We start from the raw sequence: 173,685 nt of genomic DNA, 5'->3' as shown, positions 1-173,685 counted from the left end.
CGCAAGCCCGAGTGGATCAAGGCCAAGGTCCAGATGGGGCCGGAGTTCGTCGGTTTGAAGAACCTGGTCAAAAAAGAAGGCCTGCACACCGTGTGCGAGGAAGCCGGCTGCCCGAACATCTTCGAGTGCTGGGAAGACAAGGAAGCGACCTTCCTGATCGGCGGCTCCGAATGCACCCGCCGCTGCGACTTCTGCCAGATCGACACCGGCAAACCCTCACCCCTGGACCGCTTCGAACCCACCAAGGTGGCCCGCTCGGTCCAGTCCATGAACCTGCGCTACGCCACCGTCACCGGCGTGGCCCGCGACGACCTCGAGGACGAAGGCGTCTGGCTCTACGCCGAGACCGTGCGCAAGATCCACGAACTGAACCCCAACACCGGCGTGGAGCTCCTCATCCCGGACTTCTCCGGCAAACCCGAGCACATCAAGGCGATCTGCGACTCACAGCCGGAGGTGTTCGCGCACAACGTCGAAACCGTGCCGAGGATCTTCAAGCGCATCCGCCCCGCCTTCCGTTACGAACGCTCCCTGGACGTCATCACCCAGGGCCGGAACCACGGCATGGTCACCAAGTCCAACCTGATCCTGGGCATGGGCGAAACCCGCCAGGAAATCAGCGAGGCCCTCAAAGACCTGCACGAGGCCGGCTGCGACCTGATCACCATCACCCAGTACCTGCGCCCCTCCGAGCGGCACCTGCCCGTGGACCGCTGGGTCAAGCCCCAGGAATTCGTCGAACTCGGCGAAGAAGCCGAAGCCTTGGGCTTCCTCGGCGTCATGTCCGGGCCCCTGGTCCGCTCCTCCTACCGCGCCGGACGGCTCTGGGCCACCGCGATGCGCAAGAAGGGCCGCGACATCCCCGCGCACTTGGAGCATATTGCCCACATCGCCGACGGCATCCAGGACTCCGGCACCACCCGCCAGGAAGCCAAAACCCTCCTCGGCCACCCCTAAATCCCCAGCGGCGCCAGGCGGCGGACCAGTTCGTTGAGTTCGCTCCGGTCTGATGCGCCGGTTTTCCGCAGCGCGTTGGCGATGTGGTTCTCCACCGTGCGCGGGCTCAGCCGGAGCCGTTCGGCGATGTCCGGGTTGCTCAGGCTGCCGGCCAGAAGGGAAATCTCCACTTCGCGCGGAGTGAGGGACGGCACGGGGTTGCTGACGGGAAGCAGGCGGGCCACACCGCTTCCCCCGCCCACCAGGCCGGCGGCCAGTTCCCCGAGTTCCCGGCTGAGCTCCGGATCGCCGTCCCGCAGGGCTGCCCGCGACTTCGCCGCGACCAGTGCGGCAAGCAGCGCCGCGTCCTGGCCGGTTCCCCGGTGTTCCAGCCAGATGCGGATCTCCGACGGCGTGCTGTTCCAGAGCCTCCCGGCCAGCCCGATGGCGGTGTTGAAGGCCGGGATGTCCATCCCCTCGGCCGCCCTGCCGAGTTCCTCCGCGGCGAGCGGCCCGGCCGAAAGGCTCAGCATCACCAGGCCGGTGTGCACCGCGGTCAGCGTGTAGCCTTTGCGGCGACGGGCCCGCAGCGAGCGCGCGATCGCGGCGTCCAGCGCCGCGGGGTCGTCGTGATGCTTGCTGAGCGCGGCCAGGATGTCTGTTCCCGAGCCCAGGAAAGGCCCTGGTTCGGCGGCGAGCTGGCCGGATTCGAGCAGCAGGCTGTCCCGGATGGACAGGCGTGCGTGGTAGTGCGCGGAGATCGCCACGTGGTTGAGTGCCGCGCCGTACAACGGGGCGAGCAGGGGCCGTGGACGCCCGACGGCGAGGGCTTCTTCGAGCATCTGCCGCCGGCTGGGGCTGTTGTCCAGGTAGTGGAAAATGACCGCGGCGATGAAGGACAGGACGAAGAAGGTATCGCCGTCGTAGCGTTCGAGCGCCGCTTCGCGTGCTTCCCGGCAGGCGTCCAGGGCGGCAGTGGCGTCGCCGTCGAAAAAGAGCAGCAGGGGCTCCAGGGCCGCGGCCAGCAGGAACGCGCTCTCGCCGCGGTACCGGCCGGAATTGGCCATGAACTCCCGCGCCGGTCCAAGTTCGCCGCGCAGCAGGCTGAGCACCACATGGAGCAGGCCTGCCAGTTCGGAGGACGCCGGATCGGCGTCGACCGGCACGGACCCGTTGATACCGTCCCCGCCGAGCACCGCCATGAACGCACCGGCAGCGGCGATCGACGCGGCGCGGTGCGGTGCCTTCCCGGCGAAGCGGCGCAGCAGTTCCTCCGCCGCGCCGGCGTCGTGCTTCACGTATCGCAACCACTGCGCGTGCCGCACGGTGAATTCGAAGCCCTCCGGTGAATCCGCCTCACCGGACTGCGGAGTGCCGAACACTTCCTGCACCCGGGCCGCCTCGGAGGGTTCCCCGATGGCTCCCTTCAGGTAGCGGCAGGCATTCTGCAGCGTTTTCTCCCGCTGCCACGCGGCGAAGGCTGCCTCCGCAGCCCGGCGCCGGTGCTCCATGAACTGCTGGGCCATGACCTTTGCGTCGCGCTTCCGGAAAGCGCTGAAGGCGCCGGCCCGCGCCGGAGTCCCGGAGGCGATCCTGCGGGCGGCCTCGGCCACAGTCAGCTGGTCCCGGGCGATCCGCTTGACCAGCAGCGGCGGGCGCAACTGTAGTTCGTAGCGTCCGCCCAGTTCGCTCAGGGACACAATCCCGGCCTGCCGGGCACGCTCCCACACACCTTCAGGAAAATGCTCCAGGGCTTCGGCCAGGGAGCATCCGCCGGGCCGGGCCAGGAAATCGACGGCGGCCCGGACCTCCCCGTCGAGGCCCGCAAGGTATCCGTCCACCACCGAGACCAAGTCGCTGTGCCACAGGGTGGGCCCCACCATGCGCCAAGCACCGTCCTGCAGGGTCAGCCGGCCATGCTCCCGCGCGCTCTGCGCGATGGCCAGCAGGAAGCGCGCGATCCCACCGGATTCGCTGAGGATCCGGACCACGACGGCGGGATCCACCGGGCCGCCGAGGCTTTCGGACACCAGCCTGGTGGCCTGGCCGACGCCGAGCGGCGGCACATCGAGCAAGGCCTCGGGCCAACGCGGCGGCAGTTCCTCGTCGCGGTGCCGGCCCATGAGTTCCGTGCACAACAGGGTGGCTCCTGCGCCCGCTGATGCGCCCAAGGCCGTGCCCAGCGCACGGAGGGACAGGGCATCCGCGTGGTGCATGTCGTCCAAGGCGAGGATCTTCCCACGGAGGGCGGCAGCAACGGCGTCGACCCTTTCCTGCAGGGTGCCGCGCCCCGGCGCGAGTCCCAGCTCAAGCTGCAGCTGGGAAAGGACATAACCCGGCTGTTCGACGGCGACCGGCGGCACGCGCACCACCACCGCCTCGTTCCCCAGCTGTTCCAGGCCGGAGACGACGGCATCCAGGATGCTGCTCCGCCCGGATCCGCCGGGGCCGACGACGCGGACGTCCTTGCCGGTCAGGAGGCACCGCACCGCCTCCACCACCGTCTCCTGGTAGACGAACATCGTTTCTCCATCCCGCGGACAGTGCCGCCTGCGCCGCCGCGTCCGGGTACTCAAATCGTCCCGGCGGGCACCTGGTTCACCCTGACCGGCCACTCAGCCCGGCTTTCCCGCTCCTAGCTTTGATCCATGTTTCCAGCTGTTATCCCTGTGCGCTCCCGCGCTTTCGGGACCGCAGAGGAGGTGCGGTGGTTCAGGCTACCGCACCGCAGTGAAGCGCCTACAGCAATCGATAGGGGGAATTGTGGGAACCACCAGCACCCGGCCGTTCTTTGCCGGACCATGGAGCACTGCCCGGAAGCTGTGCCTGGCCGGTGCGGCGGCGGGCCTGATCGCGCTCCTGGCAGGGACCGGCGTCACCGCCGCGGCCTTCCAGGACCAGAGCCATGCCGCGGCCGAACTGGCCACCGAACCATCCCTGCGCAGCCTGCCCGTGGCGAACGACCAGTCCGCCGGCTCGGCATTGTTCGTGACCCGCTTCGGCGAGCTGTTCGTCTCGGGGCTGCGGAACAGCGGTGACGGCGCCGGCCGCGGCAACACCCCGGCCACCGCGCCGCCGAACAAGGTGGAGTTCCCGGACGGCGTACGGATCGTGAAAGCTGCCGGCAGTTCGAACGACTTCAGTTACCTGTCGAGCACCTCCTATGCGGCACTCGACGACGACGGAACCGTCTGGACGTGGGGCAGTAGCTATGGGTCAAACAACCGCCTGTTGGGCCGGGGCCCGCTGTCGGCGAACCAGACGTACACCCCGGGCCCGGTCCGGCGCACCATGGACGGCACCCCGATGCCGCGGATCGTGAACCTGGAACGTTCGGAAAACCAGTTCTACGCCTTGGACGCCGACGGCCGGATGTGGGTGTGGGGCTATGGCGGCGAGAACCTTCCCGTCTCCGGGTACACCGCCGCGCAGGCAACGTTCCCGGTGCAGGCGAACCGCATCGCCGCCACCTTGTCCGCCGGCGACTGCGTTTCCGGGACTAACGCCGGCGGCGAGGTCCGGTGGCACTCGATCTGGGGCGGAAACAACTCCTCCGGTGCGGTGTCCACCTCGGGTCTGGTCTACACCTGGGGCTTCGACCACTCCGACGGCCTGGGCACGGCGCAGAACACCCAGCGCTGCCCCTACCTGAACCAGGGCGCCAACCAGGCCCTGTTCGCCGCGTACCCGGAGCTCTACAAGGACGCCCAGGGCCGGTCCTTCGTGGAATCCGAGCTGATCGGCGCGACGCCGGCCGCCACCGCGGCCCTGCGCTCGGCACGGATGCGGGACATCGCAAGCCATATGTCGGCATCCGTGCTGCCAGCCTGCGCCGGGACGGCGGCCCACGCGGTGGTGGACGACGGCGACTGCCCGGTCCGCCAGCTGGGCTTCAGTTCCCGTGCCCCGCGGATGCTGCTGCAGAACGGTGACCTCTACACCTGGCAGACCTCCACGGACAGCTACGGCACGGGATTCCTGGGCCGGGCCAACAGCACGGATCCGAACGCCAAGGACTCCCGCTACCGCCCCGTGGTGGCACTGCGGAACGTGGACCGGGTCTCCCCCGGCATCAGTTCCGTTCAGGCGCTGGTAGCCGGTACGGGTTCCGGGGGCGGCACGGTGTACGGCTGGGGCTCGAACAACTACTGCCAAGCCATCGGCGTCCACCGGAACGCCGGGATTCCGTGCTCGTCCGAGGCCGCCGGCGAGGTGGTCGCACTGCCGCAAAAAGTGGCTGGCCTCCCGGCCGACGTCACCGCGGTGTCCTCCACCCAGTGCGCCAGCTGGGCCGCCACAGCGGACGGCGCCATGTACGCGTGGGGCGCCGGAACCGTCGTCGGGCTCAACTACAACCGCTGCGTCCAGGCCCCCGCGGCCTACAGCGGATACCGGATCCACGACCTCACCCAAGCCACCTCGGCGGTCCCGTTCGGCCAGCCGGTACGGTCCCGCGCCACCGGCACCCTCAAGGTCCTCGACGGCGACAACTGAGCGCCGCCGAACACCCTGTGCCCGCACGCCGGGAGCAGGAGCAACCCAAGAAATGAGTGAAAGAAGAGTAATGAACACCATCGATAACGCAGCAGCCGGCACCAGCGATCGCAGGAGCGGCCGCAAACGGGCCGTCGTTGCCGCCGGAGCCCTGCTGGGCGTCGCGGCGCTGGCCACGGGCGCAGCCTTCACTGACTTCGGCCTGCTGAACATCAACGGCGGCGGCCCGGACGGCGGGTTGGGCGGAGCGGACAACCGCTACAACATCCAGGTTTCCGCGGGCCAGGAGAACACCGTCGACTCGGTGGCCACGTGGATCGAGGCCAACCCGGATGCCGCGGACGTGGCACCGGTGGCGGGCGCGGACTCGCTGGTTCCCGGCGGCGCCCCCATCTACGTCAAGCTTCCGGTCCGCAACGATTCGCCCACGTTCTCCTCCAAGCTCTCGCTCGCCTTCGAGAATGTCACCGGCGCCGCAGCCACCCCGGAGCAGGAAGCCCGCAACAAGGCCTACGCCGGGCTGCTGCGGGTGGACATCGCCGAGGTGGACGACGCCTCCGCCGAGCCGGCCGCCTGGACCGCCAGCAAGCTCGACATCAAGGACGGCCACACCGCCGCGGCGGACCTCCACCAGCTCGATCCGAAGGCCGGCAAGGTGGTGGTCGCCAAGGTCTACCTGCTGGACGGCGCCGACCAGGCAGCCACCAACGCGGCCAACGGCGGCACGGTCAAGTTGCAGGCCCGCTTCGACGGCAGCTCCGTCAACTAGTCCCGGAGAGCAGGGTGGCGGCCGGCTTCCGGCCGCCACCCTGGCAATTAATGCAGCAGAGGCAATTAATGCAGCAGAACAGGACACCACATCACATGAAAGCCCGCCTTTCCATGAGGCCCAGGTTTGCTTTGAGGGACCGGCCGCTTCCCAGCCGCCGCCTGCTGGTCGCCGCGGGCGCGCTCCTCGGCGCCGGGCTTGCCTTCACCGACGCCCAGTACGCCGAGGCGCTCCGCGGTCACACCAGCTTCGTCCCGGATCCCGGACGGAACGGCTTCAACATCATGGTCACCGGCGCCGAAGGAGACCGGCTCCCCGCCGGCACCGCCTGGGCCGAGGGCAACCCGCAGGCCTTCGAAATCGGCAGCAGCAGCGGCTTCGGCCCCGGCACCAGCAAGACCTTCACCCTCGGCGTGCGCAACGCCAGCCCGGAACTCGCCTCGGACGTGCAGCTCAGCCTCTTCGACGCCGCTCCATCCTCTGCCGCCGGCACCGGTCTTTTCGACATCCTGCGCTTCACCGTGACCCAAGGTGACGGGCCCGACGGCGGCCGGCAGCTCGCCGTCGACGTCCCCGGTAGCGCCCGGGAACTGCTCGCCGGACTGCGGCTGGAAGAACTCGCCCCCGGAGGGATCACCACGGTCCGGCTCACGGTGGCGTTTCCCGGGTGGGCGGACAACTCCTGGCAGGGAAAGGGCGCACAGCTCGCGGCCCGCGTTGACGGGAGCAGCAAGTGATCCGTCGCTACCCGATGGCGGCCGCCGCGCTCCTGGGCACCGGGTTGGCTGGGCTGCTTGCCCTGGGCGGAACCACGGACGCCGCGTTCAGCCAGGACGCCAGCGGCAGCGCCGCCTTGTCCGGCCGGCTGGCCATCGCCCAGGGACCCAAGGAATCAGACCGCCACAACACCCCGGACAACCCGAAGATCGTGGCCTCCGCAAGCGACCCCGGCGGCGCCTTGGTCAGCACGCTCTCCCGCGAACCCACGGGCGATCCCGCCAAGCCGACCGCCGCCTACACCGTCCGGGTGCAGACCCTTCCGGGGACCGCAGAAGCCCGGCTGTCGCTCGAGATCACCAACCGCGGGACGCCCCGCGAAGTGTTCGAGTCGCTGCTGTTCGGCGTGTACGACGACGCCGGCAAGCCCCTGCTTCCCGGTGGCATCCCCTTGGGCGCCGCAGCCGTGAACGCCCTCGCCGACGGCACCGGCCCCGCTGTTCCCGGACTCGCGGCCGACGGCAGGAGAACCGCGCTCACGGTCAAGGTCTGGCTACGCCCCACGGCCCCGGCCGCCGCCTACAACGCGAAGCTCCAGCTTGGAACCGTCATCCATGCCCGGACCGTTCCGGGCCGCCACTACATCGTCGAGGCCACTCCCACGAAATGACACCCACCATCATGAATTCCCTTCCCGCCGCCCTGCTCGCGGCAGGCCTGGCCGCCGGAGCGGCCCTTGCTTCGGCCGGACCCGCCCAGGCCGCCCCGGTCTCCGGGCAGGTGCTGGAGCTGGACAACGCAAGCTTCACCGTCACCATGCCCGCTCCCGGCCATTCGAACAGCTGGCACAGCACGGTCCGCAACATCAGCGGAAAGGCCGCGGCGCTCTACGTCACCCTGGATTCCGTTCGCGGCAGCGGCTTCGAAGGCAAGCATCCTGCCACCCTCGCCCTCCGCGAAGGCAGCACCGTCATCGTTCCCGCGACGGTCCCGGCTACCCGGCCTGCGGTCCGCCGCACGGCCATCAGCCTGGGCGTGATCGGGCCGGGCCAGGTACGCACCTTCACGGCCGACGTCGCGCTTCCGGCCGCCGCCGGCAACGAATACCGCGACGCCGCCGGGCAGATCAGCTGGCGGTTTTCCGCCACTCCCGACGCCGGAAGCCAGGACGGCGCGGACCGTACCGACAGTGCGGGGACCCCCGGCAGCGGCTGGCTCCCGCACACCGGCGCCGGGGTGATCGCCGGGATCCTGGGCGGCGCGGCCGCGCTCACGGCCGGACTCCTGCTGCTCTGGCTGGGGCGGCGCAAGCGGGGCACGGCGTGAAGGCGGCGTCCACCCTGGTGGGAGCGGCCGCCGTCGTGATCCTGGCCAGCGGTGTGTTCACCGCCGCCGCCACGCAGGCCGCCTACGACGACCATGCCCGGCTGAGCACCACCGCGACCGGCAGCTTCGAACTCGGGCTCCTGGATTCCGAAGGCCGCACTGTCCTGCCCGGAAAAGACCAGCTCCGATTCACGTTCCCGGACACCACCGGGTTTGTCCCGGGCAGCACGGCCGAACTGGGCGTGAACCTGTTCAACAACAGCCGGGCCTCGGGGGCGCTCCTGGGCGCGAAGGTCGAAACCGATGCGGCCGGCGCCGGAAAGAACGGCGCCGGAAAGGACCCTGCACAGCTGCGGTTCTCCGCGGCCGCGATCAGCGGCGGGCAGAAGACCACGCTGTTCGGCGACCCGGCGCACCCCGAATCCGGGGTTCCCGGCGCGGCCATCCCGGAATCCACGGTCCGGCTCGCAGCGCGGCAGGCCGATCCGCTGCCGGACGGGCAGCCATGGGCCGGCCCAGACGCCTCGCGCACCCGGCTGGTCCTCTACGTCCATTTCCCGGACACTCCTGGCAAGGGAAAGCAGGACTCCGCAGCCAGCCGTCTCACCCTGAGTCTCCATGGCCAATCACTCTCCCCGCAATCCCAAGGAAAACCATGACCGCCACTACCGCAGCCCCTACCGGCACCCGCCGCGTCCTCGCCGCCGTCCGTTCCGTTATCCTGTGGCTGGCCGCGGCTGTAGGTGCGGCGTGCATCACGCTCACTGTCCTGGCCCTGGCCTTCGGTGTGCGGTCCCAGATCGTGGTGTCCGGCTCGATGGAGCCATTCATGCCCACAGGCTCGCTCATCCTGGTCAAGGACACCCCGGCCACGGAACTTGAGGTGGGCGATGTGGTCACGGTTCCGCGGCCCAACGGCGAAGGGCTGGTGACGCACCGGATCATCGCCACGGAGGCTCCCGGGAGCGGACCTGCCGCCGCCCGCGCCCTCACCCTGCAGGGCGATGCGAACCAGTCCCCGGACCCGCGGCCCTACACCGTGGCCAGCGCCGGCAAGGTGCTCTTCGTGATCCCGCAGGCCGGAACACTCTTCGGGCAGCTCCGGACGCCGATGGGCATCGGCGGGATCGTGGTGGTAGCCGTCGCGGTGCTCGCCTGCTACGGCCTGGCGCCACGCCCGGGGAAGGAATGAGTCAATGCCGTCACGGCACCGACACCGCCGCCACCGTCTTCTTCGCCCCGTCCCGCAGCTCCACGCCGGAGATCCCGGCGAGCTGGACCGGCGTCGCGCCCGTCACCTTGACCCGTCCGCTGGGCGTCGCGGTCCAGCCGCAGGCGAGTTCCTCGCCGCCGTCGCGGTCCTTGACCCACAGGTAAAGGGTGCCCTCGAGCGGCATGCTGCGGCCTTCGAGTTCCAGCTGCGTACCCCACGTCTTCTTCACCAGGCCGACCGTCAGCTGCATTCCGTTGCCGGCCTGCAGCGAATAGCTGGCGTCAGGCTTGGGCGGGGGGTTGAGCAGGCCGCCCACCGCCGGTCCGGCCAGCAGGCCGCCGGCCAGGCAGGCTGCCGCGACTCCCGCCATCAGTGCGGCGCGCCACCGCCGGGAGGTACGACGTCGGGCGGCAAGTTCGGCGAGTGCAGGAGCCGCTGCGCCGGACGCGGGAGCCCGGCGGCCGCCGTCGTCGTCTTCCGGCCGCGGCTTGCCGGCAGCGGCGAGCGCCACGGCGGCGGAGACGGGAACGGCGTCGAGCAGGGCCGGCAGGCTCTCCAGCTCCGCGAGCTCGCGGCGGCAGGCCGCACAAACAGCCAGGTGGTCTTCGAAGGCGCGGGCCTCGGCCGCTTCCAGCCCGCCCAGCAGGTAGGCGCCCAGGAGCTTGTGCTCGTTCATCGTTGCACCCCCATTTCGTCAAGGATGGTGCGCAGGGCACGCACGGCGTAGAAGGCCCGGGATTTCACGGTGCCACTGGGGATGTTCAGCCGGAGGGCGGCCTCGTTGACCGTGAAACCCTGGTAATGCAGGGCCACCAGGACTTCCCGGTGCTCCTGGCTGAGCCTGAGCAGGGCTTCCTCCATGAGGACCCGGTTGAGGAGCTCGTCCACCCGCTCGCTGCTTTCGGCCAGCTCCACCGTATCCGTGTTGCCTTCCTCAGGGCGGCGGCGTGACCTGCGGTAGTTGTCGATGATGACGTTCCGGGCGGTGCGGAACAGGTAGCTGCGCAGGCTTCCCCTGACGTTCGGGGCATGCTGCCAGACCCGCAGCACCGTTTCCTGCACGACGTCGTCCGCCAGGTTTTCGTCCCGGGTGCAGCCGAGCACGAAGCGGCGCAGCGCGGGGCCGTGGTCGCGGTAGATCGCGGCCACCACCTCCTCGTCGCTGAGGTTGCCATCCAGCGGCATCGTTGCCTCCTGCGCTTCCCGGTTCCTGTTGTGCCTTCGCTGAGCGTTGTGCCTTCGCTGAGAAGGACGCCGGCGGGCCCGGAAAAGTTCATCTGAACCATTCTTCACCCGACGGCGTCGTATGGGCACGAGCGTCCGGCCGATTCCGGCCGGCCCGGCGAAGGAGCGGATCATGAAGAAGCACATCCTCAGCGGACTCGGCGCCCTGGCACTCGCGGCGGCACTGGCTGCCTGTGGCGGCAGTCCGGGGACATCCCCCACCAGCGCGCCGCCGTCGTCGAGCGCTGCGGCATCCGACGCCCCGGCGGCGGCGGAACTGAAGACGGCCAACACCACCGCCGGCGACGTCGTGGTGGCAGCCAACGGGATGAGCGTCTACTACTTCACCAAAGACGTGAAGGACTCCGGCAAGAGCGCCTGCGAAGGGCAGTGCCTGGCGGCCTGGCCGCCGGTGACCACGGAGTCGGATGCACCCGCCGTGGACGGCGTCACCGGAACCATCGGCACCATCCCCACCGCGGACGGCAAGAAGCAGATCACGGTGAACGGCATGCCGGTGTACTACTTCGCCAAGGACACCGCCCCGGGCGACGTGAAAGGCCAGGGCGTCAACGGCGTCTGGTACCTGGTGAGCCCGTCCGGCGAGATGATCAAGTAAAGCCCGGGTGCCGGCGCTACGATCAGGGCATGGCCCCAACACCTGAACTGAAGAACGCCGGCACCTGGCAGTCCATGGTGGACAACAACCAGGCGCTGCTGCTGCGCAAGTCCGGGCACGATGTCCACTGGTGGGCTGCCCGCGGCCGGGAAGCCGGCCTGAAGAACGATGCCGAGCTCCGCGACTGGATGCGCGATGAGCACGGGATCACCGGCTACGCGCAGTACGCAGTGTCCTGGGAGATGTTCGGCTACCCGGAATTCATGTTGCGGGACGCCGACGAGCTGCTCGACGGCCAGTACACGGACCACCCGGAGCAGCGGTCCATCGCTGACGCGCTGCTCGCCTGGGCCGCAGCCACCGACGGCGCCGCGATCCAGATGCGCAAGGGTTACGTCTCGCTGCACAGCCCCAAGCGGAAGTTCGCCCAGGTGACGCGGGCGAACAACACGAGCGTAGACGTGTTGCTGCGCCTGGCGGTGGAGCCGGGTGGCCGTGTAGAGGCGGTGAAGGTCCGCGCGGGCGACTTCTTCGACCGCAAGGTCCGCCTCAAGTCCGTGGATGAGGTGGACGAGGAGCTGCTCGGCCTGCTGGAGCGGGCGCTGGCGGAGAATTCCTAGCCTCCTGCCACAACGCCTCCCCGCTGCAACGCGGGGTCAGTTACGGCCCATGTTGAGCGCCAACATGGGCCGTAAGTGACCCCGCGTTGCGGGAAGGAAAGCGGAAGGACGCCCTAAACGTCCGCGCCCTCCAGCTCGTCTTCCTCTTCGAACTCGACGGCGGCGATGATTTCCTTGGTCTCCGGGTGGAGCATGAAGGCTTCGTCGTCCTCTTCGACCATGATGTAGTCGCCGTGGTCGGTGGAGAAGTGCCAGGCGAGGGTCTTTTCGCCGTCGTGGATGTAGTTCGGATCGCCCATGGTGATCTTCTCCAGTTGGTAGCCGGCAACGTCGCACAGTTCGCGGATGATGAGCTCGAACTCCGGGGCATCGAGGAGTTCGGCTTCGGCGGCCTCGGCCTGGCGCTCTTCGAGGTCCGGGATGAGGGCCACGCGGGAGGCGATGTGGGCTTCGAGCTGCTCCTCGTCCAGGTAGAGCACACCGTCCTGCGCGCGCAGCCAGGCGGCGTTGAGCTCGATGATGTCCTCGGTTTCCAGCAGGGCCTCGAACTCGCCGTCGAGTTCCTCCAGCGCGGTGACGGCCTCGGACGGAGCTTCGGACTCGTCCAGTTCGCCGTCCATGTACTCCTCGGCCTCTTCTTCGGAAAGGGCGTCGAAGGCGGCGGCCGTGCGGTTGAAGAGGTCCAGGTGGGCCGTGGCGCCCATGCCTTCGAGGCCTTCGCGCACCAGGACATCGACGTCCTCGCGCTCCGGGGACGTGAACACGTACTGGGCGAAGCCGCCGGACAGCGCCTGGGTGAGGTAGTAGTCCACGTAGTAGCTGCGCAGCGCGTTGGGCGCGATTTCGTCGTGGTTGAGCAGTGCCTCGTACATCTCGTTGACCACGGTGACGTTTGCTTCCACAACATCCGCGGCGGTCGCGTCGATGCTGTCCTTCGTCAAAACAACAGGAAATTCATTGCCGGTCATGGGATTCCTCACTGCTTGAAGCGGATGAACGCTTTCACGCTACGCGCGGGCCGCCCCGCACAAGCCGAGGACAAGGTGAACGTCCGGCGAAGATTGAGTGCCTGTCAGTGGGCCCCAGTAGGATTCATAGACAGCCCCGATCCGAAAGTAGCCTCCACGAATGCCTTCCCACTCAGACGATTCCTGGGATCTGGCGATTCAAACACCCGCCATCAATGACCGCTCCCTGGCGGCCGGGCTGGCGTACGCAATGGGCAGCCGCGTCAGCAACATCACCTTCGACGCCGGCACCGGGCTGATGCTCGGAAAGGTCCGGGGCAGCGGGGCCGCGCCCTATTCGACGTCTGCCAAGCTGGTCCGCAAGCCCAGCGGCTGGAGTTGCACCGTGGGCGTGTGCAGCTGCCCGGTCCGCAAGGACTGCAAGCATGTGGCGGCGCTGCTGTTCGCGGCCGAGGACCACCCCACCGTCCGGGCCCAGCTGTTGAGCATGCCCGCGCCCGGCCAGACCTCCCGCAGCACCGTGCCCTTGCAGCGCCCGGAGTGGGAACGTGCCCTGGACCGGCTGATCTCCGGCGGCGGCCCCGTGCAGAACAGCGGCCGCGGCCTGCCCCTCGCGCTGCAGTTCGAAGTGGAAGAGCCGGCCCCGCATTTCGCCTACACCGGCCGCCGCGATCCACACCGCAGCATCCGCCAGCTCAAGGCCCGTCCCGTGATGATGGGCGCCAAGGGCAAGTGGATCAAGGGCGACGCCTCCTGGAGCAACCTCAACTACCTGGGCTTCAAGCGCGAATTCAACGAGGAACACCTCGAGCTCCTGCGCGAACTCCTGGCCGGCCATTCCAGCAGCGAGCACCGCAACTTCGGCTCCAACATGTGGCTGCTGCTCAACGACTATTCCGGCAAGAAGCTGTGGGACCTCCTGGCTGAGGCGGAGAACATCGGCCTCCAGCTCATCCACTCCGGCGGCAGCGAGCCGGTCCGCATCGCCGCGGAGCCCGCCGTCGTCGGGCTGGACCTCAGCCGCCCCAACGGAACTGATAAGAACGACGACGGCGGCCTGGAGCTCGCGGCGTCCGTCACCGTAGGCGGAGACGCCGTTGATCCGGCGGCCCTGGGGCTGATCGGGCGCCCGGCGCACGGCCTGTTCTTCACAGGCGCGGGAGGCGAAGAGCTGCCCGGCGTGCCCTCGCCGCAGCACATCATCACGCTGGCACCGCTGGCCGGCGGCGAATCGCAGGAGCTGCTGGACTTCGTCTCCGAGGCAACAAAGCTGCAAATCCCGGCGCAGGACGAGGACCGCTTCCTCACCGCGTTCTACCCCAAGCTGCGGCAGAGCGCCCGGCTCACGTCGAAGGAAGTGGAGCTGCCGGTCCTCGCGGTGCCCACGCTGTCCCTGCTGGCCAACTACGGCACGGACCACCGGGTGCGGCTGCACTGGGAGTGGCATTACACGGCCGGCTCGATCGTCACGGCCCAGCCGCTGTGGCGCCACCCGGACGACCACGGCTACCGGGACGACGCCGCCGAAGCCCGCATCCTGGAGAGCCTCGGCCGGCCGTGGGACGTGGTGCCCGTGCTCGGCGAATCCTCCAGTGGCGGATGGGGCGCCCCGCGCCTGGCCGCGGCGGTGGAACTGAACGGCCTGGATACCCTGGCGTTCACCGAAGAGGTGCTGCCCCGGCTGCGGGAACTGCCCGACGTCGTAGTGGACACCAGCGGCGAGATCGCGGACTACCGCGAGGCCTCCGAAGCCCCCGTCGTCTCCATTTCCACCAAGGCCACGGACAACCGCGACTGGTTCGACCTCGGCATCGTGATCACGCTCGAAGGCGAGCCGGTGTCCTTCGCCGCGGTGTTCTCCGCCCTGGCCGCCGGGCAGACCCGCATGCTTCTGCCCAGCGGCGCCTACTTCTCCCTGGACCTGCCCGAACTGCACCAGCTGCGCGCCCTGATCGACGAAGCCCGCGCCCTGCAGGAGCACCCGCACAAGGACGGCACCCTGCAGATCAGCCGCTTCCAGGCCGGACTGTGGGACGAGTTCGCGCAGCTGGGGATCGTGGACCAGCAGGCGGCGGCGTGGCGTGAGTCGGTGGGCGGACTGCTCGACCACGACGTGACCGGGCTGCCGCTGCCCGCTTCCCTTAACGCCGAGCTGCGTCCGTACCAGTTGGAAGGCTTCAACTGGCTCAGCTTCCTGTACAAGCACAGCCTGGGCGGCGTGCTGGCCGACGACATGGGCCTCGGCAAAACCGTGCAGGCCATCGCATTGATGTGCGCGGCGAAGGAAGCGGCGGTCTCGACAAGCTCGACCACCGCGACAAGCTCGACCACCGGAACAAGCTCGACCACCGGCGCCGCCCCGTTCCTCGTCGTCGCGCCCACCTCCGTGGTGGGCAACTGGGCCGCGGAGGCACAGCGCTTCGCCCCCGGGCTGAGCGTGCGGACCATTACGGAAACCTTCGCGAAAAGCGGAGTGTCGCCGTCGGACGCGATGGCGGAGGCCGACGTCGTCATCACCTCCTACGCGCTGTTCCGGATCGACCAGGAGGCGTATGCCTCCCGCGAATGGGCCGGGCTCATGCTGGACGAGGCGCAGTTCGTGAAGAACCACCAGTCCAAGGCGTACCAGTGCGCGCGGAAGCTGCCGGCGGCGTTCAAGCTGGCCATCACGGGCACGCCGCTGGAGAACAACCTCATGGAGTTCTGGGCGCTGACCTCGATCGTGGCGCCGGGCCTGTTCTCCAGCCCTTCGCGCTTCGCCGAGAACTACCAGAAGCCCGTGGAGAAGAACGGCGATTCCGCGCAGCTGGACAAGCTCCGCCGCCGCGTCCGCCCGCTCATGATGCGCCGCACCAAGGAACAGGTCATCCAGGACCTGCCGCCCAAGCAGGAACAGGTACTGGAGGTGGTGCTGAACCCGCGGCACCAGAAGGTGTACCAGACCCACCTGCAGCGGGAGCGGCAGAAGATCCTGGGCCTGATCGACGACGTCAACAAGAACCGCTTCACCATCTTCCAGTCGCTCACCCTGCTGCGCCAGCTGAGCCTGGACGTGTCCCTCGTGGATGAGTCGTTGTCCGCGGTGCGCTCCTCGAAGCTGGACGTGCTGTTCGAGCAGCTTGAGGACATCATCGCCGAAGGGCACCGCACGCTGATCTTCAGCCAGTTCACGGGCTTCCTCGGCAAGGTGCGCGAGCGGCTGGACGCCGAGGGCGTGGAGTACTGCTACCTGGACGGCAGCACCCGCAACCGGGCCGACGTCGTGAACGAGTTCAAGAACGGCGCCGCACCGGTGTTCCTGATTTCGCTCAAGGCGGGCGGCTTCGGCCTGAACCTCACCGAGGCGGACTACGTGTTCCTGCTGGACCCGTGGTGGAACCCGGCGTCAGAAGCGCAGGCCGTCGACCGCACGCACCGGATCGGCCAGAAGCGCAACGTGATGGTGTACCGGCTGGTGGCCAAGGACACCATCGAAGAAAAGGTCATGGCGCTCAAGGCGAAGAAGTCACAGCTGTTCGCCGATGTCATGGAGGGCGACGCCCTGGCCGGCGGCTCGCTGTCCGCGGAGGACCTGGCCGGGCTGTTCACGGAGTAGGCGCGTCCGGGGTGCTCCCGGGGCGCTCCCCCGCCGGAAATCCCCGTTAAACGGAAAATTCCCCGCCGTGTTTGGCAGGGAATTTTCCGTTTGCCGGGGATTTCCGGCTCTTCAAGAACGTAAGGGCGTTACGCGCCCGAGCAGACCTGGCTGAACTTGGCGCCGGCCTTCTGGTATTCCTCGGTGAGGCCCTGGAGCTTGCCCTCGTCCGGGTGCTCCTTGGCGGATTCGTCAGCGAACGCGAGGAGCGCTTCAAGCGACGGCTGCAGTTCATCCGAGGACACGGCCTCGAGGGGGCGAAGGGCGTTGGCGATGCGGTTCATGGACTGCTTGCCGGAACCGGTTTGGCCGGACACAACAAGGTTGAGGCGCTCGCAGGTTTCCTGCGTGGACAGCTTCGGCGCGGTGCATGCGGAGGCCGAGGCAAGGAGCCCGGCGGCGAGCAGAACAGTGGTGAGTTTTTTCATGGTCCCTCAGTTGTCGGTTTGAGTCGATTGTACGCAGACCACCTGAAAGGAACCGAAGCGAAGGCCGCACGGCCCCTCAGTCGCGAGGCCTCCACACCACCACGGCCTGGGACCGCGGGCGGGGGCGCTGCCCGCGGGCCAGGCTCACGACGTCGCCCGCCGCACCCGCGGCGAAGATCCGAGCGTCCAAGGGATCCCGGCGTCGGGCAAGCTCCTCGGTCAGCTCCGCCACGCGGTGCTGCAACGCAGCCACCTGGTTCTCAAGCTGCATGATGCGCTTGATGCCTTCCAGCGAGACACCCTCCTGGGAGAGCCGCTGCACCTCGCGCAGGCGGTCGACGTCGCGCTGCGAATAACGGCGCGACTTTCCGGGCGCGCGGCTGGGCGAGACGATGCCCAGGCGGTCGTACTGGCGCAGCGTCTGCGGGTGCATGTCAGCCAGCTCCGCCGCCACGGAAATGACGAAGATCGGCTGGTTGACGTCGATACCCATGGCTGGCTCCTACAGCCTGGCCTTGGCGGCCAGGTCCTGGCGCGGATTGGCGTCCGCCGTCGCCTCTGCGAAAGCCTTGACGGCCTCCTCCGCGTCCTTCGGCAGGTTCTGGGGAACGACGACGTCGACCGTCACCAAGAGGTCGCCCGTCGCCTTGGCGGTGTGGACGCCGCGGCCCTTGACCCGCAGGGTGCGGCCCGAGTTGGTGCCGGCCGGGACACGGAGCTTGACGTGGCCGCCGTCGAGCGTGGGGACCTCGATCTCGCCGCCCAGCGCGGCCTCCGGGAAGGTGACCGGGACGTGGACGCGGATGTTGTCGCCGTCGCGGGTGAAGAAATCGTGGGGCTTGACGTTGACCGTGATGATGAGGTCGCCGTTGCCCGCGGGGCCGGGGTTGCCCTTGCCGCGCTGCCGGACTTTCTGGCCGTCCTTGATGCCGGCGGGGATCTTGACGTCGATCACGTTGCCGTTGGCTTCGCGCAGGCTCACCGTGGTGCCCTGGATGGAGCCCTTGAAGGAAATGCTGGTGGTGGCGGTGCGGTCCGAGCCCTTCTGCGGGGCGCGCTGGAAGCCGGCCGGGCCGCCGAAGCCGCCACCGAACAGGTCCGCGAACTCGGGCGGGATGCCACCGGCGCCCGCGGGCTGCCGGCCGCCGCCGAACAGGCCGCCGAAAAGGTCCTCGAAGCCGCCGTTGCCGGCACCGCCGTGGCCGCCGGGCGCGAAGCGTGCGCCGCCGCCCATGGCACGGATGGCGTCGTACTGCTGGCGCTCCTCGGGAACGGACAGCACCGAGTACGCCTCGGAGATGTCCTTGAACTTCTTCTCCGCGGCAGCATCACCGGCATTGGTATCCGGGTGGTACTGGCGCGCCAGCTTGCGGTACGCCTTCTTGATATCAGCGTCGGACGCGTCCTTGGCGACACCAAGGATCGCGTAAAAATCCTTCTCAACCCAGTCCTGGCTGGCCAAGTGTGTGTCCTTTCTGTTGCTGCTTACTGTTGCGCTACGCAGAGCATAGGCCCCCGCCCCTTCGCGTGGGCGGCTCGGTCCTTACGGACCTGAGCCGCCCACGCTTCGGAAGGCCCGATGCCACTCCCGGGGCCTATGCTCTGCTCCGCGCTTCGCGGTCGGCTCACCTTGGGCGAGCCCCCGGCTGAGCGCGGAGCCGGATATAGGGCGGCGGTGTGGAGGGCACCGCGAAGCGGGCACCGCCCTATATCCGGCGAAGCGCCTGGTGAGACGACGCTAAGCCGGCACCGACACGATGACCTGTGCCGCACGCAGGACGCGCTCCTTGGAGCGGTATCCCGAGCGCAGGACCTGGCTGACGGTGTCCACCTCGATGTCCTGGCCCGCCTGCTGGATGAGGGCCTCGTGGATGGTGGGGTCGAACTCCACGCCGGTGGCGTCGATCCGTTCCAGCCCGTAGGTCTTCAGCGCGTTCTCCAGCTTGGCGGCGATGGCGGCAAAGGGGCCGTCTTCGAGGTCGCCGTGCTGGCGGGCGGCGTCGATGTCGTCCAGCACCGGTAGCAGGGAGTTCAGGACGCCGATGACGGCCATTTCCCCTGCGACGGCGCGGTCGCGCTCAACGCGCTTGCGGTAGTTGACGTACTCGGCCTGCAAGCGGAGGAGGTCGTTGCGCAGTTCCGCGGCTTCGGCCTGGGCCGAGGCGCCGGTGGCCACGGACTCTTCAGCCGGAACCTCGACGCCGTTGAGGATCTCCTCGGCCTGGGACAGCGCATCGCCTTCGGTCTCGACAGGCTCGACCACCGGAGAGGCAGGCTGACCGGTCTCGACAGGCTCGACCACCGGGGAGTCCTGCTGCGGGTGCCGGGCGGCACCGGTCTCCGGGTCAACCTTGCGGTTGTCCCGGATGACCGGCTTGCCCTGCTCCGAACCCGAGTGCTCTGATTCGTTGCCGTGGTGGGGCATGGTTACTTCTTCTCGTCTTCGTCGATGATCTCGGCGTCGACGATGTCCTCGTCGTCAGCCTTCTTGTCACCGGCCGGAGCTGCACCTTCGGCGCCTTCGGCACCGGCGGCCGCGGCCTGCGAGTAGATGGCTTCGCCGAGCTTGGTCTGCGACTGCTGCAGCTTCTCGAACGCCGTCTTGACGGCGGCGTCGTCGGTGCCTTCCAGTGCGGACTTGAGGGCGTCGACGTCGGCCTTGACCTCGGTCTTGACCTCTTCCGGCAGCTTGTCGTCGTTTTCGGACAGCAGCTTCTCGATCGAGTAGGCGAGCTGCTCGGCGGAGTTGCGGGTGTCCGTGGCTTCGCGGCGGGCCTTGTCCTCGGCAGCGTGTGCCTCGGCGTCGGCGACCATGCGCTCGATGTCTTCCTTGGACAGTGCGGTGCCACCGGTAATGGTCATGGACTGTTCCTTGCCGGTGCCCTTGTCCTTGGCGGAGACGTGCACGATGCCGTTGGCGTCGATGTCGAAGGTGACCTCGATCTGCGGGACGCCACGCGGAGCCGGGGCGATGCCGGTCAGTTCGAAGGTGCCCAGCGGCTTGTTGTCGCGGGTGAATTCACGCTCGCCCTGGAAGACCTGGATGGCCACGGACGGCTGGTTGTCGTCAGCGGTGGTGAAGGTTTCCGAACGCTTGGTGGGGATGGCCGTGTTGCGCTCGATCAGGTGCGTCATGACGCCGCCCTTGGTTTCGATGCCGAGGGAAAGCGGGGTGACGTCGATCAGCAGCACGTCCTTGCGCTCGCCCTTCAGGACACCTGCCTGCAGGGCTGCGCCGACGGCAACAACTTCATCCGGGTTGACGCCCTTGTTGGGCTCCTTGCCGCCGGCCAGTTCCTTGACGAGCTCGGAGACGGCGGGCATGCGGGTGGAACCACCGACGAGCACGATGTGGTCGATGTCCGAAACCTTGATGCCGGCTTCGGCGATGACGTCGTGGAACGGCTTCTTGGTGCGGTCCAGCAGGTCCTTGGTGAGGTCCTGGAACTTGGCACGGGTGAGCTGTTCGTCCAGGTGGACCGGGCCGTCCGGGGTGACGGAGAGGTACTGGAGCGAGATGTTGGTGCTGCTGGAGGAGGAGAGTTCCTTCTTGGCCTGCTCAGCGGCTTCGCGGAGGCGCTGGAGGGCGATCTTGTCCTTGGAGAGGTCGATGCCCTTGACCTTCAGCTGGCCAAGCAGCCACTCGACAACGCGGTTGTCCCAGTCGTCGCCGCCGAGGCGGTTGTCACCGGCGGTGGCGCGGACCTGGATGGTGGAGAAGCCGTCTTCGTCCTTGCCGACTTCCAGCAGGGAGACGTCGAAGGTGCCGCCGCCGAGGTCGAAGACGAGGATGAGTTCGTCTTCCTTGCCCTTGTCCAGGCCGTAGGCGAGGGCGGCCGCGGTGGGCTCGTTGACGATGCGCAGCACGTTCAGGCCGGCGATCTCGCCGGCTTCCTTGGTGGACTGGCGCTCGGCGTCGTTGAAGTAGGCCGGAACGGTGATCACGGCGTCGGTGACCTTTTCGCCGAGGTAGCTTTCGGCGTCGTTCTTCAGCTTCATGAGGATACGCGCGGAGATTTCCTGCGCGGTGTACTTCTTGTCATCGACGCTGATGGTCCAGTCGGTGCCCATGTGGCGCTTGACCGAAGCGATGGTGCGGTCGATGTTGTTGACGGCCTGGCGCTTGGCGATTTCGCCGACCAGGACTTCGCCGGACTTGGAGAAGGCAACGACGGACGGCGTAGTGCGGCCGCCTTCGGCGTTGGCGATAACGGTGGGCTCGCCACCTTCGAGAACAGAGACAACGGAGTTGGTGGTTCCGAGGTCGATACCTACTGCACGCGACATGTACTGCTTCCTTTCACTGCTTTCGAGGACTTCCGCTGACCGCGATCCGGATTGGAACCGGCTAGTTGAGCGTTCTGCACTCAACTGTACTCTTGAGCGAAGTTAAGTCAATCCAAAGTTGAGTCTAGTTCGCTCAACTTTGGGTTTTGGAGTCCCGGAAGCGCGGAATGACGCGGGTTCCGGGGGCGTTTCGCCTTGGGAGAACGGGCCCGACGGCGGCAGTCGGCCGGGGTGCCGCGCGGCGGGTTCGCAGGCGCCGCCGTCGCAGGGCTATCCAAATCGATGATTCGCTTCGGAAACGTTGTTACCCATCATCGTTGGTGAAGGGAACCATCGAAATGGGCACGGACCCGCGGCGAAGCCGGACCCAGCACGCTTCAGTCGGAGCGCTTCGCCTTCGCGGGCAGCCGGGCCCCGGTCAAACCTTCCTCCGGCGGCAGCGGCTTGTACACCCAGGCCACCAGCACCACGGAAATGATCATCAGCAGGAACCAGGACAGCAGCTTGTCCAGCGACACCAGGTGCCAACCGTTCAGTTGGCTCGGGTAGAGCCAGGCGTGGGACCAGGTGGCGATGTTCTCGGCGATCCAGATAAACAGCGCCACCAACAGGAACGCCGCCAGCAGCGGCATCCGGAAGCTGCGCCGGAACACCCGGAAGTGCATCACGCAGCGCCCGAACACCAGGATCACGGCAGCGAGCAGCACCCAGCGGAAATCGAAGATGTAGTGGTGCGAGAAGAAGTTCACGTAGATGCCCAGCGCCACAAGCGCCGTGATCCAGCGCCGCGGATACCGGGCGAAGCGGAGATCGAACAGCCGGTAGACCCGCACCATATAGGACCCCACGGCGGCGTACATGAACCCGCTGAACAGCGGCACGGCACCCACCCGCAGCACGCCGTCGGCTTCGTAGCTCCAGGACCCCACGTCCGTCTTGAACAGCTCCATCACCGTTCCCACCAGGTGGAACAGCACGATCACCCGGAGCTCGCGGAGGGTCTCCAACCGGGTGGCCACCATGACTACCTGGATCACGACGGCGGCAAGCGTCAGGAAGTCATTCCGGGCCAGCGCCGCGCCGTCCGGATACCACAGCCGGGCCCCGAAAATCACGGCCAGCAGCAAGGCACCGAAGATACACGCCCACGCCTGCTTCAGCCCGAAAACCAGGAACTCCGCCAGCTTCCAGCGCAGCCCCCCGGCCGGCGCCCGTTCCAGGAAGCGGTGCGCCCGCTCATCAAGGAACTGCTCGACGGCGGTCAGGCTACGCATGGATCCGGGCAGCATGGATCGGGGCAGCATCGATCCGGGCAAGGTAGTACTCCTTGGGCCAGTGCCGGACGCGGCGCGGCAGCCTCGGATACACGGCAGCCGTCACGCGGAAAGCACGCTCGAAGCGCCGCCGTCGCCGGGCACTCCACGGCAGCCCGTACGCTTCCCGAAGGGTTTCAGGAAGCAGGCCGGCGGTCAGGAGCCGGGCCAGCGGCATGACCGCGCGCAGCCACAGCGGCCCGGCAGATGGATGCAGCAGCTCGTGCGCCACACGCAAGGCATGCGGCTCAGGCGCCAGCGCCGCCAGGCGCCCGTCCCAATACTCCGCGAACGCCTCGCGGTCCGCCGGCCAGAGTTCCTCCGGAAGCTGCAGGGCGGTGCCGATCCGCGCGTACTCGCGGTACACGCGGTCTGCCGCGCCGCCGTCGAGCGTTCCATAAATCCGCTCGTAGACGGACACGGCGGTCTCGTAGAGGGTGGCAGCGACCCAGAGCTGGGCGTCGGGATCGAAGGCGTTGTAGCCGGGCGATGCGGCGTCCGGTCCGCGGCGGACCGGCGCGTGGGCGCGGTTCACGGCGCGGCGGACGGCGGCCAGCTGCTCGTCGGTGCCATAGATGACGGCGTACACATAGCCCATGGTGGCGGCGAGGCGGTCCAGCGGGCGCTCGGCGAAGTTGCTGTGTTCGGCGACGCCGCGGCCCACGGCGGGATCGGCGATCTGCAGCAGGATGGCGCGCCCGGCTCCGGCGAGCAGCACGGCTTCCGCCCCGATGTCTGCCAGCCCGCGAACCATGCAGCCACCCTACCGGCTCAGGCCAGGCCGACGGTCCCGGCCAGCACCCCCAGCTGGTGCGCAAACAGCTCCTCGCGGGCTTCGAAAGTATCCGCGCCGTACTGCCCGAACACCTCGAAACTGACCGCCCCGAACAGGGACGTCCACACGAGCACTCCGCGCGCCACCAGCTCGTCCGGCACCTCCAGCCCGAGTTCCGAGCGGATCGCGGCAAGGTCCGCGGCCAGTGCCGGAGGAACGACGACGGCGGGTCCCGGCGGGGCGGCCAGCGCACCGGCGCGGTGTGCGGCGTCGAAGTTGCGGACCAGGCGGAGCACCACCCGAGTGCCGGGCACGGTGGTCCGTTCGCCCGGCGCCTGGTACCCGGGCACGGGGCTGCCGAAGAGCAGTGCGTAGCAGGCGGGTTCGCGCAGCGCCCAGGCCCGGACGGCACGGCCCAGGGCGTGGAAGCGGCCGGCGAAATCGTCCTCGGGCAGGGCGTCGACGGCGGCGTCCACGGCGTCGCCGAGCTCGTTGTAGGCGTCAATCAGGAGAAGGGTGAGGAGTTCGTCGCGGCTCTGCACATAGCGGTAAACAGCGGAAGACACGACACCGAGGTCCCGCGCCACCGCACGCAGGGAGAGGGCCGCTGCACCGTGGAGGGCGAGGTGTTCGCGGCCCAGGCGGACGATGTCAGCGATGGTTTGGGCGCGGGCGCGCTCGCGCGGCGTGGGAGCTTTGGCGGTTGCTTGCTTGGCGGCGGGCATTCCCCCAGCATGCCACATCTGAGAGCAGCGTCAACAAAAGAGAGCACTGCTCTTGACTTTACTCCGGAAGGCGGTCATTCTGATTTCAGAGAGCACTGCTCTCATAATTCTCCAGCAAATCCAAGGAGCCTTTGCCATGACCACCACGTTCGCAGTCACCGGAGCCGGACCCGTCGGTTCCACTGTCGCCCTCCAGCTCGCCGGACAGGGCCACCGGGTCCGCCTGCTCACCCGCTCGGGCTCCGGCCCGGAACATCCGCTGATCGAACGCCGGACGGCGGACGCCTCCGATCCCGCGCAGCTGGCCGAAGCCTTCGACGGGGTTGCGGCAGTCTTCCACTGCATCCACGGCTCGGCCTACGCGGTGAAGGCCTGGGAGGCCGAACTCCCCCGCGCCGAGCGCACTGTACTGGACGCCGCCGCGGAGGCGGGCGCCGTCGTCGTCTTCCCCGAAAGCCTCTACTCGTACAGCGAGCCCGGCAGCGTGATGCGGGAAGACAGCCCGCGCGCGGCGGTGGGCGGCAAGCGGGGCGTGCGCACGGCGCTGCTCGCGGCGCGGAAGGCGCACCGGGCGGACACCGTGAGCGTGGTGGCGGGTGATTTCTTCGGCCCGCGGGTCCGCACCTCGCACGCCGGTGAGCGTATGGTGCCGGTGCTGCTGAAGGGGAAATCAATGCAGGTGATCGGGCGGGCCGACCAGCCGCATTCCTTCACCTACGTGCCGGACCTCGCCGCCGCGATGATCCGCGCCGCACAGCGCCCGGAGCTGTGGAATTCGGTGCTGCACGCCCCCACCGGCCCGGCGCTCAGCCAGCAGGAGCTCGCGACGGCGTTCACCACCGCCGCGGGGCTGCCCGCCGTGAAGCTCGGCGCGGTTCCAGGATGGCTGGTCAAGGCGATCGGTGTGGTGTCCACGGACATGCGGGAGCTCGCCGAGATGCTCTACCAGTTCGAGCGGCCGTTCGTCATGGAGTCATCGGCGAGCCAGGCGAAGCTGGGGCTCGAGCCCACACCGCTGGCCGCGGCCGCCGCCGAAACCGTTGCGTGGTGGCGGACGGAGGCGGATGCCCGCAGCTAAACTCGGGCGCATGACGCTCCCCGGCCGGCAGGCCCAGCCCGATCCACAGGCCCGGACCGGCCGGCAGGCCCGCAAGGCCCTCGCCAGGAAACACCTCGACCGGAAGATCCGCATCCGGCTGCGGCTCTACGCCTTGCTCTTCATGGTGCTGCTGGGGGTTGTCGCGGTGGAGCTGGTGGTGGTGGGCGCGTGGGCCATCCTGCCCGTGCTGGCGTGCCTGGCCGGCGGAATCGTTGCGGGGCGGATCGCCAGCCGGATGTTCCGGCTCGAATGGGATTCCGCGGCCAGGAACGTGGTGGGCAAGGTGGACGTCATAGGCGGCGTGATCCTGCTGGCGTACATTGCGTTCACGGTCTTCCGGGGCAGGATCGTGGGCATGTGGGTTCCGGCCAGCATCGCCGGGATGTGCAGCCTGGCCGTCCTTGCTGGCGCGATGTTCGGCCAGGTGCTCGGCACCGTGGGCGGCATCAAGGACCTGGTGGAACGGCTGCGCTCCCCCAAATGATCCTCAAACGAATGGATATACCCGCAAAACCCAGTGACTGACGGCCGGTCCCGGGAGTACCCTTGTGCACATCCGCTGTACTGGACCACCTTGTGGACTGGGGTGTCACCGTGGGTGTTGTGCAAGCTTCGCTGACCGGGCTGCTCGGGATACTGTCGGACGCCGTCTCGCCTGCGCGGGTTCATTTGGAGGACGACGGCGAACCCTCCCCTGGCGGCGCGCCCCCGGACGCTGCGGTCACTGTCCGTTCGGTCGCACTGAACCGTGTGGGGCGCTCCCGGCGGAACGGCCCCTTGTTGGACCTTGAACTCAAAGTAGCTGTCGAAACCCGCGGCCGGGACTGCCTGGCCCTCATGGAACAAATGCTGCTGGCCGTGGAACGCCACAGCCAGTACTCGATCGTCTCCACCGGTGAGTTCGAACCCGGCGAATACACCGCAAGCATCCGCGACGGCCTGGGCTTCCTGGTCCGTGTTCCGGTGTCCCTGGCCTTCGAAGAACCATCGGGCCCGCCCGTCCTGGAACCGCTCATCGCCGAAACCATGGTGGCGCGCAGGATCCACGGCCGGCTGGTGGACATTCACAACAAAGGCATCCCCAACGCCTACATCCGCGCGCATTCGTCCGTCACCGCCGTCGTCAGCGACGCCACCGGCCACTTCGAGGTCCTGGCCTCCGCGGACGAACTCCAGCACTTTGCCGTGGCGGTCCGCGGCAAGGAACGTGAAATGTCAGCAAGCACAAGCAGCCTGCCGGTCACCATCCGGTGGGAGTAAAGGGAGCGCACCATGGCGAACTACCTGGCGCCTGGAGTGTATGTGCAGGAAGTGCCCAGCGGTGCCCGCTCCATCGGGCGGACCAACACCAGCATCGCCGGGTTCGTGGGCGTGGCCCCGGATCCCTTGGCGCACCTGGATGAGGCACGCGTCCTGGACAACTGGACCCAGTTCGTGGACCAGTACGTAGGCAACGCCACGCAGGGAACGCCGCTGTCCAACGCCGTCTTCGGTTTCTTCGCCAACGGCGGCGGCCGCTGCTACGTGGTGAACATCGGCACGGGCGGCAGCCTCACCGGCACCGCCCGCAAACCCACGGGCCTGGCCCTCTTCGAAGCGATCGACGACATCTCCATGGTGGCCGCCCCCGGCTACGCCGACGCCGATTCCTACGCCGCCCTGCAGGCCCACGTTGAGCACCCGCTGCGGCAGGACCGCATGGCGATCCTGGATACCGTGGAGAAAGTGGACGACGTCGGAGCGCTCACCCGGGCGGCGACGTCCGGTGTGCCGGACGAACCGGAGCCGGAGGAAGCTGAGGGGGAGGGCGGCTCTGAGGCGCCCGGCGATTCAGGTGACGCGCCCGACGGCGGCCCGCACCCGGCGTCGCCGGCACCGGCTGCTAGCCGCGCCACCGGCGAGGACGCCCTCGGCGCCCCGCAGTCGCCCGGCGGGTACACGGCCTTGTACTTCCCGTGGATCGTGATGACGGACCCGGTGTCCGGCAAGAAGGTGACCCAGCCGCCGTCGGGCCATATGGCAGGGGTGTGGGCGCGCGTGGACGGCAGCCGCGGCGTGCACAAGGCGCCGGCCAACGAACCCATCCAGGGCGCCTTGGACCTGGTGCGGCGCGTGAGCCGCGGCGAACAGGAGGTCCTCAACCCGGCCGGCGTGAACTGCATCCGGTACTTCCCAGGCGAAGGGATCCGGGTGTGGGGCGCGCGGACCAAGGCGCCCGAAGCCAGCGAGTACCGCTATATCAACGTGCGCCGGTTGACCAACATGATCAAGGAATCCGTGGCGGACGGCACCCGCTGGGTGGTGTTCGAACCCAACGACCACACGCTGTGGAAGTCGATCCGGCGCGACATCGGCGCGTTCCTGAGCAATGTGTGGCGGGACGGCGCTCTGCTGGGCACTACCCCGCAACAGGCCTTCTTCGTGAAGTGCGACGAGGAAACCAACCCGCCGGAGGTCCGCGACGCCGGCCAGGTGGTCACGCTGATCGGGATCGCGCCCGTGAAGCCGGCCGAGTTCGTGATCTTCAAGCTCATGCAGTCGGCCGACGCCACCGAGACAGAAACCGCAGGAGCCTGAGATGAGCATGCAGCCAAGCACCCCCGCCCCGGCCGCGCAGCCCGGCAACGTGGTGGACCCCTACCGCGCCTACAACTTCAAGCTGGTCATCCAGGGCGTGGTGCAGGGGCACTTCACCAAGGTGGAAGGCCTGGGCATGAAGATCGACCGCATCCTCTACCGCTCGGGCGGCGAAAACAGCACGGTGCGCGTCATCCCCGGTCAGGTCGAATACACGCCCGTCACCCTCAAATACGGGCTGACGGATTCCACCGAAATGCTCCAATGGCTCTTCAAGGCGGCCAACGGGCAGGTGGAGCGGCGCAATGTGTCCATCGCCATGCTCAACGACGCCGGTTCCGTGGAAGTCCGCCGCTGGAACCTGCTGGGCGCCTGGCTGTGCGAGTGGTTCGGCGCGCCCCTCGACGCTCTCGGCAAGGACCTGGCCATCGAATCCGTGACCATCGCCTACGACCGCCTGGAACTCGACGATGCCCGCGCGCCCGTGGCCTGACGGTTCCCGGTGGCCTGAGGGTTCCCGGCGTTCCGGCGGTTTGCGGCGGAGCCTGGCCGGGCGGCTTCGGGCGCTTGCCGGACGGATCGACCCTTCCGAGCCGGGCTCCGCTCCTGGCCAATCAGCGGGCGGCTCTCCTTCGAGGACGGTTTCTTCTGGAACAGAAGGCCCGACGCCGGTCCGCACCTTCGACCTCGACGGCGCACCCGAGCACTGGGTGCGCTTGTTGCGCGACGCCGGGCTGGTCGCGGAAGAGCGCGATGCGCCTGATGCGCCAACCGTCGAAGTGTCCGCCGTCAGGGGGCGCTTTGGACTTCCCAGGCTGCGAAAGGCCGCCCTGTGGCCCGCTATCCCACGGGATCGGGCCCCGTCAGCACAGGCAAAGAGCCCTACGACGGCAGCCCTCTTCGCCGTGCAAGCCGACACCGCGCAAGCCGACACTGCGCGACCTACCCTCATGCAAGCCACCCATGAGACCAGCAGCACTCCGGCGCCCCCAACTGCGGGGCCCGCCCTCCGTCCAATGACGCCATCATTCGACGCAGGGCGGGCCCCGCAACCCCAGGTCCAGCAGGAGCAAGCCACGCCGGCCGAGCCACGCCCGGCGTTGCACCTGCACCCACGTCACCGCCGAACTCCCCCGGCTGACGCTGTCCCTCCCGCTGTTCCTGGCCAGGTCACTGTTCCCACCCCGGCCTCTGCCTCCACACGGGTCCCTGCCGGCAACGGGACCACCCCACGAAACGAAGCCACCCCCGTTGCGGGGCCTGCTCTGCGTTCTTCGGAAGGTCCAATGAACGCAGGGCAGGCCTCACAACGCAGCGCCGGGGAGGTGCCCGCGCTTCGGCTTCGCATACCGCGCCAAGGAACCACGTCCCAAGCTGCGCCAGGCGAAGGCCCCAACCCACGCCACGCACCCGAAACCATTCCCGTTGCGGGGCCTGCTCTGCGTCCTTTGGCCGCACCACAGCACGTAGAGCAGGCCCCACAACGCAGGGACGCAGAGGAATCCCAGCCCCACCCCCAAGGCCACCCCAGCAACACCGACACCACAACACACCCCGCCCCGAAGCCCGCCCTCAGCGGCCAATGGCCCGAGCTGGCCCCACGCCCGCATAGGGAACCCCGGCCGAACAACCTCGAACACGCCATGGCCCGGTCCGCTCGGCTGATCCTGGAACAGCAGGCGGTGTGACATGGAGCGGGTGGCGTTCCTGATCGAGGACACCGGAGAGCACCTGGGCTGCCTGCTCAACCCGGAGACGGTGGTGATGCAGCGCAACGCGGGGGTGGAGCCGCGGCGGAGCGCGGGCGGCAAACTTACCGGGAGCGGCCTCGCGGACGATCCCCTGCTCTTCACCGGCGGCGGCCACACCGAGCTGCGCCTGGACCTGCTGTTCGACGTCGACCTCGCGCCGGCGTCGCTCAATGTCCGGGACGTGCGGCAGATGACCCGGCCCATCTGGGCGCTCGCGGAAAATTCGGCGGAGGTGGAGCGGCAGCGCCGGCCGCCGTCGGTCCGCTTCGTCTGGGGCAGGGCGTGGAACGTGCCGGGGATCGTCACTGAGGTAGCGGAACGCTTCGACCGTTTCGCCCCGGACGGCTCGCCGCTGCGTTCCTGGATGCGGCTGGTGTTCGTGCGGGTGGGCCAGGCCGCGGATGAGGAAGGCGGCGAGAACTACGAGCTCGCCCGCCGCCTGCCGCCGGTGGACCTGACGGCCCCGCCCGTGGACACCCTTCCGGTGACCGGCGACGGCGGCACGGACCGGGACGCGTTGGCCCCCGACGGCGGTGAGCCGCTTCCGGAAGTCCCGCCGGGCGAGTTGGGGCGCCTCAGCCTGCAGGCCTTCGGCACGCCGCTGCTGTGGAAGCTGCTGCTGGAGTACAACAACATCGACGACCCCGCGCATTTCGCCGGCCCCTTGGCCGTACCGCCGATGGGTGAAACGCCATGAGGCAGCTGCAGGGGCTTCCCGAATTGATCGTCACCCTCGGGCGGCGGCGCTTGTCCGCGGCAGACACCGCTGCGATCGTCTCAGTCCAGATGCTCAGCACCTTGGCCCGCCCTGCCCAGTGCCTCATCAACTGGCGGCCCGGGCCCAACAGCAGGAGCATCGACCCCGCACCCGGAGACGCCCTCCGCGTGGAGCTGGGTGGCCGCCGCACTCCCCTCTTCACCGGCGAGGTCACTGTGGTGGAACGCAGCTACGGCGCCGACCTGTCCCAGGAAATCCGGGTCCGCGCCTACGACGCCCTGCACCGGCTCCGGAAACGCCAGTCCACCCGGCTCCACGAAGACGTTGAGCTCGCCGGCCTGGCCCGGACGCTCTGCGAAGGAACCGGCCTGCAGGTGAGCGGGGGTTCGGCCAAGCTGGGGCAGGTGTACCAATGTGCGCGCTCCGACCTGTCCTTGCTGGTGGAGCAGTGCGCACGCGTGGGCGTGTACCCGGTGGTGGACGGCGATACCCTGCGCCTCACCACCTTGGCCGGCGAGGGCGAGCCCGTGGAGCTGGACCTCGGCAGCAGCCTGCATTCGGCGGAGATCGAGCTCAGCCAGGAGCCCGCCTACCTGGGCGCCCACACCGCCGGGTGGCACGCGGGCGACGCGGAAGCGGTAGAGGGTTCGGCGTCGGGCAGTGACGCGAAAGCCGGGGTATCCGCGGACCCGGCCCTGGCGAGCGTGGGAGCGGGCGGGGACCTGCTGCGCGGCAATGAAGCCTTCGCCTCCGGCGACGTGGCGGATGGACTGGCGCAGGCGGAGCTGGATGTGCGCGTGGCCGGGCAGGTCAGCGCGGTGTTCGTGGCCGACGGCGATCCGCGCCTGCGTGCCGGCGGCCGGGTCAGGGTGCGGGGCGTGGCGCCGTCGCTGGAAGGAACGTACACGGTGGCCTCGGCCACGCACCGCCTGGACAGCAGTGGCTACGAAACCACCATCACCACCCGGCCGCCCGAAACCCCGCCGCCGCGGCAGCCGGATGTGTTCACCCTGGGGGTGGTGGCCGACGTCGACGATCCCGAAGAGCGCGGCCGCGTCCGTGTGCGCTTGCCCGCCTACCCGCCGCTGGAAAGCGGCTGGGCTCCGGTGCTGGGCGGCGCCGCCGGCCCGGGAAAGGGCCTGGTGCTGCCGCCGGCCCCGGAGGACACCGTGCTGGTCCTGCTGCCGGCCACGGACCCGGTGCAGGCGATCGTGCTGGGCGGCCTCTACGGCCGGGAGCGCACTCCGGACGCCGGGGTGAACACCGCGCGGGAGAGCCGCTACACCTTCCGTTCCGCGGACGGCCAGCAGATAGTGCTCGACGGCGGAGCCCGCACCGTCAGCTTCACGGACGGCCACGGCTCCACGGTGGAGCTGGGGCCGGAGAAACTGCGGATCACCGCGGCCGCGGACCTGGTGCTCGAAGCGCCGGGCAAGGCCATGAAGATCCGTGCCAAGACCGTCGATTTCGAGGAGGCCTGATGTGGGGGTGCCGGCGGTGAAAGTCTTGGACGATGAAAATTCTGACTAAGGAAGCCATCCTGCGCTGCGGGCACGACGGCAAGGTACAGAACGTCCCCTCGCAGGAGTGGGTGCGGGTGGCGGGCTCGCCCGTGCTGGTGGAAGCCGATCCCGTGGGCCGGGACATCTCCATGTGCCCCAATGTGTCGTTGAACTACAAGCCCTGCCAGAAGACGCTCCCGGTGCTGAAGGGGTATTCGACGTTCATTCGGATCGGCGGCAAACGGATGTGCCTGGACACCGTGGAAGGGTTCACGGACGGCACCCCGCCCGGCGCCGTGAAGTACACCGTCCGCCGGCCGGGCCAGGAATTCGTGGAGGCGGGATCATGAGCGCCCCCAGGTACAAATCGGTGGCCTTCGTGCATCCGGACTTCGACGCCGCCGTCGGGCTTTCCGGCCTTAATCTCACCCCGGACGGCAGGCTCGCCACGGTCACGGACGCCGCCTCCGTGCGGCAGGCCCTGCTGCTGCTCCTGAGCACCCGGCCCGGCGAGCGCATCAACCGGCCCACGTACGGCTGCCACCTGTTCAGGCTGGCGTTCGCGCCCGCGGACGACACCACCGCCGGCCTGGCCATCCACTACGTGGCGCGGGCCGTGGAACAGTGGGAGCCGCGGATCACGGTGCTATCCCTGGATGCCTCGCGCTCGCCGTCGAGCCCGGAGCTGCTGGAGGTCCGGCTGCGGTACCGGGTGCGGTCCACCCAGCAGGAGGACGAGCTGGCCATCACCTTGCCGGTTGAATCCGCCGGATCAGGAGGCACAGCATGAGCATTCCCGTGCCGAACCTGGATGACCGCAGCTTCGCGGAGCTGGTGGCCGGCGCCCGCGAGCGCATCCGGCAGATCGCCCCGGACTGGACAGACCTGTCCGTGCACGATCCCGGCATCACCATCCTGGAAGCCTTCGCCTACCTCACGGACACCCTGATGTACCGGCTCAACCGGGTGCCGGAGAAGCTGTACGCCGTGTACCTGAACCTGCTCGGCACCAGCCTCTACCCGCCTGCCAGCGCCGAAACCATGCTGGAATTCACGCGCCTCGCCAGTTCGGGTGCAGCAAGCGGCGGCGCCGCCCCGGAGATCCGGATTCCGCGCGGCACCCAGGTCAGCTGTCCGCCCGGCGTGCCCGGGACTCCGCAGCCGGTATTCACGACGACGACGGCCGCGGTGCTGCCTGCCGGCCAAGCCAGTGTGCTGGTTCCGGCCGCCGATGTCACCTTGTACGACGCCGTTCCGATCGGCACGGGGACGGGCCGTCCGGGGCAGAGCTTCGTGGTGCCGAATGCGCCAATTGTGTCCGGGGCTGGTTTGTCGGTGGCGATCGAAGTGCCGGCTGGAACCCGGCTCAGCAGCGGCGAGGCCGTGCTGGTGGACGGCAAGCCGTTCCGGTACTGCCGCGAGGTGGAGGCCTTCGCGGACGCACGCCCCGGGGAGGTGCCGGTGCGGATCGACCGGAGCGCCGGCGTCGTGATGTTCGCGTGGTGGGATGAGGGCGCGAGTTCGCCAGAACATCCTGTTGTTCCCGGTCCCGGCGCCGAAGTGCGGGCCTGGTACCGCGGCGGCGGCGGGCTGCGCGGAAACGTGGGCGCCGGGCAGTTGACCGTGCTGCGGACCCCACTGCCCGGGGTCCGGGTCAGCAACCCGGAGCCGGCCACGGGCGGGCGCGACGGCGAGGCCCTGGAGAACGCGCTCCGCCGGGCACCCCAGGATTTCCAGGCCCGGGACCGCGCCGTCACGGTGCGGGACTACGAGGTGCTGGCCATGCGGCACGGCGGGGTGGCCCGGGCCCGGGCCTTCACCCGGAAGGAACTGTGGGCCTTCGCGAAACCGGGCGAGGTGGAGGTGGTGCTGGTGCCGTTCGTGCCGGGCGCCGGCGGCGCACAAGGAACGCCCGTTACCGCCGCCGAGCTCGCGGCGCACGCCCGCGGCGAGGTGCGGGACGACGTCGAACGCTACCTGCGCCGCCGCTCCACCGTGGGCGCCGAACCCGTGGTCCGCTGGGGCCTGTACAAGCAGGTGCTGGTGGATGCGCGGATCGTGGTGCGCCCGGACGAGGACGCCGACGCCGTCAAAGCCCGTATCACCGCGCGGCTGGCCGAGGGGATCAGCCCGTTCGGGCCGGAACCCGGAGGAGCGGGCAGCTACGGCTCCGGTTTCGGCAAGCCGCTGCGGGTCTCCAACCTGTACCGGGCAATGGAGGAGGCCGAGCCCGGCGTGCAATACGTGGACCGGGTGCGGCTCGAAGTGGACAAGGTCCCGGACAGCGATGCCATGGGGCTGGTGCAGGCCGAGGGGCAGGACAACACCTGGTTCGTAGCCCAGGACGGGCTGCTGTTCCGCACTACCAATGCCGGGGACGGCTGGGAGGCGTGCGCCGAATTCCACACGGACACCTCCGCGGAAACGGTGCGGGCCATCGCGCCGTTCCGCTCCCCCGCACCGGGACGGTCCGCCGTCGGGCAGCATCCGGGAATGGTGGCTGTCAGTACGGTGACGGGCACGTCGTCGCGGATCTACATCAGCGAGGACCTAGGCGAGTCCTGGCGGCGGGCCGCGGAACTGGGATTCGTCGTCGCGGACCTGTGCTGGGTGGACCGGCAGGGTGCGCCGGTGCTGCTGCTGGCCGGCGAGCGCGGGCTCTACGAACTTCCACTGGGCGAAGGCGCCATCCCGGTGCAGAACGTGGTGGACGCCGCGCAGCCGGACCGCGGCTTCTACGCGGTGGACGCGCTGGTGGACGTGCGCGGCCGCACGGGCGTGGCGGTGGCGGCCGAGGCCTCCGCCGGAGTGTGGCTCTCGCCGGACGCCGGGGCGGCGGGCAGCTTCACGCAGGTCAAGGCCGCCGGGGAGGACATCCGCTGCATGACCGTGCAGTACGACGGCGGCGCGAGCTACCTCTGGCTGGGCCGTTCCGTTCCGGAAGGCAGCGGCACCGGCTGTGTGCGGCTGAAGATCGACGAACTGGCCCGCACCGACCTGGACACCCTGAAATCGGCGTGGGAGCAGTTCGGCGCGGGCTGGTCCGGCGGCAGCTGCTGGGGCGTGCACGTGATGGGCAACGCCGCCTACGCCGCCACGCAGAGCGGCGGCGTGCTGCGCCTGCAACTGGGCCAGGCGTCGCCGCAATGGAGCACCCCGGACGTGAACTGCGGGCTGCCCCTGCGGGACCGCACCCGCTTCGAGCCGGTCCGCGCGGTCTCCGGGGCCGTGCGCGACGACGGCACGCAACTCCTGCTGGCGGCCGGGCCCAAAGGGATCTACCGCAGCACGGACAACACCGCGTCCTGGGCGAGCTGCACGCGGCGGCTGGTGGACGATGTGGTGACCCTGCCGGACACCTGGCTGTTCTGCTCCGGCGCGCACCGGATCGAGGTGGTGCACGGCCATGGCTGAGTTTGATTTGGGCGAATCCCGCCTCCTGCGCGTACTGCCCGAGGTGTACCAGGTGGCGGCCGAAAGCAGCCGGCCCCTGCAGGCCCTGCTCGCCGTGGCCGAGGACCTGCACCGCCCCGTCCGCGAGGTCCTGGACCGCCTCCCTGCCGTGCCCGATCCGGGGCGCTCGCCGTCGTCGCTCATTCCGTTCCTGTCCCGCTGGGTGGACCTGGACTGGCTCACCCTGCCCGGGCCGGAAGCCAGCGGAAGCGCCTCCGCGGGGATCCCGGTGGCGCGGCAGCGGGACCTGATCGCCAGTGCCGCGGGCCTGTCCGCGCGGCGCGGTACCGCGGACGGCCTCACCCGCTTCCTGCACCTGGCCACGGGCGTGCCCGGTTTCGAGGTGGTGTCCGAGCCCGGGGCCTTCCACATCACGGTACGCGTCCCGGCCGCGGCTGCGGGACAGCTGGAGCTGGTGCGGCGGATCGTCAAAGGCATCAAGCCGGCCCACGTCACGGACGCGATCGAGGTGATGGCAGGTGAATAGCGGGAACCGCACGCCGATCATCGTGGTGATCGCCTGTGCCGTCGTGGCGGGCCTGGTGCTGTTCCTCGGAATCGGTTTCGGGGGCGGCAACGACGACGCCGCGGCCGACTGGCAGTCCGGCTTTTCCGGGATTGCGGCGGGCGGCGCACTCACGACGGCGGACCTCGCCGCCGCGGGCGGCTCCTGTTCGGCGTCGGGTTCCCAGTTGACGGTCGCCGGAAGCTGCACCTTCACCGTCCGCGAATTCGGCGGACTCTTCGGACCGCCCACCAAGCGGGCGCGGCTGCTGCCGCAACACGCCGTCGTCGTGGTCCTCGAGGTGGAAGGCACGCGGAGCGAGCGAACTGCCGGGGCCGGGGACACCGTGAACCTGACCTTCGGCACCGGCGGCGGGACCTTGGGGGTCCGCTGCGGAGCTCTTGGAACCTGTCTTTTGAACCTGGCGGAGGCGGACTGACATGGCCGGCATCACCCTTACCCTCAGCTCCCCCACCGTGGAGCTCAAGGACGGCAAAGGCTCCCTGACGGCGTCGGTGACCAACAGTTCCGTGGAGCCGGAGCGGGTGGTGCTCGGGGCTTTCCCCGCACAGGCCGGCGCTCCTTCCTACACGGTTGTGGACGAGCCGCTGCGGACCCTCGGCCCGGGGGCCACCGAGCAATATCTGGTGTCCTTTGACACCACGGGCGCGGCCCCCGGCAGCTATCTCGTGAAGCTGATCGCGTACTCCGCGGACGACGCCCCGGAGGACTACGCGGACCAGGCGCACGTGGTCACGCTGACGGTTCCTGCGGCCGCCCCGCCCCCGCCGCAGCGCGGCTTCCCGTGGCTTTGGGTGATCATCGGCGGCGTGGTGCTGCTCCTGGCGATGGGCGGCGTGGTGTGGTTCCTGCTGCAGGGCAGCGGCGGCAACGTGCCGGATGTGCGGGGCAAGCAGCAGGCGGAGGCCGCACGGATCCTCATCGACGCCGGGTTCTCGATGGGCTCCACCGAGGTGGTCAGCAACGAGGCTCCCGGCACGGTGGTCAGCCAGAATCCCGAGGCCGGTGGCACCGCGGCGAAGGGAAGCACGGTGAGCGTGGAAATCGCGCGCGCGGCGGACATTCCCGTGCCCAATGTGATCGGCCAGCGCCGCGAAGACGCCGAACAGGCCTTGTTGGAGGCCGGTTTCAGGGTGGCCGTGCAGGAGGTGCCCGGCGGCGCGGACTTCGGCATGGTGAAAGGCGTCCTGCCGGAGGTGGGGACTCCGCTTCCGCGCGGATCACAGGTGACGCTGCAGGTGGCCACCCTGCCGATCATCGGGCTCGGACTCCTCCCGGGCACAACAGGAGGTCTCTGATGGGCACCATCACCATGACCCTGAGCTCACCCACGGTGACGCTGAAGGACGGCAAGGGCTCGTTGACCGCGTCCGTCACCAACGGCACCGGGGCCTCCGCCCGGGTGGTGCTCGGCGCGTTCCCCGGTGGCTCCGCTGCCGAAACCTACACGGACATCCCGGACCCGCTGCGGACCCTTGCGGCCGGCGCCACCGAGCAATACCTCGTCACTTTCGACACCACCAAGGCGGCGCCCGGGAGCTACCCCGTGAAGCTGATCGCCTATTCGGCCGACGACGCACCGGAAAACTATGCGGACCAGTCCCGCGTGGTGACGCTCGAGGTGCCGCCCCCCGCGACGCCGGCCCCGACTCCCGGGTTCCCCTGGCTCTGGGTGATCATCGGGGGCGTGGTGCTGCTCGCCGTCGTCGGCGGAGTGCTCTGGTTCATGTTCAAGGACGCGAGCGTCCCGCCTGTGGTGGGCAAACCGCAGGCCGAGGCGGTGCAGATCCTCAAGGACGCGGGCTTCGGGACGGCGGTCACCGAGAAGGAAAGCGCGGAGGCCGCCGGCACCGTTCTTGCACAGGAGCCCGACGGCGGCCGGACCGTGGGGCGCGGATCCACCGTGACGTTGGAGGTGGCGGTGCCCGTGAAGAGCACTGTGCCGGTCCTGGTGGGGACGACGATCGAAACGGCGAAGTCCCGGGCGGCCTCCGCAAAGATCCAACTGGACGTGAGCCAGGGTTCCGGGTGCACCTCCTCGCAGGGCCTCCTCAGCAGGTGCGTGGTGCTCGGCGCCACCCGCGACGCGGGCGAGAAGGTGCCGCCCAACACCTTGGTGCTGGTCAAGACGGAGCTGCGGGATATCAGCTCGCCGGTCGATCCGAAGGTGAACGTCTGCAAGATCCAGCCCCAGCTCTGCGAATTCAAGCTGAACCAGTAGGGCGTGCGTAATTCTCGGCAGAGCGGGCGGCGCCATGAAAAGATCAACCATGCGTCCGATGCAGCACTCCAGCAAACTCCAGAACGTCCGCTATGAACTCCGTGGCCCGCTCCTCCAGGCGGCCAAGGCCATGGAAGCGGAAGGGCACCGGATCCTCAAGATGAACCTCGGGGACACGGCGCCGTTCGGGCTGGAAGCGCCGGAGTCCGTGGTGGTGGACATGATCCACCACCTGCGCGGTGCCCAGGGCTACAGCGATTCGAAGGGCATTTTCTCGGCCCGGACCGCCATTTCGCAGTACTACCAGACACAGAACCTGATGACGATCGGCGTCGAGGACATCTTCATCGGCAACGGCGTCAGCGAACTCATCTCCATGACCCTGCAGGCCTTCATGGAGAACGGGGACGAGGTCCTGGTGCCCGCGCCGGACTACCCGCTGTGGACCGCCGCCGTCACGCTGACCGGCGGAACACCCGTGCACTACCTCTGCGATGAGGAGCAGAACTGGTGGCCGGACATGGCGGACGTCGAAGCGAAGATCACCTCCCGCACCCGGGCCATCGTGATCATCAACCCGAACAACCCCACCGGCGCCGTCTACCCGCGGCACATCCTGGAGCAGTTCGCGGACCTGGCCCGCAAGCATGACCTCGTGCTGTTCTCGGACGAGATCTACGAGAAGATCCGCTACGAGAAGGCCAAGCACATCCATACCGCGGCCGTGGCGGAGGACGTCTGCGTGCTCACCTTCAGCGGCTTGTCCAAGGCGTACCGCATGCCCGGGTACCGTGCCGGCTGGGTGGCGATCACCGGGCCGCACGCCGCCACCGCCGAATACCGCGAAGCCCTGGAACTGCTGGCGTCGCTGCGTTTGTGCGCCAACGTTCCCGCGCAGCACGCCATCCAGACCTGCCTGGGCGGGTATCAGAGCATCGAGGAGCTCATCAAGCCCGGCGGCCGGCTGCGCGAACAGCGCGACCTCGCCTACAAGCTGCTGACCGCGATCCCCGGCGTCTCGTGTGTTCCAGCAGCCGGCGCCATGTACCTGTTCCCGCGCCTGGACCCCGAGATCTACCCGATCGAGAACGACGAGAAGTTCGTCCTGGACCTCCTGCAGGACCAGAAGATCCTGGTCTCGCACGGCACCGCGTTCAACTGGCCGACGCCGGACCACTTCCGTTTCGTGATCCTGCCGGCGGAGCGGGACATCGAGGAAGCCGTGCGCCGGATTTCGACGTTCCTGGCGGCGTACCGGGCGCGGGTTTAGGGGTCAGCTTCCGCCTCAGTCCCCCGCCGCGCCGCTGACCCGCAGGGCATTGATGATCGCCGGGATCGAAACGATCAGCATCACCAACGCCCAGACCAGGGCCACGATCACGGTGATGAGGGCCCAGAACTGGTCGCCGATCGATACCAGCGGTCCCGGCAGGAAGCCGTGGATCACGCCGAGCACGATCTGCATCACTACGGACGCCACCAGGAGGACCACAAGGCCGGTGACCTTGAGGAACTTGGGTTGGCTCAGGATCAGCAGGACCGCGAAGACGGCTTTCAGCAGGAGGAGCAGACCGAGGATCGCGGCGGCCTGTCGGGTGGGGAAGCTACCCCACAGCGCCAGGTAGGCCAAGGTCCCGAAGGGCGTGGCCACGAACAACCCGAACATCAGGAACAGCTTGGCCATCGCCAGCATGGCCGCGAAGAACGCGCCCACCACCCACAGGAAGGTGACGATCAAGGTGACGATCCCCTGGATCCTGCCGTAGACCCGCAGCTCCATCATCAGGCTGAGGCCGAGCATCACCACAGTGAACAGCAGCAAACCGTCCAGGAACGCAAGGAACGCGATGCCCGTTCCGGGCGGATCGGCGTCGGCTTTCTGGGTCTTGAGGAAGACGTCGAGCGGGACGCCCAGTTTGGCTGCTTCGCCAGGCTGGACGGGTTCGACGGCGGTCCCGCCGAGCAGGAGCGACATGCCGATTTCCGCCAGGACCGCGAGGGCAAACACCACGACGGCGGCGATGAAGAAGGGTTTGCGGAGAGCCTCTGGCGAGGGGCCGTCACGCAGCGCGCCGGTACCAGTGATACCCGGCAGAAAGCCCGGACCCCGCCTCCCTGCGGCCATGGATCAATTGTGGCCAGAGGCAGGGTTTTTTGGAACTGGTTCCGGGAAGGTCTTGCGTGGCGATGCGGTTGGTCCAGCAGGATGTGCGGGCTACTGTTCCTTGGACTCTTCGGTACGGAGCCAGGCACGGCCGTGGCGGTAACGGACAGCGGTTCCCGTCAGGCCAACGGGTGCAAGGTCGATGGTGTCGAGGATGCCTTGTTCGGAAGGTGGGATGGAGTCCGGGTCTGTCCAGCCTTGCATTTCACCCTCATCGGGCTTGCGATGTTCGGCAGCCCTTTCCTTCGGGCTGACAGCATCCATTTTCGAGCCGTCCCGGAATACCTGGATACCGCCGAAGACGTGACCCGCAAATCCGAGCAGACCCCCTGAGTCTTCGTAGGGCAACGCCGGATCGTCGGGCAGCTCCGAGTTGTTGTCCCACGGCCATTCAGATCGCGCCAGCCTCCGGAACTCGTCATGGCTCAGTCTGTTCAAGGCATCGATTCCATGGACAGGACAGTAATCGTTGGCCGGTAATGCGTCTCCGTCCCAGCCGTCATCATCCGGCTCCCGCCGGGCGGCCTCTTCACGACAGGTGCACTCGGGTTCTTGGCTGTCCAACTTTTTCAGACGGCCCCCAAAGGACGATTCGGACGGGAAGGCCCAGACCGGTCCGATCCCGTCCGGGACCAGCCACACAAAGGCGCACGCCTGCTGCCAAACCCGCCGATGCCACAGGGTGCGAACGGCAAACAAAAGTGCCAGCAGGGTTGCAAGCAATCCGAATACAGGTGGAACGGAAGCATAGACACTGCCCTCGGAAGGCCGATCGATCGCCCGCGCCGCTGTCCACTCAACAGCGAACCAGACCCAGAACACGACTGACAGTGCAACCAGCCCAAGAACTGACCAGCGTTCCAAGCTGAAAGCCCGGCGTTCAGAAGCCAGTGCATTGTCACCGAGCTGGATCCGGGTTCCGTCACTCAAGCGAAGGGCCAGTCTTCGGATCTCCTCCAATTGAGCAAACCCCTGGCGAAGTTGCAACACAGCCAACGCACACGCCAGCCCTAGGCCGATCACCCAGACAAAGGCAGATGGCGCAGCACCTCCCACGGCCAAAACAGAGCAGGGAAGCAGTATGACGGGGAGAAAGTAGACAGCATTCCGGCCCAGGCTCCAGCCTCCAACAGCGAACATCGACGCAACAACCAGAGTCGTTGTCACTAGAACTGACATTGGGTGAAGCGACTCTTCCCATGACGGGGCCGCGTCGTCCCATCCCGTATCGGCCACGAACGCCCCGCCCACGGTCAGCAATCCCAGCAGCCACGCCATCAGCGTCGGGCGCACACCGGACCGGCGCCGGGGCAGGGAGGCCCACTCTTCCTTGCTCGGCCGGATCAGCTCGCGAACGTTTTGCATTGGACAATCCTGCTGGACGCCAGCCGTTGCGCGTAATCAAAGCCGTAATCGGCCACCCTTAAACAAGAGTGCCCCGCCCGGCATGACACCGTGCGGGGCACTCGACATCAAGGACACTCGACAGCGACTAGCCGAACGTCAGCTTCGGCGGGGCTTGGCGGAAGCCCTTGGTTCGGATGGCCAGGAACACGATGCCGGCGGCCATCCAGCACAGGCCCACGAGGAAGGAGCCCGGGGCCAAAGAGGTCCACAGCCAGATGGTCAGGGCGAAGCCCACCAGCGGCACCATCAGGTACTTGGCCAGGTCTGCGCCGGTCCGCCGCTTCTGGTCCACCACGAAGTGCTTGATTACTGACAGGTTCACCATGGAGAAGGCGAAGAGGGCGCCGAAGCTGATCATGGTGGCGGCCATTTCCAGGCTGAGCACCAGGGCCAACAGGGACACGGCGGACACGGTGACGGCGGCCAGGACCGGGGTGCCGCGGCGCGGGTGGAGTTTGCCGAAGGCGCGGGGCAGGAGACCGTCGCGGCCCATGGCGTAGATGATACGGCTGACGCTGACCTGGCTGGTCATGGCGGAGCCGATGCAGCCTGCCACGAACATCGCGATGAAAAAGGCGCTCAGCACAGGACCGCCTACCTTCTCCACGAGCTCGATACCGGCCGTATCCAGCGCGGTGAATTCGTGCCAGTCCGGGATGATGAGGCCGCCCACCCAGGCAACCACGATGAAGATGAGGCCGCCAAGCAGCGTGGTGATGACGATGGCACGGGGAATGTCGCGCTCGGCGTTCCGGGCGTCCTCGGACAACGTGGACACGGCGTCGAAGCCCAGGAAGGACAGTGCCAGCACGGCGGCACCGGCGAAGATCGGGCCGGCTCCCCCGGAGCCCGTCTCGAACGGAGCCGTGACGGACGGCGCCGGATTGCCGGACAGGTAGGAGATGGACAGGGCCACGAACACGATGATGATGACCACGGACACCGCCACGATCACGCCGCTGGACTTGCCCACGAATTTCACTCCGCCGGCGATGAAGGCCAGTACCAGCAGGATGCTTGCCAGCGCGAAGACCCAGCCCGGAATGGCCGGGAAGGCGGCGTTCATGTAGAGGCCGATCAGCAGGAAGTTGATCATCGGCAGGAACAGGTAGTCCAGCATGAGCGTCCAGCCGGTCACGAAACCGAGATGGCCGCCGAATGTCTGTTGGGTGTAGGAGTAGGCGCTGCCGGCGGCGGGGATGGCGCGGGAGAGCTTGGCGTAGCTGAAGGCCGTGAAGAGCATGGTGGCCAGGGCCACCACATACGCGGCAGCCAGGTGCCCGTCCGTGATCTGGGTGACCGTGCCGAAGGTGGTGAACACCGTGGGCGGGGCCATGTAGCTCAGGCCGAACATCACCAGGGCGGCCAGGCCCAGGACGCGGCGCAGGTGGGGCGGTCTTGCAGCGGAAGCGGCACCGGTCGCGGCGGCGAGCGGCGAAGCGTGGCTTTCAGTGTTCACGGACATCGTTGTCTTTCGGGTGGAGGGCTTTCGCCCGGTTGGGGAGGAGGAATGGGCGTGCGCCCAATGGGAGGAGGGAAGGATCGCGGCTTAATGCACGGTTTCGTGCTGGAAGGTGGGGCGCCCGGCCAGCCAAGTTCCGAGAACTTCGACGCCGGCAATCCGCTCAGCGGGAATTTCCGCCGGGTCTTCGGCGAGCAGCACCATGTCCGCACTCATGCCGGGCAGCAGGCGTCCCCAGCTCTTTTCGGCGAAGGCCTGGTGGGCCACGCCGGCGGTGTACGCCGTCAGGGCGGTCTCGACGTCGACCCTTTCGTTGGGCAGCCAGCCGCCCTCGGGGAGGTGGTCGGGGGTCTGGCGGGTGACCGCCGTCGCGAGTCCCGGTACGGGGTGGTGTCCGGTGACGGGCCAGTCGCTGCCGAAGGAGATGGTGACGCCGGCGGCGGCGAGGGTGGCGATGGGGTACTGCAGCTCGGCGCGGGGTGAGCCGAGCCGGGGGATGGTGAGTAGCTGCATGATGTCGTCCGAGCAGGCCCACAGGGGTTCGAAGTTCGCCACCACGCCGAGTTCCGCGAAGCGAGGGATGTCCGCAGGGTCGATCACCTGCAGGTGCGCGATCACGGGGCGGCGGTCCCGGGCTCCGTTGCGGCGGCGGACTTCCTCGAGCCCGTCCAGGGCCATGCGCACGGCGCCGTCGCCGATCGCGTGCAGGTGCAGCTGGAAGCCGAGGGCGTCGAAGGCGGCCAGGGCGTTGTGCAGGTCTTCACGTTCCCAGTTGGGCAGGCCGCTCTCCCCCGGCGCGTCGGCGTAGGGCGCCAGCATGCAGGCCGTATGGCTTTCGATGATGCCGTCGATGAAGAACTTGACGGTGTTCGCGGTGAGCAGGGGGCTGTCCAGCACACGGACGCGGCCACGTGCGGCGTCGAACGCTTCGGGCTGGTGCTGCCAGCCTGCCGGGTCCGCCCGGAAGGCGAGGTTGAGGCGCGCGGCGAGGCGTCCCCCCGCGGCGGCGGCTTCGTAGGCCGGCAGGTCATCGAGCTCCACCCAGGCGTCCTGCACCCAGGTGACGCCGGCAGCGGCATACCGTTCCGTGGCTGCGGCCAGCGCGTCCACGTGCTGCTGCAGGGTGAATCCGGGAGCCACCTTCGCCACGAGGTCGATCGCCCCGGGTTCCAGGAGCGTGCCGAGCGGGCTGCCGTCCGGGCGCCGGACGATCCGGCCGAGCGCCGGTTCAGGCGTGTCGCGGTCGATCCCGGCGGCCTTCAGGGCCGCCGTATTGACCCACACCGTGTGGTAGTCCCAGGCGCGCAGCATCACGGGGCGGTCCGCGACGGCGGCATCCAGCCATTCGGCGTCGAACATCCCGCCGGGCGCGATCGTAGCGTCATAGCTCGCCCCTATGATCCAGTCAGCATCCGGATGGGCGTCCGCCCATTCCCGCACCGAGGCGGCGATCTCCTCCACGGAGCGGCAGCTGCGGATCTGTGGGCCGAGGTCTTCCAGCCCGCCGTAGAGCGGATGTGCGTGACCGTCAGCGAACGACGGCGAGAGGTAGCCGCCTGCCAGGTCTACCGTTTCGTCGGCCTCGCCGAGCAGCGCCAGGGCGTCTTCGCCCACGGCGGTGATGACGCCGTTGCGGACGGCGAGCGCCGTGGCGCGGGCGTTCCCCTTTCCGGGAGGGGCCGCGACGGTTCCGCCGTGGAAGATGGTCAAGCTCATGCCGGCTCCAAATAAATTTAACGGGATTAAATTTCTTGGATCAAGGCTAGAGTGTGATTGAGGCAACAAGCAAGGGGCGAAGGGAAAAATGTCGGAAACCGCGGAACGCAGGGCAGGCCGTCCGGCCAAGAACGTGCTGGACCGGGAGCTCATCCTGTCCACGGCCATTACGGTCCTCAACCGGACCGGACCGGTGGATTTCACCATGTCCGCCCTGGCCGCCGAACTCGGCGTCAAGGCCCCGGCCCTCTACCACCACGTAGGCGGCAAGAACGACATCCTGGCGGGCATGCGCCAGTTCGTCACCGCAGGGATCGACTACGGCGTCTTCAAGACCCTGCCCTGGGATGAGGCCACCGTCATCTGGGCACGGTCCTACCGCGCCGCCTTCGCCGCGCACCCCTACGCCATCTCCCTGCTGGCCACGGTTCCGGTGACCGGAGCCCACCCCACGCTCGATATGTACGAGGAGGTATCCAAGGGCTTCCTGGCCGCTGGCTGGCCGGAAGAAAAGGTGGTCAGCGCCATGGTGGCCCTCGAAAACTTCATCCTCGGTTCGGCACTGGATGCCGTGGCCCCGGCGGACATGATGGAACCCGGAGACTACACCGGCAACGTTCCCACCTACACGGAGGCGCTGCGCGCCGGGGAACGTTCCACAAAGGCGCTCTCCCGCGCGGACCAGGCGTTCGAGCTCGGCCTCGCGGCCCTGGTGGCAGGGCTCGCGGCGCTCAAGTCCGGAACGCACGAAACGGCCTGATTCAGCGTGTCCCGGCGCCCCTCGGGAGTAGCGTTTCCCTATGAGTGAGCAGAAGCCGGACGACGTCTACACCCACGGCCACCACGAGTCCGTTGTACGGGCCCATGCGTCCCGCACGGCGGAGAATTCCGCGGCTTTCGTGATCCCGCATCTCAGCGCGGGAGTGTCCGTGCTCGACGTCGGCTGCGGACCGGGCAGCATCACCTGCGATTTCGCGGAGCTGGTGGCACCGGCGCAGGTCATCGGCCTGGACCGCTCCGCCGATGTGGTGGCCCATGCGGCCTCCCTCGCGGCAGAGCGAGGGGTGGAGAACGTCGAGTTCCGCACCGGCAACATCTATGACCTGGAGTTCGACGACGAAACGTTCGATTTCGTGCATGCGCACCAGGTGCTGCAGCACCTGACCGATCCGGTCGCCGCCCTGCGCGAGATGCGGCGGGTGGCCAAGCCGGGTGCGATCGTGGCCGTGCGCGACGCCGATTTCCACGGCATGAGCTGGTACCCCGAGGTCCCCGAACTGGACGACTGGATGGAGTTGTACCAGAAGATCGCCCGCCGCAACGGAGCAGAGCCCGACGCCGGCCGTCGCCTGGTCTCATGGGCCCAGCAGGCGGGATTCACCGAAGTCGCGCCCAGCAGCAGCAACTGGCTGTACGCCACGGCGCAGCAGCGCCGCTGGCAGGCGCGGGTGTGGAGCGAGCGGGTGCTGCATTCGGCCTTCGCCGAGCAGGCGCTCGAGTACGGCTTCGCGCAGGAAGCCGAGCTGGCCAGGATCGCCGCGGGCTGGCACCGCTGGGGTTCCACGGACGATGGCTGGTTCCTCATCCCGAACGGCGAGGTCATCGCCCGGGCGTAGCTTTTTCCACATAGCGGCATTGCCCGGTTCCGCCCTCGGAACGGCCTGAATAGCCTCGCCTCATGAGCTATTACTACGGCGATGAGCCGCCACCGTACTACGCGGCGGAGCCTTACTCCGCCGAGCTTGACCAACTAGACTTGGTCAACATGGGACAGTACAACGTCCAGGACGCCAAGACGCGTTTCTCCGAGCTTCTGAACCTCGTGGAACGCGGTGAGGATGTCGTCATCGCCAAAGCAGGCAAGCCTGTTGCCCGCTTGGTGAAGGTCGTACCGCCGTCCAAGCGGCGCCTGGGGTTCGTCAAGGGGCACCTGCCGGAAGACTTCTTCGAGCCGATGGGTGAGGAGGAACTGGAACAGTGGGAAGCGCCAATTATCTCCTCGACACCCATGCACTGATCTGGGCCCTGACGGAACCCCGGAAGCTCTCGGCCAAGGCACGGCGCACCATCCAGTCACTCGACCACCATCTGGCAGCCTCCGCGGCCACGGCCTACGAACTGGCCTACAAGCACAGGCTCGGACGGCTGCCCGGCCTCGACGGCCTGTTGCTCGGTTATCCCCGGCACATCGCAGAGCTGTGCGACGAGGAACTGCCCATCCGCAGCAACCACGCCTTCGCAGCGGGGCAGCTCGACTGGGACCACCGGGACCCCTTCGACCGGCTGATCGCGGCCCAAGCAATCGTCGAATCAATGGTGATCATCACGGCGGACCAGGAATTCCACGACTTCGGGCTCGTGGAAACCCTCTGGTAGCAGCAGGCCTAAGATTGATCAGTGCAGTTCTCCCTTTGGCTGGCCCTCGTCGGCGCCGGCACCCTGATCAGTTTCACCCCGGGCGCGGGCGCCATTTCCACCATGAGCAACTCGCTCAATTCGGGCTTCCGCCGTTCCATCTGGGGCATCCTCGGCCAGCAGCTGGCGCTCGTCATCCACATCGTGATCGTGGCGCTTGGCGTGGGCGTGCTCGTGTCCAGCTCGCCGGTGATCTTCAACGTCATCCGCTACGCAGGCGCGGCCTACCTCGTGTATCTGGGCATCCGGCAGTTCATGCACAAGCCGGACCTGGACAAGGAGAAGGTCGAATCCCGGCGGAACGAGCCGGCCCTGTCCATGTTCCAGCGCGGGGTCTGGGTGAACCTGCTCAATCCCAAGGCCATCGTGTTCTTCCTGGCCTTCATGCCGCAGTTCATCCGCCCGGACCAGCCGCTCCTCCAGCAGTACCTGGTCCTCGCGGTCACCGTGGTGGTCATCGACATCCTGGTCATGTGGTTCTTCTTCGCCCTGGCCGCCAGGTCGTTCCAGCGTTTCACCCACAATGAGCACGGCCAGAAGATCCTCAACCGCTCCTTCGGTTGCCTCTTCGTCCTGGTCGGCATCCTTCTCGCCGTCATCCACTAGCCAGCCGCCCGAGGCACCTGCCCCGAACGGAGCGGCCGGAAGAACAGGAAGCCATGCACACAGCAACGCACCCCAAGGCGCCGCTGTACGCCGCGGGCTTCGTCACCGCCTTCGGTGCCCACAGCATCGCCGCCGGCATGGGCGCCCAGAGCGACAACATCGGGCTCACCCTGCTGGGACTGGGCGTGCTGCTCGCGGCCTACGACGTCGCAGAGGTTTTCCTGAAGCCCGTCTTCGGCGCCTTGAGCGACAGGATCGGCAGCAAGCCGGTGATCGTCGGCGGCCTGCTGGCCTTTGCGGTCCTGTCCCTTCCGGGCCTCTGGGGCAGCGATCCGCTGATGCTCGGCATCGCCCGCCTTGGCCAAGGCGCGGCGGCGTCGGCCTTCTCCCCGGCGGCATCGGCGATGGTGGCCCGGCTCGCCGCAGGCAAGAACGCCGGAAGCTACTTCGGAAAATACGGCTCGTGGAAGAGCCTGGGCTACGTGATCGGTCCGCTGATCGGCGCGGGACTGATCTTCGCGGGCGGCTTCGCCCTCCTGTTCGCCGTGCTTTCGGCCTTGGCCGTGGCCGCTGCCCTCTGGGTCCTGTTCCGGGTCCCGCACCTGCCGCCGCTGCCCCGCCAGCGCTACACCGTCGTCGACCTCTTCCGCCAGGTGAGCGAACGCCGCTTCCTGGTTCCCACCACGGTGCTCGCAGCCTCGATGGCCGCCATGGGCGCGGCCATCGGTTTCCTTCCTGCCCTGGCCACCCGGCACGGGCTCGGCCCCGTGGCCGGCACCGCCACCGTCAGTGTCCTGGCCATCGCGTCCCTGCTCACCCAGCCGAGGGTCGGGCGGATGCGGGACGAAGGACGCATCAAGGACAACCGCGGCATGGTCACCGGCCTGCTCATCACAGCAGCCGGCGTCGCACTGGTCGCAACCATCCCACACCCGGCCACCCTCTTCATCGCGGCGGCGGCCATTGGCACCGGCGTCGGCATTGCCACTCCCCTCGGCTTTGCCCACCTGGCGGACACCACGCCGCCCGAACGCATGGGCCGCACCATGGGATCCGCCGAGCTCGGCAGGGAACTCGGCGACGCCGGTGGCCCGCTCCTCGTGGGAGGCATCGCCACCGCCACAGCCCTGCCGTTCGGGCTCGGCGCCCTGGCCCTGCTGGTCGCCGCCGCCGCGCTGCCACGCCTGCCGCAACCCCGTCTGGAGGCACCGGAGCCGCCACCGCAGAACACCATTCCAGCGGAGCCCGGCCCGGAGTAGTCTCGGTCCATGGCTGCTGTGATCAGCATCGCGGGCCTGGAAAAATGCTTCGGGCGGTCCGTGGCCCTGGACGGCCTGGACCTGGAGGTCAGCGAGGGCGAAGTCCACGGATTCCTCGGCCCCAACGGCGCGGGCAAATCCACCACGCTGCGGATCCTTCTCGGGCTGCTGCGGGCGGACGCCGGAACCGTGCGCGTGCTTGACGGCGACCCCTGGCGCGACGTCGTCACCCTCCACCGGCGCATCGCCTACGTTCCCGGCGACGTAAACCTCTGGCCCGGGCTGAGCGGCGGCGAAGCGATCGACCTGCTTGGCAGGCTGCGCGGCGGGCTGGACGAACAGCGCCGCGCAGAGCTCCTGGGCATCTTCGAACTGGACCCCACCATCCGCGGCCACGCCTACTCGAAGGGCAACCGGCAGAAGGTGGCGATCGTGGCCGCCCTGTCCTCCAACGCCGAAGTGCTCATCCTCGACGAGCCCACCTCCGGATTGGATCCCCTCATGGAGGCCACGTTCCGCCGGGAAATCCGCCGCGAAAAGGCCCGTGGCCGCAGCGTGCTCCTGTCCAGCCACATCCTGGCCGAAGTGGAGTCGCTGGCGGACCGGATCAGCATCATCCGCAAGGGCAAGGTGGTGGAAACCGGAAGCCTCGAACAGATGCGCAGCCACGCCCGCACCAATGTGGCCGCAACCCTCGACGGCGGCGCGGCCCGCACCACCGCGGCGCCCGCCCTTACGGCACTGCCCGGAGTCCGGGACCTGCTGCTCGAGGGCAGCCGGGTCCATTTCAGCGTCGACGACGGCGGCCTGGCGGCGGCGATGAACACGCTGGCCGCGTTCGGCGTGAGCGCGCTGACGGTCACCCCGCCGAGCCTGGAAGACCTGTTCCTGCAGCACTACGGCGAGCGCGGCAGCCAGGCATGAGCCGCGGCAGCCAGCCATGAGCCCCGGCAGCCATGAGCACAGGCCGGCCATGAGCGGTACTCCGTTCACCGGGACCACGGCCCTATTGCGGCACGCGCTGCGGCTGGACCGCTGGAAGCTGCTGCCGTGGCTGCTGGTGTTCGGGGCCTTCCCCATGATGAGTTACGCGGCCTATGCCTCCGTGTTTTCCACGCCGCTTGAAGCGAGGGCGCTGCAGCTCAGCCTGGGCTCCAACCCGGCGTTTTCCTTGTTGTTCGGCCAGCCCGGGGACCTTGGCACGGCGGCGGGATTCACCACGTGGCGCGTGCAGATGTTCGGCATGTTCTTCGCGGCCCTGATGGCTGTCTTCGCCGTCACCCGGCACACCCGCGCGGCGGAGGAATCCGGACGTGCGGAACTGCTGGATTCGGGCGTGGTGGGCCGGCATGCCCGGCTGGCGTCCGCCGTCGTGCTGGCCTGGCTGGCGTCCGCGGCAGTGACGGCACTGGTGGAGCTCGCGCTGATGGCTGCGGGTTCGCCGACGGGGCCGGCATTTGCCTTGGGGAGCGCCTTCGGCGGGATGGGCCTGGCATTTGCCGGGGTTGCCGCGGTGACGGCGCAGCTTGGCTCCAGCGGCCGCACCGCAAACACCCTCGCCGCAACCGTGCTGGGGACCAGTTACCTGCTGCGTGGCCTGGGCGACACCCTCGACAACGCGGAGTGGCTGCTGTGGACCAACCCGATGGGCTGGGCGGAGCAGATCCGGCCGGCCTCGGAGAACGACTTCCGCCCGTTGCTGCTCCTGCTGGCGGTCGCCTTGGCGCTGACGGCCCTGGCCGCTTGGCTGGAGTCGCGCCGGGATTTCGGAATGGGCATGATCGCGCCGCGCGGCGGCCCGGCCCGGGGGCGGCTTGGAACGTGGGGCCTGACGGTGCGGCTGAACGGCGGCGCGTTCTGGACGTGGGGCATCGTGTTCATCGCGCTGGGTTCGGTCTACGGGCTGGTGGCCACCACCATGTCCACGGTGTTCCGGGACAATCCCTTCGTGCGACAGATGATCACGTTCCGGCTGGCCACCGAGGAGCAGTTGCTGTTCGCCTTCGTGGAAGTGCTGCTGCTGGTGCTGGCGTTCATCGGCGGCGTTTTCGGCATCCAGGTGGTCCTGCGTTTCCACGCCGAGGAGGACGAGGGCCGGGCCGAATGGCTTCTCTCCGCGCCGCTGTCCCGGCTGGCCTACGCCGCGCCCACCGTGGTGCTGGCCGCCGTCGGGCCCGCGCTCGGAATGGCGGCCGGCGCCGCGGCACTGGCTACGTCCGCCCGGATGGCCGGCTCGGAACTGGACACCGCACAGGTGGTGGCCCAGGGCCTGGCGGAGGTCCCGGCACTGTGGCTCGCGGCCGCCGTCGCGCTTTTCCTGGTGGGCCTGGCGCCGCGGGCTCGGGCGGTGGCCTGGCTCCTGCTGGTGTACTGGCTGCTGCTGACCATGTTCGGGCCGGTGCTGGAAGCGCCGGAGTGGCTGATGGGCACCAGCCCCTTCCATGTGGTCCCGAATGTCACCGATTCCGCTCCGGACTGGACGCCTGTGCTGTGGACCCTGGCGATCGCCACCGGGCTGGTGGTTGCCGGGCTCGCCGGGTACCGCCGTCGGGACCTGTCCGGACGGTGAGGCAGCGCGAGCGGCTGCGGCAGAGCGAAAATGACGGCCGCAGGACACCTCAACTAGCCAACAGGCGGCGGCACCGGCAATGCTTGCAGCATGTATTCCGCGTCCCGCCCCTACCGCATCATCACCGTCTGCACCGGCAATATCTGCCGCTCCCCCATGGCGGAACTGATGCTGAAGGAAACGTTCGACGCCGAGGGGCTGGCCGGCGTCGTCAGCGTGGACTCCGCCGGGACCACCTCCTATGAGGTGGGGCGGCCGATCGATCCGCGCGCCGCGCGCAAGCTGGCAGCGCACCACATTGTGTCCGCTTCCCATGTGGCGCGGGCGTGGCAGCCGGAGTGGTTCCGGGAGCGGGACCTCATCCTTGCGCTGGACGTGGACCACTTCGGCTGGCTGCAGGACGCCGCACTCCAGCAGGGAACCCAGGAAGACCTGGCGAAGATCAGGATGTTGCGCAGCTTCGATCCCGCGGTGGCCGGCAGCAACACCCTGGACCTCGGCATCGATGACCCGTGGTACGGCGGGCACCGCGACTTCGACACCACCTGGGACCTCATCCACGCCGCCGTCCCGGGAATCGTGGAGTTCACCCGCGCCGCCCTCGCCGGAAAACACGGCGACCCCCAGCAGGTAACCTCTATTCCATGACTCCAGCACCCGTGATCATCGCCGTCGATGGCCGCTCCGGAGCAGGAAAGACCACCCTCGCCGTCGAACTGGCGGCACGGCTGCGCGAGCATCACAAGGTATCGCTCTTCCACCTCGAGGACATCTATCCCGGCTGGAACGGCCTCAGCGCGGGCATCGAACGGTATGTCACCACGGTCCTGGCTCCGCTGCGCCGGGGCGTGGCCGCCGAATGGGTCAGCTGGGACTGGGAAAAGCACTACGACGGCGCCGCACACACCACGCTGCCGGCCGAAATCGTCGTGGTCGAGGGCGTGGGCGCGGCCGCCGAAGCCGCAAGGCCCCTGCTGGACGCCGTGATCTGGGTGGAAGCTCCCGTGGAGGACCGACGCCGGCGCGCAATCGAACGGGACGGCAGTGGCTACGAACCGTTCTGGGACACCTGGGCAGCCCAGGAACAGGAATGGCTCGAATCGGACGACGTCCCGGCCCACGCGGACATCCACGTCCTGAACAAGGCCAACGGCGACGCCCCGGATGACGTCATGCAGGCCTTGAACTACCTCCCGGGCCTCGCCTCCGTCCTGGCCCCCGAGCTGTCCGCCCGCCGCGGGCTGAAGCTGCTGTCCGAACGGATCGACGCAGTCCCGGGAACCGAGGCGCTCTTCCAGGCCCTCCACGGTTCCTCTGACACCGCGGTCTGGCTGGACTCCTCCAACGCGGAAACCGCCCGCACGGATGCGTCTCCTGAGGCCGCCGCCCGCAGCCGCTTCAGCATCATGGCCGACGACGGCGGCAGCTTCGGCCAGTCCGTGCTGCACCGCTCCGGCACCACCCTGGTGAGCGCCGGATGCGCCACCGCCACCGTCTCCGGCCCGTTCTTCCGCTGGCTGGACACCGTCTGGGGCCGGCGGGCCCTGCGCGCCCCGGAAGGCTACGAGTGCGAGTTCACGCTCGGCTGGCTCGGCTACCTGGGCTACGAGCTCAAGCGCGAAAGCGGCGGCAACGACATCCCCGCGGACACCCCGGACGCCGCCCTGTTGTTCGCAGGCCGCGCCGTGGTGGTGGACCACCGCGAAAGCGCGGTCTGGCTGCTCGCCCTGGACGCTCCCGACGCCGGAACCTGGCTGGAGCGCGCCCGCGCGGCGGTGCGGGACTCAGCGGTGCGGGACTCAGCTGTGCGGGACTCAGCGGTGCTGGACGCGGCGGACGCCGGACACCGGAACGCCCCCGCCGCCGTCGAGCCCTCCCCGCAGACGCTCCCCGTTCCCCTCCCGCCGCGGTTCACCGCACGCGACACCCGCTCCGATTACCTGCGCAAGATCAAGGAATCCCAGCACGAAATCGCCGAGGGCAACAGCTACGAAATCTGCCTGACCACCACCGTCAGCGCCCCGGACCCGGGACTGGATCCGTGGCAGAGCTACCTGGCGCTGCGCCGCCGCAACCCGGCCCCGTTCGCGAGCTACCTCCGCTTCGGCCCCCTGACCGTCGCCAGCACCTCCCCCGAACGTTTCCTGCGCATCGCCTCCGACGGCGCCATGCGGGCCGAGCCCATCAAGGGCACCCGGGCCCGCGCCAACGACCCCGTGATCGACGGGCACCTCCGCAAGGACCTGGAGACCTCGCTCAAGGACCGGGCCGAGAACATCATGATCGTGGACCTGCTCCGCAACGACCTCAGCCACTTCGCCGTCCCCGGATCGGTAACCGTCAGCCGGCTGTGCGCAATCGAAAGCTACGCCACGGTGCACCAGATGGTCAGCACCATCGACGCACAGCTGCGGCCGGGCGCCCCCCGCGCCGAAGCCGTGGCGGCCGCGTTCCCGGCGGGCTCCATGACCGGCGCCCCGAAGATCAGCACCATGGACATCCTGGACCGGCTGGAGGACGGCCCGCGCGGCGTGTATTCCGGGGCCATCGGCTACTTTTCGCTCAACGCGGCGAGCGATCTCGCCGTCGTGATCCGGACCCTCGTGATGAACCGCGACGGCGACGGCGGACGCACGCTTTCGCTCGGCGTCGGCGGTGCCATCACCGCTGATTCGGAGCCTTCGGACGAGTACGAGGAGATCCGGACGAAAGCCTTCGGCGTGCTGTCCACGCTCGGCGCGGAGTTCCCGGAGGACTGATTTCCGGCCCGCCCCGCGGGAAGCGGAGGGGAGAACTCCCCATTCCCATTCCATGCGGTGCCCCGCCGATCCACGTAGGGTTGGGGAGCATGAAGAAACTTCTCGCAACGATCGCCCTGGCCGGCGCCGCGTGCCTGACCGCGTGTTCGCCCGGCGGCGGCACCCCCGCACCCAGCACTGAAGCGCCCAGCACTCCGGCAGAGACGCCGTCCTCAAGCCCGGCAGAGTCGCCGTCCGCGGCCGCCGGCGGAGTGAAGGAATCCTGCGAACTCTTCAACTCCCTGTACGCCGAATACGCGGCCACGGGCAATGACGACGCCGATGCTTTCGACGACATCTACCTGCGCGCCGATGAGGCAAAGGCCACGGCCCCGGAGGAAGTCTCCGGCCTGTTCTCGGCCCTGAGCCTGCTGGCCCTGGACCGTTCCCTCGGCGAGGCACCGTCCCAGGAATCCAAGGACGCCATCCAGGACGCGTTCCTGTCCAGCTCCGCAGCGTGCAGCGCCGAGGGCGTCACGCTCAAGCTCTAAGCCTTCCTTACAACAGCAAAGCACCGGGCCCCTTCGCGGGACCCGGTGCTTTGCTGTTTGTCGGGAGGAATCAGCCGAGGCTGATGGCGCCGACGATCTCCTTCAGGCGCTCGGCCTGCGGTTCCTTCGCGGCGTCGGTGACCGGCCAGACCACCAGGACGCCGATAAAGCGTCCATTCTCAAGAACGCCGACGGCGGAGGCCACCTTCGCGGTGCCGTCCGGGTCCTGGAAGCCGACCATGACGGCGTACGCGTCCTTGCCTTCCAGGTCCAGGGCGCCTTCGGCGAGCTGGGTGCCGCCGCGCTCGTCCAGGTAGTAGGCGGACATGAGGTGGGCCCAGCCGGTGGCCTGCGGGGCATCAGAGACGGCGTTGTCGTCCTTGATGACGGTCACCAGGACGTTGCCGAGGAGGCCGTACTGCTCGGTGTTGGGGCCTGCGGTGGATTCAGGCAGGGCCTGGGTGAATTCGGGGAAGTCGGCGGTAAAGCCCAGCGGGGATTCAATGTGCACAGTCATGGGGTTGCTCCTAGAGTCGCTCGAGCTTCGTATCGTTCGCAACCTTGTGGAACGTGGTCACGTTGGTGGTCACCTGGCTCTCGGTGGAGACCTTGACCTCACCGGCCTTGAGGTCGATGCCGGCCTCGTTGGACGCGGTCACCACGCTGTTCACCTGGACGGTGGCGGAACCGGCGTCGTACAGCTTTGCGGCGTCCTGCCCGGCGGCAACGGTGTTGCCAAGGGCGACATTCCGGATGTAGCTGTCGATGATCTCCTTGTTCTCCGGAGTGTAGTCAATATCAATCTTGACCGTACCCTGTGCCCCGGAGGTGACGCTTGACTCGTAACCGGTCTGGCCTGCGCCCTTCGCTTCCACGCCGTCAACCGCGCCGGTTGCGACGGTGCCTTCCATGGACAAGGAGATGGAGTCGATGTTGTTGTCCTTGCTCATGTTAACCTCCAGGCCGCCCTTGCCGGAGGCCTCGAAGCGCTGGCCGTCCAAGTCCAGGTTGCCGGACGCCGAGACTTCGCCGCTGGCCTTGGATGTTCCGTCGCTCAGGTTCTTCTCGTAGGAGAGGGCCAGCTGGGCGTCGAAGGAAGCGTCGCCCGTTTCCCCATTTGCCTCCAGGGAGAAGGTGCCCTTGGCTTTGTCCACGTGGCCGTCTGCTCCGTGGTCCTCAGCGGCGTCATTGATCCGGTCCAGCACATAGCCCGGCGGGTTGGACGCCACGTCCTTGACGTCGCCCAGGCTGTCCGGCGGGAGCTCCCTGAACATCTGTGCCTGGGCGGCCTTGGCTTCTTCGATGCTGTCGAACTTGTATTCGCGGGAAACCTCGCCGCTGAGCGTTGCGCCGACTGATCCGGAGGGATCGTTGACGCCCAGGCCCAGGTTGCCGTGGACCTTCATGGTGGCCGTGCCGTCGGCGTTCTCCACGATTTCGGTGCCGACTTCGGCGCCGCCGTGCACCCAGGCCACCCGGGCCTCGATGCCGGCCTTGGAGGATTCCTTGTAGACCGGAATGTCGCCTTTGGCCTGTTCGTGCAGGAACTTGCGGGCTTCAGCCTGCGCGGAGTCCGGCACGCCGCCGTCCATCTGCATGATCTGCTTGGCGGTCTCTTCATTGCTGAGCAGGTACTTCTTGTCCTCTTCGGACAGGCTCTTCCACCACTCCGCCTGCTCTTCCGGGCTGGCCTTGAGCATCTTCTCGGCGCCCTCGGTGAGCTCCTTGCGGTGCTCCTGGAGCTCCGCCGCTTCCTTGGCGCGCTGCGCCAGCCAGTCACGGACGGCGTCGATCTTCTCCTGCATCTTCTCCAGGAAGGTCATGCTGGTACTGCCGGTGCTACGGTTTGAAGCCTGTTCCTGCTCGTCGGCATGCTTCATGAGCGTCTTGGAGTTCTGCCGCAGGCTCTCCACCACCTTGTTCAGGCTGGGGCGGTGGCTGCCGGTCCAGTCCTGCTTGAAGCGTTCGGCGTCCTGGCCTTTCCACGGGGCCGCCATGATCTGCCCCTGCAGGGACGCTGCCTTGGTGCTCAGCAAGGTGGCCGCTTTGTCGGCTGCCTTGGCCAAGGCGCGAAGCTGGTCAACATCTGCGCCGTAGAAAGTCATGTTTCCCCCCGGGGAAGAGTGCGGTTGGTAGTGGAGCTTGTCCAAATCCTTGCACGGACCCCACCATGCCGCCATGGGCAACACTCCCCATCACCGCAGGTGGGAGGGCCTATTGCAGGGTTGCGGTGAGCCTGGCCACGTTGTCCACGTACTTGGCGAGCATGGGCCGGTGCAGCCAGTCAGCGAGTGTCAGCTCGAAGCTTTCCTCCCGGTAGGCCACCTCCACGGAGCGCATCAGGTCCACGGTTTCAGCACCCAGGAGCATCACGGAAACCTCCATGTTGAGCGAGAAGGAACGCATGTCCATGTTGCTCGAACCCAGCACCGCCACCTCGTCGTCAATGGTGAAGTGCTTGGCGTGCAGCACGTACGGCGCCCGGTACAGGTAGATCCGCACCCCGGCTTCCAGGAGCGCTTCGTAGTAGGAGCGCTGGGCATGGTGGACCAGGAACTGGTCACCCTTTTCGGAAACGAACAGTTCCACGTCCACCCCGCGCTGGGCCGCGGTGGTGATGGCGTACAGCAAGGAGTCATCCGGCACGAAGTACGGGCTGCAGATCGAAATCCGGTGCTGGGCCGAGTAGATCAGGGTGTTGAAGAGCCGCAGGTTGTTCTCGGTGACGAACCCCGGCCCGCTGGGCACCACCTGGGCCGTGACGCGGCCGCGGCGGGGGTCCTCCGGCAGTTGCAGCTGGGCTTCAAGGGACTCGTCCGTTTCGCTGAGCCAGTCGGTGGCGAACACGACGTTCAAAGTCGCCACGATCGGCCCTTCCAGCCGGGCCATGAGCTCCACCCATTTGCGGCCCGCCCGGCGGTGGCGCGGGTTGTTGTAGGAAGGCTCGATCAGGTTCTGGGACCCAGTGAAGGCGATGTCGCCGTCGATCACCAGGATCTTGCGGTGGTTCCGCAGGTCCGGGCGGCGCCACTGGCCGTGGATGGGCAACAGCGGCAGCATGCGCTTCCATTGGATCTTGCTGGCCTTGAGCCGGCGGAGCAGGCGCCGGTATCCGGGCACGCGCAGCGAGCCGATGTGGTCGAACAGGAGCCGGACGGCGACTCCCCGTTCCGCCGCCTTCTCAAGTTCCGTGAGCAGCGGGTCAGTGACGGCGTCGCTGCTCATGATGTAGAACTCGGCGTTGACGTACGTCCTCGCCCCGCGGATGGCTTCCGTCATGGCGTCGATGGATTCCTGGTAGCCCGGGATCAGCTGCACCGAGTTGCCGTCCACCATGGGCAGCGAGCCGAGCCGGCGGTTCAGCTCCGCCGCGGAGCTCACCCATTCGGGCCCGGAGTATTTGCTCACGACGTCGGCCATCGCCGAGACGCCGGAACGCACCCTTTCGTTGACTTCCGCCTGCTGCTCGCGGCGGCGCCGGGACAGGCGGAAGTTGCCGAACAGCAGGAAGAGCACGAAGCCGATGGAGGGAACCAGGAAGACGGCCAGCAGCCAGGCCATGGCGGTGGTGGGGCGGCGGTTTCCGGGGATGATGCCCAGCATGACGATGCGCAGGATGATTTCGGCGAGCGCCCACAAGGCCAAGGGCCAGGTCCAATCGGTCCCCACCTCGAAAGGAAATAGCACTCAACAACCCCCACGTTCCCATTGCTGTTTGGGTCCAGCGTAACCGGCGCCCCGCACTAAGCTGGTGGCATGACGCTTCCCGCTCCCACGGTTCTCGTGTTCCTTGATCCTGCCTTCGAGAACGGCCGCGTTGCCGACGCCACGCAGCCCCAGCTGATGGCGACTGACCTGGGTGCCACGCGCGGTGACGGCGTCTTCGAGTCCATGCTCGCCGTCGGCGGCCATGCACGGAAGGTACAGGCTCACTTGAACCGCCTGGAGGCCTCGGCCCGGGCGCTGGACCTGGCCATCCCGGAGCAGGACGCCTGGCGCCGCGCCATCGACACCGCCATCACCGAATACCGGGAACAATTCCCGGCTCCGGAGCCGGAGTCGGACGAGGTGGTGGTGAAGCTGCTGGTGACCCGAGGGGTCGAAGGCGCAGCCGCTCCCACCTGCTGGATCCAGGCTTCGCCGTCCCCCGCGGGCGGCCGCCGGCAGCGCGAGACGGGAATCGACGTCGTGCTGCTGGACCGCGGCTTCGACGCCGAAGCGGGCGAGCGCGCTCCCTGGCTGCTGCTCGGGGCCAAGACGCTGTCCTATGCGGTGAACATGGCGGCGCTGCGCTACGCGCACAAGCAGGGCGCCGATGACGCGATCTTCATCTCCAGCGACGGCCGCGTGCTGGAGGGCCCGACGTCGACGGTGCTGCTGGCGCATGTGGAAACGGTCGACGACGGCAGCGGCTCCCAGCGCACGGTCAAACGGCTGATCACTCCGCAGCTGGACAGCGGCATCCTGCCCGGAACCTCGCAGGGGGCGCTGTTCGCGAAGGCGAAGGCTGCCGGGTGGGAGCTCGGTTACGGTCCGCTGGTCACCCAGGACCTGTACGACGCCGACGCCGTGTGGCTGATTTCCAGCATCCGGCTGATCGCGCCGGTGAACCACATCGACGGCCGGGAAATCGGCTCCCCCGCCGTGCGCAAACAGCTTACGGATGAGCTGAACGAGCTGTTCGCGGGCATCGAGTAGCCCGAAAAACTTCGCCGCACCCTCTTGTCATCCACGTCACTCCTGAAATAGTTTATGTTCACTATTAATCATTAGTCCGGCGGCAGCGATGGCGCGTGCCCCGGCCCGGCCTCCCGGAGTGACATCGATGTCCATCGGAAACCACAATGTCCTGGCCCCGCGCTTTGGCGGAAAACGGCCCACCACCGCCTGCGGCGAAAAGCCCACCGAACCCAAAGGCCCGCTGTTCATCGCGGCTCTCGCCTTCGCCCAGTTCTCCCTGTTCGTCGCGCTGCTTGGCCCTGTCATGGTGTCCATGGCGCTCAAGGCAGGCACCCTGAGCTCCAGCCCCACGGAACTGACCAGCATTGTCGGGAACGTGCTGGGCGCCGGCGCCCTCGCCGCGGTGATCGGCAACGCCCTGTTCGGCCGCCTCTCGGACCGCACCCGCTCACGCTTCGGCCGCCGTCGGCCCTGGATCATCGGCGGCGTACTGGTCATGGCCGCCTCCCTCTGGGTCATCAGCGCCGCGCCCAACGCCGGCGTCATGACGGCGGGCTGGTTCGTGGCGCAGCTCGGCGCCAACGCAGCTTTCAGCCCCTTCATCGCCACCCTCGCAGACCAGCTGCCGGAGAAGCAGTACGCCCGGGTCTCGGCCATGGTGGGCATCATGCAGAACGTGGGCATCCTGGGCGCCACCTGGTTCGCCTCGCTGCTGTCCTCCAACATGCTGGCGCTGTTCATGGTCCCGGCGCTCATCGGCGTGGTGGGCATGGTGGCCTATGCGCTGATCCTGCCCGATCCCGTCCTCACCACCGCCCCGCCGCGCTTCAACCTGGCCGAACTGCTCAAGACGTTCTGGGTGAACCCGCTCCGCCAGCCGGACTTCGCCTTGGCCTGGTGGTCCCGCTTCCTCATCATCCTGGCTTCCTTCATGTTCACCTCCTTCCGCCTGCCGTTCATCACGGACCGCCTGGGCATCGACGCGAAGGAGGGCGCCGGCACCGTGTTCACCGGCGTGCTCATCTACACGATCGCCCTGGTGGGTGCGGGCTACGCGGCAGGCTGGATTTCGGACCGCACGGGCCGGCGCAAACTGCCCGTGGTTGTGGCCACCGCGTTGTTCGCGGTAGGCACCTACCTGCTGATGCACGTGGGCACGGTGGGCCAGTTCTACGCCGTGGAAGCCGTGCTGGGCGTGGCGTTCGGCATCTACATGAGCGTGGACATGGCCCTGGTGCTGCAGGTCCTTCCCAATCCGCAGGACACCGGGAAGGATCTTGGCGTCTTCAACATGGCCAACGCCCTGCCGCAGTCCCTGGCTCCGTTCCTTGGCGCAGCCCTGCTCGCCGCCACCACCCCCGGCGCCCAGCCCAACTACGGGCTCCTGCTCGGCGCCGCGGCTGCGCTCTGCCTCGTCGGCGCGTTCGTGGTGCTGCCCATCAAGAAGGTGAAATGACATGACCCTCACTCAAAACACCCAGCCGGACACGCTCGCCGCACTCGCCCCGGTGGTCGCGCAGCTCTCCCTGGAGGAAAAGGTGGAGCTGCTCACCGGCGAAACCGCCTTCACCCTGCCTGGCAACGAGGGGATCGGGCTCGCCCCGCTGGCGTTCTCCGACGGCCCCACCGGCGTCCGCGGGCTGAAGTTCTACGGAGGTGACGCCGTCGCGCTTTTCCCCAACGCCACCCTGATCTCCGGCTCCTGGGACGACGCGATCGCCGAAGAGGTCGGCGGAATGCTCGCCGAGGAGGCGCACCGCCAATCCATCCACGTGGTCCTCGGCCCCACCATCAACCTGCACCGCTCCGCCCTGGGCGGCCGCCTGTTCGAAGGCTATTCGGAAGACCCGTACCTCACGGGCCGCACCGCTTCCGCGTACGTGCGCGGGCTGCAGGCGCGCGGCACCGCCGCCTGCCTGAAACACCTCGTGGCCAACGAATCCGAAACCCTGCGCAACTTCATGGATTCCCGCGTCTCGGACACCGCGCTGCACGAGGTGTACCTGCTGCCCTTCGAAATGGCCGTGGAGGACGCAGGCGCCTGGTCAATGATGGCCGCCTACAACGACATCAACGGCGTTCCCGCCACCGAGCACGGACACATCCAGAACAGCATCGTGAAGGACGGCTGGGGCTGGGACGGGCTCATCATGAGCGACTGGTACGCCACCAAGCGCACAGTCGAATCCGCCAACGGCGGCATGGACCTGGTGATGCCCGGGCCGGACGGGCCGTGGGGTGAGCGGCTCGTAGCCGGCGTCCGCCGCGGCGACGTTTCCGAGGAAACCGTGAACGACCATGTGGCCCGGCTGCTGCTGCTGGCCCAACGCACCGGCGCCCTGGGGAACTCCACGCCTTTCCAGTCCGGCATGCCCGCCCCGGACGCCCCCTCGCGCCGGGAACAGCTGCGCCGGATCGCGGCCCGCGGCATGGTGCTGTTGAAGAACGACGGCGGCGTGTTGCCGCTGGCTGATGATCCCACCGCCGGCGACCCCGCCGGCCGGATCGCCCTGATCGGGCGCGCCGCGCTCGACACCGTCTGCATGGGCGGCGGATCGGCCCAGGTCACCCCGCCCTACCAGGTGTCCATCGCCGAAGGATTCGCCGCCGCGATGGGCGGCCGGGTGGACGTGGTGGACGGCGTGGACGTGCGCCGCCGTCCCAAGCCGGCGTCGCCGTCGTTCATCACGGACCCGCTCAGCGGCAGGCGCGGCCTGCGCGTGGCCTACCTCGACGCCAACGGCGAAGTGATCAAGGAGGAGTACCAGGAGGGCAGCACCGTCAGCGTCGGTTTCGATGACGCCCGCGAGGTGCCGCCCGCCGCGGTCCGCTTCACCACGGTCCTGGCCAACGACGCCGGCCGGGTGCGCCTGGGCGGTTCGGGCGCCGGACGCTGGACCATCGAGGCCGCCGGACAGGCCTTCACCGCCGAGGTCCGGCACAGCGGCTTCGACCCCGGCGAAGCCGTGCTGCGGCCGCCGATGGTTTCCGAGGTGCTTGAGCTGCCGGCCGGCGCCAAGGTCACAGCGACGGTGGAACTCGCGCAGGTGGACTGGGCCGCCGAACTCGCAGCCCGCCCCGAAATCCGCCTCGCAGAGGAAAGCCACATGCTCCACACCGGCTCGTTCACCGCCGTCGCCTTCGTGGCGGAGGCCGCAGGCCCCGGCGACGATCTGCGGCTGGCCGCCGCGGAGGAGGCCGCCCGCGCGGCCGGGACCGCCGTCGTCGTGGTTGGCCTCACGGAAGAAGACGAAACGGAAGCGGCGGACAAGGCCACGCTCGCGCTGCCGGGCCGGCAGGACGAAATGGTACGCCGGGTCGCCGCGGCGGCGGAGCGCACGGTGGTGGTCGTCAACGCCGCGACGCCCGTGCTGATGCCGTGGCTGGGTGACGTGGACGCCGTGCTGGTTGCCGGGCTGCCCGGACAGGAAGGCGGGCACGCCGTCGCGGACGTCCTCAGCGGCGCTGCCGAACCCGCCGGACGCCTGGTCACCAGCTACCCGGCGGCAGACGGCGCCGCCCCGGCCTGGAACGTCACGCCCGAAGCGGACCTTGGCCTGGACTACACGGACGGAACCGCCATCGGATACCGCGGCTGGTACGCCGGCAACGCCGCCGCGCCGCTGTTCTGGTTCGGCCACGGCCTGGGCTACGGCTCGTGGGAATACGGCGAGGCGCGCCTGCTGGAATCCTCCGGCGCACCGGCCGTGGAAGTCACGGTCCGCAACACCTCAGCCCGCGCGTCCCGCGAAACCGTGCAGCTCTACTTCGCCCCTGCGGAGCCGGGCCAGCCCGTGCGCCTGGCGGGCTACGCGGGAGTCGAGGTGGAGGCGGGTGCGACGGCGGCCGTCACCGTTGCGTGCGATCCGCGGCTCTTCCGGCGCTGGGACGAGGAAGCGGGAGGCTGGCAGCCGCTGACGGCGGGCGAACTGCTCGTGGCGCGCGGCCTCGGCGACATCCGGGCCCGGGTATCGTTGCAGTGACCCACGCCCGGGAGGCGGCCGCCGCCTCCCGGGCGTCAATCCGAGCCAGGAGTTTTTCGTGAGCGCACCGTCCGCACCGGAGTCCCAGCCGGCACAGGATCCGCAGCCCGCACAGGACCCCCAGCCCGCACGACGCCGTGGCAGCGGCCGGCCGAAGGGCGCGGACAGTGCCGCCCGCAGGGAGGAAATCCTCGCCACGGCCGCGCAGGTGTTCTCCGAAGACGGGTTCCGGGCCACCTCGATGAGCACCATTGCGCGGGCCTGCGGGCTCAGCCAGACCGGCCTCATCCATTACTTCCCCACCAAGGACGTGCTGCTGGACGCCGTGATGGCGCGGCGGGACCAGATCGACCAGGCCGTGGCCCTCGCCCCCGCGGACCGGGAACTCCGTGGCTGGGACCGCCTGGCAGCGAACGCAGCCTTGGTGCGACACAACCAGGGGCAGCCGGGGATCGTGCGGCTCTTCACCACCATGGCCGGCGAGGCCGTGGACCGCACGCACCCGGCGAATTCGTGGCTGGTGGCCCACCACCGGGATGCCGCCGCCAAGTTCCGTGAAGCTTTCGCGGAAGCGGACGACGACGGCCACCTCGCCCCGGACGCCCCGGTGGAGGCCATGACGCGGCTGCTGATCGCCGCGATGGACGGACTTCAGCTCCAGTGGCTCAGCGACCCCGAGTACGGGGAAATGGCTCCGGACTATGAAGTGCTGCTGCAGACCTTCCGGGAGCGTTGGGGACGCTAGGGCTTACTCCAGGCTGGGCGGACGGATTAGGACGCAGGCGCCTTAGGAGACGAGCGCCGTCATGGTGTTCCACCCGCCGCCAACACGCACCCGCGGCAACCAGCCACCAAAACCATTCCCCGGGTACAACCACAACGAACCCGAGGAATCACGCGCCAACAAATCAACCCGGCCATCACTGTTGAAATCACCCGGCCCCACCAAAGCCGTCATCACATTCCAACCACCACCAACACGCACCCGCGGCAACCAGCCACCAAAACCATTCCCCGGGTACAACCACAACGAACCCGACGAATCACGCGCCAACAAATCAACCCGGCCATCACTGTTGAAATCACCCGGCCCCACCAAAGCCGTCATCACATTCCACCCGCCGCCAASACGCACCCGCGGCAACCAGCCACCAAAACCATTCCCCGGGTACAACCACAACGAACCCGAGGAATCACGCGCCAGCAGGTCAACCCGGCCATCACTGTTGAAATCACCCGGCCCCACCAAAGCCGTCATCACATTCCAACCGCCACCAACACGCACCCGCGGCAACCAGCCACCAAAACCATTCCCCGGGTACAACCACAACGAACCCGAGGAATCACGCGCCAGCAGGTCAACCCGGCCATCACTGTTGAAATCACCCGGCCCCACCAAAGCCGTCATCACATTCCAACCACCACCAACACGCACCCGCGGCAACCAGCCACCAAAACCATTCCCCGGGTACAACCACAACGAACCCGACGAATCACGCGCCAACAAATCAACCCGGCCGTCGCTGTTGTAGTCCTTCCCCTGGGACTCCTCGATGACCGTGACGGTGTTGCTTCCGGAGTCGGCCACGAACACGGCGTGCGTGCCGGGATCAACTGCAATCCCTGAAGGGTAGGCGCCCACCGGCACGGTTCCGATCCGGCTTGTTCCCTTGAGGATGGAGACCATGAACTCCTCAGGGTGGGTCACATAGATTGCGTGGGTCTCCGGATTAATGGCCAGGGCATACGGGGCGCTGGTACCAAAGGGGTTGGCGTTGGTGACCTGAGTACCGTTGACCACGTGCAATTTCGGCGTCTTGAAGTTGACGGCGTAGACCACGTGCGTGCCAGGATCCACGGCCACACCAAGCACCCCGGCTTCGAGGGGCACCGTACGGGTGACCGACTCCCCGTCGATGACAGACAGGGAGCCGCCGAGGAAGTTGCTGACGTACGTGGTGTGCGTCCCCGGATCCACGGCAACGCCTGCTGGCCCATCGCCTACTGGAATGGTGCTGGTTACCGCTCCCCCATTGATCACGGAGACAGAGTCGGCATCGTGATTGCTCACGTAAACGGCGTGGGTCGCCGGATCCACGTCCACCCATACCGGGCCGGCACCCACCGGAATGGTCTTCGTGACGGCGTTGTTTTGGATCACGGACACGGAATTGTCTGCGTAATTGGCGACGTAGACCGTTTGGGTACCCGGGTCTACAGCCACTCCCAGAGGCGTAGTTCCCACGGGGACTGTGGCCCTCGACCCTGTCCGGCCGATGACCGACACCGTGTTGTCACCGGAGTTGGTCACGTACAGCGTGTCCGTGGAAGGATCCACGGCAACGAACTCCGGTGTCATCCCAACGGGGATGATTCCGCTTACGGCTTCCACGGCGTGCGCGCCGGTGGTGCTCGGCGGAGCGGCCACGAGCGTTACCGAAAGAGCAATGGTCCCAAGAAGACCCAGAAAAGACACACGAGGCACTGACTGCTTCCCTTCAAATCACGGTTGAAGGGCAGTGTTTATGCGGATTCTTCAGCAACAAGCCCCCTTGGAAGGGAACCGTATTACGGGTGAACGGAGTTGGCAACAATTTGCAAGTCACACTGCCGGAACTCCCGTCACGGCCTCTGCCCGGGCCAATCCAGCCGGACCTTCCAGCCGGACCTACGCCGTGTGCACCCGAACCAGGGACGTGCGCTGCTGGACGCTGTTGTCCACCGTGAAGTTGGTCAGTTCGGGCAAGTAGCGGTCATCCGAGTATTCGAGCTTCCGGCCATCCATGGACAAGGACACGCGCCGTTCGCGCAGCAACGGAATGCCGGGCTCCCGCTCCAGGAGTTCGGCATCCTGCGCGTCAGCGGCCACGGCGTCGATGGTGTGCCGGGCCCGGCTCAGGTCCACACCGTGGCCCTTCAGGTAGGCGAAGATCGAGCCCTCGTCCGGGTCGAAATCGAACAGCAGGCGCCCCACCTCCAGGATGAAGGACGTCCGTTCGATCATGGCCGGCACCCCGTCCAGCGTCCGCAGCCGCAAGACCTCGACGACGGCGTCCCCCGCGTCCAGCTCCAGCTGCCGTGCCGCTTCGGCCCCGGCTGTCCGGCGCGCGACTTCCAGCGTCCGCTGGCCCGGCACCTTACCGATGGCGTGGGCCCATTCGGTGAAGGACATGAAGGTGGAAAAAGACTGGGAATGCACCTCGCCACGGACCATCGGCGGTTTGCCGCGGCCACCCGTCACAGCTCCTTCGGCCCGCAGCGCGGCCAAGGCCTGGCGCACCGGACCGCGGGACGTGCCGAATTCGCGGCAGAGTTCTGCTTCGCTGGGCAGTTGCGAACCCGCCGCCCATACCCCGCTGCGGATCCTCCCACGGAACTCCTCGCTGAGGCGTTGGTGCAGGGGAAGATTCGCATTGGTGTCCACGCCGCTGATGATACAAGTCCGAATTGTCGCGATGGCCGGAATTCCGGCCCACCAGATGAATTCGAAGTGAACTGAGTCCCTGAGTGGGACCCGACAGGCGCAACTTGTATGCCTAACACGAAAGCAAGGGTTGCCGGGAAGTAGTGGCCGGATGTCCCCGCTGTTACGTATCCGGAACTGCATGGTTGTGGCGCTCCATCCCAGTTGCAATCCGATTCCGGGCCCGGCCGCGTCCGACTTCCGCGACTTTCCGGGGACCCGCTTCACTTAGCTCGGAGCAAGCGGGAAGGAAGGTCGGCCCTGTGGCTCCGGAATCGCCGGACAGGAGCAACGACACCGCCGCCGTACCGCCAACCCCGCCGGACATGTCCAGCCCTGGGTTCGGACAATGAACATAGGGGTCTTATGTCCTTTCCTCGTGGTCGGGAGTGGACATGTCCGGCGCGCTCCCGAGGACATGTCCGGCCGGCCCAGCGGGAAACGAACATGTCCATTCCCCGGTTACGGAACATGACGGCAAGCGAACTGCGGGCTGTCGGCGGCGGATGTTATTTTCTTAGGGAGTAATGAGCACCAGCGCGAAGCCCTGACTTGCTGGTCGGCAACCCTCTCTCCCGGCGGGGTGCCTCAGGTGACTACTCGGCGTATCGACACATTCGAACTGCAAGCGTGACTGAGGAGCACCAATGCCTGAACCAAGCGAAGAAAAACTCTCCTACCGGCTGATCACGGGCCCTGACACCCGCGAGTTCTGCGAGCGGATTTCCGCCGCCCTCGCCGACGGCTACGTGCTGCACGGCAGCCCGGCAGCAACCTTCAACGGCACCAGCGTGATCGTGGCACAGGCAGTCATCCTGCCCGCCGCCGTCGCGAGTGCTGACGCCGCGGTGGCCACCGCCGTCGACGAACTCGAAGGCTATGACGAGGAAGCATACGAGGGGCACGCATGAGCTACGCCGGAGACCTGACCCCGCAGGACGCCTGGGCCAAACTCGAACAAGGCGCCATCCTGGTGGACGTGCGCACCGAAGCCGAGTGGGCGCACATCGGCATCCCGGACACGAAGGCCACGGACAACGATCCTCTGTTCATCCAGTGGAACTTCGCCGGCGGCATTCCCAACCCGGATTTCGTCGAGGAACTCAGGCAGCAGGCGCCGGAGGACACCTCGGTGGAGCTGATCTTCCTCTGCCGTTCCGGCCAGCGCTCCATCTCCGCCGCCATTGCCGCCACCCAGGCCGGGTACACCGCGTACAACGTGCTGGAAGGCTTCGAAGGGGAGCCGGACCGCTACGGCGAACGCACCGTGAACGGCTGGAAGAACCGCGGACTGCCTACGAACCTGGGGACCATCTAAGTGACATTCAATCCCGACGCCGCCACCTGGAGCCCCGACACCCAGGCCGTGCGCGGCGGCCTTGACCGTACCAACTTCCAGGAGACGTCCGAGGCCGTTTTCCTGAACTCCGGCTTCGTTTACGAGTCCGCGGCCGCCGCGGAACGCGCCTTCACCGGCGAGGACGAACGCTTCGTCTACTCCCGCTACGGCAACCCGTCCGTGGCCACCTTCCAGGAACGCCTCCGCCTGCTCGAAGGCACCGAAGCGTGCTTCGCGACGGCGTCCGGCATGTCTGCAGTGTTCACCGCCCTGGGTGCGCTGCTGGCCGCCGGCGACCGCGTGGTTGCCGCCCGCTCGCTGTTCGGCTCCTGCTTCGTGATCCTCAACGAGATCCTGCCGCGCTGGGGCGTGGAGACAGTTTTCGTGGATGGACCGGACCTGGAGCAGTGGCGCGAGGCCCTGTCCGAGCCCACCACCGCCGTCTTCTTCGAATCGCCCTCCAACCCGATGCAGGAGATCGTGGACATCGCCGCAGTCAGCGAGCTGGCCCACGCAGCCGGCGCTACCGTCGTCGTCGACAATGTCTTCGCCACTCCCCTGCTCCAGCGCTGCGGTGAGCTCGGCGCGGACGTGATTGTCTACTCCGGCACCAAGCACATCGACGGCCAGGGCCGGGTGCTGGGCGGCGCCATCCTGGGCACCAAGGAATTCATCGACGGTCCGGTCAAGCAGCTCATGCGCCACACCGGCCCCTCGCTCTCCGCGTTCAACGCCTGGGTGCTGACCAAGGGCCTGGAAACCATCGGGCTGCGCGTCAACCACTCCTCGGCGTCCGCGCTGAAGATCGCCGAATGGCTTGAGCAGCAGCCGGCCATCAGCTGGGTCAAGTACCCGCTGTTGAAGTCGCACCCGCAGTACGAGCTCGCAGCCAAGCAGATGAAGGCCGGCGGCACCGTGCTGACCTTCGAGCTGAACCCCACGGGCGGCCGCTCGGCGAAGGACGCCGCGTTCGCGCTGCTGGACGGCCTGTCCGTCATCGACATCTCGAACAACCTGGGCGATTCCAAGTCCCTCATCACCCACCCGGCCACCACCACGCACCGCGCCATGGGTCCGGAAGGCCGCGCGGCAATCGGCCTCAGCGACGGCGTGGTGCGCCTGTCCGTGGGCCTGGAGGATGTGGACGACCTCATCCGTGACCTCGAGAAGGCCCTCAAGCAGGTCTAGCTAAATCCCCTCGCCGTAGCCTCCCGCCCCGCGCCAGTCCTGCCTCACCCAGGTGAGGACCGGCAGGGAGGTGGTGTCGGATTCCGGTGCGGTTTCCGGCATCGTCTCCCGGACGGCGTGGCGTACGACGGCGGCCAGCGCGGCAGCGTCCGGCCGGTCGCCGTCGTGCCCGTTATGGACGCCGGCGATCCGGCGCTGCTCCATGGCACCGTTCCCGCGCTGCAGGATCGCGCCGATGCCCGCTTGCGCGAGGTCCAGCTCGCCCTGTTCGGCGAGCACCGGTTCCAGGTATTCGACAAGGGACCAGACGACGTCGGCGGCCGGGGCCGGGCGGAACGTCCCGAAATCCAAGAGCTCGTTGCGCAGGCCGAAGTTGCTGGCCTGCCAGGACGCCATGCGCAACAGGGTGCTGGGGACGGACGACGGTTCGATTCCGGACTCCGCTTCCCGGACGGCTGTTTCCACCAGAGCCCGGACCAGCACCGCGATCAGTGCGGCATCCTCCGAGCGCAGGCACACATCCGCCACCCGGACCTCCACGGTGGGGTTGTTGCGGGAGAGCCGCGCATCGAAGTAGACCATGCCTTCATCCAGCAGTACTCCGGTATCGATCAGCCGGCTCACCAGGCGGCGGTAGCTGGCCAGCGACCCGAACACCGCGGTGGGGCCGGAGGACGGCCAGCGGTTCCAGGCCTGGGTGCGGTAGCTCTCGAAGCCCGTGACCAGGCCCCGCCAGTACGGCGAGTTGGCGCTGATCGCGGTGAGCACAGCCAGTTTGTCCCGGATCCGGTCCAGGACCACCACACCTTCCTCGGGCGATTCGATGGAGGTGTGCACATGGAAGCCGCAGGTCAACTGCTCATGGGCGGTGATCCCGAAGCGCTCCAGCATCATGGCGTAGCGCGGGTCCGGGGTGGTGTGCGTAGCCGAATCCACGGGCGAGGTAGCCAGGGCGGCGATCCGTGCACCGTGCTTGCGGGCGGCGTCGCTTGCCATGGTGCGGCCGCGGCGGATCTGGCGCAGGAGCCCGGAATAGCTGTGGCACGGACGGGTTTGGGTTTCGATCTGTTCCAGCTTGAGCTCGTGGCTCAGGCCGGTGCGGGTCTTGGGGTGGCCTTCCGGCGTTTCGCTGTCCGCATCATCCGACTCCTCCGGGGACCCGCCGTCGCTGTTCGCTGAACCGGCCAGGAGCGCATCGGCCAAGGCTAATGGCTCGCCGCTCGCGGGATCGACGATCAACAGTTCCTCTTCCACACCGAAAGTGCGCACAAAACCATTGTGCGCCACGGCGCTGGGGGCGGAACAGGGTCAGCGGTACGTGAGCAGTGCCTTCGGTTCCAGGGTGGCGAGCGCAATGGCCGAACCGTTGCCGGCTGTCTGGCTCACCGCGAGGCCGTCCGGACCCCAGGTACCGCTGAGCCCGCACGAGCTTCCGATGCCCGTTTCGCCACCCAGGTTCGCGAGGATACCGAACATGCGGTGGTCCATGGCCCGCGAGCCCAGGTGAAGGCCGAGCCGGTGCTCTTCGCCCTCAACATAGACAGCCGAAACCGCATAAATATCCGCCCCGGCGTCGGCCGCTGCCTGGGCATGCGCGGGAACTGCGGCGTCAAAGCAGATGGCAAGCGCGATCTTCCAGCCATCAAGTTCGAGAAGGGCCGGTCCGTCTCCGGGTTCGAACAGTTCCCGTTCGGCTCCATGAAGGTACGTCTTGAACACAGGCTGTTCTTCCCCGTCGGGCCCAATGACGACGGACGCCAACCTGGGTGTCCCGTCGTTGTCACGCAGCGCAGCTCCGACCACCGCGGTAGTCCCCGTCTGTGAGCATGCCTCGCGAAGTGGTGCGAGCCGCTCGTCGCCCGGAACAAGCCAGGCCCCGTCACCCCCGTCGGCGGCCAACAGCTCCAGCTCGTAGCCGGTGAGGGACAGTTCAGGGAACAGGACCAGGCGGGCACCCATGGAATGCGCGTCCACAAGGTGGCGGACATGTCCGGGAACGTTGGCGGAAATCCCGCCGTCCAGGGGCTCGTACTGAACAGCGGCAACAGTCAGGGCAGCGGTCACCACGCCATCGTATGGAGATCCTCCCGCACATGGGAAATACCGGCGGCGTCCCTGGGCGTTCCTGCCCAGGGACGCCGGCCGGGCGCCGGCCTAGTCCTGGAAGTACTCGATCTTGGCGCCGATGGTGTTGAGCCGCTCGGCCAGGTCCTCGTAGCCGCGCTCGATCACGTAGATGTTGCGCAGCTCGGAGGTGCCGCGGGCCGCGAGCATGGCCAGCAGCAGGCAGGCTGCGGGACGGAGGGCCGGCGGGCAACCGATCTCGGCGGCGCGCCACTTGGTGGGGCCGTTGACGTAGATGCGGTGCGGGTCCAGCAGCTGCACCTGGGCGCCCAGGCGGTTGAGCTCGGTCAAGTAGATGGCGCGGTTTTCGTAGACCCAGTCGTGGATCATCGTCTGGCCCTGTGCGTTGCCCGCGATCACCGCGAAGAACGGCAGGTTGTCGATGTTCAGGCCCGGGAACGGCATGGGGTGGATCTTGTCTTCGGGCGCACGCAGCGTGGACGGCTTGGTGGTGACGTCCACCAGGCGGGTGCGGCCGTTGCGCGCGAAGTATTCGCCGGACACGTCCAGTTCCTGGCCCATCTGTTCCAGCGTGGCGAGTTCGATTTCCATGAACTCGATCGGCACCCGGCGGATGGTCACCTCGGAGTTGGTCACGATGCCTGCGGTGATGAGGCTCATCGCTTCGATCGGGTCCTCGGACGGGTAGTACTCGATGTCCACGTCGATCGCCGGGCGGCCGGTGATCCGCAGCGTGGTGGTCCCGACGCCGTCGATCACCACGCCCAGCCCCTGCAGGTAGAAGCAGAGGTCCTGGACCATGTAGTTGGGGCTGGCGTTGCGGATCACGGTGGTGCCGCGGCGGTGGGCGGCGGCCATGATGGCGTTTTCGGTGACGGTGTCGCCGCGTTCGGTGAGGACGAAGGAACGGTCGTGGTCGTCGGCGGGCGGCGCCTGGACCACGTAGAAGCCTGAGGTCGCCTCCACGGAGAGACCGAACTGGCGCAGCGCCTGCATGTGCGGTTCCACGGTACGGGTGCCAAGGTCGCAGCCGCCGGCGTAGGGCAGCTTGTATTCGGAGGCCTCATCCAGCAGCGGGCCGAGCAGCATGATGACGCTGCGGGTGCGGCGGGCGGCGTCCACGTCCATGGACGCGAGGTCCAGGGTTTCGGGGCGGCGGATGCGAAGATCGTTGCCGTTGAGCCAGGTGCATTCGACGCCGATCGACGTCAGGACCTCGACGATCCGGTTAACCTCCTCGATCCGCGCCAGGCGGCGCAGCGTGGTGGTGCCGCGGTTGATCAGGCTGGCACAGAGGAGGGCGACGCCGGCGTTCTTGCTGCTGTTGACCTCGACGGCGCCGGAAAGGGTGCGGCCGCCTTCCACCCGCAGGTGGGTCATCTGGGGCTTGCCGACCTTGACGATGCTGCGGCCGAAAATCGACTCGAGCCGTTCGATCATTTTCAGGCTGAGGTTCTGTTTTCCCTGCTCCATGCGGGCAATGGCGCTCTGGCTGGTGCCAAGCTCGGATGCGAGCTGGCCCTGGGTCCATCCCTTCTCACCGCGGGCGTCGCGGAGGAGGAGACCAACATGTTCGGCGGTCGGCTGAGTCATATCCAGAAAATATCACAGATGATCTACTCGACCGCAGGTTTTGGTCATACTGGCGGGTATGGCGTGTCGATAGTCACGTCGTGCGATATACGACGGCGGCCGTCAGTCGGGCGCGAAAGTTCCGCATGGTGCGGGAACTTCTCCCCATTGCCCGCTTCCGCTGTTCCTCCAAGGATTGGAACAACGGACACGCGGAGGAACACCATGGCCTTCTACGGCGCAGACATCGAACAGCTCAAGAAGCTTTCCACATCCCTTGCCAGCGGCGCCGAAAGGATTTCCGGCAAGGCACGGGAGCTCGACGCACTCATCAACAAGGGATCCTTCTGGCACGGACAGGATGCCAAGCAATTCTCGGCGGATTGGCACGGCCGTTTCCGCCCTCTCCTCGAGAAGGCTTCACAGGGCCTTGCGGACGCGTCGAAGGCGGCACTGAAGAACGCCGACGAGCAGGAGAAAAGCTCCGGGGCTTCCAGCGGCAGTATCCAGTCGGCCATGGGACCGGGTACGGCCCGGCCCGCGCCGTACGATCCTGGCCGCCCTACTCCCGAAGAAATCCTGGAAAAGTACCAGGTCAGCGACGCCGAAACGACGGAGTGGCCAGGCGACTGGGATCCGCTCCGCTTCGTGACAGATCAGCGGACGGTCACCGAGAAGGAGGCGGAGCTGCTCAACGGCCTGGGCCCGTTTGAGCTGAATGACTTCAAGAACATCCATGACGACGCTTTCACCGTGGCGGATGAACGTTTCCCCAGCTCTGACAGGAACGATGACCACAACGATGCCTTCCGGCACGCCTACTGGAATGCCCTCATGACCCGGGAGTTCGGCGTCGACTGGGCCGAAGACTACGCCACGGCGCATGAACAGCTCCCCGGCAACCCCGGCCCCCGCGAGGCCATGGACCTCTACAACAACGAAGTAGGTCGCAACATCGCCGTCGCCAACCCGGACGCCAGTCCGGAGGAACTCGCTGACCTTGTGGAGGAAGCGGTGAGGAATGGCGATACCGTGGTGGTGGGTGAGGACCTTCTGCCCCATCCCTCCAATGAGGTGGAGCCGGGTCAAACCGGCGACGCCGGCCAGGCCCCTCCGGTTGACGGCCACGATCCGAAGTTCAACGACGAGTCGAGGACCACGTCATGACCCTCCCGAACACTGTCCGGCCGATGACCCGCCGAACCGCCGCCCTGCTGTTCGGAACCACTTTGATCTGCGCCTTGGGCGCTTGTTCTCCAGGAGGAACCATGCCCGAATCCAACGAGAAACTGGACAGCAGTGTCCTGGAAGCCGCCCGGAACGGTACCGAGCTGCGCCTGGCCGACGCCACGGACTTTGACTGGGACCAGGCGGGCTTCGTAACCGAGGGAACGCCCGCCGCGGAAATCGAATCCGCTTTCGGAGAGGCCCTCACCAAGGAGAAGCGGTACACCGCGTCGCCGGCGCTCTTCGTCTTCCTGAAGGACGGCAAAGTAACCAAGGCCGTGCGGATCACCGCAGACGCGTTCTCCGCGAGGGAGTCGAAGACCAAGTACGGCCACGACGTCTCCCTGGTGCCGGTGGAGGGGCGCAGCGGATACCTGAACTGGCGGGAATAGCACCTGCCGGTTGAGCCGACGACGGCGCCAGGGCCCCGGACGCGTAGTGCGTCCGGGGCCCTGTTCGTGTTGGCTCAGTTGTGGTCGGCTAGGGTGCCGAGTCCACCACGGAGGTCTTGATGGCGGTCCACGACTGGACGGTCCCCGCCGGGGCGCCCGGATAATCCTTCAGCAGGATGTCCCGTTCGCCGATCACCAACCCGGTCGAAGGGTCGATAATGATGTCGTCCCGTGAGCCTCCGCCGGGAAGGGGCATGCCAATGGCTATCCCCTTCCTGCCGTCAACAGTCGCCTGCTTATCGGCCATGACCACGCCCGGAATCAATGCCGCAGCTTTGTACATTGCCGCCCGCAGGTCGGCAGGGACCGCCCCCATGCGAAGCCCGTCGGAGATCGTCACAAAGGCCTCAAGCTCCGGAGTCTTGCCTGCTCCCTTGGTCCGCTCGTAGATGAGATCCAGGAGCTTCTGTGGATCCCTGGGGAGGCTGGCGGCATCCTTGAGGGAAGTGCCGATCAGAACCTGCGGTTCATGCCCTAAGAACGCTCCTCCTTTCGCACGCAGCACCCCGCCGGCTTGTGGATTGAACTCACCGTTCGGAGTTCGTTCCGCCTTCTGCTGCGCGTACATGGCCAGAATGTCAGCTTTCGATTCTTCGTCCTGGAATTCCACGGGGTTCCGTTCTTCGCGGTTCCACACCCATTCGGCGGACAGATCTGCCGGTATATAAAGCTGGCCGTTCTGGGTTGACTTCCAGAAAATCTGTTTACCGCTCGAGTTGACCAGACTGCCCCCGTAAACCGCCTTCGTATCAACCTTCAGATACTGTCCCGGCTTCACCACCGGGTCCGACGTCTTGATGGTGGCGGCCGCCGCTTTGTTCAGCACCTCCGCGGCTTCCGCGCTTGCACCACCCTTGGAGGCGGGAATCAGAACATCGGCCGCCACAGTCCCGCCAACCAACACAAGCGCGGCCGCAGCGGCAAGCGTAAACCGTCGCGTCACAACACGCCGCCGGCGCGATCCGTCGTCGGGCATTGCACCGGAGCCCGGGTCAATCTTCCGTAGAAGGGCATTCCGTCCACGCGCCAGGGTTGCCGGCGGCGGGGTTCCAACGTCGCTACGCATTTCGCGGAGCAGCTGCAAGTCGTCCATGATCATTGTCCGTTTCTTCAAGTTCGTCAGAGGTCGCCGGCGCCAGGCCGGTGCGGAGGATGCGCCGGGCGCGGCTCAGGCGGGAACGCACGGTCCCGACGGGGACGCCCATGGCGTCGGCGATGCCTTCGTAGCTGAGGTCGGCCCAGGCGTAGAGGAGGAGGGTGTCTCGGTCGATCGCCGGCATGGCCTTCAAGCGCTTGGCCAGCTTGGCCGTGGCCGCCGCGGCATCCACCTGCGCAGCGACGCCCTCCGTGCTGTCCGCTCCGGCCTCGCGTGGTGCGGACCGGGCCATGGCTTTCAGCAATCGGGCTTCGGCCCGGTGGTGCCGGCGCAGCAGGTTCGTGGCGATCCCGAACAGCCACGGCCGCGCGTCCTCTCGGGCCTCGTCGAAAGAATCCAGGCACTCGAAGGCCACCAGGAAAGTCTCGGAGGTGACGTCGTCGGCCACGAAATCACCGGCGCGGCGGGCCGCATAGCGGTAGATCACCGAGGCATGCCGGTCGTAGAGCGCGGCGAACTCGGCGGGGCTGTCCCGCGAGCGCCTGATGATGTCTCTGTCTGTGTTCACACCTTGTATTGCCCGATCCCGGAGAAAAGGTTCACGGAAATTTCAGTCTCCCCCACAAACGTCACGGAACCCGGCCGGTTTGGCATACGCGCGCGCCGCCGCTTACGCTCAGATTAGGTAAGCCTAAGCTAAGAAATCGAGTGTCATGTCCTCCACACGTCCCGCCGACGGGCCCGCGGTCTTCCGCGATTCCTGGGGCATCCCCCACCTGTGGGCCGAAACCGCCGGCGAACTCGCCTTCCTTCAGGGCCGCAACGCCGCGGCAGACCGCTCCTGGCAGATCGAGCTGGAACGCCGCCGCTCCGAAGGCCGCACCGCAGAAGTCCTGGGCGCCGATGCCCTCCTTTGGGACCGCTTCGCGCGGCAGGCCCGCCTGGATGACACCGCCCGGCGCTGCTTCGACGCGCTCGACGCCGGCACCCGGCTTTGGCTCGAGGCGTACGTTGACGGGATCAACAGCGCGCTAAACGACGGACTGCGCGGCGGCCCGGAGTTCGACGCAGCGGGCACAGCGCCTGAACCGTGGAATCCGTGGACCCCGATGGGCGTCTTCCTGGTCCAGCACATCCTCTTCTCCACGTTCCCGAACAAGCTGTTCCGCGCCCACGTGGCCGCCACCCTCGGCCCGGACGCCGTGAAGCTCTTCAGCATCGAAGCCCCGGTATGGTCCGGCAGCAACGCCTGGGCCGTGCACGGATCGCGGACGACTACAGGGTCGCCGCTGATCGCCGGCGATCCGCACCGGCTCCTCGAACTTCCCGGCGTCTACCAGCAGGTGCGGCTGGCGTGCCCGGAGTTCGACGTGGTCGGCTTCGCGTTCCCGGGCGTCCCCGGCCTGCCGCACTTCGGCCACACCGGCAAGGCTGCCTGGGCCATCACCAATGCGATGGCGGATTACCAGGACCTGTACGTCGAGGAACTGCGGCGCTCCGGCAACACGGTGGAAGCCCGCGGCCAGCTCGGCTGGGAGCCGGTCGCCGTGCACCGGGAGACCATCGCAGTACGGGGCGGCGCCACCGAGGAGATCGAGGTCCTCGAAACGGCCCGCGGCCCCGTGATCGCGGCGGTACCGGGCACCACCGAAAACAACACAGAGCGCCTCCTCAGCCTGCGCATCCCGGCCCGCGCCGAGTCCCGGCTGGGTTTCGAATCCCTCCTGCCCTTGCTCCGCAGCAGCACCGTGGACGACGTCGAATCCGCCCTCGCCGACTGGGTGGAGCCAGTGAACAGCGTGGTCGCCGCAGACACGGCGGGCCGCGTGCGGCACTTCCTGGCCGGCGTCGTGCCCCGACGGAACCCGGAGAACCGCAAGCTGCCGGTACCCGCATGGTCGGCCGAAAACCAATGGGACGGGCAGGTGGAACTGCCGCGCCGCGACGTCTCCGATGTGGCCGTCAGCGCCAACGACCGCACGGCCGCAGGATGCAGCACCGGCGCCGGAAACCACATCGGCATGGAGTTCGCCCCGGCCCACCGCGCCCGCCGGATCACCGAGCTGCTGGACACAGAGCAGCCCCTCAGCGCGGACCACATGCAGGCCGTCCATTCGGACACCCTGCTCGGTTCGCTGCCGCCGTTCCGTGCGCTGCTGGAGTCCCTTGAGCCCGGAACGCACGACGCCGGCGGGCCGGGTTCCGCGATCCTGTCGCCGGACGCGGCGGTACTGCGGGAGCGGATCCTGGCGTGGGACGGCCGCATGGACGCCGGCAGTGCCGGGGCAGGAGCCTTTGCTGCGTGGCGCTCAGCCTTGGTCCGGCGACTGGCAGCGCACCCTGCGTTGGCTCCGCTCGCCTCCCCTCACGGCTACTCACCGTTGTTCGGGCCGTGGCTGTCCGTCGTCTCCCGGGTGGGCTTCGCCGTCGAGACCCTGCTGGCGCGCGGCACCGAACTGGGCATCGACGTCGCTGGCGAAGCGGCCGGTGCGCTGGAAGGAGCGGTGCGTGGCGCCGTCGGGAGCTGGGGCTCCATACACACGCTGCTGCCCGTCCACGAACTTCCCGGCGGGCTGCCCGCGGGCCTGAACGACACAGAGCTTTCCGGCGACACCAACTGCGTCCTGTCCATGGAAAGCCTGCCCGGCGTGGAGGACCGGAGCTTCCGCGGCTCCGTGGCGCGCTACGTGTGGGACCTGGCGGACCGCCGGAACAGCCGGTGGATCGTGCCCTTCGGCGCCTCCGGCGTCCCCGGCGATCAACATTTTGCGGACCAGCTTCCGCTGTGGGCCGCGGGCGGACTCGCCCCGATCGACACCGACTGGGACAAGCTCGTCCCCGAAACCACCGCCGTCTTGGAAAGGACCCCATGAGCACCGTCGCAAGCACAGACTTCAGCCTCCGCGACGCCGTCCACAGCGAAGAGCACCCTTGGGGTTCCGTACGGATCGTTCCGCTGCGGCCCGAGGAGGACATCGAGCTGATCTACGGCTGGGTCAAGGAAGAACGCGCCCGGTTCTGGGGCATGCTGGAGCACAGCCGCGAAACCGTCCTGGAGATCTACCAGTTCCTCGACTCACTGGAGACGCACCACGCGTTCCTGGCGCTCCTGGACGGCAAGCCCGTGGCCCTCTTCCAAACGTATGAGCCGCTGCACGACCCCGTCAGCGAGGCCTACCCTGCCCGCGCCGAGGACTTCGGGATGCACCTGCTCCTGGCCCCGGCTCAGCAGCCGGTGCCAAAGTTCACCCCGAGGCTGGTCAGCGTGCTGCTGCGCTACATGTTCGCCGATCCGGCGATCGACCGCGTGGTGGTGGAGCCCGACGCCCGCAACGAGAAGGCCATCCGCCGGCTCAGGACCACTTGCTTCGAGCTCGGTCCCACGATCCAGCTGGCCGAAAAGGAAGCCCAACTGGCCTTCCTGACGCGGGAGCGCTTCGAGAACGCGCCGGCGGTTTAGGGACTGCCGCGGAGGCCCTGAAACTAGAACACGAAGTTCCAGGCCCCGCCCGCGACGGCGGTCAGCACGGCCGCGGCGGCAATCACCACGCCGCCCAGGAGCACCCACACATCAAGCAGCGAGTACGTCGATTCACGGGCCCATGTGCGGGAGGCACCGCCGAAGCCGCGTGCTTCCATGGTCACCGCGAGCCTCGAGGCCCGGCGCACGGCCTGCACCAGCAATCCGAAACTCTGGCCGAGCGTGGCCCGCAGGCGCTGCAGGGGGCTGCCGTGCGAACCCACGCCGCGGGCACGCCGGGCCATGCCGATGGTCTGCCACTCCTCGGCCAGGAGGCCCACCAGTCGCATCGCGGCCAAGGTGCCGAGCACAAAGCGGTGCGGCAGCTTCGCCTTCTGCGCCAGGGCGTCGGCCAGGTCGGTGGGATCGGTGCAGCTCATCAGCAGGATGGCCGGCAGGGCGATCGCCAGGCCCCGCAGCATGAACCCGAGCCCGAGCTCCAGCGAGCCTTCGCTGATGGACCAGATGCCGGCGTCGAGCAGTATCTTTCCGCTGTCCGCCGAAAGGATCGCGGTGCTCCAACCGCCCAGCGCCGCCGCGAGGATGAGCGGCCAGCCGCGCTGCCAGAGCAGCCGCAGCGTGAGCCCGGCCAGCGGGAACAGCGCGAACTCGGCGATCAGGGCCGTGGACGCGGACACCCAGTCGATGGACAGCGCCAGCACCATGGTGATCAGGAAAACCGCCACGAACTTCGCCAGCGGGTTGGCACGGGTGAGCAGGGCCTGGTTGCCGTGCACGCTCAGCACGTCCCTCATGCCGCACCCGCTTCCTGCCGGACACCGCGCCCGGCCCGCGCATCCAGGCGCATCTCGGTGCCGCCCAGCACGGCGGTGAATTCTTCGTCATGGGTCACGGAGACCACGGCGGTTCCGGCGTCGAGCAGCTCGGACAGGAAGGACGCCAGCTCGGCCCAGGTGTTGGCGTCCTGGCCAAAGGTCGGCTCGTCCAGCACCAGCACCTTGGGGTGCGCGGCCAGCACGGTGGCCACGGAGAGCCGGCGCTTCTCGCCACCGGAAAGCGTGTACGGGTTGGCGTCCACCAGGTGCGTGAGGCGCAGGCGTTCCAGCAGTTCATCCACGCGTTCCTGCCCGTGGCCCAAATGTTTCGGCCCGAACATGAGCTCATCCAGCACCCGGCCCGTGACGAACTGGTGCTCGGGTTCCTGGAAGACGGTCCCGATCCGGGAAATCAGCTGCTGCGCCTTCCAGCCATACGGGTTGCTTCCGGCGCCTGCCGCGAGGCCGACGCCGGCACTCACCGTTCCGGAGACCGGAGCCAGCAGCCCGGCGAGGGTCAGCGCGAAGGTGGACTTGCCAGCCCCGTTGGGGCCGGTGATGGTCAGCGCCTGGCCGGCGAGGACCTGGGCGTTGAGGCCGTCCTGGACCGGAACGGGCGGAATGGTCTTGAAGCCGCGGCGGCGCGGGCGTTCCCGGGATACGGCGACATCCTGCGCTTCCAGGAGCAGTTCACTTCCCCCGGCGGACATCCGCCCGCGGGTAGCCGGAACATACCCCGGCACCCACACGCCGGCGGCGGCCAGCATGTCCCGGGCCTGCTCCAGCACGGTGTCCGGCGGGCCGTCCAGCAGCACCGCGGGCTCGGACGAGCTCCCGGGCTGCAGCACCACGATCCGGTCCACCAGGTCCTTCCAGACGGACACCCGGTGCTCCACCACCACCAGCGTGGCGCCGGTCTTGTCCAGACAGCGTTCGACGGCGTCCCGCACCTCCAGCACGCCGGCCGGGTCCAGGTTGGCGGTCGGTTCGTCCAGCAGGATCAGGCCGGGACGCATCGCCAGGATGCCGGCGAGCGCGAGGCGCTGCTTCTGGCCTCCGGAGAGCGCCGACGTCGGGTGGTCGAGCGGGAAAGCAGCCAGTCCGACGTCGTCGATCGCCTCATGCACGCGGGCCCAGATCTCCTCGCGCGGCACGGCCAGGTTCTCGGCGCCGAAGGCGACGTCGTCGCCCAGGCGCGAAAGCACCACCTGCGTCTCGGGGTCCTGCTGCATCAGCCCGGCCCGGCCACGGCTCTCCCTGCCCCTAAAGTCGCGCGGCACGGCACCGTCGATCAGCAGCGAACCGGTCTCGTCGGCGTCGTCGTCCTCATCACCGAGCACCCCCGCGAGGGCGTGCAGCAGGGTCGACTTGCCCGCGCCGGAGGGACCCAGCAGCAGCACGCGTTCGCCCGGCTGGATCTCGAGGTCCAGGCCGTGCACGGCCGGGGTGCTGCGGCCCGCATGCCGCCAGCCCCAGCCGCGCGCGGACACGGCGGCGGGACGGACGGCTCCGCTGGAAGGGACGGGCATCAGGAGAAGGCGGGCTCGTCGCCGGCCTTGCGGGAGGCGAAGGAGCTCAGCACGCCGGTCTTGGCAAGGCCGCGGGTGGCCACCCAGGACAGGGCGCCGGCGATGATGGCACCGGAGATGGCGCAGAAGATGATGTAGGCGAGCTTGTCACCGGCACCGTACGCGATATTCCAGCCCCACGGCGCGAAGGAGTCGTTCAGGCCGCAGAACAGGCCCGCCGCGGCACCGGCCAGCAGCGAGACCGGCAGGTTGAACTTCTTGTAGGCGAAGGCCGCGAACACGATCTCGGCGCCCAGGCCCTGGACGATGCCGGAGATCAGCACGGTGGTACCGTACTGGGAGCCCATGATGAGTTCGCCGGTGGCGGCCACGGCTTCGCAGAACAGCGCCGCGCCGGGCTTGCGGATGACGAGCATGCCGAGCACGGCCGGGATCATCCAGCCGCCGGCGTAGAGGCCGGACAGGGGCGGGTACACCGCGGTGGCCGGGGTGATCAGGCTGGCGCCCTGGGACCAGGCCCAGAAGATCACGCCGCCGGCGATGGCGATCAGCGCCGCCACCACGATGTCCACCACGCGCCAGCTGTAGCCGGTCTTCTTCACACTTGCTGTAGTCATTGTGTCCTCCTGAGGAAACAGGAGGGGAAAGTGTTGCCCGGGTGGACTGCCGTGGCGGCCCGTTCTCCGGTCACTCTGAGAACTCGACTCCCTTGCGCCGGTACTAACCGGATCAGGTTCGAGGGTCTGCGGTGTTCCGCACTCTCAGCGCCCTTCCTTCGTTCTGCTCCTGCAGCCCGACGGCGGCGCTCCCCTGTCGTTATCAATTGCCCTTTTGGGCGTGCTCCAGTTTACACCCCGCTTCCGCGGCGGGCCCCTTCCGTTGCGGGGCGGGCGGTCATATTGCTCTGGTCCGGGGCGCTTCCTTTGGTGGGCCGGCACATTCTGCTGGATCACCTCCGGTCTTGGCGTCGCCCGGCCCGGAGTGGCGCGGGTACGGTGGAGTGACTGCGGGTGTGATCCAGCAGAATCGTCACAGCGGGTACGGCAAAGGAGCGTTCATGGCGGACAACGGCGGGCCCATCAGCGTCCCGGGCAGCGGTGCGGCGCCTATGGAGGCGCCGTCAGAGGCGCCGGAAGCCCGCCTGGCTGCCAGCGTCATCCTGCTCCGCGACGGCTCCGACGGCCCGGAAGTCTTCGTCCAGCACCGGGTCTCCACCATGGACTTCGCCGCCGGGATGGTGGTGTTCCCCGGCGGGCGAGTGGACGCCGTCGACGGTTCCGGCTGGAACTTTCCCGACGACGTCGCCCGCCGGCACGCACAGGCATGGCGCCGTTGCAGCATCGCGGCGGAGTCCGCTGCCGCATCTCTGCACAACGCGGGCCGCGTCCTTGCTGCGGCACTCCGCGAGGTGCAGGAGGAAGCGGGCCTGGAACTCGACGCCGGCTCGCTGCGTCCGTGGGCCAACTGGGTCACGCCGGAGGACCAGCCGAAGCGGTTCGATACATACTTCTACTTGGCTGTGCCCGCGCCGGAGGCAGAGGCCAGCCACCAGACCACGGAGGCCTGGCAGTCATTGTGGATGCCGGTGCGCGGCATCCTGGAAGCCGAGGCCGCCGGAGCCCTGAAGCTCATGCCGCCCACGCTGGTCCTGCTGGAAGAGCTGCTGCGGCTCGGCAGCACCGGGGTGGCGCTGGAGACGGAGCGGGACATCGTTCCCGTCCGCCCGGAACCGGGAGCGCTCAAGGCCTTCTTCGAGCGCCGCCGCCAATCGCCGGCCCCCGAATAGGGTTAGGCTGGGGACGGTCCTGTTTCCTCCCGCAAGGAGCTCCGGCATGAACTTCCTTTTCAAACTGCTCGGCACCGGCATCAGCATCGGCGCAGGATTCGCGGGCACCAAGCTCGTCAACGGCATCTGGGAAAAGACCACCGGCAACAAGCCGCCCAAGGGCAATGACGACATGGAAACCAGCCTGCGCTCAGCCCTTACCTTCGCGCTGATCTCCGCGTCCGTCAGCGCCGTCATCCAGGTCCTGACCAGCCGCGGCACCCAGCGCGCCATCGCCCGCTTCGCCAAGACCCAGGACATCGTCTAGTTCTTCCAGGGACATGTCCACTGCACGTGGCCAAGGATGGACATAATGCGAATATGTCCATCCTTGCCGTCTGGCGACGGACATGTGCACCAAGGGTTAGTGGACATGTCCACCGCCCGCTGCCAGTGAGGGACATGTCCGCTGGCAGGAGCGACGCCTAGCGGTCCTTCGGGGCGCCTGCTTCCGTTTGTTCTTCCTGCTCGCTGGCCGCCCGCCGCACCACGGCTTCGAGTTCGTCCACGCTGAGCAGTTCCGGGTGCAGGTGTTTGGTCCGGTAACCGGCGCGGCCCACCATATGCGCGGAGACCGGCACGGTGAGCAGCTGGAAGATCCAGGCCACGGCGAGCACGGGCCACACCCACCACTGCCGCATCTGCAGGCCGATTCCGGCGAGCAGCAGGAACAAGCCCAGTACCTGCGGCTTGGTGGCGGCGTGCATGCGGCTCATCAGGTCCGGGAAACGCAGCAGGCCGATCGTGGCGGTCAGCGACATCAACGCGCCCAGCACCAGGAACACGGCGGTCACGGCATCGATCACGGCATCCACGCCGGTGGCATCAGGAGTCATTGGCCTGGCCCCTCCGGTCCGAGACGAAGCGGGCAACGGTCACCGATCCGATGAAGCCGATCAGCGTCAGCGCCACCAGGAGCACCAGGTTGTTCAGGTGCCGGTTGACGGCCATGTCGATCGCCAGCGCGGCGCCCACGATGCCCAGCAGCACGTCGGACGCCAGCACCCGGTCAAGCAGGGACGGCCCGACGGCGATCCGCACGATTGCCCCGGCAGCGGCCAAGGTGAGGATCACCGCCGTCGCGATCAAGACGATGTCCTTCACGGCGTCTCTCCTTTCGTATGGGCGGGCGGGGCGGGCGGGGCGGTTTCGGCCTCCAGCGCAGCAAGCTCCGCCTTGCTGCCCATGATCCTGATCAGCCCTGCCTCGGTGTCCTGGACTTCCTTGCAGAGCTTGGCGGCGTCGGCCTCGTCCCGGATGTCCAGGCCGTGGATGTACAGCGTGGACGTGGATCGGTCCACCTCCACCACCAGCGAGCCCGGGATCAGCGAGATGACGTGGCCGGTGGCGGTCACCATCAGGTCCGAATGGCTCCGGAGCGGAACTTCGACGACGGCGTTCACCACCTTGGGCCCTTTGGCCACCGCCAGGTAGATGACCTGGCAGCTCGCTGCCACCACTTTGGCGAGGAACACCAGTGCGAACGGGATGGCGCGGAGGACGTTGAATCGGCCGCTCAGTTCCACCGGCGGCAGGTAGAAGATCCTGGCCACCACCACGGCGATCAACGCCCCGAAGAGCAGGTTGCCCGGGCTGAAGTCGCGCCACAGGGCACCCCAGACGATGACGAGCCAGATCAGCAGGGGCAGCTCGGTGCGGAGGGAGATCGGCTTGCGGCTCATTTCGCGCCTCCCTGGATTGAAGGCCCGGAACTGCCCGGCGCCGCGATCCCCGGCACCGTCACCTCAGGGCCCAGCACCGATTGGATGTACGCCGTGCGGTCCAGCATCTGCTCCGCGGAATTGCCGGCCAGCTGGAAAAGCGGCCCGGCAAACACGGTGAGGGCAACCCCGAAAACCACCAGTGCCGCCGTCGGGCCCACCATGGTCCGCGGAAGAAGGCCGACTGCGGCGGTGTCTTTCAGGATGGGGTCCGGGTATTCGGCGTCCTCGGGCTTGCGCCAGAAGGCGCGGTTCCACACGCGGGCGATCGCCAGGAGGGTGAGCAGGCTGGTGAGCACACCGCCCGCCACCAGGGTGATGGCCAGCGGGGTGCCCAGTTCCATGCCGGCCTGCAGGAGGCCGAGCTTGCCCAGGAAGCCGGAGAACGGCGGGATGCCGGCCAGGTTCATCGCGGGCACGAAGAAGAGCAGGGCCAGCAGCGGGGAGAGCTTGGCCAGCCCGCCCAGCCGGTCCATGGAGGAGCTGCCGCCGCGGCGTTCGATCAGGCCCGTCACCAAGAAGAGGCTGGTCTGCACGGTGATGTGGTGCGCCACGTAGAACACGGCGGCGGCGAGCCCGGTGACCGAGGACATGGCCAGGCCGAACACCATGTAGCCGATATGGCTGACCAAGGTGAAGGAAAGCAGACGTTTGATGTCGCTCTGCGCGAGGGCACCCAGGATGCCCACCACCATCGTTAGGAGGGCCACCACCATGAGCGGAGTATTGAGGGTGTCTCCCGGGAAGAGGAGGGTTTCGGTGCGGACCATGGCGTAGACGCCCACCTTGGTGAGCAGGCCGGCGAACACGGCCGTGACCGGCGCGGGCGCGGTGGGGTACGAGTCCGGCAGCCAGAAGGACAGCGGGAACACGGCGGCCTTGATGCCGAAGGCCACCAACAGCATGACGTGCAGGAGGTTCCGGGTGACGGGGTCCAGTTCGGCGAGCTTCACGGCGAGGTCGGCCATGGTGATGGTTCCCGTGGCGCCGTAGATCATGGCGATTGCGATCAGGAACAGCACCGAGGACACCACAGACACCACCACATAGGTGACGCCGGCCCGGATACGCGGCCCGGTGCCGCCCAGGGTCATGAGCACGTAGCTTGCCGTCAGCAGGATCTCGAAGCCCACATAGAGGTTGAAGAGATCGCCGGTGAGGAAGGCGTTGGACACCCCGGCCACCAGGATCAGGTAGGTGGGGTGGAAGATCGAGACCGGCGCTTCCTGGTCGCCGTCGGCCATGCCCTGCCCGGTGGCGTAGACGAGCACGGCCAGGCTGATTACGGAGGACACCACCAGCATCAGCGAGGAGAACTGGTCCACCACCATCACCACGCCGAACGGCGGCAGCCAACCGCCCAGGGTCACGGACGCGGTTCCCGTAGTCCAGACGGCGGCCAGGAGCCAGCATTCAAGCAGCAGGGTCGCGGCCAGCAGGCCGATGCTTACGGTCCGCTGTGCCACCGGATTCCGGTTGAGCGCGAAGGTGAGGGCGGCACCCAGGATCGGAAGGACGACGGCGAGCGGCGCCAGGCTTGCTGCGTTCATCGCGGTCCCCCTCCTTCGTCGTCGTTCAGTGGCGCTTCTCCGCCGGGTTCCGGGTCCTCCGGGGTATGCCCGGCGGCGACCGCAGCGAGCGGGAACTCCGAGGTTTCCTGCGGGACCTCGGCGTCGTCCTCGGCGTCGTAGCTGGGGGTCTGGGCCACGCGGCGGTCTTCGACGTCGTCCTGGATGTCGTCCTGCCGGGCGAGGGCCCAGGTGCGGTAGATGATGCCGAGCATGAACGCGGTCACCGCGAAGGAGATCACGATCGAGGTCAGGATCAGGGCTTGCGGCAGCGGATCGTTGTAGTCGCGGGGGTCGGTGCCCTTGGAGAACAACGGCGCCAGGCCCGCGTACCCGCCGGTGGCCAGGATCAGCAGGTTGGTGGCGTTGGCCAGCAGCACCAGCCCCAGCAGCACCCGGGTGAGGCTGCGTTCCAGGATCAGGTAGATCCCGCAGGCGTACAGCACGCCCATCACCAGCAAAAGGGTCAGATTGACGCTCATGCGTTGTCCCTTTCGCTTCCGGTGGCCAGTGCCGTCTCGCCGTTTTCAGGAGTGTCTGTTTCGCTGCTTTCCGCGGGCATCTCCACGGGGCCGTCCGCCGGTCCGGCGAGCCCTGCGGAATCTCCCGCCGCGGTTTCTTCGAAGTGTTCATCGATTTCGGCGCCGAGGCTGCGCAGGACATCGAGCGCCAGGCCGACCACCACCAGGTACACGCCGATATCGAACAGAGTGGAGGTGACGAACTTGATGTCCCCGAACACCGGCAGCCAGAACTGGATGATGGCGCTCTGGAACACCTGGCCGCCAAGGAACAGCGGAACCAACCCGGTCAACGCCGCCAGTGCCAGGCCCGTGCCGAGCAGCATGCCGGCGCTGATGGGAGCGGCCTCCCGCAGCTCGAAGCGGCCGCCGGCGAGGTAACGCACCGTGAGCGCGAGCCCGGCCAGGAGTCCGCCCGCGAAACCGCCGCCCGGCAGGTTGTGCCCGGCCAGCAGCAGGTACACGGAGAAGATGATCATCGAGTGGAAAATCAGCCGCGTGACCACTTCGAAGATGATGGAGCGCCGCTCGGGGGCGAGCGTGCGGCCGGCCACCAGCCAGGGGTCCCCGGCCTTGCCGGCGAACCTGCGCGCCACATGCAGCGAGGCGTGTTCCTTCGAATCGTTCCCGACGGCGGAACGGCGCCCCACGGTGCCGTCCGGCATGGCGGCGGCCCGGGTGATCCGCTCGCCGCGGCTGCGGATGAAGATCAGGCTCGCGACGCCCGTGGCGGCGACGGCGAGCACGGAGATCTCGCCGAAGGTGTCCCAGGCCCGGATGTCCACGAGCGTCACGTTGACCACGTTCAGGCCACCGCCGCCTTCATAGGCCAGCTGCGGGAAGGCCAGGGAGACAGGATCGGCAACGCGCGCACCCATGGCGTAGATGGCCACGAAGATCATGGTGATGCCGAACGCGGCGCCGATGATGATGCGCACCACCCGGTACTTGCCGCCGGTGCGGTCCCGTAGTTCGGCGGGCAGGCTGCGCATGGCCAGGACGAAGGCCACCAGGATGATCGTTTCCACCAGCATCTGGGTCAGGGCGAGGTCCGGGGCGCCCTGCAGCGCGAACATCAGGGCAATTCCGTAGCCGGTCACCGAGACCATGAGCACCGCGAGGAAGCGCTTGTTGGCGCGCACCGCTGCCAGGGCGCCGGCGATGATCCCCGCGGCGGCCACGAGTTGCAGGGGCGAGTTCGGATCCACCAGGTAGAGGCCGCCGGGAAGGGGCTTGTTGGACACGATCAGCACGCTCAGCGGCACCACGAAAGCCACGCTCAGGATCACGGCCAGGTAGAAGTACAGCGAACCGCGCTGGGTGCGGCCCGTGACCCAGACGGCGACGTCGTCCAGCGCACCGATCGTGTTCTGGTAGGCGCGGTCGCCGTCCACCCAGTCAGGCACGCGCTCCTGCGCCCGCGAGACCGCGTTGCGCCAGTAGAACATGGCGAGGCCGGCGGCGAAGGTGACCGCGGTCAGCCCCAGGGCGGGCGTCAGTCCGTGCCACAGCGCAAGGTGCCCTGCTTCAGGAACGGAAGTTCCGGCGTCGTGCGCTGGGATGAAAAGCGCCGCGTACGGCTGGATCCAGGCGTCCACCGGAACCGGCCACAGGCCGTATGCCAGGCTCACCAGGCTCAGGATGGCGGGGGCGGCGAGGAAGGACAGCCGGATGGGCTTGAAAGGGGTACGCTCCACGCCGGGCTTGGTGGCGAAGGCACCCCACATGAAGCGGGCGGTGTAGGCGAAGGTGAGCACGGAGCCCAGCACTAGACCCCCCAGCAGCACCGCGCCCCACACGCCGGAGAGGGGATCGGCGCTGTAATGAACGAACGCTTCGAACACCGATTCCTTCGCCACGAATCCGGCCAGCGGCGGCACGCCCGCCATGGAGGCAGCGGCGAGCGCGGCGGTGATGGCGAGCGCGCGGGAAGACTTGTAGACGCCGGAGAGCTTGCGGATGTCGCGGGTTCCGGACTGGTGGTCGATGATGCCCACCACCAGGAACAGCGCCGCCTTGAACAGGCCGTGGGCAAGCAGCAGCGCGAGGCCGGCAAGCGCGGCGTCGGGGCGTCCCAGGCCAAGCACCATGGTGAGGAAGCCGAGCTGGCTGACGGTGCCGTAGGCCAGGATGAGTTTGATGTCGGTCTGCCGCAGCGCCCGGTAGCCGCCCAGCAGCATGGTGCCCAGGCCGAGGCCCAGCACGAGGGGCAGCCACAGCGGGCTTTCGCTGAAGCCCGGCGCCAGGCGGGCCACGATGTAGATGCCCGCCTTCACCATCGCGGCGGCGTGCAGGTAGGCGCTCACGGGCGTGGGCGCAGCCATGGCCCCGGGGAGCCAGAAGTGGAAGGGCAGCAGCGCGGACTTCGTCACCGCGCCGGCCAGGATGAGCACGACGGCGGCGCTCACCGCGCCCTGGGCGGGCCCGGCGAAGAGCTCGCCGGTTCGCGCGAGGATCTCCGAGATCCGGTAGCTGCCCGCGGACTGGCCGAGGATGATGAGCCCGATGAGCATCGCGAGTCCGCCGGCCGTGGTGACGATGAGGGCCTGCAATGCCGAGCGGCGGGCGGACAGGCGGGTGCGGGCGTAGCCGATGAGCAGGTAGGACAGCACCGTGGTGAGTTCCCAGAAGATGAACATCATCAGGAGGTCGTCCGCGGTGACCAGGCCGAACATGGCGCCGGCGAAGGCCAGCAGCTGCGCGCCGAAACCGCCGAGGTAGCTGTCCTTGTCCTTGAAATAGCGGGCGCAATAGACCAGCACCAAGGTGCCGACGCCGAGGACCAGCAGGGACATCACCCAGGACAGGACGTCCATGCGGAAGGCGAATTCAAGCTTGAGTTCGGGAATCCATGGTGCGTGCTCTTCGATGAAGCCGCCGGTCTTTCCGCCGCTGTACACCCGGCCGTATTGGGCAATCAGCCAGGCGAGTGATGCCGCGGGAACGGCCGCCAGGACGTAGAACGCGCTCCGCCCGATTTTCCGGAAGATCCAGGGCGCCACAGCAGCCGCTGCAAAGGTCACGGCAAGGACTGTGATCACTGTTATCTCCGCAAATCAGGATGAAAGTTGTCAAAGAGTTGGAGCCGGCGGTTCTACGTTGGGTTCAGTCCGAACAGTTTATCAATCGGCTGTGACAATCAGATTTCGTCACCCCGGGCCGATAGCATTCACACCATGGACACCGCAGCGGTTCCCGACGCATCCAAGCCGGCCTCGGAGCTGGCCTCCGGCAGCACTTCCTCCACCAAGGGACGCATCCTGGCCTGGGCCTCCTGGGACTGGGGATCGGCGGCCTTCAACGCCGTCATGACCACCTTCGTCTTCACGGTGTACCTCACCTCCAACGCCTTCGGCGGGGAGGACGCCGCGTCCGCCGCATTGGGCGGCGCCCTCGCCATCGCGGGTGCCGCCATCGCGCTGCTCGCTCCGATCACCGGGCAGCGCTCCGACGCCGGCGGGCGGCGCAAGCTGTGGCTCGGCGTGAATACGGCACTTGTGGCAGTGCTGACCGCGCTGTGCTTCTTCGTGTTTCCGCGCCCGGAGTTCCTGCTGCTGGGCGTCTCCCTGATCGCGCTGGGCAATGTGTTCTTCGAGTTCGCCGGGGTCAACTACAACGCGATGCTCGCGCAGATCTCGACGCCGGCCAACATCGGCAAGGTGAGCGGCTTCGGCTGGGGCATGGGCTACCTGGGCGGGATCGTGGCGCTGCTGGCCGTGCTGCAGCTGTTCGTCCAGCCCTCCTTCGAGTGGTTCGGGGCGGAGACCGCGGATGGCTTGAACATCCGGCTGGTGGCCGTGTTCTCGGCTTTGTGGTTCTTCATCTTTGCGCTGCCGGTGATGTTCGCAGTCCCGGAGCTTCCCGCCCGGCCCGCCCGGGAACGGCTGGGTTTCCTGGCCTCCTACCGGCTGTTGTTCCGCAGGATTGCCGCCATCTACAAGACCAGCCCTCACACCATCTTCTTCCTGCTGGCCAGCGCCGTCTTCCGCGACGGCCTGGCCGCGGTCTTCACCTTCGGCGGCGTGATCGCGGCCGGCACCTTCGGTTTCGAGCTCAAGGAAGTCATCTTCTTCGCGATCTTCGGCAACGTGGTGGCCGCGGTGGGCGCCATCATCGGCGGCCTGCTGGATGACCGGATCGGGCCGAAGGCCGTGATCATCATTTCCCTGCTGGGCCTGCTGGTGGCCGGGACCGCCATCCTGGTCCTCGGCAACGGGGACTACTCCCTGTTCGGCTCGGCCTGGAGCGGCAGCACCACGTTCTGGGTGTTTGGCCTGCTGCTGTGCCTGTTCGTGGGCCCGGCCCAGGCCTCGTCCCGCGCCTACCTGGCCCGCCTGGCGCCCGAGGGCGAATCCGGGGAACTCTTCGGCCTGTACGCCACCACGGGCCGGGCCGTCAGTTTCCTGGCGCCCACCCTGTTCACGCTGTGCATCGCCATCGCCACTCCCCTGGTGGCCGCCGGCGAGGCGCAGCGGTGGGGAATCCTCGGCATCATGGTGGTGCTGCTCGCTGGACTGTTGGTCCTCCTGCCGGTGAAGGCGCCCGCAGAGGCCGCGATCGCCGTCGTACCTCAACCCCGGTGATCGAGCCTGTCGAGATCCGGGTTTCGGTTTCGACAAGCTCAACCCCGGTGATCGAGCCTGTCGAGATCCGGGTTTCGGTTTCGACAAGCTCAACCCCGGTGATCGAGCCTGTCGAGATCCGGGTTTCGGGTTTCGACAAGCTCAACCACCAGGGTTTCGCCCTTGGAGCGGGCGCCTCGGAACCCCTTGACCTTTGATTGTTAGTAGAGTTTACTAACTCCTATGCCAAGCGTACGAGACCGGGGTCACAGCAAGCGGGCCGGCGCCGCCACCCTCCCGTCGGACGGCCGCGCCAACAACCTCTCCCTGGTCCGTCGCACGCTCCATGCCGCCGGCGCCATGAGCCGCGCAGACCTCTCCCGCACCCTCGGCCTCACCCGCGTCACCGTTTCGGACCTTGTCTCGGACCTCATGGAACGCGGGCACGTGGTGGAACTTGGCCAGTCCGGCCAGGTCCGCCCGGGCAAGCCCGCCATCCTCGTGGACATCAACCGCCAGGGCCTGCAGGTCATCGGCGTGGACCTCTCCAGCGAATCCGATCTCCGTGCCGCGGTCCTGGACCTGGACGGCAACATCCTGGCGAGCCTGGAACGGCCGCTCGGCGCAGGCACCGGGAAAGCCGCAACCGGACAGGCCGTCGTCGAACAGCTCCTGGACCTCGTCGCGGACACCGCGGCCAAGGCCACCGCGCCGCTGCTGGGCATCGGCGTCGGGAGCCCCGGCATCGTCAGCGCGGACGGCGTGGTCCTCACCGCACCCAACCTGGGCTGGAGCAACGTGCCGCTGCGCGAACTGCTGGAGCAGCACACCGGCCTGCCCACCCTCGTCTCCAACGACGCCGACGCCGCCGTCCACGCGGACCACACCTTCGGCGGCGGCTGCGATGACGAAATCCTCGTCAAGATCGGCCGCGGCGTCGGTTCCGGCGTGATCGTTGGCGGCCGGCGTGCCCGCGGCGCCCACTCGGCTGCCGGTGAAATCGGCCATGTCACGGTGGGCACGGACCCCGGCACACTCTGCGTGTGCGGCCGCACCGGCTGCCTGGAAACCTGGATGTCGGCACCCAGCCTGGAGCGCGCCCTGGCCGACGCCGCGGCGGGCGAAGACCCGGAAGCTGCCACCGCCGTCGTCTACAAAGAAGCGGGCGAACGCCTCGCCATCGCCCTCGCCCCCGTGGTGGGCGTCCTCGACCTGGCGGAAGTGGTCCTCGCAGGCCCCCGCCACCTGCTGGGAGGTCCGCTGCTCGACGCCGTGCAGCAGACTCTGCTTGCCCGGCTGCTGCACCAGGACCCGCAACCGCTCGCTGTCCGGCTAGCCGAAGATCCGCAGGACATTGTCCTGCGCGGCGCCGCGGTGATGGTCCTGTGGAACCAACTGGGAGTGGCGTGAACCGCGCCCCCTCTCCGAGGGACTCCAAGCCGGAGCCCCGCCTTACCGCCCCGCACAATGTCGTCCGAAAGAGCCAAGCCATGGGCACCTTGAATTCCGCCACCCTCCCTGCAACGGAACAGCGCACCGAAGAGATCCGCCGCCTCGCGGCCGGCACCTTGATGCCCGGATTCTCCGGGATCGCCGTGCCCGTCTGGATCCTTGACGCGTACGACGCCGGCCTGGCCGCCGTCTGCCTCTACGGCACCAATGTGGCGTCCCCGGTGCAGTTGCGCGACCTGTGCGCAGGTCTGCGGGCGCACTCCCCCAACACGCTGATCGCCGTCGACGAAGAAGGCGGGGACGTCACCCGGCTCCACTACCTCACCGGTTCGCCGCAGCCGGGCAACGCCGTGCTGGGCCGCCTGGACGATGTCACGCTGACTGCCACAAGCGCCGCGACCATCGGCCAGGAACTCGCCAGCCTGGGCATCAACCTCAACCTTGCCCCTGACGCCGACGTGAACTCCGAGGCCGACAACCCCGTGATCGGCGTCCGCAGCTTCGGCGCCGAGCCGGACCTGGTGGCACGGCACACGGCGGCCTGGATCCGCGGCCTGGAGGACTCCGGCGTGGCGTCGTGCGCCAAGCACTTCCCCGGCCACGGCAGCACGGTCAGCGATTCGCACCTTGAGCTCCCCCGGGTCACGGCCTCCGCCGAGGTCCTCGAAGCGCGTGAGCTGGTGCCGTTCCGGGCACTCGTGGAGGCCAAGGGCGCCACGGTGATGACCAGCCACATCCTGGTGGAGGCCCTGGACCCGGAGAACCCGGCCACCTTCTCCTCCCGGATCCTGCAGGGCCTGCTGCGCGAGGAGCTCGGATTCGACGGCGTCATCCTCACCGACGCCCTGGACATGGCCGGGGCGTCCGCGGAGACCGGCGTCCCGGAAGCCGCCGTGCGTGCGCTGCTGGCCGGCTCGGACCTGCTGGTCCTCGGCTCGGACACCAGCCCGGAACTCTACGAACAGACGCTCACCGCGATCACTGCAGCAGTTGCCGAAGGACGCGTGAGCTTCGAACGGCTGGCGGACGCCGCCGCGCGCGTCGCCGGACTCGCCAAGCGCTTCCCCGCTGCCGGCCCGGCCGAAATCCACCAGGCCACCCCGCGCGGCATTTCCAGCAAGCCGGGCCAACCGGCCTTGGACACCGCAGAAACAGCCGCGGTCCTCGACGCCGGCCGCATCCGGGACGCCTTCGAAGTCTCCGCCGCCGCGGAAAAGTGGCTCGCCCGCGAAGAACCCGTGGCGATCGTGCAGGTGGACACCGGCGCGAACTTCGCCGTCGGGCAGGTGCCGTGGGGACCCGCCGCGGCGACGGACGCCGTCGTCGGTGAAGGTGAGGTTCCGGCCGGCGCGAAGGTGGCCGTCGTCGGACGCGGGCTCGACGGCGACCATCCGCTCTGGACGGTTTTCTCCCGGCTGCGCGCGGAAGGGCACGCCGTGATCGCCGTCGAGTGCGGCTGGCCGCGCGGCGGCGCAGACATTGTCACCTACGGCGCCTCGCTCGGAGTGTCCCAGGCGCTCTGCGGCCTGCTGCTCGGCGAACAGACCAACTGACCCAACCAAGCCAAGGAACTTCATGGAAATCATCGTCGCCCCCAACCCGGAGGCCGCTGCCTCCGTCGCCGCCCAGGCCGTCCTTGCCGGGCTTCCCGCCGGCAAGGCGCCCGTCCTCGGCCTCGCCACGGGCTCCTCGCCGCTCGGCCTCTACGCCGAGCTCGCCGCCGCGGTCTCGGACGGCCGCGCCGACTTCTCCGCCGCCAAGGGCTTCGCGCTGGACGAATACGTTGGCCTGCCCGCCACGCACCCCGAGTCCTACCGCCAGGTCCTCATCCGCGAGGTCTGCGAAGTGATCGGCCTGCCGTTGGAGGGGCTGAACGTCCCGGACGGCACCGGCGCCACCCTTGAAGAACTCGAAGCAGGAGCGGCCGCCTACGACGCCGCGATCGCCGCCGCCGGGGGCGTTGACGTGCAGATCCTGGGCATCGGCGCCAACGGCCATGTGGGCTTCAACGAGCCGGCGTCCTCCTTGTCCTCCCGCACCCGCGTCAAGCGCCTGGCCGCCCGCACCCGCCGGGACAACGCCCGCTTCTTCGCCTCCGAAGCCGAGGTTCCCACGCACTGCATCACCCAGGGCCTGGGCACCGTCATGGACGCCCGCCGCCTGGTGCTCATCGCCACCGGTTCGGCAAAGGCCGATGCCGTGGCGGCCGCCGTCGAGGGTCCGCTCTCCGCGTCCTGCCCGGCGTCGATCCTGCAGTGGCACCCCAACGCGATCGTGGTGCTGGACGAGGCGGCCGCCGCGTCCCTGAAGAACCGTGAATACTACGACGACGCCGCGCGCGGACTGCCGCTCGAGGTGTGATTCCGCCGCCTCGCCAAGAGGACTAGGGTGGTTCCATGAACGTGGATGAGACCGAACTTCCCGGCTTGGGTGTCCGCAAGGACTTCATCACCGCGTCCGGACGCCGGATCGGCGTCGTGGAACTGCGGGAGGGCGAAACGGAGCTGTTTGTTTCGACCTGGGACGACCCCGATACCTGCCAGGCATCCATCCCGTTGACTGCTGACGAAGCCGCCGCCCTGGGAAACCTCCTGGGCGGCCAGCACATCGCCATGCGCCTTGCCGAGGCCCACAAGGAAATTCCCGGCATCGTGACGCGCCAGTTCTCCATCACGGCCGACTCCCCCTTCCAGAACCAGCCCATGGGCAAGGCACAGATCCGCACCCGCAGTGGCGTGTCGATCGTGGCGATCATGCGCGAAGGCGAGGTTGTCCCCTCGCCCGCGCCCGACGTCGTGCTCCATGTGGGTGATCTGCTGGTTGCTGTCGGCACGCAGGAAGGCCTGGACTCCGCGGCTGCCATCCTCCGCAACGGCTGACCGCCATGGACCCTTTGGCCCTGGCGCTGATCGAACTTGGGGCCGTGGTATTCGGCCTTGGCCTGTTGGCACGCCTCGCCGGAAAAATCGGCATGTCCCCCATCCCGCTGTACCTGCTGGGCGGCCTGGCTTTCGGGGCGGGTGGCCTGGTCAAGCTGGACGGCATGCACGAGTTCGCGCACCTGTCCGGCGAGATCGGCGTCATCCTGCTGCTGTTGATGCTCGGCCTGGAATATACGGCGTCCGAACTGGTGACCGGCCTGCGGCGTTCCTGGCAGGCCGGCGTCATGGACCTCGTGCTCAATTTCGCGCCCGGCGCCGGGGTTGCCCTGCTCCTGGGGTGGGGCGTGGTGGGCGCCATCGTCATGGGCGGCGTCACCTATATTTCCTCGTCGGGAATCGCGGCCAAGGTCATCACGGACCTCGGCCGCATTGGTAACCGCGAAACTCCTGTTGTCCTGGCCATCCTGGTGTTCGAAGACCTCACGATGGCCATCTACCTGCCGATCCTCACCGCGATCCTGGCCGGCGTCGGCTTCCTGGGCGGGCTGCAGACCGTGGGCATCGCCTTGGCCGTCATCACGCTGGTCCTGGTAGTGGCGCTCAAGCACGGGCACCGGGTGTCCCAGGCCGTGCACAGCGAAAATTCCGAGGTCTTCCTGCTCAACGTCCTGGGCCTGGCCCTGCTGGTGGCAGGCATCGCCTCGGCCCTGCAGGTCTCCGCCGCCGTGGGCGCGTTCATGCTGGGCATCGCGATTTCCGGCGCCACGGCCCACAACGCCACCCGGATCCTGGAGCCCTTGCGGGACCTGTTCGCCGCGATCTTCTTCGTGGCTTTCGGACTCAACACGGACCCGTCCACCATCCCGCCGGTGTTGCTCTTCGCCCTGCTGCTGGCCGTTGTCACCGCGGCCACCAAAATGCTCACGGGCATCTGGGCGGCAAAACAGGCGGGCATCGCCATGCCCGGCCGCTTCCGTGCCGGGGCCGCACTGATTGCCCGCGGTGAGTTCTCGATCGTCATCGCCGGCCTGGCCGTGACCTCGGGGGCGGTGCCGCGGGAGCTGGCGGCGCTGGCCACGGCCTATGTGCTGCTGATGGCCGTCATCGGTCCGCTCGCGGCGCGCTTCGTGGAACCGGTGGTGAAGGCGGTCCGCAAACCGAAGCCGGCGCTGGCGGGGCGGTAAGGGGTTCAGCACCCCGGCCCGGCGCCGAAATCGCCGGAATGCTGCCAGCTCGCCGGAACCATCCGGCGACCCCGCAGCGTTCCCGCGAGCTCGGCATAGCTAGGGCAGCCTGACAACCCTACCCAGACTCTCCCACTCCTCGGTGACGTTGTTCAGGACGAGCGTCCCGTCTCCGGATCCCTTGACTTCCCTGAGCCCGAACTGGAGCCCGGTGATGACGTATTCCCGGTGCGTGCCGTCCTTGGACGACTGTGGCTGAAGGAAAACGAGGTACTCCTTGCCCGCTTCAATGTCGATGTCGTCCATGAATTTCTCCTGGACATACTTGCTGTGAGCCGGCATCTTCCCGCCGTTCATATGGAGCATCTTGTCCTGCTGCTGCGGGTTCAAGCTTTTCCAGTACTCATCGAAAGCCACGATTCCCCCGAGCCGTGAATAGTTCGCCTGCGTGCCCGGCCTGAGACCGCCTTTGTAGGCCTCAAGGACGGTCATCTTCCCTACCGTCTCAGGGAAGACGTACTGCCCGGAGATCGGGCTGAAAGTCCGCCCGCCGTCGATCGAGTCAATATGCACCCGGGCCACGACCGGGAGTGTGTCGTAGCCGTAGTACGGGTTCCGGGCATCCCACAGAATGTCGTCATGTACCCCGCCAGGAAGGCGCTCGATGTCGCTTTCCGGGATGCGCGCGTACGCGTCGTAGGGCGGCACCGTTCCTGGCGGTCCGGGCTGCCGGCCCGGCTCCTGGGCAACAGGCTCGGAAAGCACTGCTGGCGGCGCACCCAAAGCAAGAACACTCGCCGTCGCGCCGCCGAGCAGCACCGCTGCGGCAGCGACCCCCGCGGCGATCTGACGCCGACGCCGAACAGCAGCACGGTGCCCGAGCACACCCAGGAGCTGCGACCTGTTCCGGGCAAGGTCTGCGGCAGTCGGCACCGCGGGGTCTGGAGGGGTGTTCATGTCCCTGTCCTTTCAATGTCCGCCGAAGAGGCGGCGGATACCGCCGCGCAGCCTGGAGAGGCGGTTGCGGAGTGCGGACGGAGTAATGCCAAGCTGCTGCGCCGCGGCGCTGTAGCTGAGGTCTTCGTGGATGCACAGCCGGTAGATCTGGCGGTCCAGTTCGCTGAGGCCGGCGACATGTCTGTCGATCGCATCGAGCAGTTGGCGTTGCAGCGCCTCGTCCTCAACGTTTCCGCCGGCCTGCTCGGGCACCGTCGCCTCGTGATGGTGCCGGCTCTCTTTTCGCAGGACCGCCTTGCAGTGCATCCGGCAAGTTCCCATGAGCCAGGGCAGCAACGAGTCTCCGAGGTCTATGCGGTCCGCTTTGTCCCAGAGCGTGAGGAACGTTGCCTGGAGGACATCGTCAACAAAATGGGCAGGGACCAGGGAATGTGCCAGCCAGGCTACGGGCCGGCTGTGCCTGTCGTAGATTTCGCCAAGCGCCCCTTGGTTACGGGTGATGATCCGTTCCAATAGTGCAGCATCGGAGACAGCACCGCGCTGAGACAAAGAGGCATCTGGATCCGTCCGCTGGATATCCATGGCGCCCCCGTCTGTATGGTTACACCTGCATATGTCACGCGGACGGCATTTCGTCTCAGGCCGATTCAAAATGCCGGCCCGGCTCCTTGCCTAGTGCAGTTCCCTGCTCAGCGCCGCAATGTGCTCCGGGCCGATGCCGCAGCAGCCGCCGATGATGTCCGCGCCCTGCTCACGCCACGCCGCGGCCCACTGCAGGTACCCGGCGGGATCGAGGTCTTCGCGGAGTTCGTCCAGGCCGTCGTTGGCGGTGGCGTCCTCGGGCTGCGGCGGGAAGGCATTCGCGTACACGCCCAGCGAAAGCTCCGCGCCCAGCCGGTCAACAACAGACCGTGCAGCAGAAAGCGCGGCACCCATGACTTCCGGGCGGCTGCAGTTGAACAGCAGCGCTTCCGCACCCATCGCGACGGCGGCCTCCGCGGCCTCCTCGACAGTCTCGCCGGAGCGCAGCACGGCGGGGCCGGCCACGGAATCGTCACGCAAGGTGAGGGAGAGCCAGAAGGGGTTGCCGTCGTCGGGCAGGCCGGCACGGATGGTCCGCGCTTCGGTGATGGAACTCTGGGTTTCGGCCAGCCACAGGTCCACGTGCGGGGCGAGCCCGTCCACCAGAGGCGCAAGAACGGAGGCGGCACGGCCGGCGTCGAACAGGTCGGGGCGGTAGGAGCCGAACAGCGGCGGCAGCGAACCGGCCACGCGCACGCTGTGCCCGGAAGAGTCCGCGGCGGCACGGGCCAGGCGGCCGGCCCGGGAGGCCAGGGTGCGGGCATCCGCGGCGAAGCGCTCCTCGCCGATGTGGAAGGGAACCACGGCGTAGCTGTTGCTCGTGATGACACGGGCGCCGCCAGCGATGAAGTCTTCGTGGACGGCCTGGACGTGCTCCGGCGCTTCCATCAGGGCAAGCGCGGACCATTCCGGCTGCCGGAAAGGTGCGCCGCGGCGGGCGAGTTCACGGCCCATACCGCCGTCCAGGACAGTCAGGGAAGCCACGCTCAGATGTCCGTCCGGTGGAAGTTCAGGTGGCTGCGGCTCGCGGTGGGCCCGCGCTGGCCCTGGTAGCGGTTGCCGTATTCGCCGGAGCCGTAGGGGTGTTCGGCGGCGGAGCTGAGGCGGAAGAAGCAGAGCTGGCCGATCTTCATGCCGGGCCACAGCTTGATGGGCAGGGTGGCCACATTGGACAGCTCAAGGGTCACGTGGCCGGAGAAACCGGGGTCGATGAAGCCCGCGGTGGAGTGGGTCAACAGGCCGAGGCGGCCCAGGGAGGACTTGCCTTCGAGGCGTGCGGCGATGTCGTCCGGCAGGCTCACGGTCTCGTAGGTGGAGCCAAGCACGAATTCGCCGGGGTGCAGGATGAACGGTTCGTCGCCTTCGACCTCCACCAGGCGGGTCAGCTCGGGCTGCTCCTCGGAGGGGTCGATGTGCGCGTACTTGTGGTTGTCGAACAGCCTGAAGAAGCGGTCGATCCGCACGTCCACGGACGATGGCTGGACCATGGCGGGGTCGTACGGTTCCAGGACGATGCGTCGGGAATCGATTTCGGCACGAATGTCACGGTCAGAGATCAGCACAGCATCAAAAATACCGCAGGAACGAAGGAGCCATGGCGTGCGCGCAAGTCTGCGACTATAGTCCGGGACCGTAATCCGCCGCTGCCTTGCTGGGTGGCACGACGCGAGCTGGTGAATAGTGAAACGAACAGCGGCAGCTGGGGCCGCCATTCTGGCATGCCTGATCGCCACCTCCGCCGTGGGAGCGTCCTCCCCGGCGGCTTTCCAGGAGAAGCAGCCGACGACGGCGGCAAGCCCCTCTGCGGTGCCCGCACCTTCCGCGTTGGCACCTTCCCTGCCGGCGGCGTCCGCGGCCCCGTCGCCTTCGGCGTCCGCCACTCCGTCGCCTTCGGCCACACAGGCACCGTCCCGCCCAGCCACCCCGGCCCCCACGGCGGGCTCGGCACCCACGGACGCTCCGGCGTCGGGCACTCCAACTCCGGCCCTGCCGGCCCCGCTGCCGGTCCCCAAGCCGCTCGCACCCACGCCGCCCAAGCCCACCTCGCCGGCCGGCACGCCGCCGGAGGTCCCGAGCATTCCGCCGCTCTGGGGGCCTGATCCGCTGCCCGCCGCGACGGCAAAGACGGCCCCGAAGGCAAGCGGCCCGACGGAAGCCTTCCGCACCGACAGCGCGGCCCTCGCCCCCAGCGCCCTCGCCCCCGCAGCCCTCGTGAAGGACGACAACTCCGCCGCGGTCCTCGCCGTCTTCAACGCCATTAACAAATACCGGGCCTCCCTGGGCCTGACCCCGGTGAAGTACCACGCCACGGTGGCTTCGCTGGCGCAGGACTGGTCGGACAACATCGCCACGCGCGAGGTCATCGAGCACCGGGCCAACTTCTGGACGGACCCGCGCGCCCTCAACCCGGACCGCGGTGCCGGCGAGGTGATCGCCGTCCGCTGGGACCGGGACGCTGCCAAGCTGGTGGACTGGTGGAAGGGCTCACCCGCCCACGACGCCATGCTGCGGGATCCGCGCTTCAACGTGATCGGCGTCGGGATCACCTTCACGGACGGCAACTGGCAGACCACCCCCAACCGCTACACCATGTGGGGGGTGGTGAACCTCTTCGGCTACAGCACGCTCCCGGCCGGCACGGTCTCCAGCCCCGGCGGCAGCACCGCGCCGAAGCCGCCCACCCCACCGGCCGCGAGCCTCTGCGACCCGATCGCCAGGCACCAGCCGCCCACGCTGAACCTGGCGAACGCGGCCATCCGCAGCGCGGGCGACCTCGTCGCGGTCGATCCTTACGGCACCCTGCGTGACTACCCTGCGCTCGGCGGCGGCAAGTTCGGTGCTGCGCGCACCGTGGGCAAGGGTTTCACCGGCGCCAAGGAACTGTTCGTGGCGGACTGGGACCGGGACGGCGTCTTCGACGTGGTGGCCCAGCAGCTGGACGGCAGGCTGCTGGTCTACCCCGGCCTGGTGGGCGGCGGCTTCAAGCCGGCCGTGCAGCTGGGCGGCACCGGCTGGCAGAACATGACCATGGCGGTCGGCACCTGGTGCGGCAGCAACCGCCTGCCGCAGGTCCTGGCCACCAACTCAACAGGCCAGCTCTTCTTCTACCGGAACCTGGGATTGCAGGCGATCGGCGCGGCGAGCAGCCTGGGCATGACCGTTCCGGCCCGGCGCCTCGCCATGGTTGATTACGACGCCGACGGCCTCCAGGACCTGCTCGCGGTCGAGAGCAACGGCTACCTCCGCCTCTACCGCGGCAGCGGCCTCCCGGCACCGAAGGCCGAGACCCGCCCGGTGGTGGGGACGGGATGGACCGACTACAGCGGCCTGCGCTCCCTGCGGGATGTCACCGCGCTGAATTCAACGGGCATCGCGGGCCTCACAGCGGACGGCAAGGTCGAATACTGGGACCTTGGCAGCGGCAAGCTCAGCACCTTCACCACGGTGGCCACGGGCTGGGGCGGGTTGAAGCTAGCCCAGTAAGTTACGCCGCGTCCTCTTCTTCGAGCACCGTCTTGAGCTTCTCCAGCTGCAGCACTTCGGCCTCCATGCTCTTCTGGATCATGCCGCCCATGAGCTTCTGGAGCCCCTTCGGGTGGAACTCGAGCGCGAAACGAAGCCGGGTGTTGGGGCCTTCGGTGCTCAGGTAGTAGCCGCCGGAGGGCCGCGCAGGACCGGCGACCACCTCGAAGCGCACCTCGGCGCCGGGCCGGGCTTCGGTGATCTGGAAGTCGGCTGCGAGCGGCCGGCCGCCAGGGCCGGCAAGGGTCTGCTGATACACCGCGCCCTTTTCGCCGGCCTTGCCGGAGCGGAGGGAAATACTGCGGATGCCGCTGCGCCACAGCGGATTGTTGAGGCCGTCCATCAGGAAGAGATACACGCTCATGGCGTCGCGGCCAATCAATACTTCATGCGATGCGAGTGCCATGGGTCCCCTTTTTATGTACAGCAAAATGGTGTAGCCCGGTTCCCCATGACGCACAGCTATCGGTCTCAGGATATGCAGGGCCCGCGAGCGCGGAACACCGATTTGGCATGCCTTAACCGAATCTTTATTACATCGGGACCCGGATTGCGGTAGAGTTCCCGGGCCGCAACAGAAGGGGACTGTTCATGCCCGCGTCAAGTCATGCCCACCCGTTTCCCGGACAACTTCCTGCACGACGACGGCGGTTCCGCCCGTGCCTCTCCGTGGCAGTGCCGCTGTGCGCGGCGCTGTTGCTGGGGACTCCGGCGACCGCCCCGGCGCTGCCGGCGCCCGCCGCGGCCGCCTCCGCCGTCGTACCCGCTGCGCTTCCTGCGCTTCAGGCAGGAGCCGCGCCGGCCACCGTCAATCCGCTGCGCAGCCTGGCGCCGGTATTCACGGCGAGCAGCACATCCGTCCTGGTCAACAAGTCGCACCCGCTCAACCCGCTGCGCTACGTTCCCGCGAACCTGGTCAATGCCCGGGGCAGCGGCCACTACCTGCGCTCGGACGCCGCGGGCGCCCTGAACACGCTCTTCAACGCGGCCGCGGGGGCCGGGCACGGCTTGGCCGTCGTCAGCGGATACCGCTCCTACGACACCCAGGCCAGCCTCTACAACTACTATGTGCAGACCTACGGGCAGGCCTACGCGGACACCATTTCGGCCCGGCCCGGGTACAGCGAGCACCAGACCGGGCTGGCGGTGGACATCGGCAACGCGAGCGGTTCCTGCGGGCTGTCCACGTGCTTCGGCGATACCCCGGCCGGACGCTGGGTGGCGGCGAACGCGTACCGTTACGGGTTCATCGTGCGCTACCCCAACGGCTGGTCCGGCACCACCGGGTACAGCTACGAACCGTGGCACCTGCGCTATGTGGGGACCACCATCTCCGCGGACATGCGTGCCCGCAGCTACCCCACCCTGGAGCACTACTTCGCAGGCAACCCGGCTGCGGGCGCCACGTTGAAGAGCGGCTCGGACATCGTGGCCGTGAATTCGGCCGGCCAACTGCTGCGGTACACGGCGGCGACGGGCGGCAGCTATAAGTTCCACTCAACCATCGGCAGCGGCTGGGGGAACCTGAAGCAGGCGTTCGTGGTGGACTGGAATTCGGACGGGGTGTACGACCTCCTGGTGCAGTGGAAGGCCGGCAACCTCGGCTTCTACCGGGGCAGGTCCGGCGGCGGCTTCGACGGCCTGCGCAGCGTCGGCTGGGGATGGGCGGACATGACCATCACGGTGGGGAAGCTGCACCGCAGCCACAAGTACCCCGGAGTGCTGGGCTACAAGCCGGACGGCGTGCTGCGCTACTACCCCAACACCAGCGGCGGCGCCCTGGGCGGCTTCACGTCCACGGGACCGGGATGGGCCGGCCGCGGGATCACCCTGGCCGATTGGAACAACGACGGCAACAGCGATGTTCTCTCGCAGCTGCCCAGTGGTTCCCTGCTGTATTACATGGGCAACGGCACGGGCGGCATCGCCTACCCCTCGACCATCGGAACAGGCTGGCAGGTCATGAATTACATAGCGCCCGCGTTCGGATATGCCGGGCCGGGAACGCGGGGCCTGCTCGCCCGGAAATCGGACGGCACGCTCCATTACTACGGCTTCGGCACCAAGGCCTGGCTGCCGCGGAAGCAAGTGGGTGCCGGTTGGGGTCCCATGCGGATCTTCAAGTAGCGGCGTTGCCCCGTGGGCAGGCCACCGCTGGCAGCCGGTGTGCCGTGGACGGGGGCGCCTGTGATCTGCGCTAAGCTGGGATCTGCTCCGGACGGTTCCATGAATCTGCCGGGCACGCGGGCGTAGCTCAATGGTAGAGCGCTAGCTTCCCAAGCTTGATACGCGGGTTCGATTCCCGTCGCCCGCTCCACAGCAAAGCGCCCCCGGTCCGCGGACCGGGGGCGCTTTCGTTTTCGGTGCTTTATGCCGCGCGCGGCACGATCCGCACCATGCTGCGGCGGTCCCGCAGGTCCACTTTGAGCTGCAGCGCGGACTTGCGGGCCAGTACGACGGCGACCGTCGCCGCCGCGAGCGCCGGCACCCCGCCTGCCACCAGGACTGCGAGTTGCGGGCTGAGGTGTTCGGCCAGCCACCCCATCATGGGCCCGCCGATGGCCTGCCCGCCGATCAGCACCACAAGGTACAGGCTCATCACCCGGCCGCGGATGGCCATGTTCGCGCTGGTCTGCACCAACTGGTTGGCCGCGGTGAGGAACATGAGGCACCAGAAGCCGGCCAGGACCATCGCCGCCCCGAACCAGGCCATGGACGGCGCCGCCGCGGACAGGCACAGCATCAGCCCGTACATCCCGGCGCCCAGCACCACCGAGCGCAAACGCAAGTGCCGCCGTCGGGCAGATGCGATGGCACCGGCAAGCGCACCGAGCGCCACCAAGGCGTTGAGCAGGCCGTAGCCGCCGGCACCGGCGTCGTACACATGGTCCGCGAAGGCGGCCAGCAGCACCGGCAGGCTCATTCCGAACACCGCCACGAACGCGGCCATGAGCCAGGGCCAATAGATGGTGGGCTTGCGGAGGGAGTAGCGCAGGCCTTCGGCGAGCATGCCCTTGCGGCGGGGCGCGGGAGCGCTCATGTGGAGCTCGTCCTTGCGGAGCAGCAGCAAGGTGGTGATGGTGGAGCAGCAGGCGGCGGCGTTGGCGGCAAAGGCCCACCCGGGACCGACGGCGTTGAGCAGCATACCTGCCAGCGCCGGGCCGATCAGCCCGCCCAACTGGAAGGTGGTGGAGTTGACGCTGATGGCGTTGCGCAGGAAGGCGGGGCCCACCAGCTCGTTGACGAAGACCTGCCGCGCGGGCTGGTCGAGCACGGTGACCAGGCCCAGGATGAGCGCGATGACGTAGACGTGCCACACCTGGACCACGCCGCTGAGGGACAACGTTGCAAGCGTGGCCGCGAGGACCGCCGCGACGCACTGGCAGAGCATGAGGATGCGGCGCTTGGGGAAACGGTCGGCGATCATGCCGCCCCACGGCCCCAGCAGCAGTGAGGGCAGGAACTGCAGCGCCACGGTGATCCCGACGGCGGTGACGGAACCGGACAGCTGCAGCACCATCCAGTCCTGGGCGATGCGCTGCATCCAGAGGGCGATCACGGCGACGAAATGGCCGATCGCGAAGATCCTGAAGTTGTGGATGCGCAGGGAAATGAAGGTGTGCCGCCAGGGCAGGCGTTCACTGACGACGGCGATGGGCTGGGTAATGGTGCTGCTGGTGGTCTCGCTGACGGTCGGGTGCAGTGGTGGAGGGGGTGCCACGGGAGTGTCCTTATTCAAGAGTCAGGTTCAGGCAGGATTCGGTTCAGGCAGTTTCACGGGAGTGCCTTTAACGCTAGGGTTGGGCGCGGTGATCGTGGAAGCGTATTGGCCTTATAACTCCCATTGCGTTCCGCAATACGCCGCCTTCCGCGCCCAGCTGGCCGCCGTCGTCGAGGAGTCCCGTGACTGAACTGTTTGATCCCGTGCAGCTGCGCTCGTTCCTGGCGGTGGCGGAAACGCTGAGCTTCACCAAGGCCGCGGAACGCCTGGGCCTGGCCCAGCCCACCATCAGCCAGCACGTGCGGAAACTGGAGGCCGCGGCCAAGCGATCCCTCGTGGCCCGCGATACCCGGGACGTGCGGTTGACGGACAACGGAGATGCCATGGCCGGATTCGCCCGCACCATCCTGGCCGCCCACGACGACGCCGCCCGCTACTTCTCCGGCTCCGCCATGCGCGGGCGCCTGCGTTTCGGCACCGCGGACGACCTCGCCATCACAGGCCTGCCCCGCATCCTGCGAGAATTCCGGCAGCTGTATCCGCAGGTGAACCTGGAACTCACGGTCAGCCAGAGCGACCAGTTGTACCGGCGGCTCAACGCGGGCCAGCTGGACCTGGTGTTCGTGAAATGGGTGGGCGAGGCCAAGGACGGCACTGTGGTGCGGAAGGACAGCTTCGACTGGGTGGGCCTGGAGCAGACGGTGCTGGATCCGGGCAGTCCCGTGCCGCTCATTTGCTACCCGGCACCGAGCATCAGCCGGAAGCTGGCCATCGACGCCCTCGAAGCCCGCGGCCGCACCTGGCGGGTGACGTGCTCAACCCGGCAGATCGCGGGGGTGCTTGCCGCGGTACGGGCGGGCATCGGCGTCGCGGTCATGCCGTCGTCGCTGGTTCCGGAGGACCTCAAGGTCATCACGAACCGCTTCGACCTCCCGCCGGTGGGCGACGTGGACTTCACCCTGATCCGCAATCCCTTGGCCAACGCCGAGGCCGTGGATGCCCTGACGCAGGCAATCATCGGAAGGACGCTGCGGAAGCAGGCGTAGTTTCGTGGGGTGCGGCGGGCCGGGCGACGGCCCGAGGCTCCAAAGACGGGCCGGGAAGAAACCGCGGGCACGCGTGGTTCCCTGCATGGACCCTTTACCTGTTTGGAGTTTTCGATGCCCCCCTCCGCGCTGCAAGCACCCGCCAGCAACACCCCGACGGCGGCCGCACCGCCCATGCCGTCCGTCCACGTCCGCGCCTTCATCACATGGCTGGCGATCTTTCCGCTGGTCAGCATCGGAATGCTGGCGCTCGGCCCGCTGATGGACGGCTGGCACCCGGTCCTTCGCGCACTCCTGCTGACGCTGCTGGTGGTCCCGGCGGCCGTGTACTTCGTGGTGCCGAAGCTTTTCGCCGGCTACGGAGCGCTCATGAAGCGCCGTGCCCGGCGCGCAGCCCGGCCCACAAACGGGCAGTAACCCACATCACAGGCTGCCCGTCCTGCCCCGCGCTAAACTTGTCCCGTTATGAACCGCACAATGTTTAAGTCCAAGATCCACCGTGCCACGGTCACCCATGCCGATCTGCACTACGTGGGCTCCGTTACCGTGGACCTCGATCTCCTGGACGCTGCGGACATCCTGCCCGGCGAGCTCGTGTCGATTGTCGATGTCACCAACGGCGCCCGGCTGGAGACCTACACGATCGCCGGCGAGCGCGGTTCGGGCGTCATCGGCATCAACGGCGCCGCTGCGCACCTGGTGCACGTGGGCGATACCGTCATCCTCATCACCTACGCGGAGATGACCACCGAGGAAGCCTTGGCCTACGAGCCCAAGGTGGTCCACGTGGACCGCGACAACAAGATCCTCCAGCTCGGCAACGATCCTGCCGAGGGCCACACGCCCGGGCTGATGCGTCCGCCGCACGCCCTCAGCACCTCGCGGTAACACGGCACCTCCCGCCAGCCCTGAGCACCGCCGTCGACACCGCCGTCCACATAACGGGAATCTGTCCCGCCGGCGGCGCTTCGGCGAATAAATCTGATTACGCTGGGACCGTGAACCTCCCCCGTATCCCGCAAAGAACCCCTGGACCACTGCTGTGATCGAAGTTCTTTCCGGGTTCTTCGTGGTGTGGGCGATCATCGGTGTCGGCTGGTTCGTCGGCAAACGCGGGGTCCTGGGACCGAACGCCGGGCAGACCCTCAGCCGCCTCGCGTTCTTCGTGGCCAGCCCGGCCCTGCTTTTCGAAACGCTCTCCGAGGCCAGGCTTGAGGACGTCCTGGGCCCGCAGCTCGCGGCCGCCGCCATCAGCGGAACCACGGTGGGCATCATGTATGTGCTGCTGAGCAAGTTCTTGCTTAAGCGGAAAATGCCCGAGGCCATGATCGGCGCCATGAGTGCCAGCCAGGCCAACAGTGCCAACCTCGGCATTCCGATCGCCGTCTACGTGCTGGGCGACGCCAGCCTGGTAGCTCCCCTGCTGATCTTCCAGCTGGCGTTCTACAACCCGATCAACCTGATGATCCTCGATGCCACCCGCGGCACGCGCAGTGCCAAGCAGAACCCGGTGCTGAAGTTCCTGCTGATCATCCTGAAGAACCCGGTGATTGTGGCGTCCGGCTTGGCGCTGCTGTTCTCGGCACTGCACCTCCAGCTGCCGGGGCCCATCCTGCAGCCCATCCAGTTCATCGGCGGCGCTGCGGTTCCGGCCATGCTCATGTCCTTCGGCATGTCCCTGAACGGCAACCGGCCTTTCTCCGCCGCGAGCGGACGGCGGGTGGACATCGTCCTGGCGTCTACGTTCAAGCTGATCCTGCATCCGGTGCTGGCGTTCCTGGCCGCATACTTCATCCTTCATTTGGAAGGCCACGCCCTGTTCGCGGCCACCATCGCCGGCGCCCTGCCCACCGCGCAGAACGTCTTCGTGGCCGCCAACCGCTACCAGCAAGGCATCACCATCGCCAAGGACACGGTGCTGATTACCACCATCGTCGCCATGCCCGCCATGCTCGTGATTGCGGCGTTCCTGCACCCTTAGGTGGACATGTCCACCACCAGCCCACAGCACATGTCCGCTTCTGACTCTGAGGAACGGACATATTGGTAATGTGCCCACCCTTCCCCGCGAAAGGTGGACATGTCCGTCCGGGGACGCCCGACGACGGCGCGCGGCACCTCCCGCAGGCCGGGCACCCGGGGGGCGGGCGCCGTCGTCGTACTCACCGCTGCGGACGAAGAACCCGGAAACCACCCAGCTGTCCCAGCAGCATCGCACCGAAGGCGAGCACCATGCCGAGGGTCTGCAACGGCCCGAAGGTTTCGCCCTTGAGGAGCACGCCGAGGGTGGCCGCCATGAGCGGTGAAAGGAAGCCCAGGAGCGAGGCGCGGGTGACGGGCAGGCGGCCGATCGCCCAGAACCAGAGCGCGTAGGCGAGCAGCCCGCCGACCAGGCCGAGCCAGAGGTAACCGCCCACCGCGCGGGCGTCGACGGCGGGGAGCCCTTCCGCCAGGAGCGTTACCGGGAGCAGGAAGAGGCCGCCGGCGGTGAGCTGCCAGCCGACCATGGAGATGGGGCGGACGCCCTCGGGCCGGCCCCATTTCTTGGTGAGGACCACGCCGAGGCCCATGGATGCGGTGCCGCCCAGCCCGGCCAGCACTCCGATCAGATCCATGCCCGCCGAGCGCCCGAGCACCACAAAGCCCACGCCCACGGCACCGACCACGGCCCACGCCAAGCGCCACAGCACGATCCGTTCCCCCAGCACCGCCGCCGCCAGGAACGCCACCAGGAGCGGCTGCGCGGCGCCCAGCGTTGCGGCGACCCCGCCGGGCAGGTGCTCGGCGGAGATGAAGAGCAGCGGGAAGAAAAAACCGATGTTCAACAGGCCCAGCACCACCGAGCGGAACAGCCACGTGCCGCGGGGCAGGGTACCTCCCAGGGCGAGCGCCACGAGTCCCGCGGGCAGTGCCCGGGCGAGTCCGGCGAACAATGGGTGCCCGGCGGGCAGGAAGTCGGTGGTGACCACGTAGGTGGTGCCCCAGACGAGCGGGGCGAACGCGGCCAGCGCGGTGACCGCGGCGAGCGGGAGTGCGCGACGGCGGGCGGCCGGTTGTGTCCCGAGGGGTGCTGTTTGGAGGGTCATGCTTCAACGGTCCTACGGAACAAAGGATGAGTCCAACACATAGATTTCATTCGAATCATGAGAAGAATAGATGCATGGATCTGCAGCAGATGCGTTACGTGGTGGCGATCGCCGAGACCGGCAGCTTCACGCGGGCTGCGGCCAGGAACTTCGTGGTGCAGTCGGCGTTGAGCCATCAGGTGGCGGCACTGGAGCGGGAGCTTGGCGTGAAGCTGTTCGTGCGCTCCAGCCGTCAAGTGCAACTGACCAAGGCCGGGGAGGCGTTCTTGCCCCACGCCCGTGCAGCGCTCGAGGCGGCGGACCGGGCACGGGACGAAGCCGCAGCCGCGGACGGAGCCGTGCGCGGGAAACTGCGGATCGGCTTCATCCCCACGCTGACCGCCGTCGACCTTCCTGCCCTGCTGCGTGAATGCCGCAGCCGCTTCCCGGAGCTGACGCTCGAGGCGCGAGTGTCGAACAGCGAGGAGATGATCCAGGAGGTCCGGGGCGGCACCTTGGATGTGGCGTTCCTGGGGCTGCTGCACGGGACGCCGGTGGAGGGCGTGGCGGTCCGCGAACTGAACCGGGACACACTGGCCGCCGTCCTGCACGAGGAGCACCCCTTGGCCCGGCGGAAGAGGCTCTCCTTGAAGGACTTGGCGGACGAGGCGTTTGCCGACTTCCCGCGGACGTCCGCCGGGCGCAAGCAGAGCGACGCCGCGTTCGCCCGGGCCGGCGTCGAGCGCCAGGTGGCGTACGAGTTGGGCTCGATCGAACTGACCCGCGAACTGATCGTCAACGGACTCGCGGTCACGCTGCTGCCCAGCCGCCACGCCGCGCGGCTGGCAGGCGTGGTGGTGGTGCCGCTCAAGGAGGAGACGGCGCGGCACGAATATCTGATCTGGGACCGCCTCAACCCGAGCCCCGCGGCGCGGGCGTTTACGGGGCTGGTCGGGGAGGTAACCGGAAACGGCTGAGGGCCCGGGAACCATGCGGTTCCCGGGCCCTCAGCCTCGGTGTTTAGCGGTGCGTGCTGCGTTAGCGGCGCGTGCGCAGCCGCGTTGCCACGAGAAGTACGACGCCGACGGCGCCAAGCACTCCGCCAGCCAGTCCCAGCGGGGCCAGGCTGGCCGGGGCGCCGGTTTCGGCAAGCTCACCACTGTCCGTGGCGGTGACGTTGCCGGCCGGCTGGATGGCGGGCTTATCGCTCACGGTAGGCTTCGGCGTCGGCTTCTCCGTGGGGGTCGGCTTGTCGGTGGGCGTCGGCTTCGGTGAAGGCGAAGGCGACGGGGCAATTATCACGTCGCTGTCGACGCCGGTGAGGGTTTGCCCGGCAGCAAGTGTAAGAACTGCCGCCGTAGCCAAGGTCTTCCCGCCGTACCAAGTGGTTACTTGGCCCGGAGCAGTAGCCATGAACTCAACCTTGTAGGACCCGGGCATGAGCCCGTCCACGGCGTAGCTTCCGTCTTGCAGCGCAAAACCCGCGCCAGCTTCGTTGCCGGCCGCGTCCAGAACCCTGATACGGGTCGAACTCGGATCCAGGGGAGCTTTCACTTGGCCTTGGATCATGGCTTGCCGGTAGACGGTGAAGTCGATTCCCAAGGTTGCCTGCCCCTCCACGATGCTGACGGGCGTCGCTGAGGCGAAGGTGCCGCCATACCACTGATCCGCATATCCTCCCGGTCGTCCCACGAGCCGGACTATGACCTGTCCTGCGGGCAGACCGGTCACCGAGTAGCTGCCGTCAGGCTTCACCCAGGCCGATCCCAAGGACGTGGGGAAGTCGGGCTCCGGGTTCAAAGCCGGGAAAACCTGGACAAGCACTCCCCCGTCGCCGGCATACCCGCTTACCGTGCCGTGCAAGCTTCCCGCCGCCGGCAGAACGATGTCTATCCCGGTGACGAGTTCTCCGGCTGCGACCTCAATCAGTGCCGCTGTCCCCTCGTCGGTACCGCCAAACCACACCGGCAGATCGCCTGAACGGGTCGGAAGGACGGCCACCTTATAGCTGCCCGCCGTGATTCCGGACAATTCGTAGCTGCCATCCGCCGCCGCGGTCGTCGTGTACAGGGGCTCACCCGAGGCGTCGAAGAGCTGGACCATTGCGCCTTCCGTTTCCCCGCCGCCAAGCCGGCTGATGGTCCCGGAAATGCCGCCGCCTTCTGTAACCGGCGTCAACGCAACGTCCTCACCGCTGAGCGTTGCACCCTCGGCCAACGCGATCTCCGGCGCGTCCTGCTGGTTCATGCTGCCGCCGTTCCAGACCGGGAAGTAGTCACCTGTGCTGCTGTCGAAATTCAATTTGTAGGAGCCGGGCGGAAGGTTCCCAAGGAGGTAGTTTCCGTCTGCGTCAGTTGTCGTCGCTGCGATCGCAAACTCGCCCGAAGATAGCGATGCAGAAACGAAAATCAGCTCCGGGGCCGCACCATCAGGAAAAATCACCTTTCCCGAAATGGATCCCGGGATGAACATCGAGGCGTCCTGGCCCGTCACCTCCTGGGCATCCGCGAGCTCGATCCAAGGAGCGGTCGCCTCGATGGGCGAGCCGCCGTTCCAAGCCGGAGTAGTCGCCGAATGACTGAACATGAGTTTGTACTGCCCCGGTTCCAGCCCGCTGAAGCTGTACGCGCCCGCGGCATCGGGACTGGTCTCCGAAACGGGCGTGGTGAGCCACTCAGGCGAATTCACCATGAGGGTAACAGTCGCCTGCGTGACATCCACGCCCGCAGGGACCGTGACAGTGCCGGAAATGCTGGCCGTGCCGGCGGCATGCGCCGGCACCAGGCCAACGAATACCAAACCGAACATCAGGCTCAGCAGGAGTGCAAGGCGCGTCCGCGCCCTGGAGATGGCGCGCGCCATTTTGCCCCCAAATATTCATGAATAGATGCGAATGACCGGCGCCCCCCACGCCGGATGAGGAGAACTCTATGGCCCGGATGAACCCCTCGCCAAGCCCGCAGCTAGTAAAAGTCCGAGGGTATGTTTTGTGACACAGAAAACACGCCCCGGAACCGCGGGATTGAGCGGATCGTTCACATGACATGCGGGCGCTCGGCCTCTTCCTCGTTCTCTGTGCAACCGCCGGATGCGGCAGCGCGGAACCGGGCGCGTCTCCCGGATCCGGCATCGAGGGCGTGGTGATTCTGGGTCCGCAGTGCCCGGTCGAACAGGAGGGCGTACCCTGCCCGTCCGAGCCGCCGGAGGGCGTGCCGGTGATCGTGTCCGAACAGCTCCCCGGAGAGCTCTACGCCCCCGGGCGGGAAGTGGCCCGGACCGCCACCGATGCGAAGGGGGCCTTCCGGATCGATATAGCGCCGGGAAAGTACGTCGTCACCGCAGAGGCGGGCATGTCGTGCGAACTCATGGACGTCACGGTGGCGACGGCAGAATACGCAAGGGTCACGGTGCCCTGCGACACTGGCATCCGTTGAGCCGGCGTCGACCGGCGGCGCACAAGGCTACGCCGGCACCAGCCCCATGGCCTGGGCGGTGAGTTCCACGGACCGCAGACGGCCCGCCGTGCCGTTGCTTTGGTGCGCGACAATCAGCTCGTCGGCATCCGCATGCTTGGCGAATTCGTCCAGGTATTCGCGCACAGCCGCGGGCGTTCCCACCGCCGAATACTGCATCATCTGCGCCACGTGCTGGCCCTGGACCGAGTCGAGGATCAGGTCCGCTTCCTCATCCGTGAACACTCGGTCGTTGCCGAAGAACGTGGAGATCCGGGCGCGCTTGACGTCGAGGAGGATCTGCTGTGCCTCAGACGCCGAATCCGCCGCAACCACGTTCACCCCGGCAATCACGTACGGTTCAGCAAGCTGCTCCGAGGGCTTGAACTCCCGGCGGTAAAGCGCGACGGCGTCCTGCAGCGCCGCGGGTGCGAAATGGGACGCGAAGGCGTACGGAAGTCCCAACTGGGCAGCGAGCCGGGCGCCGAACAGCGAGGACCCGAGGATGTAAAGCGGTACGTTCGTGCCGCGTCCCGGCGTCGCCTCCACCCCCTGGATCCTGGTGGGACCGCTCAAGTAGCCCTGCAATTCCAGGACGTCCTGCGGGAAGGTGTCTGCCGCCGTCGGGTCCCTGCGGAGCGCGCGCATGGTGTTCTGATCGCTGCCGGGCGCGCGGCCCAGGCCGAGGTCGATCCGCCCGGGGTGCAGGGTTTCGAGGGTTCCGAACTGCTCGGCGATGGTCAGCGGCGAATGGTTCGGCAGCATGATCCCGCCCGCGCCGAGGCGGATGGATTCGGTGTGCGCGGCGATGTGTGCGATCAGCACGCTCGTGGCCGAAGATGCGATGGACGCCATGTTGTGGTGCTCGGCGTACCAAATGCGCCGGTAACCGAGCCGCTCAGCCAGTTGCGCCATGGCGACGCTGCCCGCGAAACTCTCCGCCGCCGTCTGGCCCTTGCCGATAATTGCCAGGTCGAGGATGGAGAGGGGAACAGTCACGTCGGTGCCGGCCTTTCGATTGCGTCCAGGCGGCCGCGATTCCGGCCGCATTGGGGACAACGACGGCGGCCGGCCGGGAAATTCCTCAAGGCTGGCATTGCGGGGGCTTGCGTGAAGAAGCTCACGGGGGGCGTGCCCCTCCGAATCGATGGTTCCCTTCCGAAACGATGGTGCGCACCATCGTTTCCAAGACGAACCATCGATTTGGGTGCCCGCTACCGCCCGGGCGCGCCGAAGCCGACCGCGTACAGCTCGGAGCAGCGGATTTCTGTTTCCCGCGCCGACTGAATGAATTCCTCGAAGCCTGCCCGGGTCAGCGGGTACTCCAGTGGAAGCGCAGCGAGGATTCCCTCCGCTTTCACGATTACCGGAGCCAAAAGCGATTCCACGTGGAGCTTAGGCCAAAAGGACAAGCCTCCGATGAGCTCTTCCTGGATCATGTACATGTCGTCCAACAACTGCTCGCCGCCGGTTTCGTCCGAGAGCGGGCCGTCAGGAGTTTCGATGTCCATAGGCGTTCCCGTGTAGAGGGCATCCAAATAGTCAGCGAGCCGCCTCAACTCCGCTAGGCATCTCCTTCGCGCCCGCCACCGCTCCAAAAACTTGGGCACCGTCATAGCGCCTCGTCCTCCGCCGGCGTGCACTCCTGCAGCCGGGCGTCGAGGATGATCCGGCCACGGTTGAGCACTTCCCTGATCAAACGCTTCTCGGACTTGTTGAAGTGCGGGGAGTAATGCTCTCCGGGCGGGGTAATGCACTTCATGTTCAAGCCGGCGAAGAGCTTGTCGTAGCAGCGGTCCTTGTCCTCGCTGTGGTCATCCAGGCTGGCCCCGACGCTCCGGGCGATATCACCCAAGAGGTTCCAGGCGTTGATCAGCTGATTGCAGATGTCATCCGAGACCGGCAACGCCAGGAGCTCCTCCAGACCGTCCAGCACCACGAGCTCCGGCACTTCCTCTTCGAGCGTGATCCCGTACTGCCGCTCAAGCTCCACCAACTCCGCGGGCGTGCGTATCCAGACGATCCGCCCGCCGTCGTCGACCAAGACGCGGTCCGTATCGCGTTCGTCCTTTGACTCATACTCCGACTGCCAGATCAGTCCACGGCGCACCCCTCGGAACACCAGCCACTGGACCAGCGAATACCTCATCCCCGCACTCTAGCGCCGGCGTGGCCGGGATCTCATCGGAATCTCTTGCAGACCATACCCCCCGGGGGTATATTTTCGGGTGTTGCAAGAGAACGTGGAGGAATCATGGAAGACCATAGCCAGCACCATCACGAGCACCATTCGCACACCGGGACCATGGCCCACCCGGCCACCGCTCCCGGCACTACGCCCGCCCCGGTGGTGGACGACGAACACCACGTCCACAGCCACGGGCAACACGCAGGCCACAGCACCGCGATGTTCAAGAACCGCTTTTGGCTGACCCTGGCCCTGACTGTTCCGGTGGTCTTCTTCAGCCCGATGGTGGGGCACCTCCTCGGCTACATGCCGCCGTCGTTCCCGGGCTCGGCCTGGATTCCGCCGGTCCTCGGCACGGTCATCTTCGTCTACGGCGGCCAACCCTTCCTGGCGGGCGGACTCCAGGAACTGAAGGCCCGGCGCCCCGGCATGATGCTGCTGATCGGCATGGCCATCACCGTGGCCTTCGTCGCCTCCTGGGTGACGAGCCTGGGCCTGGGCGGTTTCGACCTGGACTTCTGGTGGGAGCTGTCCCTGCTGGTAGCGATCATGCTGCTGGGCCACTGGATCGAAATGCGCGCCCTGGGCTCGGCGCGCGGCGCCCTTGACGCCCTCGCGGCCCTGCTGCCGGACGAGGCAGAACGCATTACCGATTCCGGCACCGAAACCGTCAGTGTGTCCGAACTGCGGGCCGGCGACGTCGTCCTGGTCCGTTCCGGCGGCCGGATGCCCGCCGACGGAACCATCACCGAAGGCCGGGCCGAGTTCGACGAATCCATGATCACCGGCGAATCCCGCACGGTCACGCGCACCCCGGGCGACGCCGTCGTGGCCGGGACGGTCGCCACGGACAACACCGTGCGGGTGCGGATCACCGCCGTCGGGAATGACACGGCCCTGGCCGGGATCCAGCGGCTGGTGGCCGAAGCGCAGGCGTCGTCATCGAAGGCGCAGGCGCTGGCGGACCGCGCCGCGGCGTTCCTGTTCTACTTCGCCACGGCCGCCGGCGTCATCACCTTCATCGCGTGGACCTTGCTGGGCAGTGTTCCGGAAGCGGTGACACGCACCGTGACGGTCCTGGTCATCGCCTGCCCGCATGCTCTCGGCCTGGCCATCCCGCTCGTGATCGCCATTTCCACCGAACGGGCAGCCCGCGCCGGCGTCCTGATCAAGAACCGCATGGCGCTCGAACGGATGCGCACCGTGGACGTGGTCCTCTTCGACAAGACCGGAACCCTCACCAAGGGTGAGCCCGAGCTGAAGGACATTGCCGCCGTCGAGGGCGTGGCCACGGACCGGCTGTTGGCCCTTGCGGCCGCGGTCGAATCGGACAGCGAGCACCCCGTGGCCCGGGCGATCGTCCGGGCAGCGCGGGAGCGCGGCCTGGACGTGCCGCGCGCGGACGGCTTCACCGCCCTGATGGGCCGCGGCGTGCGGGCCACCGTGGACGGCCGGACCCTCCAGCTAGGCGGACCGGCCCTGCTGCGGGAGCTCGACGTCGAGGAGCCGGCCGGTCTGGCCGCAACCACCGGTGCGTGGGTCGAGCGCGGAGCGGCTGTGCTGCACGTGCTCGACGGCGGCAGGATCCTTGGCGCGGTCAGCCTGGAGGATGCGGTGCGGCCGGAGTCCAAGCAGGCTGTTGCCGCCCTGCAGGCGAGGGGCATCAAGGTGGGCATGATCACCGGCGACGCCCGGCAGGTTGCTGCGGCGGTGGCGGAGGAGCTGGGAATCGATGAGGTCTTTGCCGAAGTCCTCCCGGCCGACAAGGACAAGAAGGTGGCCGAACTCCAGGCACGCGGCCTGAAGGTGGCGATGGTGGGCGACGGCGTCAACGACTCCCCCGCCCTGGCCCGGGCCGAGGTGGGGATCGCGATCGGCGGCGGCACGGATGTGGCGGTCGAAACGGCGGGCGTGGTGCTGGCGGGCAACGATCCGCGGGCCGTGCTGTCCATGGTCGATCTCTCCCGCGCCAGCTACCGGAAGATGTGGCAGAACCTCATCTGGGCCACGGGGTACAACATCCTGTCCGTGCCGTTGGCGGCAGGCGTCCTGGCCTTCGCCGGGGTGGTGCTTTCGCCGGCAGCGGGCGCGGTGCTGATGTCGGCGTCGACAATCGTGGTTGCCCTGAATGCGCAGCTGCTGCGGCGGGTGAAGCTGAATCCGGCCACGGTTCGCTGAGTAGGGCTCGCTTGGCGTGGGGCTTCGGGGGTGCGGGCGTTTTGCCCGCACCCCCTCGGCATCTGCCCGGCCCGGGTCTACGGTGGAAGTAGCGGCTGGCGACGGCCGGCTGCCTACGTCCCTGATGACAGGAGCCGGAACAATGACCAACCGGGTACTTGAAATGCTCGTAGCCCATCCGGGCACGCGCGAAGAAAGCTACGACGCGGCCCTCGAAGAATGCATCACGGCGTGCCTTGAATGCAGCCAGACCTGCACCGCCTGCGCCGACGCCTGCCTGGCCGAACCCATGGTGGCCGAGCTGGCCGGATGCATCCGGACGGACCTCGACTGCGCAGATATCTGCCACGCCACCAGTGCCGTGTTGTCGCGGCGGACCTCGCCCGATGAGCGGCTGGTCCGGGCGGCGCTGGAAGCCTGCCGGGTAGCCTGCGACGCCTGCGCCCAGGAATGCCGCGAGCACGCAGCCGACCACGCCCACTGCAGGATCTGCGCCGAAGAATGCCGGCGCTGCGAGGAGGCTTGCGCGGCGTTGCTGGCGGCGTGGGGGTAGTTGGCGGCCGGTGTTGGCAAGCCGCGCCCATTTCGATGTTTAGCTCTGGAAACGATGGTACGCATCATCGATCCTGAAGGGAACCATCGATTCGGGCGTACCGAGCGAGGGCGTCGGCGAGCAACTGCCGCTTCCGGCTGCTGATGCGCACGCCCCAGTCCCGTTCGATGATCTCGGTGATCCTGGCAGCCACCTCGTCCGCAGCCACCCCCTTGACCAACATGGACATGGCACGGTCTGCTTCGGTGTCGTACTCGTCCTCGGGGAGCCATACCCCGCTCCCACCGATTTCCACGACGTCGCACGCAAAGAAGGCACGCCGGATCTCCCGTTGCATCTTCTTGTGTTCAGGCTTCATTTAGTACTCCAGTAGGGCTGCTCCCGGCGAGGTGCCGGACGAAGCCTTCGTCCAATTTGATTACGGGTTCGCCCTGTTTCCCGTCCTGAGCATCGCCCAAAGGATGGCGGCGGTGACCAAGAGAGAAACAACGATCGGCGAAAGGACTGCCAGCGCCAAGAGGTTACCGCTCACTCCGAAGATGATGGCGATGGCCCCGAGACTGGTCCCGATAATTGCTGATGCAAGGGCGTTCCTCTTCCAGGCTTTTGCCGCACGGTCGTTTAGCTCCGGTGCCTTGAATACGGGAGGGCCGCCGGGCTCGTACAGATAGGCAGCAACCCAAGCCAGGAACAACGGGAACAACGACGACAGCACCGGATCGTAACTATCCGGCCGTGCCGCGACGATGACGATATCTACAAGTGTGATGCCTGCAGCCACAACAGCACCGAGGATGGAGAAGTACTTCCAACGTCGTCGGGTCAGGAGCAGCCTGCCGGATTTGGTCTTTCCGACCATGAAGGCGGCCTAGGTAAGCAAGATGGCGCACATCAGGGTCCCGCCGATCTTGAACCACAGCTCGTTCTCCGGGCTCCAGATCGTAAAGAGCGCAGCGACGGCGAGGGCCGAGGTTACGAAGGCGAGAGGGATCCGGATCCTGGCGTCAGTCTCTTTGGGTGCCATGGCCTCAGTGGCTCCTTCGACGGTGTGCTTGCCAACGAGCGCCAGAGCCGGCGTCGTCCCTCAAGGACGGCCGAACATGAAAGCGCCTGCAACAAGCAAGCAACAAGCACTCAGGAACGTTGGCATCATCATGAGTTTCTGTGTCCTGGTAAAGGGTTCGCCCTTGGCAAGCGGGTACTTCGTGAAGTAGATGAGAGATACCGCAAGCAGAACGGTACTTAGAAGTGTCAACAGGCTCGCTAGTTCCATGCCCCAACCCCCTCGGACAGCAGTTGTAGAAGCCCCACACGAAAAGCCCGGACCACCGCCCGGGCCTCCCGTGCGAACGCCTACTTCATCTTGAAGTTCGCATAGATGCTGGAGCCATCCGCCGCCGTCATGGTCAGTTTGTAGCAGGATCCCGGGGTGGCCGGGGTCTTCCAGTTGTAGATGAACTGGCCACTGACCGAGTCATACCGGAGCGAGGTGCTGCCCGTGGCCGTGAGCTCGATGTCATCCAGGGCGCTCAGCGAGCACGTGATCCTCGCGGCGCTCAGAGCCACCAGTGCCGGGTCCGTCAGCTCCGTGCTTCCCGCGAATACCTCGAACTTCGCCGGAACAGTGCTGCCGCCCTTCACGGTATTCAGCACGCCGTTCATGTCCACCGGCTGGTAGAAGCCCTTGAGCGTCCAGGCCATCACCGTGTAGCTCTGCTGCGCGGTGGCAGTGCGGCCGGCATTGTCCGTGGCGATCGCCGTGAGCGTGTGGGTGCCGACCGCCGTCGAGTATCCGGTGACCACGCAGCCCGCCGGTCCGGAGACGTCGTCGGAGGCGGTGCAGCCGGGCGCCGGCGCCAGGAAGCCGAAGTACGCGTCGCCGAGCACCGAGTCGAAGGCCGCCGTCGGGTCGCCCTTGTCCACCTTGAAACTGTGGCTCGCCGCACCGGCGGCGGTCACGTTGCCCGCGTTGTCGGTGAACGCCGGGCTCTGCACGACGACGGCGGACCCCTCGCCGCTGCTGGTGGCGGTCTGCGTCGCGGAGGCCGGGCCCGACGTCGCGTCCGTTGCCGTGAACGTTGTGGTGACGTCGGAGGTGTACCAGCCGTTGCTGCCCGCGGTGCCGCTAGCACTGGTGTAGGCGACGTCCGGCGCGGTTCCGTCCTTCTTGATCGGGACCGTCACGGGCCCGGCGGCGCCGCCGCTGCTGGACGCCGCGCAGCTGTAGTCGGTGGGCAGCTGGTCGAGGCTGATGAGTTCATCCGTGCAGCCCGTCACTGACAAGGTGCTGGGCGAATCGCCTTCAGTGACCGTCCAGTCCAGGTAGACCTCGCTGCGGTACCAGCCGTTGGTTCCGTCAGGCACGGCGGGCGTCAGGGTGTAGCTGATCTCCGGCGCCGTGGCGTCCACAATGCTGTAGCTCAGGGACGCGGAGGCGTGCAGGCCGCCGAGGTCCGTGTAGTCGCAGTTGGCCGTTTGGGTCCCGACGCCGGTGGCAGCGTCCGCTCCGCTGAGCGCTCCCAGCGTGGCCGGGAAAGTGCTGGGACCGTCTTCGGTGTCCGTCACCTCGCAAAGCGCAGCGGGCACGGAGCCTTTGGCATATGCGGCTCCGGCGGTGACGCCGGTGATGGTCAAGGTGGGCGCGGTGTTGGCCGGCGCCGGGGTGGTCACATCCGCCTGGAACGTTGCCGGGCCGAGGTTGAAGCTGCCGCCCGAGGTGTTGCTGACCACACTGGCGCTGATGGTCGTGGACCCGTTGCTCAGCGGCGTGACGGTGAGCTGTTTGGTGTCGCTGCAGGACGTGAACAGGACGGTGCCCGGGCTGACGGTGGCCACCGACGGCTGGCTCGAGCTGATGCTGAGTTCCAGCACGTTGGATCCCGTGAGGTTGCAGCCCTGTTTTCCGTCCCCGTTGGCGGGCTGGACGGCCAGCACGGTACCGCCCGTTGGGCCTCCGGCGTTCAGCGGCATGACCTCGGCGACTGCATCGACGGTGCCGTCCAGATTGTTGTAAATGACGTCTGCGCCGGCGGCTCCGGCGGTGGCCAGGAGCAAGGCGCCTGCAGCCAGTGCTGCCCCTGCCTTGAGACCTGTTTTCCTTGAGTTTTCCCGCCTTGGCGGGACTTTCTGACAAGCAGCTGGCTGTTCCATTGTGAGTGCCTCCCCATGTGGCTCCGGCCCCCGCGGCCGCAGCGTGGTCCCACGGTAGGTCCGCGGGTATGGGAGCCACACGCGTAATTCCCACTTGTCTTTTCCGGGCGGGTACTCGTCTTTTCCGGGAAATACTGCGCAGCGCTACTTGTTTTGCGTTTTAGCTATTTCCTTCAATGGCGTGGAAACTTCGCCTGTACTGCTGAGGGGTGACTCCTACGCGCCGGGTGAAATGGTGCCGAAGGTTATCGATGGTTCCAAAACCCGTCCGCCGCGCAATGGCCGCGATCGGGGCATCCGTGGTTTCGAGGAGTTGTTGGGCGAGCAGGACTCGTTGCCCGGTCACCCATTGCAGCGGCGAGGTTCCGGTCTCCTGCACAAACCTGCGGGCGAACGTGCGTTGGGACAGGTGGGCCTGGCGGGCCATTGCCTCGACGCTCAGCTCCTGGTCGAGGTTCGCCTCCGCCCATTCCCTGACGGGTGCCATGGAAGTGACACCGTCCAAGGGCTGCGGGCGTTCCCGGAACTGGCGCTGCCCGCCTTCCCGGTGGGGCGCCGTCACCATGCGCCGGGCGATGAGGTTGGCGGCCTTGCTGCCGTAACGCTGCCGGACGAAGTGGAGGCAAGTATCGACGCCGGCAGCGGTACCGGCGCCGGTGATGACCGGATCGTCGTCGACGTACAGCACGTCCTGTTCCACCTCGGCGCGCGGATGACGGCGGGCGAGTTCGTCCGTGTAGCGCCAGTGCGTTGTGCACCGCCGCCCGTCGAGCAATCCGGCTTCGCCCAGCAGGAACGCGCCGGTACAAATGCTCAGGACCCGGGCTCCGCGCTCAACCGCAGAATTCAGTTCTTCCAGGACGCGGTCTGCTTGCCGGCGGTGGAAATCGTAGGCAGGCACGCAGATGAGCTCGGCCGCTGAGAGCCGCTCAAGCCCGTGGGGTGCCACGATGTCGAAGCCGTGCCGGGTGGGCACACTGCCCGGGTTCAGCGACACCAGGGAAAAGTCGTGGCTCGCTAATCCGTCGTCGCTGCGGTCGATGCCGAAGACCTCGCAGAACACCCCCAGTTCGAAAGCGTGGCTTCCTTCGAGGAGCAAAACGGCGACATTCAGACTCATCAGTTCCCGGTTCGTCGAGCTGGCAGGAATTTCAGCCTACCTGGCATATCTGCCACTCCCACCTTCCCGTCCGTCGCTGGAATTCTTGGAAGGAAAGACACCACGCCCCTCAAAGACAGGCTCCAATGACCAACGATCAATCCTTGATGACCACCCCACTCCCGGCGCGGGCCGCCCAGGTGCTGCGGAAACTCGCCCTCGACGAGCAGCTGAAACAAACCATCCCGACAGATCCCGTGCTTGGCCCTTTGGCCCGGAAGGTTGCCGGGCGCTTTGTCGCCGGCGAAAGCCTGTCCGAGGCCGCACAACGGGTGGAAGACGTCCTGGCCCGCGGCCACCGCGCGAATGTCGAATACATGGGCGAAAGCTGCCGCGACCCGCACCTGGCTGACACCGAAACCGAGGTGTTCCTCGAGGCTGCGAAAACCATGCCGGCGGAGTGCTCCATTTCCCTGGACCTTTCGCATATCGGCCTTGCCATCGATCCCGAGTTGGCCCTTGCCAACGCCACCAGGATTGCCGAGGCTACGGCCGGCAGCGGCAGGGAAATGATGATTTCGGCGGAAGGGTCCGATCGCACCGACGCCGTCCTGGCCCTCCACCGGACCTTGTCCGCACGCTTCGAGCACGTCGGCATCACCATCCAGGCCCGTCTGCACCGGACGGCCGGCGACCTCAAGAAACTCCTCCAACGCCCCGGACGCATCCGCCTGGTGAAAGGTGCCTTCCTTGAGCCCGAAAGCATCGCGTACACACGTGAAGACCCGGCCCTGGCCGACGCCTACCTCAGCTACGCGAAGGAACTGCTGGACGCAGGGCACCGTTGCTCCTTCGCCACCCACGACTGGAACCTCATCCGGCACATCGATCAATACCTCGACGCGCAGGCAAGCGACTCCGCGCCGTGGGAGTTCGAAACCTTGATGGGGCTCGGACCGGATCATCTGGACGCCATGGCGGCAAAGGGCCACCCCACGCGTGAATACGTCGTCTTCGGCACCGAATGGTGGCTCTACGTCTGCAACCGGCTGGCCGAAGATCCCCAGCGGCTTTTCCAGGCTGTGGTGGACGCGGCTTCCTGAAAGCGCGCCCGCAGGGAAATATTGCGCCGCGCTACTTGTTCGCTGGTTTCCACGGCCCGGAATATGACGTTCCCGGACCCGCGGTTAAGCCCGGTTTCGCACTGTATCCAAGCGTTTCGGTGCGCTTTGACCGCCCTGTTTTCGCTGCCGGATAGTTGCTGCCACAAGCACACCGTTCAGCAGAATTCAGGGGTATTTCCATGGCAATTTCGGCTTCAAAGACAGGCACGGCGTTAGCGCTGGTGGCGGCTGCGGCACTCGGTCTCACCGCCTGCTCCGACCCGGGCGCAACCGCAGCCCAAGGTCAGTCAACACAGGGCTCCCAGGGTGCGGCAGCGCCGTCGTCGTCCGCTGCGACCATCGGCGAGAAGACGTTCAACCTCAGCCCCCAGCAGGACCGCTTCCCGGTCACGAAGGACGACGCCGCCGCGGCCTTGGTGCCCGAGGCCATCAAGGCGGACGGCAAGCTGACCGTGGTCACCACGGGCGGCACCGCGCCACTGAGCCTGTTCGCCACGGACAACAAGACGCTGATCGGCAACGAGGTGGACCTGGCGTACGCGGTGGGCGAGACGCTGGGCCTGCAGGTGGAGGTGCTGCCGGTGGCGTGGGCGGACTGGCCGCTGGGCGTGGCGTCCGGCAAGTACGAGGCCGTGCTGTCCAACGTGACGGTCACGGAGGAGCGCAAGGAGAAGTTCGACTTCGCCAGCTACCGGACCGACCTCCTGGGCTTCTATGCGAAGAGCGACTCGGACATCGGCGAGGTCAAGGAAGCGAAGGATGTGGCGGGCAAGCGGGTGATCGTGGGCTCGGGCACCAACCAGGAGGCGATCCTGGTGCGCTGGGACGAGGAGAACCGGGCGGCGGGTTTGCCGCCGGTTGAGTTCCAGTATTACGACGACGACTCGGCCTCGTCGCTGGCTCTGCAGTCCGGGCGTGCGGACCTTACTTTCGGTCCCAACGCGGGGGCCGCGTACAAGGCGGCGAAGGACGGCAAGACCAAGCAGGTGGGCACGGTGAACGGCGGCTGGCCGCTGAAGGCCGACATCGCTTTCACCACGAAGAAGGGGAACGGGCTCGCGGTGGCGGCGCAGGCTGCTCTTAACTCGCTGATCAAGAACGGGACGTACGGGAAGATCCTGGACCGGTGGGGGCTTTCTTCGGAGGCTATTGCAAAGTCGGAGCTGAACCCGCCGGGGTTGCCGAAGAAGTAGGTTCTTGGTTTGGGGGCGGGGTGGTCCTGGCGACGGCAAGCGGGCCTGGCGGCGCGGGACTGTCCTGCGCTTGCCGGGGCTGGTTGTAGTTCATTCGGCGATCACCGATGGCGAAGATTATTTCAACCTAGCTGACGAAGGTCAGTGGGCAGCGGGTCGTATCCCCAAAGGTCGTCAGACACCCCGAAAAGCCGTGCGCCAACCTCGTTAGGTCGTCTAATCCGAGCGAGGTGGATACAACCTCGAATTCTGCCGACTGGGACGGTTCCCTTTTTATTGATCCCCGAGGGATCGTAGTCTGATGCTTACCCTATTGGCACTGGCGGCCCCCATTCTGTGACAAGATGCTTGCACAACAAGTGGCACTGCAGAGGGGAATTGTGGGCAAAGGAAGCCGAAATAAGATGAAGCGGCGGGAGCCTCTACCGAAAGCTTCACTAGAGACCCTTCACCGAGCTTTCGAGCTTGTGGGACAAAGGTTTGGCACGAACACTGCATGCGTCGAGGCGGCAGTAATGCTTCAGGGCATCGCCAAGCATCTTGGCTATGACCTCAAGCTGCGGCCTGTTTCAGTCGGAGTCAATGACACAGTTTCCGGCGGAAGCATCTGCATGGGTCGAAAAATTTGGGCAAGCCTGACGCCGGAACAACATGAAACGCTGCAGGGTAACGCTCTCAGCGACGATGACAATTTAGGGCACGTTGTGCTCACTCTCGATGAACCGGCACTCCTAATGGACCCCAATCTGAGGCAGGTCAACCCCCGGGGGATCAACGTTCCAAACTTGTTTGTTCCCATTGAGGATGCCGATCCGGACCCTGAAGACGGGCAATGGGTGGTCAACGGCAAGGGATTCGAAGTCCACTACATACTCGATGCCGGCGCCAACCCATTGCTGGAAAACATTGATGAGTACCGCGCCATAGAAGAAGGGGACTATCAGAGAATCGCGAAGGCCCTCCGGCACGGTCTGGCAGTGGAATTGGCCCCGGCGTAGCCACCACCGCATGCGTCATTCGTATCCACTCTCGTGAACATGATGCAGCCGGCGCACAAGGCCTCAAATTGAAGCTACATAAGAGGTCGTAGCGATGTCGGCTGTCGCTGTTTGCCAGTGGCTCTGCCTGGTCTTGCTCAGGACCGACCCGGGCGGGCGCCTCCAGTGTTGACTTCACTTCGTGGGACTGCGAGATACCGACTTTATAGAGTAGTTCGGGACGACGGCTCGCTCGGCACAATCCCGCCAAGACAGGAGGCACAGTTCCCGCTCTTGCTGGCAATCGGCTCCCCAAATGCCGTCGACTGCTTGGTGACGTGGACCGACTTCTTTGGAAACGATCATCCAATGCGTGCGACTATCCGCACCTAATGCCCACAGAGGAAGCGAACCCGGTTGTCGAACCGTTACTGAGGTGATAGGAGGTCGGAGTGGGGCACGTCCTCCATGAATCCGTATCTTCGATCCAGCAGCCGCCGTACCCCACTGATGTTCGGAGTGTCACGGTCTATGTGAAGTCCTAGACGTTTGGCGACGCTAAGGGTTGCGAGGTCAAAGGCATCACGCAGGCCTTCCTTTGAGAAATGGTGGAGGGGAATGTTTGGAGTGTCGGACGTTTCGCGTCTGTGAAGAAAATCCGGAGTGACCTTTCGCAGCATCTCCGGGGACGAACTGTCCCGGCCGAGCTCGCACCGAATGCGATAGTTTGTCGCCACATTAAATATGGCCAATAGCAGGTGCCAGTCCAGCCAGCCCTCTTCTCGAAGTTCGGAAAGAATCCTGTGGCACGTCTTGTTGCGCAATATCCGGGCCAGGGTGAAGCTCACGAGAGTAGAAACCTCATAGCGTTCTTCAATCATTTTCCGCCATTCGGTCTCCGAGAAACCAGGACCGTACGATGATGGTTGTTCCAAAGCGCGGCTTGTCGAAGTAACGCAATCCCCGCTACCGATAATATGGTTGCCGACCATAGCCGCTTGGCTGTAGTGGCTATCGTCGAGCAGTCCGGATGTTTCGTCGTAAGGCCGGCCGAACGAGATTTGGTTGAGGAAACCTCTGGCGAAGGCGTCATCGAGCATGTCCATGATTTGTTCTTGCGACAGGGCGCTCAGGCGTATGAGAAGCACGCCTACTGCACCTAAGATTTCATGTTCTAGCGCGTCAGCATCTGCATGGTCCGTGTAAGGCAGGAGGGTCACGAGTGCCTTGAGCTGGTGGTTGTCAGGTTTGAACTCCACTCGTTCCTCATACTCGGAACCTGCCAGTCGGACTTCTACCGAGACGTTTTCATCCAGGAGAACCGGATCCTCTGTTGCAAGTTCGCACAGAAGAATCTGGGCAGCCGCTGCAAACCTTTCAGCGGCAAGTACCGTTGCTCTGTCATTTGGGCAGCTTATGTTCCAGTGTGTGCCAAGCGCCGAGAAGCTCAATGAACGCGTCGGCCCGGTATCGCTGAACGGGCGAGCCCCAAGCTGTTCCACGGAAACTCTCGCAAGACTCGCCTCGTCGTATGCAAAGGAACCCTCAACCTGGTCAACTAACTGCCAGATCATCTTGTCGTAGTCCGTTTGCGACAGAATGTCCGTGAGTATTCCAACCAGCTCCGGCCTGAACTTTCTAGCGGTCATGCAGATCATACTCTGGTGAAAGTCCATCCCGGCTAGATCCGGGTGTTGCTCACGATCAAAGGCATCCTCTGCGTATATACCATGTGCTTGTATTGCCACTTGGCTCAAAGCGGTGGCGTCCAACCACGCGCCTGCCGCGTAGCAATGATGAAACGCCTGAATAAGGCTGTCGCCGACCAAATCGATCACGTCTGAATCTGAAGAAGAAACTGCGATGGACGCGGCATTTAAGGCGTACTTCTTGGCGGCGTGAGGGAGCTTCAGATCGGAATACACACTTGCGATCGTGAGCATGGCCAGAACTGAACCTCGCATTGTGTCGCCGTGGAACCAGTTGATTTTAGCTTTGTGAAACTCCCGCAGAGCCAGGAGAGGCTTCTCGGACTTGATAAAGGTCAAGGCTCTGCTTCTGCAGCGCTCGGCGACTGCGTTGTCGCCTTCAACCGAGCAGATCGCTTTATCCAGCGCATTCCTGACCTTCTCGTATTGTTCGTGGGCTACGAGAACCGGGCTGTAAGCCTCAAAAAGGTCGCAGGTGGTCTGTACAGGAAAGGCGCGTGCGATAGGCAGGAGCTCAGCAAGGTCTCCAAGTGTGGTCATCAGCGGATCCAGCCGGATGTTCACTGCTTCAGCCGATCCCGCTTTGCCAAGGATCTCCTGCAGGGTCATGTCCTCCGTACCCACGATCATGGCAGGGGCATTTGGATTTCGCACCATACCGGTGACGTCAGGGTGGAACAGGATATGCGCGCGAGCCGCAAGAAGATGCGCCGTGGCGTTGGGGTAAACATCAGGATCGGTTTCCGCTATCAGCGCATCGACACGGTCCAAAATTCGCCGAAGTTGGGTCATTAGGTGGTCTGAAGTGGTCGAGGAGATTCCACGGGCCCACGCGCCTTGCCAATATGAGATGAGGACGCTGGCGTCAGTCAGGTCACTTGATGCGGAACTCTCGGCCGCGTAGTCAATGAACTCATCGATATACACTTCCACGTTCGCAAGGGTTTCCATCCCGCGTAGAGTCGCAACAACGATTTCGTATCGAGCTTTCATCTGTACCTCCTCGGAAACGGTGCTTTCCGGGTCCGAACTGATGAAAGAGCGCGTGCATTGAAGCCACTCAGCCAAGTCGTTCTGTGCTTCGGGGCTTTGTACTGCGTGGCGGAGCCCGGCCCTGACAACAGCAAAATCGCCAGCCGTGGTAAGGGCTCCGTCGGAGGTCCTGACCCGGCGGAGCAGGTCCTGGTACCACTGGGGAACGTCCGGGTCATTCGTCGGCACGAGGTTCGAGGGCAAATCGAGCATCTTCTCGGCGACCCACACCAGATCAGGCTCGGCCAGAAGTGTCGCTATTGCCATCGCATCAAAAATCTCAAGATCGAGGCCATGCTGTTGGCGCGCATACTGTTGAAGGTCGTGCCGGATGCTCACGGGCAGGTTCTGTGCCATAAAGTAGGCGACCCTGGCGACGGGCTGGCCTTGGGATGTGATCTTTTCAAGATCACCTTTGATCTTAGTGTTCAGGTCAGTGCGCTGAATCGTGCAGGCAAGGACGAGAGGTTCTTTCGTGGCCCGGCCGACGAATCCACCTGCTCTGGGAAGCTCTTCGGGAAGAGCGGAGAAGAATGTTTCTCCATCCCGCCCTTGGTCCCCACCGCTGCTCACTGGTCCAGTGGCCGGGAGCACGTTACTGCTGATCCTACGTTGAGCAATGCGGAAGCAAATGTTCTCGAACTCGTGGTGTCGATTTTGCGCGCCGAGCTGATCCAACTGGAAGCGAATGAACGCCTCGGTTTCCACACGGGTGACCATTCATCCATCCTTTTCTACCGAATACCTAGGATATGGGTTCTCACGTTCAACAACTTGAGGGCAGCTATTCGGGGAGTCATCCCAGGCCGGCAGCTCATCCTCACAGGCAGGGTTCCTATTGAAAGTAGGGCTGCCAAAATTCATCTGCACGCCATTCCTTTGGGAAGCCCATGGGGTTCAAAGGGACAGCGCTGAATTCTCCAAGAAGGTCGTTCAAGCGATTGGCCCACTGAGAACCGGGGCTGATCGCGCCCAACACGGTTTGGAGCGCGACAATTACGGGGAATACGCGCGACCGGCGGTAGCTTCCTTTGCCGCGGAAGGTTTCAGTATCCGCCAACCACGCAACTCCCGGCGAGCGCGGGATCCTCGGTGCCACGCCGAATTGCCGGTTCCACACCCGGCCATGGTGCGCGCAGAGGTTGCGTGTGTATTGGAAGGTGCCGAGCCAGGAGCTTAGGAGCTCGTCCGTGATTCCGAGCTCTCGGGCGACTTCTTTCCGATCTTCGCGGTCAGCGAGGTTCCTATACAAGTACATGAGATCACCGAAGGACAGCATTTCGATCATCATCCATGACGGGGGCAGGGACGGCTCATCGTACGCCGAAAGGTAGTGCCGCAAGAATGACTGCTTTCTTGCGTCCTCGGTTGCCCGTTCGAGATTCTTAGGCGGTCGCACCTGCAGCCGTCTGAGGTCTTGATCCAAACGGTGCTGCTCATCGTCTCTGGCTTTCGTCAGATCCTGCAGGAGGCGGTCATGATCGCCTTGGCGTTGAAAATGCGACGAGTCCAGATACCAAAAGGGGTCTGCGCTCTTCAGGGACATGTGGTTTGACAGGGTGGCCCGCAGGGCAACTTCGAAACGTTCAAGGGCGTCCATAACCAACAACCGCAATCGTCGGTCGAAGATGTAAAGTCGCAGAACGCCGTCAAAGTCGGCGCCGCTGCGAAAGCGATGGGTTCCTCCCGGGAGCTGGTGCGGAATCATGTAGGGCGACAGGCGGTAGTAGCCGATCCGGGCCAGATACCGCAGGGCCTTTTCGTCATCGTCTATACGCAGGCCGCGCGATCGCAACTGCTCTAGTTGCTGGGCCAGGCTCAACGCAGGCTTTTCATAGCGCATGCGGCTCCCCTCACAATGTCCGGGGAATGAAAGATCCCCCAATTTGCGCAGTACCTGTGAAGGCCCGAGGCGTGGGGGATATGTTGTTCCCAACCTTATGGGGCTCGACCAGATAATACAACCCGGTGTGGCACCAATAACACCAAGGAGGGGATGTAGCCCGCGGGCACCTGAACAGCGCGGCCGCGCGGCTATGGCGTCATTGCTCGAAACCAAACCGCAGGTGCCGTGGTCTTTGATGCCCGTCGCCGCGGATCACGCTCTGTCCCCGCAGGCCATTGGACCCACACACGTGTTGAGCCTCCAACCCAACCCCGCACTATCGTGGACTCCAACGCCCCAAGCAGAAGGAGCCCCATGCGCCAGCGCCTCGCAATCCTCGATGACTACCAGGGTGTCGCCTACGACTACGCGTCGTGGGACCAGCTCGCCGCGGACGGTATCGACGTCACCGTCTTCAGCGAGCCCTTCGCGGACGAAGAGGACCTGGTCCAGGCGCTGCGCGAGTTCAGCGCCATCGTCGCCATGCGAGAGCGCACACCGTTCCCGGCCTCCACCATTCACCAGCTGCCGAAGCTGAAACTGCTGGTCACCACGGGAATGGCCAACCCGTCCATCGACATCGACGCCGCCAAGGAGCAAGGAATCACCGTCTGCGGCACCGGCGGCTCCGCCACCGCAGCACCGGAATTGACCTGGGCACTGCTCCTGGCCGCCGCGCGGAACCTGCAGTTCGAAGGCAACGCCATGCGCGCCGGCCGCCTGCAAAGCACCGTCGGCTTCGAACTCGCCGGCAAGACCCTCGGCATCCTCGGCCTCGGCAAAATCGGCAGCAAAGTGGCCGGCTACGCGCAGGCCTTCGGCATGGACGTCATCGCTTGGAGCCCCAACCTGCGCGAGGAAACCGCAGCTGCGGCGGGCGTCCGCAAGGTGAGCAAGGACGCCCTCTTCCGGGAGGCCGACGTCGTAAGCGTCCACGTGCGGCTCTCCGACCGCTCACGCGGGGTGGTCGGAGAGGAGGAACTCCGGCTGCTCGGCCCGAACGGCCTCCTTGTGAACACGGCCCGCGGACCGCTCGTGGACGGGGACGCGCTGCTGCGCGGGCTGAACGAAGGCTGGCTGGGCGGCGCGGCGCTGGACGTGTACGACGTCGAGCCCCTCCCCGCGGACCATCCCCTCCTCGACGCGCCGCGCACCGTGCTGACCCCGCACCTCGGCTACGTCACCGCCGAAAGCTACACCCGCTACTACGGCGAGGCCTTCGAGGACGTCCGCGCCTGGGCGCAGGGCAATCCGGTGCGGGTGCTGTAGCGTGCCAAGCTTCCGCCCCGCACGCCACGACGACGCCGGCTGGATCGCCGAGCTGCGCGCCGTCGTCATGCGGCCGGACCTCGAACGGCTTGGCCGCTGGGACCCCGTGCGGGTCCGGGAGCGTTTCCTCAACGGCTTCCGGCCCGAACACAGCTTGGTGATCGTGGTGGATGGACGCGACGCCGGACTCATCGCCGCGCGTCCGGAACCGGACGCCGTCTGGATCGAGCACTTCTACCTCGCCCCTGAATTCCAAGGCAGGGGAATCGGCGCGGCCGCACTCAGGCACGTCATGTCCGCGCCGCAGGACGGGGCGCAAAAGGATCGCCCGTTCCGCCTCAACGTGCTGCAAGGCAGCGCCGCCCGCCGGCTCTACGAACGCCACGGCTTCGTGCTGGAAAGCGAAGACCCCGTGGACGTGTTCATGGTGGCGCCGCCGCGCTGATCAGTGGCTCGTCCAAAGAGACGCCCCTCCAAAGAATGGAAAAATTCACCACATTATTGCGACACGATCCTGTGCAAGCGTGCACGTATCGGTATGGGGGCACACCAATCAGAACTCAGCCCGACCGTGGGGGACCCGCATCTGATCGCCGAGGTGCGGGCAGGCAATGTCGGCGCTTTTGACGATCTCTACCGCAGGCACAGGGGTATCGCCCTTGCAGTGGCAACGGCTCAGACGGACAACGCCAGCGACGCAGACGACGTTGTGGCCGAGGCCTTCGCCGCCGTCTTCAGCTCCCTGAAGGAGGGCAAAGGGCCAGACGAATTCTTCCGCGCCTACCTGCTGACAGTGGTGCGGCGGATGGCGCACCTGCGCAACAGGCAAGCGGCCTGCACCATACCCGGACACGACGGCGACCTCGACGCCGCGATCGACCAAACAGACCCGGTGGTCAGCGCCTTTGAATCCACCACCATGGCCAAAGCATTCAAAACCCTGCCCGAACGCTGGCAGGCAGTGCTCTGGTACATGGACGTTGAACAGATGAAGCCCGCAGCGGTGGCCGCCCTGATCGGGAGCAGCGCCAACGGCGCCTCATCGCTGCTGCTGCGAGCCCGTGAAGGCCTTCGCCAGGCGTACCTCCAGCACCACATCACGGTCTCTGACACCGACCCTTGCGCCGGGTACGCGAAACAACTGGGCAAATACGCCCGAAACAAACTCAGCCGCTCGGCCGCCGTGAAACTCGAAGCGCACCTGGCCGGCTGTGCGAAATGCACCGCCCTCCTTGCCGACCTCAGCGACATTCAAAGCAGCATGCGGGCAGCGATCCTCCCTCTGCTCACGGGCCTGGCCGTGGATACCGCGCAACGCTCGGGAGTCATTCCGCTTGCTTCGGCGCCAGCCACCGCAAGCAGCGTGCTCCCCTGGGCAGTGCCGATGTCCATAAAGGCCGCCGCCGCGGCACTCGTCCTGGGCAGCGCAGCCCTGACAGCCACGACTCTTCTTTCCACCGCAGGCGGGGTGCCGCCGTCGTCCGCTCCAACGGTCACGGCACCACTTCCGGAATCACTCTTCCAGACCCAGCCGCCAGGGAGCCCCCCGAACCGCCCCTCACCGACAGGCACTCCAGCCCCGGTCGACCCCGCCCCGCAGATCCCGCTGCCCCCGATTACGGTCCCGGATCCGCTGCCAACGCCGCAGGAGCAGAGCCCCCGCAACCCGCAGACGGCGGCGCCTGTCCTGCCGCGTCCAACGACGCCGAGCCACAGCCCGGAAAGCACTCCAATCCCGTCAACAAGCCCGACCCCTGAAACCACCAGTCCGCCCGTCACCCCGCCGGCAGAGGCCTTGGTAAGGGCGGACTTCACGATGATTGATGATCCTGTGGCGTCCCAAAAGGAGTTGCGCCCGGTCTTCCGCCTGCGGGATGGCTACAACCCACAGAGCGTGACGGTCTCCTTCGAGCTCTCCTCCGAGGTCCACTTCATCCCCGGAAAAGTACAGGCACCGGAGAACTGGGCCTGTACCGAGGACCCGGACGGGAGACGAATCAGCTGTACCTCCAGCACCATCCCGGCTCCTGAGATGGCCTTCACCCTGGGCATTTCCGGCCTTGAAACCGGCGAGCACGCCACCCTGTACTCCCTCTTCACCGGTGGCGGCCAGGATCACGTGCCGTTCCGGCACAGCTTCCCCTGAGCGGCGCGTTCCCCTGAGCACCACCGCGAGGTACGGACGGCCGGCCGCACCTCGGGGGTGGTGCGGCCGGCCGCCCGGCCCGCCGGTTCTCATCGGCAGGCCCGGCCACTGCCGCCGGGGGTTTGACAGTGACCAGCCCGGGCGTCGTCTTCTCCGTTTCCGGCAGGGACTACTCGCACTAGTCCGGCTGGAGTATCGGAGCATCGGGCTGCCGATAAGTAGCGTCATTCGCAGGATCGTGACGGCAAGGAACGGACTTTTATCGACAGTTATCGGCGCGCGGGCAGGATCCGCTTGACGGCCATACCCATGGCCATCAGGGCAAAAGCCGCCAGGCCAACCCAGAAGAGGTCCCCTGCCCCGGTCATGGCCAGGGTTCCCGATCCGACGCCGGCGGCTGCGGGAGCTGCAATGTTGTCGTACATGTTTTGTTACCAGACTTTCTTTTTGTGAAGGGCTGCATCGAGATAGGCCTTCGCGAATACCAGCTGCAGGAACACATCGAAAAGCAGTTCGTACATGGTGGCCGCGGCCACCATGTACCTCCAGCCCCGCAGCCGCACCGTCACGGCACGTTCGATCACGAAGACACCGGTCACGGCGAGCCAGAACGGATGGATCCGAAGTCCGGCACCCGTGGCCAGTGCAAACGCCACCGTCCCCAGATAGGCAAAGGTCACCACCACGCCGAGCAACGAAAGAAGCTGCCTGCCCCAATAGGGCCTGGTGACATCGCTCCAGCCGTATTGAAAACAGTTCTCCACCGCGCCGCGTTTCCACCGCAGCCGCTGGGACCACAGTTCGCGCCAGGACGGCATGACCTCGGTGACCAGGCCGCAGTCAACGGGGGAAAGGATCCGGTACCGCAGGCTCAACAAGGCAAACGACAGCTCGTTGTCTTCTGTCAGGACCGAGGTGTCATACACCCCTCCGCGGCCGTTGCCCGGCGGCAAGATCCCGGCAAGCCTTGCCTCGGACACCTCACGCAGCGTCCTCACCCTGAACAGTGCAGCGGTCCCGGTCACCACCAGGCACTTGCCGTTCAAGCGCTGGATATCACGGGCATAGCGGGCATACTCGTTACGTTGGAGATGCCCGACAAGGCCGCCTCCGGAACCACCGCGGAACACACCGCCCACCGCGCCCAGGCGCCGGTCCGCGGCCAAGTACCCGGCCGCGCGCTCAAGGAAATCCCGGTCCAGCTGGGAATCGGCATCCTGAACCAGGACCACGTCCTCCGGGGCAAGCTCCGGAAGGATTCTTTCCAATGCGAAATTCAGCGCGCCGGCCTTCTTGTCCGCATTGTTTGCCGTGACGAGGACTTCCACCCCGTACCGGCGGGCTATGTCCTCGGTACCGTCATCGCAATTGTCCGCGACAACAATGATCCGACGCGGCAACAGTGACTGGCACTGCAAGGAAAAAATCGTCTCGCCGATCCCTGCCGCCTCATTATGGGCCGGGATAAGGACCGTAACTTCCGCGCCGCCCGGACGCTGCACAGAAACCGCGCCCGATACCTCCGGGCGCAAAAGATGGGCACACACGCGACTGCCTCCTGTCCGCTGGCCATGACCATGTCGCCCATCAAGGTGGCCGCGCGGACAGAAAAGTGACGCAGGAAAACAGAATTAATCACTCGAAAAGATTTATTCGAAGGAGGGCGTCACGATGAGGGCTTTGACGCCACAAGTTGTAAATGGCCGTTTCCGGATCGCACGGGCCTGGACGCCGATCCGCCTCGGCCCCGGGCCTTCAAAAGAATGCGTGGACATTCGCGACACGATCCGGGCTCATTCCGCACCAATGCGCGAAGGCCATATTGCGGCCGTTACGGCACGATCACTTTCTGGTTTTTCCATGCTCAAACGCCAGCGAAGAGAAGGGATAGAAAGCTGAAGGAAACCGTCTACGTGGATTTCACCGACGAAGCCAACGAACTTGAGGAACCGGCCGACCCCACAAGGGCCGCATTGGTTCCGGGCTTGGACGGCAACAAGGAAACGGACAGCCTCTCCGCCGTAGAAGAATTCCGGAGGCACCGGCTGTCACTCTGGCCGGGAATCTGACTCAGCACGGCGAAGGCGCGGGCCGCCTTCGACCCGCGCCTTCGCTATCGCTATGCGCGCCCTACAGCCACTGCTCCCACACAGTCAGCTGCAGCCTCACCGCCTCCTCGCTCCAAACGGAATCGCCGACGTCGGACTCCTCCTTGGGCGCGCGGCTCACCGCAGCGCGGCGCACCCAGGCGCGGCTCACCGAACGCCCCCGGCCGGAACCAGCCCCGCCTCGAGGACCGGCACCGCCAGCCCAAGGTTCTCGCGGAGCGTGGATCCGGCGTATTCCGTGGGATACACGCCGCGTTCCTGCAACTCGGGGACCAGGTGGTTCACGATGTCGTCCAGGCCGCTCGGGATGATCCACGGCGAGATGTTGAAGCCATCCACGGCGCCAACGCGGGCGTATTCGGCCAGGGTGTCAGCCACCGAACTGTAGGACCCGGTGAACGTGGAGTCGATCCGTGCGGTCCGGGAACTCACGAACTGCCGGATGGACCAGCCCTTCTCCGCGGCCTCGGCACGCCACTGATCGGCGAGCTCACGGGCCTTGGCACCATGGAAGCCGCTACCCCGTGTCTCCGACGTCTCCTCCACCACTGGATCGATCTCCGGCAGGGGTCCGTCCGGATCGTAGGAGGACAGCTCGCGGCCCCAGAACTGCTCCAGGTACGCGATGGCCTGCTGCGGCCCGATCTGCAGGCTCCGCACCCACTCCTTCTTCTCGCGCGCTTCCTCATCCGTGGCGGAGAGGATGAACTCGCTGGCGGGGAAGATCTGCACCTCGTTGGCGCCGCGGCCGGCCGCCACGGTCCGGGCCACGATGTCCTCGCGGAACGTCACCGCGGCCTCGAACTTCGGATGGGCCGAGAAGATGACGTCCGCCTGGCGGGCCGCGAAGTCACGGCCTTCCGGGGAATCGCCGGCCTGGAACAGCACGGGCCGGTACTGGGCGCTGCGCGGCAGGCGCGGAGTCACGTCCACGGTGTAGTGCTGCCCTTCGTGGAGCACCCGCTCCCACGCAGCCCCCTCCCCCGACGCGCCGTTCCACGAATCCCAGATCCGCTTGGCCGTACGCACGAACGCCTCCGCGTGCACGTAGCGGTCCGCATGGTCCAGGTAGCCGCCGCGCCGGAAGTTGGCGCCGGTCCAGGCGTTGTCCGTGGTGACCACGTTCCACGCCGCACGCCCGCCGGAGAGCAGGTCCAGCGAGGCCAGCCGGTGCGCCAGATCCGCGGGATCGTTGTACGTGGTGTTCTGCGTGGCCACCAGCCCGATGTTCCGCGTCACCGAGGCCAGCGCCGCCAGCATGGTCTGTGCGTCCGGGCGGCCCGCCACATCCAAAGCATGTGGCCGTCCGAGGTGCTCGCGCAGGCGCAGCCCCTCGCCCAGGAAGAACGCCGCGAACAGGCCGCGTTCGGCGGTCTGGGCGATCCTGCGGAAGGACTCGAAATCGGTCTGCGAGCCGGATTCCGGGGCCTTCCAGATGGTCCCGGAATTCACGCCCTGGAAGAAGACGCCGAACTGGATCCTGCCCGACGGACGGAATGTAGCACGGTTGTGCTGAATTGAATCTTCCTGGCTCATGCCGGCTCCCCAATCGTTGCGTTGACAGACGCTGAAATGTAGCGGTTCTCCGGCCGTTCCAGGCCAAGCAGCCCGCGGAAACCGGCCCCCGCACCAGCCGGCCGCAGAGCGCCGCGGCGGCGCAGTTCCGGCAGCACCAACTGCCCCAGTTCCTCCAGCTCGACGTCCAGCACCGCCGGGTGCAGCCGCACGCCGTCGACGGCGGCCAGCAGCTCCGCGAGGAAGTCCGCCAGCTCCGCGGCGGTCCCCACGAAACGCGCCCGCCGGCCCTGCCACGGCTCCAGGGCGTCGAGCTCGGCGAGCCGCGCGGCGGCGGACTGACCGCGCGCGTCCAGGACGACGTCGAGCTCGGCAATCACCGCCGGGCCGGATCCATCCGGGCCGCCCCCAAATCCGGCCCGGATGTCGGCGGCTTCCGCGGCCAGGAGTTCCGGTGTCGGGGCCGAAACCAGCACGGCGTCCACGGCGTCCGGACGCAGTGGCCCGTCCACGGACAGCAATGACGCCGGCGCCAACACGGGCAACTGCCCCTGCAAGGGGCGCGGAATGATGGACGGCCCCTTCACCGAATACGCCTCGCCCGGAAAGTCCGGCGGGGTTTCAAAATCGGCATAGTGCAGCTTGTCCACGTCCAGGTACCGCCCGGTGGCGACGTCGCGGATCACGGCGCCGTCCTCCCAGGAATCCCAGAGCCGGCGGCCCACCTCCACGGACGCGGCGGCTTCGTGCGCCAGCGCCGCACCGGAGGCATGGGAACGCCCGACGGCGGCAGCCTCCTCCGCGGAATCGCTCGCCTTGACGAGCCAGCCGGCGCGGCCCTGCGAGACATAGTCGAGACTGGCCAGCTGGGTCGCGATGTGGAAGGGCTCGGTGTAGACGGTGTCGACCTCCGGAACCAGCGCAATGGAGGTGGTGATCGGCCCGGCAAACGCCGCGCGCTGCAGGGCGTTCAGGCGGCCGTCGGCACCTTCGGGCCGTGGCCCGTCCCTGAAGGTGGCCACGTGGAAGCCGGCGGATTCGGCGGCCAGGACGGTCGCACGGATGCGGTCGCCGGAGAGGGGCGCGCCGTTCAGCAGCCCGCCCGGCGCGCGCCGGGCCTGGCGAGCGGCAGCCGGGTGGGCGCCGTCGCCGTCGAGCTCAAGGGCGAGGAAGCCGGGAGTGGAGGTGCGGCTCACTGTGCCTGCCTTTCGTAGGGGATCTTTTCGCCTGCTTCGATGGCCACGGGCAGCCGGTTTTCGGCCGGCGGCAGCGGGCAGGTGGCCAGGTCCGTGTAGGCGCAGGGCAGGTTGACCGCGCGGTTGAAGTCGAGCAGCACGGACCCGTCCTCCCCAGGGGCGACGGTAAGGGAACGGTTGGCAGCGTAGGTGGTTTTCCCCGAGGTCTCATCGGTGAACAGCACCGAGAGCGTGCCCGGCGTGTGGCCGTTGAACGCGGTGAGGGACAGTTCCTGGCCGCCGAGGCTGAAGCGGATTTCACCCGGCGCTTCGTACACGTGCTGGATACCCTCGACCGCGGCACCCACCGTGGTGGTGCGCGGTTCCGCGAAGGGAACAAAGCGGCCCTTTACGGCGAAGGCTGCGTCCGGCTCGTATGCCGGAGTGCCGCGGTATTCGTTGACCAGCGGGTGCCGCGGATCCCGCGGGCGCACGATGTATTCGCCGCCGCGCTTGGCCAGTTCCACGACGATGTCCTCCGCTTGCAGGTTGATGCCCGCGCGTTCGGCGATGGGGCCGAAGCGGAGGGTCGTGCCGGCGTCCGAACCAAGCTCACGGCCGTCGCGGCGCAGGCTTTCGCCGGACTCAAGAGCCACGGTGACGACGTCGTTCTCCGCGCTCCAGGTTCCCGGGACGCCGTCGAGCTGCCGCGGGGTAGCGTCCAGCCAGTGCAGGTGGGTGACGGCCAGGAAGCCGTGCGGGTCCGCGCGGTGCCGCTCGTGCGCGGCGTGCCATTCGGCCCATTCGGCGGCGAACGCCGGGCTGGTGGCGGCGGCGGTCAAAGTGTCAGTGGGCGAGGGCATGGTTGCTCCTATGAAGGGTGTGGTCTCGTTCGACGGCGGCCGCCGCGTCGGGTTCAAGGGCGTCGGCGAAAGCCGGGCGCCGCCCGTACGGGTCCGCGGCTTCCCAGAGGGTGGTGGGTGCCGCGGCGCGCACGGCCGGGATGACGTCGGTGGCGAAGCGTTCCAGGATGTCCAGCTGCTGGGCGAACGGCAGCGTGGTGGGCAAGGAGATGGACTGCAGGTCGTGGCCGTAGAGCTCGTGGTAGCTGAGGATCTTGTCGATCACCTGCTCGGGGCTGCCCACCAGGGCGGGTCCCTCGGCAACGGCGTGGTCGATGTCCCGGAACGGCGAGTTGTTGCCGGGCACGTTCCGGCCTGCGGTCAGCGCTTCGTAGACCGGGCCAAACTGCCGCTTCGCCTCCTGCGTGGTGTCGGCCACGAACACTCCACCCGCGCCGCTGCCTGAGCCGAGGTACTGGTGCCGTGGATCGTGGCCGTGACGCTCGTATTCTTCCCGGTAGTGGTCGATGAGGACCTTGTAGTTCTCCCGGGGCTGGATGGCGTTGGCAGTGAACAGGGGATCGCCCCATTGCGCTGCCAGCGCGGCAGAGGTCAGCGTTGTAGCCGAGCCGTGCCAAATCCGGGGCGCTCCCGCGAAGGGACGCGGCGTGGTGGTGGTTTCCTCCGTCAGCGCGGGCCGGAAACGCCCGGACCACGTGACGTTTTCTTCGCGCCACAGCCTCCGCAGCAGGCCGTACTTCTCGGCGAGCAGCTCCCATTGGTCATCAAGGGACAGCCCGAACAAGGGGTACTGCAACACCTCGTTGCCCTTGCCGATCACCAGTTCCAGCCGGCCCCGGCTGAGCTGGTCGATCGTGGCGTAATCCTCGGCCACCCGCACAGGGTCCAGCACGGAGAGCACGGTGACGCCGCTTTGCAGCCGGATGCGCCTGGTGACGGCCGCGATCGCGGCAAGGACCGTCGTCGGGGAGGAGGAGATGAACTCGCCGGCATGCCGCTCCCCTACGGAGAAGCTGTCGTACCCGAGTGATTCGGCCGCGCGGGCGGTTTCCACCACCTGGTTGAGGCGCTCCGCCGTCGAGACGATCTGTCCCGTGAGCGGATTCTTCAGGTGCGGGATGATGTCCAGGACCTGGAACTTCATTTGGTGCCAGTCCCAAAGTTTGCCTCGGTGATGGTCTTCGATTCCGGCAGGGCTTCCTCGGACAGGCCCCAGCGCTCCAGCACCTTGGCGTAGGAGCCGTCCTTGATGGCCGAGTTCAGGGCGTCGGTGATGGCCGGGGCCAGTCCGTTGCCCTTCAACGTGGTGGCTGCGACCAAGGTTTCGGACGGCCAGCCGGCGTTGACCTTGCCCACCACCTTGAGGTCGTCGCGGGTGTTTTCCCGGTACGTTGCGGAGGGGTAGGGACCGATGTTCAGGTCTATGCGCCCCGAGGACAGGGCGAGGATGGTGTCCGCCTCGGAGGAGTAGTACTGCAGGGTGGCCGGCGCCTTGCCGCGCGCTTCCAGGTCCTTGTTCCAGGCCAAGAGGATCTTCTCCTGGTTGGTTCCCGAGCCCACGGAGACCTTCAGCCCGGAGATATCGTCCGCGCCCTTGATGGTGTAGTTCGAGGACTTCTTGGCTTCGAAGCCCATGAACGCCGCCCGGTAGCTGGAGAAGTCGAACAGCTTCACGCGGTCCTTGTTGATGCCCACATTGGAGAACACGGCCTCGATATCCCCGGACTGGGTCTTCAGCGGCCAGTTCTCCCAGGAGGTCACCTGGATGTCGAGCTCAAGCCCCAGCTTGTCCGCCACCAGTTGGGCGATGTCCAGCTCGCTGCCCACGGGCGTCTTGTCATCCGTGGCGTGGAAGGACAACGGGATGGTGCCGGCAGTCGTGGCCACCGTGAGCTTGCCGTCCTTGCCGATCAGCTGCGGCACCTTGGCCGCCGCGGCCGGATCCTTCTCCGCACGGATGCGGTTCTGCTCGGGCGAGGTGTTGTAGGTGACGCCGTTGCGGGCAGCACCCGATGAAGCGCCGGAGCCGCTGCTTGCGGAAGCGCCCGGATCCGAGCAGCCGGCCAGGACAGGCACGACGACGGCGGGCAGCACGGCGAGCGCCAGGAGTTTGGTTTTGGTGCGGTTGATGCGAAGCATGTGGCGGGTCCTCAGATGTTGAAAGCCGGTTCGATGACTTTGGAGAAGAAGCTGCGGGTGCGGGGTTCGCGCGGGCTGGTGAAGACCTCCTGCGGGCTGCCCTGTTCCACGATCTGGCCCTGGTCCATGAACACCACGGTGTCCGCGACGTCCCGGGCGAAGCCCATCTCGTGCGTGACGATGATCAGGGTGGTGCCGGAGGTGGCGAGTTCGCGGATGACGTCCAGCACTTCGTTGACCAGTTCGGGGTCCAGGGCGGAGGTGGGCTCGTCGAACAGCAGGATCTTCGGGTTCAGGGCAAGCGCCCGGGCGATGGCCACGCGTTGCTGCTGGCCGCCGGAGAGCTGCCGCGGGTAGGCATCGGCACGGTCCTTGAGCCCCACGCGGTCCAGGAGTTCCAGCGCCCGCGCCCGGGCTTCCTCCTTGGACCTGCCCTGCGCGACGACGGGTGCTTCCGCCACGTTTTCCAGTGCGGTGAGGTGCGGGAACAGGTTGAAATTCTGGAACACCATGCCGATGTGGGTGCGCTGCTTGAGGATGTCCTTTTCGCGCAGCTCGTGCAGCTTGTTGCCGCGGAGCTGGTAGCCCACCAGTTCGCCGTCGATGGTGATGTTGCCGCTGTCCACCTTTTCCAGATGGTTGATGGTGCGCAGCAGCGTGGACTTGCCGGAGCCGGAGGGGCCCAGGATCACGGCCACGCCGCCGGGCGGCACGGTGAGGGATACGCCTTTCAGGACTTCGGTGGTGCCGAAGCTCTTGCGGACATCGGTGATTTCAACGTGGCCCGTGCTCATCGGCTCTTCCTCTCGAGGACGGCGTGGGTGGCGAAGAAGCGGCGGACCTTCTGCAGCGGTGTCAGTGGCAGGTTCCGGACGGCGCCCTTTGAGTAGTGGCGTTCGATGTAGTACTGGAAGACGCTCAGCACCGAGGTGATCACTACGTACCAAAGGGTGGCCACGAGCAGCAGCGGCAGCACTTGCTGGGTGCGGTTGTAGATGACCTGCACGGTGTAGAACAGCTCCGAATAGGCCAGCACGTAGACGATCGAGGTGCCCTTCACCAGGCCGATGATCTCGTTGAACGCCGTGGGCAGGATGGCCCGCATAGCCTGCGGCAGGATGATCCGGGTGGAGCGCCGCCAGGCCGGGATGCCCAGCGCGGCCGCGGCCTCCAGCTGGCCCTGGTCCACGGACAGGATGCCGCCGCGGATGATCTCGGCCGAATACGCGGCCTGGTTCAGGGTCAGGCCCAGCACGGCGGCGGCGAACTGGCTGATGAGCGTGGTGGTCTGCACCTCGAAGAAGCGGACGTCCGTGAACGGGATGCCGAGGCTGATCTTCTCGTACAGGTAGCCCAGGTTGTACCAAAGCAGGAGCTGGACCAGCAGCGGGGTGGAGCGGAAGATCCAGGAGAACGTCCAGGACACTCCCACCAGCAGCGGCGACGCCGAAAGCCGCATCAGCGCCAGCACGAAGCCGAGAACAAAGCCCAGTGCTCCGGAAATCGCCGTGAGCTTGAGGGTTTCCACCAGCCCGTTCACCACCGACTGCGCGGTGAACCACTGCGCCACCACGCCCCACTCCCAGCGCGGGTTGGTGGCCAGGGACCACAGCACCGCGGCCACGCCGAGCGCCACCAGTACGGTGCCCACCCAGCGGCCCGGATGCTTGGCCGGGACCACCTTGTAGCCGGAATAGTCGACGGCGGGAGGTCCCGCCGTCGGGGTCTCTGCGGTGCTTTCCGGAGTGCTTTCCGGTGCTTGATTTTCCAGAGCGCCGGCGGACGCCGGCCTGCCTGTTGACGGTGCGGACTGCGCCGCTGCGCCCGCTACAGAAACCGGAGTTGCTGTAGAACTCATGCGCCACCTCGCTTCGGGTTGGTCTGGCTGGGGAATGGCTGCCAATCTAGGGGCGCCCCGGAAACGCCTGCAAGGCGGTTTTTTGCACTTCTTCACGGGACTTCCCGCCGCTTCACGGCCTGTCACAAAGCGCCATACGGACGTGCTCTGTTGCGCTCTTTGACGTGCCGCAGGGGCCCTCTTTTGACGCACCGTGACGTGCGGTGAACGGCCGTGACCCGCCCCTCGACGGCTCCCGCAGCTGCTCCCTAGGCTCGGGTCATTCCAGCCCGACCGGGCCCGTTTTTCCGTCCGTTTTCAGGAGTTTCCATGCCCGCAGATACCCCCGCGATCGTCTTCATCGGCGGCGGTCCGCGCACCGCGGGCGTCCTGGAGCGGCTCGCGGCCAACCGGCCGGCGCTCTTCGACGGACCGCTGGACATCCATGTGGTGGAGCCGCACGAGCCCGGCTCCGGGAGGATCTGGCGCTATGACCAGGGCCCCGGGCTGCTGCTCAACTCGATGGCTGCGGACATCACGATGTTCACCGACGGTTCCGTGGACTGCGAAGGTCCCGCCGAGGACGGCCCGGGCCTCACGGGCTGGGCCGCCGGAGTGCTGGACGGCTCCATCCGCGACGTGCCTCCGCTGGAGCCGCACCTCTTGGAGCAGCTCCGCGCTCTGGGACCGGCCACTTTCCCCACCCGGCAATTGCAGGGCAAGTACCTGGAGTGGTTCTTCCGCCGGGCCGTCGCGGCCCTCCGCACCACCGACGGCGCGCCGGGCGCCACGGTGACGGTCCACCGGGACACGGCCACCGGCGTCGAGCCCGTTGAGAAGGATCCCGACGGCGGAACCCGCCACCGCGTGCACCTCGCCTCCGGGGCGGTGCTGGAGGCAGAGCTGGTGGTGTACTCGTTGGGGCATACCGATTCGCGGCCGGACGCCGAGACCGCGCGGCTGGCGGACTTCGCGGCCCGGCACGGCGCCTTCCATGCCGCGCCGTCCTACACCACCGACGTCGACTACTCAGCCATCGCCCCAGGCCAGGACGTGATTGTTGCCGGTATGGGTCTGGCATTCGTGGACCTGCTGGTGCTGCTGTTCGAGGGCCGCGGCGGCCGTTTCGAGGATCAGCCCGACGGCGGACTCCGCTATGTGCCGTCCGGCGCCGAACCGCGGATCTGGGCGGGTTCGCGGCGCGGGGTGCCGTACCACTCCAAGATTTCCTCCACCTTCCGCGGCGAAGCGACGGGGGCGCCGCGCTACTTCACGGCCGCCGACGTCGGCGCCCTGCTTGCGGAACACGATGAGCTGGACTTCCGGACGCAGCTCTGGCCGCTCATCGCGAAGGACGCCGGCCACGCCTACTACCGCGAACTCTTCGCCTACCCGGAGCGGGTCACGGGCAGCTGGGAGGAGTTCGAGGCCCGCTTCGAACTCCTGGACTGGTACAGCCCGGGCCGCGAAGAACTCGTTGCCCAAACCGTCCCGGACCCTGCGCTGCGGCTGGATCTCGAGGCCCTGGACCAGCCCTTCAGCGGCTGCGCCTTCGCGGACCATGCTGCGGTGCAGCGGGCCGTGGCCAACTACATCCGGCGGGACCTCGCCCTGCGGACCAGCCCGGACCATTCCGAAACCCTGGCCCTGTTCATGGCGCTGCTCAAGGTGTACATGGAGCTGGGCCGGCTGGTTCCGCAGGAGCGGCTGAACTCCCGCTCGCAGCAGGCGGTGCACGGTTGGTGGCACGGCTTCTTCAGCTACGTGGATTCCGGTCCGCCGCCGCACCGCCTGCGCGAAATCCTGGCCCTGCACGACGCCGGGCTGCTGCACTTCCTCGGCCCCGGCACCTGGGTGCGACCGGACGAGGCCACCGGCCGTTTCGTGGCCGGGTCCTTCCAGTCGCCCGTGCTGGTGGATGCCGCGGCGTACATCGAGGCGCGGCTGCCGTCGCCGTCGGTGGAGCGTTCGGCGAACCCGGCCCTGGCGGAGCTCCACGCGAGCGGCCACGGCACCGAACAGCGCCTGCTCACCGCGGACGGCCCGCACTCCACGGGGAAGCTGCTCGTCTCCGCTTCCTTTGAGGTATTGGCGCCCGACGGCGGCCCGCAGCCCGGCCTGTTCGCGGTGGGCCCGTGGACCTCGGGGTGGGGTGCCGGCGCCTTCGCCCGGCCCAACACGAACGCCGCCCCGTTCCGGGAGAATGATGCCTTGGCGCGCCGCATCCTCGCCGAACTCGCCGCCCGAGTCCCCGTTCCCGCCAGCTAGCCCAAGCCCGCACGAAAGGTAACCATGACCGCCACGCCCACCCGGCCGACGTCGGGCATCAAGGTCCTCAACCTGCCCATGCACGATCCCCGGGTCAAACCGCTCCTGGACGAACTCGCCATCGAATACTCCACGCGGTACGGGGACCTGTTCGGCAACGTCCAGGACGAGCTGCGGCGCTACCCGGCCGAAGAGTTCGCCCCGCCGCACGGCGCCCTGCTGATCCTGCAGGAGGACGGCGAATCGGTGGCCGGCGGGGCGTTCCGCCGCTACGACTCACACACCGCGGAGCTCAAGCGGATCTGGACGCATTCGGCGCACCGTCGCCGCGGACTGGCCCGGCTGGTCCTGGCCGAGTTGGAGGCCGAGGCCGTCCGCCGCGGCTACCGCCGGATCTACCTGACCACCGGCCCGCGCCAGCCCGAGGCGAAAAACCTCTACCTCGCCACCGGGTACGCGCCGCAGTTCGACCTCGACGCCGACCCCGAGGAGATCAAGCACCTCGCGTTCGTGAAGAAATTGGTCCAGTGAAGAAGCTGGGGTGAGCACTCAGCCCCGGCGGCGGATGGCGTAGATGTGGGTGTCGCACCAGCGGCCGTCTTCGTAGCGGTCCTCGCGGTGCGTGGCTTCAAGCTCCATGCCGAGGCGTTCGCAAAGCGCCATGGAGCGGGAGTTGTCCGTGTCCACGCTGGCGGTGATGCGGTGCGCCCCGATCCCGAAGCACAGCTCCAGCAACGCCGTGGCCGCTTCCCGGGCGAAGGCGCGGCCCTGGAAATCGGGGTGGATGACCCAGCCGACCGAAACGTGGGCGTTGGCGGCCTTGTTCAGGATGATCGTGAGGTCGCCGATCACCCGGTCCCCCGCACCGGACAGGCTCGGCTCGCCGGGCAGGCGGACAGCGAGCGCCACGGCGCCGCCGTCGTTGGCCAGGACGCGTTGCCCCGCGCGGAGCTGCGTGTGCGCCAGGCTCGCCGCGCGGTCCCGGACGGGCCAGGGAAGGTACGCGACGACGTCGGGCCGCTGCTGGTACGCGAAGACGTCCTCGGCGTCGCTGTCCCTGAGCGGATCGATCAGGAGCCGCCCCGTGCGGATCGGGGCCAGGGTTCCAAGGTCGAAGGGCAACTGCAGCTTTGGAGGATTGCCTGTGGGCACGTTGTTCTCCCGGGGTGGTCGGTGTCCCGTGGTTCGGGTGGCGGGATCACTCTACCCACCGTTCCACCGTTGTTTCGGAGGCGCTTCTGTGCCAGCCTCGAAGTGGTCCCGCCGGACCGGCGGAACCACCGCAAACTCTTGCGAAGGAGCACGGCATGGGACTCATCCACATCGACTTGTTCACCACGCTGGACGGCGTGGCGCAGGCTCCGGGCGGACCGGAGGAGGACACGGACAACGGCTTCGCGTTCGGCGGCTGGCAGGCGCCGCTCATCGACGATGTGGTCGGCGGGCAGATCGCCGGCGGCATGGAAGGCATGGACGCGCTGCTGCTGGGACGCAAAACCTACGACATCTTCGCCAACTACTGGCCAAAGCAGGACGGCTTCATCGCGGACTTGTTCAACCGCATCCCGAAGTACGTCGCCTCGCGCCAGGACCTGGAGCTGGAATGGGCCGGCTCCTCGCTGCTCGGCGCCGACGTGCCGGCCGCCGTACGGGAGCTGCGCGAACGGCACAACAACGTCCACGTGATCGGCAGCCTCGACTTCGTGCAGACGCTCCTCACGGAGAAACTCTTCGACCGGCTGAACCTGTGGGTGTACCCGATCCTGCTTGGGGAGGGAAAGAAAGTGTTCGACGGCGGCGCGGTACCGACGAACCTGAAGCTCATTGAGCCGGTGGTCGCCTCGCCGAACGGCGCCGTGATGCAGCGGTACGAGCTCCTGGAGGGGACACCGGCCACGGGCGACATGTCCGAAGTGGTTTAGGCGCCGGATGGTCCCTAAGTACCGCTCTGCCGGTGCGGGTCATCCGGCCGGCGGGCATCCTCCTGCCCGGGGTTTTCGGCCGTCGCGCGGTTCTCTGCGCCCGGCCGGTCGGCAGCTGTCGCATCGGTGTCGACCTCCGGATCAACGGCATCGGCGTGCTGCATCTGGTCCGCGGACTCCCGGTGGAGCTTGCTGGCATCGGCCTGTTGCTGTTCGGCCTCCTTGCGGAGCCGTTCGGCGTCAACCATGGCTTGCTCGGCTTCTGCTTTGGCCTTGGCTGCCTGGACTTCCGATTCGCGGGCACTCAGATCGGCTTCTTCGGCCTGCTTCCGCATTTCGGCAGCGCGCCTTTGGTCTTCGAGTCGCTGGGCGCGTTGGTGTTCTTCCCTGCGTTTGCGGGCGAGGAAGACCACCAATCCCACGACAACGAGCAGGGCGACTGCCCCGACGACAATCCAAAGAACTGTGGTTGTGTCCATCGAAACTTCCCTCTTCCTTCTTGGGCTGTATGGACAGTTTCAGTAAAGCCCAAGAGCACAAGGCAAACCAGAGGGTAGACAGCATGCTTACTTTCCGGGGTCCCGCACCGGGTCCTGCCGCGCCGGGCTCTCCTCCGCTGCCCTCACCCGCGCCGAATTCTCGATCCGCGCGCGGTGCAGCGCCCACTCCTCCGTGCTGCGCCCGCTGAGGTTGGGATCGTCCGGGCCCTTGCCCGCCGAGCCGTCGATCAGTTCGCGCAGGATATCCGCATGCCCCAGGTGCTGCGCCGTTTCGGAGAGCATGTGCACCAGGATCCTGTGCAAGGTGACGTTCCGTTTCTCCTCGGACCACCACGGCACCACTCCGGGTGCGTCAAGCGGCAACTCGTCGATGGTGGCGTCGCTGTGGGCGGCGGAGAAGTGGTGCAACTCCACCACGCTCTCAAGGCTCTCTTCGGCTGGAACCCAGAGGTCGGCGTCGGGCTCTGCACCGTCCGCCAGCCACGGGAGCTCGCGGCCGCTGGGCCTGCCAAACACCTCGCCGAAGTAGTCAAGCTGCACGCTGGCCACGTGCTTCACCAGGCCCAGCAGGTTGGTTCCGGTGGGCGTCATGGGCCGCCGGACGTCGTATTCGTTGAGCCCGTCCAGCTTTGCCAGCAGTTCCTTCCGCCGCTCGGCCAGATAGCGGTGCAGGGTGGCTTTCTCATTCATGGCGGCACCCTATCGCAGGCGAAGCGGCCCCGCGATAGGGCGCCAGCGCCGGAAGCGGCCCCGGAAGTAAAGCGCGGCCGCTAGGCCGCCACGGCCGCGTCGGCCACATCCAGCGCGCGGTCGATCACCGCGAGCGCCTCGCGGAGCAGTTCGTCCGGGATGTTCAACGGCGGTGCCACGTGGATGCGGTTGAAGTTGGCGAACGGCAGCACCCCGCCGGCCTTGATCTCCGCGATCACCGCGTTCATTTCGGGGCTGGACCCGCCGTAGGCCGCCAGCGGCTCGCGGGTTTCCCGATCCTTCACCAGTTCGATCGCCCAGAAGACGCCGGAGCCACGGACGTCCCCCACGCTCGGGTGCTTCTCCTTGAAAGCCTCCAGGGCCGGGCCGATGATTTCCTCGCCCAGGCGGCGGGCGTTCTCCACCAGCCGTTCCTCGCGCATGGTTTCAATGGTGGCGACGGCGGCGGCACAGGCCAGCGGGTGGCCGGAGTAGGTCAGGCCGCCCGGATAGACGCGCTGGCGGAAGGTGTCGAAGATGTCGTCGGACATGACCACGCCGCCCAGCGGAACGTAGCCGGAGTTCACGCCCTTGGCGAAGGTCACCAGGTCCGGGGTGACGCCCCAGCGGTCGAAGGCGAACCATTCGCCGGTGCGGCCGAATCCGGCCATGACCTCGTCCGCGATGTACATGATGCCGTGCTTGCGGGTCAGTTCGCGCACGCCTTGCAGGTAGCCGGCGGGCGGGGCGTAGATTCCGGCGGTGCCGGGCACGGATTCGAGGATCACGGCGGCCACGTTCGCGGCACCCTCCAGGACGATCATGTCCTCGAGGTGCTTGAGTGCGCGTTCGGTTTCCTCTGCCTCGGTGGTGGAGCCGAAGTAAGAGCGGTACAGGTAGGCGGGCAGGAAGTGGACCACGCCGGCGTCGCCCGCGTCGTTCGGAATGCGGCGCGGGTCGCCGGTGACGTTGATCGCCAGGTCCGTGCCGCCGTGGTAGCTGCGGTACGCGGAGAACACCTTGCGGCGGCCGGTGTGCAAGCGCGCCATGCGGATGGCGTGCTCGTTGGCGTCCGCGCCGCCGTTGGTGAAGAACACGTGGTTCAGGCCTTCCGGCGCCAGGCCGGCAATGAGCCGGGCGGCCTCGGAACGGGCGCCGTTGACGTGCTGCGGCGCGATGGTGCAGAGCTTGCCCGCCTGGGCATGGATCGCGGCGACCACGCGCGGGTGCTGGTGCCCGATGTTGGTGTTGACCAGCTGGCTGGACAGGTCGATGAAGCGCCGGCCCTCGCCGTCCCACACCTCGGAGCCGGCGGCCTTGAGGATGGTCATCGGGTTGAGGGTGTCCTGGGCGGACCAGGAGTGGAAGACGTGGGCCCGGTCCAGTTCGTGGGCCCGGCGGCCGGCTTCGATCTCTTCGGCGGTGGGCGGGATGGTTTCCACGCCGGGGAGCGTCTCGATGCTCATGGGTGACACCTTTTCTGTCTGGTGAAGCGGGAGGGAGGACGACGACGGCGGGCGGCGGCCGCCGTCGATCCTTAGGTTCAGGAGTTGGTGGGGAAGCCGAGGTTCAGGCCGCCGTGGCTGGGGTCCAGCCAGCGGGAAGTGACCACCTTGCCGCGGGTGAAGAAGTGCACCCCCTCGCTGCCGTAGGCGTGGGTGTCCCCGAAGAGGGAGTTCTTCCAGCCGCCGAAGGAGTAGTAGGCCATGGGTACGGGGATGGGCACGTTGATGCCCACCATGCCCACGGTGACCTCGTTCTCGAAGCGGCGGGCCGCGCCGCCGTCGTTGGTGAAGATGGCGGTGCCGTTGCCGTAGGGGTTGGAGTTGATCAGTTTCATGCCTTCGTCGAAGCCGTCCACGCGCACCACGGAGAGGACCGGGCCGAAGATCTCGTCCTGGTAGATGCTCATCTCCGGGGTGACGTTGTCGAAGAGGGTGGGGTTGAGGAAGAAGCCTTCGCCCTCCGCGTCCGGGTTGGGCTTGCGGCCGTCGATCACCACAGTGGCGCCGGATTCGATGCCGGCGTCGATGTACCCGGCCACCTTGTCCCGGTGGGCTGCGGTGATGAGCGGGCCCATGTCGCAGCCGCGGGTGCCGTCGCCGATGCGCAGGGTGTGGGTGCGTTCGGCGATCTTGGCCACCAGTTCGTCCGCGATGGAGTCGACGGCGATCAAGGCGGAGATGGCCATGCAGCGTTCACCCGCGGCACCGAAGCCCGCGTTGACGGCGGCGTCGGCGGCCAGGTCCAGGTCCGCGTCCGGCAGCACGAGCATGTGGTTCTTGGCGCCGCCCAGGGCCTGGACGCGCTTGCCGCTGGCGGTGCCGCGCTCGTAGACGTACTTGGCGATGGGGGTGGATCCCACGAACGAGACGCTGGAAACCTCCGGGGAGTCCAGGATGGTGTCCACGGATTCCTTGTCGCCGTGGACCACGTTGAAGACGCCGTCCGGCAGGCCCGCTTCCTTCCACAGGGCGGCCAGCCAGTTGGCGGCGGTGGGGTCCTTCTCGCTGGGCTTGAGGACGATCGTGTTGCCGGCGGCCAGTGCCACGGGGAAGAACCACATGGGCACCATGGCCGGGAAGTTGAAGGGCGAGATGATGGCAGCGACGCCCAGCGGCTGGCGGACGGAGTGCACGTCCACCTTGGTGGAGGCGTTCTCCGTGTAGCCGCCCTTGATCAGGTGCGGGATGCCGCAGGCGAACTCCACCACTTCCTGGCCGCGGGCGATCTCGCCGAGGGCGTCGTCCAGCACCTTGCCATGTTCGGCGGTGATGATGGCGGCGAGCTCGCCCTTGCGGGCGTTCAGCAGCTCACGGAACGCGAAGAGGATCTGGACACGGCGGGCCAGGGAGGTGTCCCGCCAGCCCGGGAAGGCGGCGGCAGCGGCGGCGATGCCTTCCTCGGTGGTGGCCTTGCTGGCCAGGGCGACGCGGGAGGTCACCTTGCCGGTGGCGGGATTGGTGACGTCGGCAAAGCGGCCGCCGTCGCCCGCGGTGGTGGTGCCGTTGATCCAGTGCCCGATGGTCTGCAAGGAGGTGGTCTGCATGGGAGTCCTTTCACGAAGTGTGCTGACTCCATGGTGTGCCCCGGCAATCCCGCGCGCACCTGACATGTTGTACCCAATTCCAAGATCAGATTTACACTGTGTCCATGCCGTCGCCGTCGATGCTTTCGCCCGCCGCCCAGCGCCCGCTGACCGTCCGGGACGCCCTCGCCCTGCCGCCGCTGCTGGCCGGTTCCCCGGAGATCCTCGCCGGCGAGGCGGAGCTCGACCGGCCGGTCCGCTGGGTCCACATCGCCGAGGAAGCGGACACCAGCGCGCTACTGGAAGGCGGCGAACTGGTCCTCACCACCGGGCTCGCCTTCCGCCACTCCCCTGAACTGACCGCCGCGTTCCTGGCGCGTTTCCGCACGGCCGGCGCGGCCGCCGTCGTCGTCGAACTGGTGGACGACGACGGCGCCCCGGACACCGCGGCCATCGACGTTTTGCGCGGGGCAGCGCAGTCCGTGGCAGCGGCGCCGCTGATCCTCCTCACGCGCCGGACCCGCTTTGTCCAGGTCACCGAAGCCGCGCACAAAGCGCTCATGGACCGGCAGGTAATCCGGCTGGAACGGGCACGGCAGGTCCACGAAGTGTTCACCGCACTGGGCCTGGAAAATGCCGCGGAGGCCGACATCGTGCGGACCACCGCGGAACTGCTGGGCAGCCCCGTGGTGTTCGAGGACCCCGCCCACCTGGTGCTCAGCTACGCCGCCGTGCAGGAAAACCCCATCAAGCTGCTGGATGAGTGGGCCGAACGTTCCCGCTTTGTCGGCTACCTCAACCACACCGGTTTCGGGACCGGCGGCGAGCGCTGGCTCCAGACCCCTGTGGGCCTGAAAGGGCAGCGCTGGGGCCGGCTCGTGGCCCCCGCCCTGGCAGCGCCCGCAACGGACACCGGGGATGCCCCTGGCTGGGATTTCGAGGACGCCCTCCAGGTCCTTGAGCGCGCGGGCCAGGCGCTCACCATGGCCCGCATGGCCGGACGGGACCGGCGCGAGCTGCTGTTCCAGGCGCGGGCCGGCCTGGTGCAGGACCTCCGCCAGGCGTCGCCGCCCAGCGAAGCGGAAGCCGTGGCCCGGGCGGGTGCACTGGGCCTGTCCTCCGCGGCCGCGTGTGTTCCCGTCGTTGCGCGGCTGGACGTTGCCGGCCGGGAAGGAGGAACCGATCCTTCGGATGCCACAGCCGTGCAGCTCCGCGAGCGCGCGTTCCTGGATGCCCTGCAGGACTGGTCGCGGCAGGAGCGGCAGTCGATTCTTGCCGCCAGCCTGCGCGCGGGATCCGTGGCCATCCTGCTTCCCCTGGCGGCCTTGGAACTTGAGGATTCCATGCTGCACCGCCTGGCTGCCGGGGCCCGGAGTTCCGGCGTGGGCTGCACCATCGGCGTGGGGAAGGCTGACCGTTCGCTGCTCCGGGCCGCCCGCGGCCTGGACGACGCCGACCAGGTGGCCGAGACCGCCGCCACCCTGGGTTCGCGGAACCGTCCGTTCTACCGCTTCGGGGACGTCCGCCTCCGGGGACTGTTGTCCCTCCTGGGCGGGGATCCCCGGGTGAAATCCTTCGCGCAGGCAGAGCTGGGGCCGCTGCTGGAGCCGCTGGACCGGGAAGGCTTGGAGCTCCTGGCCGCGTACTTGGAGCACGCAGGCAACATGTCCTCCCTGTCACGGGCCCGGAACATCAGCCGCCAGGCCCTGTACGCGCGCATCCGCAGGCTGGAACACCGGCTCGGTTTCCCGCTGGACAACGCCGAATCCAGGACCTCCCTCTCGGTCGCGCTGCTCTGGCACAGCCTGCATCGCAGCTGACAGGCGTACCCTCGGAGCATGGCCAAGCTGATCTACACAGCCATCACGTCTTTGGACGGATACATCGCCGACGCCGAGGGCAACTTCGACTGGAGCGCCCCGGACGAGGAGGTCCATGCCTTCGTCAACGAGCTCGAGCGGCAAGCCGGAACCTACCTGCTCGGCCGCCGCATGTACGAGGTCATGGGGTGGTGGGAGGACCTGGACACCAGCAGCGAGCCCCAGGTCATCAAGGACTACGCGGACATCTGGCACGCGGCGGACAAGATCGTCTATTCCACCTCCCTGACGGAGCCCGTCACCGCGCGGACGCGCCTTGAAAGAACGTTCGACGCCGGTGCCGTCCGGGCATTGAAGGCTTCAGCCGGGCGGGACCTCTCCATCGGCGGGGCCGCCTTGGCGGCGGAAGCCATCAAGGCGGGCCTGGTGGACGAGTTCCGTTTCTTCCTCAGCCCCGTGACGGTGGGGGCCGGCAAGCGGTTCCTGCCGGACGGCGTCGGGCTCAACCTCGAACAGCTGGAAGAGCGCCGCTTCGGCAACGGCGTGGTGTACCTCAGTTACCGGAACCGCTAGGTGCGCACCATCCCGCTCGGCACCAGTCAGAGAGTCATCATTGTTGCGAGCAAGCAGGAAGGCAAGTGGTTCACCATGACCCCCGCGCAAGGAGTGTTGCCTTTCCCCCAAGGCTCAGTGCTTCCCTTTCACCAGTAAGCCCGGCTTCATGTAGGCGCAGCGGCCTGGGATGGTCAGCGAAGATGCGCGGGGCTATCCTCGGGAGATGAACGAACATGCGGTTTCCACCGGCCCCGGCGGATACATGCTGGTGTTCAGCATGAACCGGAAGTGGCTTCGGATTGCGGTGTTGTACGCGGTTGTAGCTGGGGTGGTTATTGCGGCCGTGGCGAGCGCGGCGGAGCCCTTTCGGATCCCGCTGGGAATCGCGTTAGGCGTTCTCGTGATTACCCTCGCCGTCGCATTTGCCGGCAAGCGCTCGTCGGGACAGCAGGCGCGGGAAGTACCGTCAGCAGACACCCACGCGGGCGTGCCGCGGACAGTGCTTCGGAAGTTGCGGGGCAGAAAGCCCGTGGCGGCAGAACTGGCTCTTCTTGCGGAGCTCCACGCCAAAGGCGCACTCTCTGACGAAGAATTCAGCGCCGCCAAGCGTCGCACCCTGGGAGGCTGATCCAGCAGAACCGGCTGCCCTGGAATCCAAGTTGATGTGCCGCGCCTACGTTCGCACCTTGTAGTCGAGGTTCAGTTCGTCGGCGGGCAGGCCGCGGATTCCCCAGTCGTGGCGCGGGGTTTCGATGAGCACGATCTCGAGGTCGTTCGGCTCGATGCCAAGCGTGTCCCGGAACCCGTCGAAGAGGGCACGGTAGAAGCGTTTCTTGGTCGCCACCTCGCGGCCTTCGAAGAGGATGCCTTCGATGATCGTGTAGCTGCTGCTCCGCGAGTCCGGGTAAATGAACGACTCCGGATCCAGGGGAATGAAGCGGTGGAAACGCTTGTCTGCGGGCAAGCCGAGCACGCCCACGGATGCCTGGTGCAGCACGTCCGAAATCTGCTGTTGTTTGCCTGCCAATGATTCCGCGTTGCCGTAGATCTTGAATTGCGCCATGGGATCAGTGTGCCAAAGGGGCCGGGCCCGCCGTTTCGATGGTTCCCTTCACAGTCGATGGTGCCCATCATCGATTCGGAAGGGAACCATCGATTCCAGGCACTACCCCTCCGCGGGAACCGGTGAACCGTAGGCGGCGGCTCGGGGCACCACGGGCACAGCGCCGGTCACGATCGGCACCGCTGCGGTGACCACGGGAACGGCCGCCGTCACTACGGCCGACACTGCCGCGGAGGCTGCTTCGGCGTCGGGCACCCCGGCTTCCGGACCGGCCGGGACAGACTCGTCCGCAGCGGAACCCTGCCGCATCCGGACCAGGGCCACGGCCGAGATCAGGAACCAGGCCACATTGGTCACCACGGACGGCCACGCGCCGTAGTAGGCACCGTTGAGGATGAAGGCCGTGGAGCCGATGAGGTTCGCTATCTGGAAGCGCCGGCCGGCCCGTAGCCAGCCCATGGAAACAGAGAGGTACGAAGCGAGCATCAGCACAGCACCGGTCCATCCGGCGACGTCCAACCACAGTCCCATAAACGAGCCCATTTCCGGCCAAAAACACATGAAAAAACGTCCGAGAACCGAACGCTACGCTCAATGCTCGGGCCTCCCTCCGGCGGCCGTCAAGGGCGCCGGAGGGAGGCCTTTGTCACAGCCTCAGGCGTAGGGCAAAATCAGTTCCGCGTACCGTTTTTTCATGGTCTCCAGCACGGCATTTCCGTCGGCGTCCCAGATTTCCTGGTTGAAGATTTCCACCTCGATATCGCCCGTGTATCCGGCGTCGCGCACCCAGCCGCCGATGGTCGCGAAGTCGATCACGCCGTCGCCCATCATGCCGCGGGACAGCAGGGCGTCAGAGGCGATCGGGAGGTTGAAATCGCATACCTGGTACGAGGCGAGCCGGCTTTCCCGCCCCGCCCGCTGGATCTGCGCCTTCAGCTCCGGATCCCACCACACGTGGAAGGTATCCACGGCCACCCCGACGGCGTCCGCCGGGTAGGGTGCCGCGAGGTCCAGCGCCTGCCCCAGCGTGGAGATCAACGCCCGGTCCGCGGCGTACATCGGGTGCAGCGGTTCCAACACCAAGCGCACGCCGTTCTCAACGGCGAACGGCACCAGTTCCTCCAGGCGGTCCGCCACGCGCTGCCGGGCAGCCACCACGTCCTTCTCGCCGGGGGCGAGGCCGCCGACGACGAGGAACAGTTCCCGCGTCTCCAGCGCCACGGCTTCGCGGACCGCCTCGAAGTTGTCGGCGAGCGCGGCGGCCTGCCCGTCGGCGTCGGGCGCGGTGAGGAAACCGCCGCGGCAGAGCGAAGAGACGCGCAGGCCGGCCTCGCGGATCATCCGCGCGGCCTTGTCCAGCCCGGCCTCGTGCACACGGTCCCGCCACGGACTGATCGCGGGAATCCCGGCGCGGACGCAGCCCTCCACGGCCTCGGCGAGGGTCCACTTCTTGGTGGTGGCGGTGTTGAGGGACAGCCGATCGAAACTCATGCTCCCACCCCGTTCACCCGCAGGAAACCGGCCATGCGGAACTCCGCCAGCGAGGGATCCAACAGCAGCCCTGCCTGGTCCGCCAGTTCGAAGGTGCGGGCCAGGTGGAGCACGGAACGCCCGGAGTGCAGCCCGCCCACCATCTGGAAGCCCGGCTGCTTGCCGTTGAGCCAGGACAGGAACGCGATTCCGGTCTTGTAGTAGAAGGTCGGTGCGCTGAAGATGTGCTTGCCGAGCTCACGGGTGGAGTCCAGGATGGCCCGCGCCTCGGCCGGGTTGCCGGCGTCGTATTTCTGCAGCGCCGCCGAGGCCGCCGGGTAGATGGCAGCGAAGATGCCCAGCAGCGCGTCCGAGTGGTGGGTGCCATCGCCGTCGATCAGTTCCGGGTAGTTGAAATCGTCCCCGGTGTAGAGCCTGACGCCGGCGGGCAGCGCCGCGCGCAGCGCCACCTCGTGCGCGGCGTCCAGGAGCGAGACCTTCACGCCGTCCACCTTGTCCGCATGCTCGCGGATAAGGGAAAGGAACGTCTCCGTGGCCTGCTCAACGTCGTCCGAACCCCAATACCCGGCGAGCACGGGGTCGAACATGGTGCCCAGCCAGTGCAGGATGACCGGCTCGGACACCTCCTGCAGCAAGGTGGAGTAGACGTGCAGGTAGTCCTCGGGGCCGCTTGCCACGCGGGCCAAAGCGCGCGAGGCCATGAGGATCACTTTGGCGCCGGCACCGCTGACCACGGCGATCTGCTCGCGGTACGCCTCGATCACGGCCGCCAGGCCGGCGGCCCCGGACGGCAGGGACCCAAGGTCCAGCTGGTCGGTTCCGGCACCGCAGGCGAGGAGGTCACGGACGGACATGTCCGCCGTCGCCGGCTGTGAGGAACCGGCGACGGCGGCCGCCTCCTTCGCGCTGCGGCGGATCAGCTCCTGCGTGGCGGCCCAGTCCAAGCCCATGCCGCGCTGGGCGGTGTCCATCGCGTCCGCCACGCCGAGGCCGTAAGACCAGAGCTCGTGGCGGTAGGCCAGGGTGTTGTCCCAGTCGAGGGAAGCCGGGGCAGCCGGGGTGTTGTCCGCTGTCGTGAGCGGGATGACGTGGGCGGCAGCGTAGGCGCGGCGCGACGTCAAAGGCGCGGACGGCTTGGCCCAGGACGTCGCGGGGCGGAGGGCGTAAGGGCGCGTGCCGCCGTCGGGGCTCGGGAGAAGGAGGGCCGCCATCAGAGCACGATCTCCGGGATATCGATGGTGCGGCGTTCGGCCGAGGACTGCAGGCCGAGCTCGGCGAGCTGGACGCCGCGGGCGGCGGAGAGCAGGCCGAAACGGTGCTCGCGGCCGGCGACGACGTCCCGCAGGAATTCCTCCCACTGCAGCTTGAAGCCGTTGTCCAGTTCGGCGTTGGCCGGGACGTCCTGCCACTGGTCACGGAAGGATTCGGTGACCGGCAGGTCCGGGTTCCAGACGGGTTTGGGCGTGTGGGCGCGCTGCTGGGCGACGCACTTGTTCAGGCCGGCGACGGCGGAGCCGTGCGTACCGTCCACCTGGAATTCCACCAGTTCGTCGCGGTAGACGCGCACGGCCCAGGAGGAGTTGATCTGGCCGATCACGGGATCGCCGCCCGGGGTCTCGAGTTCGAAGATGCCGTAGGAGGCGTCGTCCGCGGTGGCCTGGTATTCCTTGCCGGTTTCGTCCCAGCGGACCGGGATGTGCGTGGCGGTCTTTGCGTTGACGCTCCGGACCCTGCCGATGATGCCTTCCAGCACGTAGTTCCAGTGGCAGAACATGTCCGTGGTCATGCCGCCGCCGTCTTCCTTGCGGTAGTTCCAGGACGGGCGCTGCGCAGCCTGGATGTCGCCTTCGAAGACCCAGTAGCCGAACTCGCCGCGGATGGAGAGGATGCGGCCGAAGAAACCTTCGTCCACCAGGCGGCGCAACTTCACCAGGCCGGGGAGGTAGAGCTTGTCATGCACGACGCCGGCGGTGACCCCGGCTTCCTTGCCGATCCTCGCCAGCTCCACGGCTTCTTCGAGGGTTTCCGCCGTGGGTTTTTCGGTGAAGATGTGCTTGCCGGCCTGCATGGCCTTTTTGAGGGTCGCGGCACGGAGGCTGGTCATGGAGGCGTCGAAGATGATGTCCACCGAGGGATCGTTGATGACGGCGTCCAGGTCCGTGGTCCATTCGGCCACCTTGTGCTTTTCGGCCAGCTCCCGGATCTTGGCCTCGTTGCGGCCCACCAGGATGGGCTCCACCTGCACCCGGGTGCCGTCCTCCAGGGTGAAGCCGCCGGCGTCGCGGATGGGCAGGATGGAGCGCAGCAGGTGCTGGCGGTAGCCCATGCGGCCGGTGATGCCGTTCATGGCGATCCGGATCGTCTTTGTTTCGAAGCCCATGTGTCCTCCAAGGTCCCGGGCGAGTGCCCGGCCAGTCGTTGTGCGGATTGATGGAAAGCGCATTCCCATTTGCTCCAGTGTGCACGTCGGCATCCACCTTGGCAAGCGCTTTCCAGAACTTTCCCGCAAGCTGCCATAATGGGCGGAGACCGCACAAGGGAAAGGAAATCCGTGGCTGCAAGCACGCTGGCCGAGGTAGCCAAGCTCGCGGGCGTCTCCCCCGCCACCGCTTCCCGGGTGCTCAACGGCTCGGCCCGGACGCCCGGGGCAGGCATCGCCGAACGCGTCCGAAAGGCCGCCGAATCCCTCGGCTACGTACCCAACCTCCAGGCCCAGGCCCTCGCGAAATCCAGCACCGGCCTCATCGGATTGATCGTCCATGACATCGCCGACCCCTACTTCTCGGCCATCGCCCGCGGCGTCCAGGAGGCGGCACACCAGAAGCGGCGCATGGTCCTGTTGGCCACCACGGATGGCACGCCCGCCGGAGAGAAGGAGGCCGCCGCGGCCTTCGCCGCGCGCCGCGCGGACGCGATCGTCATCGCCGGCTCCCGCTCGCACCGGGCCGAAGACGCCGCCGCCAACCAGGACCTCGCCGCCGAGCTCGAACGGTACTGCCGCAACGGCGGCCGGCTCGGCGTCGTCGGGCAGGGAATCATCGGCTTGCCGGAAATTGACGGCTACAGCACGCTGCCCGTCCCCAACGAGGAACTCGCCCGGCAGCTGGCCACGGAACTCGCCGCCGGCCACGATGGCCCGTTCGTGATCGCGGCGGGACCGGACGGCCTGGCCACCTCGGACGAGCGCGTTCGCGGCTTCCAGCGCGGACTGGCGGACGCCGGGCGGCCTGCCGCGGAGGTACTGCACGCAGCCTTCAACCGCGACGGCGGATTCGACGCCGGCTCCCGGCTCGCCGCACGCTTGCGGGCAGAGAGCGCGCGGCCCTGCATTTTTGCGGGGAACGATGTGATGGCGATCGGCGTCGCCGCCGCCCTGCGCGGGGACGGTCTTTCAGTCCCGGAAGACGCCGCTCTGGCCGGCTTCGACGACATTGAATGGCTCCGGGACCTCCAGCCCGAGCTCTCCACGGTGGGCCTGCCGCTGGAGGACATCGGCCGGCAGGTGACGCTCGGCGCGCTCTTGGATTCCGGGGCAGACCCCGACGGCGCCGCCTCCGCCGGGATCAGCGGCACAGTGCGTCTGCGGCGCAGCACGGCGCGGGCATAGTTACTGCTGCATCCGCGGATCCTGGGTCGGGTCGGCGTACATTCCGGGACAGCCGGCGGTAACGGCTTCGGGGCGCAGCTCATAGTGCCAGGGTTCGTTGGCGTAAATCTGGCACAGGCCGTACGCCGCGCCGTGCCGCGACAACCAGGCCGTCGCATCCGCCTTGCCGATATCCACGGCGTTCCCCGACACGTGGCTGGATGTCTCCGGGGTGGCCACCCAGCGCCGGGCTTCCTCCTCGGACCCATAGCGGGCGACGGCGTCGTCGAGCAGCCGCTGCTGTTCCTCCGCGGAGCGCCATCCACTGGTCATCTGGAACTCCACGCCGTCCGCTGCGGCAGCCGCGGCAGCCTCCCGCAGCGCGCCGAGCAAGGCGGCGTCCAAATTCGCGACGGCGGGAGCGCCGTCGTCGAACACTGCGCCGTCGTCGAACACGCCACCGTGGGGCTGCGGGCGGCCCGGCGGGTCAGCTTCCCGCCCCTGGACACCTGGAACCTCGATCACCGGCGAACCGCTGGCCTCCGAGCTCTCGGCCGGTGCAGACATAGACGGCGACGCGAGGGATGCGGCCAAAGGCTGGGCAGCAGCGAGCGCGGCCGCCACCGCTCCCGCGGCGAGGAGCGCGGGTATCCACCTGCGGCGGGGCTTGTGCGTTTGGTGTAAATACGGCATGGAAGCAGTCAAGGCCGTGCCGTGTTGCCAGGGCGTATGCGGATTTCCATACACCCGCGATATGCGCCGACGCCTAGCATGGAGGCACTATGCGCGCATTGATCGTCGAGGACGAACCCCTCATGGCCGAGGCCATCCGCGACGGCCTCCGCCTGGAAGCCATCGCCGCCGATATCGCCGGGGACGGAGACGCCGCCCTCGAGCTGCTGGACGTCAACAGCTACGACGTCGCCATCCTGGACCGCGATATCCCCGGACCTTCCGGAGACGAAGTCGCCCGGCACATCGTGGCCTCGGGAAGCGGCCTGCCGATCCTGATGCTGACCGCCGCGGACCGCCTCGATGACAAAGCGTCCGGCTTCGAACTCGGCGCCGACGACTACCTCACCAAGCCCTTCGAACTGCGCGAGCTCGTCCTCCGACTCCGGGCGCTCGACCGCAGGCGCGCCTACAACAGGCCGCCCGTGCGGGAAATTGCCGGCCTGCGCCTGGACCCGTTCCGCCGCGAGGTGTTCCGCGATGGCAGGTACGTGCCGCTGACCCGGAAACAGTTCGCGGTCCTGGAAGTCCTTGTGGCGGCCGACGGCGGCGTGGTGAGCGCCGAGGAACTGCTCGAGCGGGCATGGGACGACAACGCGGATCCGTTCACCAACGCCGTACGGATCACCGTCTCGGCCTTGCGGAAGCGGCTCGGGGAACCGTGGGTCATCGCCACGGTGCCCGGCGTGGGGTACCGGATCGAGGAGCCGGCGCCATGAACACGCGAGGTACAGCGAGGCCAGGTACAGCGAGGCCGCCCGGCCTGAGCGTCCGCATCAAACTCACGCTCAGCTATGCGGGCTTCCTCATGGTCGCCGGCGTGCTGCTGCTCGCCGTCGTCTGGTTGTTCCTGCTGCGCTACGTCCCGGACTCGTCGGCGCTGGTCGACCTGTACGGCCTCCCTGTCCCAAGCCGCAGCGACCTCGAGAAGGCCTTCGTCCCGCGTGCTGTGTGGGCGATGGTCTTCCTGTTGGTGTTCGGCCTGGCGGGCGGCTGGTTCCTGGCCGGCCGGATGCTTGCGCCCCTGACGAAAATCACGGCAGCCACCCGCCAGGCCGCAGGAGGATCACTCTCGCACAGGATCGGGATGCCAGGCGGGCAGGACGAATTCCGCGAACTGGCCGATGCCTTCGACACGATGCTTGAGCGGCTCGAGGCCCACGTCGGCGAGCAGCGGCGATTCGCCGCCAACGCCTCCCATGAACTGCGCACGCCGTTGGCCATCACGCAGTCCCTCCTGGAGGTGGCCCGCAACGATCCGGACACGGATACCGATGAGCTCATCGCCCGCCTCCATACCGTCAATTCCCGCGCCATCGAGCTCACGGAGGCCTTGCTCCTGCTCAGCCGGGCCGGCCAGCGTTCCTTCACGCCGGAGCGCGTCGACCTGTCGCTCCTCGCGGAGGAAGCCGCCGAAACCCTGCTCCCCCTGGCCGAACAACGCGGCGTCGGGCTCGAGGTCTCAGGCGAGGTGGCCGCCGTCGCCGGCTCCCAGGCACTGCTGCTGCAGATGGTCACGAACCTCACGCACAACGCGATCGTCCACAACCTGCCTGACCACGGTACTGTCCGGATCAGCACGCATGTGGTGCCGGGCGGCGCGGTGCTCGCCGTCGAAAACACCGGCCCGCAGCTCGCCCCGGAGATACTGCCGACTCTCACCGAGCCGTTCCGCCGCGGCAACGAACGGGTCCGGACCGGGCATACGGGAGATGGGCATGCGGGAGCGGGCCTCGGACTGGCAATCGTCAAGAGCATCGTCACCGCCCACCGCGGAACGCTCACGCTCGACGCGCTCCCGGCAGGCGGGCTCCTGGCGACCGTGCGGCTGCCGGCTCCTTAGCCGAGCCAGCCCCGCAGGGTCGCCGCGTCGCGGAGCAGGTTCTCCGGAAGGTCATCGGCCACGAATTCGAGCATCACGTCGAGGTCCCGCTCACTGCCGCGCGCGGTTTCCAGCACTCCCTCCCACAGCGCCGAACGGGCATCGAGCGGCAGCCGCTCGCCGTGCGGCCACCAGGAAAAACAGTGGATGCCCATCAACCGGCCAAGCAGGCTCCGCAGTGCGTCGAGCGCCTCCGTATCGGAAACCCCGACGGCGGGCTGCCAGTAGGTGCCCACGTTCGGCCGGTCCACGCGATCCAAGAGTTCGAGGGTGCCGTCGACGGTGGCGGTCAGGGAGCGGTTGTGGAATTCGAAGGCGAGGTCCACGCCCCGCCCGGCCGCGAGTGCGGCGATCCGCCGGGTGTCTTCGACCACCGCGTCCCAGGTCCCGGCGTCGGCCTCGTGCGGTTCCACGCTGCCCGCCCAGATGCGGACGCGAGGTGCACCCAGTGCGGAGGCCACGTCCAGGACCGGCTCGAACTCCCCGAAGGTACCGGCGCGGTAGTAGGAGCCCAGCGAGAAGATCCGCAGCTGCGCTTCGGCGCAGGCCGCTTTGGCCCGGGCGGCAGCGGCGGCTTCCGGCACGTGGACGTCGCCGCCCCATTCGATGCCGGCCAGCCCGGCGTCCGCCGCAATGGCCACCACCTCGTCAATGCTGCGCGAGCGCAGCGTCACTGAACACAGGCCGGGATTCAATGTCATGCGACCACGCTAATTGGAATGCGCTTTCCAAGCAATCCCGGCCGTCACTGCGCAGGGCTAAGCTATGCGCATGGCCAACAAAACCGCAGAAGAGAAAATCGCCACCATCCAGCAGGGTTACACCCTTGAAGGCGCCACCATCGAACTCGGTGCAGCCATCGTGGACGGTGAAGTCCGCAAGGAAGCACAGGTCCGGCTCCCGCTGTCGATGATGAACCGCCACGGCCTGGTGGCCGGCGCCACCGGTACGGGCAAGACCGTCACGCTGCACATGATGGCGGAGCAACTGTCCACGGCAGGCGTCCCCGTGTTCCTCGCGGACATCAAGGGCGATCTCTCCGGCCTGGCCACCGCGGCCACCGCCAGCGAAAAACTCACGGCCCGCACGGAGAGCCTGGGCCAGCAGTGGTCCGCCAAGAACTTCCCCGTGGAATTCCTGGCCCTCGGCGGAGACGGCAACGGCATTCCCGTCCGCGCCACCGTGACTTCCTTCGGTCCCATCCTGCTGTCCCGCATCATGGAGCTCAACGACACCCAGGAATCCAGCCTGCAGCTGATCTTCCATTTCGCGGACCAGAAGAACCTGGAGCTGATCGACCTCAAGGACCTGCGCGCCGTCATCCAGTTCCTCACCTCGGACGAAGGCAAGTCCGAGCTCGAGCAGCTGGGCGGTCTTTCCAAGGCCACCGCCGGCGTCATCCTGCGTGAACTGGTGGGCCTTGAAGCCCAGGGCCTGGAGAAGTTCTTCGGCGAGCCGGAGTTCGATACCGCAGAACTCCTCCGCACCGCACCGGACGGCCGCGGCGTCATCAGCTGCCTGGAGCTTCCCACGCTGCAGTCCAAGCCCATGCTCTTCTCCACGTTCCTGATGTGGCTGCTCGCGGACCTGTTCGAGGACCTGCCCGAGGCCGGGGACCTGGACAAGCCCAAGCTCGTCTTCTTCCTGGACGAAGCACACCTGCTGTTCAACGGCGCATCCAAGGCGTTCCTGGAGGCCATCACCACCACGGTCCGGCTCATCCGCTCCAAGGGCGTGGGCATCTTCTTCGTCACCCAGACCCCCAAGGACGTGCCCGCCGACGTCCTGGGCCAGCTGGCCAACCGCATCCAGCACGCCCTGCGCGCCTTCACCCCGGAGGACGCCAAGGCCCTGAAGGCCACCGTGTCCACCTTCCCGGTGAGCGACTATGACCTCGAAGAAACCCTCACCTCCGCCGGCATCGGCGAGGCCGTCATCACCGTGATGAACGAAAAAGGCGCGCCCACCCCGGTGGCCCTGACCCGCCTGCGCGCCCCCGAGTCCGTCATGGGCCCCAGCGCCGAGGAACTCGTCCGCAGCACCGTGGGCTCCTCGTCCCTGCTGGTCAAGTACGGCACGGCCGTGGACAACCTCTCTGCCTACGAGAAACTCAACGGCCAGGCCGCGGCCCCCACGGGAGACGCCGCGCCCGGGCAGCCACCGGTACCGGCCAGCAGCGATCCCAACGTCATCGACGCCGAGGCCCGCCGCATCGAAGAGGAAATCCTCGGCCGGCCCAGCAGCCGCCCCGCCCCGCAGGCGCCGCCCGCCGACCTGCCACCGGCACCGGCCCCGGTTCCGCAGGGTTCCGGAGGACAGAACGACGGCGGCGGGCTGGGAGACATTGCCGGGGCCCTGGGCGGCGCGCTCGGCGGCGGCCTGAAGAGCATGGTGCGCTCCATCGGAACCCAGCTCGGCCGCGAGCTGATGCGCGGCATTTTCGGTAATTCTTCGCGCCGGCGGCGCTGAGCGTAGCGCTTCGCCAGCGCCCGACGGCGGCAGACGGCACACGCTGCCCGCCGCCGTCGGGCGCTTCTTTTTCCGTCTTCCGGGAGCCGCGCACGGGGAACGTTTCCCGGGTATCGGCGCCCCGGCAGGTAACGTAAGGGACGTGCAGCTCAGCCAAGCCTTCGTCAAGACCGCAGCCGGATGGCTGCTCGGTCTGATGCTTGCCGTGGCCGCATGCATTGTTGCCATCAACCTGGTGAGCAGCACCGTGGCAAGCCCGCAGCAGCCTGTGCGCGACTATCTGGCGGCCCTCAAAAGGGGCGACGGCGGCGCGGCGCTGGGCCTGCTGAACGCTTCCGTTCCGGGCGGAAATGCCGCGATGCTGGACGGCACGGCGCTGCAGACCGCGGCGTCGAAGATCTCCGATGTCAAGGTCGGCGACCACGAACCACGCGGCGGAAAGCGTGTCATGGTGCCGGTCGACTACACGATCGACGGCAACCAGCTGCACACCGAGTTCCTGCTCGAACGCACAGGCACGGAATGGTTGTTCTTCGGCCACTGGGAATTCGTGCCGTCCTCGCTACCGACCATCGATGTCACCGTGGTGAACGCCAGCGAAGCCAACCTCAACGGCGTTCCGGTGAACCTTCCGGACGGCCGGAACAGCTTCGCGGTCTTCTACCCGGGCCAGTACGAGGCCAGCCTCAGCGAAGAATTCTTCACCGCCATCCCGGTACGCACCTCGGTTACCGGCGACCACTCCAGCCAGACCCCGCTCAACCTGCTGACCCGCACCACGGACACCATGAACGAAGCCGTGGCGGGGAAGATCAAGCAGTACCTGGACAACTGCGCCGCCGAGGCCACCAAGCAGCAGCGGCTGCAACCGGACTGCCCGTTCTACCACGTGACCAACACGCCCATCGAGCCGGGCACCATCAAGTGGCAGGTCACCGAATACCCGAAGATCAGCATCGAACCCTTCGACGGCGGCTGGGAAGTGGCGCCGCTCAACGGCAAGGCGCGCGTGACGGCAAAGCAGATCGATCTGTTCACGGGCCAGGTCAGCACGCTCAATGAGGTGCAGGACTTCAGCTTCACCACCCGCCTCGACATCGGCGAGAACAGCATCACGGTGGTCCCGCAGGTGAGCTACTAAAGCCAAAAGAAAGACAATTTAGCCCCAAGAAAGACAATTTCCAATTCAACAAATTGGTTGTTTGGGCATGACAAACCATGTTTTGCTGTAACAGGGGACAACAGCAGTTCGCAGGAAAGACTTTTCCAGTGAAGGAGTTGTCATGAACATTGAAAGTTTCGACTGGGCGGGCATGGCACAGAAGGTTGCCATCGCCCTGATCATCCTCATACTGACCTGGCTCCTCGCCAAAGTGATCAAGTGGGCCATCTCAAAGCTCGTGGGCCGGTTCAAAGCCCTGCAGCGCCAAGGGAGCGACGGGCAACAGCTGGGGGACTCCCTCGGTAAAGTCGCGGCACTGATCGTCTGGCTCTTCGGCCTCGTGGCCATTCTGCAGGTCTTCGCACTGTCCGCGGTCCTGGCCCCGGTGCAGGACCTGCTCGGCAAGGTCATGGGCTTCATCCCGAACCTCATCGGCGCGGGCATCATCTTCTTCATCGGCTACATGATCGCCAAGATCGTGCGGCAGCTGGTCACCACGGCCCTGGGCACGGTGGACTTCAGCAAGCTCACGGCCAGGTTCAGGCGCGGAGAAACCGCAGAAGGCCACGCCGCAGCCACACCAGGCCAGGCCGTACCGGGCCACGCTGCACCGGGCCAGGCCAGCGCGCAGGAACAGAACGCCAGGATCGTCTCGATCATCGGTAACCTCCTCTTCGCGGTCATCATCATCGTGGTGGGTATCAGCGCCCTGCAGGTGCTGGGCATCGCCGCCATTTCCGATCCCGCGCAGCAGATGCTGACCATGATCATGAATGCGATCCCGCAGATCATCGCGGCGCTGATCCTGCTCGCACTTGGTTATGTGATCGCCAAATTCATCGGCACCATCCTTGAAAGCACCCTGCAGGGCGTCGGTGCCGATTCCCTCGCGCACAAGTGGCGGATCCTGCCCGCAGACCAGAGCGCTTCGAGCATCGTCGCGCTGCTGGTGAAGATCGCCATCATGCTGTTCTTCGGCATCATGGCGGCACGGCAGCTGAACCTGCCGGAAGTCACGGCCATCCTCAACCAGATCCTGGCCTTGGGCGGCAGCGTGCTCTTCGGCGGCCTGATCATCGCGGCCGGCTTCCTGATCGCCAACATCGTGGCTTCGATCCTTGGCCCGGGTACGGCCGGCACCGTGGTCCGCTGGGCCACGATCGCCCTGTTCGTCGCCATGGGCCTGAAGTACATGGGCCTGGCGGATTCCATCATCAACATGGCCTTCGGCGCGGTGGTTATCGGCGGCGCGCTGGCCGCCGCCCTCGCCTTCGGCCTGGGCGGCCGCGAGGCCGCAGCCCGCACCCTGCAGAAGCTGGAGAACAAGCAGCCGCCCGCGGCGCCGACTCCTCCCCCGGCTCCGCCGGTACCGCCGGCCCAGCCCGGCGCCTCGGGTCCCGTCGGATAGCAGGCACAAACAAAAGTGGGCGGTCCGGGAGCATTCCCGGACCGCCCTCTTTTGTGCCTAAAGCGTCAGTCCATGCCGCGCAGGTCCAGCACCAGTTCGCTGTCGCCGTCGGCCTGCAGGACCACGGGGATGCCCCAGTCCTGCTGGTACAGGTGGCAGGCGGCGTGGTCCGGGATCTCGCCGTCCTCGGTCTCGGGGCCGTCGCAGGCCGCGGCGCGGGCGGTGATATGCAGGACGCCCTCGGGCACCTCGGAGGACAGCTCCAGCGTGCGGAGCAGGCCTACGGAGGTCCCGCCGCCGGACACCAGGAGTTCCGGCGGGGTGGAAGAGATCTTCAGCTGCGTGGGATCGCCCCAGCGGTCGTCCAGCTTCTGGCCGGTCGGCGCCGTGAAGCGCACGGTCAGTTCCAGTGTCCCAGGAGCAACCGGGCTCTTGGGCCGCTGCGTCTGCGAGGCGCCCTCGTCCACCTGCTGCGCTTCCTTCGGAATCGGAACCAGGACCAGCTGGTGCTTGTTGGACTCCACCACCACCAGGAGCGGTTCACCGCCGTCGGGATGGACCACGACGACGTCGCTCGGCTCGGCGAGGCCGCGCGCCAGGGTGGACACGGACTTCGCCGCGGGGTCGTAGCGGCGCACCGCGCCGTTGTAGGTGTCCGCGATGGCCACGGAACCGTCGGGCAGGACCGTGACGCCAAGCGGGTGCTGCAGGCGGGCTTCGGCGGCTTCGCCGTCACGGAAGCCGAAGTCGAACAGGCCCTTGCCGATCGCGGATTCCACGGTCACGCCGCCGTCCGAAAGCACCAGGCGGCGAAGGGCCGAGGTTTCGGAGTCGGCAACCCAGATGTCGCCGGCGGCGTCGATGGCCAGGCCGGAGGGCTGGGCGAACCAGGCTTCCTCGGCACGGCCGTCCAGGAGCCCTTCGAGGCCGGAACCGGCCAGGATGGACACCTCACCGGACACGGGATCGAAAGCGAAGATCTGGTGCGTGCCCGCCATGGCGATGACCACGCGCTGCAGCTTGTCGCTCCACACCACGTCCCACGGGGAGGACAGGGAGACCTCTGTGCCGAGGCCCAGGAGGCCCACGTCCACGGCGTCGCCCGCGAAGTCAGCGGGGCCCTCGTGGTGTTCGGAAGCGGCGGAAGCAGCCCATTCCCCGGCGCCAGTATCCGTCACCCGGGCGGGGCCGGCGTCGAGCAACCGCTGGATGCCGTTGCCGGCAACGGTCTGGACGTAGCCGGAGCTCAGGGTCACGCCGCGCAGGCGGTGGTTCACGGTGTCCGCCACAACGGCGTCGTAGCCCAGCTTCCAGGCAAGCTCGGACGGCAGCACGGCCACGCCCTGCGGCTCGTTGAACTGGGCGAGCTCGGCCTGGCCGTCCAGGTAGCCCTTGGTGCCGGAGCCGATCACCCGCTCCACGGTCTCAAGGTCGGGGCGCAGTTCCACCAGGCGGTGGTGGCCGGAGTCGACCACCAGGTAGTTGCCGTTCTCCAGCGCGGTCGCCTTGCCCGGGAAGCGCAGGGTTCCCGACGTCGGCACGGGAGCCACGTAGGGGCCGTCGCCGCGGTGCAGGGTGCCCTTGGTTTCGTGTTCGGCCACGAGTTCCTCGAGGAGCACGGCCAGGCCGCCGGAGTGTCCTTCGCCGGAGAGGTGCGCCACGATGTAGCCCTCGGGGTCGATGACCACCAGGGTGGGCCAGGCACGGGCCGTGTAGGCCTTCCAGGTGGCCAGCTCCGGGTCGTCCAGCACGGGATGGTGGATTTCGTAGCGTTCCACGGCGGCGGCCAGGGCCACGGGATCGGCCTCGTGCTCGAACTTGGGCGAGTGCACGCCCACGGTCACCAGCACGTCCGAGTACTTCTCTTCGAGCGGGCGCAGCTCATCCAACACGTGGAGGCAGTTGATGCAGCAGAAGGTCCAGAAATCCAGCAGCACGATCTTGCCGCGCAGGGCTTCCAGGTCCAGGTCCTTGCCGCCGGTGTTGAGCCAGCCGCGGCCCACCAGTTCGGAGGCCCGGACCCGGTGTTGGGTGCGTACGGATTCGCTCATCAGCGTCCTTCCAGTGTCGTGCCGGGGTCGGCCTGCTTCGCAGCCCTGTGCCCCGGGTGGTTCTGTGCACGTTCGGTCTGTGCAAGTCTGGCATCGCGGTCGGCCAGCCGCGCAAACATGTCGTTGTAAGCGTTCAGCTCGGCGTCGTTATTCCGCTCGGCCGCCCGGTCCTTGCGGCGGGTCTCTCGCTCATCGGAGCGGGACCACATGATCGCGACGCCGATCGCCACCAGGAGCGTCGGAACCTCGCCGATGCCCCACGCCACGGCGCCGCCCAGCTGCTGGTCCGCGATCGCCGAGCCGCCCCACGTGCGGCCAAGGTTGCCGAAGTAGTCCGCGGCCAGCAGCCCGGTGCCGCCCATGATCGACACGCCGAAGAACGCGTGGAAGCCCATGGTGGCCAGGAGCAGCAGGAGGCGCATCGGGTACGGTGCCCGGCGCGGCAGCGGGTCCGTGCCGATCATCGTCAGCACGAAGATGTAGCCGGTGAGCAGGAAGTGCAGGTTCATTAGTTCGTGGCCAACGTGCTCCCGCATGGCCCAGCCGAAAGCATCCGAGTAGTAGAACAGCACGATCGAGCCGGCGAAGTTCGCGGCGGCGAACAGCGGGTGCGTCACCAGCTGCGAGAACTTCGAGTGCACGAACACCAGCAGCCATTCACGCAGGCCGCGGGAGCCGTCCCCGCGGGCGCCTTCACCACGCGACGGCAGCGCACGCAGGGCCAGGGTCACCGGCGCGCCGAGCACCAGGAACAGCGGGGCCACCATGGTGAGGGCCATGTGGTCCACCATGTGCACGGAGAACAGCACCATGCCATACACCGCCAGGGGGCCCGAGGTGATGTACGTCAGGACCACGAGGCCCAGGAGCCACACCACGGTGCGCAGCCACGGCCAGGAGTCGCCGCGTCGGCGCAGCTTGGCCACGCCCAGCAGGTAGGACACGGCGGCGAAGACGGCCACGGTCACCCAGATCCAGTCGAAGCGCCATTCAGTGAGCATGCGCTCCGGCGTCAGTTCCGGCGGCAGCTCGTAACCGGACAGGATGAACGACGGCGACGCGTCCGGCGCGTACGTCGTCGGCTCCGGCGGTGCCGAACGGCCCAGCGCCACGGCGAGTCCCGACGTCGCGCCCATCACGAGCAGCTCGACGAGGATCAGCTGCCACAGCACCCGGCGGGCGGACATGCCGCCGCGGCCGAGCTGCGGGATGACCCACTGCCGGTGCATGAAGCCGATGCCGCCCAGGAGCAGCGTGGCGAAGGCCTTGGCCAGGATCAGCTGCCCGTAGGCGGATCCGGTGAGTTCCTCGAAGGTGGTCACGCGGATGCTGGCGTTGATCACGCCGGAGGCGAAGACCAGGAAGAACGCGAAGCCGGCCAGGCTGGAGAAGCGGCGCAGGGTCTGCTCGGTGAGGTCCTTGCCGGCGGCCTTGCCGCCCAGGATGCCCGAGAGGACAGCCAGCATGATGATGCCGCCCACCCATGAGGAAACACCCACCAGGTGCAGGCCGAGCGAGTTGATGGCGCCGCCGTGGTCGCTGGAACTCGAGGAGTGCCCGATCAGCGCCGTGGGCACCATGCCGCACAACGCCAGGACCAGGGTGCAGGCGAGGCCGGCCAGGGAGCGGACGCCGAAGAGGATGGTGGTCACCACGGCGGCGATGATCGTGACGGCGAGCCAGGCCTTGCCGGTTTCGATGTCGGTCATGAAGTAGACCAGGGAACGCGTGAACTCGGAGTCGCCCGAGACGGACTGCCCCGCGATGTCTGCGTAGCTGAACACCAGGACGGCAACCGAAGAAAGGGTCCAGACGGCACCGGCGGCAGCCGCGACGGACAGCGCGCGGGTGAACAGGGGGTGCTCCGGGGCCTCCTCGCCGTCCTTGCTCCGGTGGCCGGGAAGGTTCCGCGGAAGGATCCCGACGGCGAAGATGAGTCCGCCCACCACGGTCGCCAGGGCGACGTTGTGGATGGCCTTGGCCATGGGCAGTCCCCAGCGCACCAAGGCGCCGGGATCGGACACCTGCCGGGCGCCTGCGGCGCCGGAGAAGAGCAGTGCCCCGGCCAGCGTCAACAGCAAGAGGGCGATGCCGGCCAGCTGCCAGGCAAGCCCGACGCCGTTTGCCGTCCCCGCACCGGCCCCTGCCTTCGGGGTGGGCTGGGGGGCTGTGGCGGAAGTTCTTGCTTGTGGCACCTATCCATTGTCCGCCAAGGCCGCCGGGGCCGCGAATCGGCGCCCTGCCGCAGTAGCGGGCCGTCGGCAAACGCACCGCTTAAACGCAGAAGGCGGCAGGCATGATGCCTGCCGCCTTCAGGGCGTTCGCCGAAGTGTCTTACTTCTTGGCGACAGCGGCCTTCAGCTTGGAGCCGGCGGTCAGCTTGACGCTGTGGCCTGCTGCAATCTGGATGGTCTCGCCGGTCTGCGGGTTGCGGCCGGTGCGTGCAGCGCGGTCGGTGCGCTCGATGGCCAGCCAGCCCGGGATGGTGATCTTCTCGCCGGCGGCGACGGAAGCTTCGAAGACCTCGAAGAGGGCGTCGAGCACGCCGTTCACGGCAGCCTGGCTGGTGCCAGCCTTGCCAGCAACCTCTGCAACCAGTTCGCTACGGTTCTTAGCCATTGTTGTCCTCCTGGACTGTACGTTTCTGGAGCTCCCGCACGGTATGCGCACGAGCCACTGTTCGAAAACTTACCAGCTTGGACCGACACGGCCAGCAAATTCCGCGTGTTTCCGCGCTTTTTTGACCAAATTCACGGGTTTTCGGCCGGTTTCGGGGGTTCCGGCCACCTCCGGGTACCGTGCCCCTGGGCGCATTTGCCTTGATGCCCGACGCCGGATGGCCGGGCAGCTGCTTGTTGGTGGTGTTGTGGGTTAAATGTGGGAGGCCCCCAAACCGTGTGGTTTGGGGGCCTCGACCTAATGGTTGTCCGGCGGTGTCCTACTCTCCCACACCCTCCCGGGTGCAGTACCATCGGCGCTGTGGGTCTTAGCTTCCGGGTTCGGAATGGGACCGGGCGTTTCCCCCACGCTATGACCGCCGTAACCCTTGTACCCGTCCCCGTGTGTGGGGTGGGAAGTCTTTGTGGTTACCAGGTGCTTGCTGGTTCTGTATTTTGTTGTGTTGGTTCCCTGACGGTTTGGTGCCGTGGTGTTGTTGGTTGGGAAC

163 protein-coding genes, 1 tRNA gene, 1 rRNA gene and 2 riboswitches are annotated in these 173,685 nt (G+C 67.3%); of the genes, 87 read left to right on the top strand and 78 right to left on the bottom strand.

From position 1 onward, the window contains the following. A partial coding sequence (gene lipA, locus BIU82_RS17810; RefSeq protein WP_070350780.1) for a lipoyl synthase occupies nt 1–957 on the top strand: 957 nt, incomplete at its 5' end. On the opposite strand, the gene BIU82_RS17805 is transcribed toward lipA, so the two are convergent. After that, the gene (locus BIU82_RS17805) at nt 954–3,458 is read right to left on the bottom strand and encodes a helix-turn-helix transcriptional regulator (protein ID WP_070350779.1); all 2,505 of its coding nucleotides are present in this window, start codon (nt 3,456–3,458) and stop codon (nt 954–956) included. The genes lipA and BIU82_RS17805 overlap by 4 nt on opposite strands. Nucleotides 3,459–3,699: 241 nt before the next feature. Between BIU82_RS17805 and BIU82_RS17800 the strand changes: the two genes are divergently transcribed. From BIU82_RS17800 to BIU82_RS17770, 7 genes are all read left to right on the top strand, one after another. After that, on the top strand, nt 3,700–5,430 hold the full coding sequence (locus BIU82_RS17800; protein ID WP_070350778.1) for a hypothetical protein: 1,731 nt from the start codon (nt 3,700–3,702) through the stop codon (nt 5,428–5,430). Between the two features lie 70 nt (nt 5,431–5,500). Next, complete coding sequence (locus tag BIU82_RS17795) at nt 5,501–6,199, top strand: hypothetical protein (protein WP_070350777.1); 699 nt, start codon at nt 5,501–5,503, stop codon at nt 6,197–6,199. A 95-nt stretch (nt 6,200–6,294) separates the two neighbouring features. Next, a complete protein-coding gene (locus BIU82_RS17790; protein WP_139146683.1) occupies nt 6,295–6,936 on the top strand; it encodes a hypothetical protein in 642 nt (213 codons plus the stop codon). Then, nucleotides 6,933–7,586, top strand: coding sequence for a hypothetical protein (locus BIU82_RS17785; protein WP_139146682.1), 654 nt, complete (start codon nt 6,933–6,935; stop codon nt 7,584–7,586). Before BIU82_RS17790 ends, BIU82_RS17785 begins: the two co-directional genes overlap by 4 nt. Continuing rightward, nucleotides 7,583–8,242, top strand: coding sequence for an LPXTG cell wall anchor domain-containing protein (locus BIU82_RS17780; RefSeq protein ID WP_139146681.1), 660 nt, complete (start codon nt 7,583–7,585; stop codon nt 8,240–8,242). The genes BIU82_RS17785 and BIU82_RS17780 overlap by 4 nt, the downstream gene beginning before the upstream one ends. Next, nucleotides 8,239–8,901, top strand: coding sequence for a hypothetical protein (locus BIU82_RS19985; RefSeq protein ID WP_070350773.1), 663 nt, complete (start codon nt 8,239–8,241; stop codon nt 8,899–8,901). The genes BIU82_RS17780 and BIU82_RS19985 overlap by 4 nt, the downstream gene beginning before the upstream one ends. Next, nucleotides 8,898–9,434, top strand: a complete 537-nt coding sequence (locus BIU82_RS17770) for a signal peptidase I (RefSeq protein WP_070350772.1) — start codon at nt 8,898–8,900, stop codon at nt 9,432–9,434. The genes BIU82_RS19985 and BIU82_RS17770 overlap by 4 nt, the downstream gene beginning before the upstream one ends. A gap of 10 nt (nt 9,435–9,444) precedes the next feature. Here the strand turns inward: BIU82_RS17770 and BIU82_RS17765 are convergent, their stop codons facing one another. After that, entirely contained in the window at nt 9,445–10,131 is a 687-nt protein-coding gene (locus BIU82_RS17765; protein ID WP_070350771.1) for a zf-HC2 domain-containing protein, read from the bottom strand. Further along, nucleotides 10,128–10,640, bottom strand: a complete 513-nt coding sequence (locus BIU82_RS17760) for a sigma-70 family RNA polymerase sigma factor (protein WP_070350770.1) — start codon at nt 10,638–10,640, stop codon at nt 10,128–10,130. Before BIU82_RS17760 ends, BIU82_RS17765 begins: the two co-directional genes overlap by 4 nt. A 172-nt stretch (nt 10,641–10,812) precedes the next feature. Between BIU82_RS17760 and BIU82_RS17755 the strand changes: the two genes are divergently transcribed. Further along, a complete protein-coding gene (locus BIU82_RS17755; protein ID WP_070350803.1) occupies nt 10,813–11,298 on the top strand; it encodes a hypothetical protein in 486 nt (161 codons plus the stop codon). A gap of 29 nt (nt 11,299–11,327) precedes the next feature. After that, nucleotides 11,328–11,918 carry a DUF5655 domain-containing protein gene (locus BIU82_RS17750; protein ID WP_253182841.1) on the top strand — a complete coding sequence of 197 codons (591 nt, stop codon included), beginning with the start codon at nt 11,328–11,330 and terminating at the stop codon, nt 11,916–11,918. Between the two features lie 113 nt (nt 11,919–12,031). Here BIU82_RS17750 and BIU82_RS17745 read toward each other — a convergent pair whose 3' ends face one another. After that, nucleotides 12,032–12,886 carry a hypothetical protein gene (locus BIU82_RS17745; RefSeq protein WP_070350769.1) on the bottom strand — a complete coding sequence of 285 codons (855 nt, stop codon included), beginning with the start codon at nt 12,884–12,886 and terminating at the stop codon, nt 12,032–12,034. A gap of 160 nt (nt 12,887–13,046) precedes the next feature. On the opposite strand from BIU82_RS17745, the gene BIU82_RS17740 reads away from it, so the two are divergent. After that, entirely contained in the window at nt 13,047–16,481 is a 3,435-nt protein-coding gene (locus tag BIU82_RS17740) for a DEAD/DEAH box helicase (RefSeq protein ID WP_070350768.1), read from the top strand. A gap of 128 nt (nt 16,482–16,609) precedes the next feature. Here BIU82_RS17740 and BIU82_RS17735 read toward each other — a convergent pair whose 3' ends face one another. The 8 genes from BIU82_RS17735 to BIU82_RS17700 form a co-directional block, all read right to left on the bottom strand. Beyond that, on the bottom strand, nt 16,610–16,948 hold the full coding sequence (locus BIU82_RS17735; RefSeq protein ID WP_070350767.1) for a hypothetical protein: 339 nt from the start codon (nt 16,946–16,948) through the stop codon (nt 16,610–16,612). A gap of 76 nt (nt 16,949–17,024) precedes the next feature. Next, nucleotides 17,025–17,441, bottom strand: coding sequence for a helix-turn-helix transcriptional regulator (locus BIU82_RS17730; protein ID WP_070350766.1), 417 nt, complete (start codon nt 17,439–17,441; stop codon nt 17,025–17,027). A 9-nt stretch (nt 17,442–17,450) separates the two neighbouring features. After that, nucleotides 17,451–18,410, bottom strand: a complete 960-nt coding sequence (locus BIU82_RS17725; protein WP_070350765.1) for a DnaJ C-terminal domain-containing protein — start codon at nt 18,408–18,410, stop codon at nt 17,451–17,453. A gap of 276 nt (nt 18,411–18,686) precedes the next feature. Then, the gene (locus BIU82_RS17720) at nt 18,687–19,373 is read right to left on the bottom strand and encodes a nucleotide exchange factor GrpE (RefSeq protein WP_070350764.1); all 687 of its coding nucleotides are present in this window, start codon (nt 19,371–19,373) and stop codon (nt 18,687–18,689) included. A 2-nt stretch (nt 19,374–19,375) separates the two neighbouring features. Beyond that, on the bottom strand, nt 19,376–21,235 hold the full coding sequence (gene dnaK, locus BIU82_RS17715; RefSeq protein ID WP_070350763.1) for a molecular chaperone DnaK: 1,860 nt from the start codon (nt 21,233–21,235) through the stop codon (nt 19,376–19,378). A 377-nt stretch (nt 21,236–21,612) separates the two neighbouring features. Further along, nucleotides 21,613–22,509: a DUF817 domain-containing protein gene (locus tag BIU82_RS17710; protein ID WP_070350802.1), complete on the bottom strand. Its 897-nt coding sequence runs from the start codon at nt 22,507–22,509 to the stop codon at nt 21,613–21,615. Further along, the gene (locus BIU82_RS17705; RefSeq protein ID WP_070350762.1) at nt 22,502–23,302 is read right to left on the bottom strand and encodes an oxygenase MpaB family protein; all 801 of its coding nucleotides are present in this window, start codon (nt 23,300–23,302) and stop codon (nt 22,502–22,504) included. The genes BIU82_RS17710 and BIU82_RS17705 overlap by 8 nt, the downstream gene beginning before the upstream one ends. A gap of 17 nt (nt 23,303–23,319) precedes the next feature. Further along, nucleotides 23,320–24,048, bottom strand: coding sequence for a TetR/AcrR family transcriptional regulator (locus BIU82_RS17700; protein WP_070350761.1), 729 nt, complete (start codon nt 24,046–24,048; stop codon nt 23,320–23,322). 136 nt (nt 24,049–24,184) lie between these two features. Here BIU82_RS17700 and BIU82_RS17695 point away from each other — a divergent pair, with 136 nt between their 5' ends. From BIU82_RS17695 to BIU82_RS17620, 15 genes are all read left to right on the top strand, one after another. Continuing rightward, complete coding sequence (locus BIU82_RS17695) at nt 24,185–25,126, top strand: NAD-dependent epimerase/dehydratase family protein (RefSeq protein ID WP_070350760.1); 942 nt, start codon at nt 24,185–24,187, stop codon at nt 25,124–25,126. A 10-nt stretch (nt 25,127–25,136) separates the two neighbouring features. After that, nucleotides 25,137–25,631: a hypothetical protein gene (locus tag BIU82_RS17690; RefSeq protein ID WP_070350759.1), complete on the top strand. Its 495-nt coding sequence runs from the start codon at nt 25,137–25,139 to the stop codon at nt 25,629–25,631. A gap of 62 nt (nt 25,632–25,693) precedes the next feature. Beyond that, complete coding sequence (locus tag BIU82_RS17685; RefSeq protein ID WP_253182840.1) at nt 25,694–26,407, top strand: hypothetical protein; 714 nt, start codon at nt 25,694–25,696, stop codon at nt 26,405–26,407. A 12-nt stretch (nt 26,408–26,419) separates the two neighbouring features. Beyond that, nucleotides 26,420–27,724, top strand: coding sequence for a phage tail sheath C-terminal domain-containing protein (locus tag BIU82_RS17680; RefSeq protein ID WP_070350758.1), 1,305 nt, complete (start codon nt 26,420–26,422; stop codon nt 27,722–27,724). Nucleotide 27,725: 1 nt separating this feature from the next. Beyond that, a complete protein-coding gene (locus BIU82_RS17675) occupies nt 27,726–28,217 on the top strand; it encodes a phage tail protein (RefSeq protein WP_253182839.1) in 492 nt (163 codons plus the stop codon). Between the two features lie 1,196 nt (nt 28,218–29,413). Then, a complete protein-coding gene (locus BIU82_RS17665; protein WP_070350756.1) occupies nt 29,414–30,172 on the top strand; it encodes a hypothetical protein in 759 nt (252 codons plus the stop codon). Beyond that, nucleotides 30,169–31,674, top strand: coding sequence for a phage baseplate assembly protein V (locus tag BIU82_RS19980; RefSeq protein ID WP_070350755.1), 1,506 nt, complete (start codon nt 30,169–30,171; stop codon nt 31,672–31,674). Before BIU82_RS17665 ends, BIU82_RS19980 begins: the two co-directional genes overlap by 4 nt. 32 nt (nt 31,675–31,706) lie before the next feature. Next, nucleotides 31,707–32,045 (top strand): hypothetical protein, encoded by a 339-nt coding sequence (locus BIU82_RS17655; RefSeq protein WP_070350754.1) that lies wholly within the window; start codon nt 31,707–31,709, stop codon nt 32,043–32,045. After that, nucleotides 32,042–32,485 carry a GPW/gp25 family protein gene (locus tag BIU82_RS17650; protein WP_070350753.1) on the top strand — a complete coding sequence of 148 codons (444 nt, stop codon included), beginning with the start codon at nt 32,042–32,044 and terminating at the stop codon, nt 32,483–32,485. Before BIU82_RS17655 ends, BIU82_RS17650 begins: the two co-directional genes overlap by 4 nt. Further along, nucleotides 32,482–35,109 carry a baseplate J/gp47 family protein gene (locus tag BIU82_RS17645; RefSeq protein ID WP_070350752.1) on the top strand — a complete coding sequence of 876 codons (2,628 nt, stop codon included), beginning with the start codon at nt 32,482–32,484 and terminating at the stop codon, nt 35,107–35,109. The genes BIU82_RS17650 and BIU82_RS17645 overlap by 4 nt, the downstream gene beginning before the upstream one ends. Next, entirely contained in the window at nt 35,102–35,635 is a 534-nt protein-coding gene (locus tag BIU82_RS17640; RefSeq protein WP_070350751.1) for a phage tail protein, read from the top strand. The genes BIU82_RS17645 and BIU82_RS17640 overlap by 8 nt, the downstream gene beginning before the upstream one ends. Continuing rightward, nucleotides 35,628–36,092 (top strand): hypothetical protein, encoded by a 465-nt coding sequence (locus tag BIU82_RS17635; RefSeq protein ID WP_070350750.1) that lies wholly within the window; start codon nt 35,628–35,630, stop codon nt 36,090–36,092. Before BIU82_RS17640 ends, BIU82_RS17635 begins: the two co-directional genes overlap by 8 nt. Before the next feature lies 1 nt (nt 36,093). Next, nucleotides 36,094–36,972, top strand: coding sequence for a PASTA domain-containing protein (locus tag BIU82_RS17630; RefSeq protein ID WP_070350749.1), 879 nt, complete (start codon nt 36,094–36,096; stop codon nt 36,970–36,972). Then, nucleotides 36,972–37,895, top strand: coding sequence for a PASTA domain-containing protein (locus BIU82_RS17625; protein WP_070350748.1), 924 nt, complete (start codon nt 36,972–36,974; stop codon nt 37,893–37,895). Before BIU82_RS17630 ends, BIU82_RS17625 begins: the two co-directional genes overlap by 1 nt. Before the next feature lie 49 nt (nt 37,896–37,944). Continuing rightward, nucleotides 37,945–39,165, top strand: a complete 1,221-nt coding sequence (locus tag BIU82_RS17620; protein ID WP_070350747.1) for a pyridoxal phosphate-dependent aminotransferase — start codon at nt 37,945–37,947, stop codon at nt 39,163–39,165. A gap of 15 nt (nt 39,166–39,180) precedes the next feature. Here the strand turns inward: BIU82_RS17620 and BIU82_RS17615 are convergent, their stop codons facing one another. From BIU82_RS17615 to BIU82_RS17600, 4 genes are all read right to left on the bottom strand, one after another. Further along, complete coding sequence (locus BIU82_RS17615) at nt 39,181–40,020, bottom strand: hypothetical protein (RefSeq protein ID WP_083292412.1); 840 nt, start codon at nt 40,018–40,020, stop codon at nt 39,181–39,183. Between the two features lie 90 nt (nt 40,021–40,110). Next, complete coding sequence (locus tag BIU82_RS17610) at nt 40,111–41,424, bottom strand: hypothetical protein (RefSeq protein ID WP_070350746.1); 1,314 nt, start codon at nt 41,422–41,424, stop codon at nt 40,111–40,113. Between the two features lie 127 nt (nt 41,425–41,551). Beyond that, nucleotides 41,552–42,925, bottom strand: coding sequence for an APC family permease (locus BIU82_RS17605; protein ID WP_253182838.1), 1,374 nt, complete (start codon nt 42,923–42,925; stop codon nt 41,552–41,554). A 90-nt stretch (nt 42,926–43,015) separates the two neighbouring features. Further along, the gene (locus tag BIU82_RS17600) at nt 43,016–44,644 is read right to left on the bottom strand and encodes an amidohydrolase (RefSeq protein WP_070350745.1); all 1,629 of its coding nucleotides are present in this window, start codon (nt 44,642–44,644) and stop codon (nt 43,016–43,018) included. Between the two features lie 88 nt (nt 44,645–44,732). Between BIU82_RS17600 and BIU82_RS17595 the strand changes: the two genes are divergently transcribed. From BIU82_RS17595 to BIU82_RS17545, 11 genes are all read left to right on the top strand, one after another. Next, entirely contained in the window at nt 44,733–45,404 is a 672-nt protein-coding gene (locus tag BIU82_RS17595; RefSeq protein WP_070350744.1) for a TetR/AcrR family transcriptional regulator C-terminal domain-containing protein, read from the top strand. 40 nt (nt 45,405–45,444) lie between these two features. After that, nucleotides 45,445–46,260, top strand: a complete 816-nt coding sequence (locus BIU82_RS17590) for a methyltransferase domain-containing protein (protein ID WP_070350743.1) — start codon at nt 45,445–45,447, stop codon at nt 46,258–46,260. Between the two features lie 62 nt (nt 46,261–46,322). Then, nucleotides 46,323–46,661: a type II toxin-antitoxin system prevent-host-death family antitoxin gene (locus tag BIU82_RS17585; RefSeq protein ID WP_253182837.1), complete on the top strand. Its 339-nt coding sequence runs from the start codon at nt 46,323–46,325 to the stop codon at nt 46,659–46,661. Beyond that, on the top strand, nt 46,622–47,020 hold the full coding sequence (locus BIU82_RS17580) for a type II toxin-antitoxin system VapC family toxin (RefSeq protein WP_070350742.1): 399 nt from the start codon (nt 46,622–46,624) through the stop codon (nt 47,018–47,020). The genes BIU82_RS17585 and BIU82_RS17580 overlap by 40 nt, the downstream gene beginning before the upstream one ends. A gap of 21 nt (nt 47,021–47,041) precedes the next feature. Next, nucleotides 47,042–47,665 (top strand): LysE family transporter, encoded by a 624-nt coding sequence (locus BIU82_RS17575; RefSeq protein ID WP_070350741.1) that lies wholly within the window; start codon nt 47,042–47,044, stop codon nt 47,663–47,665. Nucleotides 47,666–47,718: 53 nt separating this feature from the next. After that, nucleotides 47,719–48,924, top strand: a complete 1,206-nt coding sequence (locus tag BIU82_RS17570) for an MFS transporter (RefSeq protein ID WP_070350740.1) — start codon at nt 47,719–47,721, stop codon at nt 48,922–48,924. Between the two features lie 9 nt (nt 48,925–48,933). Further along, complete coding sequence (locus tag BIU82_RS17565) at nt 48,934–49,848, top strand: ABC transporter ATP-binding protein (RefSeq protein WP_070350739.1); 915 nt, start codon at nt 48,934–48,936, stop codon at nt 49,846–49,848. A 49-nt stretch (nt 49,849–49,897) separates the two neighbouring features. Beyond that, nucleotides 49,898–51,493 carry a hypothetical protein gene (locus BIU82_RS17560; protein WP_070350738.1) on the top strand — a complete coding sequence of 532 codons (1,596 nt, stop codon included), beginning with the start codon at nt 49,898–49,900 and terminating at the stop codon, nt 51,491–51,493. A gap of 90 nt (nt 51,494–51,583) precedes the next feature. Then, entirely contained in the window at nt 51,584–52,141 is a 558-nt protein-coding gene (locus BIU82_RS17555; RefSeq protein WP_070350737.1) for a low molecular weight protein-tyrosine-phosphatase, read from the top strand. Then, nucleotides 52,138–54,252 (top strand): chorismate-binding protein, encoded by a 2,115-nt coding sequence (locus BIU82_RS17550; RefSeq protein ID WP_070350736.1) that lies wholly within the window; start codon nt 52,138–52,140, stop codon nt 54,250–54,252. Before BIU82_RS17555 ends, BIU82_RS17550 begins: the two co-directional genes overlap by 4 nt. 89 nt (nt 54,253–54,341) lie before the next feature. Further along, on the top strand, nt 54,342–54,782 hold the full coding sequence (locus BIU82_RS17545; RefSeq protein ID WP_070350735.1) for a hypothetical protein: 441 nt from the start codon (nt 54,342–54,344) through the stop codon (nt 54,780–54,782). Between the two features lie 70 nt (nt 54,783–54,852). On the opposite strand, the gene BIU82_RS17540 is transcribed toward BIU82_RS17545, so the two are convergent. The 3 genes from BIU82_RS17540 to cls all read right to left on the bottom strand — a co-directional run bounded on the left by BIU82_RS17540 (nt 54,853) and on the right by cls (nt 58,469). Next, nucleotides 54,853–55,299, bottom strand: a complete 447-nt coding sequence (locus BIU82_RS17540) for a hypothetical protein (protein ID WP_070350734.1) — start codon at nt 55,297–55,299, stop codon at nt 54,853–54,855. A 10-nt stretch (nt 55,300–55,309) separates the two neighbouring features. Next, the gene (locus BIU82_RS17535; RefSeq protein WP_070350796.1) at nt 55,310–56,887 is read right to left on the bottom strand and encodes a hypothetical protein; all 1,578 of its coding nucleotides are present in this window, start codon (nt 56,885–56,887) and stop codon (nt 55,310–55,312) included. Nucleotides 56,888–56,996: 109 nt separating this feature from the next. Then, on the bottom strand, nt 56,997–58,469 hold the full coding sequence (gene cls, locus BIU82_RS17530; RefSeq protein ID WP_070350733.1) for a cardiolipin synthase: 1,473 nt from the start codon (nt 58,467–58,469) through the stop codon (nt 56,997–56,999). Nucleotides 58,470–58,538: 69 nt separating this feature from the next. On the opposite strand from cls, the gene BIU82_RS17525 reads away from it, so the two are divergent. The 4 genes from BIU82_RS17525 (at nt 58,539) to BIU82_RS17510 (ending at nt 64,190) form a co-directional block, all read left to right on the top strand. Beyond that, entirely contained in the window at nt 58,539–59,480 is a 942-nt protein-coding gene (locus tag BIU82_RS17525; protein WP_070350732.1) for an aminodeoxychorismate lyase, read from the top strand. Between the two features lie 127 nt (nt 59,481–59,607). Then, entirely contained in the window at nt 59,608–60,918 is a 1,311-nt protein-coding gene (locus BIU82_RS17520) for an MFS transporter (RefSeq protein WP_070350731.1), read from the top strand. Nucleotide 60,919: 1 nt separating this feature from the next. Next, nucleotides 60,920–63,445 carry a glycoside hydrolase family 3 C-terminal domain-containing protein gene (locus BIU82_RS17515; RefSeq protein WP_070350730.1) on the top strand — a complete coding sequence of 842 codons (2,526 nt, stop codon included), beginning with the start codon at nt 60,920–60,922 and terminating at the stop codon, nt 63,443–63,445. Nucleotides 63,446–63,503: 58 nt separating this feature from the next. Continuing rightward, on the top strand, nt 63,504–64,190 hold the full coding sequence (locus BIU82_RS17510) for a TetR/AcrR family transcriptional regulator (RefSeq protein ID WP_070350729.1): 687 nt from the start codon (nt 63,504–63,506) through the stop codon (nt 64,188–64,190). A 42-nt stretch (nt 64,191–64,232) separates the two neighbouring features. Here the strand turns inward: BIU82_RS17510 and BIU82_RS17505 are convergent, their stop codons facing one another. Then, a complete protein-coding gene (locus tag BIU82_RS17505; protein ID WP_070350728.1) occupies nt 64,233–65,804 on the bottom strand; it encodes an FG-GAP-like repeat-containing protein in 1,572 nt (523 codons plus the stop codon). A 309-nt stretch (nt 65,805–66,113) separates the two neighbouring features. After that, nucleotides 66,114–66,869 (bottom strand): GntR family transcriptional regulator, encoded by a 756-nt coding sequence (locus BIU82_RS17500; RefSeq protein ID WP_070350727.1) that lies wholly within the window; start codon nt 66,867–66,869, stop codon nt 66,114–66,116. Nucleotides 66,870–67,431: 562 nt separating this feature from the next. Then, nucleotides 67,432–67,545, top strand: a riboswitch (SAM riboswitch). Nucleotides 67,546–67,555: 10 nt separating this feature from the next. On the opposite strand from BIU82_RS17500, the gene BIU82_RS17495 reads away from it, so the two are divergent. Genes BIU82_RS17495 through BIU82_RS17485 form a run of 3 tightly spaced genes read left to right on the top strand, consistent with a single transcriptional unit; the run spans nt 67,556 to nt 69,435 of the window. After that, nucleotides 67,556–67,819, top strand: coding sequence for a DUF1737 domain-containing protein (locus tag BIU82_RS17495; RefSeq protein ID WP_070350726.1), 264 nt, complete (start codon nt 67,556–67,558; stop codon nt 67,817–67,819). After that, entirely contained in the window at nt 67,816–68,226 is a 411-nt protein-coding gene (locus tag BIU82_RS17490) for a rhodanese-like domain-containing protein (protein WP_070350725.1), read from the top strand. Before BIU82_RS17495 ends, BIU82_RS17490 begins: the two co-directional genes overlap by 4 nt. Then, complete coding sequence (locus BIU82_RS17485; protein ID WP_070350724.1) at nt 68,227–69,435, top strand: O-succinylhomoserine sulfhydrylase; 1,209 nt, start codon at nt 68,227–68,229, stop codon at nt 69,433–69,435. It begins immediately after the preceding gene. On the opposite strand, the gene BIU82_RS17480 is transcribed toward BIU82_RS17485, so the two are convergent. From BIU82_RS17480 to BIU82_RS17470, 3 genes are all read right to left on the bottom strand, one after another. Next, nucleotides 69,436–70,704 carry a glutamate--cysteine ligase gene (locus BIU82_RS17480; RefSeq protein WP_070350723.1) on the bottom strand — a complete coding sequence of 423 codons (1,269 nt, stop codon included), beginning with the start codon at nt 70,702–70,704 and terminating at the stop codon, nt 69,436–69,438. It abuts the gene before it with no gap. A 39-nt stretch (nt 70,705–70,743) separates the two neighbouring features. Next, a complete protein-coding gene (locus BIU82_RS17475; protein ID WP_083292416.1) occupies nt 70,744–71,499 on the bottom strand; it encodes a carbon-nitrogen hydrolase family protein in 756 nt (251 codons plus the stop codon). Nucleotides 71,500–71,589: 90 nt separating this feature from the next. Beyond that, the gene (locus tag BIU82_RS17470; protein ID WP_070350722.1) at nt 71,590–73,113 is read right to left on the bottom strand and encodes a UDP-N-acetylglucosamine 1-carboxyvinyltransferase; all 1,524 of its coding nucleotides are present in this window, start codon (nt 73,111–73,113) and stop codon (nt 71,590–71,592) included. Nucleotides 73,114–73,317: 204 nt separating this feature from the next. Between BIU82_RS17470 and BIU82_RS17465 the strand changes: the two genes are divergently transcribed. Further along, nucleotides 73,318–74,259: a WXG100 family type VII secretion target gene (locus tag BIU82_RS17465; protein WP_070350721.1), complete on the top strand. Its 942-nt coding sequence runs from the start codon at nt 73,318–73,320 to the stop codon at nt 74,257–74,259. Nucleotides 74,260–74,360: 101 nt separating this feature from the next. Next, nucleotides 74,361–74,711 (top strand): hypothetical protein, encoded by a 351-nt coding sequence (locus BIU82_RS17460; RefSeq protein ID WP_070350720.1) that lies wholly within the window; start codon nt 74,361–74,363, stop codon nt 74,709–74,711. A gap of 88 nt (nt 74,712–74,799) precedes the next feature. Here the strand turns inward: BIU82_RS17460 and BIU82_RS17455 are convergent, their stop codons facing one another. Together BIU82_RS17455 and BIU82_RS17450 are read right to left on the bottom strand one after the other, a co-directional pair. Continuing rightward, on the bottom strand, nt 74,800–75,870 hold the full coding sequence (locus tag BIU82_RS17455) for a CU044_5270 family protein (protein WP_139146677.1): 1,071 nt from the start codon (nt 75,868–75,870) through the stop codon (nt 74,800–74,802). Further along, the gene (locus tag BIU82_RS17450) at nt 75,830–76,435 is read right to left on the bottom strand and encodes an RNA polymerase sigma factor (protein ID WP_253182834.1); all 606 of its coding nucleotides are present in this window, start codon (nt 76,433–76,435) and stop codon (nt 75,830–75,832) included. The genes BIU82_RS17455 and BIU82_RS17450 overlap by 41 nt, the downstream gene beginning before the upstream one ends. 145 nt (nt 76,436–76,580) lie before the next feature. Here BIU82_RS17450 and BIU82_RS17445 point away from each other — a divergent pair, with 145 nt between their 5' ends. Continuing rightward, nucleotides 76,581–78,740 (top strand): penicillin acylase family protein, encoded by a 2,160-nt coding sequence (locus BIU82_RS17445; protein ID WP_070350718.1) that lies wholly within the window; start codon nt 76,581–76,583, stop codon nt 78,738–78,740. Beyond that, nucleotides 78,737–79,327, top strand: a complete 591-nt coding sequence (locus BIU82_RS17440; RefSeq protein ID WP_070350717.1) for a GNAT family N-acetyltransferase — start codon at nt 78,737–78,739, stop codon at nt 79,325–79,327. The genes BIU82_RS17445 and BIU82_RS17440 overlap by 4 nt, the downstream gene beginning before the upstream one ends. A gap of 23 nt (nt 79,328–79,350) precedes the next feature. On the opposite strand, the gene BIU82_RS17435 is transcribed toward BIU82_RS17440, so the two are convergent. From BIU82_RS17435 to BIU82_RS17425, 3 genes are read right to left on the bottom strand one after another with little or no spacing between them, the layout of a single operon-like run. Further along, the gene (locus BIU82_RS17435) at nt 79,351–80,142 is read right to left on the bottom strand and encodes an energy-coupling factor transporter transmembrane component T (protein WP_070350716.1); all 792 of its coding nucleotides are present in this window, start codon (nt 80,140–80,142) and stop codon (nt 79,351–79,353) included. Further along, a complete protein-coding gene (locus BIU82_RS17430) occupies nt 80,139–81,692 on the bottom strand; it encodes an ATP-binding cassette domain-containing protein (protein ID WP_070350715.1) in 1,554 nt (517 codons plus the stop codon). The genes BIU82_RS17435 and BIU82_RS17430 overlap by 4 nt, the downstream gene beginning before the upstream one ends. Then, nucleotides 81,692–82,309 (bottom strand): ECF transporter S component, encoded by a 618-nt coding sequence (locus BIU82_RS17425; RefSeq protein WP_070350714.1) that lies wholly within the window; start codon nt 82,307–82,309, stop codon nt 81,692–81,694. The genes BIU82_RS17430 and BIU82_RS17425 overlap by 1 nt, the downstream gene beginning before the upstream one ends. Nucleotides 82,310–82,380: 71 nt before the next feature. After that, nucleotides 82,381–82,514, bottom strand: a riboswitch (TPP riboswitch). 235 nt (nt 82,515–82,749) lie between these two features. Here BIU82_RS17425 and BIU82_RS17420 point away from each other — a divergent pair. Together BIU82_RS17420 and BIU82_RS17415 are read left to right on the top strand one after the other, a co-directional pair. After that, nucleotides 82,750–83,478 carry an NUDIX hydrolase gene (locus BIU82_RS17420; protein ID WP_083292409.1) on the top strand — a complete coding sequence of 243 codons (729 nt, stop codon included), beginning with the start codon at nt 82,750–82,752 and terminating at the stop codon, nt 83,476–83,478. A 46-nt stretch (nt 83,479–83,524) separates the two neighbouring features. Continuing rightward, on the top strand, nt 83,525–83,785 hold the full coding sequence (locus BIU82_RS17415) for a DUF4235 domain-containing protein (protein WP_070350713.1): 261 nt from the start codon (nt 83,525–83,527) through the stop codon (nt 83,783–83,785). A gap of 157 nt (nt 83,786–83,942) precedes the next feature. On the opposite strand, the gene mnhG is transcribed toward BIU82_RS17415, so the two are convergent. Genes mnhG through BIU82_RS17385 form a run of 6 tightly spaced genes read right to left on the bottom strand, consistent with a single transcriptional unit; the run spans nt 83,943 to nt 90,368 of the window. Beyond that, a complete protein-coding gene (mnhG, locus tag BIU82_RS17410) occupies nt 83,943–84,353 on the bottom strand; it encodes a monovalent cation/H(+) antiporter subunit G (RefSeq protein ID WP_070350712.1) in 411 nt (136 codons plus the stop codon). Continuing rightward, nucleotides 84,343–84,621 carry a monovalent cation/H+ antiporter complex subunit F gene (locus BIU82_RS17405; RefSeq protein WP_070350711.1) on the bottom strand — a complete coding sequence of 93 codons (279 nt, stop codon included), beginning with the start codon at nt 84,619–84,621 and terminating at the stop codon, nt 84,343–84,345. The genes mnhG and BIU82_RS17405 overlap by 11 nt, the downstream gene beginning before the upstream one ends. After that, complete coding sequence (locus BIU82_RS17400; protein WP_070350710.1) at nt 84,618–85,199, bottom strand: Na+/H+ antiporter subunit E; 582 nt, start codon at nt 85,197–85,199, stop codon at nt 84,618–84,620. Before BIU82_RS17400 ends, BIU82_RS17405 begins: the two co-directional genes overlap by 4 nt. After that, on the bottom strand, nt 85,196–86,788 hold the full coding sequence (locus BIU82_RS17395; protein WP_070350709.1) for a Na+/H+ antiporter subunit D: 1,593 nt from the start codon (nt 86,786–86,788) through the stop codon (nt 85,196–85,198). The genes BIU82_RS17400 and BIU82_RS17395 overlap by 4 nt, the downstream gene beginning before the upstream one ends. Continuing rightward, nucleotides 86,785–87,288 carry a Na(+)/H(+) antiporter subunit C gene (locus BIU82_RS17390; protein ID WP_070350708.1) on the bottom strand — a complete coding sequence of 168 codons (504 nt, stop codon included), beginning with the start codon at nt 87,286–87,288 and terminating at the stop codon, nt 86,785–86,787. The genes BIU82_RS17395 and BIU82_RS17390 overlap by 4 nt, the downstream gene beginning before the upstream one ends. Then, nucleotides 87,285–90,368 carry a Na+/H+ antiporter subunit A gene (locus tag BIU82_RS17385; protein WP_070350707.1) on the bottom strand — a complete coding sequence of 1,028 codons (3,084 nt, stop codon included), beginning with the start codon at nt 90,366–90,368 and terminating at the stop codon, nt 87,285–87,287. Before BIU82_RS17385 ends, BIU82_RS17390 begins: the two co-directional genes overlap by 4 nt. 135 nt (nt 90,369–90,503) lie before the next feature. Between BIU82_RS17385 and BIU82_RS17380 the strand changes: the two genes are divergently transcribed. The 7 genes from BIU82_RS17380 to BIU82_RS17350 all read left to right on the top strand — a co-directional run bounded on the left by BIU82_RS17380 (nt 90,504) and on the right by BIU82_RS17350 (nt 97,407). Then, on the top strand, nt 90,504–91,910 hold the full coding sequence (locus tag BIU82_RS17380) for an MFS transporter (protein WP_070350706.1): 1,407 nt from the start codon (nt 90,504–90,506) through the stop codon (nt 91,908–91,910). Next, nucleotides 91,907–92,107 carry a hypothetical protein gene (locus BIU82_RS17375; protein ID WP_070350705.1) on the top strand — a complete coding sequence of 67 codons (201 nt, stop codon included), beginning with the start codon at nt 91,907–91,909 and terminating at the stop codon, nt 92,105–92,107. The genes BIU82_RS17380 and BIU82_RS17375 overlap by 4 nt, the downstream gene beginning before the upstream one ends. 25 nt (nt 92,108–92,132) lie before the next feature. Then, nucleotides 92,133–93,299, top strand: a complete 1,167-nt coding sequence (locus BIU82_RS17370) for an ROK family transcriptional regulator (protein WP_070350704.1) — start codon at nt 92,133–92,135, stop codon at nt 93,297–93,299. A gap of 80 nt (nt 93,300–93,379) precedes the next feature. Further along, entirely contained in the window at nt 93,380–94,894 is a 1,515-nt protein-coding gene (locus tag BIU82_RS17365) for a glycoside hydrolase family 3 N-terminal domain-containing protein (protein WP_083292408.1), read from the top strand. Nucleotides 94,895–94,916: 22 nt separating this feature from the next. After that, nucleotides 94,917–95,702 (top strand): glucosamine-6-phosphate deaminase, encoded by a 786-nt coding sequence (locus tag BIU82_RS17360; RefSeq protein ID WP_070350703.1) that lies wholly within the window; start codon nt 94,917–94,919, stop codon nt 95,700–95,702. A gap of 35 nt (nt 95,703–95,737) precedes the next feature. Further along, nucleotides 95,738–96,220, top strand: coding sequence for a cation:proton antiporter regulatory subunit (locus tag BIU82_RS17355; protein ID WP_070350702.1), 483 nt, complete (start codon nt 95,738–95,740; stop codon nt 96,218–96,220). Nucleotides 96,221–96,225: 5 nt separating this feature from the next. Then, nucleotides 96,226–97,407 (top strand): cation:proton antiporter, encoded by a 1,182-nt coding sequence (locus BIU82_RS17350; RefSeq protein WP_070350701.1) that lies wholly within the window; start codon nt 96,226–96,228, stop codon nt 97,405–97,407. 99 nt (nt 97,408–97,506) lie between these two features. On the opposite strand, the gene BIU82_RS17345 is transcribed toward BIU82_RS17350, so the two are convergent. The 4 genes from BIU82_RS17345 to dcd form a co-directional block, all read right to left on the bottom strand. Beyond that, nucleotides 97,507–98,364 (bottom strand): hypothetical protein, encoded by an 858-nt coding sequence (locus BIU82_RS17345; protein ID WP_139146676.1) that lies wholly within the window; start codon nt 98,362–98,364, stop codon nt 97,507–97,509. Nucleotides 98,365–98,376: 12 nt separating this feature from the next. Next, nucleotides 98,377–98,877, bottom strand: a complete 501-nt coding sequence (locus BIU82_RS17340; protein WP_171906577.1) for a sigma-70 family RNA polymerase sigma factor — start codon at nt 98,875–98,877, stop codon at nt 98,377–98,379. Between the two features lie 159 nt (nt 98,878–99,036). Then, nucleotides 99,037–99,930 carry a homocysteine S-methyltransferase family protein gene (locus tag BIU82_RS17335; RefSeq protein ID WP_216099044.1) on the bottom strand — a complete coding sequence of 298 codons (894 nt, stop codon included), beginning with the start codon at nt 99,928–99,930 and terminating at the stop codon, nt 99,037–99,039. A gap of 2 nt (nt 99,931–99,932) precedes the next feature. Continuing rightward, nucleotides 99,933–100,508: a dCTP deaminase gene (gene dcd, locus BIU82_RS17330; protein WP_070350699.1), complete on the bottom strand. Its 576-nt coding sequence runs from the start codon at nt 100,506–100,508 to the stop codon at nt 99,933–99,935. A 118-nt stretch (nt 100,509–100,626) separates the two neighbouring features. Here dcd and BIU82_RS17325 point away from each other — a divergent pair, with 118 nt between their 5' ends. Beyond that, entirely contained in the window at nt 100,627–102,429 is a 1,803-nt protein-coding gene (locus tag BIU82_RS17325) for a CAP domain-containing protein (protein WP_253182833.1), read from the top strand. Nucleotide 102,430: 1 nt separating this feature from the next. Here the strand turns inward: BIU82_RS17325 and BIU82_RS17320 are convergent, their stop codons facing one another. Beyond that, nucleotides 102,431–102,874 (bottom strand): SRPBCC family protein, encoded by a 444-nt coding sequence (locus BIU82_RS17320; protein ID WP_070350698.1) that lies wholly within the window; start codon nt 102,872–102,874, stop codon nt 102,431–102,433. Nucleotides 102,875–103,059: 185 nt separating this feature from the next. Between BIU82_RS17320 and BIU82_RS20270 the strand changes: the two genes are divergently transcribed. Next, nucleotides 103,060–104,595: a D-alanyl-D-alanine carboxypeptidase family protein gene (locus BIU82_RS20270; RefSeq protein WP_083292406.1), complete on the top strand. Its 1,536-nt coding sequence runs from the start codon at nt 103,060–103,062 to the stop codon at nt 104,593–104,595. A 116-nt stretch (nt 104,596–104,711) separates the two neighbouring features. Continuing rightward, a tRNA-Gly gene (locus BIU82_RS17310) sits at nt 104,712–104,785 on the top strand. A gap of 51 nt (nt 104,786–104,836) precedes the next feature. On the opposite strand, the gene BIU82_RS17305 is transcribed toward BIU82_RS17310, so the two are convergent. Then, entirely contained in the window at nt 104,837–106,189 is a 1,353-nt protein-coding gene (locus tag BIU82_RS17305) for an MFS transporter (protein WP_070350697.1), read from the bottom strand. A 191-nt stretch (nt 106,190–106,380) separates the two neighbouring features. Here BIU82_RS17305 and BIU82_RS17300 point away from each other — a divergent pair, with 191 nt between their 5' ends. The 4 genes from BIU82_RS17300 (at nt 106,381) to BIU82_RS17285 (ending at nt 109,216) form a co-directional block, all read left to right on the top strand. Further along, nucleotides 106,381–107,235: a LysR substrate-binding domain-containing protein gene (locus BIU82_RS17300; protein WP_070350787.1), complete on the top strand. Its 855-nt coding sequence runs from the start codon at nt 106,381–106,383 to the stop codon at nt 107,233–107,235. A gap of 114 nt (nt 107,236–107,349) precedes the next feature. Further along, nucleotides 107,350–107,652, top strand: a complete 303-nt coding sequence (locus BIU82_RS17295; RefSeq protein ID WP_070350696.1) for a hypothetical protein — start codon at nt 107,350–107,352, stop codon at nt 107,650–107,652. Nucleotides 107,653–107,700: 48 nt separating this feature from the next. Next, the gene (gene panD, locus BIU82_RS17290; protein ID WP_171906576.1) at nt 107,701–108,123 is read left to right on the top strand and encodes an aspartate 1-decarboxylase; all 423 of its coding nucleotides are present in this window, start codon (nt 107,701–107,703) and stop codon (nt 108,121–108,123) included. A 154-nt stretch (nt 108,124–108,277) separates the two neighbouring features. Beyond that, the gene (locus BIU82_RS17285; RefSeq protein WP_070350694.1) at nt 108,278–109,216 is read left to right on the top strand and encodes an AEC family transporter; all 939 of its coding nucleotides are present in this window, start codon (nt 108,278–108,280) and stop codon (nt 109,214–109,216) included. A gap of 181 nt (nt 109,217–109,397) precedes the next feature. On the opposite strand, the gene BIU82_RS17280 is transcribed toward BIU82_RS17285, so the two are convergent. Continuing rightward, nucleotides 109,398–110,321 carry an EamA family transporter gene (locus BIU82_RS17280; RefSeq protein ID WP_070350693.1) on the bottom strand — a complete coding sequence of 308 codons (924 nt, stop codon included), beginning with the start codon at nt 110,319–110,321 and terminating at the stop codon, nt 109,398–109,400. Between the two features lie 74 nt (nt 110,322–110,395). On the opposite strand from BIU82_RS17280, the gene BIU82_RS17275 reads away from it, so the two are divergent. Then, nucleotides 110,396–111,277, top strand: coding sequence for a LysR family transcriptional regulator (locus BIU82_RS17275; protein WP_070350692.1), 882 nt, complete (start codon nt 110,396–110,398; stop codon nt 111,275–111,277). A gap of 61 nt (nt 111,278–111,338) precedes the next feature. Here BIU82_RS17275 and BIU82_RS17270 read toward each other — a convergent pair whose 3' ends face one another. Continuing rightward, the gene (locus BIU82_RS17270) at nt 111,339–113,162 is read right to left on the bottom strand and encodes a carboxypeptidase regulatory-like domain-containing protein (RefSeq protein ID WP_070350691.1); all 1,824 of its coding nucleotides are present in this window, start codon (nt 113,160–113,162) and stop codon (nt 111,339–111,341) included. 275 nt (nt 113,163–113,437) lie between these two features. Here BIU82_RS17270 and BIU82_RS17265 point away from each other — a divergent pair, with 275 nt between their 5' ends. Continuing rightward, entirely contained in the window at nt 113,438–113,734 is a 297-nt protein-coding gene (locus BIU82_RS17265; protein ID WP_139146674.1) for a carboxypeptidase-like regulatory domain-containing protein, read from the top strand. A 27-nt stretch (nt 113,735–113,761) separates the two neighbouring features. On the opposite strand, the gene BIU82_RS17260 is transcribed toward BIU82_RS17265, so the two are convergent. The 3 genes from BIU82_RS17260 to BIU82_RS17250 form a co-directional block, all read right to left on the bottom strand. Continuing rightward, nucleotides 113,762–114,751, bottom strand: a complete 990-nt coding sequence (locus BIU82_RS17260) for an LLM class flavin-dependent oxidoreductase (RefSeq protein WP_070350786.1) — start codon at nt 114,749–114,751, stop codon at nt 113,762–113,764. Between the two features lie 215 nt (nt 114,752–114,966). Then, a complete protein-coding gene (locus BIU82_RS17255; RefSeq protein WP_139146673.1) occupies nt 114,967–115,263 on the bottom strand; it encodes a hypothetical protein in 297 nt (98 codons plus the stop codon). A gap of 101 nt (nt 115,264–115,364) precedes the next feature. After that, nucleotides 115,365–115,901: a hypothetical protein gene (locus tag BIU82_RS17250; RefSeq protein WP_070350688.1), complete on the bottom strand. Its 537-nt coding sequence runs from the start codon at nt 115,899–115,901 to the stop codon at nt 115,365–115,367. A gap of 156 nt (nt 115,902–116,057) precedes the next feature. Between BIU82_RS17250 and BIU82_RS17245 the strand changes: the two genes are divergently transcribed. Together BIU82_RS17245 and BIU82_RS17240 are read left to right on the top strand one after the other, a co-directional pair. Beyond that, nucleotides 116,058–118,118: a heavy metal translocating P-type ATPase gene (locus tag BIU82_RS17245; protein ID WP_253182842.1), complete on the top strand. Its 2,061-nt coding sequence runs from the start codon at nt 116,058–116,060 to the stop codon at nt 118,116–118,118. A 142-nt stretch (nt 118,119–118,260) separates the two neighbouring features. Next, the gene (locus tag BIU82_RS17240; protein WP_070350686.1) at nt 118,261–118,671 is read left to right on the top strand and encodes a four-helix bundle copper-binding protein; all 411 of its coding nucleotides are present in this window, start codon (nt 118,261–118,263) and stop codon (nt 118,669–118,671) included. Between the two features lie 64 nt (nt 118,672–118,735). On the opposite strand, the gene BIU82_RS17235 is transcribed toward BIU82_RS17240, so the two are convergent. From BIU82_RS17235 to BIU82_RS17220, 5 genes are all read right to left on the bottom strand, one after another. Then, entirely contained in the window at nt 118,736–119,029 is a 294-nt protein-coding gene (locus BIU82_RS17235) for a hypothetical protein (RefSeq protein ID WP_070350685.1), read from the bottom strand. A 60-nt stretch (nt 119,030–119,089) separates the two neighbouring features. Beyond that, entirely contained in the window at nt 119,090–119,530 is a 441-nt protein-coding gene (locus BIU82_RS17230; protein WP_139146672.1) for a hypothetical protein, read from the bottom strand. 9 nt (nt 119,531–119,539) lie between these two features. Further along, on the bottom strand, nt 119,540–119,695 hold the full coding sequence (locus BIU82_RS19975; protein WP_171906575.1) for a hypothetical protein: 156 nt from the start codon (nt 119,693–119,695) through the stop codon (nt 119,540–119,542). A 329-nt stretch (nt 119,696–120,024) separates the two neighbouring features. After that, the gene (locus tag BIU82_RS17225; protein WP_070350683.1) at nt 120,025–121,725 is read right to left on the bottom strand and encodes a PxKF domain-containing protein; all 1,701 of its coding nucleotides are present in this window, start codon (nt 121,723–121,725) and stop codon (nt 120,025–120,027) included. 256 nt (nt 121,726–121,981) lie between these two features. Beyond that, complete coding sequence (locus BIU82_RS17220; RefSeq protein ID WP_070350682.1) at nt 121,982–122,941, bottom strand: helix-turn-helix domain-containing protein; 960 nt, start codon at nt 122,939–122,941, stop codon at nt 121,982–121,984. A 146-nt stretch (nt 122,942–123,087) separates the two neighbouring features. Between BIU82_RS17220 and BIU82_RS17215 the strand changes: the two genes are divergently transcribed. The 3 genes from BIU82_RS17215 to BIU82_RS17205 all read left to right on the top strand — a co-directional run bounded on the left by BIU82_RS17215 (nt 123,088) and on the right by BIU82_RS17205 (nt 126,235). Further along, nucleotides 123,088–124,023 carry a proline dehydrogenase family protein gene (locus BIU82_RS17215; RefSeq protein ID WP_070350785.1) on the top strand — a complete coding sequence of 312 codons (936 nt, stop codon included), beginning with the start codon at nt 123,088–123,090 and terminating at the stop codon, nt 124,021–124,023. A gap of 200 nt (nt 124,024–124,223) precedes the next feature. Next, a complete protein-coding gene (locus BIU82_RS17210; RefSeq protein ID WP_070350681.1) occupies nt 124,224–125,237 on the top strand; it encodes an ABC transporter substrate-binding protein in 1,014 nt (337 codons plus the stop codon). A 515-nt stretch (nt 125,238–125,752) separates the two neighbouring features. Then, nucleotides 125,753–126,235: a hypothetical protein gene (locus BIU82_RS17205; protein WP_139146671.1), complete on the top strand. Its 483-nt coding sequence runs from the start codon at nt 125,753–125,755 to the stop codon at nt 126,233–126,235. A gap of 407 nt (nt 126,236–126,642) precedes the next feature. Here BIU82_RS17205 and BIU82_RS17200 read toward each other — a convergent pair whose 3' ends face one another. Together BIU82_RS17200 and BIU82_RS17195 are read right to left on the bottom strand one after the other, a co-directional pair. Beyond that, nucleotides 126,643–129,675 (bottom strand): hypothetical protein, encoded by a 3,033-nt coding sequence (locus BIU82_RS17200; protein ID WP_070350679.1) that lies wholly within the window; start codon nt 129,673–129,675, stop codon nt 126,643–126,645. 115 nt (nt 129,676–129,790) lie between these two features. Continuing rightward, nucleotides 129,791–130,798: an Abi family protein gene (locus BIU82_RS17195; RefSeq protein WP_070350678.1), complete on the bottom strand. Its 1,008-nt coding sequence runs from the start codon at nt 130,796–130,798 to the stop codon at nt 129,791–129,793. 357 nt (nt 130,799–131,155) lie between these two features. On the opposite strand from BIU82_RS17195, the gene BIU82_RS17190 reads away from it, so the two are divergent. The 3 genes from BIU82_RS17190 to BIU82_RS17180 all read left to right on the top strand — a co-directional run bounded on the left by BIU82_RS17190 (nt 131,156) and on the right by BIU82_RS17180 (nt 134,255). Continuing rightward, entirely contained in the window at nt 131,156–132,109 is a 954-nt protein-coding gene (locus BIU82_RS17190; protein ID WP_070350677.1) for a D-2-hydroxyacid dehydrogenase family protein, read from the top strand. 1 nt (nt 132,110) lies between these two features. Next, complete coding sequence (locus BIU82_RS17185) at nt 132,111–132,554, top strand: GNAT family N-acetyltransferase (protein WP_070350676.1); 444 nt, start codon at nt 132,111–132,113, stop codon at nt 132,552–132,554. A gap of 93 nt (nt 132,555–132,647) precedes the next feature. Continuing rightward, the gene (locus BIU82_RS17180) at nt 132,648–134,255 is read left to right on the top strand and encodes a sigma-70 family RNA polymerase sigma factor (protein WP_070350675.1); all 1,608 of its coding nucleotides are present in this window, start codon (nt 132,648–132,650) and stop codon (nt 134,253–134,255) included. 269 nt (nt 134,256–134,524) lie between these two features. Here BIU82_RS17180 and BIU82_RS19970 read toward each other — a convergent pair whose 3' ends face one another. Both BIU82_RS19970 and BIU82_RS17175 read right to left on the bottom strand, forming a co-directional pair. Continuing rightward, nucleotides 134,525–134,680 (bottom strand): hypothetical protein, encoded by a 156-nt coding sequence (locus BIU82_RS19970; RefSeq protein ID WP_171906574.1) that lies wholly within the window; start codon nt 134,678–134,680, stop codon nt 134,525–134,527. Nucleotides 134,681–134,686: 6 nt separating this feature from the next. Next, a complete protein-coding gene (locus BIU82_RS17175; protein ID WP_290439156.1) occupies nt 134,687–135,757 on the bottom strand; it encodes a glycosyltransferase family 2 protein in 1,071 nt (356 codons plus the stop codon). A gap of 411 nt (nt 135,758–136,168) precedes the next feature. On the opposite strand from BIU82_RS17175, the gene BIU82_RS19965 reads away from it, so the two are divergent. After that, on the top strand, nt 136,169–136,324 hold the full coding sequence (locus tag BIU82_RS19965) for a hypothetical protein (RefSeq protein ID WP_171906573.1): 156 nt from the start codon (nt 136,169–136,171) through the stop codon (nt 136,322–136,324). A gap of 186 nt (nt 136,325–136,510) precedes the next feature. On the opposite strand, the gene BIU82_RS17170 is transcribed toward BIU82_RS19965, so the two are convergent. Genes BIU82_RS17170 through BIU82_RS17140 form a run of 7 tightly spaced genes read right to left on the bottom strand, consistent with a single transcriptional unit; the run spans nt 136,511 to nt 143,913 of the window. Beyond that, a complete protein-coding gene (locus BIU82_RS17170; protein ID WP_070350673.1) occupies nt 136,511–137,899 on the bottom strand; it encodes an NtaA/DmoA family FMN-dependent monooxygenase in 1,389 nt (462 codons plus the stop codon). After that, the gene (locus BIU82_RS17165) at nt 137,896–139,074 is read right to left on the bottom strand and encodes an LLM class flavin-dependent oxidoreductase (RefSeq protein ID WP_070350672.1); all 1,179 of its coding nucleotides are present in this window, start codon (nt 139,072–139,074) and stop codon (nt 137,896–137,898) included. The genes BIU82_RS17170 and BIU82_RS17165 overlap by 4 nt, the downstream gene beginning before the upstream one ends. After that, nucleotides 139,071–139,916, bottom strand: coding sequence for a DUF1684 domain-containing protein (locus BIU82_RS17160; protein WP_070350671.1), 846 nt, complete (start codon nt 139,914–139,916; stop codon nt 139,071–139,073). The genes BIU82_RS17165 and BIU82_RS17160 overlap by 4 nt, the downstream gene beginning before the upstream one ends. Beyond that, nucleotides 139,900–141,060 (bottom strand): LLM class flavin-dependent oxidoreductase, encoded by a 1,161-nt coding sequence (locus BIU82_RS17155; RefSeq protein ID WP_070350670.1) that lies wholly within the window; start codon nt 141,058–141,060, stop codon nt 139,900–139,902. Before BIU82_RS17155 ends, BIU82_RS17160 begins: the two co-directional genes overlap by 17 nt. Then, on the bottom strand, nt 141,057–142,055 hold the full coding sequence (locus BIU82_RS17150; RefSeq protein ID WP_070350669.1) for an ABC transporter substrate-binding protein: 999 nt from the start codon (nt 142,053–142,055) through the stop codon (nt 141,057–141,059). The genes BIU82_RS17155 and BIU82_RS17150 overlap by 4 nt, the downstream gene beginning before the upstream one ends. An 11-nt stretch (nt 142,056–142,066) precedes the next feature. After that, complete coding sequence (locus tag BIU82_RS17145) at nt 142,067–142,849, bottom strand: amino acid ABC transporter ATP-binding protein (RefSeq protein ID WP_070350668.1); 783 nt, start codon at nt 142,847–142,849, stop codon at nt 142,067–142,069. After that, entirely contained in the window at nt 142,846–143,913 is a 1,068-nt protein-coding gene (locus tag BIU82_RS17140) for an ABC transporter permease subunit (RefSeq protein ID WP_253182831.1), read from the bottom strand. Before BIU82_RS17140 ends, BIU82_RS17145 begins: the two co-directional genes overlap by 4 nt. Nucleotides 143,914–144,222: 309 nt before the next feature. Here BIU82_RS17140 and BIU82_RS17135 point away from each other — a divergent pair, with 309 nt between their 5' ends. Next, the gene (locus tag BIU82_RS17135; RefSeq protein WP_070350667.1) at nt 144,223–146,160 is read left to right on the top strand and encodes an FAD/NAD(P)-binding domain-containing protein; all 1,938 of its coding nucleotides are present in this window, start codon (nt 144,223–144,225) and stop codon (nt 146,158–146,160) included. A 24-nt stretch (nt 146,161–146,184) separates the two neighbouring features. Next, the gene (locus BIU82_RS19765) at nt 146,185–146,691 is read left to right on the top strand and encodes a GNAT family N-acetyltransferase (protein ID WP_070350666.1); all 507 of its coding nucleotides are present in this window, start codon (nt 146,185–146,187) and stop codon (nt 146,689–146,691) included. Between the two features lie 18 nt (nt 146,692–146,709). Here BIU82_RS19765 and BIU82_RS17125 read toward each other — a convergent pair whose 3' ends face one another. Next, a complete protein-coding gene (locus BIU82_RS17125) occupies nt 146,710–147,312 on the bottom strand; it encodes a GNAT family protein (protein WP_083292405.1) in 603 nt (200 codons plus the stop codon). Nucleotides 147,313–147,467: 155 nt separating this feature from the next. Between BIU82_RS17125 and BIU82_RS17120 the strand changes: the two genes are divergently transcribed. Continuing rightward, nucleotides 147,468–148,082, top strand: coding sequence for a dihydrofolate reductase family protein (locus BIU82_RS17120; RefSeq protein WP_070350665.1), 615 nt, complete (start codon nt 147,468–147,470; stop codon nt 148,080–148,082). 14 nt (nt 148,083–148,096) lie between these two features. Here the strand turns inward: BIU82_RS17120 and BIU82_RS17115 are convergent, their stop codons facing one another. From BIU82_RS17115 to BIU82_RS17100, 4 genes are all read right to left on the bottom strand, one after another. Then, nucleotides 148,097–148,561 carry a hypothetical protein gene (locus BIU82_RS17115; RefSeq protein ID WP_070350664.1) on the bottom strand — a complete coding sequence of 155 codons (465 nt, stop codon included), beginning with the start codon at nt 148,559–148,561 and terminating at the stop codon, nt 148,097–148,099. 87 nt (nt 148,562–148,648) lie between these two features. Then, nucleotides 148,649–149,272 carry a DinB family protein gene (locus BIU82_RS17110; RefSeq protein WP_070350663.1) on the bottom strand — a complete coding sequence of 208 codons (624 nt, stop codon included), beginning with the start codon at nt 149,270–149,272 and terminating at the stop codon, nt 148,649–148,651. 80 nt (nt 149,273–149,352) lie between these two features. After that, nucleotides 149,353–150,738, bottom strand: coding sequence for an aspartate aminotransferase family protein (locus BIU82_RS17105; protein ID WP_070350662.1), 1,386 nt, complete (start codon nt 150,736–150,738; stop codon nt 149,353–149,355). A 77-nt stretch (nt 150,739–150,815) separates the two neighbouring features. Continuing rightward, on the bottom strand, nt 150,816–152,306 hold the full coding sequence (locus BIU82_RS17100; RefSeq protein ID WP_070350782.1) for a CoA-acylating methylmalonate-semialdehyde dehydrogenase: 1,491 nt from the start codon (nt 152,304–152,306) through the stop codon (nt 150,816–150,818). Nucleotides 152,307–152,425: 119 nt separating this feature from the next. Between BIU82_RS17100 and BIU82_RS17095 the strand changes: the two genes are divergently transcribed. The 3 genes from BIU82_RS17095 (at nt 152,426) to BIU82_RS17085 (ending at nt 155,303) form a co-directional block, all read left to right on the top strand. Next, nucleotides 152,426–154,120 carry a PucR family transcriptional regulator gene (locus BIU82_RS17095; RefSeq protein ID WP_083292404.1) on the top strand — a complete coding sequence of 565 codons (1,695 nt, stop codon included), beginning with the start codon at nt 152,426–152,428 and terminating at the stop codon, nt 154,118–154,120. An 18-nt stretch (nt 154,121–154,138) separates the two neighbouring features. Further along, nucleotides 154,139–154,693 carry a dihydrofolate reductase family protein gene (locus BIU82_RS17090; protein WP_070350660.1) on the top strand — a complete coding sequence of 185 codons (555 nt, stop codon included), beginning with the start codon at nt 154,139–154,141 and terminating at the stop codon, nt 154,691–154,693. A 205-nt stretch (nt 154,694–154,898) separates the two neighbouring features. Continuing rightward, the gene (locus tag BIU82_RS17085; protein WP_216099043.1) at nt 154,899–155,303 is read left to right on the top strand and encodes an SHOCT domain-containing protein; all 405 of its coding nucleotides are present in this window, start codon (nt 154,899–154,901) and stop codon (nt 155,301–155,303) included. Nucleotides 155,304–155,348: 45 nt separating this feature from the next. On the opposite strand, the gene BIU82_RS17080 is transcribed toward BIU82_RS17085, so the two are convergent. The 5 genes from BIU82_RS17080 to BIU82_RS17060 form a co-directional block, all read right to left on the bottom strand. Further along, nucleotides 155,349–155,738, bottom strand: a complete 390-nt coding sequence (locus BIU82_RS17080; RefSeq protein WP_070350658.1) for a tautomerase family protein — start codon at nt 155,736–155,738, stop codon at nt 155,349–155,351. Between the two features lie 102 nt (nt 155,739–155,840). After that, entirely contained in the window at nt 155,841–156,269 is a 429-nt protein-coding gene (locus tag BIU82_RS17075; RefSeq protein WP_070350657.1) for a YgjV family protein, read from the bottom strand. A 123-nt stretch (nt 156,270–156,392) separates the two neighbouring features. Then, entirely contained in the window at nt 156,393–157,229 is an 837-nt protein-coding gene (locus tag BIU82_RS17070) for a sugar phosphate isomerase/epimerase family protein (RefSeq protein ID WP_070350656.1), read from the bottom strand. Next, complete coding sequence (locus tag BIU82_RS17065) at nt 157,226–158,440, bottom strand: dihydrodipicolinate synthase family protein (protein ID WP_070350655.1); 1,215 nt, start codon at nt 158,438–158,440, stop codon at nt 157,226–157,228. Before BIU82_RS17065 ends, BIU82_RS17070 begins: the two co-directional genes overlap by 4 nt. Further along, nucleotides 158,440–159,609, bottom strand: coding sequence for a Gfo/Idh/MocA family oxidoreductase (locus BIU82_RS17060; protein WP_070350654.1), 1,170 nt, complete (start codon nt 159,607–159,609; stop codon nt 158,440–158,442). Before BIU82_RS17060 ends, BIU82_RS17065 begins: the two co-directional genes overlap by 1 nt. A 171-nt stretch (nt 159,610–159,780) precedes the next feature. Between BIU82_RS17060 and BIU82_RS17055 the strand changes: the two genes are divergently transcribed. Then, nucleotides 159,781–160,836, top strand: coding sequence for a LacI family DNA-binding transcriptional regulator (locus BIU82_RS17055; RefSeq protein ID WP_070350653.1), 1,056 nt, complete (start codon nt 159,781–159,783; stop codon nt 160,834–160,836). Here BIU82_RS17055 and BIU82_RS17050 read toward each other — a convergent pair whose 3' ends face one another. Continuing rightward, nucleotides 160,837–161,508 (bottom strand): M15 family metallopeptidase, encoded by a 672-nt coding sequence (locus BIU82_RS17050; RefSeq protein WP_070350781.1) that lies wholly within the window; start codon nt 161,506–161,508, stop codon nt 160,837–160,839. It lies immediately after the preceding gene. A gap of 89 nt (nt 161,509–161,597) precedes the next feature. Between BIU82_RS17050 and BIU82_RS17045 the strand changes: the two genes are divergently transcribed. Both BIU82_RS17045 and BIU82_RS17040 read left to right on the top strand, forming a co-directional pair. Then, nucleotides 161,598–162,266: a response regulator transcription factor gene (locus BIU82_RS17045; RefSeq protein WP_070350652.1), complete on the top strand. Its 669-nt coding sequence runs from the start codon at nt 161,598–161,600 to the stop codon at nt 162,264–162,266. After that, nucleotides 162,263–163,390 carry a HAMP domain-containing sensor histidine kinase gene (locus BIU82_RS17040; RefSeq protein ID WP_070350651.1) on the top strand — a complete coding sequence of 376 codons (1,128 nt, stop codon included), beginning with the start codon at nt 162,263–162,265 and terminating at the stop codon, nt 163,388–163,390. The genes BIU82_RS17045 and BIU82_RS17040 overlap by 4 nt, the downstream gene beginning before the upstream one ends. On the opposite strand, the gene BIU82_RS17035 is transcribed toward BIU82_RS17040, so the two are convergent. Continuing rightward, a complete protein-coding gene (locus tag BIU82_RS17035; protein ID WP_070350650.1) occupies nt 163,387–164,130 on the bottom strand; it encodes a TIM barrel protein in 744 nt (247 codons plus the stop codon). The genes BIU82_RS17040 and BIU82_RS17035 overlap by 4 nt on opposite strands. Nucleotides 164,131–164,200: 70 nt before the next feature. Here BIU82_RS17035 and BIU82_RS17030 point away from each other — a divergent pair, with 70 nt between their 5' ends. The 3 genes from BIU82_RS17030 to BIU82_RS17020 all read left to right on the top strand — a co-directional run bounded on the left by BIU82_RS17030 (nt 164,201) and on the right by BIU82_RS17020 (nt 168,468). Beyond that, entirely contained in the window at nt 164,201–165,898 is a 1,698-nt protein-coding gene (locus tag BIU82_RS17030) for a helicase HerA-like domain-containing protein (RefSeq protein WP_171906572.1), read from the top strand. Nucleotides 165,899–166,094: 196 nt separating this feature from the next. Then, nucleotides 166,095–167,039 carry a hypothetical protein gene (locus tag BIU82_RS17025; protein WP_171906578.1) on the top strand — a complete coding sequence of 315 codons (945 nt, stop codon included), beginning with the start codon at nt 166,095–166,097 and terminating at the stop codon, nt 167,037–167,039. Between the two features lie 142 nt (nt 167,040–167,181). Then, on the top strand, nt 167,182–168,468 hold the full coding sequence (locus BIU82_RS17020; protein ID WP_070350647.1) for a mechanosensitive ion channel: 1,287 nt from the start codon (nt 167,182–167,184) through the stop codon (nt 168,466–168,468). 65 nt (nt 168,469–168,533) lie between these two features. On the opposite strand, the gene BIU82_RS17015 is transcribed toward BIU82_RS17020, so the two are convergent. The 4 genes from BIU82_RS17015 to rrf form a co-directional block, all read right to left on the bottom strand. Next, nucleotides 168,534–170,519, bottom strand: a complete 1,986-nt coding sequence (locus tag BIU82_RS17015) for an NHL domain-containing thioredoxin family protein (RefSeq protein ID WP_070350646.1) — start codon at nt 170,517–170,519, stop codon at nt 168,534–168,536. Next, a complete protein-coding gene (locus BIU82_RS17010; protein ID WP_070350645.1) occupies nt 170,519–172,714 on the bottom strand; it encodes a cytochrome c oxidase assembly protein in 2,196 nt (731 codons plus the stop codon). The genes BIU82_RS17015 and BIU82_RS17010 overlap by 1 nt, the downstream gene beginning before the upstream one ends. A 139-nt stretch (nt 172,715–172,853) precedes the next feature. Next, nucleotides 172,854–173,138 carry an HU family DNA-binding protein gene (locus BIU82_RS17005; protein ID WP_070350644.1) on the bottom strand — a complete coding sequence of 95 codons (285 nt, stop codon included), beginning with the start codon at nt 173,136–173,138 and terminating at the stop codon, nt 172,854–172,856. A 306-nt stretch (nt 173,139–173,444) separates the two neighbouring features. Then, nucleotides 173,445–173,561, bottom strand: a 5S ribosomal RNA gene (gene rrf, locus BIU82_RS17000). Between the last annotated feature and the right edge of the window lie 124 nt (nt 173,562–173,685).

Origin of the sequence: Arthrobacter sp. SW1 (genome assembly GCF_001766675.1) — a bacterium.
GTDB lineage: Bacteria > Actinomycetota > Actinomycetes > Actinomycetales > Micrococcaceae > Arthrobacter.
The sequence above is the reverse complement of the archived record's forward strand: the minus strand, read 5'-3'. Positions and strand labels throughout refer to the sequence as shown.

Excerpts from the sequence above, each read along its gene's own strand:
- BIU82_RS17805 (WP_070350779.1), bottom strand. The coding sequence starts at position 3,458 with ATGTTCGTCTACCAGGAGACGGTGGTGGAGGCGGTGCGGTGCCTCCTG.
- BIU82_RS17795 (WP_070350777.1), top strand. The coding sequence starts at position 5,501 with ATGAACACCATCGATAACGCAGCAGCCGGCACCAGCGATCGCAGGAGC.
- BIU82_RS17790 (WP_139146683.1), top strand. The coding sequence starts at position 6,295 with ATGAAAGCCCGCCTTTCCATGAGGCCCAGGTTTGCTTTGAGGGACCGG.
- BIU82_RS17780 (WP_139146681.1), top strand. The coding sequence starts at position 7,583 with ATGACACCCACCATCATGAATTCCCTTCCCGCCGCCCTGCTCGCGGCA.
- BIU82_RS17770 (WP_070350772.1), top strand. The coding sequence starts at position 8,898 with ATGACCGCCACTACCGCAGCCCCTACCGGCACCCGCCGCGTCCTCGCC.
- BIU82_RS17765 (WP_070350771.1), bottom strand. The coding sequence starts at position 10,131 with ATGAACGAGCACAAGCTCCTGGGCGCCTACCTGCTGGGCGGGCTGGAA.
- BIU82_RS17760 (WP_070350770.1), bottom strand. The coding sequence starts at position 10,640 with ATGCCGCTGGATGGCAACCTCAGCGACGAGGAGGTGGTGGCCGCGATC.
- BIU82_RS17755 (WP_070350803.1), top strand. The coding sequence starts at position 10,813 with ATGAAGAAGCACATCCTCAGCGGACTCGGCGCCCTGGCACTCGCGGCG.
- BIU82_RS17750 (WP_253182841.1), top strand. The coding sequence starts at position 11,328 with ATGGCCCCAACACCTGAACTGAAGAACGCCGGCACCTGGCAGTCCATG.
- BIU82_RS17745 (WP_070350769.1), bottom strand. The coding sequence starts at position 12,886 with ATGACCGGCAATGAATTTCCTGTTGTTTTGACGAAGGACAGCATCGAC.
- BIU82_RS17740 (WP_070350768.1), top strand. The coding sequence starts at position 13,047 with ATGCCTTCCCACTCAGACGATTCCTGGGATCTGGCGATTCAAACACCC.
- BIU82_RS17735 (WP_070350767.1), bottom strand. The coding sequence starts at position 16,948 with ATGAAAAAACTCACCACTGTTCTGCTCGCCGCCGGGCTCCTTGCCTCG.
- BIU82_RS17730 (WP_070350766.1), bottom strand. The coding sequence starts at position 17,441 with ATGGGTATCGACGTCAACCAGCCGATCTTCGTCATTTCCGTGGCGGCG.
- BIU82_RS17720 (WP_070350764.1), bottom strand. The coding sequence starts at position 19,373 with ATGCCCCACCACGGCAACGAATCAGAGCACTCGGGTTCGGAGCAGGGC.
- dnaK (WP_070350763.1), bottom strand. The coding sequence starts at position 21,235 with ATGTCGCGTGCAGTAGGTATCGACCTCGGAACCACCAACTCCGTTGTC.
- BIU82_RS17710 (WP_070350802.1), bottom strand. The coding sequence starts at position 22,509 with ATGCGTAGCCTGACCGCCGTCGAGCAGTTCCTTGATGAGCGGGCGCAC.
- BIU82_RS17705 (WP_070350762.1), bottom strand. The coding sequence starts at position 23,302 with ATGGTTCGCGGGCTGGCAGACATCGGGGCGGAAGCCGTGCTGCTCGCC.
- BIU82_RS17700 (WP_070350761.1), bottom strand. The coding sequence starts at position 24,048 with ATGCCCGCCGCCAAGCAAGCAACCGCCAAAGCTCCCACGCCGCGCGAG.
- BIU82_RS17695 (WP_070350760.1), top strand. The coding sequence starts at position 24,185 with ATGACCACCACGTTCGCAGTCACCGGAGCCGGACCCGTCGGTTCCACT.
- BIU82_RS17690 (WP_070350759.1), top strand. The coding sequence starts at position 25,137 with ATGACGCTCCCCGGCCGGCAGGCCCAGCCCGATCCACAGGCCCGGACC.
- BIU82_RS17680 (WP_070350758.1), top strand. The coding sequence starts at position 26,420 with ATGGCGAACTACCTGGCGCCTGGAGTGTATGTGCAGGAAGTGCCCAGC.
- BIU82_RS17675 (WP_253182839.1), top strand. The coding sequence starts at position 27,726 with ATGAGCATGCAGCCAAGCACCCCCGCCCCGGCCGCGCAGCCCGGCAAC.
- BIU82_RS17665 (WP_070350756.1), top strand. The coding sequence starts at position 29,414 with ATGGAGCGGGTGGCGTTCCTGATCGAGGACACCGGAGAGCACCTGGGC.
- BIU82_RS19980 (WP_070350755.1), top strand. The coding sequence starts at position 30,169 with ATGAGGCAGCTGCAGGGGCTTCCCGAATTGATCGTCACCCTCGGGCGG.
- BIU82_RS17655 (WP_070350754.1), top strand. The coding sequence starts at position 31,707 with ATGAAAATTCTGACTAAGGAAGCCATCCTGCGCTGCGGGCACGACGGC.
- BIU82_RS17650 (WP_070350753.1), top strand. The coding sequence starts at position 32,042 with ATGAGCGCCCCCAGGTACAAATCGGTGGCCTTCGTGCATCCGGACTTC.
- BIU82_RS17645 (WP_070350752.1), top strand. The coding sequence starts at position 32,482 with ATGAGCATTCCCGTGCCGAACCTGGATGACCGCAGCTTCGCGGAGCTG.
- BIU82_RS17640 (WP_070350751.1), top strand. The coding sequence starts at position 35,102 with ATGGCTGAGTTTGATTTGGGCGAATCCCGCCTCCTGCGCGTACTGCCC.
- BIU82_RS17630 (WP_070350749.1), top strand. The coding sequence starts at position 36,094 with ATGGCCGGCATCACCCTTACCCTCAGCTCCCCCACCGTGGAGCTCAAG.
- BIU82_RS17625 (WP_070350748.1), top strand. The coding sequence starts at position 36,972 with ATGGGCACCATCACCATGACCCTGAGCTCACCCACGGTGACGCTGAAG.
- BIU82_RS17620 (WP_070350747.1), top strand. The coding sequence starts at position 37,945 with ATGCGTCCGATGCAGCACTCCAGCAAACTCCAGAACGTCCGCTATGAA.
- BIU82_RS17615 (WP_083292412.1), bottom strand. The coding sequence starts at position 40,020 with ATGGCCGCAGGGAGGCGGGGTCCGGGCTTTCTGCCGGGTATCACTGGT.
- BIU82_RS17610 (WP_070350746.1), bottom strand. The coding sequence starts at position 41,424 with ATGCAAAACGTTCGCGAGCTGATCCGGCCGAGCAAGGAAGAGTGGGCC.
- BIU82_RS17600 (WP_070350745.1), bottom strand. The coding sequence starts at position 44,644 with ATGAGCTTGACCATCTTCCACGGCGGAACCGTCGCGGCCCCTCCCGGA.
- BIU82_RS17595 (WP_070350744.1), top strand. The coding sequence starts at position 44,733 with ATGTCGGAAACCGCGGAACGCAGGGCAGGCCGTCCGGCCAAGAACGTG.
- BIU82_RS17590 (WP_070350743.1), top strand. The coding sequence starts at position 45,445 with ATGAGTGAGCAGAAGCCGGACGACGTCTACACCCACGGCCACCACGAG.
- BIU82_RS17585 (WP_253182837.1), top strand. The coding sequence starts at position 46,323 with ATGAGCTATTACTACGGCGATGAGCCGCCACCGTACTACGCGGCGGAG.
- BIU82_RS17570 (WP_070350740.1), top strand. The coding sequence starts at position 47,719 with ATGCACACAGCAACGCACCCCAAGGCGCCGCTGTACGCCGCGGGCTTC.
- BIU82_RS17565 (WP_070350739.1), top strand. The coding sequence starts at position 48,934 with ATGGCTGCTGTGATCAGCATCGCGGGCCTGGAAAAATGCTTCGGGCGG.
- BIU82_RS17560 (WP_070350738.1), top strand. The coding sequence starts at position 49,898 with ATGAGCGGTACTCCGTTCACCGGGACCACGGCCCTATTGCGGCACGCG.
- BIU82_RS17555 (WP_070350737.1), top strand. The coding sequence starts at position 51,584 with ATGTATTCCGCGTCCCGCCCCTACCGCATCATCACCGTCTGCACCGGC.
- BIU82_RS17550 (WP_070350736.1), top strand. The coding sequence starts at position 52,138 with ATGACTCCAGCACCCGTGATCATCGCCGTCGATGGCCGCTCCGGAGCA.
- BIU82_RS17545 (WP_070350735.1), top strand. The coding sequence starts at position 54,342 with ATGAAGAAACTTCTCGCAACGATCGCCCTGGCCGGCGCCGCGTGCCTG.
- BIU82_RS17540 (WP_070350734.1), bottom strand. The coding sequence starts at position 55,299 with ATGACTGTGCACATTGAATCCCCGCTGGGCTTTACCGCCGACTTCCCC.
- BIU82_RS17535 (WP_070350796.1), bottom strand. The coding sequence starts at position 56,887 with ATGACTTTCTACGGCGCAGATGTTGACCAGCTTCGCGCCTTGGCCAAG.
- BIU82_RS17525 (WP_070350732.1), top strand. The coding sequence starts at position 58,539 with ATGACGCTTCCCGCTCCCACGGTTCTCGTGTTCCTTGATCCTGCCTTC.
- BIU82_RS17520 (WP_070350731.1), top strand. The coding sequence starts at position 59,608 with ATGTCCATCGGAAACCACAATGTCCTGGCCCCGCGCTTTGGCGGAAAA.
- BIU82_RS17515 (WP_070350730.1), top strand. The coding sequence starts at position 60,920 with ATGACCCTCACTCAAAACACCCAGCCGGACACGCTCGCCGCACTCGCC.
- BIU82_RS17495 (WP_070350726.1), top strand. The coding sequence starts at position 67,556 with ATGCCTGAACCAAGCGAAGAAAAACTCTCCTACCGGCTGATCACGGGC.
- BIU82_RS17490 (WP_070350725.1), top strand. The coding sequence starts at position 67,816 with ATGAGCTACGCCGGAGACCTGACCCCGCAGGACGCCTGGGCCAAACTC.
- BIU82_RS17470 (WP_070350722.1), bottom strand. The coding sequence starts at position 73,113 with ATGACTCAGCCGACCGCCGAACATGTTGGTCTCCTCCTCCGCGACGCC.
- BIU82_RS17465 (WP_070350721.1), top strand. The coding sequence starts at position 73,318 with ATGGCCTTCTACGGCGCAGACATCGAACAGCTCAAGAAGCTTTCCACA.
- BIU82_RS17460 (WP_070350720.1), top strand. The coding sequence starts at position 74,361 with ATGCCCGAATCCAACGAGAAACTGGACAGCAGTGTCCTGGAAGCCGCC.
- BIU82_RS17455 (WP_139146677.1), bottom strand. The coding sequence starts at position 75,870 with ATGATCATGGACGACTTGCAGCTGCTCCGCGAAATGCGTAGCGACGTT.
- BIU82_RS17445 (WP_070350718.1), top strand. The coding sequence starts at position 76,581 with ATGTCCTCCACACGTCCCGCCGACGGGCCCGCGGTCTTCCGCGATTCC.
- BIU82_RS17440 (WP_070350717.1), top strand. The coding sequence starts at position 78,737 with ATGAGCACCGTCGCAAGCACAGACTTCAGCCTCCGCGACGCCGTCCAC.
- BIU82_RS17435 (WP_070350716.1), bottom strand. The coding sequence starts at position 80,142 with ATGAGGGACGTGCTGAGCGTGCACGGCAACCAGGCCCTGCTCACCCGT.
- BIU82_RS17430 (WP_070350715.1), bottom strand. The coding sequence starts at position 81,692 with ATGCCCGTCCCTTCCAGCGGAGCCGTCCGTCCCGCCGCCGTGTCCGCG.
- BIU82_RS17425 (WP_070350714.1), bottom strand. The coding sequence starts at position 82,309 with ATGACTACAGCAAGTGTGAAGAAGACCGGCTACAGCTGGCGCGTGGTG.
- BIU82_RS17420 (WP_083292409.1), top strand. The coding sequence starts at position 82,750 with ATGGCGGACAACGGCGGGCCCATCAGCGTCCCGGGCAGCGGTGCGGCG.
- BIU82_RS17415 (WP_070350713.1), top strand. The coding sequence starts at position 83,525 with ATGAACTTCCTTTTCAAACTGCTCGGCACCGGCATCAGCATCGGCGCA.
- mnhG (WP_070350712.1), bottom strand. The coding sequence starts at position 84,353 with ATGACTCCTGATGCCACCGGCGTGGATGCCGTGATCGATGCCGTGACC.
- BIU82_RS17400 (WP_070350710.1), bottom strand. The coding sequence starts at position 85,199 with ATGAGCCGCAAGCCGATCTCCCTCCGCACCGAGCTGCCCCTGCTGATC.
- BIU82_RS17395 (WP_070350709.1), bottom strand. The coding sequence starts at position 86,788 with ATGAACGCAGCAAGCCTGGCGCCGCTCGCCGTCGTCCTTCCGATCCTG.
- BIU82_RS17390 (WP_070350708.1), bottom strand. The coding sequence starts at position 87,288 with ATGAGCGTCAATCTGACCCTTTTGCTGGTGATGGGCGTGCTGTACGCC.
- BIU82_RS17380 (WP_070350706.1), top strand. The coding sequence starts at position 90,504 with ATGGACACCGCAGCGGTTCCCGACGCATCCAAGCCGGCCTCGGAGCTG.
- BIU82_RS17370 (WP_070350704.1), top strand. The coding sequence starts at position 92,133 with ATGCCAAGCGTACGAGACCGGGGTCACAGCAAGCGGGCCGGCGCCGCC.
- BIU82_RS17365 (WP_083292408.1), top strand. The coding sequence starts at position 93,380 with ATGGGCACCTTGAATTCCGCCACCCTCCCTGCAACGGAACAGCGCACC.
- BIU82_RS17360 (WP_070350703.1), top strand. The coding sequence starts at position 94,917 with ATGGAAATCATCGTCGCCCCCAACCCGGAGGCCGCTGCCTCCGTCGCC.
- BIU82_RS17355 (WP_070350702.1), top strand. The coding sequence starts at position 95,738 with ATGAACGTGGATGAGACCGAACTTCCCGGCTTGGGTGTCCGCAAGGAC.
- BIU82_RS17350 (WP_070350701.1), top strand. The coding sequence starts at position 96,226 with ATGGACCCTTTGGCCCTGGCGCTGATCGAACTTGGGGCCGTGGTATTC.
- BIU82_RS17345 (WP_139146676.1), bottom strand. The coding sequence starts at position 98,364 with ATGAACACCCCTCCAGACCCCGCGGTGCCGACTGCCGCAGACCTTGCC.
- BIU82_RS17320 (WP_070350698.1), bottom strand. The coding sequence starts at position 102,874 with ATGGCACTCGCATCGCATGAAGTATTGATTGGCCGCGACGCCATGAGC.
- BIU82_RS20270 (WP_083292406.1), top strand. The coding sequence starts at position 103,060 with ATGCCCGCGTCAAGTCATGCCCACCCGTTTCCCGGACAACTTCCTGCA.
- BIU82_RS17295 (WP_070350696.1), top strand. The coding sequence starts at position 107,350 with ATGCCCCCCTCCGCGCTGCAAGCACCCGCCAGCAACACCCCGACGGCG.
- panD (WP_171906576.1), top strand. The coding sequence starts at position 107,701 with ATGAACCGCACAATGTTTAAGTCCAAGATCCACCGTGCCACGGTCACC.
- BIU82_RS17280 (WP_070350693.1), bottom strand. The coding sequence starts at position 110,321 with ATGACCCTCCAAACAGCACCCCTCGGGACACAACCGGCCGCCCGCCGT.
- BIU82_RS17275 (WP_070350692.1), top strand. The coding sequence starts at position 110,396 with ATGGATCTGCAGCAGATGCGTTACGTGGTGGCGATCGCCGAGACCGGC.
- BIU82_RS17270 (WP_070350691.1), bottom strand. The coding sequence starts at position 113,162 with ATGGCGCGCGCCATCTCCAGGGCGCGGACGCGCCTTGCACTCCTGCTG.
- BIU82_RS17255 (WP_139146673.1), bottom strand. The coding sequence starts at position 115,263 with ATGGACATCGAAACTCCTGACGGCCCGCTCTCGGACGAAACCGGCGGC.
- BIU82_RS17250 (WP_070350688.1), bottom strand. The coding sequence starts at position 115,901 with ATGAGGTATTCGCTGGTCCAGTGGCTGGTGTTCCGAGGGGTGCGCCGT.
- BIU82_RS17245 (WP_253182842.1), top strand. The coding sequence starts at position 116,058 with ATGGCCCACCCGGCCACCGCTCCCGGCACTACGCCCGCCCCGGTGGTG.
- BIU82_RS17240 (WP_070350686.1), top strand. The coding sequence starts at position 118,261 with ATGACCAACCGGGTACTTGAAATGCTCGTAGCCCATCCGGGCACGCGC.
- BIU82_RS17235 (WP_070350685.1), bottom strand. The coding sequence starts at position 119,029 with ATGAAGCCTGAACACAAGAAGATGCAACGGGAGATCCGGCGTGCCTTC.
- BIU82_RS17230 (WP_139146672.1), bottom strand. The coding sequence starts at position 119,530 with ATGGTCGGAAAGACCAAATCCGGCAGGCTGCTCCTGACCCGACGACGT.
- BIU82_RS19975 (WP_171906575.1), bottom strand. The coding sequence starts at position 119,695 with ATGGCACCCAAAGAGACTGACGCCAGGATCCGGATCCCTCTCGCCTTC.
- BIU82_RS17220 (WP_070350682.1), bottom strand. The coding sequence starts at position 122,941 with ATGAGTCTGAATGTCGCCGTTTTGCTCCTCGAAGGAAGCCACGCTTTC.
- BIU82_RS17215 (WP_070350785.1), top strand. The coding sequence starts at position 123,088 with ATGACCACCCCACTCCCGGCGCGGGCCGCCCAGGTGCTGCGGAAACTC.
- BIU82_RS17210 (WP_070350681.1), top strand. The coding sequence starts at position 124,224 with ATGGCAATTTCGGCTTCAAAGACAGGCACGGCGTTAGCGCTGGTGGCG.
- BIU82_RS17205 (WP_139146671.1), top strand. The coding sequence starts at position 125,753 with ATGCTTCAGGGCATCGCCAAGCATCTTGGCTATGACCTCAAGCTGCGG.
- BIU82_RS17200 (WP_070350679.1), bottom strand. The coding sequence starts at position 129,675 with ATGGTCACCCGTGTGGAAACCGAGGCGTTCATTCGCTTCCAGTTGGAT.
- BIU82_RS17195 (WP_070350678.1), bottom strand. The coding sequence starts at position 130,798 with ATGCGCTATGAAAAGCCTGCGTTGAGCCTGGCCCAGCAACTAGAGCAG.
- BIU82_RS17190 (WP_070350677.1), top strand. The coding sequence starts at position 131,156 with ATGCGCCAGCGCCTCGCAATCCTCGATGACTACCAGGGTGTCGCCTAC.
- BIU82_RS17180 (WP_070350675.1), top strand. The coding sequence starts at position 132,648 with ATGGGGGCACACCAATCAGAACTCAGCCCGACCGTGGGGGACCCGCAT.
- BIU82_RS19970 (WP_171906574.1), bottom strand. The coding sequence starts at position 134,680 with ATGTACGACAACATTGCAGCTCCCGCAGCCGCCGGCGTCGGATCGGGA.
- BIU82_RS17170 (WP_070350673.1), bottom strand. The coding sequence starts at position 137,899 with ATGAGCCAGGAAGATTCAATTCAGCACAACCGTGCTACATTCCGTCCG.
- BIU82_RS17160 (WP_070350671.1), bottom strand. The coding sequence starts at position 139,916 with ATGCCCTCGCCCACTGACACTTTGACCGCCGCCGCCACCAGCCCGGCG.
- BIU82_RS17155 (WP_070350670.1), bottom strand. The coding sequence starts at position 141,060 with ATGAAGTTCCAGGTCCTGGACATCATCCCGCACCTGAAGAATCCGCTC.
- BIU82_RS17150 (WP_070350669.1), bottom strand. The coding sequence starts at position 142,055 with ATGCTTCGCATCAACCGCACCAAAACCAAACTCCTGGCGCTCGCCGTG.
- BIU82_RS17145 (WP_070350668.1), bottom strand. The coding sequence starts at position 142,849 with ATGAGCACGGGCCACGTTGAAATCACCGATGTCCGCAAGAGCTTCGGC.
- BIU82_RS17140 (WP_253182831.1), bottom strand. The coding sequence starts at position 143,913 with ATGAGTTCTACAGCAACTCCGGTTTCTGTAGCGGGCGCAGCGGCGCAG.
- BIU82_RS17135 (WP_070350667.1), top strand. The coding sequence starts at position 144,223 with ATGCCCGCAGATACCCCCGCGATCGTCTTCATCGGCGGCGGTCCGCGC.
- BIU82_RS19765 (WP_070350666.1), top strand. The coding sequence starts at position 146,185 with ATGACCGCCACGCCCACCCGGCCGACGTCGGGCATCAAGGTCCTCAAC.
- BIU82_RS17120 (WP_070350665.1), top strand. The coding sequence starts at position 147,468 with ATGGGACTCATCCACATCGACTTGTTCACCACGCTGGACGGCGTGGCG.
- BIU82_RS17115 (WP_070350664.1), bottom strand. The coding sequence starts at position 148,561 with ATGGACACAACCACAGTTCTTTGGATTGTCGTCGGGGCAGTCGCCCTG.
- BIU82_RS17110 (WP_070350663.1), bottom strand. The coding sequence starts at position 149,272 with ATGAATGAGAAAGCCACCCTGCACCGCTATCTGGCCGAGCGGCGGAAG.
- BIU82_RS17105 (WP_070350662.1), bottom strand. The coding sequence starts at position 150,738 with ATGAGCATCGAGACGCTCCCCGGCGTGGAAACCATCCCGCCCACCGCC.
- BIU82_RS17095 (WP_083292404.1), top strand. The coding sequence starts at position 152,426 with ATGCCGTCGCCGTCGATGCTTTCGCCCGCCGCCCAGCGCCCGCTGACC.
- BIU82_RS17090 (WP_070350660.1), top strand. The coding sequence starts at position 154,139 with ATGGCCAAGCTGATCTACACAGCCATCACGTCTTTGGACGGATACATC.
- BIU82_RS17085 (WP_216099043.1), top strand. The coding sequence starts at position 154,899 with ATGAACGAACATGCGGTTTCCACCGGCCCCGGCGGATACATGCTGGTG.
- BIU82_RS17080 (WP_070350658.1), bottom strand. The coding sequence starts at position 155,738 with ATGGCGCAATTCAAGATCTACGGCAACGCGGAATCATTGGCAGGCAAA.
- BIU82_RS17075 (WP_070350657.1), bottom strand. The coding sequence starts at position 156,269 with ATGGGACTGTGGTTGGACGTCGCCGGATGGACCGGTGCTGTGCTGATG.
- BIU82_RS17070 (WP_070350656.1), bottom strand. The coding sequence starts at position 157,229 with ATGAGTTTCGATCGGCTGTCCCTCAACACCGCCACCACCAAGAAGTGG.
- BIU82_RS17065 (WP_070350655.1), bottom strand. The coding sequence starts at position 158,440 with ATGGCGGCCCTCCTTCTCCCGAGCCCCGACGGCGGCACGCGCCCTTAC.
- BIU82_RS17060 (WP_070350654.1), bottom strand. The coding sequence starts at position 159,609 with ATGGGCTTCGAAACAAAGACGATCCGGATCGCCATGAACGGCATCACC.
- BIU82_RS17050 (WP_070350781.1), bottom strand. The coding sequence starts at position 161,508 with ATGCCGTATTTACACCAAACGCACAAGCCCCGCCGCAGGTGGATACCC.
- BIU82_RS17045 (WP_070350652.1), top strand. The coding sequence starts at position 161,598 with ATGCGCGCATTGATCGTCGAGGACGAACCCCTCATGGCCGAGGCCATC.
- BIU82_RS17040 (WP_070350651.1), top strand. The coding sequence starts at position 162,263 with ATGAACACGCGAGGTACAGCGAGGCCAGGTACAGCGAGGCCGCCCGGC.
- BIU82_RS17035 (WP_070350650.1), bottom strand. The coding sequence starts at position 164,130 with ATGACATTGAATCCCGGCCTGTGTTCAGTGACGCTGCGCTCGCGCAGC.
- BIU82_RS17030 (WP_171906572.1), top strand. The coding sequence starts at position 164,201 with ATGGCCAACAAAACCGCAGAAGAGAAAATCGCCACCATCCAGCAGGGT.
- BIU82_RS17025 (WP_171906578.1), top strand. The coding sequence starts at position 166,095 with ATGCTTGCCGTGGCCGCATGCATTGTTGCCATCAACCTGGTGAGCAGC.
- BIU82_RS17020 (WP_070350647.1), top strand. The coding sequence starts at position 167,182 with ATGAACATTGAAAGTTTCGACTGGGCGGGCATGGCACAGAAGGTTGCC.
- BIU82_RS17015 (WP_070350646.1), bottom strand. The coding sequence starts at position 170,519 with ATGAGCGAATCCGTACGCACCCAACACCGGGTCCGGGCCTCCGAACTG.
- BIU82_RS17005 (WP_070350644.1), bottom strand. The coding sequence starts at position 173,138 with ATGGCTAAGAACCGTAGCGAACTGGTTGCAGAGGTTGCTGGCAAGGCT.